Source organism: Streptomyces sp. CNH189 (assembly GCF_000527195.1).
In genome coordinates, this window is the sequence record NZ_AZUS01000008.1 from 1 (window position 1) to 224,609 (window position 224,609).

Consider the following 224,609-nt stretch of genomic DNA (forward strand, 5'->3'; position numbering starts at 1 on the left):
TCGCCCGGCATTTGGTGACCGGACACGGTGTACGGCACGTGCTGCTGGCCAGCCGGAGCGGACCGGACGCCGAAGGTGCGGCGGCACTGCACGAGGAGCTGACCGGCCTGGGCGCGACCGTCACCATCGTCGCGTGCGACACCGCTGACCGGGACGCGCTCGCCGCGCTCCTGGCCGCCGTACCGGACGCACACCCGCTCACCGCCATCGTTCATACCGCCGGAGTTCTCGACGACGGCGTGATCACCGCCCTGACGCCGGAGCGTTTCGACACCGTCCTGCGGCCGAAACTTGATGCGGCGTTGCACCTGCACGAACTGACCCGGGACATCGACCTTGCGGCGTTCGTCCTCTTCTCCTCCGCCGCCGGAGTGCTGGGCAACCCTGGCCAGGGCAACTACGCCGCCGCCAACGCCTGCCTGGACGCCCTCGCCCTCCACCGCCGCCACTCCGGCCTGCCCGCCACATCCCTCGCATGGGGAGTGTGGGACCAGACCGGCACCAGCGGGAACCTGGGCATGCCCAATCAGCGGAGGACGGCCCCGCAGGGCCTGGTGGCACACTCCAGCCAGGAGGGTCTGGAGCTGTTCGACGCGGCGCTGCAGTCGGACGACGCGGTGCTTCTGGCGGCAAAGCCTGACTACGCCGCGCTGCGCGCCCAAGCCGCGTCCGAACCCGAACCCGTACCCGTACTGCTGCGGAGCCTCGTACGTGCCGGCCGCCGCACCGCTCGGCACCTGGCCTCCCGTGGGGGCGGCCTCGCGGAACAGCTGTCCGCCATGCTCCCGGTCCAGCGAGAGCAGATGCTGCTGGATCTGGTCCGGCGCGAAGTCGCTGCGGTCCTGGGCCATTCGACACCCGGCAAGGTCGACCCCGACCGGGCTTTCCGGGAGGTCGGCTTCGACTCGATGTTGGCCGTTGAACTCCGCAACCGGCTCACGGGACTCGTAGGGACCCGCCTCCCTGCCACGATCGTCTTCGACCATCCCACCCCCCGGAGCCTGATGCGCCGTCTGCTGGCGGAACTGTGCCCCGAGGACGTCGGCGAGTTGGCGGGTCGAGAGGACGAGATCCGGAGGGTTCTGGTCTCCACGCCTCTGTCCCGGTTCCAGGAACTCGGGCTCATGGAGAAGCTCCTGCAACTGGTGGCGAGTCCCGGTGGTGAAAGTGCCACAGCGCAGGACACCGCCGAACCGAAGCAGGACGGTAGGCGGCTGATCGAGCAGATGGATGTCGACGACCTGGTGGAGCGCGCGATGAGGAAAGCCGGCAAGCAGTAGCGGACGAGCGACCGGAACGAACGGAGACAGGGAATGACCAGCTCAGAGGAAAAGCTTGTCGAAGCGCTGCGGGCTTCACTGATCGAGAACGAGCGGCTGGAGAGCGAGAACAAGAAGATCCGCGACAGCTTCACTGAACCGATCGCCATCGTGGGCATGGCGTGCCGGTTCCCTGGTGGTGTGTCGACACCTGAAGAGTTGTGGGAGTTGATCGCCGATGGTCGTTCCGCAGTCGGCCCTTTCCCCACCGACCGGGGCTGGGATCTGGAGAATCTGTACGACCCGGAGCTCGATCGCGCCGGGACGACTTATGTACGGGAAGGCGGGTTCCTGCACGACGCGGGCGAGTTCGACGCCGGATTCTTCGGGATATCACAAAGCGAGACGGTGGTCATGGACCCGCAGCAGCGTCTCATGCTGGAGACGTCATGGGAGGCGATCGAACGGGCGGGCATAGACCCGGCTGCTCTGCGTGGCAAGAACGTCGGCGTGTTCGCCGGCATGGGCGGGCACGATTACGCCTCCGGTTTCCACAGCGTCCCCGACGAGCTTGAGGGCTACCTGATGACGGGCGGCTTGGAGAGCGTCCTGTCGGGACGGGTTTCCTACACTCTCGGGTTCGAGGGGCCCGCGGTCACGATAGACACGGCCTGCTCGTCGTCCCTGGTAGCCCTGCACATGGCAGTTCAGTCCCTGCGTTCGGGCGAGTCGTCGTTGGCGCTGGCCGGAGGCTCCAGCCTGATGACCACTCCCGCCGGCATCGTGTTGGCCTCGCGTATGCGGAGTCTTGCGAAGGACGGCCGGTGCAAGGCGTTCGCGGCATCCGCGGATGGAACGAACAGCGCCGAGGGCGTGGGCGTCCTGCTGGTGGAGCGGGTTTCCGATGCCATCCGTGACGGACATGAGATTCTCGGCGTCGTACGGGCCACCGCGGTGAACCAGGATGGCGCGTCCAACGGACTCACCGCGCCGAACGGGCCCTCGCAGCAGAGGGTGATCCGCCAGGCACTCGTTGCCGCTGGTCTGTCGTCCGCCGATGTCGATGTCGTCGAGGCGCACGGCACCGGAACCCCCCTGGGCGACCCGATCGAGGCACAGGCCCTGCTCGCCACCTATGGTCAGCGCCGTGACCCCGACTTGCCGCTGTGGCTCGGTTCGGTGAAGTCGAACATCGGACACGCGGGCCATGCGGCAGGCGTCGCTGGTGTGATCAAGATGGTGATGGCCATGCGGCATGGTGTGCTGCCGAAGACGTTGAACGTGGACGAGCCCACGCCTCAGGTCGACTGGTCCGCTGGAGCGGTCGAGTTGCTGACCGAGGCGCACCAGTGGCCCGAGACCGGCCGTCCTCGTCGCGCGGGGGTCTCCGGCTTCGGTGCCAGCGGCACCAACGCGCACGTCATCCTGGAGCAGGCGCCCGAGCCGACATCCGTGAACGCGTCCGACGAGAAGGCGCGCGTGCTGGGCGACTCGGTTGTGCCACTGGTCCTCTCGGCCCGTGGCGAGGCGGGTCTCGCCGGCCAGGCCCGGCGCCTCGGTGCGTTCCTGAGGCAACGCCAGGAGCTGGACCTGCTTGAGGTCGGCCGCTCGCTGGTGCAGAGCCGGGGGCTTCTCCCCGACCGTGCGATCGTGCTCGCCGGGGGCCGGGAAGAGGCGCTGACCGCACTGGACGCCGTGGCCGGCGGCGAGTCCGCGACCGGTGTCGTCAAGGGAACGGCCGCGAGCGTAGTGGGCGGGACCGTCTTCGTGTTCCCCGGCCAGGGCAGCCACTGGGCGGGCATGGGAAGGGAACTGCTTGAGACGTCGCCCGTGTTCGCAACCCGCATGGCCGAGTGCGCCGAGGCGCTCGACCCGCTGACCGGCTGGTCGTTGCTCGATGTGGTACGGCAGGTGCAGGGCACCCCGTCCCTTGACGACCTCGACGTCGTGCAGCCGGTTTCGTGGGCACTGATGCTGTCGCTCGCCGCGCTGTGGGAAGCGTGCGGGGTCGTCCCGGATGCGGTCGTGGGTCATTCCCAGGGTGAGATCGCCGCTGCCTGCTTCGCCGGTGCGCTGCCCCTTCCGGACGCCGCCCGCCTCGTGGTGCACCGTGCCAGGGCCATCCGCGCCGAGTTGTCGGGACATGGAGGCATGGCGTCCCTCGTTGCCAGTGTCAAGGCCGTCTCCGTGCTGGTCGAGGAGTTGCCGGGCCTGGAGATCGCCGCAGTCAACGGACCCTCGTCAGTGGTCGTGTCCGGTGAACTGCCCGCCCTGGAGGAGCTGCTCGCCCGGTGCAGGACCGAGGGCATCCACGCCCGCAGGATTCACGGGGCCAACGCCGCCGGACACTCCTCACAGATGGAGGTGCTGCGCGACTCCTTCCTTGAGGCATTTGCCGCGGTCTCCGGCGGGCCCTCGCGCGTGCCGCTGTACTCCACGGTGACCGGGCGACTCCAGGACACAACGGAGCTGGACGTTGAGTACTGGTATCGCAACCTGCGGCAGACCGTGCAGTTCGACCCGGCCATTCGGTCCCTGGCCGCTGATGGGCACGGAGTGTTCATCGAGGTCAGCTCGCATCCTGTGCTGGCGGCCGGCGTCCAGGACGTGCTGGAGGAGCTCCAGGCACCGGCCGTCGTCACCGGGTCGCTGCACCGCGACGAGGGCGGCCCGCGCAGGTTCCTCGCCTCGCTGGCCCACCTCCACACCCACGGCGTTCAGGTCAGCTGGGAGGCCGTCCTCGGCCGCGGTACGGAGCGGCCCGTAGATCTGCCGACGTACGCCTTTCAGCGCCAGCGCTACTGGTTGGACCCGGCGGACCCCGATGGGGACGCGCCAGGCCTCGGTCTTGATGCGGCGGACCATCCCCTGCTCGGCGCGGTCACCGCGATCCCCGGCTCGGACGGCGTGCTGTTCACTTCCCGGCTGTCGCTGCGCACGCACCCCTGGCTCGCCGACCACGCTGCCGCCGGAATCGTCCTCGTGCCCGGAGCGGCCTTCGTGGAGCTCGCGGTCCGCGCCGGCGACGAGATCGGGTGCGGTCTGGTCGGTGAACTGGTCATCGAGCGCCCCCTGCTGCTGCCCGAGAGCGGCGGCGTCCAGGTACGTGTGTGGGTGGGGGAGCCCGACGAATCCCGCCACCGCACCGTTCAGGTTCACTCCCGCTGGGAGGAAGCCGGTCCACGTGGGAGCTGGACCCGTCATGCCTCCGGACGCCTGGTGCCAGAGGAGGGCGGGGCCGATTTCGACCTCACCGAGTGGCCGCCGTCCGGCGCCACCGCCGTCGCCCCGGACGTAGTCGCGTCCGCGTACGACGGCATGGCAGAGGCGGGATACGGCTACGGTCCGGCGTTTCGGGGCCTGCGCGGGGCGTGGACGCGTGGCGATGAGGTGTTCGCCGAGGTCTCACTGCCCGAGGCGGCAGGCAAGGGCGACGACTACGGGCTGCACCCGGCCCTCCTGGACGCGGCCATGCACGCCTGTGCCTTCAGCAGCGGTATGGCCGGTGAGAGCCCGAAGCTGGCTCTGCCGTTCGTCTGGCGCGAGGTCAGACTGCACTCCGTCGGAACCTCCACGCTGCGGGTTCACCTCACACCGCTCGCGCACGACACGATCCGCTTGCGCCTGGCCGACGCCTTCGGCGCACCGGTGGCTGCCGTCGACTCGATGGTCTTGCGACCGGTGGTCCCGGAACTGCTGCGTGTGGGCTCGGGTGCGGCCAAGGAGCAGATGTTCCGTGTGGCCTGGGAGCCCGTCTCCGTCAGGAGCGTGCGGGACGAGCTGAACGTCGTACCCGTGACAACTGCCGAGGAGGTTCGTGCCGTGGCCGGAACGCCCCCTGGCATGTTCCTTCTCGATGTGGCCGGCGACGGACGTACGGACCCCGCCGCCGTCCGGGACCTCACCGGGCGAGTACTGGAGGTCGTCCAGGCGTGGCTCGCGGAACCCGCCTTCCAGGACACTCCTCTCGTCGCTCTCACACAGGTCGGTGCGGCCGTCCAGGACGGGGACCCGGCTCCCGATCCGGCCGTTGCAACGGCTGCCGGCTTGCTGCGTTCAGCACAGTCCGAGAACCCGGGCCGCATCATCCTGGTCGACACGGACGGGACGGAGGCGTCGGCCCGGCGCCTGCCCGATGTCCTAGCGTCCGGGCAACCTCAGGCGGCACTTCGCGGAGGCGCGGTAACGGTGCCGAGGCTCGTCAGGGCCGCCCCCGCCGATGCCCATGGCCGTCCGCTCGACCCCGAGGGCACGGTCCTGATCACCGGCGGCACGGGCCGGCTGGGTCGGCTGGCGGCCAGGCACCTGGTTTCCCAGCACAAGATCAGAAACCTCGTCCTGGTCAGCCGGAGGGGGCCGGACGCACCGGGCGCGGCCGACTTGGAAGCCGAACTCAACGAGCTCGGCGCGCTCGTCCGAGTCGTGGCGTGCGACGTGACCGATCGAGACTCCATGGTCGCGCTTCTGGCCTCGGTTCCCGAGGACGCCCCCCTTACCGGTGTGATCCACACGGCCGGCGCGCTGGATGACGGTGTGGTGACGTCCCTGACGCCCGAACAGCTCGACGCGGTGTTCCGTCCGAAGGCCGATGCGGCGCAGATTCTGGATGAACTCACGCGCGATCTCGACCTCGCGGCCTTCGTCCTGTACTCCTCGCTTTCGGGGATCTTCGGTTCAGCGGGTCAGGGCAACTACGCTGCCGCGAATTCCTACCTCGACGCGCTGGCCGTACGCCGTCGTGCGTCCGGATTGCCGGCGACCTCATTCGTGTGGGGATGGTGGGGGCAGGGGTCGGGCATGCTGGACAACCTCGCTGAGGACGACCTGAAGCGTTTCGACCGCTGGAACAGCGCCGAACTCACGACGCAAGAGGGCATGGAGCTGTTCGACCTCGCGCTGCTGGACCGTGACGCTGTTCAGGTCCTGGCGAAGATCGAACTCGACGCGATATGGGACCAGGCCGACTCCGCCTCCGTCCCCCCGCTGCTGCGCGGCCTCATCCGCGTCAGTCGGCGGCCCGCCCGTGAGGGGGCGACCGGGGCCGACAAGCTGGCGGACCGGCTGGCCCAGGCGTCCCCGGACCAGCGAGTGAAGATCCTGGTCGACCTGGTCCGGCGCGAGGTCGTCACGATCCTCGGCTACGTGTCCGCGGACGAAATAGGACCGGACCTTTCCTTCTTCGACATCGGTTTCGACTCTCTGACCGCCATCGAATTCAGGAACCGGCTGTCGGCGCTCACCGGCGTCCGTATCCCGGCCACCTTCGCCTTCGAGTTCCCCACCGCGGAACTGGCCGCCGAGGAGCTGCTGGAACGCCTCGAACCCCACGTGGGCTCGCCGGACGCTTCACGCACGGTGCGCGGAGACCAATGACCGACTCGTCTCCCTGCCGGAACTTCCATCAGTGACGTGCGGATGACGGGACCGGCGCACCGGTCACCGACCAACCCCCTCCCGGCACTCGCCGACGACGAACACTCAAGGAGATACAGCATGTTCGACAAGGACAAGTATCTGGAGCACCTCGGCTTCTCGGGAACGCCCGACGCGAGCCTGGCGACCCTGCGGAGGATCCACCGCGAGCACCAGATGCGGATCCCCTACGACAGTGGTTACGCCCTGGACCTGAACAACAGTGGTGACGCCCTCGGCCTGGCTGAGGAGCAGTTCGACCTTGACGCGGCCTTCGAGACGATCGTGCTCAGCGGCCGGGGCGGCATCTGCGTCGAACTGAACTTCATGTTCCATCGGCTCCTCGTCGAGTTGGGCTTCGAGGTGCAGGTGCTGGCCGCAGCGACCGTCCTGCCGGGGGGAGTGTGGGGCCCTGACATCGAGCACATGGTCATGCGCGTCACCATCGACGGCGAGGACTGGCTGGCCGACGCCGGGCACGCCGGCATCTCCATCGTGGAGCCGCTGCCGTTCTCCGGAGAGACCGTGGTCCAGGACGGCATCGAGTTCCGGCTGACCCGTCGGGAGCAGCACTACTTCCTTGAGTACAAGACCCGCGCCAAGGACTGGCGCGACTCCTATCGCTTCCTGCCGCAGACACGTACCACCGCGGACTGGGCCCGCTGGCGCGACGCCCTGCCGCTGGAAGAGCTGGAGTCGCACCCGCGGCGCCGTCGGCGGGTCATCGACAGCGGGCAGGTCACGCTCACCGCGAACCTCTTCATATCCGTTGAGGACGGCCAGGAGCGGCTTCGTCTCATCCGGGACGAGAACGAGCTCGAAAAGATCGTCAGCACCTACTGGGGCTGAGCGCCTGGCGGGGTGGGTGGCCGCCCCGGCGTGTCACCGGCTTCCACAGGACGAAGTGAGGCGGAGTGAGAGAACAGATACCGGTCTGCATCGGCGAACGTTCCTACGATGTGCTGATCGGCCCTGGGGTGCGTGCCATGCTGACCGAAGTGATCCAGGGCCTCGGCGCCCGGCGGGTCGCGGTCGTGTCGGCCCGGCCCGCGGAATGGGTGCCTGACACGGGAGTGGAGTCCGTGCTGCTGCCCGCTCGGGACGGTGAGCCGGACAAGAACCTCGCCACCGTGGAGGCCCTGTGCGCGGAGTTCGTACGCTTCGGCCTCACACGCAACGACGCGGTCGTCTCCTGCGGGGGCGGCACCACCACCGATGTCGTCGGCCTGGCCGCCGCCCTGTACCACCGGGGCGTCCCGGTGGTGCATCTGCCGACCACGCTGCTGGCCCAGGTCGACGCGAGTGTCGGCGGCAAGACGGCGGTCAACCTGCCCTCCGGCAAGAACCTGGTGGGCGCCTACTGGCAGCCCGCCGCCGTACTGTGCGACACCGACTACCTGTCCACCCTTCCCCGGCGTGAGATGCTCAACGGCCTGGGTGAGATCGCCCGCTGTCACTTCATCGGTGCCGGTGACCTGCGCGGGCTCGGCCTCGCGGAGCGCATCGCGGCCAGTGTGAGGCTGAAGGCGGGCATCGTCTCAGCCGACGAGCGGGACACCGGCCTGCGACACATCCTCAACTACGGCCACACTCTGGGCCACGCCCTGGAGGTGGCCGGCGGTTTCGCGCTCCGGCATGGCGAGGCCGTCGCGATCGGCACGGTCTTCGCGGGCCTGCTCGCCGGGGCCCTGGACCGGATCGGTCCCGGGCGAGTGGCGGAGCACCGGGAGGTCGTCGAGTTCTACGGCCTGCCCACCGCGCTGCCCGAGGGGATCGAGACGGCCGAGCTGATCCGCCTGATGCGCCGGGACAAGAAGGCGCTCACCGGCCTCGCCTTCGTCCTCGATCGGCCCGGGGGAGCGGAGCTGGTCCACGACGTGTCCGAACAGGTCGTCGCCGAGGTTCTGGAGCGCATGCCACGGCAGCCACTCGGGCAACTCGTCGAGCCCACGGGCTTCCACGGAACGGGAGCCCCGCTGCCATGACGCGCACATCAGAGGCAGCGCACGGCGGGGTCCGGGGCAGGAACACGCGGAAGCCGAGCCTCACGGACCGCCTCGCCGCGGCCCTGGACAGACCCGCGGCGCAGCAGCCCGAGTGGCCGGACCCGGCCCGGGCCCGGGCAGTGATGGAACTGCTGCGCACCGCGCCCCCGATCGTGGCCGAGTCCGAGACGGCACAGCTCTCCGAGCAGCTCGCGGCGGTCGCCCGCGGCGAGGCGTTCCTGCTGCAGAGCGGGGACTGCGCGGAAACCTTCGCCGAGACCACCGAATCGCACCTGCGAGCCAACCTCGGTCTCCTGAAGCGGATGTCGCGTCTCCTTGCCCACGCCTCCGGGCTGCCGGTGGTTCCCCTCGCCCGTATGGCCGGACAGTACGCGAAGCCGCGCTCACGGTCCGTCGACGCGGACGGCTTGCCGGTCTACCGGGGTGACATGGTCAACTCCGCCGAACGCACCCTTGCCGCACGCACGTGTGACCCGGACAGGATGCTGCGCGCCCACGGGCACGCGGCTCGCGCGATGACGTTCGCCCGCCGGGCGTACGCACAGGAGCCGGCGGCCCCGCTCACCGGCCTCCCCTCGTGCCTGCAAGGCACCCCCGGCGGGGGCCGGTTCGTCCGCGCCGCCGAAGAGATCGGCCGCGATCCGGGCCCGAGCGGCGAACAGATCTATGTGGGCCACGAGATGCTCTTGCTCGACTACGAATGCGCCCCGCTCCACACCGCCGGGTTCACCATCGGTCCGGAACCACGGCTCCTCAGCCCACTCGCACACTTCCTCTGGATCGGCGAGCGCACCCGAGGCCTCGGCGACGCGCACCTCGCCGTCGCCGAACTGCTCGCCAACCCCATCGGGGTGAAGATCGGCCCCAGCACAACCCCGGAAGAAGCCGTCGAGTACGTCCGCAGACTCGACCCCCATGCCACGCCCGGGCGGCTGACGCTGATCAGCAGGATGGGCCACTCCCAGGTCCGCGACGTGCTGCCGCCGATCGTGGAGAAGGTCACCGCCACCGGCCACCAGGTGGTGTGGCAGTGCGACGCGATGCACGGCAACTCCCGCACGACGCCGGATGGCCGCAAGACCCGCCACTTCGACGACATCGTCGCGGAGATCATCGGCTTCTTCGATGTCCACCGCGCCCTCGGCACCCACCCCGGCGGCCTCCACCTGGAGGCGACCGGCGAGGACGTCACCGAGTGCCTGGGCGGCGCCCGCGGCCTCGGTGAGGCTGACCTGCCGGCCCGCTACCGTACCGCCTGCGACCCTCGCCTGAATGAGGAACAGTCCATGGAACTTGCCCTCACCGTCACCGATTTGCTCGCAGAAGCCATCCGGCCGGCTGCCCAGCAGGTCACCTCTGCCAGCCCCGGGAACCCGCGATGACCGACACCGCCATTCCGCCGCGGGTCCCGATCAGCGGCACCACCCGCCTGTACGCGGTGATCGGCGACCCGGTCGAGCAGGTCCAGTCTCCCGGCCTGCTCAACCCGCTCTTCGCCGAACAGGGCGTCGACGCGGTGCTGGTGCCGGTGAAGGTCCACCCTGCCGATCTGGAGCGGGTCGTACGTGGCCTGCAGCGGATCGATAACCTCGACGGCATCTTCGTCACCGTCCCGCACAAGGCGGACGCCGCCCGGCTCGCCGACCGGCAAAGCCGTACCGTCCAGATCGCCGGAACGGCCAATGTGCTGCGTCGCGAGACCGACGGCAGTTGGCTCGCTGAGAACTTCGACGGTTCCGGTTTCGTGACCGGCCTCGCCGGCGCCGGGCATGAGGTACGAGGCAAGCGGGTCGCGCTCGCCGGGGCCGGCGGGGCGGGCAGCGCCATCGCGTGCGCGCTGCTGACGGCCGGCGCGGACCGGATCACCGTGACCGACCCGGACCTGCCCAAACTCGACACGTTGGTCGGTCGACTCGACACGTACTGGCCGGGCCGAATTCACGCCGTCGCCGAACTGCCTTTGGATGAGAGTGACTTCGCGGTCAACGCGACGCCGCTCGGACTGCGACCCGGCGACCCACTGCCGTTCGCGCCCGAAGGTCTCCCGCCCGCGGCGGTGGTGGGCGACATCATCATGAAACCCCATGAGACCCCCCTGCTGCGGCAGGCCGCCGCCCTCGGCCACCACGTCCACCACGGCATCCACATGCTGAACGGTCAAGTGGAGTCCTACTGCGAGTTCTTCGGCCTGAGCGCACCCACGACCGGCTGACGCACACACCCGCCGGCCGACCCTCAACCCGACAGACGGCTACCAGACCGGGGGATGTGGGGTGGTGAGGCGGTGCCTACCGTGAAAGTCGCACTCCTGGGTCTGACCCTCGACGTGGAACCTGCGGTCGGCCGCGTGCCCCGCCGCCTCATGCTGTGCGTCGGCCATCGGCCGAGAAATGTCCGAAGTGGAGATTTGGAGATACATGAACGCACGACCGGCACCAGAGTTTCCCTCCTGGCCGCAGTACGGCGACGGCGAGCGCACCGGCCTGATCCGGGCCCTGGAGCAGGGCCAGTGGTGGCGCATGGGCGGGTCGGAGGTGGACTCCTTCGAGAGTGAGTTCGCCGACTTCCACGGCGCCGCGCATGCTTTGGCCGTCACCAACGGCACCCATGCCCTGGAACTGGCGCTGCAGTGTCTGGGTGTCGGTCCGGGCACGGAGGTCATCGTGCCGGCCTTCACTTTCATCTCCTCGTCCCAGGCCGCTCAGCGGCTCGGCGCGGTCGCCGTCCCCGTCGACGTCGATCTCGACACGTACAACATCGACGTGGCTGCCGCGGCGGCCGCCGTCACCCCTCGCACCAGGGTGATCATGCCCGTGCACATGGCGGGGCTCATCGCTGACATGGACGCGCTCGACAAGCTCTCCGCGGACACCGGCGTGCCCGTGCTGCAGGACGCCGCCCACGCGCACGGTGCCCGATGGCAGGGCAAACGGGTGGGCGAGTTGGGCACGGTCGCCACCTTCAGCTTCCAGAACGGCAAGCTGATGACCGCCGGCGAGGGTGGTGCCCTGCTCTTCCCCGACGAGGAGACGTACGAGGCCGCCTTCCTGCGGCACAGCTGTGGCCGGCCGCGCACCGACCGCCACTACATGCACCAGACCGCCGGCACCAACATGCGGCTCAACGAGTTCTCTGCCTCCGTGCTCCGCGCCCAACTGAGCCGCCTCGACGCCCAGCTCACGCTGCGCGATGAGCGCTGGACACTGCTGTCCCGGCTGCTCGGCAAGATCGACGGCGTCGTACCCCAGGGGGGCGATGCGCGCGCCGACCGGAACTCTCACTACATGGCCATGTTCCGGATCCCCGGTATCTCCGAGGAGGGCCGCAACGCCCTCGTCGACACGCTCGTCGCGTCCGGGCTGCCTGCTTTCGCCGCCTTCCGGGCGATCTACCGCACCGACGCGTTCTGGGAGACGGCCGCGCCCGACACCACCGTCGAGAAGCTCGCCGCGACCTGCCCCCACACGGAGGCGATCAGCACCGACTGCATCTGGCTGCACCACCGGGTGCTGCTCGCCTCCGAGGAAGCCCTCCACACCACGGCCGAGATCATCGCCGACGCGGTGGCCGCACGATGAAGGTCCGCGCCGCCGTCGTCGGCCTCGGCTGGGCAGGCCGCGAGCTGTGGCTCAGACTGCTGAGAGAGCACCAGGACTTCGCGGTGGTCGCCGCCGTCGACCCCGACCCTGCCTCCCGGGCAGCCGCCGTGGCGATGGGCCTGCCCGCCCACAGCACCATCGACGCCCTCTCCCCGCGCACGGTCGACATCGCCGTCGTCGCGGTACCCAACCATCTGCACGCCGAGGTGGCGGCCATCCTGCTCCGCCGGGGGATCTCCGTCTTCCTGGAGAAGCCGGTCTGCCTGACCACCGCCGAGGCCGACGCCCTCGCCGCGGCCGAACAGAACGGCGGGATGCTGCTCGCCGGCAGCGCCGCCGCCCACCGCGGCGACGTCCAAGCGCTTGCCGGGCTGCTGCCCCAGCTCGGCCGGATCCGCCATGTCACCCTGGGCTGGGTCAGGGCACGCGGCGTGCCACAGCCCGGCGGCTGGTTCACCCAGCGCAGCAAGTCCGGTGGCGGTGTCCTCGTCGACCTCGGCTGGCACCTGCTCGACGTCCTCACCTACCTCCTCGGCCCCGCCCCCGTCACCCAAGTGATCGGCTCGGTCTCCGACGACTTCGTCAACAGCGGCGCCTGGTCCGCTGTCTGGCGCGAGGAACATCCCACCGACGTCCCGGCCGGCAACGTCGAGGACACCGCCCGAGGCTTCCTGCTCCGCGAGGACGGCATCTCGGTCTCGCTGCAAGCCAGCTGGGCTTCGCACGAGGCACTGGACGCCTCCGTCATCACCCTCGAGGGCAGCAACGGAACGGCACGACTGCACTGCACCTTCGGCTTCAGCCCCAACCGGGCCCCCGAACGGGTGCTCACCCTCACCCGGGAAGGCACCACACAGCAGATCCCGCTGCCCGACGAGCCGATCGGCACCGAGTACGGACGCCAGCTCGACGGCCTCGCCGGGCTCCTGGCCGACCCGGGCCGACGCGGCGTGGCCGTCGCTCAGGCCCGTAACACCGTCCAGCTGGTCGAAAGCTTCTACGCATCGGCCCGTGCCGCTCGACCTGCGGACCACGCGCCCCGATTCACCCCCCACGAGGAGGTGAGGACCGTATGACCACACGGTCGGAACACCACGCGGCAACGACCACCGAACAGCACGCCCCGGTCTCCGGACAAGCAGTCATCTTCGATCTCGACGGAGTCGTCGTCGACAGCTTCGCGGTCATGGGCGAGGCCTTCTCCCTCGCCTACGCCGAGGTCGTCGGCCCGGGTGAGGCGCCCTTCGAGGAGTACCAGCGCCATCAGGGCCGCTACTTTCCCGACATCATGCGGATCATGGGCCTTCCGCCGGAGATGGAGGAGCCTTTCGTCCGTGAGAGCTACCGGCTCGCCCACCAGGTGCAGGTGTACGACGGTGTCGTCGATGTGCTGAGGACGCTGAACGAGCGCGGCCTTCAGCTGGCCATCGCCACCGGCAAGGCCGGCGAGCGCGCCCGTTCCCTGCTCGACGTCCTCGGCCTGCTTCCGTACTTCGCCCACGTCATCGGCTCCGACGAGGTGCCCCGGCCCAAGCCCGCCCCTGACATCGTCAGACGCGCGCTCGAACTCCTCGACGTTCCCGCGGACCAGGCCATCATGATCGGCGACGCGCCCACCGACCTGGCCAGCGCCCAGGGCGCCGACGTCACCGCCGTAGCCGCACTGTGGGGCTGCCACGACGAGATCGGACTGCTCGCCGCCGGCCCTGACATCGTCCTTCGACGCCCCGCCGACCTACTCGTTCTCTGCCCGGCCGTCCCCGGTCACTGAGACGGAATGACAGCCTCACCGCCGTCGTGGCATCTGGGCATCGACATAGGGGGCACAAAGGTCGCCCTGCGCGCCGAGTCAACGGACGGCCGTACCGAGGAGCACAGGTTCTCCTGGCCGCACCATGAAGGCGGACCGGACGGCGACCTTGCCCTGCTGTCGTACGGCATCAGCATCCTGGCGGCCCGCACAGGCGAGGGTTTCCAGGCCGCCGGGGTCGCCGTCCCCGCCACGGTCGGCCCAGACGACCAGGTCATCTCCTGGCCCAGCCGACCGTCATGGACCGGCCTCGCCCTCGGCCCCGCGCTACGCGCCCTCGTGCCCGGAGCGGCCCTCGCATGGGCGGACGACGGCGACGTGGCCGCCCTCGCCGAGGCCGAAGCGGGCGACTGCGCTGATCTGCTCTACGTCGGCGTCGGTACCGGCATCGGCGGCGGCCTGGTCCTGGGCGGCCGCCTGTGCCCCGGCCCGGGCCGCGGCTCCTTCGAACTGGGCCATGTGGTCGTTGAGTTGGGCGGCCCCGTGTGTGTCTGCGGCCGCCAGGGCTGCCTCCAGGCGACAGCTTCGGGGCCGGCCACTCTGACCCGGGCCGGCGAGCTCCTCGGCGAGCCGGTCACCTACGAAGAGCTGCGCGAAGCGCTCCGTACCGGCCGTCCGTGGGCCACAGCCGCGATCGACGGCACCTGCCGGGCCCTGGCCACCGCCATCATGGGGGTCACCGAACTGCTCCACCCCGGCCTCGCCGTGATCGGAGGCGGATTTGCGGCAGGCGTCGACGACCTGGTCGACCGCACGGCAACCCACCTGACATCCCTCTCGCGTCCAGGCCGCCCTGCCCCACCGCTCGCTCCGGCGCGCCTGGGTGGCCTTTCCTCCCTCCAGGGCGCGGTCCTCCTTGCCCGAGCCGTCACCGACGGAGCCGAACCGACCGAGCTCTGACCCAACACGAATTCAATAAAGATTCAAGGAGTCCGTGCATAAAGTGGAGGACACGAGGAAGGCATACTCATCCGCCGCGACGTTCCGATGGCTCACTGATGAGCAGCAACGCATCTGGCGCTCCTACGTCAACGCGACCACGCTCCTGGAGGACCGCATGGACCGCCAGCTACAACGTGCTGTGAACATGCCTCACAGCTATTACAGGCTCCTGGTGAACCTCGCGGAGTCCCCTCACCAGCGGCTCCAGATGACGGAGCTGGCGATGCACGCGAAGATCACCCGCCCCCGGCTCTCGCACGCCGTCGCACGCTTGGAGGCGATCGGCTTGGTACGGCGCGAGGAAGCTCCCTCCGGCCAACGCGGCAAGTTCACGGTGCTCACAGAGGAGGGCCTGGAGGCCCTCAGACTGACCGCTCCGAGCTATGCGACAGTCGTCCAGCATGCCCTGTTCGACCGGCTTACTCCCCAGCAGCAGGAGTTCCTGGGCGCGATCATGGAGATCGTCACCGATGGACTCCAGACGGACAAAGCGAGTGCCGACCTTCCCTGGCTGCGCTAGGGGCCGAAACCGGGGCGGCTGGCTGGCTGTCTGCCCGGCCGCGTCAGTCCCGGCCGTCTGCACACATCCGCGCGACCAGGCCGAGCTCGGCCATGATCCTCGCGCTGGTGTTCACCGAGACTCGCCGGCCCTGCCTCACCAGCCGGATCCAGATCTTCGGCGAGCCGTGGGCACCGCCGGAAGCGTCGGACTCCTCCGTCACCGCTTCGATCAGATGCCTTCCGCGCCGCTCACGCCGGGGCCGCTGATCAGTCGGTCAGGTCGTTCCCGGCCGGGCCATGATCGGGTCGGTCGCCGGGTCAGGATCCGGAGGACTCGTCGTACCGGTGGAAACCGCGGCCCGTCTTGCGGCCCAGTCTGCCTTCCCGGACCATCCGGGTGAGCAAAGGGGGCAGTTCGGGGACCAGGCCCTCGGAGTGCTCCGCCATCGAACGGGCCACGTCGGTGATCGTGTCGATCCCGATCAGGTCGAGCAGCGCGAGCGGACCCATGGGATGTCCGCAGCCCAGCACCATTCCCCGGTCGATGTCGTCGGCGTCGGCGATGCCCTGGTCGTACATCGTGACCGCCGCCATCAGATACGGCACGAGGAGGGCGTTGACCACGAACCCGCTTCGGTCCGCGGTGCGGATCACCTCCTTGCCGAGGGTGTCCTTGGCGAAGGATTCGGCCGATGCGGCGCACTGTTGCGAGGTGCGGTCCGTCACCACGACCTCGACCAGGGGCATCAGCGGTACGGGATTGAAGAAGTGCATTCCCACCACGGACCCGGCTCTGCCGGTGGCCTCCGCCAGATCGCCGACCAGCAGGCTGGAGGTCGTCGAGGCCAGGACGGCCGCAGGGTCGGCCAGCACCCTGTCCACCGCCTTGAACACCCGTTGTTTCACATCGAGTCTCTCGGTCACGGCCTCCACGACGAACTGCCGGTCCGCCAGGTCCTCGACGTTGGCGGTGACCCGCAACCGGGACATGGCCGCCGCCTGTTCCGGCACCGTCATCCGGCCCTTGGCCACCGCGCGGGCGAACGCGGCCGTCAGCCGTCCGACCGTGTCCTCGATCCGGTGCGGGGCGGAGACCAGAACCGTCACGTCGACCCCGGCGCGCAGGCTCACCTCGGCAATGCCGGCGCCCATCGTCCCGCCACCGATCACGCCCAGTCGTTCCACCGTCGTACTCATCGAGTCCCACCCTCGGTCGCGGTCCAGCGCAGCAGGGCGGCACCGGCCGCCATACCCGCGCCGAAGCCCGCCAGTAGCACCAGATCGCCGTCCCGTAGCACGCCGGAACGGTTGGCCGCGTCGAGTGCGACCGGCACCGACGCGGAACCGATGTTGCCGCTGTGACGCAACGGCAGATGGGTGTCCGCCCGCACCAGACCACTGGCCCCGGCCAGTTCCTCCACCAGTCGGCCATTGGCCTGGTGCGGCACGAAATGCTGGACGTCGGCCGGTTCGTGGCCGGAGCGCTTGAGCAGCCCGGCGATGAGGCCGGGGACGTTGTCCAGGACGAAGTCGCGCACCCCCCGGCCTTGCATGCTCAGCAGGTGGCCACCGTCCGCGACCGTCTCGACTGAGGCGGGACGGCGGCTGCCCCCGGCCGGCATGCTGATCAACTCGTGGGCGTCGCCCCGGCTCACCAACTCGACCTTGAGCAAGCCGCGTTCCGGATCGCCGGGCGCATGCGGGACGGAGCCGATGACCGCGGCACCGGCTCCGTCCCCGAACAGAACACTGGTCGCCCGGTTGTCGAAGTCGATGAACCGGGTCCACACGTCGGTGCCGATGACCAGGACCTTCGTCGTCGGGTCCAGCGCCACGTACGCCCGGGCGATGGACAGCGCGGTGACGAATCCGGTGCAGGCGATGTTGACGTCGAAACAGGCGGCCCGGCGGGCGCCGAGCGCCAGTTGCACCAGTGACGCGGTGGAGGGGATCGGGGCGTCACCGGTGGTCGTGGCGACGATGATGAAGTCGATGCCGTCGGCGTCCAGTCCGGCCTGGTCCAAGGCGGCGCGCGCGGCGTGGACGGCGAGGTCGGACGCCGCCTCGTCCGGTGCCGCGTACCGCCGTTCGACGATGGCGGTCCGGACGGCGATCCACTCGGCGGAGGCACCGGGTACCCGGGCCTCGATCTCCTCGTTGGTCACCACCCGTTCGGGCAGGTAGGAGCCGGTCCCCAGCACGGATGTGACGTACCCCGGTGCCATTTCCATGGTCACGCGGCCCGCACGCTGTCGTGCGCGTACGCGCGCATCAGGGTCAGTCGGTCTTCGCCGATCCGGGCGCGCCGCTCGGGGTCGGTCACACCCAGGCCCGGACGGTCGGCCAGGCAGAGCACGCCCACCTTGCCGATGTGCTGGTTGAGCTGCACCAGCCGGGTCGCCTCGCCGGCCTCCTCCAGCGGGAACAGCGAGGTCAGCGCGGGCACCAGCGAACCCTGGTCGAACAGTCGCGCGGTGTCGACCTGTTCCTGGAGGTTCGCCACGTGGCTGCCGATGATGCGCTTGAGCCGCATCCACAGATAGCGGTTGTCGAACCGGTGCTCGTAGCCGGTGCTCGAACCGCAGGTCACCACGGTGCCTCCGCGCCGCGCGAGGAACACCGAGAGACCGAAGGTGGATTTGCCCACGTGGTCGAAGACGATGTGCGGATCCTCGCCCACGCCGTCACGGATGAGCCGGCCCAGCCGCTTTCCCTGCGCCACCGCGAGCGCCGGCTCGTCGTCGGCGTCACCGCCGAAGTCGTACTCCTCACGGTTGATCACGAGGTCACAGCCGAGGGCGCGCGCCACGCGCACCTTCTCTTCGGAGCCGACGACTCCGACAGCGATGCCGCCGCCGTTCTTCACCAACTGAACGGCGTAGGCACCCAGTCCGCCGGACGCGCCCCAGATCAGGACCACGTCCCCCTGCTTCATCCGTGCGCCGCGGTCGCTGACCAGCATGCGGTACGCGGTTCCGCCACAGGCCGGGACCGAGGCGGCCTCCTCCCACGTCAGGTGTGCCGGCTTGGGGATCAACTGGCTGGCCCGGGCGATGGCGTAGTGGGCGAGGCCGCCATAGTTGGTCTCGAAGCCCCAGGCGAGCTGGTTCTCGCTGAGCATCCCGTCGGCCTGGACGGACGCCTCCTGGTCCTCGACACAGGCCGCGTTGACCAGCACGTGGTCACCGACCCGCCAGCGCCGCACGCCGGAACCGGCGCGGACGATCACTCCGGCGGCGTCCGAGCCGAGGACGTGGAAGGGCTGGTCATGCCGCTTCGCCCAGCCACCCTGGCGCCCGTAGGCCTGGAGGAAGCCGAAGGTCGACAGCGGTTCGAAGGTCGCGGACCAGATCGTGTTGTAGTTGATGGAGCTGGCCATGACGGCTATCAGCACCTCGTCGGGCGCTAGTTCCGGCATCGGCACCGTGCCCACGTGGAGGGTCTCGCGCACGTCGCGGTCACCTTCGATCCCCTCGAAGGTCTTCTCGTCCTCGATCCGCAGGTGCGCGGCGAGGAACTCCGCCGGTACTTCCGCCGCGGCCAGTTCCTGCGGGCCGGCACCGGCACGTACTGCATCGGAGAGTGACATCATCGGGCTCCTCGTCAAGCCGTGTGAGGCTGGTCAAACGATCGGTTCTTCTGTGTCGGGCTCGGCCCCCACCCGCGTACAGGACCCGTCTGCCGCCGTCTACGGGCGTCGAGGGGCGGCGCGCTCGCGGCCGTACACGGGCGAGGCGACCAGGTCTTGAGCGAAAGAGACCACGCGGCACGGCACACTGATGTCCGCGCCGGCGGCGCGCCGGTCCGGTGTCGGCCTGGTCATCGGACCGCGCCGGTCACGTGCAGCAGGGCTCGGGCCGCCAGGCGGTAGCCGAACGCGCCGAGGCCCACCACGACACCGGAGGCCAACGGGGCGATGACCGATTCGTGCCGGAACTGCTCCCGCGCCCACACGTTGCTCAGGTGCACCTCGATCCACGGGTGCTCGTAGCTCGCGAGCGCGTCCCGCAGGCTCCAGCCGGCGATCATCAGGGCGCCAGGGTTGACCACGGCGCCGACGCTGTCGGGCCCGTGCTCGTGAACAGCGCTCACCAGATCGCCCTCCGACTCCCGCTGGATCGACAGGACCTTCCAGCCCTGCCCGCTCACCTCGTCGGCGACCGCCTGCTCGATGTCGGCCAGGGTGTCGGTGCCGTAGACCTCGGGCTCGCGACGGCCCAGGATGCCGAGGTTGGGACCGTTCAGTAGGAGCATCGTGCTCATGTGTCACCTCGTCGTTCAAAGGTCCGAAGCGCATCCGGTCCTTGGTGCGGGGTCCCATCGGGGGCGGCTGTCAGGATGTCCGTTCCGAGACGCCGGGACGAAGGTCTGTCATTGCCACGATCACCTCGAAGACACCCCGCGAGTTCATGCCGGCGCCGAGGGCCGGCGCCTCCCACCGGTCGAGCCTGCTGAGCCGGGCGCCGATGGGCCGACGAGGACGCCCGCGAGTAGTCCGCCGGTGACCGCGGGCAGACCGAAGCGCGTCCGACGTGGGGTGCGGGGGCGGCGAGGGGCATCTCGGCTTCTCTCCCGGTCAAGGGTCGGATTGGTCCGCGGGCCCGCGGCCTCTCTTGTGGCCTCCGCGCGGAGAAGGAGCGGCGCGGTGTGCGGGGCGTGCTTTCGCCGTGCGCCGGCAGGGTCTCGGAGCGGTGCGTTCGGTGAGTCGGGGGTTTCTCGCAGGCACTTGAGGCAGCGGGGAAGCGTGTCAGGTGCCGCGATGCCGCGAGGTCTTTCAGAACAGCCTCAGCCGCCGGGCCACCAGGTCGATGACCTCGGCTCCGCGGTCCACGAGGAAGAAGTGGCCGCCCTGGAAGACCTTCGTTTCACTCGCTCCGGTGGTGTGCTTGGCCCATGCCTCGGCCTCGTCAAGGGTGACCCGGGGGTCGCTGTCTCCGGTGAGCACGGTCACCGGGCAGTCGAGGTGTCGGCCGGGCTCGTGCCGGTACCGCTCGATGGCGGTGTAGTCGCTGCGGATGGCCGGCAGGATCATCGCCAGCACCTCCGGGTCGCCGAGCAGCATCTCGCTGGTTCCGCTGAGCTCCCTGAGCTCGGCCACGAGTCCAGCGTCGCTCGCCGCGTGCACCCGGTCGTCGCGATAGCGGGACGGCGCCCGCCGACCGGACGCGAACAGCCGTACCGGCGCAGGCAGCCCGGCGTCCTGCATGCGCAGCGCCACCTCGTACGCGAGGACAGCGCCCATGCTGTGGCCGAACAGAGCCAGTGGCTTGTCGTCCAGGTGCCGCAGCACGGCGAAGATCTGGTCCGCGAACTCGGGGATGTTGTCGATCCTCGGTTCGTGGAGCCGGGTCTGCCGACCTGGGTACTGGAGGGCCAACACCTCCACCGACGGGTGCAGCGCCCTGGACACCGGGAAGAAGAAACTTGCAGAACCGCCCGCGTACGGAAGGCACACAAGCCGCACATTGCTCTGCGGCGCGGGGTGCGGGACACTCACCCATTTCTCGAACTGCGCCGTTGCCTGATGCATGCCGGACGAGCTCCTCGTGGTTGGTGAGGGAATATCGACAGCCTAGGTTCCTGCAGGTGGGCCGCGTATCCCCAGATCTGATAGTCCCAAGCCCGCGAGCGGCCCGAACGCCGGTACGGATTGTTAGTCTTTCGCCGTTCCGAATCCGGCAGTTGTGCCTGCGCCGGCCACCTGCGATGAGGGGTTTCCCGTGCCCGAGACGTCACCGCACAAGCAGCCCGTCGGCGCGAGTGCCGAGACAGATGCGGACGTGATTGTCGTCGGCAATGGGCCGGTCGGGGCCACCCTCGGGATCCTGCTGGCACAGCGCGGCCGACAGACCATCATCCTGGAACGGCGCCGACGCCCCTACACCCTGCCCAGGGCGACCAGCTTCGACGGCGAGACGGCACGGCTGCTCGCCGGCTGCGGGACGGGCCCGAGCCTCGGCCGCATCACCGAGCCCGCCACCGGTTACCAGTGGCATTCCGCCGACGGTGAGGTCCTCCTCGACATCGCCTTTCGCACAGAAGGCCCGTACGGGTGGCCTGACGCCAGCACCATGCACCAGCCCGCCCTTGAGGAACTGCTGGCCTCGCGGGCGGCTTGGCTGCCCGGAGTGACTGTCGTACAGGGCCGCCAGGTGGTGGGAATCGAGGAACAGGACGACCGGGTCGTCGTGACGGCCGAGGACGAGGACGGCGCGGCCCGGACGTACTCCGCGAGGTGGGTGGTGGGCTGTGACGGTGCCAACAGCTTTGTCCGGGACCATTTGGATGTGCCGGTCACCGATCTCGGCTTCTCCTACGAGTGGCTGCTGTGCGATGTGCAGCTGCACGAGCCGGGCGAGTTCGTCCCCACCAACGTCCAGATCTGTGACCCTGCCAGGCCCACCACCCTGGTCGGCAGCGGTCCGGGGCATCGGCGCTGGGAGTTCATGCGGCTGCCCGGCGAGCGTGCCGCGGACCTGAACCGGGAGGAGACGGCCTGGCGGCTTCTCGCTCCCTACGGGGTGACCCCCGACACGGCGACGCTGCTGCGCAGCACCACGTACATCTTCCAGTCCCGCTGGGCCGAGCAGTGGCGGGTCGGTCGGGTACTGCTGGCCGGGGACGCGGCCCATCTGATGCCGCCGTTCGCCGGGCAGGGCATGTGCTCGGGCATCCGCGACGTCGTCAACCTGGTGTGGAAGCTGGACCTGGTGATGGGCGGCCTCGCCCCGGATTCGCTTCTCGACACCTACACAGAGGAACGCCGCATGCAAGTGCACAAGTCGATTCTGTCCTCGGTCCAGCTGGGCCGGGTGATCTGCGTGACGGACCCCGTGGCTGCGGCCGAGCGCGATTCCACGATCCTGGCGGGCCGCCGCGGCCGCGGTCCGGCGGTCCCGGACCCGGCGTCGCCCCTCACAGAGGGGCTCCTTCACCGGAGAGGGGACGGGTCGCCCATATCCCCGGCCGGTGAGGTGGTCCCCCAGGGACAGGTACGCGGCCTTCGAGGCACGGGCCTTTTCGACGATGTGGTCGGCCGCGGCTTCGTTCTGATGCTGGCAGAGGGCGCGGACGCCGACCTCGACGCGGAGCAGTCGGCATTCCTCACGGATCTGGGCACACATGTGGTGACGCTGCTCCCCGAGGACGGGACGCCGCAGAACATGTCGGTGGCCGACATGGGCGGCGTCTACCGCGATTTCCTGGCTCGCCACGGCGCCGACGCGGTATTGATCCGTCCGGACTACCACGTGTACGGGGCGGCCTCAGGCCCGGGGGCAGCGACGGCGCTGGTGGACGACCTGCGGGCCCGCCTGGTACTCCAGCAGCACTTCGCTGTTTCCCCCGGTCACAGGCCGGCGTCAAACGTCTGGACGAGATCGGCCACGCAGTCGGGGACGCCGGTTCCTTCTTCGCCTACCCGAGGCCACCGAGACGGAGGGCGTCCCGTAGCTCGCTGAACTTCGCGGTTGTCGCCGGGGTCCACGCCTTCGCTTGTCCGGCAAGACGGCGGGCATCCTCGATCTCGCCGAGCTTCGCGGAGGGCAGGACGCCTGCCCGCTCGATCAGGTCGTCCCGGGCCAAGGCGGTCAGCCACGTGCAAGGGGTAAAGCCTGGACGCGGGAACGCGAACCGCAGCACGCCCTCGAAGGGCAGCCCTTCCGTGGCGCCAACTCGCACTTCGACGCCCAGATCGCCGATGTCGAAGCCCGCCGGCGCGACGACCTGCATCGCCTGGATCCCGGACGCGTCGTCCACCGACAGCAGTACGAACAGCCGCCGCTCGTCGAGCCCCACCCACCAGACTTCGCCACGTTGCACAGGTCCTCCTGACACGGGCCGGCAGGCGAACTGCGCGACCCTGACGCACTGTGGAGACGGCTGCGGCCACACGATCACGCCGTGCCGCAGGTCACAGCGTACTCCGCCCCGTCGACGAAAACTCAACTCCCCTTGTTCTGCGCGATGTTGTGGCCGGAATTCCCGGCCCTGGTGACGGAGGCCCCCCAGGGGACGTCGGTGGTGGGTGGGGAAGCAGAGGGACGGCATCGTCGCCCAGCTCAACGGCCTGTTACGGGAGCTGGTCCGCGAGCAGGAGGGCCGCAGCTCCGAGCCCTCGGCCTGTGATCGACGCACAGAGCGTGAAGACCTCCACCAGCGTCCCCGCCCCCGGCCAGGGCACGGACGACGCCAGGAAGATCGCGGGCCGCAAGCGAAGCATCGTGACCGACAGGCTCGGCCTCCTCCTCGCGGTCCTGGTCACCGCGGCCAGCGTCCAGGACTCGGTGGCCGGCACCACCCTGCTCGACCAGGTCGCCGCCGAGCACCCCACGATCCGCGAAACCTGGGTGGACGGCGGCTACCGCAAACACCTCGTCGAGCACGCCGCCACCCTCGGCATCGACATGGAGATCAGCGCCCGCACACCCGGGACCAGGGAATTCACCCCGGTACCCAAACGCTGGGCCGTGGAACGGACCTACGGCTGGCTGATGCTTCCACCGACGCCTGGCGCGCGACTACGAAACGCTCCCGGCCCGCTCCGAGGCCATGATCCACCTCGCCATGACCGACCTCATCGCCCGCCGTCTCACCGGCGAGGCCACCGTCTCCTGGCGCGACCCGGCATCACCGGATCACATTCGCATACAAGGATGAAACAACGGGAGGAAACGACCTCTGCGGGGCCGTGCGTCCCGCTTCCCAGGTGGGGGAGGAGTGGGAGACAAGGGGGAGGTGATCATGGCGTGGTGCTGCATGCGCGGCCCTGGTTCAGCCGCCGGATTCGCCCGCGTGCGGGCTGAGCGCGCCGGCGGCGACCAGGGCGAGGATGACCACCCCGAGCGCGATCCGGTACCAGACGAACGGCATGAAGCTCTTGGTCGAGATGAACTTCATGAACCAGGCGATCACCGCGTACCCGGTGACGAACGCGATCACCGTGGCGAAGAGGGTCGGCCCCCAGGAGACATGGCCGCCGTCCGCCGCGTCCTTCAGCTCGAACAGGCCGGACGCCAGCACGGCGGGGACGGCGAGCAGGAAGGAGTAACGGGCCGCCGCCTCACGCCGGTAGCCCATGAACAGACCGCCGCTGATGGTGGCCCCGGAGCGCGAGACGCCCGGAATGAGTGCCAGCGCCTGGCAGAGACCGTAGATCAGCCCGTCCCTGACGTTCAGGTCGCTCAACTCCTTGCGGGGCGCTGCCACCCGGTGCCGGCCGCCGCTCTCGGCCCGCGCCGCGAGCCGGTCGGCGACGCCGAGGACGATGCCCATGCCGATCAGCATCGCGGCCGTCAGCCGCAGATCGCGGAACGGCCCCTCGATCTGGGCCTTGAGCGTCACCCCGAGCACACCGATCGGGATCGAGCCGACGACGACCAGCCAGCCCGTGCGGGCGTCCGGGTCCCGGCGCATCTCCTTGTCCGTCAGCGAGCGCGTCCACGCGGACAGGATGCGTCCGATGTCCTTGCGGAAGTAGATCAGCACCGCGGCCTCCGTGCCGATCTGGGTGATCGCGGTGAAGGCCGCACCGGGGTCCTCCCAGCCGGAGAAGGCCGCGGTCAGCCGCAGGTGCGCGCTGGAGGAGACGGGCAGGAACTCTGTCAGACCCTGGACGAGTCCGAGGATCAGTGATTCGAACCAAGACATGGGGCAGCGGGATCCAAGTGCCGATCGCGGAACGGTCGAAGGGCACACCCCACCGCCGGGTGCGGTGTGTCGATCTCCGGGCGCGCCGACGGCGAACTGTAGCGCTCGGAGATGAATGTTCCGGGAAGGCCGGATGGCCCGCCGTGTCCCCGCCGGTGACGCTCAGGCGGCCGCCGGGCCGCGCACCGTCCAGCCGGGGACCTGGGGATGCGCGGTCAGGTCCTGGTGGTGCGCCTCCTCGCCGCAGGCTTGGCAGGTGACGACCGGGACGAACTCGTTGCCGCAGCTGTGCTCCAGCACCATCGGGGTGCCGCTCTCGGCCCGCAGGTGCCGGTCGCCCCACTCCTTCAGGGTCCACAGCACGGGCTCCAGTTCGAGTCCCGCCCGGGTGGGCCGGTACTCGAAACGCTGCGGGCGCTCGCTGTACGGGCGTTTGGTGAGGACCCCGGCGTCGACCAGTCGGCGCAGCCGTGTGGCCAGGATGTCGCGCGGGGCGCCGATGTTGCGCACGAGCTGGTCGAAGCGGCCGTTGCCGAGGCACACCTCGCGCAGCACGAGCAGGGAGTACTTCTCGCCCACGAGGGCGAGCGTGTCGGCGACGGAGCAGGGGCGCGGGTCTTTGGAGGCGGCCATGGGGCCAGTTTACGGGCTCTCCGGTGAAGGGTTTGTTTTTCCAACTTACCGGGTTATGGTGAGTTCGGATTTCCTACTCACCGGTAGCCCAAGTCCCGGTGACCGTCCTGTCGTGAACCGGTCCGGCCAAGGAGGCCCGCACCATGCGTGACGCAGTCATCGTGGAAGCCGTACGCACCCCCGTCGGCAAGGGCAAGCCCAACGGCACCCTCGCCCACGTCCACCCGGTCGAACTGCTCGCCCACACCCTGCGCGCCCTCGTCGAACGCTCCGGCGTGGACCCCGAGCTGATCGACGACGTCATCGGCGGCACCGTCGACCAGATCGGCGAGCAGGCCATGAACACCACCCGCTACGCCGCCCTCTCCGCCGGACTGCCCGAGTCCGTGCCCGCCACCACCGTCGACCGCCAGTGCGGCTCCTCCCAGCAGGCCGTGCACTTCGCCGCCCAGGGCGTCATCTCCGGCGCGTACGACGTCGCCGTCGCCTGCGGCGTGGAGTCCATGAGCCGGGTGCCGATGTGGTCCAACGTGCCCGAGGGCAAGGACCCGTTCGGACCCGGAGTCGCCGCGCGGTACCCGGAGGGCCTCGTCCCGCAGGGCATCAGCGCCGAACTCATCGCCGCCAAGTGGTCGATCACCCGCGAGCAGATGGACGCCTTCGCCGTCTCCTCGCACCGCCGGGCGGCCGGGGCCTGGGACGCCGGGCTGTTCGACGCCGAGGTCGCGCCCCTGGAGGGCGTCACGCGCGACGAGTGCGTGCGCCCCGGCACCACCACCGAGGTCCTCGCCGGACTCCGCCCCGCCTACCACGACCCGCACTTCGCCGAGCGCTTCCCGCAGATCGAGTGGAACGTCACCGCCGGCAACGCCAGCCCGATCAACGACGGCGCGTCCGCCGTCCTCGTCATGGCCGGGGAGACGGCCGCCCGGCTCGGCCTGCGCCCCCTCGCACGGCTGCACAGCTTCGCCGTCACCGGCTCCGACCCGCTGCTGATGCTGACCGGCGTCGTCCCGGCCACCGAGAAGGTGCTGCGCCGGGCCGGCCTGTCACTCGGCGACATCGACCTGTTCGAGGTCAACGAGGCGTTCTCCAGCGTGGTCCTCGCCTGGCAGCAGGAGACCGGCGCCGACCTCGACAAGGTCAACGTGCACGGCGGCGCCATCGCCCTCGGCCACCCGCTCGGCGCGAGCGGCACCCGGCTGACGACGACCCTGGTCCACGCCATGCGCGAGCGCGGCGCGCGGTACGCCCTGCAGACCATGTGCGAGGCCGGCGGCCTGGCCAACGCGATGATCCTGGAACGCGTCTGACGCACCGCCGGGCCGGACGGCCCCCGGTGGCCCGCCTACCGGGCGCGCAGCCGGTGCCGCTTGCGCCACGCCACGGCCGCCCCCGCGAGCCCCGGCAGCGCGATGCAGGCCAGCGCGATCAGGAAGGCCGGGGACGTCGGGGTGGAGGCCCGGGAGCCGGCCACCACGTAGGCGGCGGTGTTCGGGATCGACCCGAGCGCCGTCGCCAGCAGGAACGGCAACAGGCCCATCCGGGAGACGGAGGCGCAGTAGTTGGCGGCGGCGAACGGGACACCGGGGAACAGCCGCGCCGCCAGCATCGACCGGAAACCGTGCCGGCTGAGCTGGTGGTCCGCGGCCTTCAGCCAGCGTCCGCGCAGCAGCGGACGCAGCGCCTCCTGGCCGAGCACCCGCCCCAGGCAGAACGCGAGCCCGGCGCCCAGCACCGTGCCGCCCAGCGCCGCGACCAGGCCGAACTGGGAGCCGAACAGCGCCCCCGCGGCCAGGTTCAGCAGCGGGCGCGGCACGAACGCGACGGTGCACGCCCCGTACGCCACCGCGTAGGCGACGACGGCGGCGGCGCCGCCGAGCCGGACCATCCCGCCGTCGGTCAGCAGCCGCTGTGGCTCCATGACCACCATGACCGCCGCCGCCGAGGCGAGCAGCACGACCAGCAGGGACAGCCGTGACCACGGCGACAGCAGGACTCTCGCGCACCGGCCGAGCGGAGTCGTGGCGGGCGCGAGAGCGGGTGCGGCCGTGGGGACGGCGACCGCGAGGTCGGACGAGGCGGCCCGGGGACGGGCCGTGGCGGTGCCCCCAGAGCGGTTGGTGGCATCGAGCATCCGGTGACACTAACCGACATAGGTGCGAGATCGCCGTAGTGTTCGTCTCATGAGCGTCACAGAAGACGGTGCGGCGCCGCCCCGCGTGCCGGACAGTCCGCTCGCCGACACGGTGCTGAAGCGGCTCACCGCCGCGTACGCGCCCGCGGCCGACCCCGCCCGGGCGGACGCCATGAGGGCGTACATGAAGGACGTCGCCCCCTTTCTGGGCCTGGCCACCCCGGCGCGGCGCGCGCTGTCCCGCACCGTCGAGGCGGGACTGCCCCGGCCGTCCGAGGCCGACTGCACGGCCGTCGCCCTGCGCTGCTGGGACCTGCCCGAGCGCGAGTACCACTACTTCGCCTTGGACTACCTGCGCACGCACGTACGCCGGTGCTCCTCCGGCTTCCTGCCCGTCACCCGGCACCTCGTCACCACCGTCCCCTGGTGGGACACCGTCGACCTGCTCGCCGCGCACGTCGTCGGGGCGCTGGTCGCCGCCGACCCGGCGCTCACCGCCGAGATGGACCGGTGGAGCGCCGACGACGACCTGTGGCTCGTCCGCACCGCGCTGCTGCACCAGCTCCGCTACAGGGAACGCACCGACACCGACCGGCTCTTCGGCTACTGCCTGCGTCAGTCCGGCCACCCCGGCTTCTTCGTCCGCAAAGCCGTCGGCTGGGCCCTGCGCGAGTACGCCAAGACCGACCCGGAGGCGGTACGCGACTTCGTCGCGCGCGAGGGCGACCGGTTCGCGCCGCTGTCGGTACGCGAGGCGCTGAAGAACATCGGGGCGTGAGCGGTGGGAGCCGCTGAAGCGTAGGGCGGACTTCCGCTTCGCGGAAAAACAAGTCGACGCGGGGCGCCGCGTCGGCAAGGATCGACGTCATGTTCCGGTACGCCTTCCTCCTCGCAGCATCCGCGGTCGCGGATGCCCCGAAGGCTGCCGTCCCCGTTCTCCTCGCCGCAGTCGACGGCGCCCGAAGCTGACCCTCCCCGGATCGTCCGGCGGACCCCCCAGGGGGAGGGTCGGCCAGGTTCCTGGGGTCCCCGTCCCGGCCGCGCGCCGATCCGCCGCGCCCGGGGCCCTACGCGTCAGCACCCGAGAGGCTTCGAGGTACCGCCATGTCCAAGACGGCGTACATCCGCACCAAACCGCACCTCAACATCGGCACGATGGGCCACGTCGACCACGGCAAGACGACCCTGACCGCCGCCATCACCAAGGTCCTCGCCGACCGCGGCTCCGCCGGCTTCGTGCCGTTCGACCGCATCGACCGGGCCCCGGAGGAGGCCGCCCGCGGCATCACCATCAACATCGCGCACGTCGAGTACGAGACCGACACCCGCCACTACGCGCACGTCGACATGCCCGGCCACGCCGACTACGTGAAGAACATGGTCACCGGCGCCGCCCAGCTCGACGGGGCGATCCTCGTCGTCTCCGCGCTCGACGGGATCATGCCGCAGACTGCCGAACACGTGCTGCTCGCCCGGCAGGTGGGCGTCGACCACATCGTCGTCGCGCTCAACAAGGCCGACGCGGGCGACGAGGAGCTGACCGACCTGGTCGAGCTGGAGGTCCGCGAGCTGCTCTCCGCGCACGGCTACGGCGGCGACGTGGCGCCCGTCGTCCGGGTCTCCGGACTCAGGGCGCTGGAGGGCGACCCGCGCTGGACGGCGTCGATCGAAGCACTGCTGGACGCGGTCGACACCTATGTGCCCGTGCCCGAGCGCTATCTGGACGCGCCGTTCCTCATGCCGGTGGAGAACGTGCTCACCATCACCGGCCGGGGCACCGTCGTCACCGGCGCGGTGGAGCGGGGGACGGTCCGCGTCGGCGACCGGGTGCAGGTACTCGGCGCGGACACCGAGACCGTGGTGACCGGCCTGGAGACCTTCGGCAAGCCGATGGCGGAGGCGCAGGCCGGGGACAACGTGGCGCTGCTGCTGCGCGGGGTGCCACGCGACGCGGTGCGGCGCGGGCACGTGGTGGCCGCGCCGGACAGCGTGACGCCCAGCAGGCGGTTCACGGCGCGACTGTATGTGCTGTCGGCCCGCGAGGGCGGCCGGACGACACCGCTGTCGACCGGCTACCGGCCGCAGTTCTACATCCGCACGGCGGACGTCGTCGGTGACGTCGACCTCGGTGAGGCGGCGGTCGCGCGGCCCGGGGACACGGTGACCGTCACCGTGGAGCTGGGGCGCGAGGTGCCGCTGGAGCCCGGCCTCGGCTTCGCCGTCCGTGAGGGCGGCCGCACCGTCGGCGCCGGGACGGTGACGGAGGTCGCGTGAGCCTCTGACGCGCACGGCCGCCCGCTCCCTCGGCAGGGGGCGGGCGGCCGTGCGTGGGGGCGGCGGCACAATGGGAGCGTGAGCGAGCCCATCCCCGTGACCCGCGCCGTCGAGCACGGCACCGCCAAGCTGATGCCCGACGTCGACCGGGAGCGGGCCTGGCTGCTGACCGTCGACGGGGCGCCTCAGTCCTACGTCGACCTGGACGAGCCGACACACCTGGAGTTCGAGTACGCCCGGCGGCTCGGGCACGTCCTCGACGTCGTCGCCCCGCCCGGCGCGGCGCTGGACGCCGTGCATCTCGGGGGCGGGGGGATGACCCTGCCCCGTTACGTGGCCGCCACCCGGCCCGGCTCCCGCCAGCACGTGGTCGAGGCCGACGGGGGGCTCGCCGCCCTGGTCGCCGAACACCTGCCGCTTCCGGCCGGTGCGGGCGTCACCGTGCACACCGCGGATGCCCGCGGCTGGCTGGAAGCGGCCCCGGACGACAGCGCGGACGTGGTGGTCGCCGACGTCTTCGGCGGCTCCCGGGTGCCCGCGCACCTCACCACCGTCGCGTACGTCGAGGAGGTCGGGCGGGTGCTGCGGCCCGGCGGGGTGTATCTCGCGAACCTCGCGGACGCGGTCCCGTTCGTGTTTCTGCGTTCGCAACTGGCGACGGTGGGTGCGCGGTTCGCGGAGTTGGCGATGGTCGCCGAGCCGGCGGTGCTGCGGGGGCGTCGGTTCGGGAACGTCGTTCTGGCGGTTTCCGACCGCCCTCTGGACATCCCGGCCCTGACCCGCGCGGTCGCCGCCGATCCGTTTCCGGCGCGGGTGGAACACGGGGTGTCACTCCGTCACTTTGTGGGGGACGCGGTGTCGCTGGATGAGGGGACGGCGGTTCCGTCGCCGTTGCCGCCCTCGGGGGCGTTCGCGATCGGTTAGAGCGCGGCTGCGGCGCCGTGGCGGCCGTCCGCGCAGTTCCCCGCGCCCCTGGGGATGCGGTCCGACCGTCGCCCTTGAGGGGCGCGACGAACTGCGCGATCAGCCCCCACTGGGCCGGGGGTGGTTTTGGGGGTACGCCCCCCGTCGCCCCTCAGGGGCGCGGGGAACTGCGCGATCAGCCCTCGCCGGGCCGCAGTGGTGCGGGGGGCTCCTGGGGCGGGCGGTCCCGGCCGAGGGATCAGCCTCGGGTGGGCTCGGTGGGGGCGGCGGCGGAGAGCGGGGCGTCCACGACGCCCGTCACCTGCTTGGTGCGCCGGCGCAGATTCCGCACATCGGGTACGCACAGCACCGCCGCCGTGACCACGACGACAAGCACGGCGCAGCCCCACAACGCGTCGGTGCGGCCGAACGCCGTCTCCGCCGGCCCGGCGAGGGCCATCGCCGCCGGGACCAGCGCGACCGAGCCGAACCAGTCGTAGGCGGAGACCCGGGACAGCTTCTCCTCGGGGATCTCCTGGTGCAGCGCGGTCATCCAGGACACGCCGAACACCTCCACGGACACACCCGTCAGGAACATCACCGTGCACAGCACCCCGACCGGGACGGGCAGGGCCAGGGCGGCGGACGGCAGCGCCAGCGGGAACACGCACAGGGTGCCGACCAGCAGCAGACGGCGCGGCTGCCAGCGGGTCATCAGCAGGGCGCCCGTCACCGTGCCGCCGCCGAAGAAGGCCAGCGCCACACCCCACGGGGCGGCCCCGCCCAGGTGGTCCCGGGCGACCAGCGGCCCGTAGACGGCGTCGGCCGCGCCGACGACCGCGTTGGCGACGGAGAACTGCACGACGATGCCCCACAGCCACGGCCGGCCCGTGAACTCCCGCCAGCCGTCCCTGAGGTCGGCGAGCATCCCGCCGCCCGGGGCCCGGGCCGGTATGTGCTTCACGTCGAGGAAGGCCCGCAGGACCGCCGCGACCGCGAAGGCCGCCGCGTCCGCCGCCAGCACCCAGCCGGGTCCGATCGCGGCGACCATGGCGCCGCCGAGCGCGGCGCCGCCCAGGGTCGCCCCGTGCATCGCCATGCGGAACACCGCGAACGCCCGCCCGGCCTGCTCGCCGTCGACCGAGGAGAGCAGCATGCCCTCGGCGGCCGGGTTGAAGAACGCCTGCCCGGCACCGCCGAGCCCGCTGAGCAGCATCATCTGCCACAGCAGCGGCTGACCGGTGAGGACCAGCGCGGCGAAAGCGGCCTGCGACACACAGTTCAGGGCGTTGGCCGCGACCATCACGTGGTGCCGGGGCAGCCGGTCCGCGACGGCACCGCCGATCAGCAGGAACAGCACCAGCGGCAGGGTGCGGGCGGCGGCCACGAGGCCCACGTCCCCGCCGTCGCCGCCCGCGCCCAGAACGGCGAACGCGGAGGCGATCAGGGCACCGTGGCTGCCCAGGTTGGTCACCACGGCGGAGGCGGTCAGCAGTGTGTAGTTGCGGCCGGCCCAGGCGGGACGGCGGCGGACGGCGGAGGTCGGCACCCGGTGACTATCGCCGGGACCGGCCCGACTTGCCAAATGAGTTCTGGGGGCCCTCTCGCCGGGGCCCGGCCGTCACCCCTCCTTCGGCGGTTCCTCCGTCAGGCGGACCGTGCTGAGGATCTTCTGCACGGTCGCCTCGGGAATCTCGTCCTTGACACCCTTGGCGCCGTACAGGTTCCACGTCACGTAGTCACCGGCGCCGTTCTGGAAGCCGAACGTGATCGCCTTGCCCTCGGTGTCGCACTTCCCCTTCTGCGGGGTGTTCTCCGAGTGCGCGGTGGCCACGTGCCCGGTGATGCCGGACTTCGTGGTGTACGGCTTCGGCGCGTCGAACTTCACGCTCTTCTTGTCCGGCTGCGTGTAGCCGCCGAAGATCCACCAGGGCACCCGGGTCTCGGCCGCCTCCTTGGTGTTCTTGGCGCCGTTCTCGCCGCGGGTGCCGGTGGTGGCGAGCGCGGTGTCCTCCATGCGCCCGTCCTTGTTCTCGTCGACGGAGCACCACTTGGACTTCAGGTAGGCGGGAGCGGTGACGGTGGTACGGCCCATCTCACCGTCCTTCTCCTCCCACTCGAAGCCCACGCTGGTGTCCGGGGTCTCGATCTCCCAGTCCGCCGGGACGTCGAACTTGGTGCCGAAGCGCGTGTTCACGACGACCTGCCAGCCGGGGATCGTCGCCTGCTCGCCGTCACCGCCGCGCGGGTTGCCCTGCGACGGGGAGACGCTCGGCTCCGCGGAGGTCTCCTTGGACGCGGTCGCGCTCGGCTCGGTCTTCTTGCCGTCGGCCTCGTCGTCCTTGTCACCGCCCAGCACCAGGAAGCCCGTGACACCCGCGGCGACGACGACCGCCGTCGCCGCGATGATCGCCACCAGCTTCGTACGGTTCCCGCCTCCGCCACCGCCGCCGTCCGACGGCTGCGGCATGCCGACGGTGGAGGGCTCGCCCCACTGCGGCTGCTGCTGGTACGGGTTCGGCTGCTGGTAGCCGGGCTGCTGATACGGATTCGGCTGCTGGTACCCCGGCTGCTGGTACGGATTGTTCGACTGCGGGTTCTGCTCGCCCCCGGGCGGCTGCTGTCCTGGCCACATGGGCAGCCACCCTAGCCGCGCCCCGGACACGATTGGGTCACCGCCCTTTGACAGGGGCGTAGCAACTTCGAGGAGTCGGGCGCCGCCGCGTGGTCCGTGGCCCCTACAGCGCTCCGCCGGCGCCGTACGGGCCGAACAGGTCGAGCAGCCGGACCCGGGCGGAGTGCAGCCGGTGGGCCACCACCTCGCCGACCCAGCGGGTCACCTCCCGGCCCAGCTCCGGTTCCCGCTCGCACAGGGCGAGGACGGACGCGGCGTCGAACTCGAACGCCCGCACCGGGGTGGCCGCCTCGGCGCCCAGGTGCCAGACGTGCGGCGAGAACAGCCACGACCAGCCGATCAGCTCGTTGTGCCCGAGGCGCTCGATGAGGACGGCCCGGCGGCCCGGCACGCGCATGTCGAGCTCGACGGTGCCGGTCCGGATCACCCAGAACCGGTCTGCCCGGCCGCCCTCCTCGAACAGCCGGGTTCCTGGCGGGAAGGACACCTCGCGCGCGGCGGACATGAGCTGGGCCCGGTGCTCGGCGGGCAGCGCTCGCGGCAGGCTGGGGGACGGGGGAGCGAACATGGCGGGCCTCCCGGACGCGATCTGTGTGCCGTCGGTATCTCCCGTGGCTGCTTCCAGGGTCGTCCCGGCCCGGCCTGCGTCACATGGGCCGTACGGCCCCGACAGCGCGGCATCCGGCCCCGGAAATGCGACGTTCCCCGACCCGGTAGGCTTCCCGACCGTGCCCCTCGACCGGGCGCACGCGAACGCAGACGGCATCGGCGGACCGGAGGAAGAGGCGTTGCACGTCCAGGAATGGCTCGAGACCGTACCCGCGGTCGCCGTGTACGCGCTGGTGGGAGTGGTCATCGGGCTGGAGAGCCTGGGCATCCCGCTGCCCGGCGAGATCATCCTGGTCTCCTCCGCGCTGCTCGCCTCCCAGCACGGTGACATCGACCCGGTGATCCTGGGCGCCTGCGCCACGGCCGGCGCGATCATCGGCGACTCGATCGGCTACGCCATCGGCCGAAAGGGCGGGCGCCCGTTGCTGGCCTGGCTGGGCGGGAAGTTCCCCCGCCACTTCGGTGAGGGGCACATCGCCACCGCCGAGCGGTCCTTCCAGAAGTGGGGCATGTGGGCGGTCTTCTTCGGCCGTTTCGTCGCCCTGCTGCGGATCTTCGCCGGCCCCCTCGCGGGCGTGCTGCGGATGCCGTACTGGAAGTTCCTGATCGCCAACGTCCTCGGCGGCATCGTGTGGGCGGGCGGCACCACGGCCGTCATCTACTACGTGGGCATCGTCGCCGAGTCCTGGCTGAAGCGGTTCTCGTGGCTCGGCCTGGTGCTGGCCGTGCTGATCGGCGTCACCTCGATGCTGGTGCTCAAGCGCAAGGCGAAGAAGGCGGCGGCCGCCGCGGAACCGACGCCCACTGCGGCGCCCGTGGGCGACTGACCCCGCCCGGGCCGGTGGGGGCTTGTCGCGCAGTTCCCCGCGCTCCTGGGCATGCGGCCCGACCGTCGCCCTTCAAGGGCGCGGGGAACTGCGCCATCAGCCCCCGCCGGGACGCGGGTGGCTTGGGGGGTGCGGCCCCGTCGCCCCTCGGGGGCGCGGGGAACTGCGCGAACGACCGACCCCCACCCGCCCGCAGCCGAGCTGCGACCCGATTCAGCCCGCGTGCTGATCCCGGTGCGCCTTCGCCAGCTCCGCGTACATCGTGCCGTTGAGGGTCAGCCCCTCCCGCTCCTCGGCCGTCAGCTCCCGCCGCACCTTCGCCGGCACCCCCGCGACCAGCGAGCCGGGAGGCACCCGCATCCCCTGCGGCACCAGCGCCTGCGCGGCGACCAGCGACCCCGCGCCGATCACGGCACCGTTCAGCACGGTCGCGCCCATGCCGACCAGGCAGTCGTCCTCGACGGTCGCCCCGTGCACCACCGCGTTGTGCCCGACGGACACCCGCTCGCCGACGGTGACCGGGAACCCGGGGTCGGCGTGCAGGGTGCAGTTGTCCTGGATGTTGCTGCTCGCGCCCACCGCGATCGACTCCACGTCGCCGCGGAGCACCGCGCCGTACCAGACGCTGGCGCCGGCGTGCAGCGTCACGTCACCGATCACGCTCGCCGTGGGCGCCACGAACGCCCCCTCGTCGATGCGCGGCTCCTTGCCGCCGATGCCGGTGATCAGAGCCTGGTGCGTCATCGTCGCCTCCTCGTCGGGTGTCGGGGGAACCGTACGCCACCGGTGGGGTGAAGATCACAGGGGCGTCGGGCCGTGGTCACGGTGCCCGCGGACTACGGTGAGCGGGTGCCGAAGCGCAAGAACACGTTCTCGTCCTGGCCGCGCCGCCTCGCCCAGCGCGCGGTCCACGCGGGCTGGGGCTGGGCGCAGCGCACCGGCTCGGTGACCGCCGAGCACCCCGGCCGCTTCCGCTTCGGTGCCATGGGAACAGGTACCAGGCTGGCCTTCCCGCTCGGCACGATCTTCGGCGAACCCTGGATCCGGATCGGCGCGCACTGCATCGTCGGCGAGCAGGTCACCCTGACCGCCGGCCTCATGCCCGGGCTCGACCTCGGCCCCGAGCCCATCCTGCGCATCGGCGACGGGGTCGTCCTCGGCCGCGGCAGTCACGTCATCGCCGACACCACGGTGACCATCGGCAGCGACTGTTACTTCGGCCCGTACGTCTACGTCACCTCCACCAACCACTCGTACGACGACCCGCACGAGCCCATCGGCAAGCAGTGGCCGCGGATGGAGCCGGTGGAGATCGGGCCCGGCTGCTGGATCGGCACCGGCGCGGTGATCCTGCCCGGCGCGCGTGTCGGGCGGAACGTGGTGGTGGCGGCGGGGGCGGTCGTCCGCGGCGAGGTGCCGGACCACTGTGTGGTCGCGGGCGCCCCCGCCCGGGTGGTGCGGCGCTGGACGCCCGACGAGGGCTGGCAGCCGCCGCTGCGCACCCCGCCGCCCGTGCCGATCCCGGACGGCACCACGCCCGACCAGCTGCGGGCACTGTCGGAACTCGACGAGGAGAGCGTGGCCCGGCTCGCGGAGCTGGACGAGGAGGGCGCCGCCCGGCTCACCCGGTGCGACGCGAACGGCACCGCGCGGCTGGCCGAGGTGGAACCCGGCGCCTGACACTCGCGCCCTGTGGCCGGCGGCCGCGCAGTACAGTGCGGTGAACGACCGGGTGCACCGCGGTGGCACGGACGCCGGACCCGGTCATCCGGAATGTCGAACGGACGGAATGTGGCGGACCTCGACCTGCTGACCCGGTCCCTGGCGCGCAACGTCAAGCGCTGGCGCACCGAGCGGGGCTTCACCCTGGACACCCTCGCGGCCCGGGCGGGCGTCAGCCGCGGGATGCTCATCCAGATCGAGCAGGCCCGCACCAACCCGAGCATCGGCACGGTCGTCAAGATCGGCGACGCGCTCGGTGTCAGCGTGCCCACCCTGCTCGACTACGAGCGGGGCCCGAACGTCCGGATCGTGCCCGCGGACCGGACGGTGCGGCTGTGGCACACCGGGCGCGGCAGCTACAGCCGGCTGCTGACCGGCACCGAGGCGTCAGGCCCGCTGGAGATGTGGGAGTGGCGGCTCATGCCGGGGGAGAGCAGCGACTCCGACCCGCACCCCGACGGCACGGTCGAACTCCTCCACGTCACGGCCGGGGAGCTGACGCTCACCGTCGACGGGGACGAGCACCGGGTGCCGGCCGGCGCCAGCGCGTCCTTCGAGGCCAACACCCCGCACACCTACGCCAACGCGGGCGACGAGCCGATGGAGATGATCATGGCGGTGTCCGTGCCGCCCGTCCACTGAGACGCCCTCGGGCAGCCGCCGCACCCGCTGTTACGGTGCGGCCATGCGCGCACCCATCGGAGACTTCGACCACGCCACTCCCGCCCCCGAGTGCCTCGACGAGCTCACCGCCCCCGTCGCGGCCGCGGTCCGCGCCTGGAGCGGCAGCGTCCCCGCCGACCAGATCCTGTACGTCGAGACCGACCCGCGCTGGGCGGACACCGCCGTCTTCGTCGAGCACTACGGCCGCGACCTGCTGGAGCGATCGGCGAACTGCGTGGTGGTGGCGGGCAAGCGGGGCGGCGAATCCACGCTCGCGGCGTGCGTCGTACTGTCCACCACCCGGGCCGACGTCAACGGTGTGGTGCGCCGGCACCTCGGCGCCCGCAAGGCCTCCTTCGCCCCGAGGGACACGGCCACGGGGGAGACCGGCATGGAGTACGGCGGAATCACCCCCGTCGGGCTGCCGGACGGCTGGCCCGTCCTGGTCGACGCGGCCGTGGTGGACCTGGAGTACGTGCTCGTCGGCAGCGGCCGGCGGCGCGGCAAGCTGCTGGTGCCGGGCAAGGCGTTCGCGGAGCTGCCGGGAGCGGTCGTGCTGGAGGGACTCGGGGTGGCCTGAGGTCTCCGGGTGGCCTTTACGGAGCCTCCTGGGGTCTTGAGGGATCTGCCCCGTCGGCTCAGTACCGCTCCGCCGTGCCCAGGTACCGCTCCGCGAAGGCCGCCGCGGCGGCCGGCGAGCTGAACATGCGGCGCAGCCGGGCGAGCACGGTGCCCGCGCGGAACGGGTCCCCGGCCGCGCTCCCGTGGTACAGCTCGGAGAGCCACTGCGAGAACTCCTGGTAGTCCCACACCCGCCGCAGACAGGACGCCGAGTAGCCGTCCAGTCCGGTTGCGTCGCCCTTCAGGAGCCGGTCGGCGAGGGCGTCCCCGAGGGCGAACGCGTCGTGCAGCGCGAGGTTGTGGCCCTTCGCGGCGATCGGCGCGACCAGGTGAGCCGCGTCCCCGGCGAGGTACAGCCGGCCGAACGCCATCGGCTCGGTGACGTAGTCGTGCATGTCCAGCACGCGCTTCTCGATCAGCCGCCCCTCGGTCAGCGGCTCCGCGCCGGCCGCCCCCAACCGGCGCCGCAGCTCGGTCCAGACCCGCTCGTGCGGCCAGTTGCCGGGGTCGTCGCCCGGCGGTCACTGGAGGTAGGAGCGCGTCACCTCCGGGCTGCGGGGCATCTGGCCGGCGAACCCGTCCGGATGGCACCCGAACAGCACGCAGTCGGCGGACGGCGGCGCCTCGGCCAGCAGTGCCAGCCAGCCGAAGCCGTAGTCGTGCCGAGCCACCGTGGCCCGCTCCGCCACGGCCGCCCTGGTCACGCCGCGGGCACCGTCGCGGCCCGCGACGAACTCGCAGGCGACGACCTCCCGCCGGCCGCTCTCGGGCAGACGTACGACACCGACGGCCGGTCGCCGTCCGGACCGTGCAGGCGCACGTCGCGCACGCCGAACCGGACCGTCCCGCCGCGCGCGTCCGCGTACTCCCGCACCAGGTCCGTGACCAGGGACTGCTGCGGATACACCCAGTGACGACGGCCCGTCAGCTCCTCGTAGACGAAGCGGTAACGCTCGCCGTCGAAGCGGAACTCACAGGCGGTGTGCCGCTGGGCGCGCTCCAGCACGTTCCCGGCCAGCCCGCGCCGCTCCAGCCCGCGCACCGCCGGCTCCTCGATCACCCCGGCCCGCGGCCGCCGCTCCACGACCTCCCGTGTCTCCGTCTCCAGGACCAGGCAGTCCACACCGGCCGCGCGCAGGACGCACCCCACGGTGAGCCCGGCCGGTCCCGCCCCCACCACGACCACCGGAAACCGTTGCCGGGCGGGGGGAGTCGGCGTGGGAAGACGCGTCAGTCATCGCGCCATCATGATGGCCGTCGCGTCCGTACGGCAGGTGCCGGGGACCGCTCAGCCGAGGCCCAGCCGGGGGATCTCGATCGCGGGGCAGCGGTCCATCACCATCTCCAGCCCCGCCGCACGGGTCCGCTCGTACGCCGCATCGTCGACGACCCCGAGCTGGAACCACACCGCCTTGGCGCCCTTGGCCACCGCCTCGTCGGCGACCTCCCCCGCCAGGTCGCTGTTCACGAACACGTCGACGACGTCCACGTCGAACGGGATGTCCGCCAGCGAGGCGTAGCCCTGCTCCCCGTACACGGTCTCCGCCTTCGGGTGCACCGGCACCACGCGCTTGCCGAACCGCCGCAGCACCTGCGCCACGCCGTACGCGGCACGGCCCTCGTTGGAGGACAGGCCCACCACGGCCCAGGTGTCACCGAGTCCGGTGAGAATCTTGCGGACCGTTGCCTCGTCGCCGTACACCGTGGGCCTCCTGCGCGTCGAAAGAGCGTTTCTCCCGCACAACCAGGGGTGGCGCACGGTGATTCCCCGAGCGCCCGCCCGCCGGCCCGGGCGGGCGAGATCCGCAAGCGGTGACCCTAAAAGCGTGCGAGATACCTGCGTGTGCCCGCTCGCGCGCCTACGCTCGCCTCGTGCTGCGCATCACCGACGCCCGAACCGGCGAGCCCGTGGACGCCGCCCCGGCTCGCCGGGGCCTGACCCGCGTCGAGGCCCACACCCAGGGGCTCGACCCGACGAACCTCCGTGTGCTGCTCGCCGCGGACCTCCTCGTGCGCGCCCTGGAGCTTGGCGGCACACCGGTGTGGGCGCTGCTCCGCGGCGAACGTCACCGCGAGGAACTGCGCGCGGCGGGCGCCGCCCTCGGCGTCCGGCCCTTCGAGGAGGGCGGGGACACCGGCGCCGGGCTGGGCGAGGCGCAGGTGCTGCACGTGGTGGGTGAGGACGGCCCGGAACCCGACGGCGTACGGATCACCGTCGCCCCCGTGCGGTGGGAGGCGCCCGTCCCGCCGGACGCGACCGACCAGGCCGCACTGCGCCTCGCCCTGCTCGCACATCCCCGGCGCACGCCCGCGCGGATCGACGCGCGGACGCTGACGGAGGCCGGGGACACCCTCGCCCGCCGGCGCCGCGCGGTCGCCGAGTGGGCGCGACGGCCCTCCCGTCCCGTGCCCGACACGGTGCGCGCGGACCTGCGCGCCGCCTGGGAGGACGACCTGGACACGGCCGCCGTGCTCGACGTCCTACGCGCGGTGGAGTCCGACCCCGGCCTGGCCGACGGCGCCCGCTTCGAGACGTACGCCTACGCCGACCGGCTGCTCGGTCTCGACCTCGCCCGCGACCTGGGGAACCCGGCATGATCGAGCGCTCCGCCGCGGGACCGCTGCGCCGGCTGGTCGTGCTGCGGCACGCCAAGTCGGCCCGGCCGGAAGGCGTCACCGACCACGAGCGTCCCCTGTCCGCCCGCGGCCGCAGGGACGCCCCCGCCGCCGGCCGGGCGCTCGCCGCCGCGGACTGCCTGCCCGGGCTCGCCCTGTGCTCCACGGCCGTCCGCGCCCGCCGCACCTGGGAGCTGGCCGCCGAACAGTGGGGCACACCCCCGCCGGTCCGGCACGACCCGCGCCTCTACCACGCGGACGTCCCCGGTCTCCTGACCGTGGTCCGCGAGGTGCCCGCCGAGGTCGAGACACTGCTGCTCGTCGGCCACAACCCGGGCCTGGAGGACCTCGTCCTCACCCTCGCCGACGACGGCCTCGACGACACCCTGGACCGGGTCCGCGCCAAGTTCCCCACCTCCGCCGTCGCGGTGCTCGACTGGCGCGGCGCCACCTGGCGCGACCTCCGTCCCGGCGGTGCCCTGCTGACCTCCCTCACCGTCCCGCGGGGCGGACGCTGACCAGGGGCGCATAGGCTGTGCGGATGCAGGACGAGTACCGCACCGTGGCCCGCGCGGGTGTGCACGAGACCGAGATCAACCGCTCCCGCTTCCTGTGCGCCCTCGCCCCGGCGGCCACCGAGCAGGAGGCGCAGGACTTCGTCGCCGCCGTCCGCAGGGAGCACGCCGACGCCACCCACAACTGCTGGGCGTACGTCATCGGTGCCGAGGCCTCCGTCCAGAAGGCCAGCGACGACGGGGAGCCCGGCGGCACCGCCGGCGTCCCCATGCTGCAGATGCTGCTGCGCCGCGACATGCGGTACGTCGTCGCCGTCGTCACCCGCTACTACGGCGGCGTCAAGCTCGGCGCCGGCGGACTCATCCGCGCCTACGGCGGCACGGTCGGCGAGGCGCTCGACACCCTCGGCACGATCACCCGGCGACGCTTCCGGCTGGCCACCGTGACCGTCGACCACCAGCGGGCCGGCAAGGTGCAGAACGACCTGCGCTCCACCGGCCGCGAGGTGCGCGACGTCCGCTACGGCGAGGAGGTCACCATCGAGATCGGCCTCCCGGACGCCGACGTGGACGCCTTCCGCTCCTGGCTCGCCGACGCCACGGCCGGCAGCGCCCGCCTCGAACTCGGCGGGGAGGCGTACGGAGACGCCTGACGCCCCGTTCGTATCACCCCCCTCAGGGAGATAACGGGCATATCGGTTCGGGTCATGACGGGTGATACGTGAGCAACCGCCCGCGCTGTCCGAGGCGCCGGTTAGGCTGCCGGGGTCATGAGATTCCTGCACACGTCCGACTGGCACCTTGGCCGGTCCTTCCACCGGGTCGGCATGCTCGGTGCCCAGGCCGACTTCATCGGCCACCTCGTCACCACCGCGCGCGAGCGCGAGGTGGACGCGGTGGTGGTGTCGGGGGACGTGTACGACCGGGCGGTGCCGCCGCTCGCCGCGGTCGAGCTGTTCGACGACGCGTTGCACCGGCTCGCCGCCCTCGGCGTGCCCACGGTGATGATCTCCGGGAACCACGACTCCGCCCGGCGCCTCGGCGTCGGCGCCGGACTCATGGGCCGCGCCGGCATCCACCTGCGCACCGACCCCTCCGCGTGCGGCACCCCCGTGGTGCTGTCCGACGCGCACGGGGACGTCGCCTTCTACGGCCTGCCGTACCTCGAACCGGCCCTGGTGCGGGACGCTTTCGGCGTGGAGCGGCCCGGGCACGAGGCGGTGCTCGCCGCCGCCATGGACCGGGTGCGCGCCGACCTCGCCGCCCGCCCGGCCGGCACCCGCTCCGTCGTCCTCGCCCACGCCTTCGTCACCGGCGGCGAACCGAGCGACAGCGAACGGGACATCGCCGTCGGCGGCGTCGCGTCCGTGCCCGCCGCCGTGTTCGACGGCGTCGACTACGTGGCGCTCGGCCATCTGCACGGCTGCCAGACCCTCACCGACCGCGTCCGCTACTCCGGCTCCCCGCTGCCGTACTCCTTCTCCGAGGCCGGGCACCGCAAGAGCATGTGGCTCGTCGACCTCGACGCCGTCGGGTCCGTCACCGCCGAGCGCGTCGACTGCCCCGTGCCGCGCCCCCTGGCCCGCATCCGCGGCACCCTCGACGACCTCCTCGCCGACCCCGCGCTCACCCGGCACGAGGAGGCGTGGGTCGAGGCGACCCTCACCGACCCGGTCCGCCCCGCCGACCCCATGGTCCGGCTCACCGAGCGGTTCCCGCACACCCTCGCCCTCGTCTTCGACCCCGACCGGCCGCCGGACGACCCCGACGTCTCCTACGCCCGCCGCCTCGCAGGCCGCGACGACCAGCAGATCGCCGAGGACTTCGTCGCCCACGTCCGCGGCGCCGGACCCGACCCCCGCGAGCGGACCGTGCTGCGCGACGCCTTCGACGCCGTGCGCGCCGACGAAGCCGTGCGGGAGGGGACCCGATGAGGCTGCACCGGCTCGACATCACCGCCTTCGGCCCGTTCGGCACCACCCAGAGCGTCGACTTCGATGCCCTGTCCACCGCCGGCCTGTTCCTGCTGCACGGCCCCACCGGCGCCGGCAAGACCTCCGTCCTGGACGCCGTCTGCTACGCCCTCTACGGCTCGGTCCCCGGCGCCCGCCAGGGCGGCCAGGGCACCACCCTGCGCAGCGACCACGCCGCACCCGGCACCCGCACCGCCGTCACCCTCGAACTCACCGTCGCCGGACGCCGCCTGGAGATCACCCGGCAGCCGCCCTGGGAGCGCCCGAAGAAGCGCGGCACCGGTACCACCGTCGACAAGGCGCAGACCTGGCTGCGGGAGCGCGACGCCGCCTTCGGGACCTGGAAGGACCTCAGCCGCTCGCACCAGGAGATCGGCGAGGAGATCACCCAGCTCCTCGGCATGAGCCGGGAGCAGTTCTGCCAGGTGGTGCTGCTGCCGCAGGGCGACTTCGCCCGCTTCCTGCGCGCCGACGCCGAGGCCCGCGGCAAGCTGCTCGGCCGTCTCTTCGACACCCACCGCTTCGCCGAGGTGGAGAAGCGCCTCGCCGAACGCCGGCGGGCCGCCGAGTCCCGGGTGCGCGACGGCGACGCCGACCTGCTCGCCGACGCCCACCGCATGCAGCAGGCCGCGGACGGCACCATGGACCTGCCCGAGCTGACCCCGGGCGAACCGGGCCTCGCCGAGGCCGTGCTGACCGCGGCCGCCGTCGCCCGCAGCACCGCCCGCGAACAGCTCACCGCCGCCCACTGCCGGCTCGCCACCGCCGAATCCGTACGCGCGGAGGCATCGCGCACCCTGGACGAGGAGCGCGAACGGCACCGGCTGCAACGCCGGTTCGCCGAGGCGCGGGAGCGCGCCGAGCGGCTGCGGGAGCGCTCCGGCGCCCACCGCGAGGCACAGGACCGCATGGAGCGGGCCCGCAAGGCCGGGACCGTCGCCCCCGCCCTGGAGCTGCGGGACTCCGCCGACGCCGAGCACCGCCGGGCGGCCGACGTGGAGGGCCACGCCCGCGCCCTGCTCCCCGCGTTCCTCGCGGACGCCGGCGTGGACGGGCTCGCGGCGGCGGCCCGCCGGGCCGCCGAGGAACTGGGCGGACTGGAGTCGGCCCGCCGCGCCGAAGGGCGCCTCGGCGAACTCCTCCACGAGCGGGCGGACCTGGACCGCCAGGAACGCGCCGACGAGGAGGCGCGGGAGGACGCGGAGAACTGGCTCGCCGACTGGGAGGCCACCCGCACCGCCCTCCAGGACCGCATCGCGTCCGCGCAGCAGGCCGCGGCCCGGGCCGGGGAACTCGCCGGACAGCGTGACACCGCCCGCCGCCGCCTGGAGGCGGCCCGGACCCGGGACCGGCTGACCCGGGACGCCGACACGGCCGCCGAACAGGCCCGCGCCGCCCGGGAAGAGGCTCTGGCGGCCCGGCAGCACTGGCTCGACCTCAAGGAACAGCGGCTGAACGGCATCGCCGCGGAACTGGCCGCCGGCCTCACCGACGGCGCCCCGTGCGCGGTCTGCGGCGCCACGGAACACCCCGCCCCGGCCCGCAGGGACGCCGGGCACGTCGACCGCGAGACGGAGGAACGCGCCCTCACCGCCCACCAGCGCGCCGAGGACCGGCGCACCGAGGCGGACCGGCGGCTCTCCGCCGTACGGGAGGAACTGGCCGCGGCGGGCGCCGGAGCCGGGGACACCCCGACCGCTCAACTCGCCCGCGAGCTCGACGAGTCGGAGGAGGAGTACGCACGGGCCCGGGACGCCGCCTCCACCCTGCACGCCGCCCAGGAACAGCTGCGTGCCGCGGAGCGCGAACACGAACTGCGCACGGCCGCCCAGCGCGACGCGGAGGTCCGGGCCGCCGCCCGCGTCGGCCACCGGGAGCGTCTCGACCTCGAACGCGTCTCCCTGGTGGCGGAGTTGACCCTTGCCCGGGGGGACGCCCCGAGCGTGGCCGCGCGCGCCGGGCAGCTCGAACGCGACGTCGCCCTGCTCACCGACGCCACCGACGCGGCGCGGACCGCCCAGGCCGCCGCCCGGCGGCTCAAGGACGCCGACGCCCGCCTCGCCGACGCCGCCTTCCGCGCCGGCTTCGACACCCCGCAGGCCGCCGCGGACGCCCTCCTGGACGACGCCGCCCACCGCGACCTGCAACGGCGCCTGGACGCCTGGCACGACGAGGAGGCCGCCGTCCGCGCCGTCCTCGCCGAACCGGAGACCGTGGCCGCCGCCCGGCAGCCCGCCGCCGACCTCGCCGCCGCCCGGCGCGCCGCCGAGGACGCCGATCGCGCCGTCCGCGAGGCCGCCTCCGCCCGCGACGCCGCCGCCCGCCGCTGCGCCGAACTGGACCGGCTCTCCGCCCGCGCCGCCGCCTCGGTGCGCCGGCTCGGCCCGCTGCGCGAGGAGTACGACCGGGTGGCCCGCATGGCCGCCCTCACCGCCGGCACCTCCGCGCAGAACGAACGCCGGATGCGCCTGGAGTCGTACGTCCTCGCCGCGCGCCTGGAACAGGTCGCCGCCGCCGCGACCGCGCGACTGCTGCGCATGTCGTCCGGCCGCTACACCCTCGTCCACTCCGACGACCGCGCCGGCCGCGGCCGCAGCGGCCTCGGACTGCACGTCGTCGACGCCTGGACCGGCCGGGAACGCGACACCGCGACCCTCTCGGGCGGGGAGACCTTCTTCGCCTCCCTGGCCCTCGCGCTCGGTCTCGCGGACGTGGTGACCGACGAGGCGGGCGGGGTCCGGCTGGACACGCTGTTCATCGACGAGGGCTTCGGCAGCCTCGACGACCAGACCCTCGACGAGGTGCTCGACGTCCTCGACTCCCTGCGCGAGCGCGACCGCAGCGTGGGCATCGTCAGCCACGTCGCCGACCTGCGTCGCCGCGTACACGCCCAACTGGAGGTCGAGAAGGGGAGGTCCGGCTCACGGCTGCGGCTGCTCGGGGCGTGACGGGGCCGGGTCAGCGTCCCACGGGACGGCGCGGCAGCGGCGAGGAGTACACCACGCTGGTGGTCACCGAACCGAGCGCGCCGATCCGTCCCGACACCTCCTCCAGATGCCTCATCGACCGCGCGACGACCTTCAGGACGAAGCAGTCGTCGCCCGTCACATGGTGCGCCTCCAGTATCTCGGGCGTGGCGGCGACGAGGTCGTGGAACGGCTTGTAGTTGCCGGTCGGGTAGCGCAGCCGCACGAACGCCAGGATCGGCAGTCCGAGCCGCTCGGGATCCACCACCGCCGCGTAGCCCTGGACGACCCCGGCCTCCTCAAGGCGCCGCACCCGTTCGGTGACCGCGCTCGCGGACATCGACACGGCGCGGGCGAGCTCGGCGTAACTGGCCCGCCCGTCCCGCTGGAGGACGTCGAGGATGCGCCAGTCCGTGGCGTCCGGGGAATACGCGGTCATTCCCGAGAACTACCAGGGATCCCCCCGGCGGAACAAGGGTGGGGCCGGGGATCGTCCCTTCAGGGCCGCCCCGCGCGACCGTAGTTTCTCTCCCATGACCACCACCGTGAATCCCGTCCTGCGCGTCGCCCCCGCCTCCCCGGCCGCGGCCGCCGCCCACTTCCGCGCGCGCCTCGCCCTGCACACCGACGTCTCCGACGTGGCCGCCGCGCTGGAGGCCGGCGGCGACCCCGGCTTCGTCCTGCTGGACTCCCGTTCCGCCGAGGCGTGGGACCAGGGCCACGTCCCCGGCGCGGTGCACCTGCCCACCGCCCGCATCCCCGAGCGGGCCGCCGCACTCCTGGACCCGTCCGTGCCGGTCGTGACGTACTGCTGGGGGCCCGGCTGCGACGGGGCCGCCCGCGCCGCGCTCGCCCTCGCCGAACTCGGTCACCAGGTCAAGGAGATGCTCGGCGGGTTCGAGTACTGGGTGCGCGAGGGCTTCGCGTTCGAGACCGCGCGGGGCCGCGAGAGCCACGCCGCCGATCCCCTGACGGCACCCCTGGCGGGTGACGCGTGCGGGTGCTGAACCCGCCCGTCCGCCAAGGGAGTCGAGCCGATAGGTTGTGCCGCCATGGAGCGATACGCGGAGCCGGGCACGGTCGAGTGGGTGGAGTCGGGCGGCGGGCCGCTCGTCGCGGTGCCGGAGGCGGTGCTGCCGTTCTGGACGGGAGCCGACGGTGAGGAGTTCGCCTCGGACTACGACCGGGCCTGCGAGGTCGACGGGCTCGTCGGGCTCCTCCCCGTCGGCGACGCCGCCGCCCTCGTCCTGGGCGACGAACCCGCCGCGACCGCCTTCCTCCCCGAGCACTCCCTCTTCGTCCGCTGGGTCGCAGGAGAGGCGGAGGAGGACCTGCTGACGAGCGTCCCCGCCGCGCTCGCGACCGCCCAGTGGCAGCGGGAGACGCGGTGGAAGGTGCCCGGCCCCGTCGTCCTGTTCGACGCGGCCTGGCCCGGCACGCACGCCGCCGGCACCGACCACGCGCGCCTCGCCCTCGCCCCCGGCCCCTACGCCGTGCGCGCCGCACAGGTCAGCCCCGGCCCGGAGACCTGGCTGGTCCTGGTGCAGCTCCGGCCGCTGCCCTGACCCGCGGGCGCCGTTATTCGGGTGCCCTCGCCGGCGGCGCGACCCATCATGGGGATCATGCCGAAGTTTCCCCCGCCCCCGCCCGAGGAACTCCGCCGTGACCCGCTGCCGCTGCGGGGCCGCACCGCCCTGGTGACCGGTGCGAGCAGGCGCGGCGGCATCGGTCACGCCGTGGCCCGCAGGCTCGCCGCGTACGGCGCGAGCGTCTATCTGCACCACCATGTGCCGCACGACGCCGCCATGCCCTGGGGCGCCGACCGGATCGAGGACGTGACCGCCTCCGTGCGGGCGGCCCTCGGCGACCCGGACGCGCGCGTGGTCGCAGGCCCTGGAGACCTCAGCGACCCGGCGGAACCGGCCGCCCTGCACGCCCGCGCCGTCGAGGCGCTCGGCGGGCGCCTCGACATCCTCGTCGCCAACCACGCCCTCAGCGGCTCCGACGGCGACCTCGACACCGTCGACGCCGCGATGCTCGACGCGCACTGGGCCGTCGACACCCGCTCCGTGCTGCTGCTGGTCCAGGCCCACGCCCGGCACCGGGCCACGCTGCCCCCGGGCACCCCCGGCGGACGCGTGACGATGATGACCTCCGGGCAGGACATCGCCGGCGGCATGCCCGGCGAGATCGCCTACGCCCTCCAGAAGGGCGCCCTGGCCTCCGTCACCCGGTCCCTGGCGACCACGCTGGCCGAGCACGCGGTCACCGTGAACACCGTCAACCCCGGCCCGGTGGACACCGACTACCTGACCGGCGAGGTCTACGACGCGATCGCCGCTCGCTTCCCCGCCGGGCGCTGGGGCATGCCGGACGACCCGGCCCGCCTCATCGCGTGGCTTGCCACGGACGAGGCGGGCTGGATCACCGGCCAGGTCATCGACTCCGAGGGCGGTTTCCGGCGCTGAACCGGTCCTAGAGCGCCGCCAGTTCGTCCACCAGGTCGTCCAGGCCCAGCGACCCCTGGGACAGCGCCGCCATGTGCCAGGACTTGAGGTCGAAGGCGTCGCCGTGCCGCTCCCGGGCCTTCTCCCGGCCCAGCAGCCAGGCCCGCTCACCGAGCTTGTAGCCGATCGCCTGCCCCGGGATCGTCAGGTAGCGGGTCAGCTCGCTCTCCACGAAGTCTGCCGGGCGGCTGCTGTGCGCGCCGAAGAACTCCTGCGCCAGCTCCGGCGTCCACCGCTCGCCCGGGTGGAACGGCGAGTCCGCGGGGATCTCCAGCTCCAGGTGCATGCCGATGTCGACGATGACCCGGGTCGCCCGCATCATCTGAGCGTCCAGGTACCCGAGCCGCTCCTCCGCGTCCGTCAGGAAGCCCAGCTCGTCCATCAGCCGCTCCGCGTACAGCGCCCAGCCCTCGCAGTTGGCGCTGACCATGCCGACGGTGGCCTGGTAGCGGGAGAGGTTCTCCGCCACGTGCACCCACTGCGCCAGCTGGAGGTGATGGCCGGGGACGCCCTCGTGGTACCAGGTGGACACCAGGTCGTACACCGGGAAACGGGTCAGCCCCATCGTGGGCAGCCAGGTGCAGCCCGGCCGGGAGAAGTCCTCCGACGGCTGCGTGTAGTACGGCGCCGCCGCGCTGCCCGCCGGGGCGATCCGCGACTCGACCTTCCGCACCCGTTCGGCGAGGTCGAAGTGCGTGCCGTCGAGCCGGTCGATCGCCTGGTCCATCAGGCCCTGCAGCCAGTCGCGGACCTCGTCCACGCCCTCGATGTGGCGGCCGTGCTCGTCGAGGTGGGCCAGGGCCACCCACGGGGTGTCCGCCCCAGAAAGGATCTTCTCGGCCTCCTTCCTCATCTCGCCCAGCAGCCGGTGGTACTCGGACCAGCCGTACGCGTACGCCTCGTCCAGGTCCAGGTCGGTGCCGTTGTAGTAGCGGGACCAGCGGGCGTAGCGCTCCCGCCCGACCGTGTTCGGCGCGCCCTCGATCGCCGGGGCGTACACGTCCCGCAGCCAGTCCCGCAGCTCCACCACGGCCGCCGTCGCCGCGCGGGCGCCCTCGTCGAGCTCCGCGCGTAGCGTGTCCGGACCGGCGGCGGCGAAGTCCTCGAACCAGCCGCGGCCCTCGCCCGTGTCCGCCCACTCGCCGAGCTGCCCGACGAACGTCCCGGCCGGGCGCGGCGCCGCGTACAGCTTGCGTTCCAGGCCCAGTTCCAGGGACTCCCGGTACCCGGCCAGCGAGGCCGGCACCGCGCGCAGCCGCTCCGCGATCACCCGCCAGTCGTCCTCGGTCTCCGCCGGGGTCACCGTGAACACCTCGCGCACCGAGTGCGCGACCGTGCCCAGGTTGCCGACCGCGCGCAGGTGCTCGTCGGCCTCGTGCACGGCGAGTTCGGCGGTCAGCCGCTCCCGCAGCAGCCGGGCGCAGCGGCGCTCGGCGTCGCTGTCCGCTCCGGGCAGCCGCTCGGCCTCGTCGAGCCGGGCGAGGGTCGCCCGGAGCAGGTCGGCGACCGCCTCCTGACCGGCGGGCGAGAGATCGGGCAGCCGGGAGGAACTCTCCTTGACGCCGAGGTACGTCCCGGTGATCGGATCGAGGGCGATGAGCTCGTCGACGTAGGCGTCGGCGACCTGACGGGGAAGCGCGCTGTTGGTTGGTGACATGCGGACCATCCTGGTACGACGTCCGCCGCACGTCACCCGGATTGAGCCGAGGGCGAAGGCGGCAGCATCGGACCGCAGTCCCACCGCTGGAAGATCAGCCGGGTCTCCACCCGTGCCACCTCCCGCCGCGAGGTGAACTCGTCGAGGACCAGCCGCTGCAGATCCGTCATGTCGGCGACGGCGACATGCACCAGGTAGTCGTCCGGGCCGGTCAGGTGGAACACGGTCAGCGACTCGGGCAGCGCCCGGATCCGCTCCACGAACGGCCCCACCAGCTCCCGTCGGTGCGGCCGCACCTGGACCGACAGCAGCGCCTGGAGACCCCGGCCGAGCTTCGCCGGGTCGAGTTCCAGCCGGTGCCCGAGGATCACGCCGGAGCGGCGCAGCCGGGTCACCCGGTCCAGGCAGGTCGACGGCGCGACCCCGACCTGCGCGGCGAGGTCCCGGTACGTCGTCCGGGCGTCGTTCTGCAACAGCCGCAGCAGATGGAGGTCCACCGGATCCAGTACGACAGATTCGGCCACCCGCCGAACGTAGCACGGGGAACGGTCGCGCAGAACCGTTCGGTGTTCACCCTGAGCGCCATGGACAACGGCATGGACACGCGACGCACCACCAGAGCACTCGCCACCGAGGCCGTGCACGCCGGCCGGGACGACCTCGCCGGACTCGGACTGCACGCCCCGCCGATCGACCTGTCCACCACCTACCCCTCCTACGACAGCCGGGCCGAGGCCGCCCGCATCGACGCCTTCGCCACGACCGGCGCCGAGCCGGACGGCCCGCCGGTGTACGGACGGCTCGGCAACCCCACCGTCGCCCGCTTCGAGACCGCCCTCGCGCGCCTGGAGGGCACCGAGGCGGCGGTCGCGTTCGCCAGCGGCATGGCCGCGCTCAGCGCCGTGCTGCTGGTCCGCGGTTCCATGGGCCTCCGGCACGTCGTCGCCGTACGCCCGCTGTACGGGTGCAGCGACCACCTGCTGACCGCCGGGCTGCTCGGCTCGGAGGTCACCTGGACCGACCCGGCCGGGGTCGCCGACGCGCTCCGTCCGGACACCGGTCTGGTGCTGGTGGAGACGCCCGCCAACCCCACGCTCGCCGAGATCGACCTGCGGGCCGTCGCCCACGCCTGCGGCTCCGTGCCGCTGCTCGTCGACAACACCTTCGCCACCCCGGTGCTGCAGCGCCCGGCCGAGCACGGGGCGCGGCTGGTGCTGCACAGCGCCACCAAGTACCTCGGCGGACACGGCGACGTGCTGGCGGGTGTGGTGGCCTGCGACGAGGAGCTCGCCGGGCGGCTGCGGCAGGTACGGTTCGCCACCGGCGGGGTGCTGCATCCGCTGGCCGGCTACCTGCTGCTGCGGGGCCTGTCCACCCTCCCGGTCCGGGTGCGGGCCGCGTCGGCGAACGCCGCCGAACTCGCCGCCCGCCTCGCCGCGGACCCGCGGGTGGCCCGGGTCCACTACCCGAGCATCGGCGGGGCGATGGTCTCCTTCGAGGTGCACGGCGACCCGCACGAGGTGATCGCGGGCGTCCGGCTGATCACCCCGGCGGTGAGCCTTGGCAGCGTGGACTCGCTCATCCAGCACCCGGCGTCCATCAGCCACCGCATCGTCGACGCCGACGACCGCAGGGACGCCGGTGTCTCCGACCGCCTGCTGCGCCTCTCGGTCGGCCTGGAGGACACGGAGGACCTGTGGTCCGACCTCGACCAGGCCCTGGGCACACCGTCCGCGCGCCCGGCCCGGTCGGAGGCCATGGCGCAGGGGTGAGGGACCGCCCATGAAACGGGGGGCCCGGCACACCGCGGTGTGCCGGGCCGTTTTCCGTTGTCGGGGCGGGACGCCGGTCAGGGCCGGGCGACCCGTTCGCCGGGTTCCGGGGTGGGGTGCGCCGCCGGGGCCGGGGTCAGGCGGGCCGTGATCACCAGGGTGCCCTCCTCGACCTGGTAGTCGAGCGGGAGGCCCAGGCCGCGCATCGCCGCGACCATGCCGGTGTTGGACGCCTGGGTCACGGCGTAGACGTGGGCGCAGCCCGCCTCGACCGCCATCCCCACCAGGCGGGACAGCAGTTCGGCGCCGACGCCCCGCCGCTGCCACGCGTCCTCGACGATCAGCGCGACCTCGGTCTCGTCGCCGTCCCACAGCAGATGGCCGAGGGCGACGATGCGGCCCGACGCGGTCTGCGCGGCGAGGGTGCGGCCGAAGCGCGGGCTGAGCAGGTGGCTGAGGTAGCGGCTCGCGTCCCCGACGGGCCCGTGGTAGCGGCGGCGCAGCGTCTCGTCGGAGCACCGCTCGTGCATCGCCCGCGCGGCCTCCAGGTCGGCGGTGTCCGCCCGGCGCACGGAGATGTCACCGCCCTCGGGCAACGTCAGCACGTCACGGCCGCGCGGCATCCGCGGACCGAGCCGGGCGTCCAGCTCCACCAGGGCCCGGGCGCGGGCGAACTCCGTCGGGGTGAACGGCAGATACGGCCGCTCCACGGTGATCACACCGCCCTCCGGGTCGCGCAGCCGGATCACGGTGTCCTCCAGCGAGCCGTCCGGCGGGACCGCACCGGCCTTCGCGCCACCGGCGGGCAGCGAACGGATGGTGCAGCGCCCCAGCAACTGCCGCAGCGCGAGCGGCAGTTCCGCGGCGTCCGTCGCGGTGCGGGCGGCCAGGCCGAGCATCCGGGTCGGTCCGTCCACCAGGTCGTGCGCGTCGGCCCGCTCGGCCCAGGTGTCCACGCCCCCGCCCGCCGTCACCGCGGCGACCAGGTCCGCACCGGCCGGCGCCCGCAGCAGGAACTCGTCGACGGTGTGCGCGCCCAGCGGGTGCGTCTGCAGGCTCAGGATGTCGACCCGCCGCTCGGCGAGCGCGGTGCACAGGGCCGCAAGCGCGCCCGGTTCGTCCCGCACCGTCGTCCGCATCCGCCACAGCACGCTCTCGACCGCCGCCGGCCCGGGCAACGGCGGGGCGTCGCCGGTATCGTGCGCCGGCGGCGCGTGGCCGTGGCGGCGTGTCCACCACGCGTGGAACGCCTCCCCGCAGCGCGCGGCGCGGGCCATCGGGTTCCAGCGGGCCGCCGCGCGCCCTCCGTCACGGTCGTTCGTCACATCAGACATGTCTCGACTCATACAGTCACTGTGAAGGAACCGTGTTTCGTGATCACGAACGTACCGTGACTGACGAGTAAAGCGTGCTTCTGTCCGAATTGCTGCGGTGCCGACCGGCGAAGCCCCGCTGAAACGCGGTCACTTGACAGCGCGCGCCGGACCCGCCGGTGATCCAGGCGGTCAGCGGGGCGGTCAGCGGGGCGGGCGCCGACGGGCGCGCAGCGCCAGCACCAGGCACACCACCGTCGCCGCGACGGCGAGTGAGGCGGGCAGCCGCGCCCACGAGGTCCCCGCGACCGGCGCCTGGGCGACGAGCAGGACCACGGCGGTCGCGGCGGCGGCCGTCAGGGCGGGCGCCGCCCGCGGATACCCGGCCGGGGCGGTGACGCCGGCCGTCCACGGGTCGGTGACCAGCAGGTAGGCGAGCAGCAGGGCGGCGACGCAGACGACCAGCCAGAACGGGGGGCCGGTGAAGGCGGCGACCGCGATCGCCGCCGCCGGCAGCACGGTCGTCCTGCGGCGGGCCGCCAGGATCCGCCAGCGCGTGGACGTCAGGACGGGACGGGCGTCGACCATCGGAGCGGCCCACCACGCGGCCACCGCCGTTCCCAAGACCAGCATCTTGACCAGCGGCGACGCGTGCAGCGCGGCCGGCGGGTCGCAGGCGGCGACGGCCAGGGCCGTCCCGAGCAGACGGTCCGTGACGCGGGACGTGAGACGGGTGAGGAGCCGGGCGACCGGGCTGCCGGCCGAGGCCGTGCCCGGCCGGGCGGTCCGGGCGGGTGCGGCGGTCATCGGGACCCCCCGTGGACGCGGGTGCGCAGCAGCGGCGCGAGAGCGAGGTCGAGACTCTCACCGGGCCGGTGGGCGACGACGGCGATGCCGCGCTCCACCAGGGCGAAGCGCATCGCGTCCCGGTCGGCCCGCCACAGCCGCAGCGCGAGTTCGCCTTCGGTGTCGCCGGGTTCCACGACCGGCTCGCCGGCGGGGATCTCGACGACGACCATCGGGTTGGCCCGCCCGCGGATCTGGTGCAGGACGTCGAAGATCCGCTGGTCCGTCAGCGGCGTCATGACGTACACCAGCGCCCCTTCCGGCAGCGCGGGCGGCGGGAGCAGGCCGAGCCCCTCCGAGCGGTGCGCGCGGTCCTTGCGGACCTCCAGCACACTCTCGACGATGCGGTAGAAGTAGCCCTGACCGCTGCCCGGTTGCAGCCAGCGGGTCGTGCCGCCGACCGACACGACGCCGACCCGGTCGTGGGTGCGCAGATAGGCGCGAACCAGCCCGGCGGCCGCCCGGAAGGTCTCGTCGAGCGAGGACGCGCCGGTGGCCGGGTCGACCACGTCGGCGAGGACGTCGAGCAGCACCACGGTGTCGGCCGCGCGCTCCGCGGCGAACTGGTGCACCTGCAGGGACCCGCGCCGGGTGGTGGCCGGCCAGTGGATCCGCCGCTGCCGTTCACCGCGTACGTACGGGTGCACGCCGGTGACCTCGACGCCCTCGCCGCGCTGCACGGCGGTGTGCTCGCCGAGCCGTTGCGGCAGCCGGACCGGGATCGGGGTGAGGCCGGCGTGTCCGGGCAGCGGGAACACGGCGACCTCACCGAGTTCGGCCCGCACCGTGCGCCGCGCCAGCCCGCCTTCGTCGTAGACGTCGACGTCGACCGTGCCGAGCGACCAGCGGCCCCAGCGCCGCGCGGTCAGGACGAGATCGACGTGGTGCGCGCCGACCGCGAGATGGTCGAGCCGGACCCCGTGACCGAGGGTGATGCCGGGGTCCAGGCGGCCGGTCGCACCGTCGTGGGAGACCGCGATCCGCACCCTCACTCGTTCGCCCTCGAAGAGCCGCCGCGGCTCCACCTCGGCCTCGGCCGTCACCGCCCGCGGGCGCGGCCCGCCCGGCAGGGCGAGGGCGAGCAGCACCAGGGGCGGCGCGGCGAGGGCGAGGACCCAGGGGTGCCCGGTGACGAGCGCGGCGACCAGCGCGACGACGGCCAACGTGCCCAGCCGCAGCGCGCGTTCACCCGCGCGCAGGCCGGACGGAGGCGGTGGCGGTGGCTGGGCGGTCACGTCGTGACGGCCGACCAGGGCCCGCCGCACGGCGGCGGCCGCCCTGCGGTCCGGGACGCGCTCCGTCATGACGCGATCGGCGTGCGCGGCACGGTCTGCGGGGCGGGCACGGACCGCACGATCTCGCGCGTCACGTCGTCGCCGTCGATCTGCCGGACCCATAGCTCCGGCTTGAGGGTGACGCGGTGCGCGAGGGCGGGCACCGCCACCGACTTGACGTCCTCCGGGGTCACGTAGTCCCGCAGGTCCATGACGGCACGGGCGCGGGCGAGCTGCACCAGGGCCAGGCCGCCGCGAGGGGAGGCGCCGACCTGGACGTGCGGGTGGTCGCGGGTGGCGCGGACCAGCGCGACGACGTACTCCAGCAGGTCGTCGTCGACCTCGACGCTTTCGACGGCGGCCCGCATGGCCAGCACCTCGCCCGGACCGCTGAGCGGGCGCAGCACCGCCTCGGGCGCCGCCCGGTCGACCCGCGCGCGCAGCATGCCCTTCTCCTCGGAGGCCTCCAGATAGCCCATCCGCACCCGCAGCAGGAACCGGTCGAGCTGGGCCTCGGGCAGGGAGTACGTGCCCTCGTACTCGATGGGGTTGGCGGTGGCGACGACCACGAAGGGCTCCGGCAGCGGCCGGGTGCTGCCGTCGACGGACACCTGGGACTCGGCCATCGCCTCCAGCAGGGCGGCCTGGGTCTTGGGCGGGGTGCGGTTGATCTCGTCGGCGAGCAGCAGGTGGGTGAAGACCGGTCCGGGCCGGAAGACCATCTCGCCGGTCCGCTGGTCGTAGAACGGTGCTCCGGTGACGTCGGAGGGCAGCAGGTCGGGGGTGAACTGGATGCGGCGGAAGTCCAGGCCGAGCGTGGTGGCGAAGGAGCGGGCCAGCAGCGTCTTCCCGAGTCCCGGCAGGTCCTCGACGAGGATGTGGCCGCCGGCGAGGACGCCGAGCATCACCAGCTCCAGGGGTTCCCTCTTGCCGACCACGGCCGTGCCGATCTCGTCGAGCACGGCCGCGGCCCGCTCGCCCGCCTGCCGGGGCGTCAGGGTGTCGTGGTCCGGGATGAGGCGGGGGCTGGTCACGGTCGGTTCCTCACGGTGCGGGGGTCGGGGTGCGGGGACTGGGGTCGGGCCGGCCGCGGCCCCACCGGTCACAGGGCTTCCAGGCGGTCGAGCAGGGAGCGCAGGACGGGCTCTGGGAGCGTGGGCCGCGGAGCGGGCGCCCCGGGATCGATCCACGGCCACAGCTCCACTCCCACCAGTGCCCGGGCGCGCCGCGGGTCCCGGTACATCGGGACGCCGTGCCGTTCGGCCAGCCGGGCGGCGAACAGCCGCTGCAACTGCGGCCGCATGACGGTGTCGAGGTGCGTGTCGCCGTCGTCCGTGAGGGTGTGGGACACGATGCGCCGCCAGCCGCCGAGAGCCGGTGCCCGGCTGCTCAGCAGGCGTACGGGCTCCCGGAAGCCGCTGTCCTGGGCGGCACCGCCCGCGGCGTAGCGCCCCAGACCCAGGGCGACCGCGGTGAACAGGGCGAGGCCGGTGGCGGCCGCGGCGGCACCGTCGGCCAGGGCGAGCAGCACCTCGGTCGGGACCGCGACGGTGCCGAGGACGGCGAGCGAGTGGCGGAGCGAACCGGGCTCGGACAGCACGGAGTCGGCCACGGCCCGTATCCGGGCGGGCGCCTTCACGAGGTACCCGCCACGGCGTCGGGTTCCGGGGCTTGCGCGCGCAGGCCCTCGGCGATCTCGGCGAGCGTGGCGGCGGCCCGGTCGCGGTGGCGGGCGTCCATCGGGTGCGTGGAGTAACGGGCCTCGCGGAACAGCGCGGTGAGCGTGGCGGCGGCCGCCCCCGCGGGCAGGCCCCCGGCGACGGCACGCTCCAGCAGGTCCTGCGGGCTGTCCGAGGCACGCCGGGCCACACCGGAGTCGGCGAGCGACTTCTCCATGGCGGCGTAGCAGGCGATGACGGCGGCGCGGGCGTCGTCCCCGTCCGACAGGGCACGGCGCCCGGAGTCCACGGCGCGGGCCAGGCGCTCCTGCTCGTCGTCGAGCGTCGCGTACGTCGCCGTGGCCTCGGGCGCCAACGGCCGGGTCAGGTGCCGCCACAGACGCAGCCCGGCGAGCACGACGACCACGACGAGCAGGGCGATGCCGAGGCCGATCAGGATGTGCGTCAGCCCCAGGTCCAGGCCGTCCCCGGGGTCCCCGGCGTGCCGTGGGGGAGGCAGGGTGCGCGCGGGGTCCTGGGCCGGGCTCGGGAACGGTGACGCGTCGAGGCCGTCGTCCACGCCGGGCCCGTAGGCGTCGCCGGACGAACCGAACCGGTGCAGGACCAGGACGAGCAGCGGGACGACCAGCGACGCGCCCAGCAGGCCGCGGCTCATGGCGTCGGTCAACCGCTCCCGGACCGGGTCGAGTTCGTCAGCGGCGTCGACCCGCTGCCGGTACTTCTCGCGCAGCGACAAGCCACCGAAGAAGGCGAGCAGGGCGAGGCCGAACACGAGGACGGGGTTGCCGCCGAGCGGCCCGCTGCCCTTGGCCAGCAGGCCCGCGTCGGGGCGCAACAGCAGTGCCGTCAGGGACAGTCCGGCCACCACCAGCACCGTCAGCGCTGCTTGCGCGGCGCCGATCGTGCCGTGCCGCCGTCGCCCGTCCCCCGTAGGCTCCCGCCCCACCGCCACACCCCCTCGTGCACACCCAGGCGTGCTCGCCGCTCCCGCGCCTGCCGCCGGTCCCCCCCCCGGCGCGACGGAAGCCTGACACGACGAGACGTGCCGCCACATTGCCTGGTTACGGCAGTACTTCCGCACCCTTTCATGCCGTCATCCGGCGACGGCTCCCGGGCACCCGTGCCGTGGTCCCCGGGGGCCGCCGGCCTGGGCGGGGCCGGCCGGGCGTGGGCCGGTCAGCGGCTGCCGTCGAGGATGACGCGGGCGACCAGCGCCGGGTCGTCGTTCATCGGGACGTGACCGCAGCCGGGCAGCCTGACCAGGCGCGCCCGGGGGATGATCTGCTTGGCGCGGACGCCCTGACGGGGGATCAGCAGCCGGTCCCGCGAACCCCAGGCCACCGTCACGGGGATGCCGGGCACGTCGTCGGTGAACCGCACCGAGCCGCCCGCGCGCAGGGTACGGGCGAAGCCGGTCGCCTCGACGAGCGCCCGGGTCTCGGCGACCACGGCCTCCGGGGCGCGGCGCCCGGGACGTGCGTAGATCGTGCTGGTCAGCACGGCCCGGCCGGCCGCGGACCGGGCCAGCTTCTCCACCAGCCGCGGCGGCATCCGCTCCGCGATCCCGCGCATGCCGGACAGCACCGTGAAGGCGTACCGCCGCTCGGCCGGGGTCCAGAAGCCCGCCGGGGACAGCGCCGTCACCGACCGCACGAGCCGTGACCGGCCGAGCTCCAGGGCCAGCAGACCGCCGAGGGAGTTGCCGGCGACGTGCGGCCGGTCGAGCTCCAGCGCCTCGCACAGACCGCCGAGCGCCGCGTTCATGGTGGGCAGGTCGTGGGCGAGACCGTCCGGGAGGGCGGGGGAGGCGCCGAAGCCCGGCAGGTCCACGGCGATCACCTCGCGCTCGGTGGCCAGGATGTCCACGACCGGGTCCCAGGCCTGCCGGTGGTGTCCGATGCCGTGCAGCAGGAGCAGCGGGGCGCCGCGGCCCACGCGCGCGTAGGACAGCGTGACGGTCTGCGGGCCTTGCGGAGAGGTGACCTTGAAGGAGACGGTCGCGGACATGGGTGCTCCTTGTTCGGGACTCGCGGGAACGGACGTCGCCCGACGTCGTAGACAGCTTGTCAGCAATTGCTACCGACGGGTAGCCCTCGCGCCGTCCGCCACCCCGAGGGCCCGCCGCCCTCGAGCCGTCTGGACACCCACGCGCGCGTCGGCTGGGATGGTTCCGTGACCGTCGACCCCGCGACCGAGGTGTTCGAGGAACACCGGCCCCTGCTCATGGGTGTCGCCTACCGCATGCTGGGCCGGGTGGCCGACGTGGAGGACGTCGTGCAGGACGCCTGGCTGCGCTGGTCCGGCGACGACCGGTCCGACGTGCGCGAGCCGCGCGGCTACCTGGTGCGCGTCACCACCCGCCTCGCCATCGACCGGCTCCGCCGGATCAAGGCACGCGGCGAGACCTACGTGGGCCCGTGGCTGCCCGACCCCTACGTCACCGACTTCGGCGACACCGTGGCCGACACCGCCGAGCGGGCCGTGCTCGCCGAGTCCGTCTCCCTCGCGGTCCTCGTCGTCATGGAGACTCTCTCCCCGCTGGAACGCGCGGTCTTCGTGCTGCGCGAGGCCTTCGGTTACCCCTACGCCGACATCGCGGCCATGACCGGCCGAGGTGAGGCGGCCGTCCGCCGGCTCGGCGCCCGCGCCCGCCGGCACGTCGACGAGCGGCGCCCCCGCTACGACGTCGACCCCGCCCGGCGTCGCGCCCTCACCGAACGCTTCCTGGCCGCGGCGGCCGGCGGTGATCTCGCGGGCCTGATGGAACTGCTCGCCCCGGACGTGCGGTTCGTCGGCGACAGCGGCGGCAAGGCCCGCGCCCCCCTGCGGGTGCTGCACGGCGCCGACCACGTGGGACGTTTCTTCGCCGGCGTGGCCGGCAAGGGCGTGCCGGACGCCTCCGTCCTCATGGTGGAACTCAACGGCGGGCCCGCGGTGCTCGTGCTGTCCGGCGGCAAGCCCGACACGGTCGTCCAGCTCGACGTCGACGAGGGCCGCGTCCGCACCGTCCACGTCGTGCGCAACCCCGACAAACTGGCCCGGCTCGCCGCGCTCCGGTAATCGCGCCCCGCCCGCCCGGGAAGCGCCCGTCGCACCGCGCGACGGGGCCTTCCCGCGGAGCGCCGATTGGTATTGACCAAGTCCCATGGCCCCCTTATCGTCGCAGAGAAGTGAAACAACCTTTAATAAACAAGGGCGCTAAAACGCCGCCGGACACGGCGATCGTGGAGGACAGGGTGGGGACCACGCAGCTGGAATCGGTGCCGGAACCGAAGTACTGGCATTTGAAGACCGTGCTCAGCGAGGCGCTGGACTCGGAGTTCTCCGTGGGCGAGATCCTGCCCAACGAACGCGACCTGGCCGCCCGCTTCGGCGTCGCGCGCGCCACGCTCCGGCAGGCCCTGGAACAGCTTGAACTGGAAGGCCGCCTGCAGCGCCGCCGCGGCGTCGGGACCACCGTCGCCCCGCCGCGCATGGGCGTGTCCGTCGGCAGCGAGCAGCACACCTGGCCGGGCGGCCCCCACGACGCGTGGCACAGCGTGGACTGCCGGCTCGACGTGCCGTCCGCCGCGCTCGCCGAGACCCTGGTGACGGGCAGCGACGAGCCCGTGCACATCGTGCGGCGCTCCCGCGTCTCCCGCGGCCAGCCCGTCGCGTCCGAGATGCTGTACATCCCGGCCGCCTCGGTGCCCGACCTCTCCGGCATCGACGCCCCCTCCGGCGCCGCCCGCGCCCGCGCGGTGCTGCGCGAGCTGCAGCGCCTGGAGCTGGAGCGGCAGGAGAACGCCGTGGAGCTCGGCTCGGCCGGCGCGGACGAGGCCAAGGAACTGGACCGGCTGCCCGGCGCCCCCGTCCTCGTCGTCACCACCCGCTACATCGCCCGCGGCCGCACCGCCGCGCTCTCGGTGGCCACGTACCGCGCGGACACCTGCCGCCTCACCTTCGGTGACTCCGGCGGTGTCGAGATACACCACGGCCCGGAGCGCCAGGCCTCCTGACGAGGCGTCGACGCGCCGTGGGGCCGGGCCCCACGGCGCGCGGCCCGTCAGCGGCGGGCCGTCACCGTGCCCTCCACCGCGAACAGTTGCTCCTCGACGTGGTCGAGAGCCAGCCGCACCGCGCCCGTCGCCACCGCCGCCTCGCCCAGCAGGGACAGGGTGACCTCCGGCGGGCGCAGGCAGTAGCGGGACAGCTCCCGGCGCAGCGGCTCCAGCACGCCGTCCAGGCCGGCCGCCCAGCCCCCGATCACCACCAGCTCCGGGTCCAGGGCCAGCACCAGCGCCGCCACGTCGTGCACGAGCCGCTGGATGAACCGGTCCATGGCCGCGAGCGCCCGCTGGTCGCCCTCGCGGGCCTGCGCGAAGACCGCGGCGACGGCCTGCTCGTCCAGCGGGTGCAACGGCTCGTCCGTGGTGGACAGCAGCGTCTCGGGCGTCGCCTCCCGGCCCAGCAGGTGCAGCGCCCCGATCTCGCCGGCCGCCCCGCCGTACCCGCGGTGCAGCCGCCCGCCGATCAGCGAACCGGCGCCCGGGCTCAGCCCGGCCAGCACGAACACCACGTCGTCGGTCTCCTTGGCGGAGCCCTTCCAGTGCTCCGCCACCACCGCCGCGTTGGCGTCGTTCTCCACCAGCACCGGGCACTTGAAGGAGCGGCTCAGCCGTTCGCCGAGGCCCAGTCCGGTCCAGCCGGGCAGCGCCGTACCCAGCCGCACCGTGCCGTCCGCGTCGACGATCCCCGGGGTGCCCACGCCGACCGCCCGCAGCGAGCCCCGCGGCACCCCGGCCCGCCGCAGCAGCTCCGCGACGGCCGCCCGCAGCCGGTCCAGACGCTCGTCGGCGTCGACCGTCTCGTCCACGTCCCGCACCTGCGCGCCGATCACCCGGCCGTCCAGGTCGGCCAGCAGCGCCGCCACCCGGTGCACGCCGATCTCCAGGCCGAGCAGATGCCCCGCCTCCGCCCGGAAGCGGAACCGCCGCGCCGGGCGGCCCTGACGTCGCGCGGTGCCCTCGTCGGCCGCCGCCTCCACGACCAGGCCCGCCTCGATCAGCCCTTCGACGACGCCCTCGACCGTCGGCCGGGACAGTCCCGTCACCCGGGTCACCTCGGTCAGCGTCGCGCAGTCCGTGGCCCGCAACGCGTGCAGCACCACCGCGGAGTTGATCCTCCGCAGCAGCGAGGGATCCCCGCCGGTCAGCCGACCCACCGTCCGTCCTCCCAGCTCGTGCGCGTGTTGGGCGGATCGTACTCGGCGCGCCGGACCCCGGCGACCTCCGGGCGGCGCACTCCGCGCCCTCCCCCCTTCCGCGCGGCCCGTCACCCGGGGGCCACGAACCCCGACTCGTACGCCGTGATCACCGCCTGCGTGCGGTCCCGCGCGCCCAGCTTCGCCAGGACGGCGCTCACATGTGACTTCACCGTCTCCGTGCCGACCACCAGCCGCGCGGCGATCTCCGCGTTCGACAGCCCACGCGCCATCAACCGGAGCACCTCACCCTCCCGTTCGGTGAGCCGGGCACGCTCCAGCGCGGCCCGGGCCGCGCGGTTCCCGCCGCCGTCGCCGTACTCGGCGGCCAGCTGCCGCACCGAGGCGGGGAACAGCAGGGACTCGCCCTCCGCGATCAGCCGCACCGCGTGCACGATCTCCGCCGGGCGGGCCCGCTTCAGCAGGAACCCGTCGGCGCCCGCGCGCAGCGCCTCGTAGACGTACTCGTCGTTCTCGAAGGTCGTCACCACGAGGATCTTCGGCGGGTCGGCGACCGTCCGCAGCAGCGCGCGCGTGGACTCGATGCCGTCGAGCAGCGGCATGCGTACGTCCATGGCGACCACGTCCGGCCGCAGCTGCCGCACCAGCGGGATCACCGCCGCCCCGTCGGCGGCCTCACCGACGACCGCGATGTCCGGCTGGGCCTCCAGCACGGCCCGGAGTCCCGCGCGTACCAGCGGTTCGTCGTCGACGAGGAGCACTCTGACGGGCATCCGCCCAGCGTAGATCAGCCCAGCGGCAGCTCGACGCGTACCTGCCAGTCGCCGTCCCCGTCCGGGCCCGTGTGCGCCCGCCCGCCGAGCAGCGCCGCCCGCTCGCGTATCCCGCGCAGGCCGCTGCCGCGGCCGGGGGCGGACGCATCCTCCGGCAGCGGATTGCGCACGTCGAGGGTGAGCAGGCCGTCCCTCGCGGACACCCGCACCCGGGCCGGCACCGCGCCCGCGTGCCGCAGCACGTTGGTCAGCGCCTCCTGAAGGATGCGGTAGCCCTCACGGGAGACCGGGCCCGGCAGGGCCTCCAGCGGCCCCGTGACCTCGGCGTCGACCTCGGCCCCGGAGGCGCGCGCGGACTCCAGCAACCGGTCGGCGTCCGTGAGGGTCGGACGGGCGCTCGCGGGCCGCTCCGACTCGCGCAGCACGCCGAGCACCCGCTCCAGGTCTTCCAGGGCCGCCCTGCCGGTCTCCTCGATGGCCGTCAGCGCCCGGTCGGTGAACTCCGGGCTGTTCGCCGCGCGGGCGGCTCCCGCCTGCACGACGGCCACGGTCAGCGCGTGCCCGATGGAGTCGTGCAACTCGCGCGCGATGCGGGTGCGTTCCAGGAGCTGCTCGGTGCGCTCCTCGACGGCCGCGAGGCGCTCGGCGACCGACGGGCCCAGCAGCCGCCGCGCGACGGCGGTGAGCGCCGTGCCGCCCCCGGCCACGACCGCGTACAGCGCGACGAGCGGCAGCGGGGCCAGCAGACCGAACACCCAGTTCGGCGGGCCCGCGACCTGCGGCAAATCCTCGGTCTCGTGTCCCACCGTGCGGGCGGCCAGGGCGTACGCCACGGCCGGCAGCCAGAGCGTGGCGTACGCGACGGCCCCGCCGAGCAGCGTGCGGATCTCCAGCCACAGCACGGTCCGCCAGCGGTCCCGCCAGGTCGTGGCAGGACGCGTGGCGAAGTCCGGCTCCACCTCGTCCGGGGTCAGCAGCAGTCGCGCCTGCATCACCTCGGCCACCCGCACCGCCGGCAGCAGCCCCACCGGCACCAGCACCAGCAGCGGAACCCACGGCAGCCCCGGCTCGATCCACAACCACACGCTGATCCCGGCCATCGGCACCCACATGTGCAGCAGCCGGGTGTACGTCCTCCCGCGAACCAGCGGGCGCAGCAGGCGAACCATCCCGTCATCGTGTCATCGGCCGGCGACGGCGGGCTCCCCCGCGCGGGGGAGGAACAGCCCACCGGCGGGGGAGGACCCCGTGCGGTGCGGTCCGCCACGCTGGTGCCATGACCAGCATCGACGTCCGCGACCTCACCAAGGAGTACGGCACCGGGCGAGCCGTCGACGACCTCACCTTCACCGTGCCGCCCGGCCGCGTCACCGGCTTCCTCGGCCCCAACGGCGCGGGGAAGTCCACCACCATGCGCCTGGCGCTCGGCCTGGACCACCCCACCTCCGGCTCCGCCACCCTCGACGGCCGGCCCTACGCGACCCTGCGTGAACCCCTGCGCCGGGTGGGCGCGTTGCTCGACGCCGGTGCCGCGCACGGCGCCCGCACCGGCCGTGACCATCTGCGGATCCTGGCGGCGACCCACCGCATCCCGGACCGCCGGGTGGACGAGGTGCTGGAGGAGACCGGGCTGGAGCCCGCGGCCCGCCGCCGGGTACGGACGTACTCGCTCGGCATGCGGCAGCGGCTCGGCATCGCCGCAGCGCTGCTCGGCGACCCGGAGGTGGTGATGCTCGACGAGCCGTCCAACGGCCTCGACCCGGAGGGCATCGTGTGGATCCGCGGCCTGCTGCGCCGCCTCGCGGACGAAGGACGGACCGTGCTGGTGTCCAGTCACCTGATGAACGAGACCGCCTCGTTCGCCGACCACCTGGTCGTCCTCGGCCGGGGCCGACTGCTGGCCGACACCCCCATGCGGGAATTCATCGACGCGCGCGTACGGCCCGCCGTCCGGGTCCGCACCTCCGCACCGGACGTCCTGGAGCGCGCCCTCGCCCGCCACGGCCTCCAGGCCGTACGCCATCCCGACGGCCACTGGACCGTCCCCGACGCGCGCGTGGACGACATCGGACGCCTCGCCTCCGCCGAGGGGGTGCCGCTCCTGGAACTCACCGCCGACGAAGGGACCCTGGAGCAGGCCTACCTGGACCTGACCGCCGCCGAGACCGAGTTCGCCGCCCAGCCCCTGGAGGCCTGACCGTGCCGTTCACCCCCGTGTTCCGCTCCGAGTGGCTGAAGATCCGCACCGTCCGCCCGCTGCTCGCGACCTTGTTCGTCCTGTTCGCGGTGACCACCGCGTTCTCCGCGCTGGCGGGCATGGACCCCGAGGATTCCGGTTCCGACCCGCTGTTCGCGGCCCTGTCCGGCACCACCCTGGGGCAGATCGCCGCCCTCACCTTCGGCTCCCTGGCGGTGTCGGCGGAGTACCGCGAGGGCGCCGCCGTCCGGCTGTCGCTGACGGCGGTCCCGCGTCGCGGCCTCTGGTTCGCCGCCAAGGCTGCCGCCGTCGCCGCCGTCGTGCTGCTGGTGGCCCTGGTGACATCCCTGGCCGCGCTTCTCGCGGGCCTGGCCGGACTCGGCGACGCGGCGGACGGTCTCAGCACGGCCGACCAGGTACGCGGCGTGCTCGGAGGCGCCGTCTACCTCACGCTCATGGCCCTGTTCGCGGCCGGAACGGCCACGCTGCTGCGCAGCGGGGTGGCCACGCTGTCGGTGCTGATCCCGTTCGTCCTGATCGTGTCGCTCGTGATCGGTGACGCGCTCGGGGCGGTCGCCGACTTCCTGCCGGACCGCGCGGGCCAGACGGTGCTGCGCAGTGTGCCAGACGGAACGCTCGGGCCGTGGACGGGACTTGCCGTCACCGCGTGCTGGACGGCCGCCGCCCTGCTGGCGGGGGCGTGGCGGCTTCGCCGTCAGGACGCCTGAGAGTTGGCCGGCTGACCCGCCGCCAACTGTCAGTGGCGGCGGGTTTACTGGAGCCATGAACCTCGCCCGGCACATCGCCCTCGTCGACGAGCTGTGCTTCCGGCCCTTCCCGGCGGAGCACGGCCCGTCGGACGTCGGCTTCTCGGGACCGGGCCACCATGTCGCCGTGCTGGAGTCCGGCGACCGCCCGGACCTCGATCCGGCGGACCGGGCGGCGACGGTCGACCAGTTCGAGAAGCAGCGCGACGCGGTGTACGAACTGCTGGCCTCCCGCTGGGGCGACGTCGACCCGTGGAACCTGGGGACGGTGCTGCTGCGCACGGAGCGGGAGGACATACCGCAGCCGTGGGCCTGGCTCAGTCACGAAGCGGGCGTGGCCTGGCTGTGGGAGGTGCAGGGCACCGGCCGCTGGGTCGCCGTCGCGCTCGCCGACCGGGACGCGGGCGGCGCCGTCCAGCTGCTGGCCGTGGTCACGGAGACCGCGCCTCCCTAAGAGACACAGAGCACCAGGGGCCCGTCAGTCCCGCTCCGCCGCCTCTCGCAGCCGCGCGAACTCCTCCGCGAGCGTCGCCGGCGTCCAGTGCGCGTTCAGCCCGCTGGGATTGGGCAGCACCCACACCCGGCTCTCGCCGATGGTCCGCACCTGCGGCCCCACCTTCGCGGTGCGGTCGTCGAACGCCGCGCGGTACGCGGTCACCCCGAGCACGGCAAGCCAGCGGGGACGCAACCGGGCCACCTTCACGGCGAGTTCGCGCCCGCCCTCCCGGTACTCCTCGGCGCTCAGCTCGTCGGCCCGCGCGGTCGCCCGCGCCACCACGTTGGTGATGCCGAGCCCGTACGACAGCAGCTCCCGCTGCTCCGACGGCGGCAGCTGCCGCGGGGTGAAACCGGAGCGGTGCAGCGCGGGCCAGAAGCGGTTGCCCGGGCGGGCGAAGTGATGGCCGGTCGCGGCCGTCATCAGGCCCGGGTTGATGCCGCAGAACAGCACCCGCAGACCGTCCGCGACCACGTCCGGCACGAGGCGGTCGCGGGCGGCCTGGAGTTCCTCCTGGGTGAAGCGGCTCAGAGGATCGCCCCGGGGGTGTAGCCGGCGGCCTCCGGGTGCTGCTTCACGATCGCGTCGATCCGGCCGACCACGGTGGCGACCTGGTCGCTCGCGGCGCCGGTGAAGGACAGCTTGTCCGCCATCAGCGCCTCGAGCTCGGCGCGGTCCAGCGGCAGCCGCTCGTCGCCGGCGAGCTTGTCGAGCAGGTCGTTGCGCTCGGCGCCCTGCTCCCGCATGGCGAGGGCGGTGGCGACGGCGTTCTCCTTGATCGCCTCGTGCGCGACCTCACGGCCGACGCCCGCGCGCACCGCGCCCATCAGCACCTTGGTGGTGGCGAGGAACGGCAGGTAGCGGTCCAGCTCCCGGGCCACGACGGCCGGGAAGGCGCCGAACTCGTCGAGCACGGTCAGGAACGTCTCCAGCAGCCCGTCGAGCGCGAAGAACGCGTCCGGCAGCGCGACCCGGCGTACCACCGAGCAGGACACGTCGCCCTCGTTCCACTGGTCGCCCGCCAGCTCGCCGGTCATCGACGCGTAGCCGCGCAGGATGACCATCAGGCCGTTGACGCGCTCGCAGGAGCGGGTGTTCATCTTGTGCGGCATCGCCGAGGAGCCGACCTGGCCCGGCTTGAAGCCCTCGGTGACCAGCTCGTGCCCGGCCATCAGCCGGATCGTCTTGGCCAGCGAGGACGGGGCGGCGGCCAGCTGCACCAGCGCGGTGACGACCTCGTAGTCCAGGGAGCGCGGGTAGACCTGTCCGACGCTGGTGAACGCCTGCGAGAAGCCCAGGTGACCGGCGATCCGGCGCTCCAGGTCGGCCAGCTTGCCGGCGTCCCCGCCGAGCAGGTCCAGCATGTCCTGCGCGGTGCCGACCGGGCCCTTGATGCCGCGCAGCGGGTAGCGGCCCAGCAGCTCCTCCAGCCGCCCGTACGCCACGAGCAGCTCGTCGGCCGCCGTCGCGAAGCGCTTGCCGAGGGTGGTGGCCTGCGCGGCCACGTTGTGCGAGCGGCCGGCCATGACCAGCTCGCCGTACTCCCCGGCCAGCTTGCCGAGGCGGGCCAGCACGGCGACCGTGCGGTCGCGCGTCAGCTCGAGCGACAGCCGGACCTGGAGCTGCTCGACGTTCTCGGTGAGGTCGCGGGAGGTCATGCCCTTGTGTACGTGCTCGTGCCCGGCGAGGTCGTTGAACTCCTCGATCCGCGCCTTCACGTCGTGGCGGGTGACCTTCTCCCGCTCGGCGATCGAGGCCAGGTCGACGGTGTCGAGGACCCGCTCGTAGTCGGCGATAGCCGCGTCGGGCACCTCGATCCCGAGGTCCTTCTGGGCCTTCAGCACGGCGAGCCAGAGCTGCCGCTCGAGCCTCACCTTCTGCTCGGGCGACCAGAGCGTGGCGAGCTCGGCGGAGGCGTAGCGTCCGGCGAGGACGTTCGGGATACGGGGCTTGGCGGGCGCAGCAGTCACGTACAGGGAGTCTACTGGCGATTCGTGCAGACCCGCGCCACGGGGTGACCTGGAGGAACGTACAAGGGGGCGGCCGCTACGCCGTCTCGTACGGCAGCAGCTCCGGGCGCTTGGCCGGCAGGCCGTCGCCCGAGGAGCGGCCGGTGAGCCGGCGGCCGATCCACGGCAGCAGGTGCCGGCGGGCGAACCGGGCGTCCTCCACCCGCCGCGCGACCCAGTGCGGGGGCAGCGTGGCCTCCGGGGGCAGGTGCCACTCGGGGTCCTCGGCCGGGTGGCCGAGCGCCTGCCACACCGCCTCCGCGACCCTGCGGTGCCCCTCCCCGGTCAGGTGCAGCCGGTCCACGTCCCACAGCCGGGGGTCGCCGAGCGCCGGCGCCCCGTACAGGTCGACCACCAGCGCGTCGTGCTTGGCGGCGAGCTCGTCGATGCAGGCGAACAGCGCCTCCATGCGGGGCCGGAAGCGCTCCAGCACCGGGCCCCGGCGGCCGGGGCTGCGCATCAGCACCAGCTGCGCGCAGTGCGGGGCCAGCCGCTCCACGGCCTCGGTGAGGAGGTCCTGGACCCGGACCATGTCGCACTTGGGGCGCAGGGTGTCGTTGAGGCCGCCGACCAGGGTGATGACGTCGGCGCCCATGGCCGCCGCCGTCTCCACCTGCTCGTCGACTATCTGCTGGATCAGCTTGCCGCGCACCGCGAGGTTGGCGTACCGGAAGCCGGGGGCGACGGCCGCCATCCGGGCGGCGAGGAGGTCCGCCCAACCACGGTAGGTGCCGTCGGGCAGGAGGTCCGACATGCCTTCGGTGAAGGAGTCGCCCAGAGCGACGAGGCTGGTGTGGGCGGGGCTGCTGGGGGTGGGGTTCGTCTGCATGGCGACAGAAATGGTAGCCCCTGGCACATACCCGCGGGTCGGTCGCCTTCCTTCCTCTCGCGGGGAAGGAGCGCTCAGGTCCGCTGCCCGAACAGCTCCCGCAGCACGTCCTCCATGGTCACCAGCCCCGCCAGCCGCCCGTCCGTCCCGGAGACGGCCGCCAGATGCGTACGGCTGCCCCGCATCGCGGTGAGCACGTCGTCCAGCGGGGTGCTCTCCCGGATGCGGGCGATGGACCGCATGTCCCGCAGCCGGAACGGCATGTCCCGCGGCGAGGCGTCCAGGGCGTCCTTGATGTGCAGGTAGCCGACGATCCGCCGCTGCTCGTCCACCACGGGGAACCGGGAGAACCCGGACTCCGCCGACAGCCGCTCCAGTCCTTCCGGAGTGACGCCCACGCGCGCGTAGACCACCCGCTCCAGCGGCATCACCACGTCCCGTACCGGACGCCGGCCCAGCTCCAGCGCGTCGTTCAGGCGCTCGAGGGCGCGGTCGTCGATCAGGCCCGCCTCGCCGGAGTCCTTCACGATCTGGGCGAGCTCCGCGTCGGAGAAGGACGCGACCACCTCGTCCCGCGTCTCCACCCGCAGCAGCTTCAGGAGCGTGTTCGCGAAGGCGTTGACGGTGAAGATCACCGGGCGCAGCGCGCGGGACAGCGCCACCAGCGGCGGGCCCAGCATCAGCGCGCTGCGGACCGGCTCCGCGAGCGCGATGTTCTTCGGCACCATCTCGCCGAGCAGCATGTGCAGGTACGTGGCGAGCGCCAGCGCGATCACGAACGACACCGCGTGTCCCGCGCCGTCGGGCACGCCCACCGCGTGGAACACCGGTTCGAGCAGGTGGGCGATGGCCGGCTCGGCGACGATGCCGAGGATCAGCGTGCACAGGGTGATGCCGAGCTGCGCGGCCGCCAGCAGCACCGACACGTGCTCCAGGCCCCACAGCACGCTCTTGGCGCGCCGGTCGCCCTGGTCGGCGTGCGGCTCGACCTGGCTGCGGCGGACGGAGATCAGGGCGAACTCGGCGCCCACGAAGAAGGCGTTGGCGACCAGCGTGGCCAGGCCGATCAGCAGCTGTACGGCGGTCATCGGCGCGCCCCCCGGTCGTCCTTCGTGTCACCGGCCGCGGACGCGCCGGCCTCGTGTCGCGTCACCTGCCCGTCGTCGCGGGGCGCGCGCAGCAGCACACGTGCCGCGCGGCGCCCGGAGGCGTCCGCCACCTCCAGCCGCCAGCCGGCGACCTCGAAGACGTCGCCCTCCTCCGGTATGCGGCCCAGCTCGGCGGCCACCAGCCCGGCCAGCGTCTCGTACGGCCCTTCCAGCGCGCGGAGTCCGACGCGGGCGAGCTGGTCCAGGCGGGCGGAGCCGTCCGCGGAGAACAGCGTGCGGCCCTCCTCGTCGGTGCCGGCCCGGGCCAGGTCGGGCGTCTCGTGCGGGTCGTGCTCGTCCCGGACCTCGCCGACGACCTCCTCCACGATGTCCTCCAGAGTGGCCACCCCCGCCGTGCCGCCGTACTCGTCGATGACCACGGCCATCGTGCGGCGGCCCGACAGGCGGTCCAGGAGCCGGTCGACGGTGAGCGACCCGGGGACCAGCAGCGGTTCGCGCATCAGCTCGGACACGGGCACCTCGGGACGGCGCTCGGCGGGCACCGCCAGGACGTCCTTCACATGCGCCGTGCCGACCACCGCGTCGAGCGTCTCGCGGTAGACGGGGAACCGTGAGAGCCCGGTCGCCCGGGTCACGTTCGCCACGTCCTCGCACGTCGCCCGGACCTCCAGGGCGATGACCTGGACGCGGGGCGTCATCACGTTCTCCGCGGTCAGGTCGGCGAGGTTCAGGGTGCGGACGAACAGTTCCGCGGTGTCCGGCTCCAGGGCGCCCTCCTTCGCGGAGTGCCGGGCCAGCGCGGCCAGTTCCTGGGGCCCGCGCGCGGACTCCAGCTCCTCGGCCGGTTCCAGCCCGATGCGGCGCACCATCCGGTTGGCCTGGTTGTTCAGGTGGGTGATGAACGGGCGGAAGGCGGCGCTGAACCAGCGCTGCGCGTTGCCGACCCGCTTGGCGACGGCCAGCGGGGAGGAGATCGCCCAGTTCTTCGGCACCAGCTCGCCGACGACCATCAGGAACACCGTCGACAGGCCCGTGCCGATCACCAGCGCCAGCGAGCGCGCGACCGACTCGGAGGCGCCGATGTCCCGCAGTGGCCCTCTGATCAGCGCGGCGATCGACGGTTCGGACAGCATGCCGACCACCAGGTTGGTGACCGTGATGCCCAGTTGGGCCCCGGAGAGCTGGAAGGTCAGGCTGCGCACGGCCTGGAGCGCACCGGCGGCGCCACGCTCGCCGCGCTCCACCGCCCGCTCCAGCTCGCCCCGCTCGACCGTGGTGAGGGAGAACTCGGCGGCCACGAACGCCCCGCACAGGAGCGAGAGCAGGATGGCCGCCAGAAGGAGGAGCACTTCGGTCATCGGGTCACCTCAGTCCCATGGTCGGGCAGGACGGGGTCGGACGCGCGGTGTCGGAGACCGGAAGCGGGCCCACGGGCGGAGACACGACCTTTCACGGAGAACCGAGTGGCCCTCACCGGGTAAAGGATGGGCAAAGTTCGGCCGACGGGTCGTGGTTCACCCGGTCAGGGGCTTCACCCAGCGCCGCCAGCGTTCCTCCGGCGCATACCCCGCCGCGTCCCACGCATGATGGGCGGTCTCGTTGCGCTGCAGCACCATCGCGTCCGCGCGGCGCCCGCCGAGCCGTACGAACCGGTTCTCGGCTGCGGTCAGCAGGGCCGTGGCGATGCCCTGCCGGCGCCGGTCCGGACGCACCGCCAGGCGATACAGGTGGCACCGCCAGCCGTCGAAGCCGGCGATCACCGTGCCGACCAGCTCGCCGTCCCGCTCGGCGAGGATCAGCGCCTCGGGATCGCGGGCGACCAGCCGCTCCACGCCCTCCCGGTCGTCGCTGATGCTCGTGCCCTCCGCGGCCGACTTCCAGAAGGCCAGCACGTCGTCGAGGTCCTCGGGTACGGCGGCCCGGGTGCGCAGTTCGCTCATGCGTCCGATCTCAGCACGGAGGTCCGGGCGTGATCACCGGATTCCATGATGCGGACCGGGCCGCCGCGCAGGCGCTTCCACTCATCGGCGATGGCCTCAGGGCGAGGCGGAGGGGGACCCCCCGGTGCCGGAGGCCGCCGTGCCCGGCTGTCCGCCGTCCGGCGGTGGGGCGTCCGGTCGCCCGGCGTCCCGGGGCGTGCTGGAGGGTGCGGACGCCGGCGCTCTCCCGTCCGGCGACCCGGCGCCCGGCTGACCGCCGTCCCGGAGCGGCATCGCGCCCGGGTTTTCGCCGTCCGGCGGCGGCGTCGGGCTAGGGGTGTGCCCGGTGGGCGGCGTGCCGGCGTCTTGTGGTGCGGTCGCGCGGACGACGTCGAACCGTTTCATCCGTTCCAGCACCGACTCCGCCGTGGGCCGGCGTACCTCGTCCACGATGCGGCCGTCCGCGAGGAACAGGACCAGGTCGGAGTGGGCGGCGGCGCCGGGGTCGTGGGTGACCATGACCACCGTCTGGCCGAGCCGGTCCACCGCCTCCCGCAGGAAGCCCAGCACTTCGAGCCCCGCCCGCGAGTCGAGGTTGCCGGTCGGCTCGTCGGCGAAGACCAGCTCGGGCCGCGAGGCCAGCGCCCGCGCGCAGGCCACGCGCTGCTGCTGACCGCCCGACAGCTGCGCGGGCCGGTGCTTGAGCCGGTTCCGCAGGCCCAGCGTTTCGATGACCTGGTCCAGCCACGCCTCGTCCGGCTTCCGGCCGGCGATGTCCATGGGCAGGGTGATGTTCTCCCGCGCGGTCAGCGTGGGGATCAGGTTGAACGACTGGAACATGAAGCCGACGCGGTCCCGCCTGAGCCGGGTCAGGTCACGGTCCTTCAGCCCCGTGATCTCGGTGTCACCGAGCCACACCTGACCGGCGGAGACGGTGTCCAGCCCGGCCAGGCAGTGCATCAGCGTGGACTTCCCGGAGCCGGACGGCCCCATGACCGCGGTGAAGCGCCCGCGCGCGATGCCGACGTCCACCGAGTCCAGGGCGATCACCGCCGTCTCGCCCGAGCCGTACGCCTTGGTCAGACCGCGCGCGCGGGCCGCGGTCCCGTCGCGCGACGCGAGGCCGGGGGCGTGCTCCTCAGCGGGTGTGGACAAGGCCGCCTCCTCCGGTGAACAGCCGGGCCGAGCATGTCGCGCCGAGGGTAGGGCGGCCCGGTGCGTGCGGAACATCCCCCGGGAGTGCCGGTTCCGGACTCGGATGTAAGGGACACATGAGCTCGCACGTCCGTCTCCTTGCCGTGCTAGCGTCCCGGCGCTAGCTTCGAGGTATGGCGAAGACCCAGCTGAACGTGCGCGTGGACGAGGGCACCGCCCGCGCGGCCCGGGAGCGTGCCCTGGCGCGAGGCATCAGCGTCAACCGCTACATCGAGGAACTGGTCCGCCAGGACACCGGCGAGTCCGGACGCGCCTTCGTCGAGGCCGCCGCCGACTTCATGAAGCAGTACGAGAGCGTCTTCGCCGAGGAGTTCGGCAGGGACCGCGAGGGCGCGCGCGAAGGTCACCGCTGACCCTTGGACCACGTACGCATCGACCTCGCCTGGCTGCTCATGCTCGCCGAGCAGCAGACCCCCGGCGACCCCCAGGTCACCGACTGGGGCGCGCTCGTCGCCGCCGTCGCCCGTCACGACGCCGGGATATTCGACGTCCCCGTCTACGACACCCCGCACAGCCGCGCCGCCGCGCTGCTCCAGCTGCTGATCCACGTCCCCGCGCTGGAGCGCTCCAACGCGCTCTTCGCCTCCGCCGTCGCGTACGCCTACCTGGTCGCCAGTGGCCTGAAGGTCGTCACCTCGCCCGAGCAGGTCCGCGACCTGGCCCGCCTGGTGAAGCGGGACGGCGCGGACGTCGACACCATCGCGGCCGAACTGCGCCGCTGGTGCGCTTGATCAGCGACCCGCGGCCCCCGTGTTCCCCGTGTCCTCCGCGTCCCCCACGGGCCGCCACGCGGTGCCGATGACGCAGAACGACTGCGGCAGCGCCGGCCCGTTCTCCGGGATGGTCATCCGCCGGTAGGGCCCCAGCTCGAACCCGGCCGCCCGCAGCGCCCCGACCGGGTCCCGGGCCAGATGGCAGCCCCCGGCCAGCGGCGGCCACACCGTGCGGTCCAGCGCCCGCTGGGTGAGGTGCATGACCCGGCCGCCACCCGCGCCGTGCTCGAAGAACCGCACCTCGCCGCCGGGCCGCAGCACGCGCCGCACCTCGGCGAGCGCCCGCTCCACGTCGCGCACGCTGCACAGCACCAGCGACAGCACCGCCGCGTCGAACGCCTCACTCTTCACGGGCAGCGCCTCCGCCACCCCGGGCGCCACGTCCACCGGCATCTCGGCCCGCAGCGCCGCCTCCACGGCCAGCGTGCGCAACGCGCGCTCCGGCTCCATGGCGACGACCTCGGCGACGGTGCGCGGGTAGTGGGCGAAGTTCAGGCCGTTGCCCGCGCCGATCTCGATCACCCGCCCGGACAGACCGCCGAGCAGCCGGCGTCGTACGTCCGCCATCCCCGCGCGGCTCTCGGCGGCGACGCTGCAGCGGGCGTACCAGCGGGCGAAGACCGGATGGTGCACGGGATCCCGCGCCGCCTGGGCGGAGCGGAGGGACCGCAACTGCATGGGGACCTCCCCGGGACGGACCTACGGCGATTCTCCCCGTCGGCCCGCCCGGCGAACCACCGTGCCGGTCAGGAAGCCTCCCGGGCGCGGAAGACGTCCGCGTCCCAGGTGCCCTCCAGGCGGGGCGCCAGCCAGTCCGGGGCGGCCGTCCGGAACCGGGCCGGGTCGAGCCGGCCCGCCCCCTCCGGTACCGCGCCCAGCAGCGGGACGCCGGTGACGTCCGGCAGGTCCAGCAGGTTGCAGCGCTCCGCGAGGCCGGGGTCCGCGGGCCAACTGCCGATCACCACCCCCACCGGGTCGAGCCCGCGCCCCCGCAGCTCCCGGACCGTCAGCTCCGTGGCGTTGAGGGTGCCCAGGCCCGCGGACGCGACCACCAGAACCGGCGCGCGCAGCAGCGCCGCCGCGTCCGCCAGGGTCCCGCCGGCCGCGTCGAACCGTACGAGCAGGCCGCCCGCGCCCTCCACCAGCACCAGGTCGTGCTCGGTGGCCAGCTTGGCGGCCCGGTCGGCGATCTCGTACGGATGGACGGGCGCCCGGCCCGCCCGACGGGCCGCCGTCGCGGGCGCGAGCGGCTCGGGGTAGCGGGCCAGCTCGGCCGACGTCAGCGGTCCGGCGAGCCGCTCGACCTCGGCGGCGTCCCCGGGCTCCGCCGGCCCGACCCCTGTCTGCGCGGCCTTCAGCACCGCCACCGACCGGCCGCCCGCCAGCGCCGTCGCGGCGACCGCGGCCGTCACCACCGTCTTGCCGACCTCGGTGTTCGTGCCCGTCACCACCAGCACCGGCATGTCATCCCTCCTTCGCCGCCGCGCACACCGCGCGGGCAATACGGGCCACGTCCTCGTCACCCGTGACGTACGGCGGCATGGTGTACACCAGATCGCGGAACGGACGCAGCCAGACGCCCTCCCGCACCGCCGCCCGGGTGGCCGCGGCCATGTCGATGTCGTGGTCCAGCTGGACGACCCCGATCGCGCCGAGCACCCGGACGTCCCGCACCCCGGGCAGCCGGCCGGCGGGGGCCAGCCCCTCGCGCAGCCCGGACTCGATCCGCTTGACCTCCGCGCGCCAGTCCTGGCCGAGCAGCAGCTCCACGGAGGCGCAGGCGACGGCCGCTGCCAGCGGGTTGCCCATGAAGGTCGGGCCGTGCGCCAGCACCGGCACCTCGCCGCGCGAGATGCCCTCGGCCACCCGAGCGGTGCACAGCGTCGCCGCCATGGTGAGGTAACCGCCGGTCAGCGCCTTGCCCACGCACATCACGTCCGGCGACACGGCCGCGTGCTCCGCCGCGAACAGGGCGCCGGTACGGCCGAAACCGGTCGCGATCTCGTCGAAGACCAGCAGCACGTCGTGCGCGTCGCACGCCTCCCGCAGCACCCGCAGATACGCGGGGGAGTGGAACCGCATCCCGCCCGCGCCCTGCACCACCGGCTCCACGATCACCGCGGCCAGCTCACCGGCGTGCCGCTCGATCATCTCCCGCAGGTGGTCGGCGTACGCCTCCTCGTACGGGCCGGGCGGGGCGTCGGCGAAGACCTGACGCGGCAGCACCCCGGACCACAGCTCGTGCATCCCGCCCTCGGGGTCGCACACCGACATCGGCTGCCAGGTGTCACCGTGGTAGCCGCCCCGCCAGGTCAGCAGCCGCGACTTCTCGGGACGGCCCAGCGAACGCCAGTACTGCAGGCACATCTTCACGGCGACCTCGACCGACACCGACCCCGAGTCGGCCAGGAACACGTGCTCCAGACCGTCCGGCGACATGTCGACAAGGAGCTTCGCCAGCCGTACGGCGGGCTCGTGCGTGAGCCCGCCGAACATCACGTGACTCATCCGCCCGAGCTGGTCGTGGGCGGCCTCGTTGAGCACCGGGTGGTTGTAGCCGTGGATCGCCGACCACCAGGACGACATGCCGTCGACCAGCTCGCCCGAACCGTCGGCCAGGGTGAGACGCACGCCGCTCGCCGACGCGACGACGAGCGGTTCCTGACGGCCCGGCATGGGCCCGTACGGATGCCACACGTGCCGCCGGTCGAGCTCCAGCAGCGCGGCGACGGACGCGTCGGGTTCAGGCATTGGGCGCGAGGTCCGTTCCGGTACCCCGGCGGCGCACGGCCACCAGGTCGGGACGCGGCTCGTCGGCGGAGGCGACGGGGGCGGGCGCGGCGGCGGGCGCCGTTCCGCAGACACCGCCGCACTCGTGCGAGCCGCAGCCGCCCTCGGCACCGTCATGGGACCCGCAGCCGGTCCCGGCCCGGGACCCGCAGGCCCCGCCGCTCGTGTGCGACCCGCAGCCTCCGCCCGCCCGGTGCTCGGGCAGGGTGACCTCCCCGGCTCCCTCCACCTCGAACCCGGCGTCCGCGATCATCTCCAGGTCCGCCTTGCCGGCCTGTCCCTCGCTGGTGAGGTAGTCGCCCAGGAAGACGGAGTTGGCCAGGTGCAGCGCGAGCGGCTGCATCGTGCGCAGATGGACCTCGCGGCCGCCCGCGATCCGCACCTCGGCGTCGGGGCAGACGAACCGCACCATCGCCAGGATGCGCAGGCAGCGCTGCGGCGTCAGGTTCCACTCCTTGGCGAGCGGGGTGCCCTCGAACGGGATCAGGAAGTTGACCGGCACCGAGTCCGGGTCCAGCTCGCGCAGCGAGAACACGACGTCGACCAGGTCGTCGTCGGTCTCACCCATGCCGGCGATCAGCCCGGAGCAGGCCGACAGACCGGCCGCGTGCGCCTTGCGCACCGTGTCCACCCGGTCGGCGTAGGCGTGCGTGGTCGTGATCTCCCCGTACGTCGACTCGGACGTGTTGAGGTTGTGGTTGTAGGCGTCCGCGCCCGCCTCGCGCAGCCGTTCGGCCTGGCCGTCGGAGAGCAGGCCCAGGCAGGCGCACACCTCGACGTCCTCGTTCTGCTCCTTGATGGTCTTGATGGTGTCGGACACCCGGTCCACGTCCCGGTCCGTCGGGCCGCGGCCGCTCGCCACCAGGCACACCCGCTTCGCACCGCCGGCCAGTCCCGCGGCGGCCGCCCGGGACGCCTCGTCCGGCTTCAGCCAGGTGTACTTGAGGATGTCGGCCTTCGAGCCGAGCCGCTGGGAGCAGTAGGAGCAGTCCTCCGGACACAGCCCGGACTTGAGGTTGACCAGATAGTTGAGTTTCACCCGGCGGCCGAACCAGTGCCTGCGCACCCTCCCGGCCGCCGCCACCACGTCGAGCAGCTCGTCGTCGGTCGTCGCGAGGACGGCCAGCGCCTCGGCCCGTGTCGGCGTCTCGCGCCGAAGCCCCTTGTCCACCAGCGTGTTCAGCAGGTCCATGAGAGCCGATCCTGTCCTACCCGGTCCGTCCGGGCCAAGGAGACTTCGTACAACAGAGCCGTCCGGCGGTGTGGGTATCACCACACAGGGGTCCGGCCCGCCTGCCGCTAATGTCTGTTGACTGCCTACAAAATCCCCGGAGGACCCATGGCGTTCGGCTGGATCGACGAGCAGGCGGAGCAGCGCCGCAGGGCCGGGCTCGTCCGCACCCTGCGCCCCCGGCCGGCCGACACGCCGCTCCTCGACCTCGCGAGCAACGACTACCTCGGGCTGGCCCGTCATCCCGAGGTCACCGAGGGGGCCGCCCGGGCCGCCCGTACCTGGGGCGGCGGCGCGACCGGCTCCCGCCTGGTCACGGGCACCACCGAGCTGCACGCCGAACTGGAACACGAACTGGCCGATTTCTGCGGGTTCGAAGCGGCCCTGGTGTTCTCCTCCGGCTACGCGGCCAACCTGGCCGCCGTCACCGCGCTGGCCCCGCACGGCTCACTCGTCGTCTCCGACGCGGGCAACCACGCCTCGCTGATCGACGGGTGCCGGCTGGCCCGGGGCGTCACGCAGGTGGTGGCGCACCGCGACCCGGACGCCGTGCGCAAGGCGCTGGACGGCCATGAGGGCCCCGCGGTGGCGGTGTCGGACACGGTGTTCTCGGTGGACGGCGACGCGGCCCCGCTCGCCGCGCTGGCCGAGGCGTGCCGGGAGCACGGTGCGGGGCTGGTGCTGGACGACGCGCACGGCCTCGGCGTGCTCGGCGACGGCGGCCGGGGCGCTCCGCACGCGGCGGGCGTCGCGGGTGCCGGCGACGTCGTCGTGACGGTGACGCTGTCGAAGTCGCTCGGCAGCCAGGGCGGCGCGGTGCTGGGTCCGGCCCGGGTGATCGGCCATCTGGTCAACGCGGCACGGACGTTCATCTTCGACACGGGTCTCGCCCCGGCGGCGGCGGGCGCGGCCCTGGCGGCGCTGCGGCTGCTGCGCCGCGAGCCGGGGCGCGCGGCGCGGGCGGGCACGGTGGCGCGCGAACTGCACACCCGGCTGACGGCCGCGGGTCTGGAAGCGGTACGTCCGGACGCCGCGGTCGTCTCCGTGCGTGCTCCGTCCCCGGAGCAGGCCGTGCGTTGGGCGGCCGACTGCCGGACGGCCGGTCTGTCCGTGGGCTGCTTCCGTCCTCCTTCCGTGCCCGACGGCATCTCACGGCTCAGACTGACCGCCCGGGCCGACCTGTCCGGGGCGGAGATCGAACGCGCTGTACGGGTGATCGGCGAAACGCGGCCATGAGTCGGCGGGGCACGGCCGTGCGTCGCGCGATGAACGGTTGACCGGTCGGAACGTACGGATGGGCCGGGACGTTCGGACCGGCAGGATGGGAGGGACCGGCCGGATCGTAGGGATCGAACGGATGGGCCGGATCGTTCGGACGGGTTGTCTCGATGGGAAGGTCGGGTTCGGTCGGATCAGGGGCGCGGACGCGTCCGGGTCAGCGGACCGCGGTCACGAACTCCGCCCAGCTGTCGGGGGAGAAGAGCAGCGCCGGCCCGTCCGGGGCCTTGCTGTCACGCACGGCGAGCAGTCCGGCCAGGGGGCCGGTGGCCGGCCGGGCCGTCTCCACACAGTTGTTCGCCCCCGTGCTGTAGCTGCTGCGCAGCCACCGCACATCGCGCAGGGCGAGGCTGGAAGGGATGGTCCCAGGCGGTGCGGGCATCGTGCCTCCTTACGCGCCGGCCGCTGCGCCGGCGATGAAATCCAACGACTCCTCGGGTGAAAGGGCGTGCGTCGAGAGGGCGTCGAAGGCCTCCGAGTACGCCCGGAGGTCTTCTTTCCGTTCCAGGTAGTGACTACTCGTCAAGTGGTCGAGAACAACCACATCCAGGTCAGATGTACGCGAGAACGAAAAGATGACGAACGGACCCGTCACACCGATGTGTGCGCCCGCACTGAACGGCAGCACCTGCAGGCGTACTTGGGGCAACCGGGCGGCCTCGATCAGCCGGTCGAGCTGGCGGGACATCACTTCCGGGCCACCCACTTCCCGGCGTAGAACCGCCTCGTCCAGAACCGCGTTCAGCTCCAGCGGCGGATCGGCCCGCAGGACGTCCTGCCGGGCCAGCCGTACCTCCACGAGCGCGTCCAGGCGCTCCTCCGAGGTGCCCTCCAGGGCCGCCTCCGTCACCGCCCGCGCGTACTCCGGGGTCTGCAGCAGTCCCGGGATCACCGTGGTCTCCAAGGTGCGCATCGCGCTCGCCTGGGACTCCAGACTGATGAAGTCACGGTAGGTCGGGGGCAGAACACCCCGGTAGGCATGCCACCAGTGGTCCCGCCCGTCGCCCTTCCCGGAGCCCGACAGCACCAGCAGCAACTCCCGCAACTGCGGTTCGTCCACGCCGTAGACGTCGAGCAGCAACCGTACGTCGGCCGGTTTCACCCCGCTCGTGCCCGTCTCGATGCGGCTCACCTTCGACTGGTGCCAGCCTGCCAGCCGGGCCGCGTCCCCACTGGTGAGTCCCGCCGCGGTGCGCAGCGCGCGCAGTTCGGCGCCCAGTTTTCTGCGGCGCACCGCGGGACCGTGCTGCATGGGCCTCTCCTTACTCCTTCCGGGCCGCCCGGATACGGTCTCCCGTCGCAGAGTTCACCGCTTTGAGCGACAGATATATGCATATCTTGGTGGATCGCCGCGCCGCGCCCTGCGGTGATGGCAGTCTGGCGACGAACCACCAGTGCGGGACCGTACTCGAACCAGCCGCTCCGTGTCCGGACTGCGGTCCCGTGGGAAAGGGACGACGTCGCCATGGCAGACCATCTGGAAGCATCCGTCACTCTGCCGAGCGATCCCGCCTCGGTCGCCGCCGCGCGGGCCCACGTGGCCGGCGCGCTGGCGGAATGGGGCCTGCCACAGGACGCCGAACTGTACGACACGGTGCGGCTGATCGTTTCGGAACTGGCCACCAACGCGGTGCAGCACACTCTCGGCCAGTCACCCACGTTCACGGTCGACGTCGTCCTGGTCCGTGAGGAACGGGTACACATCGGTGTGACGGACAGTCACCCGCGTCTGCCCAAGCGGCTGCCCGCCGCGGTCCAGCAGGACAACGGGCGCGGCCTGGTCATCATCCGCTGGCTGACCGCGGAATGCGGCGGCAGGCTGAGAGTCCGCCCCACGCGCCAGGGCGGCAAGACCGTCGCGGTCGAACTCCCCTGGCCGGGGACCACGGTCACCGCCCCGCCGACGGAGGCGGTCACGGCGGCGGTGCAGCCGGAGCTCTGACAGCACGTCACGGCACGGGCCGGCGGGTGGTGAAGGGGCACGGAAGGGCCTCAGCGGGACGTCCTGTGGGCGGCGTCCGGCCCACGGGACGGTCACGACCGGGCGGCGGCGCTCCCGCGGGCGCCGCCGCCACCGTCGGTCACTTCACGCGGCCGTACCAGACGCTCTTGGTCCAGATCTTCTGCTTCCGCACGACGTCCCCGGTCTTCGGGGCGTGCCAGATCTTGTTGTCACCCGCGTAGATCCCGACGTGGTAGACGTAGCTGCCCGAGTGGAAGAACACCAGGTCCCCGGCCTTCCGGCTGCTCTTGGAGATGTGCCGGGATTTGTTGTACTGCTGGGCGGCCGTGCGGGGCAGCTTCTTGCCCGCCTTCTTGAACGAGTACAGCGTCAGGCCCGAACAGTCGAACCGGTTCGGCCCGGTGGCGCCCCACGCGTACGGCGCGCCCTTCTTGGACGCCGCGACCTTCAGGGCCTTGGTGCCCGCGGTCGCCGCCGCGGCCTCCGAGGCCGCTCCGGGGACCGCGATGGAGCCACCCACGGCAGCCAGGGTGAGGGCCCCGGCCGTGCCGGCCCGGGCCATGAGAGACGGGACACGATTGAGCGCACTCATGCGCAACCCTTCGTCAGCCGCCTGTGAAGGATGACCTGTCGGATTCGGGCTGGCGAAGTAGCCCGGCCGCGTCAGCGGCTTCACCCCAAGGGCTGCTCGGAACGTGAGCTCCGGCGACCCGTCGTGCTTGGGTCCTCCACTCCTGCCGATCCACTCCTGTCGACCGGTCATCCGGGCGGCGGCAGGACTCGGCGTCCGCCCGGATCGCCCCGCCGCGGCGGCGGGGTCTTGTCGTCAGTCAGGGATCTTGCTTCATTTCGCGGTCGATTTCCCAACGGAACGGGGGGTTTGTGTTGTTACTCACCACTCACCCGTTCGGGTGGACAGCTGTCCGTTCGACTCGCCGTCGACGAGGCGGAGGAGCCCCGGACCAGCGACGGAATGCTCAATTCCGCCTGACGGGCGCGCGTGTGGTGCAACTTCGACAGCACCGAAACAGGAGGTATGTCTACGCCGGATGGGGGTACGCCGTTCGGTCCGGTTCACCCGTGCGCGGCGTGTTCCGGCGAGCGGGCCCGGCGTTCCGCGCCCGCTCGCGTCAACTCCCGGCCTGCGGCGGCAGCGTGACCCTGGCCGTGCGCCGCTCGCCGTCCAGCACCCGCAGCGCCCGCGCCAGGGTTTCGGCATGCAGCTCGCTCTCGCCGCGCCGGTGCATCGACGTCAGGGCGTCGCGCAGCGCGACCGCCTTGCCGACCAGTGCCTGGGCGGCGCGCAGGCTTCGGTAGGTGTCGCCGCCCTGGGCCGGGTTGACCCGGCCGAGCTGGTCGACGACCTCCAGGTAACGGTCGATCAGTTCGGCTTCCGCGCGGGTCAGTGCGGGCAGCGGGGGCAGTTCCGGTGGCAGCATCCGCGGCTCACCTCGCGCCGGTGGCGGGGTGGGCGGCCCTGTGGTGCGGCACGATCCGGTCTGCCAGGCCGTAGTCCACCGCGGCCTGCGCGTCGAGGGCCATGTCCCGCTCCAGATCCTCGCGCACCCGCCGCACGGGGCGGCCGGTGTGCCGCGCCAGCAGCTCCTCCGTGCGGACCCTGATCCGGTTCAGCTCGTCGGCCTGGACGGCCAGGTCGCTCGCCCTGCCCTCCACCGGCTCCGGCAGGGAGGGCTGACGGAGCACCAGGCGGGAGCCGGGCAGTACGTAGCGCTTGCCCGGGGTGCCGGCGGCCAGCAGCAGCGCGGCGGTGCCCTCCGCCCGGCCCAGGCAGACCGTCTCGACGTCGCAGGTGACGTAGGTCAGGGCGTCGTGGAGCCCCGACATGGCGTGGAAGGGGCCACCGGGGGAGTTGACGTACAGCGAGACGTCCCGGTCGGGGGAGTGGTGCTCCAGGTACATGAGCTGGGCCGTCACGTCGTTGGCCGCGGTCTCGTCGATCCGCGTCCCGAGGACCACGATCCGCTCCTCGAGGAGCCTCGCGTACGGATCCGTCGTCCGGTGCCCGGATGCCGTGCGGTCGGTGAACTCGGGCAGGACGTGGCGGGCGGACGGTCGGGTCATGGTGCCCTCCTGTCTCGTTGTCTGTAAAAAATGTACAGGACGTACGTCACGTTATGATGGCCGCATGGCATACGAGATTCCGGTGACCCAGGCCAGGGCCGAGCTCGCCGACCTGATCAACCGCGTGGTGTACGGCGGTGAGCGGGTCGTCGTGACCCGGCACGGGAAGCCCCTCGTCGCCCTTGTCTCCGCCGATGACCTGCGACGACTCGACGAGATGAAGGATGTGCCGGAGGGGGCGGAGGAGTCGGTGATCAGTACGGTGGCCGGGGTGCGCGAGGTCGCGTCCGCCCCTCGCGAACACCACCGCTTCGGCATCGCCGCGGAACACCGGGGCCCGGCCCCTTCTTGACATCGGCGTCACCAGCCCCGGCGCCCCGCCACGCCCCGGGCCGCCACGCAACCCAGGGCACCCCGGCCCGTCGTGCCGCCCCGGGCGCCCCTGCCGCCCAGCCACAGGCGCTCACGCCCAGCCGAAGGCAGATCCGCCGCCTCATCCGGGGCGCTCCTACCGCCCAGCCGCGGGCAATCGTGCCGCAGGGGCGACGGGGGTCCCCCCGCTCGAGCGAAGCCAAGAGTGGGCGAGGCTGGGCGCGACGGCACCCTCTCGCCGTGGCCGAGGGCTAAGCGAAGATCCGCGAGGCGTGGGGCGACATGGCGCAGAGCTACAAGGACGCCGGCCTGCTGCCCGAGTACGCCGACGTGGACGCGATGGCCCGCGCGATGATCGCGCTCGTGCAGGGCTTCGCCGCCCGGATGGCGATGTTCGGGGACATCCCGCCGCAGGTCCTCGCCGACGGCACACGTGCCCTGATGGCCACGGGCCGCACCGCCTCCCCCGCCTGAGCCGGGAGGGACGCCGGCCCTGACGGTGACTCGCCGTGCCGTTTCCCGGTGCCTGAGTCGGGAGGTGCGCCCGCCCGGGTGACGACACGCCGTGCCGCGTTCCGTACCTGGGCCGGGCCGCCGCGCGGTTAACGTCCTCGAAACGCCGCCCGGCTAGCCTCCGGGTCCACGCCACCGGGGAGCCTTCCCGTGGCCGCGGCCACCGGGCCCCGCACGGCCCGGAGCGAGGACGGTGAGGTGGATGCCGTGCAACTGACCCCGCACGAGCAGGAGAGGCTGCTCATCCATGTGGCGGCCGACGTGGCCGCCAAGCGCCGCGAGCGCGGACTGAGGCTGAACCACCCCGAAGCGGTCGCGCTCCTCACCTCGCACATCCTCGAGGGCGCCCGCGACGGCCGTACCGTCGCCGAACTGATGGCGTCCGGGCGGAAGGTGCTGACCCGGGACGACGTCATGGAGGGGGTCCCCGAGATGATCCCCGACGTGCAGGTGGAGGCCACCTTCCCGGACGGCACCAAGCTCGTCACCGTCCACGACCCCATCGTCTGACGGGAGGAGCCGCCGTGACACCCGGAGAGATCCTGTTCGCCGAGGGCCCGATCGTCTACAACGAGGGCCGCGAGACCACCCGGCTCACCGTCCTCAACGCGGCCGACCGGCCCGTGCAGGTGGGCTCCCACTACCACTTCGCCGAGGCCAACCCCGGCCTGGAGTTCGACCGGGAGGCGGCCCGCGGCAAGCGGCTCGACGTGCCCGCCGGCACCGCCGTACGGTTCGAGCCCGGCATCCCCGCCGAGGTACGGCTGGTGCCGCTGGCCGGGACGCGCACCGTACCCGGGCTGCGCGGGGAGACGGGGGGCGCGCTCGATGCCTGAGATCTCCCGTGAGGCGTACGCCGACCTGTTCGGGCCGACCACCGGTGACCGCGTCCGGCTCGCCGACACCGATCTGCTGATCGAGATCGAGGAGGACCGCTCGGGCGGCCCCGGACGCTCCGGCGACGAGGCGGTGTTCGGCGGCGGCAAGGTCATCCGCGAGTCGATGGGGCAGTCCACCGCCACCCGCGCCGACGGCGCCCCCGACACCGTGATCACCGGAGCGGTCGTCGTCGACCACTGGGGCGTCGTCAAGGCCGACGTCGGCATCCGTGACGGCCGGATCACCGGCATCGGCAAGGCCGGCAACCCCGACACGATGGACGGGGTCCACCCGGACCTGGTGATCGGCCCCGAGACCGAGGTCATCGCCGGCAACGGACGGATCCTGACCGCCGGGGCGATCGACGCGCACGTCCACTTCATCTGCCCGCAGATCGCCGACGAGGCGCTGGCCTCCGGCATCACCACCCTGGTCGGCGGCGGCACCGGACCCGCCGAGGGCTCCAAGGCGACCACCGTCACCCCCGGCCCCTGGCACCTGGCGCGGATGCTGGAGGCGATGGAGGCGTACCCGCTGAACATCGGGCTGCTCGGCAAGGGCAACACGGTGTCGCAGGAGGCGCTGCTGTCGCAGATCCGGGGCGGCGCCGTAGGGCTGAAGCTGCACGAGGACTGGGGTTCCACCCCCGCCGTCATCGACGCCGCGCTCACCGCGGCCGACCGGACCGGCGTGCAGGTCGCCATCCACACCGACACCCTCAACGAGGCCGGTTTCGTGGGCGACACGCTCGCCGCGATCGCCGGACGCGGCATCCACGCGTACCACACCGAGGGCGCGGGCGGCGGACACGCCCCGGACATCATGACCGTGGTCTCCCAGCCGCACGTGCTGCCCAGCTCCACCAACCCGACCCGCCCGTTCACCGTCAACACCGTCGAGGAGCACCTCGACATGCTGATGGTCTGCCACCACCTGAACCCGTCGGTCCCCGAGGACCTGGCCTTCGCCGAGTCGCGGATCCGGCCGTCCACCATCGGTGCGGAGGACGTGCTGCACGACCTCGGGGCGATCTCGGTCATCTCCTCCGACTCCCAGGCGATGGGACGCGTCGGCGAGGTGATCATGCGGACCTGGCAGACCGCCCACGTGATGAAGCGCAGGCGCGGCGCGCTGCCCGGCGACGGCCGTGCAGACAACCACCGGGTGCGTCGCTACGTCGCCAAATACACCATCAACCCGGCCGTGGCGCAGGGCATGGCAGGCGAGATCGGCTCGGTGGAGAGCGGCAAGCTGGCCGATCTCGTGCTGTGGGAGCCGAAGTTCTTCGGGGTGAAGCCCCATCTCGTCCTCAAGGGCGGGCAGATCGCCTACGCGCAGATGGGGGACGCCAACGCGTCCATCCCCACCCCGCAACCCGTGCTGCCCCGGCCCATGTTCGGCGCGATCGGCCGGGCGCCCGCGGTCAACTCGGTCAACTTCGTGGCGCAGGAGGCCCTCGACGCGGGCCTGCCCGACCGGCTGGGCCTCGGCAAGCGGTGGGCGGTCATCGACTCCACCCGCTCGGTGACCAAGGCGGACATGCGCGAGAACGACGCCCTGCCGGACGTGAGGATCGACCCCGACAGCTTCGCCGTGCGCATCGACGGGGAACTGGTCGAGGCGACACCGGCCGAGGAGCTCCCTCTCGCCCAGCGCTACTTCCTCTTCTGATGTCCAGGACAGCGCTGCTCGTCCTGGCCGACGGACGGTTCCCCGCCGGCGGGCACGCCCACTCCGGCGGGGCGGAGGCCGCCGTCCGCGCGGGGCGGATCACCGGGGCGGTGAGCCTGGAGCGCTTCTGCCGGGGGCGGCTGCACACCACGGGCCGGGTGGCGGCCGCGCTGGCCGCCTCCGCCGCCCTGGGCGTGGACCCGGGGGCGCTGGACGCGGCCGCCGACGCCCGCACCCCCTCGCCCGCGCTGCGCACCGCCGCCCGCAGGCTGGGCCGGCAGCTGCTGCGGGCCGCCCGCGTCACCTGGCCGGCGGACGAACTCGACGTACTGGCCCGGCGGTTCCCCAAGGGGGCGCACCAGCCGGTGGTGCTCGGGGTCACCGCCCGGGTGGCCGGGCTCGGCCCGGAGGACGCGGCGCACTGCGCCCTCTACGAGAGCGTCGGCGGGCCCGCGACCGCGACGGTACGGCTGCTCGGTCTCGACCCGTTCGACGCGACGGGGGTCCTCGCCCGGCTCGCGCCGGAGGCGGACGAGGTCGTGGCGACGGCCGTCGGGGCGGCCCGCCGCGTCCTGGACGAGGGGACCGACGCGCTGCCCGCGGCGTCCGCCCCGCTGCTGGAGGCGTACGCCGAGGCCCACGCGGCCCGATCCGGCCGGCTGTTCGCCTCGTGAGCACACACTCCCGGGGGGCCTGGTTCCTTCGCTTCGTGAGCGCGCACTCCCGGGGAGCCTGGTTCCTTCGCTTCGTGAGTCCGGACCTGGGGGCTGGGTTCCTTCGCTTCGTGAGCGCGCACTCCCAGGCGGCTTGGTCCCTTCGCTTCGTGAGCCCGCACCCCGGGGCTCGGCCCCTCGCCCGCGAGCGTCGCGCCCGGGCCGCAGCCCGGTTCGTGCTCGGGGGCGGCGGTGTCGGGGCTTGGTCCGGACCCGCCTCGGGGGTTCGGGCGCCGTACGTGGTCCGGTCCTGTCTCCCGCACGGGAGGTCCGCCGTGCGAGCGCCCCGGCCCGCCTCGTGCGCCGGCACCCGCCCGGCCCGAACCTCGGACGGCCTGGTGGGCAGAACGCTCCCGGGCGCGCCGGTCCACTGTCGCAGCCGGGCCGCCCGGCCCCACCCGCCCCTCCGCGGGCAAGTCCCCGAGCCCACCCGGCCCCCCACGCCCGCGCCCACCGGGCACACCCCTCACCCGACCCCGACGGCCCGTCTCCGCACCCGGCGCGCCGTGATCCTGGAGGTGCCGCATGCATCGTGACCACTCCTTCCCGTACGGTGGGCCCGCCGTCCTCGGCGCCGACGCCCGCCGGCCCGACGGGACCCGGCGCGCCCTGCGCATAGGGCTCGGCGGCCCCGTCGGTTCCGGGAAGACCGCGACCGTCGCCGCGCTCTGCCGGGCGCTGCGCGAGGAGGTGTCGCTGGCGGTGGTGACCAACGACATCTACACCCGCGAGGACGCCGAGTTCCTGCTGCGCGAGGCCGTGCTCCCGGCCGAGCGGATCACCGCGGTGGAGACGGGCGCGTGCCCGCACACCGCGATCCGCGACGACATCTCCGCCAACCTCGAAGCGGTGGAGGACCTGGAGGAGACGGTCGGCCCGCTGGACCTGGTGCTCGTGGAGTCCGGCGGGGACAACCTCACCGCCACCTTCTCCAAGGGACTGGTCGACGCGCAGATCTTCGTGATCGACGTGGCGGGCGGGGACGACATCCCGCGCAAGGGCGGCCCCGGTGTGACCACCGCCGACCTGCTGGTCGTCAACAAGACCGACCTCGCGCCGTACGTCGGCTCCGACCTCGGCCGCATGGCGGTCGACGCCAAGGCCCAACGGGCCCATCTGCCCGTGGTGTTCCAGTCACTGCGGGAGCAGAGCGGGGTCGCGGAGGTGGCCCGCTGGGTGCGGGAGCGGCTCGCCGCGTGGGCGGCGTGAACACCGCGGGAGTCCGGGCCGAGGTGCGGGTGCGCGCCCGCGCGGACGGCCGGGGCGGCACCGCGCTGCCCGTCCTGGAGAGCCGTGGCCCGCTCACCCCACGGCGCACACGGGGGAGCGGTGCCGCGGCACACGTCCTGCTCGTCGGCGCCATGAGCGGTCCGCACGGCGGGGACCACTTCACGGTCCGGGCCGACGTCGGCCCCGGGGCACGGCTGCGGCTCGGCTCGGCCGCCGCCACCCTCGCCCTGCCGGGCCAGCACGGCGGGCAGGCGCGCCAGGACGTACGGATCACCGTGGCCGAGGGCGGCGAACTGCACTGGCTGCCCGAGCCGTTGATTTCCGTCACCGGCAGCGAGCTCACGGTCCGCACCCACGTCGACCTCGCCCCGGGAGCCCGGCTGGTCCTCCGCGAGGAACTGGCCCTCGGGCGGGCCGGTGAGCAGCCCGGGCGGCTCACCTCCCGGCTGACCGTACGGATCGACGGGAGCCCGGTCCTCGACCAGGAACTGGACTGCGGCCCCGGCGCACCCGGCGGCTGGGACGGGCCGGCCGTGCTCGGCGGACACCGGGCCGTCGGGCAGCTCGTCGTGGCCGACCCGGAGTTCGCGGAGAAGCCGGTCGCCGCCGCCGCGCCCGGGGACGGCACGGCCGTGCTGCCACTGGCCGGTCCCGCCGTGCTCGTCAGCGCGGTGGCGCCGGACGCCCTGCGGCTGCGGCGCCTGCTGGACGCGGCACCGGGCTCCTTCGCCCGGGCATCCGCCTGACGCCGCCCCGCGTCCGCATGCCACAACTCCCACGTCCGGTTATCGGATTGGCAAAGGAAACGTATCCCCTCTGTCCCCCGTGGCGTCCAGGGGGCGAGGATCCTCCCCCGTACCCATCGAAACCTTGTACGGGGAGGCCCCCTTGAGGGACAGCAGACCGAAGAGGCGGGTGGCGGCGCTCGGTTCGGCCGGCGTGCTCGTCACGGCGACACTCATAGCCGGCGCCGTCGCGGCGCCCACGGCGAGCGCGACGGCCGCCCACGAGAGCAAGGACCGCGAGGCCAAGGGCGTGGCGGTCGCCGCCGCCCGGGCCGCCAAGACCGGCATCGACTGGCGGGACTGCCCCGCCGACTGGAACCTGCCCACGCCCATCCAGTGCGGCTGGGTCTCGGTGCCGCTGGACTACGCCAAGCCGAACGGCAAGCAGATCAAGCTCGCCGTCGACCGCATCGGCAGCACCGGCACGAAGAGCGAGCGCCAGGGCGCGCTGCTGTACAACCCCGGCGGCCCCGGCGGTTCCGGTCTGCGCTTCCCGACCCGGGTCACCGCGAAGAACCCCGTCTGGGCCAACACGGCCAAGGCGTACGACTTCGTGGGCTTCGACCCGCGCGGCGTCGGTAAGTCCGCGCCCATCTCCTGCGCCGACCCGCAGGAGTTCGTCAAGGCGCCCAAGGCCGACCCGGTGCCCGGCTCCGAGGCAGACAAACGCGAACAGCGCAAGCTGGCCCGCGAGTACGCCGAGGGCTGCTACGAGCGCAGCGGCGCGATGCTGCCTCACATGACCACGCCGAACACCGCACGTGACCTCGACGTCATCCGCGCCGCCCTGGGCGAGAAGAAGCTCAACTACCTGGGCGTCTCCTACGGCACCTACCTCGGCGCCGTGTACGCCACCCTGTTCCCGGGCCACGTGCGCCGCATGGTCGTCGACAGCGTCGTCAACCCCTCCCGGCAGAAGATCTGGTACCAGGCCAACCTGGACCAGGACGTCGCCTTCGAGAGCCGCTGGGCGGACTGGCAGGACTGGGTCGCGAAGAACGACGCCACCTACCACCTCGGCACCACCCGCGCCGCCGTCCAGGCGCAGTGGCTGAAGCTGCGCGCCGCCGCCGCGAAGAAGCCGCTCGGCGGCGTCGTCGGCCCGGCGGAGCTGCTCGGCTTCTTCCAGAGCGCCCCGTACTACGACTCGGCGTGGGCCTCGACCGCCCGGATCTTCAGCCAGTACGTCGCCGGTGACGCCCAGGCGCTGATCGACGCCGCCTCCCCGGACCTCACCGACACGGCGGGCAACGCGGCCTCGGAGAACGGCAACGCCGTCTACACCGCGGTGGAGTGCGCCGACGCCAAGTGGCCCACGAACTGGCGCACCTGGGACCGTGACACCACCCGGCTGCACCGTGACCACCCGTTCCTGACCTGGTCCAACACCTGGATGAACCTGCCCTGCGCCACCTGGCCGGTCGCCCAGCGGACCCCGGTCGAGGTGAAGACCGGCAAGGGTCTGCCCGCGGTGCTGATCGTCCAGTCCGAGCGGGACGCGGCCACCCCGTACGGCGGCGCCGTCGAACTGCACAAGCGGCTCAAGGGCTCCCGCCTGATCACCGAGCGGGACGCCGGCTCGCACGGCGTCACCGGCCTGGTCAACCCCTGCGTCAACGACCGGGTCGACACCTACCTGCTCACCGGCAAGGTGGACCGCTCCGACGTGACCTGCGCCCCGCACGCCACGCCGAAGCCGTAGTCGTCGTAGTCGTACGACAGTGAGGGGCGGCCGGAGTGTTCCCGCCGCCCCTCACCCGTGTCCGTGGTGCTCACCGCAGCGGCATGCGCGGTGTGCGCCGCTTCTCCTCCGCCTTGCGCTTCTCCTCCGCCGCCTTCACGTCGGCCGCGTACCGGTCGACGTACTCCTGCTCGGAGAGGGAGAGGATGGCGTACATGATCTCGTCCGTGACGGCGCGCAGGATCGCCTTCTCGTTCTCCATCCCGGCGTAGCGCGAGAAGTCCAGCGGCTCGCCGAAGCGGATCTTCACCGGATGGATCCGGGGGATCTTCCGGCCGGGCGGCTGCGCCTCGAACGTGCCGATCATCGCGCAGGGAACCACCGGAACGCCCGCCTTGAGGGCCATCACCGCGACGCCGACCTTGCCCTTGTACAGGCGCCCGTCGTGCGACCGTGTGCCCTCCGGGTAGATGCCGAGCAGTTCCCCCTTGCCCAGCACCCCGAGCCCCTCGCGGATGGCCGCCTGCCCGGCGTCCTTGCCCGAGCGGTCGACGGGGATCTGGCCCGCGCTGTGGAAGAAGAACGCCGTCAGCCGCCCCTTGATGCCGGGCCCGGTGAAGTACTCGGCCTTGGCGAGGAAGGTGATGCGCCGCTTGAGCACGGCCGGCATCAGGAAGTGGTCGGAGAACGACAGATGGTTCCCCGCCACGATCGCGGCGCCGGACGACGGAACATGCCCCAGGCCCTCTATTCGAGGCCGGAAGACCAGTCTCAGGAGCGGGCCCAGCAGCACGTATTTGAGCAAGTAGTAGAACAAAAGCACGCTCCTCGACTCTGGGAAGGCGGGGTCGCCGCGTTCCAGCAGGTCATCCGGCACGTCGTGAACTGCCAGTCTAGGACCGGGAGACGGGGCCGGGCACCACGTTCGACGGGAACCGGAACGCACCGCCCCGGACGGCCCGCCGCACGGCAGTCAGGCCGCCGCTCGCGCGCCCGCGGGTACGCTCGGCGGTATGCGGATCTCCGTCTCCTCCGACATGGACGAACCCGTGGCCCGCGCCCTCCTCGCCGAACTGCGCGAACGCGGCCACGAGGTGCGTGCGCACGGTGCCCTCGCCCCCGGGGACGACCCCCAGTGGGCGGCCTGCTCCGAGGCGGCGGCCCGCGAGGTCGCCGACGGCACCGCCGACCAGGCGGTGGTGTGCTGCTGGACCGGCACCGGCGCCTCGATCGCCGCCAACAAGGTGCCCGGCGTGCGGGCCGCCCTGTGCGCCGACGCGTACACCGCCGACGGCGCCCGCCGCTGGAACGACGCCAACGTACTGGCGCTGAGCCTGCGCCTCACCTCCGTCCCGCTGCTCAGGGAGATCCTCGACGCCTGGTTCGCCGGCCGGCCCAGCGAGGACCCCGAGGACCGGTCGAACGTGGAGCGGACGGCACGCCTCGACCGGGCGCGCACCGGCTCCTGACCGGCACGGGGCACAGGCTCCACGGGTTTGCCGGGCGTCGTCACAGCCGTACGACGACCAGCGCCGTGTCGTCCGTGGCGCCCCCGGGCGGCAGCAGTTTCCGCAGCACGGTGTCCGCCAGCGGCTCGGGATCCAGCGTCCGGTGCCGGCACAACGCGTCGGCCAGCCGCCGCAGCCCGGTGTCGATGTCCTCACGGCGCCGTTCGATCAGCCCGTCGGTGTACAGCACGAGGGTCGCCCCCGGCGCGAAACCGGTCGACGCCTGGGGCCGGGGCCTCGGTTCCGGGCGGGCGTCGAGCGGCGGGTCGGTGGCCCGGTCGAGGAACTCCACCCGCCCGTCGTGGTGGAGCAGTACCGGCGGCGGATGACCGGCGCTGCTGTAGGTGACGACGTGCCGGTCGAAGTCGATGAAGGTGGTCACCGCGGTCGCCGACTCCGCCCCGTCCACCACATGGGCGTACCGGCCCAGCACGTTCAGCGCCTGGGCCGGCCCGTCGGCCACCCGGGAGGTGGCGCTCAGCGCGCTGCGCAACTGGCCCATGACACCGGCCGCCTCCAGGCCGTGTCCCACCACGTCGCCCACCGACACGCCGATGCGGTGGCCGCCCACCAGGTCGACCAGGTCGTACCAGTCGCCGCACACGTTCAGCGAGCCCACCGCGGGCCGGTACCGCACGGCGGCCCGGTGATGGCCCATCTGCCGGCTCGCCGGGAGCATGGCCTTCTGCAGCACCAGCGCCACCTCGCGCTCCCGGGCGTGTGCCTCACGCAGCCGGTTGTTGAGCTCCTGCAACTCCCGGGCGCGCGTGTACAGCTCGGCCTCCAGCACCCGGCCCGCGGCGTCACCCCCCGAGCCCCGGGCGCGCACGAACTCGGTCACCTCCTCGATCCGGTGCACGATCAGCCGCACCCGTCCGTCCGGTGTCAGCACCGGGCTGTTCACCGGCGACCAGTAGTGCTCCTGCCAGTTCCCGGAATGCTCCGGGCTCTCGACGTCGTAGCGCTGCAGCGCCATCGCGTCGCGCTCCCCGGTGGCCAGCACCCGCAGCAGCGAGGCCCGCAGATGATGCGAGTTCTTCGCCTCGCGCACGTTCACGGGCTCCGGGAACACGTCGAACACGTGGCGGCCCAGCAGGGACTCGCGCGGGCGGCCGGTTCCGCGCACATAGGCCTCGTTGACGTCCGCGAACACCAGGTCGGGGGTCAGAAGCGCCACCATGCCCGGCAGCGCACGGTAGACCGCCTCGTAGTCGATCGACACCTGCGCCATGACCCTGCCTCACTCCGGCGGCGCGGTCAGCGACTGCTCCGCCCAGATGATCTTCCCGTCGGGTACGAACCGGGTGCCCCAGCGCTCGGCGAGCTGCGAGACCAGCAGCAGTCCGCGGCCGCCCTCGTCCATCGCGCGGGGATGACGCAGATGCGGGGCGGTGGCACCGCCGTCCAGCACCTCGCACACCAGCGCCCGCTCCCGGATCAGGCGCAGCCGCACGGTCCCGGAGGCGTGCCGGATCGCGTTGGTGACCAGCTCGCTGACCAGCAGTTCCGTGGTGAACATCAGGTCGTCGAGGCCCCAGCGGGACAACTGGTCCTGAGCGGTCCTGCGGGCGTCGGCCACCACGGCCGGGTCGGGCGCCAGCTCCCACGCCGCGACCTGCTCCGGCGCCAGCCGCCTGGTCCGCGCCATCAGCAGGGCCACGTCGTCGTGCGGGCGGGAGGGGACCAGCGCGTCGACCACGGACCGGCAGCCGACCTCCAGCTCGCCCGCCGTCCTCTCCAGGACCCGCCGCAGCCGCTCCCGGTCGGCCTCCGTGCCGTCCCCGCCGTGCGCCAGCAGGCCGTCCGTGTGCAGCACCAGCGTGCTGCCCTCGCCCAGGGAGAGCTCCACCGCCTCGAACGGCGGGCCGCCCACGCCCAGCGGCGGCCCCTGCGGCAGCTCCACGAAGCCGACCGTGCCGTCCGGGGCCACCACGGCGGGCGCCGGATGGCCCGCGGCGGCCATCGTGCACCGGCCGTCCGCCGGGTCGTACACGACGTACACGCAGCCGGACCCCACGGAGTGGCCCGTGCCGTCCCCGACCTCCCCGTCCTCCCCGTCCCCGCCCTCCCCGTCCTCGCCGTCGCCGTCGTCCCGCGCCGACCGGGACGCCAGGTCGTCCAGGTGCGCGAGCACCTCCTCGGGCGGCAGGTCTATCGCGGCCAGCGTCCGGACCGCCGTGCGCAGCCGCCCCATGGCCGCGGCGGCGCCGATGCCGTGCCCCGGCACCTCGCCCACGACCAGTGCGACCCGGGCGCCGGACAGCGGGATCAGGTCGTACCAGTCGCCGCCGAGGCCGGTCAGCTCGTCGGCCGGCCGGTAGCAGGCGGCCACCTGCACGGCGTCCTGCTCGGGCAGCCGGCGCGGCAGGAGACTGCGCTGGAGGACGAGGGCGGCGTCCCGCTCGCGGGTGTAGCGCCGCGCGTTGTCCACGCAGACGGCGGCGCGGGAGACGAGGTCCTCGGCCAGGTGCAGGTCGTCCGCGTCGAAGGGATTCTGGCGGCGGCGGAAGAAGCTGGTGATGCCCAGGGTGACGCCGCGGGCCCGGATCGGGACGATCATCACGCTCTGCAGGCCCAGCTCCAGGAAGGTGGACTCCCGGCCGCCCGGTGTCCCCACGGCCCACTCGACGCCCAGCGGGTCGAGCTGCTCCTGCCGCCACGACCGGCCCGTGGTCAGACACCGCACCGGCGGCGAGTCGGCCAGGTAGGTGACCACCGCGCCGCTGTCGACGACGGTCCGCGGCAGGTCCTCGAACAGCGACCGGTGCCCCGCCCGGCGCAGCGGCACCCGCGCGGACCCGGCGAGCGGCTCCGGGGCCGGCTCGGCGCCCCGCAGCACCGTCTCCAGCAGGTCCACGGTGACGAAGTCGGCGACCCCGGGCACGGCGACGTCCGCCAGCTCCTGCGCGGTGTTCATGATGTCGAGGGTGCGGCCGATGTACTCGCCGGCCCGGTCGAGCAGGGCGAGGCGCTGGCGGGCGCGGTGCCGCTCGGTGATGTCGACGACGGTGTAGTACACGCCCATCGGGCGGCCCCGGTCGTCCTGGAGCCGGGTGAACGACAGCATGTGCGCGGTCTCCCGCAGCGGCGCCGAGCGCACCCGGCCGACGTGCTCGTAGTCGACGACCTGTTCGCCGGTCTCCAGCACGTGCCGCATCCGCTCCTCGACGGCGTCGGCGTTCATGCCCGGCTGGACGTCCGCGAACCGCAGCCCGAGGCGCTGCGCGGCGGGGCCCCCGCCGAACTGCTCCAGGGCGGCGTTGGACCACACGTAGCGCAGGTCGGTGTCCACGATCGCGATGCCGATGGGGTTCCCGTCGACGATCTGTTCCAGCACGTCGCGGCTCATGTCCCAGCCGGGGGCGTCGGCCAGCTCCGACAGCAGCACCAACAGCGAGCCGGGGCCGCGAGGCGTCGCGGTCGGGGCGACCCGCACCATCAGCTCGACCGGCTGCCCGTCCCGGTGCCGGGCGGTCATCAGCCCCGCCCATTCGCTGTCGCACAGGCACCGCTCGATCAGGTCCGGCACCCGCTGGGCGTCGTCGGGTTCGAGCAGGTCGGCGAACTTGCGGCCCACGGCCTCCGCCGAGGTGTGGCCCAGCAGCCGTTCCGCCCGGGTGGTCCAGCCCGCCACCAGGCCGTGCGGGTCCAGCAGCAGGGGCGCGGCGTCGGCCACGTCGAACCCCTGTCGGGTTACTCCCCGCTCCTTGTGTCCGTCCACGGACGGCCTCTCTGTCGCTGAGAGTGCTCTGTCACCTTTGTCCCCATTCCTTCCCCCATCTTCACCCCGGGGACGGTCCGGGGGCTTCCCGGGCGTGGGCCACCGGTGCACCCGGTGCGGACCCGGGGGCATGCCGGTGCCCCCGCCGTAACAGCCGGCGGGGGCGGTGACGGCCAGGGTCAGGACCCGTTGCCGATGACCTTCTCCAGCGTGCGCAGCGCCTCCCGCAGCTCCTCCGCGGTGATCGTCAGCGGAGGCGCCAGACGCACGGTCGAACCGTGGGTGTCCTTCACCAGGATGCCCTCGCGCATGAGGCGCTCACTGATCTCCCGGCCGGTGCCGAGCGCCGGGTCGACGTCCACGCCCGCCCACAGGCCCCGGCTGCGGAACCCGGTGACGCCCTTGCCGACGAGCGCCTCCAGACCCTCCCGCAGGACCACGCCCAGCTCCGCCGCCCGCCGCTGGAACTCGCCCGTCTCCAGCAGCTCCACCACGGCCGTGCCCACCGCGGCGGCCAGCGGGTTCCCGCCGAAGGTCGACCCGTGCTCACCCGGACGGAATACCTGGAGCACCTCGCGCCGGCCCACCACCGCCGACACCGGCACGATGCCGCCGCCGAGCGCCTTGCCGAGCAGCACCACGTCCGGGACGACCGACTCGTGCTCCACGGCCAGCGTGCGGCCGGTGCGGCCCAGCCCCGACTGGATCTCGTCGGCGACGAACAGGCAGCCCGCGCGCCGCGTCAGCTCCCGCACCCCGGCCAGATAGCCGTCGTCCGGGATCACCACGCCCGCCTCGCCCTGGATGGGCTCGATCAGTACCGCCGCCGTCGTCTCGTCGACGGCCGCCTCCATGGCCGCGAGGTCGTTGTACGGCACCACCCGGAAACCCGGGGTGAACGGGCCGAACCCGGACCGCGCGACCTCATCCGTGGAGAAGCTCACGATCGTCGTCGTGCGGCCGTGGAAGTTGTCCGCAGCCACCACGATCGTCGCCCGGTCGGCGGGGACGCCCTTGACGTCGTAGGCCCACTTGCGGGCCACCTTGATGCCGCTCTCCACCGCCTCGGCGCCGGTGTTCATCGGCAGCACCATGTCCAGGCCGGTGAGCGCGGCCAGCCGCTCCGCGAACCCCGCGAGGCGGTCGTTGTGGAAGGCGCGGGAGGTCAGCGTGAGCCGGTCCAGCTGGCGGTGCGCCGCCTCGGTCAGCGCCGGGTGCCGGTGGCCGAAGTTCAGCGCCGAGTAACCGGCCAGCATGTCCAGGTACCTGCGGCCCTCGACGTCCTCCACCCAGGCGCCCTCCGCGCGGGCGACGACCACGGGCAGCGGGTGGTAGTTGTGTGCGAGGACCGGCTCCTCCGCGCCGATCAGCTCGGCGGACGAACGCGTACGGGCGACAGAGGTCATGGGCGGATCTCCTGAGTGCAGCACTTGATGCCCCCGCCCGCCTTGTGGAACTCGGACAGGTCGACGGGGACGGGAACGTAACCGCGGTCGGCGAGCCGGTCGGCGAGGGCCGTCGCCTCCGGCGAGATGAACACCTGACGGCCGTCCGAGACGGAGTTCAGGCCGAACGCCATGGCGTCCTGGCGGGTGGCGAGCACGGCGTCCGGGTACAGCCGCTCCAGCACCTCACGGCTGCCCGGCGAGAACGCCTCCGGGTAGTACGCGACGTTCTCCTCGTCCAGCACGAACAGCGCCGTGTCGAGGTGGTAGAAGTACGGGTCCACCAGCGTCAGGCCGATCACCGGCACCCCGAAGAACTCCTGCACCTCGCGGTGCGCCTCGGGGGTGGTGCGGAAACCGGTCCCGGCGAGGATCCAGCGCCCGGCGGGCACCAGGTCGCCCTCGCCCTCGCACACCGACTCCGGATGATGGACGTCGAATCCCTGCGCCTTGAACCAGGCCTCGTACGGCACCGACTCCGGGCGCCGCTCCGGCGCGTGGAAGCGGGAGCCGAAGACGCGGCCCCCCACGACGACCGCCGCGTTCGCGGCGAACACCATGTCGGGCAGCCCGGGCAGCGGTTCCACGGTGTCCACGGTATGGCCGTGGCGGCGGTAGGCGTCGACCAGCGCCAGCCACTGCCGCCGGGCGAGTGAGACGTCGACGGGACGGTCGGGACTCATCCAGGGATTGATCGCGTACCGCACGGCGAAGAACCGGGGTTCGCAGACGAGAAAGCGCCGTGGGCGCGCCACACGTGATTCGGGCACGAAGGGGTTCCTCCGCTTCACACGGTGTCAACAGGGGGTGACTCCACGGTACGAACGAAGCCTCACGGCCGACAAGCGACGGATCCTGCGCGTCCACGCAGGAACACTGCGTCTTTCCGCCCCTCAGCGCACGTCCGGTGCGTCGTCCGGGGCGGGCTGCGTCACTCCCGCCTCAGGACTGTCGGGCAGCAGGTGCGACAGCACCATCACGCTGATCGTCTTCCGGATGAACGGCTCCTGGCGGATGCGCTCCAGCACCTCCTCGAAGTGCTCCACGTCCCGCGCCCGCACGTGCAGCAGCGCGTCCGCGCCCCCGGTCACCGTCATCGCCGCCGCGATCTCCGGATGGTTGCGCACCACCTCCGCCAGCCGCCGCGGCGGCGCCGCCCCCTCGCAGTACACCTCCACGTACGCCTCCGTGCGCCAGCCCAGCGCGGAGGGGCGCACGGTCGCCGTGAACCCGGTGATCACCCCGGTCTCCCGCAGCCGGTCCACCCGGCGCTTGACCGCCGTCGCCGACAGACCGACGGACGCCCCGATCTCCGCGAAGGACGTCCTGGCGTTCGCCATCAGAGCGGTGACGATCTTCCGGTCGAGTTCGTCGAACGGCGTGGGCCTGCTGTTCATGCGGGCACTGTATCCACGCCGGCCCCACGGCCACCCCGCGTCCGCCGCGGAGACGGCCGGGCGCCCGATCGCCCGGCAACGCCCTTGTCCGGCACGTAGTCCCGACCCGGAGATCCCCCCTACACTCCACCTTCATGCTGCGCGCCCTCGCCGTCGACGACGAACGCCCCTCGCTGGAGGAGTTGCTGTACCTGCTGAACGCGGACCCTCGCATCGGCAGCGTGGAAGGCGCGGGCGACGCCACCGAGGCCCTGCGCCGCATCAACCGCGCGCTGGAGAGCGGCCCCGACGGGCCCGAGGCCATTGACGTCGTCTTCCTCGACATCCAGATGCCCGGCCTCGACGGACTGGACCTCGCACGGCTCCTCACCGGCTTCGCCCGGCCGCCGCTCGTCGTGTTCGTCACCGCCCACGAGGACTTCGCCGTCCAGGCCTTCGACCTCAAGGCCGTCGACTACGTGCTCAAACCCGTCCGCAAGGAGCGGCTGGCCGAAGCGGTCAGGAGGGCCGCCGCCCAGCGCGGCACCACCCCGCCCGGCCCCGCCCCGCGCATCCCCGTGCACGAGCCCGACCCCGACCACATAGCCGTGGAACTCGGCGGCGTCACCCGCTTCGTCGCCGTCGACGACATCACCCACGTCGAGGCGCAGGGCGACTACGCCCGCCTGCACACCGACCGCGGCAGCCACCTCGTGCGCATCCCGCTGTCCACCCTGGAGGAGCGCTGGCGCTCGCGCGGCTTCGTCCGGATCCACCGCCGCCATCTGGTCGCCCTGCGCCACATCGGCGAACTGCGGCTCGACGCCGGCACGGTGAGCGTCCTGATCGGGTCCGAGGAACTCCAGGTCAGCAGGCGCCACGCCCGCGAGCTGCGGGACCTGCTGATGCGCCGGACCACGGGCTGACGGGGGAGAGGACCACATGCCCCAGGAACCCGCCGAACGCCGGGTGGTCGTCACCGGGCCGCCCCGCCGTGCCCGCCGCACCTCCGGCTACTACCGCCCGCGCACCGAGATCGACGAGCAGACCACCCTCGGCCACACCTACGTCCGCACCCTGATGCGCATCCAGTTGCGCGCCGGACTCACCGTGTTCGCCGTCCTCGCCCTGCTCATCGGCCCGCTGCCGCTGGTCTTCGCCGCCGCCCCGGACGCCCGCCGCCTGGAGTGGGCCGTCCTCGGCTTCGGGCTCTACCCCCCGCTGGTCCTGCTCGCCCGCTGGTACGTGCGCCGCGCCGAACGCAACGAACGCGACTTCGTGCGGCTCGTCGAGGACCGCTGAGACCAGGGGACCGGCACCACCGTGAACACCGCCTACGCCGTCACCGCCGTCGCGCTCGTCGCCGTCGCGACCGTCCTCGTCGGCGCCTTCGGCCTGCGCATATCCCGCACCACCTCCGACTTCTACGTCGCCTCCCGCACCGTCGGCCCCCGGCTCAACGCGGCCGCCATCAGCGGCGAGTACCTCTCCGCAGCCTCCTTCCTGGGCATCGCCGGACTCGTCCTGATACAGGGCCCGGACATGCTCTGGTACCCGGTCGGCTACACCGCCGGCTACCTGGTGCTGCTGCTGTTCGTCGCCGCGCCGCTGCGCCGCTCCGGCGCCTACACGCTGCCCGACTTCGCCGAGGCCCGGCTCTCCTCGCACACGGTGCGACGGCTCGCGGGCACCCTCGTCGTCGGCGTCGGCTGGCTGTACCTGCTGCCCCAGCTCCAGGGCGCGGGACTCACCCTCACCGTGCTCACCGACGCCCCCGACTGGCTCGGCGCGGTGATCGTCGCCGTGGTGGTGACGGTGATAGTGGCCGCAGGCGGCATGCGCAGCATCACCTTCGTCCAGGCCTTCCAGTACTGGCTGAAACTGACCGCCCTGCTGGTGCCCGCGCTCTTCCTGGTGCTCGCCTGGCAGCGCGACGGGGCGCCCAGCCACGCCTTCGACGAGCCCGCCGAGTTCCGCGAGCAGCGCGTGGTGCGCGTCGACGGCACCGTCGACCTGCGCATCACCTCCCCGCTCACGGTGACCGTGGACGGCACCGTCGACGGCCGCGACCACACGGGCACCGAGGTCCACCTCCCCGCCGGCACCCACCGCGTCGACAGCGGCACCCGGCTCACCTTCGCCGCGGGCACGGAGGTCCCCACCACCGGGAACGGAGCCGACGACGCCCTGTCGCCCTCCCGCGCCGAGAGCCGCACCGAACGCCCGCTGTACGCCACGTACGGGCTGATTCTCGCCACCTTCTTCGGCACCATGGGCCTGCCGCACGTGGTGGTCCGCTTCTACACCAGTCCGCACGGGGTCGCCGCCCGCCGCACCACCGTCGCCGTCCTCGGTCTGATCGGCGCCTTCTACCTGCTGCCCCCTGTCTACGGCGCCCTCGGCCGGCTGTACGCCCCCGAGCTGACCCTCACCGGGGACGCGGACGCCGCCGTCCTGCTGCTGCCCGGCCGGATGATCGGCGGGACCGGCGGCGACCTGCTGGGCGCGCTGGTCGCCGGGGGAGCGTTCGCCGCGTTCCTGTCCACGGCCTCCGGGCTCACCATGGCCGTGGCCGGGGTGCTCACCCAGGACGTGCTGCCCTCGCGAGGGGTACGCCACTTCCGTCTCGGCACCGTGCTCGCCATGGCCGTCCCGCTGGCGGCGAGCATCCTGGTCGGCGGGCTTCCGGTGGCCGACGCCGTGGGCCTCGCCTTCGCCGTGTCCGCCTCGTCGTTCTGCCCGCTGCTCGTCCTCGGCATCTGGTGGCGCCGGCTGACCCCGCCGGGCGCGGCGGCCGGGATGCTGGTCGGCGGAGGCTCCGCGTTCCTCGCCGTGGCCGCCACCATGGCCGGCTACCCGGGCGCCGGGCCCTGGCACGCGCTGCTCGCCTGGCCCGCCCTCTGGTCGGTGCCGCTGGGCTTCCTCACCATGGTGCTGGTCTCGCTGGCCACGCCCGGCCGGGTCCCGCCCGGCACGGCCGCGGTCCTGGCCCGCTTCCACCTGCCGGAAGAGCTGCGTACGGAGGTGTCCGCGTGATCGGTTTCCTCGCCGGGCTGCTCGTCGCCGTGCTGCCCCTGCTGGCCGCCGGCTTCTGGCTGGGCCGGCGCACGGCACGGCCCGCCGGCCTCGCGGGACTCGGCACCCCCGTCGAGCACGCCACCTTCGAGACCCTGCACACCGCCTCGCTGGCCACACCCCCGCTGCGCGCGGGCCTCACCGAGGAGACCGCCCGCAAGTCGGCCCGCAAGCTGCGCTCCCTGCTCGGCACCGACGCCCTGTGCCTCACCGACCGCGCGGACGTCCTCGTCTGGGACGGTGTGGGCGCCCACCACCGCGCCGAGATCATGGAGCGCCTCACCGGCCCCCTGGACACCGGCCGCGGCGAGGCCTTCCCGCTCAGCTGCGACACCCCGGACTGCACCGTCCGCTGGGCCGTGGTCGCCCCGCTCACCGTCGACGACCGGGTGCACGGCGCTCTCGTCGCCTGCGCGCCCCGCGAGTCGGCGGTGCTGGTGCGGGCCGCCGGGGAGGTGGCCCGCTGGGTCTCCGTCCAGCTGGAGCTCGCCGACCTGGACCAGTCCCGCACCCGGCTGATCGAGGCCGAGATCCGGGCCCTGCGCGCGCAGATCTCCCCGCACTTCATCTTCAACTCGCTCGCGGTGATCGCGTCCTTCGTGCGCACCGACCCCGAGCGCGCCCGCGAGCTGCTGCTGGAGTTCGCCGACTTCACCCGCTACTCGTTCCGCCGGCACGGCGACTTCACCACCCTCGCCGACGAGCTGCACGCCATCGACCACTACCTGGCGCTGGTGCGGGCACGCTTCGGTGACCGCCTCTCCGTCACCCTGCAGATCGCCCCCGAGGTGCTGCCGGTCGCCCTGCCCTTCCTGTGCCTGCAGCCGCTGGTGGAGAACGCCGTCAAGCACGGCCTGGAGGGCAAGGCCGACAAGTGCCACATCCAGATCACCGCGCAGGACGCGGGCGCCGAGGCACTGGTGGTCATCGAGGACGACGGCGCCGGCATGGACCCCGACCTGCTGCGCCGCATCCTCGCCCGCGAGGTCAGCCCCACCGGTGGCATCGGCCTGTCCAACGTCGACGACCGGCTCCGCCAGGTCTACGGCGACACCCACGGGCTGGTCATCGAGACCGCCGCGGGCGCGGGCATGAAGATCACCGTCCGGCTGCCCAAGTACCAGCCGGGCGTGCACCTGGCGGGGCGGCTCACCCCGCGGTGAGGCGAGCCGCCCCCCGGACGGGGTGCTCAGGTGCTGCGGGTGGCCACCATCCCCAGAGTGATCAGCCCCAGGACGACCCAGCCGAACCACAGCCAGCCGTTGCTGCCGAGCGCCACCGTGTAGGCCGTCACGGCGACCAGGGCGCCGACGGTGATCACTCCCATGGTCTTGATCGAGGTGGAACCGTTCGTGGTACCGGGCATCGCGACACCCTCCTCCTGGTTCGGTCCCTCCATGGTGCCCCGGTTTCCGGAATCGAGGCCGGTGCGGGAGCTAACCGCGCGCGTTGAGCGAGGCCAGGTAGGCGTTGTACGCCTCCAGCTCCTTGTCGCCGTCCCGGTCGGCGGCGCGGTCCGTGCGGCGGGCCTGCCGCTGGTCCGAGGCGTACCACTGGAACAGCAGCGCGATCAGCACCAGGACCGAGGGGACCTCGCTGAACGCCCAGGCGATGCCGCCGGCCGCGTTCTGGTCGGACAGGGCGTCGATGCCCAGCGACGCGGGCGGGTCCTGGAAGGTGGTGACCATCGGGGTGGAGGCCATCATCAGCGCGATGCCGAAGAACGCGTGGAACGGCATGCCCGCGAACAGCTCCAGCATCCGCATCAGGTGCCCCGGCCGGTGCGGACCCGGGTCCACGCCCATGATCGGCCAGAAGAACACCAGGCCGACGGCGAGGAAGTGCACCATCATCGCCGCGTGCCCGACCGCCGACCCCATCAGGAAGTCGAACAGCGGGGTGAAGTACAGGGCGTACAGGCTCGCGATGAACATCGGGATGGTGAACAGCGGGTGCGTGACGACCCGCATGTAGCGGCTGTGCAACAGCATCAGCAGCAGCTCACGCGGTCCCTTGCTGCCCCGCACGGCCGCCGGGGGCAGCGCCCGCAGCGCCAGGGTGATCGGGGCGCCGAGCAGGAGCAGGATCGGCGACACCATGCTGATGACCATGTGCTGCACCATGTGCACGCTGAACATCACCATGCCGTAGTCGTTCAGCGCGGTGCACATCACGAGCCCGATGCTCAGCACACCGGCGACGAACGCGATCGTCCGCCCCACCGGCCACTTGTCACCGCGCCGCACCAGCCGGACCACGCCCCAGCCGTACAGCGCGAGCCCCAGCAGGCAGGCGACGAGGAAGAACGGGTCCGCCGACCAGGCGAGCCCTCGCCCCAGCGTGAACGGCGGCAGATCCATGGTCATGCCGTGCCCGCTGTGATCCATCGGCCGGCTCCCTTTTGATCCAGGTTGTACGCAATCGGTCCGCACCAGACTAGAACCGCCCCCGGCGACGTCCGTCACCGGGGGCGGTCTGTGAAGCCCGTCTCACGCGCAGGGCGGCGGCCGGAGGATCAGAGCACGCACTCCGCCTCGGCGTACCGCGCCTCGGGCACGGTCTTCAGCGTCTCCACGGCCTCCGCGAGCGACACCATGACGATGTCGTTGCCGCGCAGGGCGGTCATCCGCCCGAAGTCGCCGCGGTGCACGGCCTCCACCGCGTGCCAGCCGAACCGGGTCGCCAGCACCCTGTCGTACGCGGTGGGCGTCCCGCCGCGCTGGACGTGCCCGAGGATGACCGGGCGGGCCTCCTTGCCGAGCCGCTCCTCCAGCTCCAGGGAGAGCTGCCGGGCGATGCCGGCGAACCGCTCGTGGCCGTAGACGTCCTTGCCGCCCTCGTCGAAGTCCATGGTTCCGGCCTTCGGCTTGGCGCCCTCCGCCGCGACCACGATCGCGAACCGCTTGCCGGCCGAGAAGCGCTCGCCGACCTTGGCGGTCAGCTCGTCGATGTCGAAGGGCCGCTCGGGCACCACGATGGCGTGGGCGCCGGCGGCCATGCCGGAGTGCAGCGCGATCCAGCCGGTGTGCCGGCCCATGACCTCCACGATCAGCACGCGCTGGTGCGACTCGGCGGTGGTCTTCAGCCGGTCCAGCGCCTCGGTGGCCACGCCGACGGCCGTGTCGAACCCGAAGGTGACGTCGGTGACGGCGATGTCGTTGTCGATGGTCTTCGGCACGCCCACTATCGGCAGGCCGTTGTCGGACAGCAGCCGGGCCGCCTTGAGGGTGCCCTCACCGCCGATGGGGATGATCGCGTCCAGACCGAGTTCCGCGACATGGCCCCGGGCCCGCTCCACACCGTCCCGCAGATGCTCGGGACGCACCCGGGACGAGCCGAGGATGGTGCCGCCGCGGGCGAGGATGCCGCCCACCGCGTCGAGGTCGAGCTTGAGGTAGTCGCACTCCAGGAGGCCCTTCCACCCGTCGCGGAAGCCGATGACCTCGTCGCCGTGGTCGACGACGGCACGGTGCACGACGGACCGGATGACGGCGTTCAGGCCGGGGCAGTCGCCGCCGGACGTGAGGACACCAATGCGCATAGCCCGAAACAACCTTCTCGAAGTGGGCCGGGACCGGACCGCGCTGTCCGGCTCGATCCCCGCCACCCTAGCCGCTCCGGGGGGCGGTGCCGCATCCCGCGTCCGCCTGCTGGACCACCCCGCTCACCTGTGCGGAGGAGGCGTCAGACGGGCCGGTTCCGGCCTGTCCGACGCCTCCTTCACCGTGCTCGGTCAGCGCCTCACGCGGGCTGCTGGGCGGCCGCGATGCGCTCGTTGCGCAGGGCCTCGTACCACCGGTCGTCGGTCGGCGGCAGCGCGTTCACGTCCAGCGCGAGCTTCAGCAGCAGGTCCGCGATCTGCGGGTTGCGGGCCAGCACGGGGCCGTGCATGTACGTGCCGAAGACGGTGTCGTTGAACGCGCCCTCGGTGCCGTCCCCGGTGCCGTTGCCGTTGCCGAAACGGACCTGGGCGAGCGGGCGGGCGGAGGGGCCCAGGTGGGTGATGCCCTGGTGGTTCTCGAACCCGGTCAGCGGGGGCAGCCCCAGCTGCGGGTTGATGTCCGCGAGCACGTCACCCACGCACCGGTCGCCCTCGCCGCGCACCGACACCACGTCGAGCAGGCCGAGGCCGGGCTCGCGCTGGCCGAGGTCGTTGATGAACTCGTGGCCGAGGATCTGGTAGCCGGCGCAGACCGAGAAGACGATCGCGCCGTTCCCCACGGCCCGGTGCAGGCCCCCGTCGCGGCGCAGCCGCTCGGCGGCCAGCCGCTGCGGACGGTCCTCGCCGCCGCCGATCAGGTAGATGTCGCCGGAGGTCGGGATGGGCTGGTCGCTGCGCACGTCGAGCCGCGCCACGTCCAGGCCGCGCTGGCGCGCCCGGCGCTCGACGACCAGGACGTTGCCCTGGTCGCCGTAGGTGCTGAGCAGGTCCGGGTAGATCCAGACGACCCGCAGCTGGTTGTCGCTCACTTCAAGTCCCCTGAGGTGTCGTGGGTCAGTTGCCGACGCGGCGGCGCAGATCCTGGAACGCGGTGTAGTTGGCGATGACCTCGATCCGGCCCGGCGGAGACATCTGGATCGCCTGGTCGAGGTTCTCGCACACCTGGAACTGCTGGTTGGCTACCTCGAGACGCACCGCGAGGTCCAGCTTGCGGTCACCGATGACGCAGATCGGGTGGCCGGTCAGCCGGGTGTAGTCGACGTCCCACAGCCAGGAGGTGTCGGTGCCGTCGGCGGAGCGCGCGTTCACCGAGAGGATCACCGGGGTCGGCGGCGGGTCGATGAGGGAGAACGTCTCCAGCCAGCCGGCGGGGTTCTTCGCGAGCAGCAGGCGCAGGTCACGGCCCTGGAACTGGACGACGTCGTAGCGGCCGGCCACGGCCTGCACCTGGTACATGCGCTCCAGGGCGACCTGCGGCGGCACCCCGAAGACGGCGGCGACGGCGGCGGAGGACGCGGCGTTGGCCTTGTTGGCGCGGCCCGGCAGCTGGAGGTGGATCGGCCAGGCGGAGCCGTGCGGGTCGAGCACGTGGTCGCCGGAGAGCGCCCAGCTCGGCGTGGGGCGGCGGAAGCCGCACTCGCCGCAGAACCAGTCGTCGCCCGGACGCTGCATCACACCGCCGCAGGACGGGCAGGACCAGGCGTCGTCCTTCCACATCTGGCCGGCGGCCACCCAGATCACGTTGGGGGAGGACGACGCGGCCCACACCACCAGCGGGTCGTCGGCGTTGGCCACGACGACGGCCTTGGTGCCGGCCAGGCCCTCGCGCCAGTTCTCCGCGAGCATCCGGGTCTCCGCGGCGCGGTCGAGCTGGTCGCGGGAGAGGTTGAGCAGCGCGATGCACTTCGGCTCGGTGGCCTGGGCGACGCCGACGAGGTACTTCTCGTCGACCTCGATCACGCCGAAGCGGGACTCCGCGCCGGCCGCGAGGGCCGAGGTGATGCCGGCCGGCATGTTGGCGCCGAGGGCGTTGGAGACGACCGGGCCGGCCGCCTTGAGGGCCTCGGCGATGAGCCGGGTGGTGGTGGTCTTGCCGTTGGTCGCCGAGACGAGGGTCACGTCCAGGTGCTGGGCGAGCCGGGCGAGGAGATCGGGGTCGAGCTTGAGTGCCACCCGGCCGCCGATCACCGAACCGCTGCCGCGCCCCGCGGCGCGGGATGCCGCTGCGACCGCCTTCCCGGCGGTCACGGCCAGCTTGGCCCGCGGCGTGAGCGGGTCCGAGTTGCCTGCCATCAGTTCTCGATCCTCCTTGCGTACGCGCCGCGTCTGTGCCTGACGGCCACGTGGTGTGGGCTCAGCCTATCGAGATCCATTCGCCCTCCTGAACCGTGGCCCATCGTGAGACGGGGCGGGGTCGCTAGGACCGTACCCTTGCCGCCATGCGACACGGCTCCATCCCCGGCGTCCACGGACGCGTTCGGCCCCTCACCCTGCTCGGCGACCCGGTGCTGCACGCGCCCTGCGCGGAGGTCACCGACTTCGGCCCGGAACTCGCCCGGCTGGTGGAGGACTTGTTCGCGACGATGTACGCGGCGCAGGGCGTGGGCCTGGCCGCGAACCAGATCGGGGTGCCGCTGCGGGTGTTCGTCTTCGACTGCCCGGACGACGAGGAGGTGCGCCATCTGGGGCACGTGGTGAACCCACGGCCGGTGGTGACGGACGGGGTGGTGGTGCGCGGCCCGGAGGGCTGTCTGTCGCTGCCCGGCCTGGAGGCGGGGACGGAGAGGTACGACCACGCGGTGGTCGAGGGGGTCACCGCCACCGGGGAGCCGGTCACGGTGCACGGCACGGGGTTCTTCGCCCGGTGCCTGCAGCACGAGAGCGATCATCTGGAGGGCACGGTCTATGCCGACCGGCTCGCCGGCCGCCGCCACCGCAGGCTGATGCGCCAGGTCTCCCGGGCCTCCTGGCACCGCCCGGCCTGAGCCTGGCCCCGGCCCGGGGCTCAGAAGCCCGGCCCCCCGACCTTGTCGCCCGCCGCCGCCAGGCGGCCCCACAGCAGGTCGGCCAGGCTGCGGACCAACTCGGCCCGCGAGCACGGGCGTTCGCCCAGCCACCAGTCGCCGGCCGCGTGCATCATGCCGACGATGCCGTGGCCCCAGACCCGGGCCAGCTGGTGGCTGCCCGGTCCGAGGTCAAGGCGCTCCTCGATCACCTGCGCCAGCTCCTCGCCCATCCGGCGCAGCAGCGGCGCCGAGTGCTTGCCGACGTCGAAGGTCTGGTCGCTCGGTGTGCCCTCCGCCGGATGCATCAGGAAGCGGTACACCTGGGGCCGCGCCTCGATCGCCGACAGGTAGGTGTCCAGGGTGGCCTCGACCCGCTCCCGCCGCTCCGCGGGGGCGTCCAGCGCGGCCCGCAGCGAGGACAGCAGGGCGTCGGTGTGCCGTTTGGCCAGGGCGGCGTAGAGTCCCCCCTTGTCGCCGAAGTGCCGGTAGAGGATCGGCTTGGTGATGCCGGCTTCGGCGGCGATGGCGTTCATCGAGGCCCCCGGGCCGTCGCGCAGCACCACTCGGTCGGCGGCCTCCAGCAGCTCGCGCCGGCGTCGGTCGGCGGACCGCTGCTGCTCGGTCCGCTGTGTGGTGTCCATGTGCTCTCCCCACCCGTGCTGAATCGGTGACGCCTGCGCAAACTAACACTGACCGAGGTCCGGACATCGAACGGGATACCGACCCGTCCTGGGGAGTTGACTTTTCCTACTTGCCGGTAACAGACTGGGGTTACCGCAAGTAACACGCACGTGTGCCGCCGCTGGAGGAGTCATGGCCGAGTTCACCATGGAGCTCAACGACGAACAGAAGGAGGTGCGGGACTGGCTGCACGGCTTCGCCGCCGACGTCATCCGCCCCGCCGCCGCCGAATGGGACGAGCGTGAGGAGACTCCCTGGCCGGTCATCCAGGAGGCGGCCAAGGTCGGCATCTACTCCCTGGACTTCTACGCCCAGCAGTACTTCGACGCAACCGGCCTCGGCATCCCCATGGCGATGGAGGAGCTGTTCTGGGGCGACGCGGGCATCGCGCTGTCGATCGTCGGCACCGGCCTCGCGGCCGTCGGCGTCCTCGCCAACGGCACCGAGGAGCAGATCGGCACCTGGATCCCCCAGATGTACGGCGACGCGAACGACGTGAAGGTCGCCGCGTTCTGCTCCTCCGAGCCCGACGCCGGCTCCGACGTGGCGTCGATGCGCACGCGCGCGGTGTACGACGAGGCCAAGGACGAGTGGGTCCTCAACGGCACCAAGACGTGGGCGACCAACGGCGGCATCGCCAACGTCCACGTCGTGGTCGCGGTCGTCGACCCGGACCTCGGCTCCAAGGGCCACGCCTCCTTCATCATCCCGCCGGACACCCCCGGCTGCTCCCAGGGCCAGAAGTTCAAGAAGCACGGCATCCGCGCCTCGCACACCGCCGAGGTCATCCTCGACAACGTCCGCGTCCCCGGCTCCTGCCTGCTCGGCGGCAAGGAGAAGCTGGACGAGCGCCTGGCCCGTGCCCGGGAGCGGGCGAAGAAGGGCGGCGAGCGCGTCAAGAACGCCGCCATGGCCACCTTCGAGGCGTCCCGCCCGGCCGTCGGCGCCATGGCGGTGGGCACCGCCCGCGCCGCCTACGAGGTCGCCCTGGAGTACGCCCAGACGCGTGAACAGTTCGGCCGCCCGATCATCGACAACCAGGGCGTCGCCTTCCAGCTCGCCGACATGCGCACCCAGATCGACGCCGCCCGCCTGCTGGTGTGGCGCGCCTCCTGGATGGCGGTCAACGGCAAGCCGTTCACCGCGGCCGAGGGCTCGATGTCGAAGCTGTTCGCCAGCGAGACCGCCAAGAAGGTCACCGCCCAGGCGATCCAGATCCTCGGCGGCAACGGCTACACCCGCGAGTACCCGGTCGAGCGGATGCACCGGGACGCCGCCATCTACACCATCTTCGAAGGGACGAGCGAGATCCAGCGCCTGGTGATCGCCCGCACCCTCTCGGGCATGCCCATCCGCTAGCGGCTGCCCCCACGGAACGACCCGGCGGTGCGGGCGGCACCGCCGGGTCTCGCGTTTCTCGTGGTGTCCGTTACGGCGTGGTGCCGCTGCTGTGGGCGATGCACGCGACGTCGATCCGGTCGGCGAGCTTCGCGAGTTCGATCGTCAGCGCGGCGACCGTGTCCTCGTCGAGTCCGCCCTCGCCGGCCTCGACCAGCCGGACCCACCGGCCGCCCACCGTGCGCAGCAGCTTGCTGACGTCGGCGGCGGCCACCTGGAGGGTGCCGCGATCGTCGACGATCAGGGGCAGTGTCACTTCGCGGTTCACAGTCGGGATCGTAGCCGTGCGGGCGTCACGCGCCGTGCCAAACCGTGGTGATGTTGCAGAACTCGCGGATTCCGTGCCCGGACAGCTCACGTCCGTAGCCGGAGCGCTTCACGCCGCCGAACGGGAACGCCGGGTGGGACGCCGTCATGCCGTTCACGTACACGCTGCCCGCCTCCAGATCCCGTACGAACCGGTCGATCTCCGCCTCGTCACGGGTCCAGACGTTGGAACTCAGCCCGAAAAGCGTGTCGTTGGCGATCAGTACCGCTTCGTCCAGGTCGTCCACGCGGTAGAGCGTGGCGACCGGCCCGAAGGTCTCCTCCCGGTGGATGCGCATCTCCCGGTCGATCCCGGCCAGCACGGTCGGCGGGTAGAACCAGCCGGGCCCGTCCGGGCGTTCGCCACCGCACAGCACCGTGGCGCCGGCCCGCACGGCGTCGTCGACCAGCTCCTCCAGGTCCTGGCGGCCCCGTTCGCTGGAGAGCGGTCCGACGTCGGTGTCCTCCTCGGTCGGGTCGCCGACCTTCAGCGCCTTCATCCCGGCGACGAACCGCTCGGCGAAGGCGTCGTAGACGTCCGTGTGCACGATGAACCGCTTGGCGGCGATGCAGGACTGCCCGGCGTTCTGCACCCGGGCGGTCACCGCGACCTCGGCGGCCCGGTCCAGGTCGGCGGAGGGCATGACCACGAACGGGTCGCTGCCGCCCAGCTCCAGCACCGTCTTCTTGATCATCTCCCCGGCGGTGGAGGCGACGGCCCGGCCCGCGGGCTCGCTGCCCGTGAGGGTGGCCGCCTTGATCCGCTCGTCCCGCAGCAGGTCGTCGATCGCGGCGGAGCCGATCAGCAGGGTCTGGAAGCAGCCCTCGGTGAAGCCCGCGCGGTGGAAGAGGTCCTCCAGGTACAGGGCGGTCTGCGGCACGTTCGACGCGTGCTTGAGCAGCCCGACGTTGCCCGCCATCAGGGCGGGGGCGGCGAACCGCACCACCTGCCACAGCGGGAAGTTCCACGGCATCACCGCGAGCACCGGCCCCAGCGGCCGGTAGCGCACCAGGACCCGGGAGGCGCCGGAGTCCTTCACGTCGGAGGCGCCGGGCTCCTCGTCGGCGAGCAGCTCGGCCGCGTGGTCGGCGTACCAGTGCATCGCCTTGGCGCACTTCGCGGCCTCCGCGCGCGCCTGCGTGATCGGCTTGCCCATCTCCGTGGTGATCACCCGGCCGATGGCGTCCTGGTCCTCGTCGAGGATCTCGGCGGCCCGGTGCATCAGGCGGGAGCGTTCCTCGAAGGTCGTCGTCCGGTACGTGCGGAACGTGGCCTCCGCGAGCTGGAGCCGGCGTTCCAGCTCGTCCTCGTCCATGGGGTGGTACGTCTTGACGGTCTCGCCGTTCGCCGGATTCACCGTGGCGATGTGCATCACTGGCCTCCATGGGACGGGCTGTGCTCTGACGACCTTCCCGCGCGCCGGTGGGCGCCGCAACGCGGGAGGGCCTCTCAGAGCGAGTGCTCCGCCAGGCGGTCCAGAAACGCGGTCTGTGCGGAGACGACCACCTCGCGGGCCCGGTCCAGGGAGAACCAGGCGACCCGGTCCAGCTCCGGGAACTCCTGCGTCCGTCCCGACCTGGGCGGCCACTCCATGGTGAACGTGCCGGGCACCACGGCCGCCGGGTCCAGGTCGGCCTCCACCGCCCACGCGGTCACGGTCTTGCCGCCCGACTGGCGCACCTCCCCGAGCGGCACCGCCTCCCCGTCCGGCGGGGGCAGCCCCAGCTCCTCCTCGAACTCGCGGCGCGCCGCCTCCCACGCGGGCTCGTCGGGCTCGTACTCGCCCTTCGGCACCGTCCACGCCCCGGCGTCCCGGCGCGCGTGGAACGGGCCGCCCATGTGGCCGAGCAGCACCTCGACGCCCTCACCGGTGCGCCGGAACAGCAGCAGTCCGGCGCTGCGGGCCTTCGTCACGGCCGTACCTCCGGGTGGGCGGCGAGCAGGGTCTCCACCGTGTCCGCCTCCTCCGGGCGCTTGTCCTCGCGGTAGCGGATCACCCGGGCGAAGCGCAGGGTGACACCGGCCGGGTAGCGGCTGGAGCGCTGCAGGCCGTCGTAGGCGATCTCCACGACGAGTTCGGGGCGCACGGTCACGGTGTAGCCGTTCTCGTCGAGCGCGATCTCCCGCAGCCGCTCGGTCTGCCATTGGAGCATCGCGTCGGTCATGCCCTTGAACGTCTTGCCGAGCATCACGAATCCGCCGTCGGCGGCGCGGGCGCCCAGGTGCAGGTTGGACAGCTTCCCGGTGCGGCGCCCGTGGCCCCACTCGGCGGCCAGCACCACCAGGTCCAGCGTGTGCACCGGCTTGACCTTCAGCCAGGACGCACCGCGCCGTCCCGCGCTGTAGGGAGCATCCAGTCCTTTGACGACGACGCCCTCGTGGCCGCGCTCCAGCGTCTCGGCGAGGAACCGCTCCGCCGTCTCCAGGTCCTCGGGCCCCGACACCACCGTGCGCCGCACCCGCATCGGTTCCGGGACCAGCCGGGCCAGTTCCGCGTGCCGCTCGGTGAACGGCAGGTCCAGCAGGTCGCGGCCGTCGACCGAGAGCGCGTCGAAGAACACCGGGGCCACCGGCGTCTCCCGGGCCGCCGTCGCCACGTCCACCCGGGACCCGACCCGCCCGGCGGTCTCCTGGAAGGACCGCGGTCGCCCGGTGCCGTCGAAGGAGATGACCTCCCCGTCCAGGATGAACCGCCCCACCGCCAGCTCCCGCGCCGCGGCGGTCACCTCGGGCAGCCGGTCCGTGATGTCGTCCAGGGTGCGGGTGTGCACCCGCACGGTGTCCCCGTCGCGGTGCACCTGGACGCGGATGCCGTCGAGCTTCTCCTCGACCGCGCAGGCGCCCAGCTTCCCGACCGCCTCGGCGACCGAGGAGGCGCTGTGCGCCAGCATCGGCTGCACCGGACGCCCGACGGTGAGCCGGAATCGTTCGAGGGCTTCGGGCCCGTCCGCCAGCAGCGCCCCGGCGACCGGCTGCAGGGACCCGGCGAGCATCACCGCCCGCCGTACGTCCGCCGGGACCGCGCCCGTCGCCCGGGCCAGCCCTTCCACCGCCACCGCGTCCAGCGCGCCCTGCCGGACCTCGCCGGTGAGCAGCCCCACGAGGAACCGCTGCTCCGCCTCGGTGGACGCGCCCAGCAGCTCGCCGACCAGCCGGCCGCGTTCCGCCTGCGAGCCGGGCCCGGACACCTCGGCGAGCCGGGTGAGCAGCGCGTCCACCTCGCGCACCGTCAGGGACGGCTCGTCCGCGGGCGTGACCGGACGGCTCAGCACCTTCCAGCCGACGCCGATCCGCCCCTGCGGCAGCCGGCCCGCCAGATAGGGGATGACCACCGGGACGTCGTCCGGCTCGGCCTCCCGGAACAGCTCGGCGAGCAGGGCGGTCTTCCGGGACCGCGCCGAGGTGGCGGCCACCTCCTGGGACACCTGGGCCAGCCGGGACAGCAACATGCAGCCATGGTGCTACGGAGGCGGGCCCTCCACACCCGCGCCGCGCACGGTCATCCGGCGATCGCCGCGTCCAGGTCCGTCATCCGCAGGTCCCCGACGACCGCGGTCGCCGCCCGGTACCCGCCGCTCGCCGCGTGCACCACCTGCTCGGTGAACCCGATCGCGTTGCCCGCCGCCCACACGCCCGGCACGCTGGTCAGCCCGTTCCCGTCGACGACCGGGTACGTCCCGAACGGCGTCTCGTCCATCTCCGCGCCCAGCCGCTCCAGCAGCCCCGTCTGCGGCACCGGACGCGGCCCCACGAACAGCACGGACCGGGGGTGCACGGTGCCGTCGGACATCCGCACCCCGGTGAGCCGGTCGTCCTCGGCCACCAGCCCGGCCACCTCACCGGGCACCACACCCACCCCGGCCGCGGCCAGTCGCCGCAGGTCGAGGTCGGTCAGCTCCTCCTCGGCGACCCGGTGCAGGAACAGCATCGTGTCCTTCGACCACCGGGACACCATCAGCGCCTGGTGCACGCTCATCGCGCTCGACGCGAGCACCCCGAAGGGCTCGTCGCGCACCTCCCAGCCGTGGCAGAACGGGCAGTGCAGCACGTCCCGTCCGAACCGCTCGGCGACCCCGGGGACGTCCGGCATCTCGTCCTTCAGCCCGGTGGCCACGATCAGCCGCCGCGCGCGCACGCTCCCGCCCTTCTCCAGCGCCACCGTGAAGTCCCCGCCGGGGGTGACGTCCACGACCCGGTCCCGGACCAGCTCCACGTCGTAGCGCGCGATCTCCTCCCGGCCGAGCGCCAGGAACTCGGCGGGCGCCATCCCGTCCCGGGTCAGATAGCCCTGCATGTGGGCCGAGGGCGCGTTGCGCGGCTCGCCGGCGTCGACCACCAGCGTGCGGTGCCGGGCCCGCCCCAGCACCAGCCCGGCGGACAGTCCCGCCGCTCCTCCTCCCACCACGACCACGTCGTAGCGGCTTTCCGTGCGGTCCGTCTCGTTCGTCGTCTGCATGGCGACCACCTCCACGACGACGGTCGCCCCGGACGGCACGGATTGACAAACAACTTTGCCGAAACTGCAATGTGCGCATGGTGACGGACGACGTTCTCGCGGAAGTGGGCCCCCGGCTGCGCCGGATCAGGAAGGAACGGGAGGTGACGCTCGCGGCGCTGGCGGAGGCGACCGGCATCTCGGTCAGCACCCTGTCCCGGCTGGAGTCCGGGCAGCGCAAACCGGGCCTGGACCTGCTGCTGCCGATCGCCCAGGCCCATCAGGTGTCGCTGGACGAACTGGTCGGCGCGCCCCCGGTGGGTGATCCGCGGGTGCGCGCCCAGCCGATCGAGCGGGGCGGGCGCACCCACTGGCCGCTCACCCGGCAGCCCGGCGGCCTCCAGGCGTACAAGGTGCTCGAACCCAAGCGGAAGCTGGAGCCCGACCCGCGCACCCACGAGGGCTACGAGTGGCTGTACATCCTCTCCGGCAGGCTGCGGCTGGTGCTGGGCGACCACGACGTGGTGCTCACGCCGGGGGAGGCCGCCGAGTTCGACACACGGGTGCCGCACTGGTTCGGCTCGACGGGGGAGGGGCCGGTGGAGTTCCTCAGCCTGTTCGGACCGCAGGGGGAGCGGATGCACGTGCGGGCGCGGCCGAAGACGGGCTGAGCGGGACGGTTCCCTTGAGGCAAGCGACCGCTTAGTATGCGGGGGACCCGGTCAGCGAAGACGACGTTCACCGTCCCGTGGAGGCCCCGCATGCAGGCATGGCAAGTGCACGAACTCGGCGAGCCGGGCGAGGTGATGCGCCTCGCCGAGGTCGAACGGCCGACCCCCGGGGAGGGGCAGGTGCTGCTCCGGGTGCGCGCCGCCAACATCAACTTCCCGGACGCGCTGATGTGCCGGGGCCAGTACCAGGTCCGGCCGCCGCTGCCCTTCACCCCGGGCGTGGAGATCTGCGGCGAGACCGAGGACGGGCGCCGGGTGATCGCCAACCCGGCCCTGCCGCACGGCGGTTTCGCCGAGTACGCCCTCGCGGACGCCGCCGCCCTGCTGCCCGCGCCGGACACCCTGGACGACGCCGAGGCCGGCGCCCTGCACATCGGCTACCAGACCGCCTGGTTCGCCCTGCACCGGCGGGCCCGCCTGGAGGCCGGCGAGACCCTGCTCGTGCACGCCGCCGCGGGCGGGGTGGGCAGCGCCGCCGTGCAGCTCGGCAAGGCGGCCGGCGCCACCGTCATCGGCGTGGCGGGCGGCGCCGGCAAGGCCGCCGTCGCCCGAGACCTGGGCTGCGACGTGGTGATCGACCGCCGCGAACAGGACGTCGTCGCCGCGGTCAAGGAGGCCACCGGCGGACGCGGCGCCGACGTGATCTTCGACCCGGTCGGCGGGGACGCGTACACCCAGTCGGCCAAGACCGTCGCCTTCGAGGGCCGCATCGTGATCGTGGGCTTCGCGAGCGGCGCCATCCCGAGCCCCGGCCTCAACCACGCCCTGATCAAGAACTACGCGATCCTCGGCCTGCACTGGGGCCTCTACAACACCAGGAACCCCGAGCTGGTCCGGCACTGCCACGAACAGCTCACCGAACTCGCAGCCAAAGGCGCGATCAAGCCGCTGGTGAGCGAGCGCGTGCCGCTCGCCGGGGCCGCCGACGCCGTGCAGCGCGTCGCCGACGGCGTCACCACCGGACGCGTCGCCGTGCTGCCCACGGGGGAGAACGGAGCCGCCGCATGACCGACGCCGACGAACTGCGCCGCCGCACCGCCGCGTTGCTGGCCGCGCACCCGCCCGCCGACACCGAGCGCCTGGACTTCCTGCGCGCCCGCTTCGACGCCGGGCTCGCCTGGGTGCACTTCCCCGAAGGGCTCGGCGGACTGGGCCTCCCGCGCTCGCTCCAGGTCGTCGTGGACGCCGAACTCGCGGCCGCCGGGGCCCCCGACAACGACCCGCGCCGCATCGGCATCGGCCTGGGCATGGCCGCCCCGACCATCCTCCAGTACGGCACCGACGAGCAGAAGGCACGCTTCCTGCGGCCGCTGTGGACCGGCGAGGAGGTCTGGTGCCAGCTCTTCAGCGAGCCCGGCGCCGGCTCCGACCTGGCCGCGCTCGGCACACGCGCCGTCCGTGAGGGCGACGACTGGGTGGTCAACGGGCAGAAGGTGTGGACGTCCAGCGCCCACGTCGCCCGCTGGGCCATCCTCATCGCCCGCACCGACCCGGACGTGCCCAAGCACCGGGGCATCACCTACTTCGTGTGCGACATGACCGACCCCGGCGTCGAGGTGCGGCCGCTGCGCCAGATCACCGGCGAGGCCGAGTTCAACGAGGTGTTCCTCACCGACGTCCGCATCCCCGACAGCCGCCGCCTCGGCGAGTCCGGCGACGGCTGGCGGGTCGCCCAGACCACCCTGAACAACGAGCGCGTCGCCATCGGCGGCAGGCGGCTGCCCCGCGAGGGCGGCATGATCGGCCCGATCACGAAGACCTGGCGCGAACGCCCCGAACTGCGGACCCACGACCTGCACCAGCGGCTGCTGAAGCTGTGGGTCGAGGCGGAGGTCGCCCGGCTCACCGGCGAACGCCTGAGCCAGCAGCTCGTCGCCGGACAGCCCGGCCCCGAGGGCGCCGGCATGAAGCTCGCCTTCGCCCGCCTCAACCAGGAGATCAGCGGCCTGGAGGTCGAACTGCGCGGCGAGGAGGGGCTGCTGTACGACGACTGGACCATGCGCCGCCCCGAACTGGTCGACTTCACCGGCCGCGACGCCGGCTACCGCTACCTGCGCTCCAAGGGCAACAGCATCGAGGGCGGGACCAGCGAGGTCCTGCTGAACATCGTCGCCGAGCGCGTCCTCGGCCTGCCCGCCGAGCCGCGCACCGACAAGGACGTCGCCTGGAAGGACCTCGCCCGATGAGCGATCTTCTGTACTCGGAGGAGGAAGAGGCGCTCCGCGCCGCCCTCCGGGACCTGCTCACCGACCACTGCGACGCCGCGTCCGTGCTCGCCCGGATCGAGTCGGCCGCCCCGCACGACCTGTCCCTGTGGAAGGCGCTCGCCGACGGCATGGGGCTCGCCGGCCTGCTGGTGCCCGAGGACAGGGGCGGTCAGGGCGCCACCCACCGCGAGGCCGCCGTGGTCCTGGAGGAGCTGGGACGCGCGGTCGCACCGGTGCCGTACCTGACGAGCGCCGTGGTGGCCACCGAGGCACTGCTGGCCTGCGCCGACGGCGACGACCTGCTCGCGGACCTGGCGTCCGGGCGGCGCATCGGCGCGCTCGCCGTCGGCCTGCACACCGCCCCCGGCGCCGCGTACGCCACCGTCCGCGCGAACGGCGCCACCCTGCACGGCGAGGTGACGGGCATCGCCGACGCCGCCGTCGCCGACGTCCTGCTGGTGCCGGCGGACGACGGCGGGCTGTACGCGGTGACGGCCGACGCGGTCACCGTCACCCCGCAGACATCCCTCGACCTCACCCGGCCCCTCGCCCGCGTCACCCTCGACGGCGCCCCGGGCCGCCGCCTGGGCGACGCCGGACCGGCCGTACGCCGGGCCCTGCGGGCCGGTGCGGGACTCCTCGCCTCGGAGCAACTCGGCGTCGCCGAGTGGGCGTTGACCGAAACGGTCCGGTACCTGAAGGACCGCAAGCAGTTCAACCGCCCCGTCGGCGGGTTCCAGGCGCTCAAGCACCGGCTCGCCCAGCTGTGGCTGGAGATCGTCAACCTGCGAGCCGCCGCACGGGCCGCCGCCGACGCCCTCGCGACGGGCGAGGACACGGACGTGACGGTCACCGTGGCGCAGGCCTACGCAGCCCCCGTCGCCGTCCGCGCCACCGAGGAGGCAGTGCAACTGCACGCCGGCATCGGCATGACCTGGGAACACCCGGCGCACCTGCACCTCAAGCGTGCCAAGGCCGACTCGATCGCCCTCGGCACGGCGGGCGCCCACCGCGAGGCGCTGGCCGGCCTGGTCGAACTGCCCGCGCCCTGACCGACCCTCCACCACGGACATCGGCGGCCCGCCCCCGAAGGGCGGGCCGCCGACGTGCCCGCCCCGAGATGAACGGGTGACGGCGAACCGGCCAACTCCTCGCACGACTCTGCTTCTTGCGCGCCGCGGGACCCCATACTCGCTGGGACCCCGTACGGCACTTCAGAGAGGCAGAGCATGGCCCCCACCACCCGTCGCAGAGCCCTCACCGCCCTCGGCGTCGCCCTCGCGAGCCCGGCCGTCCTCCCCGCGGCCCACGCGTCGGCCGGCCAACCCCCGCACCGTCCCCGCCCGTTGTGGCGTGCCCACGCGCACAACGACTACGAGCACCCCCGCCCCCTGTTCGACGCCCTCGACCACCGCTTCGGCAGCGTCGAGGCGGACGTCTACCTGGTCGGCGGACAACTCCTCGTCGCCCACGACCCCGAGGACCTCGACCCCGCCCGCACCCTGGAGTCCCTGTACCTGGACCCGCTCGCCGCCCGCGTCCACGCCCATCGCGGCACGGTGTACCGCGGACACCGCGGGTCCCTCCAGCTCCTGATCGACCTCAAGACCGAGGGCGCGTCCACCTACGCCGAACTCGACCGTCGACTGCGCCGCTACAACGGCCTGTTCACCACCTGCGCGCACGGCAGGGTGCGGACCGGGCCGGTCACCGCCGTCGTCTCCGGCGACCGTGCCGCCCGCGCGCCCATGGAGGCCCAGCGGGTCCGCCACGCCTTCTACGACGGTCGGCTCGCCGACCTCGGAGGCCCCGCGCCGGCCTCCTTCGCGCCGCTCATCAGCGACAACTGGACGCTCCACTTCACCTGGCAGGGCGTCGGCGCCTTCCCCGACGCCGAGCGCCGGAGACTGCGCGCCCTGGTGCGCACCGCCCACGCCCGCGGGCAGCGGGTGCGCTTCTGGGCCACCCCGGACCTCCCGGGCCCGGCCCGCGACGCGCTCTGGGGCGAACTGGTCGCGGCGGACGTCGACCACCTCAACACCGACGACCTGGCGGGCCTCGAAGCGTTCCTCGACGCCCACAGGAAGGCGTGACACCACACGTTCGGAGGACAGGTCAGCCGCCCGGACGAACCCTCCGCTACGCCACACTTGCGGCCGAACGCCGCGAAACAGGTGTGGCGGAGGAGGTTGACGATGGCCATTTCCATCTCTGTGGTGCTGCTGCTCTCGGTCCTGGCGGTGATCTTCCTGCGCAACGGCGGGCTGAAGATCTCCCACGCCCTGGTGTGCCTGCTGTTGGGGTTCTACCTGGCCAGCACCAGCATCGCGCCCACGATCCACAGCGGCCTCACGGCGACCGCCGACATCGTCGGCAGCCTGAGCCCGTGAGGCCGGCCGGGGGAACCGCTCCGTAGCCGGGAGTCGCCCGCGTGACGGCGGCCGCGCCGGGCGGGTGGCGATGACGAGTACTGCGGGAGGTCACGTGCGACCGGGGCAGGGGCAGGTCAGCCGCGGCGCCGTCGCGGCCGGTCGCGGTTGGCTTGAGGGTGCGGCCCCCGTCGCCCTGCAGGGGCGCGGGGAACTGCGCGACCGGCCCCCACCGGGCCGCGGTTGGCTTGGGGGGTGCGGCCCTCGTCGTTGTCAGGGGCGCGGGGAACTGCGCGACCGGCCCCCACCGGGCGGATTCCCCCGCACCCGGTACGCACAGCACCGCCGCCGTGACCACGGGACCTTGACGTCCGGAGCGCCGTCGCGGCCGGCGTGACGGGCGGTCAGGCGTGAGCCGCCCGTCCGGCCTGCGGTCAGACCTGTTCCGCCACCGCCGCAGGGTCGTCCAGGACACCCCGCACGACCGAGTGCGCGGCGCCCAGCAGGGGCCCCTGGGGGCCCAGCACGGACACCGACACCGTGCAGGCCGGCCCCGCGGTGCGCCGGGCCAGCTCGGAGCGCAGGGACGGCAGCAGCCAGGGCGAGAGCCCGGACAGCGCGCCGCCCAGCACCACGCTCTCGGGGTCCAGCAGATTGGCCGCCCCGGTCAGGGCGATGCCGAGCGCCGTGCCCGCGTCGTGCAGGGCACGCCGTACGGCGGCGTCGCCCTGTTCGGCGCGGCCCGCGAGCAGGCCCACCCGGTCCTCGCCGGGCTCGAGTCCGGCCGCGCGCAGCACCGCCTCCTCGCCGGCGTACTGCTCCAGGCAGCCCCGGCCGCCGCACGCGCAGGCGGGACCCTCGGGCCACACCGGCACATGGCCGAGCTCGCCCGCGAAACCCCGGTTGCCGTGCAGCACCCGGCCGTCCACGACGACCGCCGCACCGATACCGATCTCGGCCGAGACGTGCAGGAAGTCGCGCGGGGTGTCCTCGCCCAGCCACAGTTCGGCGAGCGCACCGAAGTTGGCCTCGTTGGCCACGGTGAGCGGAAGCTTCGCGGGGAGCAGCGCGCCGAGGTCCGTGTCGAGCCACCCGAGGTTCGGCGCGCGGACGACGGTCCGGGCGTCGCGGGCCACCAGACCGGGGACGGCGACCGCGAGTCCGGCCGGCCACAGGCCCTCGCCCTCCGCCTCGGCCACCACCCGGTGGATCAGCTCGGTGAGTTCCGCGAGCACGGGCTCGGGGGAGCGGTCCCGGTTCGGTACGTGCCGCACCGCCCGGCCGCGGACCTCCCCGCGCAGATCGACCGCGCACACCGCGAGGTGGTCGACGCCGATCTCGGCGCCGATACCGGCGGGACCCCGCCCGCTCACCGCCAGCGCCGACCCGGGACGGCCCACGCGTCCGGGCCGCTCGGGGCCCAGCTCCTCCAGCAAGCCGGTGCGGATGAGCTCGTCGACCAGCGTGGACACCGCGGCGCGGGTCAGGCCGATACGGGAGGCGACGGCGGCCCGGGACAGCGGCCCCTCGGCCCGGACGGTGTGCATCACCCGCGAGAGGTTGCGGCGGCGCATGCCCTGCTGGGTGTCGGGCAGCGCACGCCCCTGACCTGCGGGACGGGCCTTGTGCAGCGGTGCGCTCATTCCTCCGTCAATCCTCGGTTCCGGGGCGCCCGCGCCCGGCGGACGTCCACTGCGGCCGGCGCGGGGCCGCCGTGGGGCGGTCGCCGGTGGAGCGGAACCGGCCGCCCACGGCGGCCGGTGGCGCGTCAGCCGTTGTCCGTGCCGCGCTCCAGCAGCGGGGCCGCGTCGGAGAGTACCCCGGCCAGCCGGGACAGGGTCTCCTCGTCCCGCTCCACCGCGTCCAGCACCGGACCGGCCGCCGTGTTCCAGCGGCGGGCGACCGCGGCCGGGTCCTCCCCGGTGAGCAGCCCGGCCGCCTGGGCCGCCGCGCCCAGCGCGACCAGCTCCTTGGCCTCCGGCACCTGCACGGGACGCCCGGACAGCCGCCGTACGGTCTGCTGCCAGGCCGTGCCGCGGGCGCCGCCGCCGATCAGCAGCAGCGGGGCCGAGGGGTCGGCGTCCTGGTCGAGGACGAGGTCGAGGGCGGCCAGCAGGGAGTACACGGCGCCGTCGTAGGCGGCCTGGAGCAGCTGGCCGCCGGTGGTGTCGTGCCGCAGGCCGTGCAACAGGCCGGAGGAGTGGGGGAGGTTGGGGGTGCGCTCGCCGTCCAGGAAGGGCAGCAGCGTGACGCCGCGGCCCGGCTCGACGGCCTCGCGGTCCAGGCCGAGCAGGGCGGCGACCCGGTCCACGGCGAGCGTGCAGTTGAGGGTGCAGGCCAGCGGCAGCCAGTCGCCGCGCGCGTCGGCGAAGCCCGCCACCGTGCCGGTCGGATCGGTGGGCCGGTGCTCCGACACCGCGTACACGGTGCCCGAGGTGCCGAGGCTCATCACGGGCGTACCGGGACGTACCCCGAGGCCCAGCGCGGCGGCGGCGTTGTCACCCGTGCCGCACGCCACCAGCGTCCCCTTGGAGAACGGCAGGTCGTGGCCGTCGCGCACGGTGCCGGCCACCTCGCCCGGCCGCACCACGCGCGGCAGCAGCGCCGGGTCGAGCCCGACATGCGCCAGGATCTCCTCGTCGTACGCCTCCCTCGCGGACGCCCACCAGCCGGTGCCCGAGACGTCACCGCGGTCGGTGGTGCCCTGCCCGGTGAGCCGCTCGGTCAGGTAGTCGTGGGGGAGCCGCACCGCCTTGGTGGCGCGCACCGCGTCCGGCTCGTGCTCCGCCAGCCAGGCCCACTTGGTGACCGTGAAGGACGCGGTGGGCAGGCTGCCGGTGCGCTCGGCCCAGGCCTTGGCGCCGCCCAGCTCCTCCACCAGCCGGCTCGCCTGGGGGGCGGACCGCACGTCGTTCCACAGCAGGGCCGGGCGGACCGGCTCGCCGTGCTCGTCCAGCGTGACCAGGCCGTGCTGCTGGCCGCCGATCGACACGGCCGCGGCCTCGTGCGCGGCCTCGCCGCACTGCCGTAGTGCCTCGGTCAGGGCGTCCCACCACTGGCGTGGATCGCTCTCCCGTCCCGCGCCCGAGGTCACCGTGTGCGGCGCCTGGCCGCTCGCGACGACCCTGCCGGTCGTCACGTCGACGACCAGGGCCTTGGTGGACTGGGTGGATGTGTCCACGCCGACGACGAGCGGACCCTCGGCTGCTGACATCGGTCTCTCCCTCTTCCGCGCCCCGGCGGGGTGTGTCTCTTCCCAGAAATGCTCCTGCATACTAATTTGTAAACCGCCATGACGAAATAGTCTCAGCGAGCAAGGAGCCGCGGCATGAGCTACCAGCCCACCCCCGAGGACAAGTTCACATTCGGCCTGTGGACCGTCGGCTGGCAGGGACGGGACCCCTTCGGCGACGCCACGCGCGCCGCCCTCGACCCGGCCGAGTCCGTCCGCCGCCTCGCCGAGCTCGGCGCCCACGGCGTGACCTTCCACGACGACGACCTCATCCCCTTCGGCGCGAGCGACAGCGAGCGCGCCGAGCACATCAAGCGCTTCCGCCAGGCGCTGGACGAGACCGGCATGAAGGTCCCGATGGCGACCACCAACCTGTTCACCCACCCGGTGTTCAAGGACGGCGGCTTCACCGCCAACGACCGTGACGTGCGCCGTTACGCGCTGCGCAAGACCATCCGCAACATCGACCTCGCGGCCGAGCTGGGCGCGCAGACCTACGTCGCCTGGGGTGGCCGTGAGGGCGCCGAGTCCGGCGCCGCCAAGGACGTCCGGGTCGCCCTCGACCGGATGAAGGAGGCCTTCGACCTCCTCGGCGAGTACGTCACCTCCCAGGGCTACGACCTCCGCTTCGCCATCGAGCCCAAGCCGAACGAGCCCCGCGGCGACATCCTCCTCCCGACCATCGGCCACGCCCTGGCGTTCATCGAGCGCCTCGAGCGCCCCGAGCTGTACGGCGTGAACCCGGAGGTCGGCCACGAGCAGATGGCCGGCCTGAACTTCCCGCACGGCATCGCGCAGGCCCTGTGGGCGGGCAAGCTGTTCCACATCGACCTCAACGGCCAGTCCGGCATCAAGTACGACCAGGACCTCCGCTTCGGCGCGGGCGACCTGCGTGCCGCGTTCTGGTTGGTGGACCTGCTGGAGACGGCCGGGTACGAGGGTCCGCGTCACTTCGACTTCAAGCCGCCGCGGACCGAGGACCTCGACGGCGTGTGGGCCTCGGCGGCCGGCTGCATGCGCAACTACCTGATCCTCAAGGAGCGCGCGGCCGCCTTCCGCGCCGACCCGGAGGTCCAGGAGGCGCTGCGCGCGGCCCGTCTGGACGAGCTCGCCCAGCCGACCGCCGGCGACGGCCTCCAGGCGCTGCTCGACGACCGGTCCGCCTTCGAGGACTTCGACCCCGAGGCCGCCGCCGCCCGCGGCATGGCCTTCGAGCGCCTCGACCAGCTGGCGATGGACCACCTGCTGGCTGCGCGGGGCTGAAGCCCCGGCGGCCGGGGTTCACCCGTTCGCGGCGGGCCCGGCTGACTGTCGCAGCGCCGCGCCCCGTGCCTTCAGGCACGGCGGCGCGGCGCTGTTGTGTGTGAGGGAAGGGTGAGCGCGGGGGCGGATGTACGGCCCGGCCGAGGCAGACGCGGCACGGGCGCACCGCCACGCGCGCTCACTCGTCCCTGCATCTGGTTCGCGCGGGGCGCGCCCTCGGCGCGGGGAGTGTGGCGTTCCGGGTACGCGTGCCACGACTGGCGGGCGGTATCTCCGCCGTCTCCTCGCGCGGGGCCGGGGCCACGGCGACCATGGTGTGCATGGCCACGTCCCCCGTACCGCCCCAGAAGCCGCCCGGTCCGCCGGACGACGTACCACCGCCTTCCGGTGGCGGCTTCGGCCCGCCCTCCCACGGTGAAGGGCCGAGGTCCGGCCCGCCCGACGACCACGACGGCGGCCCGGGACGCGGCCCCGGCCGGCGCCGGCTCCTGATCGTGCTGCTCGCCGTGATCGTGGCGGCCCTGATCGTCTCGATCGTCGTGCTCACGACGTCGGACGACGACGGGCCGGACCAGGAGCCCTCCGAGACAGCCACGGACACCGGTTTCCCCTCGCTGGACCTCCCGTCGGAGTTCCCGAGCGGGTTGCTGCCCTCGGGTTTCCCCACGGAGCTGCCCTCGGACTTCCCTTCGGGTCTCCCCTCCGGATTCCCCACGGAGCTGCCTTCGGGGTTCCCGAGCGACCTGCCCTTCGAGCTGCCGAGCGGCCTCGCGTCACTGCTGCCGGCCCTGGGTGCGGAGCCGTCCTGACGTTCCGCCGTGTTCTGTGGGTACCCGCGTGGTGTGAGGTGGGTCACCATGGAGGCGCGGTGGTTCGGTGGTCGCCTTGGTCCCGGGAACCTACGCCGGGGTGCGTCCCAGGCGGAGGTTGCGAAGACCTTAGGGGGCGCATCTCAGGGACGTCTCAGGGTGACGGTCCGGAACCGCCGCCGGCGCGGGCCCGTTTCCAGATCAGAGAGCGGCAGTGGCCGCGAAGGAGGCGACGCACATGTCGAAGAACGCCAAGATCGCCGCGGGGGGTGTGGCGGCCGGGCTCATCCTGTTGATCTGGCTGCCCTGGTGGGCCGCGCTCCTGATCATCCTGGGAGTCCCGGCGGCCGCCTACCTCGCCCTGGACCCCTCGCAGCGGCAGCGGCTGCGGAGGAACACACGCAAGGAGTTGGGCCGCTGAGACGCGGTGCCGCGTACTGACGTACGCCTGTCGGCGCGGGCGCCGCGTCCGCTCGGGCCCGGGTGAACGACGACACCTGGGCCCGCGAGGGCGGCGCGCGTCCGGCGCCCGGGAGGGCGGTGCCCCAGGTGCACCCCTGGGCACCCGGGGAACGGTCGGCGCCGAGGAAACCAGGGGATGCCACCGTGGGACTCGCCAGGGCGGCAGTGGGCGTGCGGCGAGCGCGGGACGGGCAGTCACCCTCGGCGGTCGGCGGTCGGCGGTCGGCGGGTGCCCCGGCGTCGCGAGGTCCCTGCCCGCCCCAGCATCCTGAGGGCCTGTATCGAAAGTGGCTGGTTGTGACTCTGTGGCCTGTGTTTCGATGCCCGAGTGAACATCGAGAGCTCCGGGGTGCCGGATGAGAGGCCGAGCCGCTGGGTCCGGCAGAGGGCTGATGGCGATGTTGAGGAGTGCGTGCGGGTCCTCGCGGAGGTCCATGCGTGCGACGGCTACCCGGTGAACTGGCCGGATCAGCCCGGCGAGTGGCTGTCACGCGGCCCCCTGCTCGGCTCCTGGGTTGCCGAACTCGAAGGCGGCCTGGTCGGGCATGTCAGTTTGTCGCAAGGCGGCGAAGGCGATCTGGCCCCGACGTTGTGGAGCGAGCGGAACGGGGCGACGCGGGGTATGACCGCCGTGCTCAGCAGGCTGTTCGTTGCCCCGCAGGCGAGGGGACATCGGATCGGTGCACTGCTGATCGGCCAAGCAGTGGACGAAGCGCGACGTCGTGGCCTGCATCCGGTGCTCGACGTCGTCGCCTCCGATACCGCGGCGGCAGCCCTGTACGAACGGCTGGGCTGGGAGCTGATGGCCACAGCCGAACAGCAGTGGAGTCCGCACCAGATGGTGGCCATCCGCTGTTACGCAGCGCCATCGTGACGTGGTCTGTCATAGCCACTCGTTGACGGCCGCGACGAGGACGGTCGCCTCGTAGCGGACCGCGAGCTTGTCGTACCTCGTGGCCACGGCCCGGTGCCTCTTGAGGCGATTGATGCCGCACTCGACCGCGTGCCGAGCTTTGTAGTCATGTGGGTCGAACTTCGGCGGCCGGCCGCCGTGCGAACCGCGTTTCTTACGGTTGGCGGCCTGGTCGGCCTTGTCCGGGATGGTGCAGCGGATCCCGCACCGCCGGTGAACACGGCTCTTCCGGGAGGCGTACGCCTTGTCGGCCCGCACCCGATCGGGCCTGGTGGTTGGTTCCAGCACCGCCCATTGCACGTCCGTCAGGTCTCCACGCGCCACGAAACAAGATCACCTCACTTCTGGAATCACTTTCGATACAGGTCCTGGGACGGGCGGCGGGCGCCCAGCGCTCGTGAGGGCGGGCAGTGGCACCCGGCGTCGAGGAGAGCCGTCAGTGGGTGCCCGGCGCTCTGAGGGTGGTGCGGGCCGGGCACGCGACGACCTCGCGCGTGCCCTCGCGGGGCACCTCCCGTAAGCCCCAGGGCGGCATGCCGGCCGCGGGCACTTCCCGTACCGCCCCGGGGCGGTATGCCGCCCCGGGGCGGTATGCCGCCCCGGGCGCCCGAGTGTGGACGTTCAGAGCGGCCGTACGGCCATCCGGTCCAAGGCCTCCAGGAGACCCGGCAGTTCCGGGCCCCTGCCCACCGGCAGGACCTCGCCGGGCTCGTCGTCGAGCAGGACGAAGGCGATGTCGTCCGTCCTCGCGACCAGCGACCAGCCGGGTCCGTCGGCGCGCAGGGTGCGCGCACCGCCCGGCGCGAAGGAGGAGCGGACCCGGCCCAGCGGCGGCGGCGAGTCGACGTAGGCGCGCGCCTCGGCCAGCACCCGACGGACACCGCTGTGCCCGCCCGCTGTCCCCGAAGCCTCGCCGTCCTCACCGTTCCCGGCGCCGTCCCCTGGACCGGCGCCGGCCTCGGGGGTCGTACCCGGCGTCGGGAACGCCGAGTCGTCGACCTGCTCACGCCACGTCGCCCACTGCAGCGCGATCTCGTCCGCGCCCAGCCGCCGCTGGGCCGGACCCCAGACCTCTCCGTCGGGCGGCGTCAGCGGGGGCATGTCCGCCATGCCCGGGCCGGGATCGTGCGGCGCCGGCACGTTCGGTGCGGCCACGGCCACCGCGAGGGGCCAGCCGGGCAGCGCGGCGACGACGCTGCGCTCGTCCGGCGACAGGTCGTGCTCCATGCCGCAGTCCCAGGAGGCGATCGCCACGGCGACCAGCGAGACGTCGTCGACGACCACGGTCCACCGGGCGCCTGCCCCGTCCTGGCCGAGTACCAGCCCGTATCCGTCGGCCACCGGCGGAAGACCGAGCGCCGCGCAGGCCTCCGGGTAGTCGTCGCCCAGCACGCTCGGGAACTTCGCGGGCGTCAGCAGCGCCGCCGTGAGCACGTAAAGCGCGTCGTCGGCGGCGGCGACGGCTTCCTCGTCCGTCCCGGCCATCCCAGCCTCCCCATCGGTTCGTCCATCGGCGCGCACCCTATGCCGACCCTCATGTCCTTGTCACGACCCCGCAGTCGTGCCCGGAGCTGCAGGTTTCCGGCCGGAGGGGGCGAATCGACCACGACCGGCACCCCGTTGCCGAGCCTCGCCGCACCTCCACGGAAGCGCCGGTGCCACCCGGCGGGGACAAGCCGCCACCCGGCGGGGACAAGCCGCCACCCGGCGGGGACAAGCCGCCACTCGGCGGAAACGGGCACGCTCAGTCCGCGTGCACCGCCAGCACCAAGAACCGGGTGTCCTCGTCGACGTACGACGTTATGCGCCAGCCCGCCTCCGACAGCAGCGCGCGCAGGTTCGGTTCGGTACGCAGATCGTCCGGTGTGAGCTCGCGGCCCTGGCGCGCGGCGAGCGCGGCCCGGCCGATCGGATGGAACAGGGCGAGCACCCCGCCGGGGCGCACCACACGCGCGATCTCCCGCAGGTTCTCGACCGGGCGCGGCAGATGCGCGATCAGCCCCGCCGCGAACACGGCGTCCAGCGAGGACGGACGCAACGGGAGCGCCGCGACGTCCGTCAGCAGCAGCGCGCCGTCCGCGTCCCGCCCGGCCCGCGCCGCCTCCCGCAGCATCGCCGGGGTCAGATCGGCGCCCAGCACCACGCCGGACGGGCCCGCGGCCGCGCGCAGGGCGGGCAGCGCCCGTCCCGTGCCGCAGCCCGCGTCCAAAACCCGGCCGCCCTCGCGCAGCCCGAGCTCGGCGACCGCGGTGGCGTACGCCGGGCCGTCGTCGGGGAACCTGCGGTCCCAGCCGGCGGCGCGGGCGGTGAAGAACTCCTGCACATGTGTGTGGTCGTCGCTCATGTCCCGCATGATCCCTCACCGGAACCGGCGACACCTTGTGCACACGTTCGACCGTGATGCGGTCGTACCCCGGCACCGGTGCGTCATCTTTGCGCCGCTTTCGAAACGCGCCCCCTCCGCGCTCTCGCGCCCCCTAGCGTCCCCGGGTCATGGGACATCTGGACCACGCCACCCTGGGGTGGCTCACCCCCGTGCTGTCGTACGCGATGGCCTGCGTCGGCGCCGCCCTCGGACTGCGCTGCACCGTCCGCGCGCTCGCCGCCACCGGCCGCGTGCGGCGCAACTGGCTCCTCACCGCCGCCTCGGCGATCGGCACCGGCATCTGGACCATGCACTTCACGGCCATGCTCGGCTTCGGCGTGAGCGGCACAGACATCCGCTACGACGTGCCGCTCACCCTCGTGAGCCTGGTGGTCGCCATGCTGTTCGTCTGCGCCGGTGTGTTCGCCGTCGGCCACCATCCCGGCCGGGTCAGGGCCCTGCTCCTCGGCGGGCTCACCACCGGACTCGGCGTCGCCGGCATGCACTACCTGGGCATGGCCGCGGTGCGACTGCACGGCGAGGTCGGCTACGACCCCGCGCGGGTCGCCCTGTCCGTCCTCATCGCCGTCGCCGCCGCCACGGCCGCGCTCTGGGCGGCGCTCGCCATCCGCTCCCCGGCCGCGGTCACCGTCGCCTCCCTGATCATGGGCGCCGCCGTCAGCAGCATGCACTACACGGGGATGTTCGCCGTCAGCGTGCGGGTCACGCCCTCCGGCGACCCCTTGCCCGGCGCCGGCGCGATGTCGTTCGTGTTCCCGCTCGCGGTCGGCCTCGGGGCCTATCTCTTCATCACCTCCGCCTTCGTGGCGCTGTCCCCGGCGGCCGGGGAACGCCACCCTCCCGTCTCCGCCCCGCGGCCGGTCGAGCACACCGCCCCCTGACCGTGCCCCCGTGACGCCCGCCACCCGTTCGGCCCGCCCTTTGAGCGAGGAGTCCATGCGCACACCCCGGAGGACCCCGACCGTCCGTACCGAGACGCCGCCCGCGCCTCCCGTACGCGGCCGGCGCGCGCACGCCGGACCACCGGCCGACGAAGGGCCGCTGTCCTCGGCGGAACCGGACCCGGCGGGCGTGGCGTCCGGGCGCGGACCGAGCGGCCCCCGGACCGTCCGCGCCAAGATCATCTGCCTGCTGATGGTGCCGGTCGTCTCCCTGCTCGCCCTGTGGGGGTACGCCACCGTGACCACCGCCCAGGACGTCTCCCGACTGCGCCAGGTGCAGCGCGCCGACGACGCCGTCCGCACTCCGGTCGCCGCCGCCGTCACCGCCCTCCAGGCGGAGCGGGCCGCCGCCGTCCGCCGCTCCTCCGACACCGCCGCCGTCGGCGACACGGAGCTCACCCGCCTCGCCCGGAGCACCGACCGGGCCGTGGCCGCCCTGCGGCTCGGCGAGGACCGCACCGTCGCCGACGGCCAGGCACTGCCCCGCGCCGTGGCCGACCGGCTCGACACCTTCGTCACCGCCGCCGAGCGCCTGCGCCCCCTGCGCGCGGCGGTGCGTGAAGGACGCGCGGGGTGGGCGCAGACGTACGACCGCTACACCGGCACCATCGCCGCGGCCTTCGGCGTGGGCGGTGCCCTCACCGGCATCCAAAACGCCGAACTCGGCTCCGACGCGCGCGTACTGCTCGAGTTCTCCCGGGCGGAGGAGGCCCTCGCGCAGGAGGACGCGGTCCTGGCCGCGGCCCGCCTGCACGGCAGCCTCGCCGGGGAGCGGCTGCGGCTGTTCACCGGCGCCGTGGAACTGCGCCGTACGCTCACCGCCTCCGCCGCGCCCGACCTGCCCCGAGCGGCCGGCACCACGTGGAGCGCGCTCGCCGACGGCCGTTCCTACGCCGTCCTCTACACGGCGGAGGACAAGATCCTCGCCGTCGAGCCGGGAGTGCGGGCGGCAGAGGCCGTGTCGGAGAGCACCTGGGACGGCGCGTACGCCCGGGTGCGAGAGGACATGCGGACGGTCGGACGTCAGGCGGGGACGTCGGTCGCCGACCGCGCCGACCCCGTCGAGCGCGGGCTGATCGGACCGGCCGGCGCCGCCGTGCTCTTCGGCCTCCTCGCCGCCGCGGCATCCCTGGTCATCTCGGTCCGCATCGGACGCGGCCTGGTGGTCGAACTGGTCGGCCTGCGCGACGACGCCCTGGACATCGCCCACCGCAAACTCCCTGAGGCGATGCGCACGCTGCGCTCCGGCGGCGAGGTCGACATCCACGCCGAGGCACCGCCCGGACCGCCCGCGCAGGACGAGACGGGACAGGTCGCCGAGGCCCTCGGCACCGTGCACCGCGCCGCCCTGCGGGCCGCCGTGGAGCGCGCCGAACTGGCCGGCGGCATCAGCGGCGTCTTCGTCAACCTCGCCCGCCGCAGCCAGGTCCTGGTGCACCGTCAGCTGAATCTCCTGGACGGCATGGAACGCCGCTCCGAGGACCCCGGCGAGCTGAGCGACCTCTTCCGCCTCGACCATCTCACCACCCGCATGCGGCGCCACGCGGAGAGTCTGATCATCCTGTCGGGCGCCGCCCCCGGCCGCGCCTGGCGCAAGCCCGTTCCGCTGACCGACGTGGTGCGCGCGGCCGTCTCCGAGGTCGAGGACTACGCGCGCGTGGAGGTGCGGCAACTCGCCGAGACGTCCGTCACCGGCGCGGCCGTCGCCGACCTCACCCACCTCCTCGCCGAGATCATCGAGAACGCGGCCCAGTTCTCGCCGCCCCACACCCGGGTGCGCGTCTCCGGCGAACCCGTCGGCAACGGCTACGCCGTCGAGGTCGAGGACCGGGGCCTCGGCATGGGCAAGGACGCCCTCGCCGAGGCCAACCGCCGCATCGCCGAGTCCGAGGCGCTCGACCTGTTCGACAGCGACCGGCTCGGCCTCTTCGTGGTCAGCAGACTCGCCGCGCGGCACGAGATCAAGGTGCACCTGAAGACGTCGCCCTACGGCGGCACGACAGCGGTCGTCCTGCTCCCCACCGCGCTGCTCGACGACCGGGCCGCGCAGGAACGTCCCGGCACACCGGCCGCGGAACCCCGTGAGGACCACCCGGACCCGCGCGTGCCCCACGGCGTCCCGCAGCGCCGGGCCGTTCCCGCCCCGGCCGTCTCCGCACCCGACGGCCGGCGCGCCCTGGTGGCCCCCGTCGCCGACCCGCCCGACCACGCAGCCCTCCGCCGGCCCGGCACCCACCCCGGTCCGGCGGACGACGGCACCGCCACCCACCGCCCCCCGGGAGCCGCCACCTTGCGCCTGCACCGCCCCGAGGAGCCGGCCGGCTCCGGCGACCTGCCCCGCCGCGTGCGCCAGGCCAGCCTGGCCCCCCAGCTCCGGGACGGCCGCCCCGAAACACTCCCGCCCGTACGGCACGACGGCCCCGACGACCGCACCCCCGAACGCGTACGGGACCGCATGACGGCCTACCGCGACGGCTGGACCCGCGGGGGCGGCCGGCCGCCCGGCACCGCCCGCGGCACGGCGCCGTCCAGCACCGAAGGAGACCCCGCATGATCCAGGAATCCCGCGCCGGCGCCGGCCGGCGCTCCGGCGAACTCGACTGGCTGCTCGACGACCTGGTGCTCCGCGTCGGCGACGTCCGCCATGCCGTGGTGCTGTCCGGCGACGGACTCGCCATGGGCGCCTCCCGCGGCCTCGCACGCGAGGACGCCGAGCACCTCGCCGCGGTCGCCTCCGGCTTCCACAGCCTCGCCAAGGGCGCGGGCCGGCACTTCGGCGCGGGCGGCGTGCGCCAGACCATGGTCGAGATGGACGACGGCTTCCTGTTCGTGGCCGCCGCGGGGGAGGGGTCCTGCCTCGCGGTACTGACGTCCGTGAGCGCCGACATCGGCCTGGTGGCCTACGAGATGGCACGACTGGTCAGGCGCGTGGGCGAACACCTGGACACCGCCCCGCGCGTCGGCGCACGGCCGCCGGCCGCGGGATGAGACGAGGAAGCGGTCGGAGCAGATGACGGAGGACACGACGGGCGTCCCGCAGGGGCCGGAGCCCCACGCGGGCGCCCCGCGCGAGCCGGGGCCCCCTTCGGACGCCCTGCGCGAGCCGGGCAGCTGGATGGGCATCCGGCGCGAACCGGACAGTCATGCGGGCGCCCCGCACGAGCGGGGCTGGTCGGGCACGTGGCGTGAGCTGGGCGGCCGTGCGGGCGCCCCGCACGAACCGGGCAGCCGGAGGGTTATCACGTGGGAGCCGAGCGGCCATGCGGGCACCCCGCACGAGCGGGGCTGGGCGGGGAGCCCGTACGAAGAACCGGGCAGCGATGCGAGCACCCCGCACGAGCCGGTATCCCATGCGGGCGCCCCGCGCGAACCGGACAGTCAGTGGTACGACCACGAGGCCGGTCCGCTGGTCCGGCCCTACGCCGTGACCGGGGGGCGCACCGAACCCGGCCCGTCGGGCGTGCGCTTCGACCTGATCGCCCTCGTCACCCTGGATCCGGCCGCGCCGGCCGCCGGTGACCCGGCGCTCGGCCCGGAGCACCGCGCCCTGATCGACCTGTGCCGCCCCGAGACGCAGTCCGTCGCCGAACTCGCGGCCGGCGCCGACCTGCCCGTCGGCGTGGTCCGGGTCCTCCTCGGCGACCTGCTGGAACGCGGCCGGGTCACCGTCAGCCGGCCCGTACCGCCCGCGCACCTGCCCGACGAGCGGGTGCTCCGCGAGGTGATCGCGGGCCTGCGGGCGCTGTAGCAGCCGAGCACCCCTCGTCACCACCGGATGCCGCGCCCGGGCCCGCCCGGGCCCGCGGCCACTCCCCGTCCCCGGCGCCCCGTGGCCGGCCCTCACGAGAGAAGCGAACGATGGTCCCTGAACACCCCGACGCCCCCGACGGCGAGACGACCGCGCTGGCGCTGAAGATCCTGGTCGCCGGCGGATTCGGCGTGGGGAAGACCACGCTGGTGGGCGCGGTCAGCGAGATCCGGCCGCTGCGCACCGAGGAACTGCTCAGCGAGGCCGGGCGGACGGTGGACGACACCGAGGGCGTCGACCGCAAGGTCACCACGACCGTCGCCATGGACTTCGGCCGCATCACCATTCGCTCCGGGCTGTCCCTGTACCTCTTCGGCACCCCCGGCCAGGACCGGTTCTGGTTCCTGTGGGACGAACTGGCGCAGGGCGCCCTGGGCGCGGTGGTCCTCGCCGACACCCGCCGCCTGGAGGACTGCTTCCCCGCGGTGGACTACTTCGAGCACCGGAAGATCCCCTTCGTGGTCGCCGTCAACTGCTTCGCGGGCGCCCGGCAGCACGACGCGGGCGACGTGTGCCGAGCGCTCGACCTGGACCAGGGGACACCCGTGGTGCTGTGCGACGCCCGCGAGCGCGACTCGGGCAAGGAGGTGCTGATCCGGCTCGTCGAGTACGCGGGGCGCATGCACACCGCCCGGCTGCTGGACTCGGTGGGGTGACGGCTCGGCCGGCTCGACGGGTCGGCGGCGGGACCGGCCGGCCGCTGTCAGTCCGCCACGCCCTTCTCCGCCAGGACCTTGTCGACCGACACCCGGACCAGAAGCTCCCCCGGCACGCCGTTGCGGTCCCCGAACTCCTCGGCGCGTTTCTCGCCCATGTACCGCGCGCCGATCCGGGCGGCCCAGTGCCGCAGCTCCCCGGGGTCCTCCGACAGCCGCGCCCGGCCCTCCAGCACCACGTAGGCGAAGGGCGGCCGGTCGTCGTCGACGCAGAGCGCGATCCGCCCGTCCCGGGCCAGGTTGCGCCCCTTCACGGTCCGCGCGCCGGTGTTGAACACCACGTCGTTCCCGTCGAGCACGAACCAGATCGGCGCCAGGTGCGGGCGGCCGTCGGCCCGGACGGTGGCCAGTTTGGCGGTGCGGGTCCCCAACGAGACGAATCCCCGCCACTCTTCCTCGGTCATCTTCTGTCCCATGGCTCTCATCTTCCTTGCCCGGGGCCCGGTCGTGGGGAAGGCTGGCGCAGGGACCCTCCCGACGGAGGGCGCCACACGGGGCACACACGGGGACAACAGGGGGAGACACACGACATGGGCCAGAACCAGGGACTCGACTGGCTGCTGGACGACCTGACCCAACGCGTCGAACACGTACGGCACGCGCTGATCCTGTCCAACGACGGGCTGGTGACGGGGGCGAGCACCGGACTGCGCCGCGAGGACGCCGAGCACCTGGCCGCGGTGTCGTCCGGACTCCACAGCCTCGCCAAGGGGTCGGGGCGGCACTTCGGGGCGGGCGGGGTGCGCCAGACGATGATCGAGTTCGACGACGCGGTGCTCTTCGTCACGGCCGCCGGCAGCGGCAGTTGCCTGTGCGTGCTCAGCGGAGCCGAGGCGGACATCGGGCACATCGCCTACGAGATGACGCTGCTCGTCAACCGGGTCGGCGAGAACCTGGACGTCGGCACCCGGCGACCGGAACCGGGGACGGGCGTCTGACCTGTGCCGTCGTCGTCGCGACGAGGGTTGTCCACAGGCTCACCACGCTGAGTGACGATGCGGCTACGGTCTTTCCCGTGGCAGGCGGGCGCAACCGGCGCCGGCCGCCCGCACCGACGGGGGAGACGCACATGTCCCGACAGCAGACGGCTGCCACGCCGCGACCGGTCACGGCACTCGACATGGTAGGTGGCACGGCACCCGAGCCCGTTCCGGCGGAGGGCACCTGGGTCACGACGGGCCGTGCGGCCCGGGAACTCGGCCTGCGGCGCACCGAGTTCGACCTCGCCGTGCGACTCGGCCGCATCCGCACGGCGCCCGGACGGGACGCGGGGGAGCGGAGGGTCGCCCACGCGGAGATCGAACGGCTCCGCGCCGGACCGGGCTTCCCCGAGTCCCTCCGCCGCAGCGTGCACGCCGTGGGGACGGCGGAGGGCGCGGACCTCCTCGACGTACCCAAGTCCCGGTTCACCCGTCTGGCGCGGCTCGGACTGCTGGTGCCCGTGACGTTCTACCTGAACCGCTACCGCGCCGTCGTCTGGCTCTATCTCGCCGACGAGCTGCGGCTGTTCGGCGACGACGACAAGAACACGCCACTGCTCACCGGGCGAACGCCGGAGGGACTGCGCGGTCTGCTGGACTCCGGGATCGACCTGCGTCCGCGCAACTGGCGCAGCCGGCATCTGGGCTTCCTGCTCCGCGAGTCCGACGACCCCTGGGCCCGCGCCGGGGCCGTGGCGTCCTTCCTCGACCCGCCGCGGGTGACGGAGGTGGTGAAGGACCCCTACGACCGCTCCTACCTCAACGGGTTCCGCCGACGGCCGCCCGGGGACGGCAGCCCCGACTCACCGGCCGCGCTGCTGAGAGCGGACCTCATGACGGCCCAGGACGCGGACGAGATCGACTGGCTGCGGGCCGACCTGGCCCGGCTGACGGACGAGGCACGTGCGCATCGCCCGGCACCCCGGCCGGGCCCTCACCGGCCCGCGTCCCAACGCCCCGCAGCCGCCCACCGCCCCCTACCCACCCACCGCACGGCACCGGGCACCACCCCGGCCACGGTCCCGGTACGGCACCAGACCCCGGCGGGGCAGGAAGCTCCGGCGCGCCGGAAGTCCTCAACCGGCCCCGGGCGGGGGAGATGCCGCGGCCTGCTAGGCCGCTGGCGCCGGCGAACCGGGGTGACCCGCGGCGCGCGGTGAACCACGGCCCAGCGCATCCCGTGACTCAGAGCGCCCGGAACAACCCCTCCTGGACGACGGACACCAGCATCCGGCCCTCCCGGTCGTAGATCCGGCCGCGGGCCAGACCGCGGCCACCCGTGGCGATCGGTGACTCCTGGTCGTACAGGAACCACTCGTCCGCCCGGAACGGCCGGTGGAACCACATCGCGTGGTCCAGCGACGCCATGTCGAACCCGCGCGGGCCCCACAGCGGTTCCACCGGAATCCGCACCGCGTCCAGCAGCGTCATGTCGCTGGCGTAGGTCAGCGCGCAGGTGTGCACCAGCGGGTCGTCCCCGAGCGGACCGACCGCGCGCATCCACACCGCGCTGCGCGGCTCCGCGCCCTCGACCTCGTCGGGCTTCCAGCGCAGCCGGTCGACGTAGCGGATGTCGAACGGCTGACGGCGCGCCATCCGCTCCAGCTGCTCCGGCAGCGCGCCCAGGTGCTCACGGATCTCGTCCGCGACCGTCGGCAGCGTCTCGGGGTCCGGCACCTCACGGGCCGGCGGCAACTGGTGCTCGAAGCTCCCCTGTTCAGGCTTGTGGAAGGAGGCGGTCAAATTGAAGATGGTGCGGCCCTGCTGCACGGCGGTGACCCGGCGGGTGGTGAACGACCTGCCGTCCCGCACGCGCTCCACCTGGTACACGATCGGCACCCCGGGCCGGCCCGGGCGTAGGAAGTACGCGTGCAGCGAGTGCACCGGACGGTCGCCGTCGGTGGTGCGGCCGGCGGCGACCAGCGCCTGGCCGGCCACCTGCCCGCCGAACACCCGCTGCAGGGACTCCTGCGGGCTGCGGCCGCGGAAGATGTCGACCTCGATCTGCTCCAGGTCGAGCAGGGCGACGAGGCTCTCGGCGGGATTCGTCATGGGCGCGCTTCTCCTCTGCTCACAACTGGCCGACGGCGGTGACCCGGACGACGGCCCGGCCCTCCGCGTCGGAGGCGGTCAGATCGACCTCGGCGCTGATGCCCCAGTCGTGGTCGCCGTTCGGGTCGTCGAAGATCTGGCGGACCCGCCACAGCCCGTTCTCCGGCTGCTCCTCGATGATCAGCAGCTTCGGACCGCGGGCGTCGGGGCCGGTGCCGAGCTCCTCGTACTCGTCCCAGTACTTGTCCATGGCCTCGCCCCACGCGTCGGCGTCCCAGCCCGCCTCGGCGTCCATCGCGCCCAGCTCGTCCACCTGGTCGAGCGCGGCCAGCTCCACGCGGCGGAACATGGCGTTGCGGACCAGCACCCGGAAGGCGCGCGCGTTGGCCGTCACCGGCTTGACCTGGTCGGCCTTCTCCTGCGCCTCCTCGGCGGTCATCACCTCCGGGTTGGCCAGCTGCTCCCACTCGTCCAACAGGCTGGAGTCCACCTGACGCACCGTCTCGCCCAGCCAGGCGATCAGATCCTCCAGGTCCTCCGACTTCAGGTCGTCCGGGATGGTGTGCTCCAGCGCCTTGTAGGCGCTCGCGAGGTAGCGCAGCACGATGCCCTCGGTACGGGCCAGCTCGTAGTGGGACACCAGCTCCGTGAAGGACAGGGCCCGTTCGTACATGTCCCGGACGACGGACTTCGGCGACAGCGGGTGGTCACCGACCCAGGGGTGACTCTTGCGGTACGTGTTGTAGGCGTGGAAGAGCAGTTCCTCCAGCGGCTTGGGGTAGGTGATGTCCTGGAGCCGCTCCATGCGCTCCTCGTACTCCACCCCGTCGGCCTTCATCGCGGCGACCGCCTCGCCGCGCGCCTTGTTCTGCTGGGCGGCGAGGATCTGGCGCGGGTCGTCCAGCGTGGACTCCACCACGGACACCATGTCCAGCGCGTACGACGGCGACTCGGGGTCCAGCAGCTCGAACGCGGCGAGCGCGAACGTGGACAGCGGCTGGTTCAGCGCGAAGTCCTGCTGCAGGTCGACGGTGAGGCGGACGATGCGCCCCTCCGCGTCCGGCCGGTCGAGCTTCTCGACGATGCCGCCGTCCAGCAGCGAGCGGTAGATGGCGATCGCCCGCCGGATGTGGCGGAGCTGCTGCTTGCGCGGCTCGTGGTTGTCCTCCAGCAGCCGGCGCATCGCCTCGAAGGCGTTGCCGGGCCGGGCGATCACCGACAGCAGCATCGTGTGGGTGACGCGGAAGCGGGAGGTCAGCGGCTCCGGTTCGGACCCGATGAGCCTCTCGAAGGTCTGCTCGCTCCAGGCGACGAACCCCTCGGGAGCCTTCTTGCGCACGACCTTTCGGCGCTTCTTCGGGTCGTCGCCCGCCTTCGCCAGCGCCTTCTCGTTCTCGACGACGTGCTCGGGCGCCTGGGCCACCACGAAGCCCTCGGTGTCGAAGCCGGCCCGCCCGGCGCGCCCCGCGATCTGGTGGAACTCCCTTGCCCGCAGCGTGCGCACGCGGGTGCCGTCGTACTTGGTGAGCGCGGTGAACAGCACCGTACGGATGGGCACGTTGACGCCCACGCCGAGGGTGTCGGTGCCGCAGATGACCTTCAGCAGACCCGCCTGCGCCAACTTCTCCACCAGGCGCCGGTACTTGGGCAGCATGCCGGCGTGGTGCACCCCGATGCCGTGCCGCACGTACCGGGAGAGGTTGCGGCCGAACTTGGTGGTGAAGCGGAAGTTGCCGATCAGGTCGGCGATCCGGTCCTTCTCCTCCCGCGTGCACATGTTGATGCTCATCAGCGCCTGCGCCCGCTCCACCGCCTGCGCCTGCGTGAAGTGCACGATGTACACCGGCGCCTGCCGGGCCTCGAGCAGATCGGTCAGCGTCTCGGTGAGCGGCGTGTAGCGGTACTCGTAGGACAGTGGCACGGGCCGGGTCGCCGAGCGCACCACGGCGGTGGGACGGCCGGTGCGCCGGGTGAGGTCCTTCTCGAAGAAGGACACGTCGCCGAGCGTCGCCGACATCAGCACGAACTGCGCCTGCGGCAGCTCCAGCAGCGGGATCTGCCAGGCCCAGCCGCGGTCCCCCTCGGCGTAGAAGTGGAACTCGTCCATCACGACCTGGCCGACGTCGGCGTCCTTGCCGTCGCGCAGCGCGATCGAGGCGAGCACCTCGGCGGTGCAGCAGATCACCGGGGCGTCGGCGTTGACGGACGCGTCACCGGTGAGCATGCCGACGTTCTCGGTGCCGAAGATCTTGCAGAGTTCGAAGAACTTCTCCGACACCAGCGCCTTGATGGGGGCCGTGTAGAAGGTGACCTCGTCCCGCGCCAGCGCGGCGAAGTGGGCTGCCGCGGCGATCATGCTCTTGCCGGAGCCGGTGGGCGTCGAGACGATGACGTTCGCCCCCGACACCACCTCGATCAGCGCCTCCTCCTGGTGCGGATAGAGGGTGAGACCGCGTTCCTGGGCCCACGACTCGAAGGCTTCGTACAGGGCGTCGGGGTCGGCGGTCGGCGGCAGCTGATCGATGAGGGTCACCACCCCATCTTGCCTGCCCGCGCACCCGATGCGGGAATCGGCTGTCGGCCCGAAGATCACTACCGCTACGCTGTGTCGCCGGCGCGGCGTCGACGCACCCGGTCAACCGGGCGGCGGCACAAGAGGAATGGGGCGGGCACAGGCGATGATGGGACCAGCACACTCACTGTCGGGCGCCGCCGCCTGGCTCGGGGTCGGCGCGGCGACGGCCGCGGCCGGACACCCCATGCCCTGGCCGGTCCTGCTGGCCGGTGCGCTGATCTGTGCCGGTGCGGCGCTCGCCCCGGACCTGGACCACAAGGCGGCCACCATCTCGCGGTCCTTCGGACCCGTGTCCCGCTGGCTGTGCGAGATCGTCGACAAGCTCTCCTACGCCGTCTACAAGGCGACGAAGAAGAAGGGCGACCCCCGTCGCTCGGGCGGGCACCGCACGCTGACCCACACCTGGCTGTGGGCGGTCCTCATCGGTGCCGGCACCTCGGCCCTGGCGATAACCGGCGGCCGCTGGGCCGTGCTGGCCATCCTCTTCGTGCACATGGTGCTGGCGATCGAGGGTCTGCTGTGGCGGGCGACGCGCGGCTCCAGCAGCGACGTGCTGGTGTGGCTGCTGGCGGCGGCCAGCGCGTGGATCATCGCCGGTATCCTCGACGAACCGGGCCAGGGCGCGAGCTGGCTGTTCACCGAGCCGGGGCAGGAGTACCTGTGGCTCGGCCTGCCGATCATTCTGGGCGCGCTGGTGCACGACATCGGGGACGCGCTCACCGTCTCCGGCTGCCCGATCCTGTGGCCCATACCGGTGGGCCGCAGGCGCTGGTACCCGATCGGCCCGCCGAAGGGGATGCGGTTCCGGGCGGGCAGCTGGGTGGAGCTGAAGGTCCTGATGCCGGTGTTCATGGTGCTCGGCGGAGTGGGCTGCGCTGCGGCGCTCAACGTGATCTGAACGGGCCGGCGCGGGCGCGCTCAGCCGGAGCTCTCACCGCCGTACCGGCGCTCGAAGCGGGCGACGCGGCCCTCGGTGTCCACGGTCCTGGCCTTGCCCGTGTAGAACGGGTGGCTCTCCGAGGAGATCTCCACGTCCACCACCGGGTAGGTCTCGCCGTCGTCCCACTCGATGGTCTGCTCGCTGGTCGCGGTGGACCGGGTGAGGAAGGCGTATCCGGCGGCCCGGTCGCGGAAGACGACCGGACGGTAGTCGGGGTGCTTGTCCTTCTGCATGGGTGCTCCTCGGGCGGCTGGGGCCCTCGCTCGTGGCGGGGCGCGGCGGGGTCAGCCGGGCAGGGTGTCCTCGTCGACGACGTGCATGGCGGCCTCCTCGGCGGAGGAGGCGGCCCCGTCGATGCCGACGTCGCTGGCGACCAGCGCCTCCTCCTCGTCCTCGTGCACCCCTTCGTCGGGGGCGACGAGCCGGCCGGAGCGTGCCGCACCGACCTCGTTGTCCAGGAGTTCCCCGTCGGTGCCGGAGGAATCACCGAGGTCGTCGCCGTCCGCCGTCCGCAGGTCCGGCAGCTCCTCCGCCAGCCGCTGGTCCAGCGTCTCGCCGTCGTGCCGCTCGGCCGCGGTCACGCCGTGGTGCTCCACGGCCCAGGGCCGCTCCGGAGGGGACCAGCCCCGGTCGAGGGGATCGTCGACACCGTCGGTCTCCAGCGTGTCCTCGGCGTCCAGCAGGCCGGCGTCGTCCTGAATCTCGGACGCGTCGGGCTGGTAGACGTCGTCTCCCCAACCGTCACCGCTGTTCACGGACACCTCCAGGGGGTGGGGCGGGCCCTTGCCCGCCGCGGCCCGTACCGGGCCGGGTCCACGGGCACCGCGGCCGCCCGTGCCCGGTACGCCGGGCGTCGGGCGCTCCCCGAACCGATGCCTGGTTACAGCCTTCCACCGGATCTCCCCACCCCGCAACGCCACGCACCACCACGCCCCGCGCGCACCGGGGTCCGGACGACATCGGACCGGCACCGCCCGCGTGGGGGTGCCGTCCGAAAGGGTGCGGGCGCCGAGGGCCCCGCCATGCGCGCACAGGGGCCGGAACGCCCGGGGGCCGCCGGTCCCGGGTGCGTCCCGGAACCGGCGGCCCCCCCGGGCCGAGCCGTCAGCCGTGCCAGGAGCGCCACAGGGCCGCGTACGCCCCGTCCGCGGCGACCAGCTCGTCGTGGCTGCCCAGTTCGGCGATGCGGCCGTCCTCCACGACGGCGATCACGTCCGCGTCATGGGCGGTGTGCAGCCGGTGGGCGATGGCGACGACGGTCCGCCCGTCCAGGACCCGGGCCAGGGAGCGCTCCAGGTGACGCGCCGCACGGGGGTCGAGCAGCGAGGTCGCCTCGTCCAGGACCAGCGTGTGCGGGTCGGCCAGCACCAGCCGGGCCAGCGCGATCTGCTGCGCCTGCGCCGGGGTGAGGGCGAACCCGCCCGAGCCGACCTCGGTGTCGAGGCCGTCCTCCAGCGCCCGCGCCCACCCGTCGGCGTCGACCGCCCCGAGCGCCGCCCACAGCTCGGCGTCTGCGGCGTCGGTGCGGGCCAGCCGCAGGTTGTCGCGCAGGGAGCCGACGAACACGTGGTGCTCCTGGTTGACCAGGGCCACGTGGGAGCGGACCCGTTCCGCGGTCATCCGGGACAACTCCGCGTCGCCGAGGGTGACCCGCCCCTCCCGGGGCGCGTAGATCCCCGCGAGCAGCCGGCCCAGCGTCGACTTGCCCGCGCCCGAGGGGCCCACCAGGGCCAGCCGGGTGCCCGGCGGAACCTCCAGGGAGACCGTGCGCAGGACGTCCACCCCCTCCCGGTAGCCGAAGTGCACGCCGTCCGCGTGCACCCGGCGCCCGTCGGGGGTCACGTCCGGGTCCCCGGCGTCGGGCTCGATGTCCCGTACGCCGACCAGCCGGGCCAGCGACACCTGGGCGACCTGCAGTTCGTCGTACCAGCGCAGGATCAGCCCGACCGGGTCCACCAGCATCTGCGCGATCAGCGCGGCCGTCGTCAGCTGACCGACGTCGATCCACCCCCGCAGCACGAACACCCCGCCGATCATCAGGACCGAGCCGAGCACCGTGACATGGGTGAGGTTGATGACCGGGAACAGCACCGAGCGCAGCCACAGCGTGTAGCGCTCCCACGCCGTCCACTCCTCGACCCGCCGGTCGGTCAGCGCGATGCGGCGAGGACCCAGGCGGTGCGCCTCCACCGTCCGCCCGGCGTCCACCGTCTCGGCGAGCGCGGCGGCCACCGCCGCGTATCCCGCCGCCTCCGAGCGGTAGGCGCCCGGCGCCCTGCGGAAGTACCAGCGGCACCCGGCCACCAGAAGCGGTACCGCCACCAGCACCGCGGGTGCCAGCTCGGGCGCCGTCACGACCAGGCCGCCCAGCAGCAGGGCCGCCCACACCACACCGATCGCGAGCTGCGGCACGGCCTCGCGCATCGCGTTGCCGAGCCGGTCGATGTCGGTCGTGATCCGCGACAGCAGGTCACCGGTGCCCGCCCGCTCCAGCACGCCCGGCGGCAGCCCGACCGACCGCACCAGGAAGTCCTCGCGCAGGTCCGCCAGCATCCGTTCGCCGAGCATCGCCCCCCGCAGCCGCACCTGCCGCACGAAGGCCGCCTGAACGACCAGGGCGGCCACGAACAGCGAGGCGGTCAGCCCCAGGTGCAGCTCCCGCGCGTCTTCCGAGACCCGCTCCACGAGTCCGCCCAGGAGATACGGGCCGACCATGGAGGCGATCACGGCCACCGTGTTCACGGTGATCAGCAGCACGAAGGCGCGCCGGTGCCGGCGCAGCAGCTCGCTCACGTACGCGCGCACGGTCGCGGGCGCCCCCACCGGCAGCGTGCTGGCCGCGGTCGGAGCCGCCGGGTCGTACGCCGGTGGCGCCACGCCGATCATGCCGTCTCCTCGATCTCTTCGAGTTCTTCCAGTCGCTCCAGGCCGTCCGGGACCTTGTCCGCGCGCGGCCCGCCGTCCTCGCTGTCGCGCCCGGCGGACGCGGTCGCGTCCTCGGTCTCGCGGGTCACCACGGCCCGGTAGCGAGGCTCGGTGCGCACCAGCTCCCGGTGGTCGCCGACCGCCACGACGGTGTCGCCGTGCAGGAACACCACCCGGTCGGCGCGGTCCAGGAGCAGCGGGGAGGAGGTGAACACCACAGTGGTCCGGCCGGCCCGCAGGTCGCGCACGCCCCGGGCGATGCGGGCCTCCGTGTGGGAGTCGACGGCCGAGGTCGGTTCGTCCAGGACGAGCACCTCCGGGTCCGTGACCAGCGACCGGGCGAGCGCGAGCCGCTGCCGCTGCCCGCCGGAGAGCGACCGGCCGCGTTCGGTGATGCGGGCGTCCATCGGGTCCTCGGCGCCCAGCGACCCTTGTACCAGTGCGGCCAGCACGTCTCCGCACTGCGCGGCGTCCAGCGCCGCCTCCGGGGCGACCGCACCGGACGCGGGCACGTCGAACAGGTCCCGGAGCGCGCCGGAGAGCAGCACGGGATCCTTGTCCTGCACCAGGACGGCCGTGCGGGCGCTGTCCAGAGGCAGTTCGTCCAGGGGCACCCCGCCGAGCAGCACCGCGCCGCCCTCCTGCGTGGCGTGTCCGCCGAGCCGTTCGGCCAGCCGTCCCGCCGCGTCCGGGTCCCCGCACACCACGGCGGTGAGCCGGCCGGCGAGGGCGAGCAGCCCGGTCTCCGGGTCGTACAGGTCGCCGGCCGGCACCTCGGCGGGACGCGTCCCGCCGGTGTCCGTGGCCCGCTCCAGCGCCAGCACCCGCGCGGCCCGCCTGGCCGAGGGACGCGAGAAGGAGTAGGCCATCGCGATTTCCTCGAAATGGCGCAGAGGGAACGTAAGGAGCATCACCGAGCTGTAGACGGTGACCAGTTCACCGACGGTGATCCGGCCCTCGCGGGCAAGGTGGACGCCGTACCAGACCACCGTGACCAGCAGCAGTCCCGGCAGCAGCACCTGGACGGCGGCGATCAGCGACCACATGCGCGCGCTGCGCACGGCGGCGTGGCGGACCTCCTGCGAGGCGCGCCGGTACCGGTCGAGGAAGAGGTCCTCGCCGCCGATACCGCGCAGCACCCGCAGCCCGGCGACGGTGTCCGAGGCGAGCTCGGTGGCCCGCCCGGCCTTCTCGCGCTGGACGTCCGCGCGCCGGGTGGCCCGGGGCAGCAGCGGCAGCACCGCGAGCGCCAGCACGGGCAGTCCCGCGGCGACGACGACACCCAGGGCGGGCTCGTAGACGAGGAGGCCGACGGTGACGACGACGATGGTGACCGCGGCGGCGGTGAACCGCGACACGGCCTCCACGAACCAGCCGATCTTCTCCACGTCACCGGTGGAGACGGCGACGACCTCGCCCGCGGCCACCCGCCGGGTCAGTACGGAGCCCAGCACGGCGGCCTTGCGGCCCAGCAGCTGCTGCACCCGGGCGGCGGCGGTGATCCAGTTGGTGACGGCGGCGCGGTGCAGGAAGGTGTCGCCGACCGCGACGCCCGCGCCGGCCAGCGCCATCAGGCCGCCGGCCAGCGCGAGCCGGCCGCCGGAGCGGTCGACCGCGGCCTGGACGGCGACACCGATGCAGAACGGCAGCGAGGCCACGGAGAGGAAGTGCAGCAGGCCCCAGGCCAGCGCCTTCAGCTGGCCGGTCAGCTGGTTGCGGAAGAGCCACCGCAGGAATCGGGGGCCCGAGCGCGCGTCGGGCACGCCCGGATCGGCATACGGAAGGTCTTGGATCTGCATGGCGTCCCAGGGGCTCGATCAGGGGCTGCGGTCCGCCCGCGGACGGCGGCAGCAAACCGTGACAGGTTGGCTCCGTCGCCCACCGCCGGGCAACCGGTTTTTCCCGGCCACCGCCCGCAGCCGAGCCCGGCCTCAACTCCGACCCCGGACCTCGGACCCGAACCCTGCACCCCGAACCCGGGCCTTGGGCCCCGAACCGCGGACCCCGGACGCGGACCCCGGGCCCCGAACTCGGATGCGAACAGGACCCCGGACATGGACCCCGGGCCCCGGACATGGACCCCGGACCGGACCCAGGACCCGGACCATGAACCCTGGGATCGGACCTGAACCTCGGACCCCGGTCCCCCCAAACCCCGGTCCCGGCCCGCGAACCCCGGGGCCGACCGGCGGCCCCCGTCCCTCAGGCGTCAGCCGGCCTCCCTCGCCGGCCCCTCCGCGCAGGGCGGCGCGGCCGGGCCGTCCACCAGGGTGTTCATCAGCTCGCCGAGCAGCTCCCGCTCCCGCTCGCCCAGCGGGGCGAGGATCTCCTCCGCCGCCGCCCGGCGCGCCGCGCGCAGTTCCCGCAGCGCCGCGCGTCCGTCGTCGGTGAGCTCGATGCGGATCACCCGCCGGTTGGCCGGATCGGGGACCCGCCGCACCTTGCCGTGCGCCTCCAGCCCGTCGACCAGGCTGGTCACGGCGCGGGGCACCACCTCCAGCCGCTCCGCGAGGTCGGCCATGCGCGGCGGCGACCCGTAGTGCGCGAGGGTGCGCAGCAGCCGGGACTGGGCAGGAGTGATGCCGAGCTCGCGCCGCTCCAGATGCCGCTTTTGAATGCGGTGCACCCGGCGGGTGAGCCGGAGCAACTGCTCGGCCAGCAGGCCGTCGGGGTCGGGGGCGGTCATGCCCGGAACAATATCAGGACATCGTTCATTGTGAATATAGGTAACAATGAGCAGGGTCCGCTTCCAGAGCGCGGCCCGCACACTGGACGCGGGCCGCTCCCAGGACCCTGTCCGCCTCGCAGAATCCGCCCACCGGCGGGGCCGCCCCGGCCCCCGGATCCGGCCCGAAGGAGACCATGCACCCCGACCACGTACCCGCCTGGACCCCACCCGCCGGAGCCGAGAAGGAACCCCGGCAGGTGCGGCGCATCCTGAGACTGTTCCGCCCCTACCGGGGCCGCCTCGCGATCGTCGGACTGCTCGTCGGAGCGGCCTCGCTCGTCTCCGTCGCCACACCCTTCCTGCTGAAGGCGATCCTCGACGTGGCCCTGCCCCAGGGCCGTACCGGCCTGCTGAGCCTGCTCGCGCTCGGCATGATCCTCAGCGCGGTGCTCACCAGTGTGTTCGGGGTGCTGCAGACCCTGATCTCGACGACCGTGGGCCAGCGCGTCATGCACGACCTGCGCACCGCCGTCTACGGCCGGCTGCAGCGCATGTCGCTCGCCTTCTTCACCCGGACCCGCACCGGCGAGGTCCAGTCCCGCATCGCCAACGACATCGGCGGCATGCAGGCCACCGTCACCTCGACGGCGACCTCCCTGGTCTCCAACCTCACCAGCGTGGTCGCCACCGTGGTGGCGATGCTCGCGCTCGACTGGCGGCTGACGGTGGTGTCGCTGGTCCTGCTGCCGGTCTTCGTGTGGATCAGCCGTCGCGTCGGCAACGAACGCAGGAAGATCACCACCCGGCGCCAGAAGCAGATGGCCGCGATGGCGGCCACGGTCACCGAGTCGCTCTCTGTCAGCGGCATCCTGCTCGGCCGCACCATGGGCCGCTCCGACTCCCTCACCGCCGCCTTCGCGGAGGAGTCCGAGCGCCTTGTCGACCTGGAGGTGCGGTCGAACATGGCCGGCCGCTGGCGGATGGCGGTCATCACGATCGTCATGGCCGCCATGCCCGCGGTCATCTACTGGACGGCCGGCCTCGCCCTGCACTCGGGAGGCCCCGGGGTGTCGATCGGCACGATCGTCGCCTTCGTCTCGCTCCAGCAGGGCCTGTTCCGCCCGGCGGTGAGTCTGCTGTCCACGGGCGTGCAGATCCAGACCTCGCTCGCCCTCTTCCAGCGCATCTTCGAGTACCTCGACCTGCCCGTCGACATCACCGAGCGCGCGGACCCGGTGCGCCTCGACCGGGTCAAGGGCGAGGTCCGCTTCGAAAAGGTCTCGTTCGACTACGACGGCAAGGGCGGCCCCGTGCTCGACGGCATCGACCTCACCGTCCCGCCGGGCGGAAGCCTCGCCGTCGTCGGCCCGACCGGCGCCGGCAAGTCCACCCTCGGTCACCTGGTCCCGAGGCTGTACGACGTCACGGGCGGCCGGGTCACCCTCGACGGCGTCGACGTCCGCGACCTGGACTTCGACACCCTGGCCCGCGCGGTGGGCGTCGTCTCGCAGGAGACGTACCTCTTCCATGCCACGGTCGCGGACAACCTGCGCTTCGCCAAGCCGGACGCCACCGACGAGGAACTGCACGCGGCGGCGAAGGCCGCCCAGATCCACGACCACATCGCCGCACTTCCCGACGGGTACGACACCGTCGTGGGCGAGCGCGGCCACCGCTTCTCCGGTGGTGAGAAGCAGCGCCTGGCGATCGCCCGGACCATCCTGCGCGACCCTCCCGTGCTGGTGCTCGACGAGGCCACCAGCGCGCTGGACACCCGTACCGAGGCGGCGGTGCAGGCGGCCATCGACGCGCTGTCGGCCGACCGCACCACGATCACCATCGCCCACCGGCTGTCCACCGTCCGCGGCGCCGACCAGATCGCCGTCCTCGACTCCGGCCGCGTGGTCGAACGGGGCACCCACGAGGAGCTGCTGGAGCGCGACGGGCGTTACGCGGCCCTTGTGCGCAGGGACGCCCGACTGGAGCCGACAAGATGAAGATATGCCGGGTTTGGGGCGGTATGCGGGTTACCGTGCCCGCATGCAGACGAACACTCCGTCACGGAAATCGATCCGACTGACGCGACGCGGCCGTTTCGCCCTGGCGACACTCGGGGCCGTCGTGGCCGGCACCGCCGTGGCGGTGCCGCTGCTGATCATGAACGGTGACGAGGAGCCCCGTCCGACCACCCTGGTGGTCCCCGCGGGATGGCGGGCGAGTCAGGTCTACGCCGCCATCGACAAGACCCTCGAACTGCCCGCCGGCACCACCAAGAAGTCCCTCGCCAAGGCGGACCTGAAGCTGCCGAACGAGGCCGACGGCAATCCCGAGGGGTACCTCTTCCCGGCCACGTATCCGCTCGCGGACAACACCACGCCGCAGAAGCTGCTGGCCCGCATGGTCGAGACCGCCAACAAGGAGTTCAACGGCGCCCCCGTCGCGGCCGGCGCGCAGCGCAACGCGATGAACGTCTACCAGGCAATCACCGTCGCCAGCATCGTCCAGGCGGAGGCCGCCACCAAGGCCGACATGGGCAAGGTGGCCCGGGTGATCTTCAACAGGCTGGAGCGCGGGATGCCGCTGCAGATGGACTCCACCGTCGGCTACGCCCTGAACCGCGCCGCCGGGAGCACCACCCGCGCCGACGCCGAGGTCGACAGCCCTTACAACTCCTACCGGCGCATGGGGCTGCCGCCGACCCCGATCGCCAACCCGGGCGAGGATGCCGTGCGCGCGGCCATCACCCCCGCCCCGGGCGACTGGCTGTACTTCGTCACGGTTCGGCCGGGGGACACCCGCTTCACCGCGGACTTCGCCCAGCACCAGCGCGACGTGGCCGAGGCCGACGCCGAGCGGAAGAAGTCCGCCGAGAAGTCCGCGCAGCCCTCCCCGGCGTAGCCGCCGCTCACGCCGCGGCCGGCTCCTCGGCCAGCAGCCGCCTGATCTCCCGCACCGCCGCGCGTCCCGCGCGGTTGGCGCCGATGGTGCTGGCCGAGGGTCCGTACCCGACGAGATGGATCCGCGGGTCGGCGACCGCCCGGGTGCCCTCCACGCGGATCCCGCCGCCCGGCTCCCGCAGCCGCAGCGGGGCGAGATGGTCGACGGCGGGCCGGAACCCGGTCGCCCACAGGATCACGTCCGCCGCCACCCTGCGCCCATCCGCCCACACCACGCCGTCGGGCTCGATGCGGTCGAACATCGGCTGCCGGTCGAGCACGCCGTCCGCCAGGCCCCGCCGAATGGCGTCGTTCAGCGGCAGCCCCGTCACGGAGACGACGCTGCGCGGCGGCAGCCCTCGCCGTACCCGTTCCTCGACGAGCGCCACGGCCTCGCGGCCGGCGTTCTCGTCGAAGGGCTCCTCGCGCCAGACCGGCGGCCGCCGGGTCACCCAGGTGGTGGCCGCCGCGTACGGGGCGATCTCCAGCAGGTGCTGGGTGCCGGAGGCGCCGCCGCCCACCACCACCACCCGCAGTCCGGCGAACGCCTCGGGCCCCGGGTACCGCGCGGTGTGCAACTGCCGTCCGCGGAACGTCTCCTGCCCCGGGTAGCGGGGCCAGAACGGGCGGTCCCAGGTGCCGGTCGCGTTGATCAGCGCCCGGGTCGTCCAGGAGCCGTGCGAGGTCTCCACCAGCAGCCGGCCGCCGGACCCCTCGCGCACCGTGAGCACGTCCACGGGCCGGCGCACCCGCAGGTCGAACGTGCGCTCGTAGCGGTCGAAGTACGCGCTGATCACCTCGGAGGACGGCCGCAGCGGATCGGCGTCGGTGAGTTCCATGCCGGGCAGCGCGTGCATCCCGTGCACCTTGCCGTACGTCAGAGAGGGCCAGCGGAACTGCCAGGCCCCGCCGGGGCCGGGGGAGTGGTCCAGCACCACGAAGTCGCGGTCCGGCTCGAAGCCGGACCGCCGCAGGTGATAGGCGCTCGACAGCCCGGCCTGACCGGCGCCCGTGACGACCACCTCGACCTCGCGCATGTTGTTCACGTTTCTACCAACACGGCCGGTGTCGTGGATCTTCCCGGGCGTGCTCCGCCGGGAAGCATGGGCGGTGCGCCAGGATGGAGCACATGTCCGATGCCTTCACCACCCGAGTCCTGACCCTCACCACCGGCTCCGTCGAGCGGGTCGTCGACATCACCCGCGACTGCGAGGCCTTCCTGCGGGAGGCCGCGGCCGGCCGGGACGGCCTGCTCAACGTCTTCGTCCCGCACGCCACCGCCGGCATCGCGATCATCGAGACCGGCGCGGGCAGCGACGACGACCTCCTGGCGGCCCTGCACACCCTGCTGCCCGCCGACGACCGCTGGCAGCACCGGCACGGCAGCCCCGGACACGGCCGCGACCACGTCCTGCCCGCCTTCGTCCCGCCACACGCGACGCTCCCCGTGATCAACGGCCGCCTGGAACTGGGCACCTGGCAGTCGGTGTGCCTGGTCGACACCAACAGCGACAACCCCGACCGCAGGGTCCGGCTCAGCTTCCTCGGCTGACCAGGCCTCAGCCCAAGGACCGCACCACGGTGACCGGGCAGTCCGCATGGTGCAGCAGAGCCTGGCTGACCGAGCCGAGCAGCATCCCGGCGACCCCGCCGTGACCGCGCGCCCCGACCACCACCAGCTGCGCCTCGCGCGTCGCCGCCAGCAGGGCGGGCCGCACCAGGGCCCGTTCGAGGCGCGGCTGGACGAGGACCCCAGGATGCGCGTCCATCCAGGGCTTCACCGCATCCTCCAGCAGCTGCCGGTGCCGGCGTTCGAGCTGGGGGAGGTCCACCACCACGCTCAGCGGATCGGCCGGGCTCTCGTACGGCGTGGGCTCGGTCCAGGTGTTCCAGACGTGCATCGCCGTCAGCGGCGCCCCGCGCAGCTCCGCCTCCGTGAAGGCGAAGGACGCGGCGGCGTTCCCGGCGGGTGAGCCGTCCACGGCCAGCAGGACCGGACCCCGGGGTTCGGGCCGCCCGCGCACCACCATCACCGGACCGTGCGCGTGCGTCGCCATCTGCAGGGCCGTCGACCCCAGCAGCAGATCGCGGAACGCGCTCCGGCCACGCCTGCCCAGCACGGTCAGCACCGCGTGCCGTGCCTCGGCCCGCAGCACGGTCAGCGCCTCACCGGACACCACCGTGCGCACGACCTCCATTCCCGGATGGTGCTCGTGGACCCGCTGCTCGGCCTCGGCCAGTACCCCGTGGATCATCGGATCCAGGTCTGGGGAGCGCGCGAACGCGTGCACGATCCGCAGGCGCGCACCGCGCAGCCGTGCCTCCTCAGCCGCCACGTCGACGGCGTCGAGGCTGGAGGGCGAGCCGTCCACCCCGACGATCACCGTGTCGTCCACCACACACTCCCGTCCCCGGAAGGTGCCACCGAGTACCCCCGCCGGACGCCCGGTACGCGTCCGTTTTCCGGTTGATTGTCCGGAGCGCTCCGCTGACCTGGGGAAACACGAGATCCTTCGGGATTCTTGCCATGGCTCCCGGGGCTGTCCATCCGTGGCAACACCCATGTTCCGGCCGATTGGCGGGATGGCACCATTACGTCAGTGAGGGTCGCAACCCGGTGCCGTGCGACGGTCGGTTGAGCCCCACGCGTCGGACGACATGAGAAGAACGGGAAGGGGACGGGCTGTGCCTGCTCCACGGATGAGCGCGACACCGCTGCCGGGCATCGGTGTGAAATACGACCTCACCACGCGTGAGCACGAGCACCTGTCCGTCATCGCGCACCGCGACGGTGCCCGGACGGTCAACGTGTACCGCTCCGACGACCCGGACGCCTGCGCCCGCTCGATGCGGCTGAGCACCGCCGAGTCGGCCGCGCTGATCGACGCGCTGATGCCGGCCCACCACAGCCCGAACCTGCTGCACACCACGGACCTGGGGCTGGTCGCCGAGCGTATCGAGCTGTCCTCCGTCTCCTACTGGAACGGGCGGCTGCTGGGCGAGACCCGGATGCGTACCGACACGGGAGTGTCGATCGTGGCCGTGCTGCGCAGGGCGGAGGCCATCCCCTCCCCGCCGCCGGACTTCCGGCTGGCCGGCGGGGACACCCTGATCGTGATCGGCACGCGCGAGGGCGTCGACGCCGCCGCCGAGATCCTCGGGCGGGAGTGAGCGCGTGCACTCTTCCGCGATCTTTCTCATCGAGTTCGGCGCGATCATCCTGGGCCTCGGGCTGCTCGGCCGCCTCGCCGGACGCCTCCAGTTCTCGCCCATCCCCCTCTACCTGCTGGCCGGCCTCGCGTTCGGCGAGGGCGGTCTGCTGCCGCTCGGCGCCAGCGAGGAGTTCGTGGCGATCGGCGCCGAGATCGGCGTCATCCTGCTGCTGCTCATGCTCGGCCTCGAGTACACGGCCACCGACCTCGTCTCCAACCTCAAGACGCAGTACCCCGCCGGTCTCGTCGACATGACGCTCAACGCCCTGCCCGGCGCCGCCCTCGCCCTGCTCATGGGCTGGGGGCCGGTAGCCGCCGTGGTGTTGGCGGGCGTCACCTGGATCTCCTCGTCCGGCGTCATCGCCAAGGTCCTCGGCGACCTCGGCCGGCTCGGCAACAGAGAGACCCCGGTCATCCTCAGCATCCTGGTGCTCGAGGACCTGGCGATGGCCGTCTACCTGCCGATCATCACCGCGCTGCTGGCCGGCGTCAGCCTCGCCGCGGGCAGCGTCACCCTCGCCATCGCGCTGGGCGTCGCCGGGCTCGTGCTCTTCGTCGCCGTCCGCTACGGCCGCGTGATCTCCCGCTTCGTCTCCAGCGACGACCCCGAGAAACTGCTGCTCGTCGTGCTCGGCCTGACCCTGCTGGTCGCCGGTCTCGCCCAGCAGCTCCAGGTGTCGGCCGCCGTGGGCGCGTTCCTCGTCGGCATCGCCCTGTCCGGTGAGGTCGCCGAGGGCGCGCACAACCTGCTGGCGCCGCTGCGCGACCTGTTCGCCGCGGTGTTCTTCGTCTTCTTCGGCCTGCACACCGACCCGCAGTCCATCCCGCCGGTCATCCTCCCGGCGCTCGGCCTGGCCGTGGTCACCGCGCTCACGAAGATCGCCACCGGCTACTGGGCGGCCCGCCGGGCCGGCATCTCGCAGAAGGGCCGCTGGCGCGCGGGCGGCACCCTGGTGGCGCGCGGCGAGTTCTCCATCGTCATCGCCGGCCTCGCGGTCACCGCCGGCATCGAGCCCCAGCTCGGCCCGCTGGCCACGGCGTACGTCCTGGTCCTGGTCGTGCTCGGTCCGCTCACCGCCCGCTACACCGAGCCGATCGCGCTGCGCCTGGTCCGGCGTGGCACGACCCCGCCCGACGCCATGCTGGCCCAGCGCTCGACTCCCGCTGCGGAGACGCTGGAGCCGATGGAGGACAGCGGCCGCGACCGCTGATCCCGCACGGCACCCGCACCGCCGGCCCGGACAGCCCCGCGAGGGGACTGCCCGGGCCGACGCGCGTCGCGGGGGCTCAGTCGGCCAGACGCACCGGCATCAGCAGGGAGAAGGCGTGCTCGTCGTCGGGCCGGCGGATCGCGAGCGGCGCCGTGGGGGCGCCGAACTCCAGGACCAGCCGGTCGCGGGCTCCCGCGGCCAGCGCGTCCAGCAGGAACGCCCGGTTCACGGCGACGGGGTCCTTGGCGTCCGCCCCCTCCGGGACCGGGGTGACCCGGCCGTCGTCCGCCACCTCCAGCACCGTCAGTTCACGGCTCACCGCGTTCCCCTCAAGCTCGTGCAGCCGGACGGGACCCGTGCGCACCGCCTCGGTGAGGGCCGGCACGTCCACCTCGGCACGCCGTCCGGCGGGCAACCGCACCAGGCGCCGGTAGTCGGGGAAGTCCTGGTCCAGACACCGGCCGCCGGTCTGCCGGTCGCCCGCCTCCAGACCCACGCGGTCGCCGTCCAGTACGAGGTGGGCCTCGTCCGTGCCGTCCAGCAGCGCCCGCATCGCGTCGACGAGGGGAAGCGGCACGGTCACCCGCACCCGCTCTCCTCGATGTCCCTCGGTGACGGTGCGGGCCACGGCCATCCGGTACCGGTCCGTCGCCACCACGCTCAGGGCGTCACCCGCCATGTCGAGATGGACGCCGGCGAGCACCGGCAGCTCCGGGTCGGTGCCCGCCGCGAAGCGGACCGTGTCCAGCGCGGCGGCCAGCCCCCGGCCGGAGACGGACAGCCGGACGGTGGTGCCGGCGTGGGGTGAGGTCATGGGGTTCTCCCTGTCGTCGAGTAGGGCTCGGAGCGCGGAGAACTCGGCGCGGGCGGACGACAGCCCGTCCTCCAGCCGGCGCAGATGCGCCTCCAGCAGCTGTCGTACGAGATCGGTGTCGGCGGCCGTCCAGCCGGCCAGGACCAGCCGGATGTCCGCCAGCGGCATGCCGGCCCGGCGCAACCGGGTCAGCACCCGTGCCTCGTCGAGCTGCTCCGGCGCGTACCAGCGGTAGCCCGTGACCGGGTCGACCCGGTCGGGCACCAGGACACCGGCACGGTCGTAGAACCGCAGGGCGCTGACGCCCAGCCCGCTGTCGCGGGCCATCTCACCAATACTGCGCATCTCGCTCTCCACACCCGGACCCTGCTGCCTCGACAAGGTCGAGGGTCAAACCCCGCCCGGCGGACCCCTGCGCGGGCCCGCCACGGCACGTACGGCCGCACGGGTGACGGTGTCACCCGCACGGGCGGAGGTGGAGCCCACGGCGTACCACCGGCGCACGGCAGCGCGTTGCTCCTGCATGGACAGCACTGAGACGGCGCGGCGCCTTCTCGGGCACGACGCCGTGAGCCGTACCCGGCCGTACGCGCGACTGACCGGCGGTCACGTGGCGAACACACCGATCTACGCGGAACTCGTCGCGGAGTGGCGGGCGAAAGGCCACACGGTCCCGGGGCACCGGGACGGGCTGTGGGCCTCGTTCGCCGCCGCGACCCCGGGCGACCGCGCTCCTGTGCCCGCCGTGCCGTTCCGTATCCCCGTCCCGCTGCTGTCCCCGGAGGTCCCCGGGGAAGAGGGGCCGCGGCCCGACCTCACCAGCGGTCCGCCACCGCCGGATCCGCGCTGACCGGGGCGAGCACCGCGAGCGTACCGGTCGCCCGGCGCAGCGCCCGCTCCAGCGGCTCCGCCGCGTGCAGGGTGCCGTTGCCGTCCGGCGGGACCAGCCACTCGAGGCGCCCGGCGGGCCGGTAGGGAGGCGGTACGGCCACCCACGAGCCCCGGCTCACGTGCCGCACGCCGAACCCCACCCACTCGCTCCCGGGGTCGGGCGGCAGGAAGAACCCCACGCGGCGTGCCGTGACGTCCACCAGCGTGGGGCCGGGCAGCTCGAGCGGATCCTGCCACAGCAGGTCCAGGGCCAGCAGCCCGAGACGGTCGGGCACGCTCAGCACGTCCCAGTAGCGGCCCGCCGCGAGCAGCGCCGTCCCCTGGCCGCGGTCCCACTGGCGCTTGCATTCCTGCGGGTCCGTGGCGGCCGCGGCCAGCCACTCGACGGCCTGTTTCCACCTGACGCTGTGCATGTCCCACCCCGGGCACGGTCGGCCGCGCCGCTCCGGGCGCGTGCGGTAGCGCCATATGTTCGTAGATATTTCTATCCATCGGAAGGGGTGGGGCGGATCGACGTTTCCGGCGGGCACGCGGGCGGCCATCCAGGGCGAGACGGGAACACCCCCGGAACCGGGGACCGGCAGCCGGGGGTGTCCGAGGGTCTCGGCGGGACGTCAGTCGTCCTGCTCCGCGCGCTCCGCGTCGCGCTTCTTGAGCCGGGCCGTCTCCTTGCGGACCTCGGCCTGGGTGGCGCGCTCACGCTCCAGCCACTCGGGGCCCTCCGACTTCAGCGCCTCGATCTGCTCGGTGGTCAGCGGCTCGGTCACGCCGCCGCGCGCCAGACCGGAGATGGAGACGCCCAGCTTGGCCGCGACCACGGGGCGCGGGTGCGGACCGTCACGCCGGAGGTCGCGCAGCCACTGTGGCGGATCGGTCTGGAGCGCGTTGAGTTCCGCGCGTGAGACGACACCCTCCTGGAACTCGGCGGGGGTGGCCTCGAGGTACACACCCAGCTTCTTCGCCGCCGTCGCGGGCTTCATCGTCTGGGTGCTCTGGTGCTGCGTCATGGCGTCCAGGGTATCGAGCATGTGCACGGCCGCCGACCACGGCCGGTAACCTGGCCAGGTGACAGGCTCGGAAGTGCCCCCCTCGTTCCGGCTCGTGTACGTACCCGGTGTGATGCCCGACAAATGGGTGCGCGTCTGGAACGAGCGGCAGCCCGACGTCCCGCTGACCCTCACCCAGGTGCCCGTCGGCACGGCGCAGGGGTTGCTGCTGGACGGCGGCGCCGACGCGGGCCTCGTCCGGCTCCCCGTCGACCGGACCGTACTCAGCGCCATCCCCCTCTACACCGAGCAGACGGTGGTGGTGGTCCCCAAGGACCACCTGGTCACCGCGGCCGACTCGGTGACCCTGGAGGACCTCGCGGACGACATCGTGCTGCACCCGCTGGACGACGTGCTCGGCTGGGAGACCCTGCCGGGGCGGCCCGCCCTGGAGCGCCCCGCCACCACGGCCGACGCGATCGAGCTGGTCGCGGCCGGGATCGGCGTGCTCGTCGTGCCGCTGTCTCTGGCCCGGCTGCACCACCGCAAGGACCTCGCCCACCGCCCGCTGGAGGAGGCTCCCGCGTCGAGCGTGGCGCTCTCCTGGCCCGAGGGGGAGACCACCGACCTGGTGGAGGACTTCATCGGCATCGTGCGCGGCCGGACCGTCAACAGCACCCGCGGACGCCGGCCGCAGCCGGCGCCGGAGAAGAAGCGCGAGGGCGCCGACCGGGGCGGCGAAGGCCGTCGCCGGCAGCCGCCCGCCGGAGCCGGCGGACGGGGCCGCCGGGCGGGAACCGGCGGCACGGCGAAGAACCCGCGACGGGGCAAGCCCCGCCGCAGGTCCTGACCGCGGCCCGCGACCGCCCTACCGCACCGTCGGGGACGGTGACGGCGCCGGGGAGGCCGTGTTGAGGTCCTCCAGCTCCTTGGGAATCGGCAGGGACAGCACCGGCGCGCCCGCCTGCGGCGCCGGCGGCGTCACCTGCTCGCGGGGCAGCTTCGGCGGGCTGGTCTGCTGGAAGTTGACCTGCTCGTGATTGACCAGCCCCGTCTTCTCCAGCACCGTGATGTGGTCGAGCACGGTGTCGTTGGCCTGGTCCGCGAGCTGCCGGATCAGCGTGTTGCGGGTGTTGGCCCGGATGTTGGCGATGGCGGGGAAGATCTGCCCGTGGGTCACCCGCATGATGTTGACCGCCGTGGAGTCGAACTCCTTGCCGTTCGTGGCCTTGACGGTCTCCACGAAGCCCTGCTGCTGCGGTGACGCCTGGTTCGGCAGCGTGATACCGAGCTCCAGGGAGATCCTGCGGCAACTGGCGTCCAGCCGGCCGTGGCCGACGACCAGGTGCTCGCCCGCCTCCTTCATCTCGGGCGTCGTACCCCGCTCCATCGCCAGCAGCCCCAGGGGGTGCTCCCACAGCCCGGCCGCACGCACCTTCACCACGAAGTCGCGGTCCGCCTCGGTCAGCGGGCCGTAGTTGGTGTTGGCGACCACCCGGTCCGGCTTGGAGGAAGTGGTCTGTACGCCCAGCATGGTGGGATAGGCCAGCGCGGTGAGGGTGAGGATCATGGCTCCGCCCACGAACGCGGTTCCTGCCGTGCTGCGCGAGATGCGCATCGTGCCTCCTGGGATAAGAACGGCCCAACACCAGGAAGTACGGACGGAGAGCGCGTAACAATCACCGTTCCGGAAAGAATTTTCGGCCGCATCGGAGCGAGGCGGCCGGGGCGCCGCCTGGACGCGTCAGGGGCGTCGGTCCGAGGCGGCCAGCCAGTCGAGCGCGGCCCGCGCCGTGAACTCGGCCTGACCGCCGCGCAGGAGCAGACCGGCCGTGGCGAACTCGGGGGCGTCGGCCTGCGCGGCGACGTAGGGGACGGCGATGCAGCGCATCCCGGCCGCGTGCGCCGCCGCCGCACCCGGGGCCGCGTCCTCGACCACCACGCAGTCCGCGGGCTGCGCGCCGAGCCTGCGCGCCGCCTCCAGGAAGACGTCCGGGGCCGGTTTGCCGTGGGGGACCTCGTCGGCCGACACGACGGTGCGCAGATACGCGTCCAGGCCGGTGCCGGAGAGGATCGCGTCGATCGCCTCGGCCGACGAACCCGACGCCACGGCCAGCCGGACGCCCTCGCCCGCCAGCCGCTCCACGAAGGTACGCATCTGCGGGAACACATCCGTCTTCGTGCGGGCCAGTTCGAGGTAGTGGCGGTTCTTCACCGCGACCAGCTCGTCCACCGTCGCGGACAGTCCGTACCGGCCGCGCCAGTCCGTGATCGTCTCGCGGGTGCTGATGCCGACGTAGCGCTCGTGCTCCGCCCAGGAGAAGTCCGGGACGCCGTACTCGGCGAGCGTCCGGCGGCCCGCTTCGAAGTAGTTCGGCTCGCTGTCCACGAGTGTTCCGTCGAGATCGAAGACGACCGCGAGGGTGCCGGGTGCGCTCATGGGTCCAGCATGGCAGGGGCTACTTCCGTGCCGTCCGGCCGATCGACTCCACCAGCGGCAGCAGCCGGTGCGGGACACGTTCCCGCAGTGCCACCTCGCTGCGGGTGCGGACCACACCGGGCAGTCCGATCAGCTTCTGGATCACGTCCTCCAGGTGGGCGTTGTCGCGGGCCACCACCCGCGTCAGCAGGTCGCCGCCGCCCGTGATCGAGAACGCCTCCACGATCTCCGGCACGGCGGCCAGCGCGTCCCCCACCTCGTCGAGGTGCCCCTGGGTGACCTCGATGTGCACGAACGCCAGCACGGGGTGGCCCAGCGCGGCGGGGGAGAGGGCCGGGCCGGTGCCGGTGATCACGCCCTCGCGCTCCATGCGGTCCAGCCGCGCCTGGAGCGTGCCGCGCGCGACGCCCAAAATCCGGGCGTACTCGCGCACGCTGGTGCGCGGCTGCTCCAGCAGCAGCCGCAGGATGCGGGTGTCCAGTTCGTCCACGGCCACGCGGTCGTCGCTCCATATCGGCCATTGGCACGGGGATGCCGTCGAGATGCCGAAACGACTGTACCAACGGCCCAGCGCTTCGGGAGTCGGTTGAGCCAGTGGCGGCAAGGATGCTGATATGGGTGTGTCGATGGCGCTGCGGACCCGCGGCGCCTTTTTCGTGCCACGACACATGTCGTGCGAACTCCCAGGGGGCGGTAGGTGCTGAAGAAGGTGTTCATGGCTCCGGATCCGGGCCGGATCCGGCTGCGATTCGCGGCGCGGGCCGTGGTCGGCATCGGGCTGGCCGTCGTCGTCTGCGGCCTCGCCGGGCACTCGCTCACCGGCACGATCACCGGCGGGCTCGCCGCGCTCCTCGCCTTGTTCACCGTCACCGACGCGACCGTCCGCGGGCAGGCCGTCACCACGGTGCTGCTGCCCGCCGCCGGCCTGCCGGTGCTCGCCGCCGCCGCGCTGCTCCAGGACCAGCCGGTCGCCCGCGACCTCGCCTTCCTCGCCGTGGTCGGGCTGGGCGTGTACGCCAGGCGCTGGGGCCCCCGCGGGCACAGCCTCGGCGTCTTCGCCTTCATGACCTACTTCGCGGCCCAGTTCCTGCACCCCGACACCGCCCAGCTGCCGGAGCTGTGCGTCTCCGTGCTGCTGTCCGTGGGGACCGCGGCGGCGGTGCGGTTCGGGCTGTGGTGCTACGAGCGCCGGCTCCCCCCGGCGGTCGTGCCGGCACCGCCCGGCGGCACGGGCCTGGCCCGCGTCACCACCCGTCAGGCGGTCCAGGCGACCGCCGGCTCCGGCTTCGCCCTGCTCGTCGGCCAGCTGGTCTCCGGGGAGCGCTGGTACTGGGCGGTCGGCGCCACATGGTGGGTCTTCGTCAACACCACCTCGCGCGGCGAAACCCTGGTGCGCGGCTTCCGCCGGGTGCTGGGCACGGTCGTCGGCGCCGGGCTCGCGCTGCTCGTCGCCGTTCCCGCGCACGGCGACGGACCGGTCACGGCCCTGGTCGTCGCCGTCTCCGTCTTCGGCATCTTCTACACGGCGGCCGTCTCGTACACCTGGATGATGCTCTGGGTGACGGTGCTCGCCGCCATGCTCTACGGCCTCCTCGGCGTGCTCACGCCGGCTCTGCTGGGCCTGCGGATGGTGGAGACCGGCGTGGGTGCGCTGGGCGCCGCCCTGGCGGTGGTGTTCGTGCTGCCGGTGTCCACCCACAGCGTCACCGACGCCTGGATCCAGCGGGCCCTGCGCTGCGTCCGCGCCTGCACCGCGCAGACGGCCGCACGCCTGGCCGGGGCACCGGACGGCGACCCGGCGCCCACGGTCACGGAGCTGGAGCAGCTCCTCGCCCGGGTACGCCTGTCGGTGGCGCCGCTCGTGCACCCGCTCAACCCCATGCTCGGCCGCAAGCGGCGGGCGCGCCGGGTGCTCGCGCTGCTCGACGACTGCGCCCGGGAGATCCGCGGCCTCGTCGCGGTGGCCGCCGACCCGGAGGCCTCGCACGACGCCCGCCTGGCCGCGGCCTGCTGGCGCGTGGAGGCGGCCGTCGAGGCCCTCACGGGCGGCCGGGACATCGAAATCCGCACGGCACCGCCCGCGACGGAACCGGCCCTGGCGCACCTCCACAGCCTGGAACGCGCCCTCGCCGAACTCTCCACCCCCCTCCGCACCCCACCGGGCTCCCCTCTCGTAGGCACCTGACCCGCCCGCCCCACCGGCCCGCTTCCATGGGCCGCACGCCGGTGGCCGCCGGCGTGCAGCCCGATGCGGCCCACCTCGGGCGCCGCACCCGGCTCGGCTCGCAGACCTGGGGCGCGCCGGACTCGGGCTTGCGTCGCGGACGGCGGGCGCAACCGAGCGCTCGGTCGAGCCTCGCCCCTGTGCACTGCCGTCGGCCCACGCGCTCGTCACGGTGACAGCCGGGCGACCGCTTCAGTGGGGTGCCGGCGCGGCCGTGCGGCGCCAGACGGTCCGACGCGTCCGCGACCCGCCGACGCCGCCTTCTGCCCGGTGGCGCGCGCAGTCCGGACACGTGCGCCTGCGGCACCGGCTCTCCGGGACAGGCCTGCCCGGCCATGAGCCGGCCCCGTGCCGACGAGGCCCGTACCGCCCAGGGCCGGCGGGGCGACCGCATGACGGGGTCCGGCCGTCGGGCGTGCCGTGCCGCGGCTGAGCGCGGCCGGCCGGCCGCGTGCGCCGTGTACGTCGAAGGGCCCGCTCCGGTTGATCGGAGCGGGCCCTCTCGGCGTCCTGCGGAATAACTGTGGCGTCAGCGGGCCGGCGTGCTCTGGGCCTGCTGCGGGGCGATGCCCAGAGCGGTCGTGTACTTGGCGAGAGCCAGCTTGCCGATCGCCGGGTACGGGCCCAGCGCCTCGGACGCGGGGCAGCCCGCCTCCCTCGCGGCCTCCTCGACCAGCGAGGCGTCGATCTCCGGGCCGATCAGGTACGGCGCCAGCGCCAGCTGCTGCGAACCGGCGTTGCGCAGCTGCTCGGCCACGGAGGCGATGGAGCCCTCCTGGTCGAGGGCCGCGGCCATCACCGGCACGGCGAGGCGCGCGGCGAGCAGCATGCCGGTGATACCGGCCGCCTGCACCGCCTCGTCGCCGCCCACGGACGCGAGGATGATGCCGTCCGCGGCGGTCGCCACGGTGAACAGCCGGGCGCGGTCGGCACGCGCCAGACCCGCCTCGGACAGCCGCACGTGCAGCGCCTCGGCGAGCAGCGGGTGCGGCCCCAGCACATCGGTCAGCTCGGCGGCGACCCGGCTGTCCATCACGGCCTGACGGATCCGGCGCAGCAGCGCGCTGTCCGGGCCGGCGAGCAGCGGGACGACGACGGCGACCGGGCCGTCGGGCTCCTTGACGTCCGAGCCGGCGGCGCGCGCCTGCTCGTAACGGGCGGTGCGCTCCTCGGCCGCGCGCGCGAGGACGGACGTCAGCGAGGGGTACTCCTCGTCGCCGCCGTCGAGGTGGCCGATCCGGGCGTCGAGACCGGGCAGCTCGGAACGTGCGATGCTCACGACCTCGTCGGCGAGCGAGCGGGTGGCACTACTGGGCGTACCCGGCACGGCGAGGACGAGCGCGGGCGCGTCCTCGGGAGCCACCAGAGGTTCGGGACGGCGGTGCCGTCCGGGCTGGCGGGGGCGCGGCATTCGTACGGGCAGGCCGGACGCGGGCCCAGTGGGGGTGCTCATGTTGCGGCATGTTAGTGGCTTCCCGGGCTCCCCTGTTCGGGGAGGGTGCAGGTGAGCGGTATCCGTCCGGTTTTGTCGGATGAGTTACGTACGGGTGTCGGCTGTGCGGGTGATCTCCTCGACTCCCGCGCCGGTCACACACAGCATCTTCTCGTCACGCGGAAGAGTCAGGTGACCTGCGGCGAGGTCCTCGGCGATCCGCACCGCGCCGTGCAGCGGATCCCCCTCCGCGTCGACCCGGCGCACCCCGGGCAGCCGCTCCGCCAACCGCTCGTCCAGCGGCCCCAGAAGCGCATCACCCAGCCCGAACAGACCGCCGGTGCACCCGACCACACGCTCACCCTCGGCGGGGCACACGGCCGCGGCGGAATCGGCCATGTGACGGGCCGCCTCCCGCAGGACGTCCGCGGCCACCGGGTCCCCGTCCACCGCGCACGCGCCCACGCGCGGGGCGAACGAGGCGAGCACGGCCGCCCTGTCGTCCCGCGGATACACCTGGCCGGGCAGCCCGGTCACCGGCCCGAACAGCTCCTCGGCGGCCGCCAGCAGCCGCGCGGAGCCCCCGTCCCGTCCGTCGTGCGCGCGCAGCGCGGCCTCCAGACCCGCCCGCCCGATCCACGCACCGCCGCCGCAGTCGCCGAGCAGATGACCCCAGCCGTCCGCCCGCCGCCAGCCGGCCAGATCGGTGCCGACCGCGATCAGGCCCGTACCCGCCGCGATCACCGCACCGGGCCGGGGCCCGAGCGCACCCACGTACGCCGTCACCGCGTCGGCGGCCAACGCCACGCGGCCGACGCCCAGTTCGCGGGCCAGCCCGCCCGGCAACTCCGCGCGCAGCGCGTCACCCAGGCTGGCCATCCCCGCCGCGCCGATCGCGGCCGTGTCCAGCCGCTCCAGCCCCGCCTCGGCGCACAACGCCCGCGCCATCGGCACCAGTTGCCCCATGAAGTGACCGGGGTCGAGACCCCGGTCACCGGTGCGCACCGGCACGTCCGAGGACGCCCGGGCCAGCGGACCGCGCCCGCGCACTCCGACGACGGCCCGCAGGCCCGAGCCGCCGGAGTCCACGGCGAGGTACCCCGCCGCGGTCACGGCAGGCGCCAGTCCACCGGCTGCCCGCCCTGACGGACCAACAGGTCGTTGGCCCGGCTGAACGGGCGTGAGCCGAAGAACCCGCGGTCCGCGGACATCGGCGACGGGTGCGCCGACTCCACGGCGGGCAGGTCACCCAGCATCGGGCGGCAGTTGCGGGCGTCACGCCCCCACAGGATGGAGACCAGGGGCTTGCCCCGTGCCGCCAGCGCGCGTATCGCCTGCTCGGTGACCTCCTCCCAGCCCTTGCCACGGTGGGCGCCGGGCTTGCGCGGGGCCGTCGTCAGCGCCCTGTTGAGCAGCAGCACGCCCTGCTCGGTCCACGGGGTGAGGTCGCCGCTCGACGGCTGGGGCAGGCCCAGGTCGTCGTTCAGTTCGCGGAAGATGTTGATCAGGCTGCCGGGCAGGGGGCGTACGTCGGGTGCGACGGAGAAACTGAGGCCCACCGCGTGCCCCGGGGTGGGGTACGGGTCCTGCCCGACGATCAGGACGCGTACCTCGTCGAAGGGCTGCTGGAAGGCCCGCAGAACGTTCGCCCCCGCAGGGAGGTAGGTACGTCCCGCGGCGATCTCCGCGCGGAGGAAGTCCCCCATCGCGGCGATCCGTCCCGCCACCGGTTCGAGGGCCTGCGCCCAGCCCGCTTCGACAATCTCGTTCAAGGGTCGTGGTGCCACGGGCGTCACCCTACTGCCGTGACGTCGGCGGAGATCAACCCGTGGCCCGGACCTGGCGGTATCCGCACGTACCTCACCCGACGACCGCGGCCCGCACGCACAGCACGTCCGGCAGGTGGGAGGCCAACTGGCGCCAGCTGTCCCCGTCGTCGGCGGACGCGAACACCTCGCCGTTGCGGTTGCCGAAGTAGACGCCCGCCGGGTCGGCGTCGTCGCTGCACATCGCGTCGCGCAGCACCGTGCCGTAGTGGTCCTCCTGCGGCAGCCCCGCCGACAGCGGCTCCCAACTGCCCCCGGCGTCCGCCGTACGGTAGACGCGGCATCGTCGGCCGGCCGGCACCCGGTCGGCGTCGGCGTTGATGGGGAACACGTAGGCGGTGCCGCCGCGACGCGGGTGGGCCACCATGGCGAACCCGAAGGTCGACGGCAGTCCCTCGCCGATGTCCGTCCACTTCCCGCCCGCGTCGTCGCTGCGGTAGACCCCCCAGTGGTTCTGCAGATACAGCCGGTCCGGGTCCGCCGCGTCCCGGGCGACCTTGTGCACGCACTGCCCGAACTCCGCGTCCGGGTCCGGCAGGAACACCGCGGACACCCCCGAGTTGGACGGGGTCCAGCTCGCGCCGCCGTCCTGGGTGCGGAACACGCCCGCCGTGGAGACGGCGACCGTCACCGCCCGCGGGTCACGCGCGTCGGTCAGCACCGTGTGCAGGCCCTCACCGCCGCCGCCCGGCACCCACTTGGAGCGGGTGGGGTGCTCCCACAGCGGCCGGACCAGCTCGAAGGACTCCCCGCGGTCCTCCGAGCGGTACAGCGCGGCCGGTTCCGTCCCCGCGTACACCACGTCCGGCTCGGCGGCGGCCGGGTGCAGCTGCCAGACCCGCTCCAGCGAAGCGCCCGTGTCCGGTGGGAACTTGACGGCGGGGCGGGCCGGTTCGGTCCAGCTGCGGCCCAGGTCGTCCGAGTGGAACACCGACGGTCCCCAGTGCGCGCTGTCCCCGCCCGCGAGCAGTCGGGGGTTCGGCCCCCGCGTGTCGATCGCGACCGAGTACACGGCCTGCGCGTTGAAGTAGGGGGACTCGTCGAACTCCCAGGAGCCGCCTCGCCGGCGCCCGATGAACAGGCCCTTGCGGGTGCCCACGGCCAGCAGTACCTCGGTCATGCCGATCACCTCCGTGACGTCGCCTTCGACGTCCTCGATCAGGACACCGGTCAGTGTGCACCCCACCACTGACAGTGACCCCCGGACGCGCCCTCACCGCAGGTCACAGCGGTGAGGCGGCCGAACGCCGAAGGCGCGACGACCCGCCCGCACGGCGACCGGACCCGACCCGGCTCAGCCCGTCCCGACCGGGGCTCGGCCCCGCCCCGCCCCCCGGCTCACACCAGCCCCGGCAGCGCCCGCCCCACGATCGCGTCCAGACCGGCCCCCGCCGGCAGCGTCCCGAAGGCGTGCCCCCAGTCGCCGCCGAGCCGGGTGGCGCAGAAGGCGTCCGCCACCGCGGCCGGTGCGTGCCGCACCAGCAGGGACGCCTGCAGCGTCAGCGCCATCCGCTCCACCAGCCGCCGGGCCGTCACTTGCGACTGCTCGCCCAGCTGGTCCTTCAGACCGGCCACGGCCGCGTCCAGCCGGGCGTCCGCGCCATGGGTGAGAGCCAGTTCGTCGAACAGCGCCTGGGCGGTCGCCGGGTCACGGCCGACCGCCCGCAGCACGTCGAGGGCGTTGACGTTGCCCGAGCCCTCCCAGATCGACAGCAGCGGGGCCTCGCGGTAGTGCCGGGGCATGCCCGACTCCTCGACGTACCCGTTGCCGCCGAGGCACTCCAGCGCCTCGGCGGTGAAGGCCGGGCCCCGCTTGGTGACCCAGTATTTGCCGACGGCCGTCGCTATGCGCCGGAACGCGGCCTCCTTCTTGTCCCCGCGCACCGCGCGGTCCGCCGCGCCGGCCAGCCGCAGGGTGAGGGTGGTGGCGGCCTCGGACTCCAGCGCGAGATCGGCCAGCACGTTGCGCATCAGCGGCTGGTCCAGCAGACGCGCACCGAAGGCGGAGCGGTGCCGCGCGTGGTGGCCCGCCTCGACGAGCGTCTTGCGCATCAGGGCGGCCGACATCATCACGCAGTCCAGCCGGGTGCAGTTGACCATCTCGACGATGGTCTTCACGCCCTGGCCCTCGGGCCCGACCAGCCAGGCGACGGTGCCGTCGAACTCGGGCTCGGAGGAGGCGTTGGAGCGGTTGCCCAGCTTCTCCTTGAGACGCTGGATGCGGAAGGTGTTGCGGGTGCCGTCGGGCAGCACCCGGGGCACCAGGAAGCAGGACAGCCCTCCCGGGGCCTGGGCCAGCACCAGGAAGACGTCGCACATCGGTGCCGAGGTGAACCACTTGTGGCCGCGCAGGGTGTAGACGCCGGGCTCGGTGGTCGGCGTGGCGGCGGTGGTGTTGGTCCGGACGTCGGAGCCGCCCTGCTTCTCGGTCATGCCCATGCCGGCCAGCAGTCCGCGCTTCTCGGCCGGCACGCGCAGCCCCGGGTCGTACTCACGGCTCGTCAGCAGCGGCTCGTAGATCTTCGCCAGCTCGGGCTGCCGGCGCAGGGCGGGGACCGCCGCGTACGTCATGGACGTGGGGCAGCCGTGTCCCGCGTCGGTGTGACCCCACACCAGTCCGCCCGCCGTGCGGGCCACGTGCGCGCCGGGGCGGTCGTCCGCCCAGGGGGAGCCGGCCAGTCCTTCGATGACGGCCGTCCGCATCAGGTGGTGCCAGCTCGGGTGGAAGTCGACCTCGTCGACGCGGTGCCCGTACCGGTCGTGCGTGCGCAGCTCGGGCTCGTGACGGTTGGCCTGGTCGGCCCACTCCTGGGCCTCCTCGGTGCCCGCGAGTCGTCCGAGGCGGCGCAGGTCCTCCTCCGCCCAGCCGGCCCCCTCCCGGCGCAGTCCCTCCAGCAGGGCGGCGTCGTCGGACGCATCGTAGGGGGCCGGGGGAGGAGGCTGGTTGGTGACGTCGTGCGTGGCTCCGCCGGTGACGTCGAGTCCGAAGGGGGCCTGCTGCGGCTCGTCCGCGCGTGTGAGGGTCATGGCTGAGTGTTGCACTATTCCCGCGAGCGCATCAATAGTGCAACACATCAACACGTCAGCGCACGTCCCCCTCAGCCGTGCCGGTCGATCAGCGCCCTGTACGGCGTACCGTGCCACGTCGTCCGACGCTGCCGTCGCGTGCGGCCCGCCGAGGCGGGTGGCGTCGCCGAACCCGGTGTACGCGTGGACCAGGAACGGCCGCTCCGGCCACCCCTGAAGGCGGTCCAGGGCCGCCGCCACACGGTCCGGATAGTCGGGCGGCCCGGCCCTCGTGGGCCATGACAGCGCCCCGCTCCGCAGCTCCTCGATCACCGAGTCGACCCACGCGGTCTCGGCGCGTGCGAGGCTCAACGCGTACTCGGCTTCGACGACGTACATGAGGGGGACACGCGCCGCGAGGGCGTCCGCGAGCTTCCCCTCGTCCTCGGCGGTCCGCTGCCGCAGGCGCCGCCCGCGCTCGGTCAGCGCCTCCACCGCGCCGTCCCGGCCGAGGGCGTGTGGCCTCACCTGGCGGAAACCTGGCGCGATGGGGGGCCTAAAGTACGGCTCCATGGGGACCGACGACCCGGTGGAGCCGGCACCGGAAGAAGCGCCGCTGCGCCCGCTCTCCGCGCGGTCGGTGATCCTCAGTCTGCTGCTGGGCACGCACCCGCCCGAGCTTCCGGCGCGCGAGCTCGGACGGCTGGTGGAGGGCTTCGATGTCGGCGGTTCGACGCTGCGGGCGGCGCTCAGCCGGATGGTGGCCGCCGGTGACCTGCGGCGCACCGAGATCGGCTACCGCCTGAGCAGCCGGCTGCTGGAGCGCCAGCGCCGCCAGGACGAGTCCGTACGGCCGCGTACGCGCGCGTGGGGAGGGGACTGGGAGCTGGTGGTCGTCACCGCGACCGGGCGAGGCCCCGCCGAACGGGCGGAGCTGCGCACCAGGCTGACCGGTCTGCGCCTCGCCGAGCTGCGCGAGGGGGTATGGCTGCGCCCCGCCAACCTGGACCGCCCGCTCCCCGCCGGACTGGACGAGGTGGCCGAACGCGGCACCACCCGCCCCGCACGGCCCGCCGCCGAACTCGCCGCGCTCCTCTGGCCCTTGGACGCCTGGTCGGACGCGGCGCGTGCGCTGCTCGGGCACGTCGGGCGCGCCGGGCGTCCGGCCGAGCGGCTGACCCTGTTCGCGGCCGTGGTGCGCCATCTCCTCGCCGACCCCGTGCTGCCCGCGCTCCTGCTGCCCCCGGACTGGCCCGGCGACGAGCTGCGGGCGGCGTACGCGGACTACCGGCGGGAGCTGGAGGGCGAGGTGCGTTCGCTGGTGGGCGGGGTCTGACCGCACGCGGCCGGACGTATGGCGGCCGGCAGCCGTAGGGGACGCCACCAGGGACGCCCCCGACGGACGCCGGCGCCCCGGGAACCTGTGAGAGGTGTCCGGGCCGCCGGTGCGAGGGTGTGGGCGGTGGGCAGGTCAGACGGAGCGGTGGTACTGGTCCGGCACGCGGACCCGCGCGTCCAGCTCGCGGGCGGCCTGCCGGGCCCAGGAGGGGTTGCGCAGCAGCTCACGGCCGAGCAGTACCGCGTCGGCCTCGCCGTTGGCGAGAGTCTTCTCCGCCTGCTCGGCGTCCGTGATCAGACCCACGGCGGCGACGGGCATCGGGGTCTCCTGGCGCACCCGCGCGGCGAACGGCACCTGGTAGCCGGGGCCGGTCGGGATGCGGACGCCGGGGGCGTTGCCGCCGGTGGAGACGTCGAGCAGGTCGATGCCGCGGGCGTGCAGGTCGGCGGCGAGGCGGACGGTGTCGTCCGGGGTCCAGCCGTCCGCGTCCAGCCAGTCCGTGGCGGAGACGCGGAAGAACAGCGGCTTGTCGTCCGGCCACTCCTCGCGCACGGCGTCCACCACCTCGAACGCGAACCGCGTCCGGTTCTCGTACGAACCTCCGTAGGCGTCGGTGCGGTGGTTGGAATGCGGGGAGAGGAACTCGTTGATCAGGTAGCCGTGGGCGCCGTGGATCTCTGCGATCTCGAAACCGGCCGCGAGCGCCCTGCGGGCGGCGGCGCGGAACTGGCCGACGATCTCCCGGATCTGCTCCGTGCTCAGCTCGTCCGGCACCTGGTGGCGCTCGTCGAAGGCGACCGCGGTGGGTGCGACCGGCTGCCAGGCGCGGTCGTCCGGTCCGAGCGGAGCCCCGCCCTTCCATGGCCGGTCGGTCGCGGCCTTGCGTCCGGCGTGCGCGAGCTGGATGGCCGGCACGGTGCCCTGCGCGGCGAGGAAGCGGGTGATCCGGCGGAACGCCTCGACCTGGGTGTCGTTCCAGATGCCCAGGTCGTACGGCGAGATGCGGCCCTCGGGCGACACCGCCGTGGCCTCGGCGACGATCAGACCCGCACCGCCGGTGGCGCGGGCGGCGTAGTGCGCGAAGTGCCAGTCGTTCGGGGCGCCGGCCTCCGGGCCGTCCGGCGCAGCGGAGTACTGGCACATCGGGGCCATCCACACGCGGTTGGGGATCGTCAGGGCGCGCAGGGTGTACGGCTCGAAGAGCGTGCTCACGATGAGCTCCATTCGGCGGAGACGGCGGGTGTGCGACTCGTACGATAGCCGTCGTAGTACGGCGGATGTCAAACTACGAAGGTTCTCGTACAATGAGGGCTCCCGGAGCACCATGGAGCCGCCGTGACGACCGCCCTTCCCAGCCGCCGCGTCCTGCCCCACCCCGCGCGGGACGAGGTCCGGCTGGAGTCCGTGCTGCACGCGCTGTCCGACCCTGTCCGGATGCGCATCGTCAGCGAACTCGCGGACGCCGAGGCCGCGCTGTCCTGCTCCTACTTCGACCTCCCGGTCACCAAGTCCACCACCACGCACCACTTCCGCGTGCTGCGCGAGAGCGGTGTGATCCAGCAGGTCTACGAGGGCACCGCCAAGATGAACGGCCTGCGCCGGGAGGATCTGGACGCCCTGTTCCCCGGCCTCCTCGACGCCCTCCTCGTCGCGGCGCGCCGGCAGGCGGCGCGGGACGCACAGTCCTGACGCGCCGCCCCCGCGCGGTCAGGCGGTGTTCTCGGGGGCGGTGGCGCCGAGGCGGTCCCACAGTCCGGAGAGGTGCGCGTCCAGTACGCCCCCGGCCTCCTTCGCCGTCAGGTGCCCGATCAGGACGTGGCTGGTGAGGCCGTCGGTCAGCGCGAGCAGCGTGCGGGCCTCGAGTTCCGCGTCGGCCGGGGCGGTGTCGCCGTCGGCCGGAGCGCTCGCGGCCGCCTCCGTGACGAGGCGGACGAACAGGCCGTGCAGGGCCGCATAACTGCTCCGCAGTGGGGCGGCGAGTGGCGCGCTGACGGCGGCCTGGGCGACGAACGCCAGCCAGATCCGCGCCTCGGCGCGGTGCTCCTCCCGGAGCAGTGCGACCTCGTCGGCCGCGTGCCCCAGCGCGGTGGCGGCCGACTGCGCCGGGCTCGCGCCCAGGCGCGCCCTCACCCGTTCCGTCACGCGCTCGCCGACGTGGTCGACGGCGAAGAGCAGCATCTCCTCCTTGGTGCGGAAGCAGCGCTGCACCGCGCCCAGGGAGACCTGTGCCCGGGCGGCCACGTCCCGCATGCTCACGCCTTCCGGTCCCCGCTCGTCGGCCAGAAGGCAGACGGCCTCGGCGATCCGGCGGCGTCTGCTCTCGTAGTCCACCTGCTTGGGCATGGTCGGTCGGCCCTCCTTATTCCGATACGAGTGTATCGGTTACGGGGTAGGGTCGGGGCACAGGCACTCGGCAGGGAGCGGGAACACGATGAGCGGGCAGAACGCGATGTGGGCCATGACGGCGGCCGGCCAGGCGGCCGCGGTCCGCAGCGGCGAGATCTCGGCGGCCGAGCTGGTCGACAGCCACCTGGACCGCATCGCCGAGGTCAACCCGCGGGTCAACGCGGTGACGCAGCTGATGGCCGACCGGGCCCGCCAGGCCGCCGCGCGCATCGACCGGCGGCGGGCGGCGGGCGAGGAGCCGGGACCGCTGGCCGGTGTGCCGTTCACGGTGAAGGAGACCACCCCCGTCGAAGGGGTGCCGACCACCCTTGGCACGCCACGCTTCCGCGACCTGGTGGCGACGGCCGACGCGCCGCCGGTGGCCCGGCTCCGCGCGGCGGGAGCCGTACCGATCGGCCACAGCAACATGCCCACCCTGGTCCTGGCGGGGATGCACTCCCGCAGCGAGCTGTTCGGCGACACCGTCAACCCGTGGGACCCGAGCCGTACCCCGGGCGGCAGCAGCGGTGGCGACGGGGTGGCCGTCGCCACGGGCATGGCCGCCCTCGGGCTCGGCAACGACGCCGGCGGTTCCGTGCGGATCCCGGCCTCGTTCTGCGGCGTCACGGGGCTGAAGCCGACCCCCGGGCGGTTCCCGGCCGACCACCGCGTCCTCGGGCCGGACGATCCCGGACCCGCCTCGCAGACGCTGGTCACCGACGGGCCCCTGGCCCGTACCGTCGCCGACCTCCGGCTGGCGTACGAGGCGCTGGCCGGGACCGATCCGCGGGACCCGCGGGCCGTGCCCGTGCCACCGTACGGCGAACCGCTGCCCGGACCGGTCAAGGTCGCGGTCGTGACCGACCCCGGCGGCCGGGGCACGCACCCCACGGTCCGTGAGGCCGTCACGGCGGCGGCCGAGGCGTTGCGCGACGCCGGCTACGACGTGCGCGAGGTGGCGGACGTGCCGCGGCTGGACGAGGCGCTGGAGGCGTACGGGCGGATCACCGTGACCGAGTTCGCGCCCACCTGGCCGGCGGTGCGCCGGCTGCTCGGCGAGGGCGGTGACCGCTACATCGCGATGGCCATGGAAAGAACGCCGCCCACGGACGCGGCCGGACTCACGCGGCTGATGGGGGCCTGGCTCGGCATCCGCCGCTCCTGGGCGGAGTTCCTGGACGCCTACCCGCTGCTGCTCGGGCCGGTGTTCACCGAGCCGCCCGTCGAACCGGGGCTGGAGTCACGCGACGCGGCGGGACGCGAGCGGGTCGCCGACGGGATGCGGCTGTGCGCGGTGACCAGCTTCGTGGGTGTGCCCGCCGTGGCCGTACCGACGGGAACGCGCGACGGACTGCCGTGCGGGGTGCAGGTCGTGGGGCGCGCGTTCCGGGAGGACCTGTGCCTGGCCGCCGCCCAGGAGATCGAGGACCGCCTCGGCGTGCTGACGCCGCTCGACCCCCGTAGGTGACGTCCCGGCCGGGGCCCGGACTACCCGCCCTCGTCCCGGGCCGCGGTCAGCAGTGCCTCCCAGTCGGGGAGTTTGACGACGTCACGCCCCAGGGAGGCGCCCAGGCGGGCCTCGGCGCGCTCGATGGACTGCCAGCCCCGCCACGGCACCGGGTCGACGCCCTGCACCCGCAGGGCCGTCAGCGGGTCGCCGGGCAGATCCCGCCGGGTGAGCGACGGGGCGTCCGCCAGCAGGGACGTCACCGTCTCCTTGGCGCACGAGCGGTTCGTGCCGATGACTCCGGTCGGACCCCGCTTGATCCAGCCCGCCACGTATTCGCCCGGTGCGACCGCACCCTCGCGCAGCACCCGCCCCGCGAGATGCGGCACCGTGCCCGTCGCGGCGTCGAACGGCAGCCCCTCCAGCGGTACGCCCCGGTAGCCGACCGACCGCAGCACCAGCCGGCCCTCGATCACCTCGAAGCGGCCCGTCCCCGTGACCCCGCCCCGTCCGTCCGGCGCCGTCCGCTCGAAGCGCACCGCGCCCACCCTGCCGTCCCGGGCGAGCAGTTCGACCGGGCGGAGGAAGAAGCGCAGCCGGATCAGGCGCCGGACGCCGGGGCGCGCCGGCCCGGTCCAGCCGCGCAGCACCTCGACGTTGCGGCGGCGGGCCGGGGGCAGCCCGGCTGGGTCGGTGAATCCGGGGTCCAGCGCCGCCTCGGCCGCGTCGACCTCGACCCCCGTGTCCGGCAGCGTCCCCAGCTCGCGCAGCTCCTTGGTGGTGAAGCGGGCCTGCGACGGACCCCGTCGGCCCACCATGTGGATGCCCGTCACCTCGCTCGCCGCGAGCGCGGTCAGCGCGCCGTGCGGCATGTCGGTCGGGCTCAGCTCACCCGCCCCGCGGGCCAGCATGCGGGCGACGTCCACGGCGACGTTCCCCACGCCGACGACCACCGCCGACCGCACCCCGTGCAGGAACCCCGTGTCCGCGGCGTCCGGGTGCGCGCTGTACCAGGACACGAACTCGGTCGCCGACCAGCTGCCTGGCAGCTCCTCGCCCGGGATGCCCAGCCGCCGGTCCGTGGCGGCACCCACGCAGTACACCACCGCGTGGTACAGCTCCCGCAGCCGGGCGGGCGGCACCCCGTCCGGGCCGACCCGGACCGCGCCCAGGAAGCGCACGCGCTCGTGCTCCAGCACCGCGCGCAGGTTGTTCTGCAGCGACTTGATCTTCTCGTGGTCCGGTGCCACGCCGTAGCGGACCAGACCGTAGGGGCACGGCAGGCGGTCCAGGACGTCGACGCGTACCTGGGGATCGAGCTGGACGAGGCTCTGCGCGGTGTAGCACCCGCTGGGCCCGGATCCGACGACGGCGACACGCAGCACGCGGAACTCCTCACCCCGGGGGATCGACAGGAGATCGCCGATGCCTCCAGCATGGCACCGTCCGCACTCCGCTGACAGGGTGCCGTCGGCCGTCCGGGGTGCGTGTTCCTACAGAGGTGAACTGATCACACGGTTACGTTGCCTGTGTGCTCGAGGCATCTTTTCTTCAACTTTCCGATCGCTCTCCGGCGGAGGGTGCGGTGTCCGTGTGGCCCGCGTGGGAGGTGCGGGAGGGCGAGCGGGCCACCCGGTGGCTCCATGTGCGGGTGGCCTTCCGCGACGGGGCCACGATCGAGGCGCTGGCGACGGTGTGCGAGGGGTGGGTCTGCGTGGAGGACGTCCAGGCCCGCCCGGCGCTCGCCCTGGAGGACCTGGCCGTGTTCGCCGACTGGATCGAGGGACCGCTGGCCGAGGCGTGCGGCGCCGAGCCGAAACCGGACCGCGAGGAGGACGCCGGCGGTGCGCACCGGGGCGGCTCCGGCCCGTCCGGCGGGCGGGCGCAGTGGCCGCTGGTGGCCCGCACCTACCGCGCGGCGCAGGAACGCGGCGCCGATCCGGTCCTCGCGGTGATGGACCGGACCGGGTACAGCCGGCGCGGGGCGCTGCGGCTCATCGGGCGGACGCGCGACGCGGGTCTGCTCTCCCCGCGCCACGCCCGCCGCTGAGCGGCGCGTCCTCCGGGCGGAGCGTCACAGCAGGTCGCGCATCCGGTTGATCTCGCTGGTCTGCTGCGCGACCACGTCGTCCGCCATCTCCTCGATCCGGATGTTGTTCCCCTGGCCCTTCACGTCCGTGGCCATGGTGATCGCGCCCTGGTGGTGCGTGATCATCAGTGTCAGGAACAACTGGTCGAAGGCCTTGCCCTCGGCCGCGCGCAACTGCTTCAACTGCGCCTCGGTGGCCATCCCGGGCATCGTCGCGTGGTCGTGCCCGTGCCCCGACTCCTGCTCCGGCTTGCCGTGGGTGCGTAGCCAGCCCCGCATCGCCCCGATCTCCGGCTTCTGCGCCGCGGCGATCCGCTCGGCCAGCTTGACCACCTTCACCGACTCGGCGCGCCCGGGCGCGAGTTCGGTCATGTCCAGCGCCTGCGCGTGGTGCTGGATCATCATCCGCGCGTAGGACACGTCCGCGGAGTTGGGGGAGTCGTCCTCGGTGCGCTGCCGCTGGGCCTCCTCGGCCGACAGGGTCCGGTTCTCCTCGCCGGGCGCGCCGGGTGCGATCACCGAAGGCCCGGTCACGGGAGCGGACTTGGTGTCGTCCGAGTCGGATTCGCAGCCCACGAGCCCGAGGACGGCCAGCGCGGTCAGCCCGGCGGAGACGACGGACAGGCGCGGCACGCGGCGGCGGTGGTGCACATGGACCTCCTGTGGCTGGCGGTATTCCCGCTCGGCGGTGGTGCGGAACACCTCGTGAGTGTCGATGACCGTCCTAGCACGCTTCCGCGCAACTTCGATCAAAAAACTTTGTTGCGATGCTGTGGAGCCCCTGTTGGTATGTGCATGTCGAAGACGATACTGCCGGTGCCACACCGTTCCCACGTGAACGGAACCAGGGAGGAAAACAGTGATCCTGTTGAGCGTTTCCCGAACCCGGCGGAGACGGCTGGGAGTTGCCGCGGCAGCGGGCGGCCTGCTGGCCGCGCTGCTCACTGCCGCGCCCGCCGCGGCGATCCCGGACCCGGGGGACTCGCCCGCCGCCGCGAAGGAAGTGTCCCGCAGCGACCAGGCCGAGGCCCGCGCCGCCATCAAGAGCGGTGAGATACCCGGCCAGGACGAGATCGTCCACTCCGCCAACATCAAGCACGTGGCCAACATCCCCAAGGACGTGCTGTCCGGCACCAACTCGGACCTCGCCTTCCAGGGCAAGTACGCCTTCGCGGGCAACTACGACGGCTTCCGCATCTTCGACATCAGCAACCCCAAGGCGCCCAAGACGGTCGCCCAGGTGCTGTGCCCCGGATCGCAGAACGACATCACCGTCTCCGGCAACCTGCTCTTCCTGTCCACGGACTCCTCGCGCAGCGACAACAGCTGCAACAGCACCACGCAGCCCGCCACCGAGAAGTCCTCCTGGGAGGGCATGAAGGTCTTCGACATCAGCGACAAGCGCAACCCGCGCTACGTCGCCGCCGTCGAGACCGCCTGCGGCTCGCACACCCACACGCTGGTGCCGGACCGCAAGAACGTATACGTCTACGTCTCCTCCTACTCGCCGAACGCCGCCTACCCGGACTGCCGGCCGCCGCACGACGGCATCTCCGTGATCAAGGTCCCGCGCAAGGCCCCGCACAAGGCCGCCGTGGTCGGCTTCCCCGTGCTGTTCCCGGGTGAGGGCCCGGACGGCGGCGGCAACCCGGGCGCGCCCACCAACCCGGGCGTCTCCAAGACCACCGGCTGCCACGACATCACCGTGCTGCCCTCGAAGGACCTGGCCGCCGGTGCGTGCATGGGTGACGGCATCCTGTTCTCCATCAAGAACCCCGAGCGTCCGCGGGTGATCGACCGCGTCCAGGACAACGTGAACTTCGCGTTCTGGCACTCGGCGACGTTCAACCAGAAGGCCAACAAGGTCGTCTTCACCGACGAGCTGGGCGGCGGTGGCGCGGCCACCTGCAACGCGGAGATCGGCCCCGACCGCGGCGCCGACGGCATCTACGACATCGTCGGCAAGGGCGACCGCAGCAAGCTGGTCTTCCGCAGCTACTTCAAGATCCCCCGCCACCAGGCGGACACCGAGAACTGCGTGGCCCACAACGGCTCGCTGATCCCCGTCCGCGGCCGTGACCTGATGGTCCAGGCCTGGTACCAGGGCGGCATCTCGGTCTGGGACTTCACCAACTCCAAGAAGCCGAAGGAGATCGCCTACTTCGAGCGCGGACCGCTCTCCACCGACCAGCTCGTCACCGGCGGTTCGTGGTCGGCGTACTACTACAACGGCTACATCTACTCCAACGACATGGCCAAGGGCTTCGACGTCCTGAGGATCGACGACAAGCGCACGGACGCGGCCCGCAAGATCCACATGGACGAGCTCAACGTGCAGACGCAGCCGGACTACTTCGACTGAGTTCCCGGCTCCGTCGCGAAGAACCGGGCCATGTCCGTCCGGTCCTTCTCCCTCGTCCCGCCGGTCCCCTCGGGGTCCGGCGGGACACCCATCTCCCAGTCCAGCCGGTAGCGCTTGAACAGTTCGGCGCGCAGCACCGGTACGGGCATCGGCGCCCCCGGCATCACTGCCGCGTACACGGCGCCCATCAACAGCGCCCGCAGCATGGGGTAGTCGGCGTCGACGTCCTCCGAACCGTGCCGCGCCACGGTGTCGCCGAGCAACTCCGCCAGCCGCCGCTGTTCGGGACAGGGCAGGAAACCCTCGGCCTGCAGCAGCCCCGCCATGTGCCAGCGCATCAGCACCGGGCGCTCGCGCGCCAGGCCCAGGATCGCGTCGACGGCCCGCGCCATCCGCTCCCGGCCGTCCTCCGTGCGCGGCTCGCGCTCCAGCCCCTCCTCCAGGGTGCGGTGCATCAGCCGGTGCACCGCCGACTGCACGAGCTGCCGCTTCCCCGGGAAGTAGTACGACACCAAACCCCGCGCGGAGCCCGCCCGGTCGGCGATGTCGGCCAGTGTGGTCGCCTCGTAACCGCGCTCGTCGACCAGCTCGACGGCCGCGTGCAGCAGCCGCTCCTTCGAACGCCGACGCAACTCTTCATTGACCAGGGCGCTGCGCGGGGACATGCTGGACTCCTGCGTTGACTGGCTGCCAGCCAACTATACTCAGCGCACCCGGACGGGCCCTTGGCGGGCCCACTTCGGGCTGCCGTTCACCTCGGGCGACGCGGGGGATCGTCCGAGGTGAACGGTTCGGGGTGAGGCGGACGGTTCCGTGAGGCCGACGGCGAGCCTGAGCCGCCGGTCCCGCCCCGCGGGTCCTCGCCGGCCACGGGCCGCAGCCGCCGGTGCACCGCGACCGCCGCGACCACCACCAGGGCGCCGAGCAGCCAGCCGCCGAGCACGTCCGACGGCCAGTGCACGCCGAGCCAGACGCGGGTGAGACCGACCCCGATCACCGAGACGACCGCCACGGCCAGCGCCGTCCGCCACAGCGCGGGACCCGCCCCCTGACGGCGCAGCACCCACAGCAGCAGACCCAGCACCACCGTCGCGGTCATCGCGTGACCCGACGGGAAGGCGGCGTAGTGGGCGGTGTCGACCGGATCGGACCAGACCGGGCGCTCCCGGTCCACCGCGGCCTTCAGTCCCTGTTGCAGTGCCGTGCCGACGGCCACCGCCAGGACCAGCCACAATGCCGTCCACCGGGCCGCGTGACGCGAAACCAGCCAGACCACGGCCACCGCGCACAGCAGACGCATCGTCCAGGGGTCCCACACCCAGTCCGTCAGCACCCGCGCCGCCTGGGTCAGGCCCCCTTCCGTGACCGCCCAGCGGTGGGTGGTCCGGGAGATGTCGCCGTCCACATCCAGCAGAGGGCGCCACTCGGCGGCGACCAGCGCCAGCAGCAGGGCCGAGGCGACGGCCAGCACCGCGGCGGGAGCGGTCAAGGAGCGGGCCGGCGTACGGCGCCGGGCGGGCCGGGGCGGTGCGGGGGCGTTGGGGGTACGCATGGGGTGATCCTCGCCGACCGTAGGCGCCCGGGCCAGGAACCCGGCACGCCCGGTCCACTGGGGGCGCGGACCGGCCCGGTCCCGGGACGGTCCGGCCGCGTCGGGGCCGTCGCCTACCCCAGTGCCCGCAATCCCGGCAGGAACGCCACGAGGAGGGGAACCACCGGCACCAGCGACGCGACCGCCGTCAGCCGCAGCCGCCGTCCCGCGGTGAGCCGGTCCCGCGGGGCGAGCAGCCGGTGCACCCGCGCCGGGACATCGGCGTGGGACGCCGGTCCGGGGCCGAACACCCCGCGGTCCTCGTTGAGTTCGACCAGGGCGAGGGCGGTGGTCAGCCGGCCGAAGCGGCGGGACGCCGTGTCGTCGGCGGCGAGTTCGACCAGCCGGTGCATCTCGTCGCGGAACGCGGAGAACACCGGCACCTGCGGGAAGCCCTCCGCCAGCGCCGACGAGCAGTGCAGCAGCCAGTCGTGCCGGGCCTGCGCGTGACCGCGCTCGTGCGCCAGCACGGCGTCCAGCTGGCGGCCATTCAGTCGCCGCAACGCCGCGGTGGTGACCACCAGTTGGGGCGGGCTACCGGGCAGGCACCAGGCGTCGGGCCGGTCGCCCTCCAGCACCACCAGCCGGTCGGACGCCGTCTCCTCGCCGGGCAGCAGCGGCGCCCGCCGCAGCAGTTCGGCGCGGCGCGCCCTGCGCCGGGTCCGGGCCCGCGCGATCTCCCGCACCAGCATCACGGCGCTCCACAGCCCGCCGCACGCCAGCACCACCGCCGTGACATGCGCCCAGAGGCCCGCCGTACCGAGTGTGTAGGCCTCCACCACTACGCCAGGCGCCCCGGTGAACACATGCCCGCCCACCGCCCGCCAGGCGGCCGCCGCGCTGAACGTCATCGACAGGGCGCAGCACAGCAGCACCGCCGCGATCACGCACTGCCAGGCCCACAGGGCGACGATCGGCTCACGGTCCGGCCAGTCGGCCCGCGCGAGCAGCCGGGGACCCACGACAGCGGTCAGGACGCCGAGCATCAACAGGACCGCAGGGAGGATCATGGCAGCAGCCTAGAAGCGCGGACGGCCCCTGGATACGGACCCGCGGTGGGAAGTGACGCAGACAACGGTCCCGCGCGGTGCCCGAACGGCTTCTTGCGCGCTCACATCGTCAGCAGCATGGCCACCATCGCGATCCCCATCGACAGCCGGCAGGCCCGCGCCACCTCCGGCCGGTCGCCCCAGCCGGTCGCCGGGCCTCCCGCCACGGCGGCCACGGGCACCAGCCGCGCGCCCGTCACCAGCACGTACGCGGCGAAGTACAGCAACAGGATTCCGGTGAGCAAGGGTGTGCCCGTACCGCCGTGGTGCGCCCCGCCCGGGCCGGCCGCCATCGCGACCGCCATGTGGACCATCGCGGCCGCGCCCACCGCGTGGTGCAGATGGCGCGCGGAGGCGCGGGCCGACCACAGCGCGTGCAGACCGGCCGCCCCGAACACCACCGCCCAGAGCGGCCAGGTCCAGGCCGGCGGGGTGAACGCCGCCGTCGGCACCGCCATCGCCGCCATCCCGAACCCCATCAGCGCCTCGCCGCCGGCGGCCCGGCGCTGCTCTTCCACGCGGCTGCGCATCCTCAGCAGGCAGTACATGCCGGTGGCCGCGCAGAGCACCACCAGCAGCCAGCCGGACGGTCCCGGTCCGTGCACGCGAGCCCCCCTTGTACCGCTCCACCGGACGGTCAGGGGATGCCCCCGCCCGACGGCGTGTACGCGAGCGCGAAGGGGTACGAGGGGGGCTCCCGGGGGAGCGCGGCGGACCGCGGAGTGGACAGGACCCCTCTGGATGACGTTCGGGGTCGGGCGCGCATCAATATTTTACAGGTAAAACACCTGTTAACATTGCTTCTCATGAGCAGTGCGACCCCCACCCCCGCGCGTGTCCGGCGCCTCCAGGTCGTCGGCGCGCTGCGCCTCGGGCGACCCTCGGACGTCTGGTTCAAACCGGCGTTCAGCGTGATCGCCGCCGTCGCACCGCCCAGCCTGCTCCTGTGGGCGCTCGGCCGGCTCGACCTCGCGGTGTACACCATGGCCGGCTCCCTGTGCGCCCTCTACGCCCACAACCGCCCCTACGCCGCCCGGGCCAAGGTGCTGGCGGGCGTCGTCCTCGGCATGCTCGGCGGCCTCGCCGTCGCCCTGGTCTCCGCCTCCCTCACCCGCAACGCCGTGATCCTGGTGACCGTCGGCGCCCTGCTGGCCGCCCTGCAGAAGGTGGTGTGCGACGTCACCCGGGTCGGGCCGCCCGCCCATGTGATCCTCACCTTCGTCAGCTCGGCCTCGCTGTTCGTCCCGCAGAGCCTCGGCCAGGTCCCCGGCCACCTGGCGCTCGCCGCCGCGGCCGGTGTGTGGGCCTGGCTGGTGGGCATGGCCCCGGCGCCCTTCCGGCCGCACGGCCCCGAGCGGCGGGCCACCGCCCAGGCGCTGAACGCCACCGCCGCGTACGCCGAGGCCGCGCGCACCGGCGAGGGGGCCTCCGGCGCCCGTTCCGCCGCCTACACGGCCGTCCACGCGGCCTGGCAGACCCTGCTCGCGGCCGGCAACCGCCCTTCGGCCACGCGCCGCGCCCTGGAACGGCTCGTCGTCCGCGCCGAGGTCACGCTCGCCGCACCGGCCGACGCCGACCCCGCGCGCCTGCGCGCCTGGGCCCGCGCCGTACGGGGCACGGGCCGTGTCCCGCGCACCGGAGACCCGCGCGGTGACGACCCGCTCACCGCGCCTCTGCCTGACGAGGCCCCGCGCACCGACGCCCCGCGCGGGGAGCGCGACGAGCTTCTGGGGGTGGCCGCCGAGCGCGCCGCCGCGCCCCGCCCGCTGTGGAGCAGGCTCGGCCCCCTGGCCCCGATCGCCGTCCGCACCGCGCTCGGCTGCGCCCTCGCCGGCTACGCCGCCCTCGCCCTCGGCGCCGACCGCCCCTACTGGGCCCTCGTCACCGCGGCCTCCCTCTACCAGGCCAACATCACGCTCACCTGGAGCCGTGGCGTGCAGCGCGTCGTCGGCAACCTGGCCGGTGTGCTGCTCTTCGCGGCGATCACCCCGGTCGCCCAGCTCGGCCCGCTCGCCCTCCTCCTGTGCATCCTGGCCTGCAACTTCGGCGCCGAGGCACTCATCGGCCGTAACTACTGGCTCGGCAGCGTCTGCGTGACCCCGCTGGCCCTGCTGGTCACCGAGCTGCCCGGCTACCAGCCGACCGGCGACCTGGTCACCGGCCGCGTGGTGGACACCCTGGTCGGGGCCCTGGTCGGCTTCGCCGCCGCCGTGGCCGTCACCAACCGCCGGGCGGGCCGGCGCGTCGAGCGGTCACTCGCCGTCGTCGACCGGGCCCGTGAGCACGCCGCCCGCCTGGTGGTTGCCCCCGGCACGACGGTCACGGACCTGCAGACCGCCCGGCGCGCACTCGCCGGCGCCGTGGTCGACCTGCGGGCGACCGCCGACGCCGCTGCCGGAGAATGGTGGCAGCGCGCGCTGCCGCAGGAGCGGGTGGTGCTCGCCGAGCAGGCGGCACACCGTACGCTCGCGGCCACGGTACGACGCCAGGGTCTGCTCCCCGACCCCGGCACCAGCACGCACACGGAGGACGCATCGCCATGACGGCGACCCACGGGCCATCGGCCGGCGACGCAGCACCGGCGACCGGCGGCGACCGCCGTACGGACCCCCCGGCCCCCACCGGCGCCACGGACACGCCGGTGTCCGGCCGCGACACCGTCGCCGAGGTGGTCCGGCAGTGGCGGGCCGTCCACCCGGGCCTCGACACCGGCCCCATGGAGGTCATCGGCCGCATCAACCGTTGCTCGGCCCTCTTCCAGCAGGCCGAGGACGCCCCGCTGCGCCGGGCCGGACTGACCCGCCCCGAGTTCGACCTGCTCGGCGCGCTGCGCCGCACCGGCCACGAGCTGACCCCGAGCGAGCTGGCCCGCGAGACGTTCTCCTCGGGCGCCGCCGTCACCAAGCGGCTGAAGCAGCTCACCGAGCGGGGGCTGGTCGAACGCCGCGGTGACACACGGGACCGCAGGGTCGCCCACGTCCGGCTCACCGACGCGGGCCGTGAGCTGGTGGACGGGATCCTCCCGGCCCAGCTCTCCTACGAGACCGCCGTGCTGTCGGGACTCGACCACGCCGAGCTGGGTGATCTGGCCTCCCTGCTGGGGGGACTGCTGTCCCAGCTGGAGGGGCGCCTCGGGGCGTTGCGCGCGTAGGGGTGGCCGATCACCGGGGGCTGCGCCCCCGGCCCCCATCGCCCCCCGGCCCCCATCGCCCCCCGGCCCTCATCGCCCCCCGGCCCCCCCATCGCCCCCCGCGGGCCTCGTCCTCGTACGCCGGACGGGCCGGAGACGCAGCCGGCGGGCACGGAGGCCCAAGGTCCCTCAGACGCCCGGCCGGTATCGCAGCGGGTGCTCGGCCGGGATCTCGACCAGGACGATCGGGGTGCCGTCCGGGTCCTCGATCCACATCTCGATCAGCCCCCACGGCTCCTTCACCGGAGGGCGGACGATCTCCACGCCCTCGGCCGCCAGTTCCTCCCGGGCCGCCTCGGCGTCCTCCACCTGGAGCCAGAGCCGGACGTCGGGGGAGCCCGCCGGGGCGGCGTCCGAGCGGCCCGAGAGCTCCAGGAACCCGCCGCCCAGGAAGTAGACGGTGCCGCGCTCCGGGCCGGTGCCGAACTCGCGGTGGACGGCGAGCCCCAGCCGCCGTCCGTAGAAGTCGCGGGAGCGCTCGGGGTCGGAGGGACGGAGCAGGACACGGCTGCTGAGTACATGCACCATGCCGCCGAGCCTAGAGCCCGTCGTAGCCCTCCCGCCCGAGGTCCGTCCGGAGGGTGGACCGGCCCTTCGGCGGCCCGGAACACCGGGTTAGTCTCTGCCCCGTCCCAGCCACGTCGAAAGAGACGCACACGAATCAGGGGAACCGCGCCATGGGAACCGCCGCCGACACCGGACTGACCTTCCGCGACGCCACCGACGCCGACGTGGACGCCCTCGTCGACCTGGTCGAGTCGGCCTACCGGGGGGATCCCAGCCGGGGCGGGTGGACCACCGAGGCGGACATCCTGCACGGGCAGCGGACCGACCCCGAGGGCGTCCTCGACGTCATCAAGGCACCGGACAGCCGACTGCTCACGGTCGAGCGCGAGGGCCGGATCGTCGCCTGCTGCCAGCTCGAACACCGCGGTGAGCACGCCTACTTCGGGATGTTCGCGGTCAGCCCCGCCCAGCAGGGCGGTGGCCTCGGCCGCACCGTGATCGCGGAGGCGGAGCGCCAGGCCCGCGAAGGCTGGGGCGTGACCGAGATGCACATGACGGTGATCTCCGTGCGCGAGGAGCTGATCGCCTGGTACGAACGGCGCGGCTACCGCCGTACGGGACGGACGACCCCGTTCCCGTACGGCGACGAGCGCTTCGGCATCCCGCAGCGCGACGACCTGGAGTTCGAGCTGCTGGTCAAGGAGCTGGCCTGAGCCTCGTACGGCGGCCGGCCGCTCACGCGGTGAAACGGCCGGTGCGTTTGATCTCCGGGTAGTCGGTGGTCGCCCCGTCGAGCTCCAGCGCCCGTACCAGCCGGAGGTGGTCCTGGGTGTTGACCACCCATCCGAAGACCGCCAGGTTCGCCTTGCGGGCGCACTCCACGATCTCCAGGGTGATCCGGCGGATGTTGAGACACAGGGCCGAGGCGCCGACGGCCACCGCCCGCTCCACCACGTCGGTGCCGTAGCGGCCCGCCACCAGGGCCGTGCGTACCCCGGGCACCAGCCGGGCGATCTCGGCGATCGCCTCGTCGTGGAACGACGCCACCTCCACCCGGCCGGCCAGTCCGCGTCCGTTCATCACCTCGGCCAGCGCCCGGGCCGCCCGGACGTCCTTGATCTCGGCCTGCAGCGGTGTGCGGACCGTGTCCAGCACCTCCTCGAAGAGGGGGACGCGCTCGCCGCGCCCGGCGTCCAGCGCGCGCAGTTCGTCGAGGGTCTTGTCCGCGATGGCGCCCGTGCCGTCCGTGGTGCGGTCCACACGCGCGTCGTGCATGACGACGAGCGCGCCGTCCTTGCTCAGATGCAGATCCAGTTCGATGACGTCGAGCCCGGCCTCCTGGGCGGCGACGAAGGACCGAAGGGTGTTCTCGGGTTCGACTCCCATGACTCCGCGGTGACCGATGGTGAGGAAGTTCAAGATCCGACCTGCTTCCGTCGACGGCGGCGGGGGGCCGCGTCCCTACGGCCCTCTGGGACCGTATCGCCTCTGCCCGTGTCGTCCAGAGGCTGAACCCGGAACGCATGGAGCACCGCCGAACGGGGTAGGCGGCCGGAAAAAATGCGGTGGCGCCCCGGGTGAGGCAGGATAATTTCCTGAGGTACCCCTTGCTGGGAGAAACGCCCTGTGTATACGGTCAGGCGTACGCAAGGTTCTCCTGTGGAGGATGGGACATGACGGAAATTCTTGTGCAGCAGGGTTCGGGGGAACAGGTTCCTTCGATGACCAGGGTGGTGGAGCACCCGGCATGGCCCGTGCTCAAGGATGCCGTGGAGCGGATCCGGCCCTGGCAGTCCAAGGACGGCTCGATCGACTTCGAGGCCGAGGGCGCCCCGTCCCGCGGCGACGCGGAGCACGCCGTACGCACCGTGATCGGCGCGGTCGACGAGCTGTCGCCGCTGCTCCCGCACGACCGTGGGTACCACGCGGCCCTGGGCAAGGACCTGGCCCGCTGGGCCGAGGGCGGCTTCGAGGTGCCGGACTTCCTCGACTCGCTGCTGGCCTTCGAGCCGGCCGCGCGGCGCGAGGACGGCCTGCAGCACCTGGTCGTCTTCCCGATGTACACGCAGAACGGCAACCCGGACCGCAACCTCGAGGCGGTCGTGTTCCGCATGGTCTGGCCGGACTGGCTGGCCGAGCTGGAGCGCACCCGCTACGACAACCCGCTGTTCTGCGGCATCACCTTCGAGGGCTTCACCGCGGGCTACGACACCAACTCCGCGGTGCTCTTCCCGGAGACCATCGCCGTGCGCGAGGCCCCCGAGCGCTTCACCTGGGGCGCCATCTTCTGCGACCGCGAGGCCGCCCGCTTCCGCCGGGTCACCGAGGCCGCCGTCGACATCCTCGGCCTGAGGCTTCCCGAGGACGTCGCCGCCATGGTCCACGACCAGAAGCGCTGCGAAGAGGCCTTCGTGCTGTGGGACATGGTCCACGACCGCACCCACAGCCACGGCGACCTGCCGTTCGACCCCTTCATGATCAAGCAGCGCCAGCCGTTCTGGATGTACGGCCTCGAGGAGCTGCGCTGCGACCTCACCGCCTTCAGGGAGGCCGTGAAGCTCGCCGGCGAGGGCGTGCCGCAGGCCCGCGACGTCCAGATCGCGGTCATCTTCGACCGTATGTTCCGCTTCCCGGTGACGGGCGAGCGCGTGCGCAACTACGACGGCCTCGGCGGCCAGCTGCTCTTCGCCTACCTGCACAAGCACGACGTCGTCCGCTGGACCGACAACAAGCTCTCCATCGACTGGGAGCGCGCCCCGCAGGTCACCAACGAGCTGTGCGCGGAGATCGAGACGCTCTACCGCGACGGCATCGACCGCCCCAAGCTCGTCCACTGGTTCGCCGGCTACGAGCTGGTCTCCCGCTACCTCGCCCCGCACCCCGGCTCCACGTGGGCCAAGGGCCCCGAGGCCCTGGACCTGTCGCAGCCGCCGCGGAAACTCGTCGATGACGTGCTTCCGGACGAGTTTCCGCTGAGCATGTTCTATGAGGCCCTGTCCAAGAAGCTGAAGAAGGTGATCGCCTCCACCCGGGGCATCACGGCGGACGGTGCCGAGCGGGTCGCCGCGTGAGCGATCTCGTCCACAACACTGCTCAGGAGGCGAGAACCATGGGGAACGGGGCGCTCGAAGGTGCGGTGATCGCGGTGGCCGGCGCGGGCGGGCCCGCGGGACGGGCGGCGCTGCTCAGGCTGGCCGAGGCGGGAGCCACCGTCGTCGGCTCGGACAACGACCCGGAACGGCTGGCGGAAGCGGTCGACGCGGCGCGCTACGCGCACGGCGGCGCCAGCGTCACCGGGGAGTCGGTCGACCTGCTCGACCTGGAGTCCACCCGGGACTGGGCCGCCCGCACCGAGAAGGAGTTCGGCCGGGTCGACGGCCTGGTCCACCTCGTCGGCGGCTGGCGCGGCAGCGAGACGTTCACCAAGACCAGCCTGGACGACTGGGACTTCCTGGAACTGCTGCTGGTGCGCACCGTGCAGCACACCACGCTCGCCTTCCACGAGGCACTCCAGCGCAGCGACCGCGGCCGGTACGTCCTGATCAGCGCCGCCGGCGCCACGAAGCCCTCGGCGGGCAACGCCGCGTACGCGGCCGGCAAGGCCGCCGCCGAGGCGTGGACGCTCGCCATGGCCGACTACTTCCGCAAGGCCGGGGGCGAGCAGGGGCCGACATCGGCTGCTGCGATCCTGGTGGTGAAGGCGTTGGTGCACGACGCGATGCGCGCCGACCGCCCCAACGCGAAGTTCGCGGGCTTCACGGACGTCAAGGACCTGGCCGAGGCCATCGTCGGGGTCTGGGACAAGCCCGCCGCGGAAGTGAACGGAAACCGTCTGTGGTTGACCGAGAAGCCGTGAACCCTCCGAGGACCGACGCGCGTCGTCATCACGACCCGGACGTCCGCGGTTTCGCCAGCGACAACTACGCCGGGGCCCACCCGGAGGTGCTCGCCGCCCTGGCCCTGGCCAACGGCGGGCACCAGGTCGCGTACGGCGAGGACGCCTACACCGAGAACCTCCAGCAGGTGATCCGCAGCCACTTCGGGCCCACCGCCGAGGCCTTCCCGGTCTTCAACGGCACCGGGGCCAACGTCGTGGCGCTCCAGGCGGTCACCGACCGCTGGGGCGCGGTGATCTGCGCGGAGAGCGCCCACATCAACGTGGACGAGGGTGGCGCGCCGGAGCGGGTCGGCGGCATCAAGCTGCTCACCGTGCCCACCCCGGACGGCAAGCTCACCCCGGAGCTCATCGACCGGGAGGCGTACGGCTGGGACGACGAGCACCGGGCCATGCCGCAGGTCGTCTCGATAGCCCAGGCCACCGAGCTGGGCACGGTGTACACCCCGGACGAGATCCGCGCGATCTGCGAGCACGCCCACGCGCACGGCATGAAGGTGCACGTCGACGGCTCCCGGCTGGCCAACGCCGCCGCCACGCTGGACGTGCCGCTGCGCACCTTCACCAACGCGGTGGGCGTCGACCTGCTCTCGCTGGGCGGAACCAAGAACGGCGCCCTGTTCGGCGAGGCGGTCGTGGTGCTGGACCCGGACGGCATCAAGCACATGAAGCACCTGCGCAAGCTGTCCATGCAGCTCGCCTCCAAGATGCGCTTCGTCTCCGTGCAGTTGGAGGCCCTGCTGGCCCGGGACCTGTGGCTGCGCAACGCGCGGCACGCCAACGAGATGGCCCAGCGCCTCGCCGAGGGCGTGCGCGCGGTGCACGGCGTGGAGATCCTTTACCCGGTGCAGGCCAACGCCGTGTTCGCGCGGCTGCCGCACGACGTGAGCGAGCGCCTGCAGAAGCGGTTCCGCTTCTACTTCTGGGACGAGGCGGCCGGCGACGTCCGCTGGATGTGCGCATACGACACCACCGAGGACGACGTGGACCGCTTCGTGGCCGCCCTCAAGGAGGAGATGGCCCGCTAGCACGGCATGCATAGGTATGCGATCGACCGAAAAAGCATTGACGCTCGGTCGATCGCGTACCTATGCTCCGACGCCATGCAGTTCATCCAGGAGAACCCGGACCTCTCCGCCTACTTGGCGGCCGACGAGGCGATCGACCATCACCATCCACGGGTCAGGGAAGTGTCCGCCCGTCTTGCCGCCGATGTCCGCGACTCGTATGAGTATGCGCAGGCAGCCTTCGAGTACGTACGCGACCGCGTCACGCACTCGCAGGACGCCGACGACCCCCGCGTGACGTGGCGCGCCTCCGACGTGCTGGGGCAGGGCACCGGCATCTGCTACGCCAAGGCCCACGCGCTGGCCGCGCTGCTGCGCGCCGAGGACATCCCGACCGCGCTCTGCTACCAGGAGCTCGGGGTGGTGCACGGCCTGGTCGCCGTGCGGTTCCACGGCGCCTGGCACCGGCAGGACCCGCGCGGCAACAAGCCCGGAGTGGACGCGCGGTTCTCCCTCGACGGCGAGCGGCTGGCCTTCACACCCGACCCCTCGTCCCACGAGATGGACCATCCGGTCTTGTATGCTGCGCCGCACCCGGCCGTGCTGCACGCCCTGCGCGGCGCCTCCGACCGGGCGCACCTGTGGGCGACGCTCCCCACCACACTCCGAGAACAAGGCTGACCATGACCTTCGCGCCGACCGTGTCCGACGAGGTACGGGCCCTCGTGCCCGGTTTCACCCACGTCGCCGTCGAGGCGCAGGGACTGACCAACGGGCCGAGCACCGAGGAGAGTTCCGCGCTGCTCGACGAGGCCGCACGCCGGCTCGCCGCCCGGCTGGACGGGCGCGCCCCGCACGAGGATCCGCACATGACGGCCTGGCGCACGGCCTACACCGCCTTCGGCTCCAAGCCCTCCCGCACCCGCAACTCGGCCGAGGCCCTGGCCAAGCGCGCCCTGTCGGACGCCGGCCTGCCCCGGATCAACCTCCTCGTCGACGTCTACAACGCCGTCAGCGTCGCCCGGCTCATCCCCGTGGGGGGTGAGGACGCCGACCGCGTCCAGGGCACGATGCGACTCGTCCGGGCCACCGGCCAGGAGGACTTCGTGACGGTCGCCGGGGGAGAGGAGACCGTCGAGCACCCCGACCCGGGCGAGGTGGTGTGGTGCGACGGCCTCGGCGTCACCTGCCGCCGCTGGAACTGGCGCCAGGGCCCGCGCACCCGGCTCACCGAGGAGACCACCTCGGGTCTCTTCCTCCTGGAGTGCCTGCCCCCGACGACCCCCTCCGAGGCCGAGGAGGCAGCCGCCGAACTCGCCGCCCTCCTGGAGAAGTTCAGCTCCGGCGCGAGGATCACGGTCCACCCGGCCGCATGAGGGCGAGGCCTCGGCGCGAACGCGGCAGGTCCCGGGCCGTGCTGTGCGCGGCCCGGGACCTGAGAAGGGATTTCAGTGGGCCTCGGCCGCGCGGACCTGCTCCGGGGTCGGGGCGGTGCCGCCGAGGTGGGCCGGCATCCACCAGGTGTCGTCGTCGCCGCGGGGCCGCACCGGGTAGGCCCGCTGGGCCGCCTCCAGCAGCTCCTGCACCCGCTCGCGCAGCTGACGCGTGATCGCGCCGGCGTACTTGTCCTTGGAGGCCTCGATCGCCTCGCCCACACGGATGGTGACAGGGATGTGGCTGCGCTTGAAGTTGCGCGGGTGGCCCTTGGTCCACAGCCGCTGGGTGCCCCACACCGCCATCGGGATGAGGGGGACGCCCGCCTCCTGCGCCATGCGCGCGGCACCGGACTTGAAGCTCTTCAGGGTGAACGACTGGGAGATCGTCGCCTCCGGGAAGACGCCCACGATCTCCCCGGACCGCAGCGACCGCAGCGCGTGCTCGTACGCCGCCTCACCCTGCTCGCGGTCCACCGGGATGTGCTTCATGCCGCGCATCAGCGGGCCGGAGACACGGTGCCGGAACACCGACTCCTTGGCCATGAAGCGGACGAGCCGCTTCTGTGGGAGCGCCGCCAGTCCGTTGAAGACGAAGTCGAGATAGCTGATGTGATTGCTCACCAGCACGGCGCCGCCCGAGCGCGGGATGTTCTCCGACCCCTGACAATCGATCTTGAGGTCCCACGCCTTGAACAGGGTGCGGGCGAAGCCGATCACGGGCCGGTAAACAAGTTCTGCCATGGGCGGGTCGGAACCCTTTCCTTCTCTGCCTGGGAAGGAGGCTCCCAGTCGAAGTTACGCAGCCGTAGGTTTACGGCCTGTCGCTGATGCTGCCCCAAGAACGGCCGGTGAACCAGTCCCGGGGGCGGCGCGCGGCGGAGATTCTCGTCACGTTCCTTGAATCCACCTCGGGTTTTGCGTGGCGGACGGGAATGTTCGCGGTCCCCGGGACGCTTGAGGGCGTTGACGGCGGAATTCAGGACGGGAGCGGACGCGTGCGAGGCAGTGACGACACAGGACGGCCCGACGAGGACGGCGGAGCGCCCGCCGCTCTCGCGGCCGACCTGGGCACAGCCCTCGGCGAGCGCGCCACCCTCGTGCAATTCTCCAGCGCCTTCTGCGCGCCCTGCCGGGCCACCCGCCGGGTGCTGGACGAGATCGCCGGCATGGTCCCGGGCGTGACCCACGTGGAGATCGACGCCGAGGCCCGGCTGGACCTCGTACGGCGCCTCGAGATCGTGCGCACCCCCACCGTGCTGGTGCTCGATGCCGGCGGCCGGGTGGTGCGGCGGGCCGCCGGACAGCCGCGCAAGGCCGATGTGATCGCCGCTCTTGGCGCGGCCCTGTGAACCCCGTCGCGATCATGGTGAGACATCTCCCATCCACGGGGACCGGCTTGACGCTGCGCGGCGCTTGTCGTCAGCCTGACGGCATGTCGTCGGAACCCCTTGGCCGCCGTCGGGTACCCGGCCCCCTCCCGGCCGCCGCCCGAGCCCCGCGTGTGCGCCGACCGGGCCGGTGAGCAGCCGCGAACCCGCTCGTGACCCCTCCCAGAAGGACTGTTTGATGACGGCAACGTCCGACCTCGGTACCGCCCGGCCCGCCTCGCCGGACCTGCTGCGCTCCGTCTTCCGCCGGCATCCGGCGGGCGTCGCCGTGGTCACGGCGCGCGGCAGCTCCGGTCCGGTCGGCTTCACCGCCACCTCCCTGGCCTCGGTGTCCGCCGAGCCCCCGATGCTGTCGTTCGGTGTCGCCACGGGCAGTTCCAGCTGGCCGGTGATCGCGGCCAGTGGCCATGTCGGGGTGCACCTGCTGGGGGAGCACCAGGAGAAGCTGGCGGCCACCTTCGCCCGCCGGGGCGCGGACCGCTTCGGCCCGCCCACCGCCTGGCGGGAGGGGCCGGAGGGGGTTCCCGTGCTGGAGGGGGTGCCCGCGTGGATGGTGTGCCGGGTGGAGGCGCGAGTGCCCGCCGGCGACCACCGGATCGTGCTCGCCGAGGTGCTGTTCGGCGACCCCACCGGTCACGGCCGTCCCCTCGTCTACCACCAGGGAAGATTCTGTGGGCTGCCCGACTGAGGCGCACCGGTCCTCGGTCGCGGGTAGGAGGAGTTCCGGTTACGCTGCGTTGCGAAGGTCACAGTTCAAAGCGCTTGCTTAGCGGGCAGGAACTGGGTGTACTGACGAGTAATATTTCGTTCGGAGCGTGGGTCGCCCCGACCGGGACCGCCCGCTTGTGGCGCCTATGCTGCCTGCAGGCAGGCAGCCAGAAATGACGATGCAGTAGGAGAGCCGGCGTGAGCTTGAGGATCGTTGTCACTGTGAAGTACGTGCCCGACGCCACTGGCGACCGGCACTTCGCCGATGACCTGACCGTCGACCGTGACGACGTGGACGGTCTGCTCTCCGAGCTGGACGAGTACGCGGTCGAGCAGGCGCTGCAGATCGCGGAGAACTCGGACGACGACGTGGAGGTCACCGTCCTGACCGTGGGTCCCGAGGACGCCAAGGACGCGCTGCGCAAGGCGCTGTCCATGGGCGCCGACAAGGCGATCCACGTCGAGGACGACGACCTGCACGGCACCGACGTCATCGGCACCTCCCTGGTGCTCGCCAAGGCCGTCGAGAAGGCCGGTTACGACCTGGTCGTCTCCGGCATGGCGTCCACCGACGGCACCATGGGTGTCGTACCGGCGCTGCTCGCGGAGCGCCTCGGCGTGCCGCAGGTGACGCTGCTGTCCGAGGTGAACGTCGAGGACGGCAAGGTCACCGGCCGCCGTGACGGCGACGCCGCCTCCGAGCAGCTCGAGGCGTCCCTCCCCGCGGTCGTGTCGGTCACCGACCAGTCGGGCGAGGCCCGTTACCCGTCCTTCAAGGGCATCATGGCGGCCAAGAAGAAGCCGGTGGAGTCCTGGGACCTCTCCGACCTCGACATCGACGAGGACGAGGTCGGCCTGGAGAACGCCTACACCACCGTGGAGTCGGCGGCCGAGCGTCCCGCCCGCACCGCGGGCACGATCGTCAAGGACGAGGGCGAGGGCGGCAAGCAGCTCGCCGAGTTCCTCGCGGGCCAGAAGTTCATCTGAGCCGCACGGCACGGCTCGCTCACCGCCCCTCATACTTCGCAAGCAGGAGAGAAGAAGTCCCATGGCTGAAGTTCTCGTCTACGTCGACCACGTGGACGGTGCCGTCCGCAAGCCGACCCTGGAGCTGCTGACCCTCGCCCGCCGCATCGGCGAGCCGGTCGCCGTCGCGCTGGGCAACGGCGCCGCCGACACCGTCGCCACGCTCGCCGAGCACGGCGCGGTGAAGGTCCTCACCCACGAGGCCGCCGAGTACGCCGACTACCTGGTCGTGCCGAAGGTCGACGCCCTCCAGGCCGCCCACGAGGCCGTCTCCCCGGCCGCCGTGCTGGTCTCGTCCTCCGCCGAGGGCAAGGAGATCGCCGCCCGCCTGGCGCTGCGCCTGGGATCGGGCGTCATCACCGACGCCGTCGACCTGGAGGCCGGCGACGACGGCCCGGTGGCCACCCAGTCGGTGTTCGCCGCCAGCTACACCACCAAGTCCCGTGTCTCCAAGGGCACCCCGGTCATCACGGTCAAGCCGAACTCGACCGCCGTGGAGGCCGCCCCGGCCGCCGGCGCGGTCGAGGCCCTGAGCGTGACCTTCTCCGCCCAGGCGACCGGCACCAAGGTGACCGCCCGCACCCCGCGCGAGTCGACCGGCCGTCCTGAGCTGACCGAGGCCGCGATCGTGGTCTCCGGCGGCCGTGGTGTCAACGGCGCGGAGAACTTCGCGATCATCGAGGCGCTCGCCGACTCGCTCGGCGCGGCCGTCGGTGCCTCGCGTGCCGCCGTCGACGCCGGCTGGTACCCGCACACCAACCAGGTCGGCCAGACCGGCAAGTCGGTCTCGCCGCAGCTGTACATCGCCTCCGGCATCTCCGGCGCGATCCAGCACCGCGCGGGCATGCAGACCTCGAAGACCATCGTGGCCGTCAACAAGGACGCCGAGGCCCCGATCTTCGACCTGGTCGACTACGGCGTGGTCGGCGACCTGTTCGACGTCGTCCCGCAGCTGACCGAGGAGGTCAAGTCCCGCAAGGGCTGATCACCTGGGCAACGTCCGAGGCCCCCGCGACCGCACCGGTCGCGGGGGCCTCGCCGTTTCCCCGCCGCCCTCGGACGGCGCGGTGGCGGGGCGGGCGCGGTCGTAGGACGGTGTTGACCGGCACGGAGGCCGCCGGATACCGTCATTCAACGAATTGTTGATTCCGTATCGCGGAAACTGATGCGGGGTCGGATCGCGGACGTCTGGGAGGGTGGCATGGGCCAAGGGCAACAGGAGCGGGTGCCGACGAGTCTCGCGGGCGCCGTCGCCGAGGAGATCGGCGCCTCCCTCGCGCCGGTCGACGCCGAACTGGAGCGTCTGTACCCCGGCGACCCCGGTACCCGCCGGCCCGTCCACACGGTCTACGTCCCCGGCGACGTCTTCGCCGCCGACACCGTCCGTACCTGGGGCGACCGCGCCCTCGCGTCCTTGGACGAGCACGCGCCCGACGCCGCATCCTTCGGTGCCGTCCTGGGACTGGACGGCGCGCTCGCCGAGGACGTGTACGGCCGGGTCCGCGCGAAGCTGGAGCGCGAGCCGGTCGAGGACCTGCGCGTCGACTTCGAGGACGGCTACGGCAACCGCCCCGACGCCGAGGAGGACGAGGCCGCCGCCCGCGCGGCCCGGCTGGTCGCCGAGGCGCACGCGCGCGGCGGCGCCGCCACCACGGCCCCCTGGACCGGCATCCGCATGAAGTGCATGGAGGCTGCCGTACGTGACCGCGGCATCCGCACCCTCGACATCTTCCTCACCGGCCTGATGCGGGCGGGCGGACTGCCCGACGGACTGGTCCTCACCCTCCCCAAGGTCACCTACGCCGAGCAGGTCACCGCCATGGCCCGGCTGCTCGACGCCTTCGAGAAGACCTGGGACCTCGCACCCGGCCGGATCGGCTTCGAGATCCAGATCGAGACCAGCCAGTCCATCCTCGCCGCCGACGGCACCGCCACCGTCGCCCGCATGATCCAGGCGGCGGAGGGCCGAGCCACCGGCCTGCACTACGGCACCTTCGACTACAGCGCCTGCCTCGGCGTCTCGGCGGCCCACCAGGCCTCCGACCACCCCGCCGCCGACCACGCCAAGGCGGTCATGCAGGTCGCCGCCGCCGGCACCGGGGTGCGGCTGTCGGACGGCTCCACGAACGTGCTGCCGGTCGGCCCCGCCGAGCAGGTGCACGACGCCTGGCGCCTGCACTTCGGCCTCGTCCGCCGGGCCCTCGCCCGCGCCTACTACCAGGGCTGGGACATGCACCCCGGACACCTGCCCACCCGCTACGCCGCCGTCTTCGCCTTCTACCGCAAAGGCTTCGAGCGGGCCGCCGGCCGTCTCGCCCGGTACGCCGACCGGGCCGGCGGCGACGTGATGGACGAGCCCGCCACCGCCAAGGCCCTCGCCGGATACCTGCTGCGCGGGCTGGACTGCGGCGCCCTGGACGACGCCGAGGTCGCCCGCGCGACCGGTCTGGCCCGTGCCGACCTGGAGACGTTCGCCTCACCCCGGCGGGGAGGCCTCACCGTCTCCGCGCCGTGACGGCCCCTACGTCCAGGGAGGCCCACACCAGTCGATTGCGCTATCTATCGAAAGTCGATAGATTCCCATCGTGCTTCGAGTGAAGGAGAGGCGATGGGACAGGCGACCGTGCTCGCGCTGCGCGCGGTGATCGTGGCGCTGCTGGCGGGCTCCGTGGTGGTGCAGGCGGTGATGGTGCCGCTGCTGGCGAGCGACCTCGACGGACTGGACGCGGAGTACTCCTACCTCCGGTCCCCGTTCCTCGCCATCGTGGTGCTCACCGTGCTGGCGGCCCAGACCGTCCTGGTGTGCGTGTGGCGGCTGGTGACGATGGCCCGGCGCGGGACCGTCTTCTCCCACGCGGCCTTCCGCTACGTCCACATCGTCATCGGGGCGTTCGTCGCCGCCGCGCTGCTGGTCTTCGCGCTCGGCGCGCTGCTCGCTCCGGGGGAGGCCGTCGCGCCCGGCATCGTGCTCCTGGTGGGCGGACTCGGCCTGGCGATCGGGGGGATCGCGCTCGTCGTTCTCGTGCTGCGGATGCTGCTGGCCCAGGCCGTGGAACAGAAGCAGGAGGCCACGCGGATGCAGGCCGAGCTGGCCGAGGTGATCTGATGCCGATCGCCGTCGACATCGACGTGATGCTGGCGCGGCGCAAGATGTCCGTGGGGGAACTCGCCGAGCGGGTGGGGATCACCCCGGCGAACCTGGCCGTCCTGAAGAACGGCCGCGCCAAGGCGGTGCGGTTCACCACGCTGGCCGCGCTGTGCGAGGTGCTGGAATGCCAGCCCGGTGACCTGCTCCGCCACGAGCCCGACCACGCAACGGCGAAACCGGCCGGCAACAGGGCGTAGGGGCACGGGGCGTGCGGGGCTGCTGGGCCGCCGGGGCTGTCCGGCCGGCGCGCCTGGCCGGCCGCACAAGGGTCCAGGCCCGCGACGCGCTGGCCGCCCAGGCCCGGGGACACGCGCCCCCGGCCGCCGGCGCGCCCAGCCGCCGGCGCCGGGTTCGCTATGCCCGCGGCGGGCCCGCCTCGGCACCCGTGCCGTGACTCCCGGCCCCCGCGGCCGTCACATACCGCTCCAGCCCGCTCGCGGTGACCCACCCCTCCTCGGCGAGCAGCCGCGTCCCCTTCTCGCACAGGGCCCGGTCGGCACGCGCCCGCGCGCAGAACTCCTCCGGGGTGGTGCCGAACAGGGCCCGCAGCCGGGGGAGCGTGGCCAGGAGGTCGGTCAGCAGGGGGCGTTGGCCGGGGTGGGTGCGCGGGGCGCCGGTGCCGTCGTGCAGCACGCCCCGGCGGTTGACGTACGCGTACGCGCCGGGCAGCGAGCTGCCGTCGGGGAGTTCGATCCGCACGTCCGGCGCGGGCAGCCGGACGCGCCGGAAGTTGCCGTGCGGCAGCGGAACCCCCTCGCTCGCGTCGATCACCGCGAGCTGCCGGGCGTCGAGCCAGATCACGAACAGCTCGCTCACCCGCCCCGGCGTCACCACCGGCGCGTTGGCGACGTAGCCCGCGCGGCTCACGTGCGCCGAGACACCGATGCCGAGGCCCGTCACGCGGGCCCGCACCATCGGCAGGGGCGTGACGATGCCCGACTCGGCCATCTTGTGCCGCAGTTGGGCGGGACAGGCGTTGGAGCCGACCGAGACGACGGGTGTCCGGTCCTCGAACACCCACCGGCCCAGCGGCAGCAGCCGGTCCCCGTCGAGCAGGCCCGACTCACGCGGCCAGGAGCCCGGATACTCCAGCGGATGCTCGCGCGGCACCACGTCGAGTCCGAGCGCCCGCAGCGTACGGTCCTTCATCGGCGCCGCCCGCTCAGTCCGCCGGGGGCAGCTCGCCGGAGCCGCGGGTGATCAGCCGGGTCGGCAGTTCGATGCGCTCCGGGGCGATCAGGGTGCCGTCCAGCTGCCGGAACAGTCGCTCGGCGGCGGTGCGTCCGAGGGCGGCGGCGTCCTGCGCGACGACGGTGACGCCGGGCTGGAGCAGATCGGCGAGCTCGATGTCGTCGAAGCCCACGAGGGCGACCGGGCGGTCCTGCGCGGCCAGCACCCGGATCACCGTGACCGTCACCCGGTTGTTGCCCGTGAAGATCGCGGTGACCGGCTCGGGGCCGGTGAGCATCTCCTCCGCCGCCCGGCGTACCCGCTCCGGATCGGTCACGCCCAGGGACATCCAGGAGTCCGCCACCGGTATGCCCGCGTCCTCCATGGCGGTGCGGTAGCCGCGCAGCCGCTCGGCGGCGGTGTGGATACGGGGCATGTCCCCGATGAAGCCGATCCTGCGGTGCCCGTGCGCGATCAGATGGCGGACGCCGTCCCGGGCGCCGCCGAAGTTGTCCGACACGACGACGTCCGCGTCGATGTGCCCGGCCGGGCGGTCCACGAAGACGGTGGCGACGCCGGCCTTGATCTCCGGCTCCAGGTAGCGGTGGTCGTCGCCGGCGGGGATCACCACCAGGCCGTCCACCCGGCGGGCGCACAGCGCGAGCACCAGCTCCTGCTCGCGGTCGGCGTCCTCCGCGCTCGAGCCGTTGATCAGCAGGGCGCCGTGCGCGCGGGCCACCTCCTCCACCGCGCGGCTCAGCGGCCCGTAGAACGGATCCGCGAGGTCCTCCAGGACCAGGCCGATGCTGGCGGTGCGGCCCTTGCGCAGCACCCGGGCGCTGTCGTTGCGGCGGAAACCGAGGGCCTCGATCGCCTCCTGCACGCGGCGCTCGGTCTCCGGCGTCACGCCCGGTTCGCCGTTCACCACGCGGGACACCGTCTTGAGGCCGACCCCGGCGCGGGCGGCCACGTCCTTCATCGTCGGACGGTTGCCGTATCGGCTCCCTGGGAAGCGGTCGGTGCGGCGGGTCGTCTCCGGCACGATGCGGTGTCCTGTCCTGTCGGCCACGGGGATGCGTGAGTCCATGGGCTTGTATGAGGATGTGGCGTCGAGCATAGAGCCTGGACAACGTTGTCAGGCTCAGGGGACACTGTCCGACGCACACTCCGGCCCGCAGGTCACCGCTCGACCGGGCCGTTGCCCGTGCTCCGTGTGTTGCCTCCTGGTCGCGCATGGCCGTTCCCAGCGTGTTTTCTGATGTTTCCGATGGTTGACGGGGAGATCCGACTTTGATGCACACCGACCTCGTGGCTGCGCTCGACATCGGCGGCACCAAAATCGCCGGCGCGCTGGTGGACCGTGAGGGCAGGATCCTGGTCCGCGCCCAGCAGCCGACCCCCGCGCAGGAGGACGGGGAGACCGTGATGGGCGCCGTCGGTGCGGTGATCGGCGACCTCACCGCCTCCCCCCTCTGGGAGCGCGCGGGTGCGGTCGGCATCGGCAGCGCGGGACCCGTCGACGCCTCCGCCGGCACGGTGAGCCCGGTCAACGTGCCCGGCTGGCGCGACTACCCGCTGGTCGCCCGGGTGCGGGACGCGGCCGGGGGCCTGCCCGTCGAACTGATCGGCGACGGGGTGGCCATCACCGCGGCCGAGCACTGGCAGGGTGCCGCCCGGGGCCACGACAACGCGCTGTGCATGGTCGTCTCCACGGGCGTCGGCGGCGGTCTGGTGCTGGGCGGGCGGCTGCACCCCGGACCCACCGGCAACGCCGGGCACATCGGCCACATCAGCGTGGACCTCGACGGCGACCCGTGCCCGTGCGGTGCGCGGGGCTGCGTGGAGCGGATCGCGAGCGGGCCCAACATCGCCCGTCGCGCGCTCGACAACGGCTGGCGGCCCGCACCGGACGGCGACACCTCGGCGGCGGCGGTGGCCGCCGCCGCCCGCGCCGGCGACCCGGTGGCCGTGGCCTCCTTCGAGCGGGCGGCGCGAGCCCTGGCCGCGGGCATCGCGGCCACCGCGACACTCGTCGAGATCGACATCGCGGTGATCGGAGGCGGCGTGGGCAAGGCCGGCGAGGTCCTCTTCGCGCCGCTGCGGCAGGCCCTCACCGAGTTCGCCACCCTGTCCTTCGTTCGCCGTCTCGTGGTGACACCGGCGCAGACCGGCACCGACGCCGGCCTGGTGGGAGCCGCCGCGGCGGCGCTGTTCAGCAGGACCGGCCAGGCGGTCGCGGGGGTGTGAGGGCCCCGCCGGGGACTTGCCGGAAGCGATGCGTGACCCGGGGGCGGGTTCCACAGTTGAGCCGGGCATGAAGAAGCGCAGCATGCTCGCCATCGCCTCCCTCGCCACCGGATTCGTCGTCGCGGCCGTCACCCCGTCGCACGCGCTCGCCGACACCGCCCTCGGCACGCTCGACGTCGAGGACACGCTCAGCACCCTCGACCGCACGGTCGCCGAGAACAACACGCTGGAGCTGGACATCGACCGGGACGGCAAGGCCTGACGGGCCCCGACACAACACGCGACGGCGCCGGCCCCCGACGAAGGGGGCCGGCGCCGCCGCACGCCGGCCACCCGCCCGAGCCGGGGGCCCAGGCGTCAGGCGGACGACTCACCCCACACGGGCCTGCCGGCACAACGGTGTCCCTGGGCGGTAAGTGGCGCGTACGCACGCGTCACCGCAACGCCTCGGCGCTCCGGCCGGCCGTGACGACGGTGAGGAGGGGGAACGCGATGAGCAACGCGACCGCCACGAGGCATCCGCTCGCCCAGAGCGGTCCGAGAACCCCGGCTCCGCTGGAGAGCGTGGCCGCACCCACGACGGGGCCGGCCACGGCGCCCACGTTGAGCGCCGCCGTCGCATACGAACCGGCCATGGTGGGGGCTCCGCCGGCCTCGTAGAGGACGCGCGTGATCAGTGTGCCGCCCAGCGCGAACGACAGCGCGCCCTGCACGAACACCAGCGTCAACAGGGCGATCGGCTCATGGGCCAGCATCGCCGAGGTCGGCCAGCCGACGAGCAGCAACGGGCCGACGCACGCGACGACAAGTCCGGGACTCCGGTCGGACAGCCGGCCGGCGACGGTGACGCCCACGAAGGAACCGGTACCGAAGAGCACCAGGGCGACGGGGACCCACGACTCGGCCAGCCCGGCGCCGTCGGTCACCACGGGGGCGAGGAAGGTGAGGCTGCCGAAGGTCGCCGCGTTCACCAGCGCCCCGAGCAGCATCACCAGGACCAGCCGCGGCCGGGCGAGCTGGGCCAGCTCCGCCCGCAGCGCCGGCCTGCCGGTCCCCCCAGCCGCACCGTGTCCTGCCGGGACGCCTTTCAGGATGCCGAGAGCGGCAGGCAGACAGAGCACGGCGACGGCCCAGAAGGTGGCCCGCCAGCCGAACGCCGAACCGAGCACCGAACCGCCGGGGACGCCGGCGATCGTGGCCACCGTCGCGCCCGAGAGCAGCACGGCCAGCGCGCGTCCCTTCCTGTCGGGAGGGACCAGCCGCGCCGCGGCCGTCACAGCGACGGCGAGGAAGCCCGCGTTCGCCGTCGCGGCGAGCACTCGGGTGGCGAACAGGACGGCGAGGCTGGTCGTGACGGCGCCCACGGCGTGAGCCGCCGCGAAGACGACGACGAACCCGAGGAGGGCCGGGCGCCCGGGCCACTCGCGGGCCAGGGCGGCCATGACGGGGGCGCCGACGACCATGCCGATCGCGAACGCCGAGGTGAGCGCGCCTGCCGTCCCGACGGAGACGTCGAAATCAGAGGCGATGTCCGGCAGGAGGCCGGCGAGCATGAACTCAGAGGTGCCCATGGCGAAGACCGCCAAGGCAAGCAGGTACAGCGGGAGAGGCATCGAGTGGCTCCGAGGTGAGGAGAGGCACGAGAAGGTCATCTCGTCACCGCGGCCAACCCCGACCGCGCACGCGTCCCACCGCGGAAGGCGGCGTGACGACGGGGCTACGAGCTCAGGGGCGCAGGGGGCCGGCGGCGTGACCGCAAGCCCCCACCCTGTCCGACTCAGGACTCGACATGCCCCGCACGCTACCCGACGGGTGCCCGGCGGAGCACGCCGGTTTCAACGGGTGGGGAGCGCGGGGAGAGCGGGGCGGGAGGTTCCGGGTGTGGAGGGGTGTGTACGGCGAGGTAACGGTCCGGATGGAGGTGCGGATCGTGGAGTATCTGCGGAGGGTCCGGGAGAAGGAAGTAGTGGGGGCAGGACTGTGGACTCCGGCGTTTCCCACGCCTCTCCCAGTGGATCGTGTGCAGGATGCTCCGCCGCTGTTCAGCCGCCTACTGTCTGGGAGTGCGAATGATCGTCTGGATCAACGGGGCGTACGGTGCGGGGAAGACCTCCACCGCGCGCGAACTGATCGAGCTGATCCCGAACAGCACGCTCTTCGACCCCGAGGTCATCGGCGGAGCGCTGGACCAGCTGCTTCCGCCCAAGCGCCTCGCCGAAGCCGGCGACTTCCAGGACCTCCCGATCTGGCGGCGCCTCGTGATCGACACGGCGGCCGCGATGCTCGCGGAGCTGGGCGGGACCCTCGTGGTCCCCATGACCCTGCTGCGCCAGGAGTACCGTGACGAGATCTTCGGCGGGCTCGCCGCCCGCCGGATACCGGTCCGGCACGTTCTGCTCGCCCCGGCGGAAACGATCCTGCGTGAGCGCATAGCCGACCGGGAGGTCCCGGCGGACCTCCCCGACGGGGAGTTGCGCGTCCGGCAGTGGTCGTACGACCACATCGAGCCGTTCAAGGCCGCCCTGGCCGCCTGGCTGACCGCCGACGCCTATCCCGTCGACAGCGGGGCGCTCACCCCGGGCGACACCGCCCGCCGTATCGCCGAGGCGGTCGCCGGCGGGGAGGTGCCCGCCTGCGACATCGTGCAGACGCCCGAGCCCGCCGCCGAGACGGTGGCCGCCGGGGTGCTGCTCTTCGACGAGCACGACCGGGTGCTGCTCGTCGACCCGACCTACAAGGCGGGATGGGAGTTCCCCGGCGGGGTCGTCGAACGTGGTGAGGCGCCGGCCCGGGCCGGTATGCGCGAGGTCACCGAGGAGACCGGCCTGCGCCTCGACGACGTGCCGACGCTCCTCGTCGTCGACTGGGAGCCGCCCCGGCCCCCCGCCTTCGGCGGGCTGCGCCTGCTGTTCGACGGCGGACGTCTTGACTCCGCCGACGCCGAGCGGCTGCGGCTGCCCGGCCCGGAACTGCGCGCCTGGCGCTTCGCCACCGAGGCCGAGGCCGCCGACCTCCTGCCCCCGGTCCGCTACGAACGCCTCCGCCGAGCTCTGCGCGCCCGCGAACGCGGCCGCGCGATGTACCTGGAAGGCGGGGTGCCGGTGGGGTGAGGGGAGCCGGGCGACGGTCCTGAGGTCTGCCCACGCGGGCGGCCTCAGCGGTCGGCCTCCCGCTGAGCCGCGTCCGTCATCGCCCGCAGCTCGCGTGCCGCATTCGTGAGGACCGGGTCGCCGTGGCCGAAGCAGGCCACCTCCGTGTCGAGGGCCGCCAGGCGGCGGCAGGAGGTGAGGAGTCGGTGGCGGTCGAGGTTGAAGACGCCCGGGATCACCGTGCCGTCGGCGGGGGACACCGCCACCGTGTCCCCGGTGAACAGCACGCCGTGGCGGGGGAGGTGGAGCGCGATGCTGCCGTGGGTGTGGCCCGGGACGTGCAGCACCTGGGCGCCGCCGGCCATGTCGAGGACGTCACCGTCCGCCAACTCCGTCACGGACGACGGGCGTTCGTGGCCGTTCGGCGGCAGCATCGACAACGCCCGCCGGTGCAGGGGGAGTTCCCAGTCCTCCAGAGCCGGCGGCGGTCCCGGTACGTCGTCGCGTACGTGGGGCGCGTCCAGGCGGTGGGCCAGTACCTCCGCGCCGGTGAGCGCCGCGACCTCCGCCGCGCCGCCCGCGTGGTCCTCGTGGAAGTGGGTCAGGACGACCCGCCGTACGTCCTCAGGGCGCGCGCCCAGGGCCGTCACCGCTTCGACGATCCGCCCGCCCGATCCGGCCGGACCGGCGTCGACCAGTGTCAGTTCGTCCGGGCGTCGGTCCCGGCGGTCACGCCAGAGGTAGGCCTGGCCGACCGGGAAGCGCAGCATCAGCAGACGGCCGGGGAGCAGTTCGACGACGTCCATGGCACCGACCGTAGGGCAGAGCCCCCGTCCGCGGACGGAGGCTCTGCCGACGGCAGAAGCGACAACGGGCGCCTCAGTTGGCCCCGGACGCGTAGTTGCGCAGGAACAGCGCCTCGGCGACCGACAGCCGCTCCAGCTCGTCGGGCGACACGCTCTCGTTCACCGCGTGGATCTGCGCCTCCGGCTCGCTCAGGCCGGTCAGCAGGATCTCCGCGTTCGGGTAGAGCTCGGCGAGCGTGTTGCACAGCGGGATCGAGCCGCCCTGTCCGGCGTACTGCATCTCCTGGCCCGGGTACGCGACCGCCATCGCGTCGGACATGGCCTGGTAGGCCGGGCTGGCCGGGTCGGCGCGGAACGCCTGCCCCTGGCCGATCTGCTCGGTGCTCACCCGGGCGCCCCACGGGGTGTGCGACTCGACGTGCGTGCGCAGCAGTTCCGTCGCCTTCGCCGCGTCCACGCCCGGCGGCACCCGCAGGCTGATCAGCGCCCGGGCGCTCGCCTGCACGGACGGCGTGGCACCGACCACCGGCGGGCAGTCGATGCCGAGCACGGTCACCGCCGGGCGGGCCCAGATGCGGTCGGCGACCGTACCGGAACCGATCAGCTCCACACCGTCGAGCACCTTGGCGTCCGTACGGAACTGCTCCTCGTCGTACTGCAGTCCCTCCCACGCGCTGTCGCCGGACAGCCCGTCCACGGTGGTGCTGCCGTCGTCGGCGCGCAGCGAGTCCAGCACCCGCACCAGCGCGGCCAGCGCGTCGGGCGCGGCCCCGCCGAACTGGCCGGAGTGCAGGTTGCCCTCGAGGGTGTCGACCCGCACCCGCACCATGGTCATGCCGCGCAGCGTGGTGGTGACCGTCGGCAGGCCGACGCGGAAGTTGCCCGCGTCACCGATCACGATGGCGTCGGCGGTGAGCAGGTCGGGGTGCTCCTCGGCGTACCGCTCCAGGCCGCCGGTGCCCTGCTCCTCCGAGCCCTCGACGATCACCTTGACGTTCACCGGCACGCCGCCGTTCGCCTTCAGGGCGCGCAGCGCCAGCAGGTGCATGATGACCCCGCCCTTGCAGTCGGCGGCCCCGCGCCCGTACCAGCGGCCGTCGCGCTCGGTCAGCTCGAACGGCGGGGTGGCCCAGCCGGACTCGTCCAGCGGCGGCTGCACGTCGTAGTGCGCGTAGAGCAGTACGGTCCGCGCGCCCTCGGGGCCGGGCAGGTAGCCGTAGACCGATTGGGTGCCGTCCGGGGTGTCGAGCAGGGCCACGTCCTGGAAGCCCTCGGCGGACAGCGCGCCGGCGATCCAGCGGGCGGCGCCCTCGCTCTCCTCACGCGGGAACTGGTCGAAGTCCGCCACCGACTTGAAGGCCACCAGTTCGGTGAGCTCCTCCTTCGCCCTGGGCATCAGTGAGGCGACGGTCACGGCGACCGGATTCGGCGACATGGGCACGCTCCTTGTGGGTGCGACGTTGTGCAGGTGCGTACTTCTCGGTACGCGATGATCGTGTGGTGTGCGTGAGTGGCCCGTGTACGGGGCACTCACGTCGCCGATCCTCCCACAGCGGACCGTGACGACCGCCGCCGTAGGATGCGGGAGGACAGCAGCGGCAGGCGGCGTGGACGGAGCAGCAGACCATCGTGAGCAGCGAGAACTCTTCGGCGGACGACGTGCGGCAGGTGTGGGACGTCGTCGTGGTGGGCGCGGGACCCGCGGGGGCGTCGGCCGCCTACGCGGCGGCGGTCGCGGGGCGGCGCGTGCTGCTGCTGGAGAAGGCGGAGCTGCCCCGCTACAAAACGTGCGGCGGCGGCATCATCGGTCCCTCCCGCGACTCCCTGCCGCCCGGCTTCGAGCTGCCGCTCAAGGACCGGGTGCACGCCGTGACGTTCTCCAGCAACGGCCGCTTCAGCCGGACCCGCCGCTCCCGGCAGATGCTCTTCGGGCTGATCAACCGCCCCGAGTTCGACCAGCAACTCGTCGAGCACGCGCAGAAGGCCGGGGCCGAGCTGCGCACCGGCGTCGCGGTGCAGCGCGTGGAGCAGCACGGCTCGGCCGTGCCGGACCGGCGTACGGTCGCGGTGGTCCTGCAGGGCGGCGAGACCGTGCTCGCGCGGGCCGTGGTCGGCGCGGACGGCAGCGCCGGCCGCATAGGGGCGCACGTCGGGGTGAAGCTCGACCAGGTCGACCTGGGCCTGGAGGCGGAGATCCCGGTGCCGGAGACGGTCGCCGAGGACTGGAAGGGCCGGGTGCTCATCGACTGGGGCCCGATGCCGGGCAGTTACGGCTGGGTCTTCCCCAAGGGCGACACCCTGACCGTGGGGGTCATCTCGCGGCGCGGTGAAGGCGCCGCGACCAAGCGCTACTTGGAGGACTTCATCGCGCGGCTCGGGCTGGCCGGCTTCGAACCGGCCATCTCCTCGGGGCACCTGACCCGTTGCCGCGCCGACGACTCGCCCCTGTCCCGCGGCCGGGTCCTGGTCTGCGGGGACGCGGCCGGGATGCTGGAGCCGTGGACCCGTGAGGGCATCTCCTTCGCGCTGCGCTCGGGCCGGCTGGCGGGGGAGTGGGCGGTGCGCATCGCCGAGGCGCACGACGCCGTGGACGCGCGCCGGCAGGCCCTGAACTACGCCTTCGCCGTCAAGGCGGGCCTCGGTGTGGAGATGAGCATCGGCAAGCGGATGCTGGCGGCGTTCGAGCAGCGGCCCGGGGTGTTCCACGCGGTCCTCACCGGTTTCCGCCCGGCCTGGAAGGCGTTCAAGGACATCACCCAGGGCTCGACGACGCTCGGCGAGCTGGTCCGCACCCATCCGATGGCCCACCGCGCCCTGGTGGCGCTGGACCGGCGCCAGTCGGGCGGCGAGGTCAGTTCCGGACAGTGATCCGGAAGACCGGGTGGTCGGGGGCCGCCGCGATGATCTCCTCGTCGGAGGACTTGGCGGTGACCCCCTTGAAGTACTGGTTGACCTCCCAGCCCCACTTCTCCAGGTAGGTGCGCAACACCGCGAGCTTCTCCTCGTCGGGGATCTCGACGGCCGTGAAGACGCGGATCTTGCGGCCCACGCGCAGTTCCCCGCCGCCGGCGGCCCGCATGTTGCGCACCCACTGGGAGTGTCCGCGCGCCGAGACCAGGTACTGCTCGTCCTCGTAGGCGTGCGGGTTGACCGGGACGCGCTGCATCCGACCGCTCTTGCGGCCGCGGACGGACAGCTCCGCGGAGCCGAGCAGGCTGAAGCCGTGGCGGGCCAGCCAGCCGACGACACGGTTGAACCGGATGGTGAGGGGGCTGCCGGCGCGGTAGTACGGCGTGGACGACGTCATCGAGACTCCTCAAGGACGGACGTGGCGATGAGAGCGCCGCTCTGTTTTGTGAGCACTGCTCTCGCTTTTCGCCATCAGTCTGCACGGCTCCGCACAGCAAAGCAAGAGCAGTGCTCTCGTTTGTGTGCGCCGCTCTGATTTCGTGGAACACTGTCCCCATGACCAGCACCGCACACGGCGCCCGCGCGCGGGCCCGGATCGAGATCGCCGCCGCCATCAAGGAGGAGGCGCGACGACGGCTCGCCGAGGAGGGCGCCGCCGAACTGTCCCTGCGGGCCGTGGCGAGAACGCTCGGCATGGCCTCCTCGGCGATCTACCGCTACTTCCCCAGCCGTGACGACCTGCTGACCGCTCTCATCACCGACGCCTACGACTCCCTGGGCGAGACCGCCGAAGCGGCGCGCGACGCCTCCGCCGGTGCCGCACCCGGCGAGCGCTGGACCACGGTGTGCGAGGCCATCCGCGCCTGGGCGCTCGCGCACCCGCACGAGTACGCGTTGATCTACGGCTCACCGGTGCCCGGCTACGCCGCGCCCGCCACCACCGTCCCGGCCGCCGCCCGCGTCGCCTACGCCCTCATCGACGTCGTCCGCGACGCCCACCGGGCCGGGGAGCTGGACCTTCCCCCGCTTCCCGAGGAATTGGAGGCGGAGGCCGCGCGCATGGCGGCGGACGCCGTCCCCGATCTGCCGCCCGCGGTGGCACCCGCCTGTGTGGCCGTCTGGGCGCAGTTGCTCGGCCAGATCGGCTTCGAGGTGTTCGGCCAGTTCACCCGGGTCGTGGAGGAGCGGGACCTGTTCTTCCGCCACACCGTCGGCATCCTCGCCCGCACCGTCGGACTGCGGCCCGCGGGGACGGGAGCGGGCAAGGGCACGCGGGAACCCCGATAGGCCGCCTCGCCCGCCCCGGCCGGACGTACTTCCGTGGGAGTACGTGTGATCACGCCGTCCGGCCGACGCCGTCGAGGGCGCCCGGCGTCTAGCGTGGCGGACATGGACGAGCAGCGTGCGCCCGGAACCGGGACGCCGGAGCGGTGGCGCCCCGGGCCGCCCCGGTGGTGGCGGCACGGCCCGCCCGGATGGAGCCGCCGCGCCGACGAGCGGGACCAGAACCTCGAGTCGGCGGGCCGCGCCCGCTGGCCGTGGCCCTCGACCGTGCTGATCACCGCCTTCGTGCTGATCGGCTCCGGCTTCGCCGACCACGCCCAGGCGGCCGAGCGGGTCGCCCTGGACCCGCTCGGACGGGTGCTGCTGTTCCTGTCGGGCGCGCTCCTGCTGTGGCGGTGGCGCCACCCCGTCCCCGTGCTGTCCGGCACGGTCGCCGCCGTCCTGGTGTACATCGGCGCCGGCTACCCGTACGGACCGGTGTTCCTCACCGTCGCCGTGGCCTGCTTCACCGCCGTCGTCTCGGGGCGGCGGTACGCGGCCTGGGCGGCCATGGGAACCCTCTGGGCGGGGCACCTGCTCATCGCCCACGTGCTCTACCGCGGGCTGCCGCCGGCCGGCGACGGGGCGGGCTCCTGGAACGAGGAGATCGTCGTCGCCACCTGGGTCGTCGCGCTCCTCGCGGTGTCCGAACTGGCCCGCACCCGCCGCGAACAGTGGGAGCGCGAGCGGGCCGAGCGGGCCCGCGCGGAACGGCGGCGCGCCGACGAGGAACGGCTGCGGATCGCCCGGGAACTGCACGACGTCCTCGCCCACAGCATCTCCGTCATCAACGTGCAGGCCGGGGTCGGACTGGCGCTGCTGGACACCGACCCCGAGCAGGCGCGCAGCGCGCTCACCACCATCAGGGCCAAGAGCAAGGAGGCGCTCGGGGAGGTCCGTCAGGTGCTCGACACCTTGCGTGCCCCCGGCGCCGCGCCGCGCACCCCGGCACCCGGCCTGGACCGGCTGCCCGAGCTGGTCGGCCAGGCCGCGAGCGCCGGTCTCACCGTCACCGTCGAAGGCGAGCCGCCGGCGCTGTCCCCCGGCACGGACCTGGCCGCCTTCCGCATCGTCCAGGAGGCCCTCACCAACGTCGTACGGCACTCCGGCTCGCGCGAGGCGCGTGTGCGCGTCGGACACGGAGAGGGGCGGCTGCGGCTGCTGGTCGACGACGACGGGCCCGCCACCGGCGCCGACGCGGGCGGCGGCGGGAACGGGCTGGCCGGGATGCGGGAGAGGGCCGCCGCGCTGGGTGGCAGCATCGAGGCAGGCCCACGCCCGGACGGAGGGTTCCGGGTGCTCGCCGTACTGCCGACCGAGGTCGAGGAGGACCGGTGATCCGCGTACTGCTCGCCGACGACCAGTCGCTGGTCCGGGCGGGGTTCCGTGCCCTGCTGGACGCCCAGCCGGACATCGAGGTGGCCGGGGAGGCGGCCGACGGCGAGGAGGCCGTGCGTCTGGTCCGCGAGCTGCGGCCCGACGTGGTCCTGATGGACATCCGGATGCCCCTGCTGGACGGGCTGGCCGCGACCCGCCGGGTCACCGAGGACGCGGACCTGGGCGAGGTGAAGGTGGTCATGCTCACCACCTTCGAGCTGGACGAGTACGTCTTCGAGGCGATCCGCTCGGGCGCCTCCGGCTTCCTGGTGAAGGACACCGAGCCGGACGAACTGCTGCGTGCGGTACGGGCCGTGGTCGACGGGGACGCCCTCCTCTCACCCGGGGTGACGCGCCGGCTGATCGCCGAGTTCGCGGCCCGCTCCAAGGAACCGGCCGCCGGCGCCCTGTCCGAGCTCACCGAACGGGAACGCGAGGTCATGGCGCTGGTCGGCCTCGGCCTGACCAACGAGGAGATCGCCCGGCGCCTGGTGGTCAGCCCGCTCACCGCCAAGACCCACGTCAGCCGCACCATGGTGAAGCTGGGCGCCCGCGACCGCGCCCAACTGGTGGTCCTCGCCTACGAGTCGGGGCTGGTACGGCCCGGATGGCTGGGCTGAGCCGCCCGCCGGAACCGGATCAGGACGTACCCGGTCCGCACCGCGAACAGCGCCCCGGCGAGCACGGCGCCCCCGCGCACCAGCAGCGTCCCGACCGCTCCCGGCAGGGTGAACAGCAGGGCCGGACCGGCCACCGCGCCGTACACGACCGCCGCCGCGAACGCCGCGCTGCACAGCGCGTACCCGGTCTCCACGGTCACCGCGTCCCGTTCCGCCTGGCTACGGCGCCCGCCCCCGCCCGCCTCACGCCCTCCGTCGTCACGCATGCCGGAAGTGAAACAGCCGCACGGCCGGCGGACAAGCGGGCGATCAGACGACCGCGGACGCCTCCCGCCACAGCGCGGCCGGCGCGGGGTCGCCCGACACCTTCGGCACCGGCATCCGGTTCCACAGCGAGAGGTACAGCTCGGCGGCCGGACCGGACATCTCGCACTCCGCGTCCCCGGCCGCGTCCCGCGTCGTCACCGGCGGTTCCGCGGACAGCCGTACGGTCCACACCGCGTCGGCGTCCGTCGCCCGCACCCGCAGGACACGGGGCTCCGGGGTGCGGACCCGGCTCTTGCGGCGCGCGTGGAAGCCGCGCAGCAACTCGTCGACGCCGTCCACCGCGAACTCGGTGTCGAAGAGGACCGGCCGGCCGCCACGAGCCGCCTCGGCGTCGTACCGGTGGACGGCTGTCTCGTGCGCCTGGCGGCGGGCCCAGAACGTGAGCGGGGAGACCGCGCCGGGCAGGAAGGTGTAGCACTCGACGTCGGGCGCCGCCCCGGTGAGCGTGTCGAGGAGGCGGCGGTGTCCGGCGCGGTACCAGGCGACCAGTTCCGGGCCGTCCAGGTCCGGTTCCTCACCCATCGGGCGGGGCGTGGTGCACGCGTCCGCGACGAAGGCCGTCGCCCACCGGTGCACCACGCCGGTGTGCCGCAACAGGTCCCGGACCCGCCAGTCCGGGCAGGCCGGGACGGGCGCGTCCGGTCCGGCCTGCTCCGCGGCGTCGCCCAGCGACCGGCCCTCGTCCGCCAATATGTTCAGGTACCAGACAGTCTCCATGGCCGGGAGTCTGCCGCACGGACGGCCCGCGTGGTGATCCTTTTCCGCGGCGCGCTACGGCAGCGGCGTCCCGCCCGTCGCGTTCACGATCTCGGCGGTGATGTACGACGCCTCCTGCGAGGCGAGGAAGACGTACGCCGGGGCCATCTCGGCGGGCTGGGCCGGACGCCCGATCGGAGCCTGCTTGCCGAACTCGGCGGTGTCCGGCAGCGTCGCCGGGATCAGCGGCGTCCACACCGGGCCCGGCGCCACGGCGTTGACCCGGATGCCCCGCTCGATCAGCATCTGCGCCAGCCCCTGGGTGAACGTGACGATGGCGCCCTTGGTGGTCGCGTAGTCCAGCAGGTGCGGGCTCGGCTTGTAGGCCTGCACGGACGCCGAGTTGATGATGCTGCCGCCCTCCCGCATGTGCGGCACGGCCATCTTGCACAGCCAGAACATGCCGTAGAGGTTGGTCCGCACCACCCGGTCGAACTGCTCGGTGGTGATCGCCTCGATGCCGTCCGGCTGCGACATCTGGTAGGCGGCGTTGTTCACCAGGATGTCGATGCCGCCGAACTCGGAGACCGCGCGGTCGATCAGCGCCCGGCAGTTCTCCTCCTCCCGGATGTCGCAGGAGACGGCCACGGCACGCCGGCCGGCCTCCTCCACCCATCGCGCGGTCTCGTCCGCCTCGTCCTTCTCGCTGTCCAGGTAGGTGAACAGCACGTCGGCGCCCTCGCGGGCGAACGCCAGGGCCACCGCGCGGCCGATGCCGGAGTCCCCGCCCGTGATCACGGCCGTACGGCCGGCCAGCCGCCCGCTGCCCCGGTAGGAGTCCTCTCCGTGGTCCGGCGGCGGGTCCATGGGGCCGGTCCAGCCCGGGTGCGGCTGGTCCTGGGACGGGAAGTCGGGGGTGGGGTGCTGGTCGACGGGGTTCTGCTGCTCGCTCACGTTCTCTCCCGGATCCACGCGGTGGTCGCTGCCGGCGCCGCACACAGGGGCGGGCGGACGCCGACGACCGGGTACCCCGACACCGGCCCTCGATCCACCCCGGCCCGCCGACGGACCCGCCGCGGGGAGGGCCCGCGTCCTCAGTCCGTGTTCACACGGCGCGTGACGAAGCCGATGGTGGTGGCCACCGCCGCCAGCACCGCCACGCTGGTGAGGGCCGCCGGGAGGCTGAACCAGTCCGCCATGAAACCGATGGCGGGAGGGCCGAGGAGCATCCCGCCGTAGCCCAGCGTGGAGGCGGTCGCCACCCCGCTGGGGCCGGCCAGCGCGCCCGCCCGCTCGACGGCCACGGGAAAGAGGTTGGCGAGACCGAGCCCGGTGATCGCGTAACCCAGCAGGGCCGCCGACAGGGACGGCGCCAGCGCGCCCAGCAGCATGCCGGCCGCCGCCGTGGAGCCGCCGGCGAGGATGGTGCGGGTCCGGCCCAGCCGTTCCAGCAGCGCGGTGCCGCTCAGCCGCCCCACGGTCATGGCGAGCGCGAAGCACAGGTAGCCGACGGCCGCGGCGCCCGGCGAGGCGTCGAGGTCCTCCTCGAGGTGGAGCGCCCCCCAGTCGGCCAGCGCCCCCTCCCCGTAGGCGGTGCAGAGCGCGATGAGGCCGAAGACGACGACCAGGGCCCGGGTGCGGCGGTCCCGCCGGGGCGCGGCCCCCTCCGCGGGCCGCCCCCCGTCGGCCGGGGTCAGCGGCTCGCACCGCATCAGCGCCCGCCCCGCCACCGCCGTCACCAGCAGGGCGGTCACGGTGAGTCCGGTGAGGTGCAGGGTGGGGGAGAGGGAACCGGCGACCAGGGCGCCCAGCCCCGCGCCGATCATGCCGCCCAGGCTGAACGCGGCATGGAAGCTCGGCATGATGGGGCGCCGCAGGACGGCCACCAGATCGACGGCCGCGCTGTTGAAGGCGACGTTGATACCGCCGTAGGCCGCGCCGAACACCAGCAGGACGGTGCCGAGCGCGAGCGCGGAGTGCGTGAGTGGCGGCAGGGCGACGCTGACGCTGAGCAGCACCGCGCAGACCACGGTGACGAGGTGAGTGCCGTACCGGCGGCACAGCCGGCCGGTCAGCGTCATGGTGATCACGGCCCCGGCGGACACCCCCAGCAGGGCGAGGCCCAGGGCACTCGCGGACGCGCCGGTCTGCTCCTTGATGGCAGGGATGCGCACCACCCAGCCGGCGAAGACGAAGCCGTCCAGGGCGAAGAAGGCGGTGAGGGCGAGTCGGAGTCGGACGAGGTCGGTACCCGGCACGGCACTGTGCGAACGGGTTTTGTTTATCAGCGGCACAAAAGCAGGCTAGGCGGCGGTGCCGCCCGGGGCAAGAAGCCCCCGCGACCGGCAGAAGGGGGCGCGCACCGCCGGAGGGGTGACGGGGGTAACCCGTGTGATCGTCCCGGATGGTGGGACCGCGCGACATGACTGAGCGTGGATCACGCCGGAGACCGGGAGATCCGTGCTGACGCGGAGTCAGCTGCCCGGCCTTCAGCGGAAGGACTCTCAGATGCGCTCTGCCCGCATGGTGCTCGCCACCGCAACGGCCACGGCGGCTCTCGCCATCGCCGCCCCCGCGGCCTACGCCGACCACGGCGGCGACGAGGGCCACGACACGTCTTCCTACAGCAAGGAGTACGACAAGGAGAGCAAGCACGACGAGGGGAACAAGCACGACGAGGGGAACAAGCACGACAAGCCGCACGGCGGGGTGCACACCGGTGGTGGCGCCCTGACCACGGTGAGCGGCGACGACTGGGGCACCGACAAGGACCCGAAGTACGACCCCGAGACCTACAAGGACAAGGGGGACTCCGAGAGCGAGGACTCCTGGAGCGGCAAGCAGGACAAGGAGTGGAAGCACGAGAAGCCGAGCGGCGGCATGCACACCGGCGGCGGCGGCCTCGCCTCGCAGCCCGGTGTCACCGCGGGCGGCCTGGCGGCGCTCGCGGCCCTCGGCGCCGGCGCCTTCGTGCTGCGCCGCAAGAAGGCCTCCGGGGACATGGCCTGAGCCATGCCCGGCGTCATAGCGGCCGGGGCCGTCCCTGGCGACCCGCGCGTCACGACGGCCCCGTCCGCCCCCTCGCTGGACGTCCCTTCCGCCGTGCTCCCCGCAGTGCCCGATTGAGGTGGTTCCCCCGATGCCGGCCAGTCCCCCCACTCCCGACCGTACCGACCCGGCGTCGCCGCTGAGGCGAAGACTGCGCGCCGTCATGACCGCGGTCTTCTGGGGCGGCGCCGGCCTGCTGCTGGCCACCACGCTGATGGGCGGCGGCGAGGACCCGCCCGACGACGCCCACGGACCGCACGCCTCCCGCGCGGTCGCGACGGCACCGTCCGCCGAGGCGTCCACCGGGCCGGCCGAGAGCGGGCCCGCTCCCTCGGAGTCGCCCGCGAAGCAGCTGCCGCGGGCCAGACCGACCCGGTTGCAGATCCCGTCCATCGGCGTCGACGCCCCCTTCACCGCGCTCGCGATCAACAGCAAGGGGCAGCTCGAACCGCCGCCGGCCCACAACACCAACCTCGTCGGCTGGTACGCCAAGGGCGTCTCGCCGGGTGAACTCGGCACGGCGATCGTCGCCGGACACGTGGACACCGCCACCTCCGCCGCCGTCTTCGCGCGCCTCGGCGAACTGGAGAAGGGCGACCGCTTCCGCGTGCAGCGCGCGGACGGCACCACGGCCACCTTCGTCGTCGACGAGACGGAGTCCTTCGCCAAGGACGACTTCCCCGACGAGCGCGTGTACGCCGACACCGCCGACGCTCAGGTACGGCTCATCACCTGCGCCGGCGACTACGACCGCACCGCCAAGGACTACACCGAGAACCTGGTGGTCTTCGCCCACCTCGTCTGAGAGCGACGCCCGGGACGCCGTCGGCGTCCCGGGCCCGGCACCGGGGAGTCCGACCGTCGTCCGCCGGCTCAGGCGCTTTCGCCGGGTGCCGGCGTGCGGCGGCGGGGCAGCAGCTTGCGGAGCAGCGGCCAGGCGAGCAGGAGCACCACGACGGTGTACACCGTCACCGAGAACGGCGTGTCGACCAGACCGCCGACGCTTCCGTCGCTGATCTGCAGCGCGCGGCGGAGCTGCTGCTCGGCGGCCGGTCCGAGGATGACACCGATGACGGCGGGCAGCACCGGCAGGCCGTAGCGCCGCATGCCGAACCCGATCAGCCCGATGACCAGCAGCAGCACCAGGTCGATCACCTCACCGCCGACCGCGTACGCGCCCACCGCCGCGAAGAACATGATCCCGGCGTACAGGTACGGCCGCGGGATGCGCAGCAGCTTCGCCCACACCGGGGCGAGCGGCAGGTTCAGCGCCAGCAGCAGCACCATGGCGACGAACAGCGAGGCGATCAGGCCCCACACCAGGTCGGGTTCGCGCTCGAACAGCAACGGGCCCGGCTGGATGCCGTACTGCTGGAACGCGGCCAGCATGACCGCCGCCACCGCAGTGGTCGGCAGGCCCAGCGTCAGCATCGACACCAGCGTGCCCGCCGCCGAGGCGGACGCCGCCGACTCCGGGCCCGCCACCCCCTCGATGGCGCCCTTGCCCCACTCGTCCTTGTGCTTCGACAGCCGCTTCTCCGTCACGTACGACAGGAAGGTCGGGATCTCCGCGCCGCCCGCCGGGATCGCGCCGAACGGGAAGCCGATGAACGGTCCGCGCGCCCAGGACTTCCAGGTGCGCCGCAGATCCGCGCGGCCCAGCCACGGCCGGCCCACCGGGATCGGGTCCGGCGGCCGGCGCCGCAGATGGGCCGCCACCCACAGCGCCTCACCGATCGCGAACAGACCCACCGCGACGATCACCACGTCCACACCGTCGGCCAGTTGCAGCGAACCGAAGGTCAGCCGCTGCTGTCCGGTCATCCGGTCCAGGCCGACCAGGCCGATCGTCAGGCCGATCAGCAGCGAGGCCAGCCCTCGGATCCGCGACGAGCCGAGGACCGAGGTCACGGCGATGAACGCCAGCACCATGACGGCGAAGTAGTCTGGGGCGCCGATGTCCACCGCCAGGTCGGCGACCGTCGGCGCCAGCGCCACGAGCAGGACCGTCCCCACCATGCCGCCCGCGAAGTGGCCGATGGCGGCGGCCGCGAGGGCCTGCGCGCCGCGCCCCGACTTCGCCATCGGGTTGCCCTCCATGGCGGCGACCACGGCCGCGCTCTCACCGGGCGTGTTCAGCAGGATCGAGGTCGTCGACCCGCCGAACATCGCGCCGTAGTAGATCCCGGCGAACATGATGAACGCGCCGGTCGGCTCGAGTCCGTACGTCACCGGCAGCAGCAGGGCCACGGCCATCGCCGGGCCGATGCCGGGCAGAACGCCGATGGCCGTGCCGAGCAGTACGCCGACCGCAGCCCAGAGCAGGTTGAGCGGGGTGAGAGCCGTACCGAAGCCGTCCAGGAGGGAGTTGAGGGCGTTCACGTCACAGCACTCCCATCAGCGGACCGCCGGGCAGCGGCACTCCGAGCAGCTTGTCGAACACGGCGTAGGTGAACAGCGAGAGCACCGCCGCGATCAGCGGGTCTCGGTCCGCTCTGCGGCTGCCCAGCGCGAAGGCGGCGCCCCAGAAGAGCAGGGCGCCCGCGGCGGGGAAACCGAGCGGCTCGATGAGGACGGCGGAGCCGATGAACACTCCCGAGAGCAGCAGCACGGTGCGCCAGTCGGCGGGTTCGGTCAGGTCGACGTCCTCACCGGCCTCCGCCTGGCCCCGGCCGCCGCGCAGCACGTCGACGGCGAGGAGGGCGGCGACGACGAGCAGTCCGAGGCCGACGACGACGGGCACGGTCTTCGGCCCCACGGGGCCGCGCTGGGTGATGTCGACGTCCATGGTGAGGGCGTCGGTGAGGACGAGGACGCCGAGGGCCAGGAGGAGGGCGCTGACGCCCAGTTCGGAGTGGTCGCGGAGCCAGGCGCGGAAGGTGGGGGAGGTGTCGGGGGTGTCGGTCGTCATGGGGGTGGCGGAGGTCCGGGAGGATCCGGAAGTGTCGGAGGTCGAGGGGTCCGGGGGTGTGGGGGGTGTCGTCACAGGCCGAGCTCCTTCAGAACCGACACCACGCGCTCGTCCTCGGCGGCGAGGAACGCGCCGAAATCGTCGCCGGTCAGGAACGCGTCGTCCCAGCCGTTGCGCTTCATCGACTCCTGCCACTCCTTCGAGTCGTGCAGTTCCTCCAACAGCCGGACGAGCTTGCCGCGTTCGGCGTCGGTGAGGCCGGGCGGGGCGACGACGCCCCGCCAGTTCGTGAACTCCACGTCGTAGCCCGACTCCTTGAGCGTGGGCGCGTCGAGGCCCGGTACGCGCTCGGGTCCGGTCACCGCGAGCAGGCGCAGTTCGCCGGCCTCGATCTGGTCGCGGTACTCGCCGACCCCCGAGACACCGAAGGCGACCTTGTTGCCGAGGATCGAGGCGAGCAGTTCGCCCCCGCCGTCGAAGGGGACGTAGTTGACGTCCTTGGGCGGGATCCCGGCCGCCTGTGCCATCAGCATCGGGGCCAGGTGGTCGGGGCCGCCCGGGGAGGAGCCGCCGCCCACCGGCAGCCGGCCGGGTTTTGCCTTCCAGGCCCGGATCAGGTCGTCGACGGTCCGGTACGGGGAGTCCTTCGCGACCACCACCACGTCCTGCTCCTCGGTGAGCCGGGCGACGGGCGTGGTGTCCGCGAGGGTGCGGGGCGCGTCGTTGGAGCGGACCGCGCCGACCACGCCGAGCCCCATCGACATCGCCAGCTTGCCGTTGCCGCGCTCGCCGACCAGGCGGGTCAGGCCGACCGTGCCGCCGGCCCCGGGCAGGTTGAACACCTCGACGGAGCGGGTGAGCCCGGCGTCCTCGGCGTTCTTCGCGGCCGTACGCGCGGTGATGTCGTAACCGCCGCCCGGCGTGTTGGGGACCATGAGGCGCAGGCCCGGGATGTGGGTGCCGCTGTCGGTGCCGCCGCCGGTCGTGAGCAGCGGAGGGCCCACGAGGACGAGCAGGGCGGCCCCGAACAGGGCGAGGGGTGTGCGCAGGCGCACGAGTGCCACCACCTGTCGGTCGGGTCGTCTGGACGTACGTCGGATCCCGGGGGAGGGGAGGGTGACGCGGGCCACATGGTGCCCGGGCGGGGGCGGACTGTCGCGGTTACGGAAGCAATGGAGGTTGTGGTCGTTGTGTCAACGGGCCGCGTGGTGCCGTGCAGGAGTTCCGCAGCTCTCGCGCAACTCCCTTTGCCGCGTCGGGGGCGGACGTCATGATGGCGGTATGCGGGACGGGGAGGGGGCGGCCGACACCATCGCGGTGCTCGTGGTCGACGACGACTTCCGGGTGGCGCGGGTGCACCGGGCGTACGTCGAACGGGTCGACGGGTTCCGGGTGGTGGGTGTCGCCGGCAGCGGGGAGCAGGCCGTCGCCGCGGTGTACAGGCTGCGTCCCGATCTCGTGCTGCTCGACCTGTATCTGCCCGATGTGTTCGGTCTCGACGTCATCCCCCGGCTGCGCGCCGCCGGACACGACTGCGACGTCATGGTCATCAGCGCCGCCCGGGAGGCGGACGCGGTGCGCGGCGCGGTGCGGCACGGCGTCGTCGACTACCTGTTGAAGCCCTTCGACTTCGGGGACCTGCGGGGACGGCTGGAGCGGTACGCCGTCCAGCGGGGGCGGATGCGGGACACGGTGGTACGGGGGCAGGCGGACGTCGACCGGGTGCTGGCGAGGGCGGCGACGATGCCCGTCTCGCCGGTGCTGCCCAAGGGGATCGGTGCGGAGACCGCCGGGCTGATCGAGCGGACGCTGCGGGAGGCGGACGGGAGCCTGTCGGCGAGCGAGTGCGCGGAGCTGACCGGGGTGTCGCGCGTGAGCGCACGGCGGTATCTGGAGCACTTCCACTCGGTGGGGGTGGCGGAGGTGTCGCTCCGGTACGGGGCCACGGGACGGCCTGAGCGGCGGTACCGGTGGGTGGTGCCGGGGGCCCGGCCGGCAGGGGCGCGGGCGGGGTCGTCCCGGCTGCGGGGCGGGGCCTAGGACCGGAGCTAGCACGGGCCGGGCAGCTCCCCGAAGGGCGCCAGGCGCCCGCTGTGCCGAAGCGGAGCGCCCGGCTCCACCCCCCCCGGGTTCAGCCGCGCCGCGGGCCCCGTGGGAACGACGCCGGGAAGCGGGACGACGCCACCGCCAGTGCCGTCGCCGCGCTCGCGACGCCCAGGACCGCGCCCGCCGCCACGTCCCCCGGATAGTGCACCCCCGTATGGATGCGGGAGTATCCCACCGCTCCCGCCAACGCGCCCAGCGGCACCGACGCGGCCGGCAGCACCGTTCCGACCGCCGTCGCGAAGGCGACCGCCGACGCCGTGTGCCCGGAAGGGAACGACGCCGACATGGGCATGGGGACATGCCGGTCCACCGTCACCCGGGCCGCCTCCCGGTCCGGGCGGTCCCGCCGCACCAGCCGCTTGCCCAGCAGGTTCGCCGACGCCGAGGCCAGCGCTACGGCCCCGACGCCGGCGAGCGCCGCACGGCGTGGACGGGAGCCCGCGAGGGCCAGCGCGCCGGCGACGGCGAACGAGATCTTGGAGTGGTCGGCCGCGTGGGAGAGCCGGCGCAGCGCGCGGTCGAGGGTCGGCGTCGGGGTGGCGGCGACCGCCGCGTACAGGGCGCCGTCCACCGCTCTGAGGTCGCTCAGCACCGCCGAGGCGACCCTGCGCAGGCCGTCGGCGGGCGGTACGGATCTCGTGACGTTACGGTCGGTCGGCGGCTCGCTCATCTGTCTCTCCCGCGGTGACATCGTCGAGTGGCGTACCCGCCACCGTGGGGCGGGACGCACCGGGTGCCCACGGTACGCAAGATCCACGCGGCGGACCCGCCCACCCCGCCCTGTCGGCGGTTCAGGCCGCCCGGAACGTCCGCAGCCGCAGCGAGTTGCCCACCACGAACACCGAGGAGAAGGCCATGGCCGCGCCCGCGATCATCGGGTTGAGCAGCCCGGCCGCCGCGAGCGGCAGCGCGGCGACGTTGTAGGCGAACGCCCAGAACAGGTTGGAGCGGATGGTGCCGAGGGTGCGGCGGGCGAGCCGGACGGCGTCCGCCGCGGTCCGCAGGTCGCCCCGGACCAGGGTGAGGTCGCCCGCCTCGATCGCCGCGTCCGTGCCGGTGCCCATCGCCAGGCCCAGGTCGGCCTGGGCGAGGGCCGCCGCGTCGTTGACGCCGTCGCCGACCATGGCGACCGAACGCCCCTCGGACTGAAGGCGCTTGACGACGTCCACCTTGTCTCGGGGCAGCACCTCCGCGAACACGTCGTCGGGCGCGATGCCCACCTCGTGGGCCACGGACCGGGCCACCGCCTCGTTGTCGCCCGTCAGGAGGACCGGGCGCAGTCCGAGCGCGCGCAGGCGTCGTACCGCCTCGGGGCTCGTCTCCTTGACGGTGTCGGCGATCTCCAGCACGGCGCGGACCTCGCCGTCCCAGGCGGCCAGGACGGCGGTGTGGCCGGCCGCCTCCGCCCGGTCGAGGGCGCGGCCCAGGTCTCCGGGGACGGTCAGGGACCGGTCGGTCATGAGGCGGGGGCGGCCGATCAGGACCGCGTGCCCTTCGACGACGCCCTGGGCGCCCAGTCCGGGGACGGCGGCGAAGTCCTCCGGGACGGGCAAAGTGCCCAGCTTCTCCCGTGCTGCGTCGGCGACGGCGCGGGCGATCGGGTGTTCCGAGGTGTGCTCGACCGCGCCCGCGAGCCGCAGGACGTCCGTCGCGTCGGTGCCCTCCACGGGCTGGACGGCCAGGAGGCTCATACGGCCCGTGGTCACGGTGCCGGTCTTGTCGAGGACCACCGTGTCGACCCGCCGGGTGGACTCCAGCACCTCCGGCCCCTTGATGAGGATGCCGAGCTGGGCGCCGCGTCCGGTACCGACCATCAGCGCGGTCGGGGTGGCGAGGCCGAGCGCGCAGGGGCAGGCGATGATCAGGACGGCCACGGCGGCGGTGAACGCGACCGTGGCCCCGGCGCCGTTGCCGATCCAGAAGCCCAGCGTGGCCAGGGCGAGCGCGATGACCACGGGGACGAAGACCGCGGAGATCCGGTCGGCGAGCCGCTGGGCGGACGCCTTGCCGTTCTGGGCGTCCTCGACGAGCCTCGCCATGCGGGCGAGTTGCGTGTCCGCGCCGACCCGCGTGGCCTCCACGACGAGACGGCCGCCGGCGTTGACCGTGGCGCCGGTGACCTGGTCGCCGCTCGTGACGTCGACGGGCACGGATTCCCCGGTGAGCATCGACGCGTCCACCGCGGAGGACCCCTCGACGACGGTGCCGTCGGTCGCGATCTTCTCGCCCGGGCGGACCAGGAAGCGGTCCCCGACCGCCAGCGCGGTGACGGGACGCCTCTCCTCCCGGCCGTCCTGGAGGAGGACGGTGACGTCCTTCGCGCCCAGTTCCAGGAGTGCCCGCAGGGCGGCTCCGGCCCTGCGCTTGGCGCGCGCCTCGAAGTAGCGGCCGGCCAGGATGAACGCCGTGACGCCCGCCGCGGCCTCCAGGTAGAGGTTCCCGGCGCCGTCCGAGCGGGCCACGGTGAACTCGAAGGGGTGCGTCATGCCCGGCGTGCCGGCGGTGCCGAGGAAGAGGGCCCACAGCGACCACAGGAACGCGGCGGACGTGCCGACCGAGATCAGCGTGTCCATGGTGGCGGCGCCGTGGCGGGCGTTGGTGAGGGCCGCCCGGTGGAACGGCCAGGCCGCGTACGTCACGACCGGCGCCGCGAGCGTCAGCGACAGCCACTGCCAGTACTCGAACTGCAGGGCCGGGACCATCGCCATCGCGATCACCGGCACCGACAGCACGACGGCCGTGATCAACCGCTCGCGCAGCGGCCGGAGTTCGTCCGGTCCGTCGGCGGGCGGCTCCTCGTCGGGCGCGGGTTCGCGGGCGGTGTACCCGGTGGCCTCGACCGTGGCGATCAGGTCGGGGACGCTCACCCCGTCGTCGTAGGAGACCCGGGCCTTCTCGGTGGCGTAGTTGACCGTTGCGGTGACGCCCTCCATCCGGTTGAGCTTCTTCTCGATCCGCGCGGCGCACGAGGCGCACGTCATGCCCCCGATGGAAAGTTCCACCCCGGCGGGGGCGGCGGTCGTGCGGACGGTCATGGCGTGGCTCCTTGCGGGTACGGGGCGGGGGTATGTGGCATGGTGATCTGTATACCCCGGTAGGGTATCTGTCGCAAGGTGTCCGTCAGCTTGACTTAGTACCCCCTGGGGGTATCGTGAACTGTGTCGATCGGCTCGTGGTGGGTCACGGGCCGCAGTTTCAGGGGAGAAACGGCCATGAAGACCGGACTGAAGACCGCCACGTTCGCCGCCGCCCTGGCCGCCACGTTCGGCACCGCCTACGGCGTGGGCCAGGCCTTCGACCCGGTGGTCCAGGACCGCCCGCGGGCCCACGAGGCGCGACACCCGTCGGGGGAGCCGGAACACGGGGGCGCGCACGCCGCCGTGGCAGCCGGCGGGCTGCAGATCTCCGAGGCCGGCTACACCCTCGATCTGGAGACCCCGGCCGTCACCGCCGGGCAGCGGGCCGAGCTGCGCTTCACCGTGCGCGACGCGGACGGCCGCCCTGTTACCGAGTACCGCCGCGAGCACGACAAGGAACTGCACCTCATCGTCGCCTCCCGCGACCTGGTGACCTACCGCCACCTCCACCCGGTGCGCGCCGCCGACGGCACCTGGAGCACGCGGACCGACCTGCCGCGCGCCGGCGGGTACCGGGTGTTCGCCGACTTCACCCCGGACCGGCAGGACGCCGAGAACCTCACCCTCGGCGCCGACCTGGCCGCCTCAGGCCCCTACACGCCCCAGGACCTGCCGCGACCGGCCGCCACGGCACACGTCGACGGCTACGACGTCGAGCTGACCGGGACGCTGAAGCCCGGCCGGGCCGGCGAACTGCGGCTGACCGTCTCCCGGGACGGCCGGCCGGTCACCGACCTCCAGCCCTACCTCGGCGCCTACGGCCACCTGGTCGCCCTGCGGGCCGGGGACCTCGCCTATCTGCACGTCCACCCCGAGGGCGCACCCGGCGACGGCAGCACCGAGCCCGGACCGCACGTCTCCTTCACCGCGACCGCGCCCAGCGGCGGCAGCTACCGCCTGTTCCTGGACTTCAAGCACGACGGAGTGGTCCGCACCGCCGCCTTCACCGTCGAGGCCGGCAAGGTCACCGCCGAGCAGCCCCGGCCGAGCACCTCGGCCGGCCACGGCGACACGCCGGGACACTCCGACGGCCACGGCCACTGAGCCTCACCCCAGCGCCCGGTCCAGGTTGTACGCGGCGCTGATCAGCGCGAGATGGGTGAACGCCTGCGGGAAGTTGCCCTGCTGGT

The 224,609-nt window shown here is 73.1% G+C and carries 223 protein-coding genes, 4 pseudogenes and 1 riboswitch (1 of these 228 running past the window's edge); of the genes and pseudogenes, 112 read left to right on the top strand and 115 right to left on the bottom strand.

The genetic code is table 11. The features are described from left to right. The 11 genes and pseudogenes from B100_RS0112750 to B100_RS0112805 all read left to right on the top strand — a co-directional run. On the top strand, window positions 1-1,280 hold a 1,280-nt coding region (locus B100_RS0112750), incomplete at its 5' end, for a type I polyketide synthase (RefSeq protein ID WP_158686716.1). A gap of 54 nt (window positions 1,281-1,334) precedes the next feature. Beyond that, window positions 1,335-6,632, top strand: a pseudogene (locus B100_RS0112755) (type I polyketide synthase); the annotation flags it as partial. Window positions 6,633-6,752: 120 nt separating this feature from the next. Further along, entirely contained in the window at window positions 6,753-7,520 is a 768-nt protein-coding gene (locus tag B100_RS0112760) for an arylamine N-acetyltransferase (protein WP_024884831.1), read from the top strand. Window positions 7,521-7,657: 137 nt separating this feature from the next. Beyond that, the gene (locus B100_RS0112765; RefSeq protein ID WP_199785240.1) at window positions 7,658-8,656 is read left to right on the top strand and encodes a 3-dehydroquinate synthase; all 999 of its coding nucleotides are present in this window, start codon (window positions 7,658-7,660) and stop codon (window positions 8,654-8,656) included. Beyond that, window positions 8,653-10,059, top strand: a complete 1,407-nt coding sequence (locus tag B100_RS0112770; protein ID WP_024884833.1) for a 3-deoxy-7-phosphoheptulonate synthase — start codon at window positions 8,653-8,655, stop codon at window positions 10,057-10,059. Before B100_RS0112765 ends, B100_RS0112770 begins: the two co-directional genes overlap by 4 nt. After that, window positions 10,056-10,889 (top strand): shikimate dehydrogenase, encoded by an 834-nt coding sequence (locus B100_RS0112775; RefSeq protein WP_024884834.1) that lies wholly within the window; start codon window positions 10,056-10,058, stop codon window positions 10,887-10,889. The genes B100_RS0112770 and B100_RS0112775 overlap by 4 nt, the downstream gene beginning before the upstream one ends. 205 nt (window positions 10,890-11,094) lie before the next feature. Beyond that, window positions 11,095-12,255 (top strand): 3-amino-5-hydroxybenzoate synthase, encoded by a 1,161-nt coding sequence (gene rifK / locus B100_RS0112785; protein ID WP_024884835.1) that lies wholly within the window; start codon window positions 11,095-11,097, stop codon window positions 12,253-12,255. Continuing rightward, window positions 12,252-13,352, top strand: a complete 1,101-nt coding sequence (locus B100_RS0112790; protein WP_024884836.1) for a Gfo/Idh/MocA family protein — start codon at window positions 12,252-12,254, stop codon at window positions 13,350-13,352. Before rifK ends, B100_RS0112790 begins: the two co-directional genes overlap by 4 nt. Next, window positions 13,349-14,047 carry an HAD-IA family hydrolase gene (locus B100_RS0112795; protein WP_024884837.1) on the top strand — a complete coding sequence of 233 codons (699 nt, stop codon included), beginning with the start codon at window positions 13,349-13,351 and terminating at the stop codon, window positions 14,045-14,047. Before B100_RS0112790 ends, B100_RS0112795 begins: the two co-directional genes overlap by 4 nt. Before the next feature lie 6 nt (window positions 14,048-14,053). Beyond that, entirely contained in the window at window positions 14,054-14,986 is a 933-nt protein-coding gene (locus tag B100_RS0112800) for an ROK family protein (RefSeq protein ID WP_024884838.1), read from the top strand. A gap of 43 nt (window positions 14,987-15,029) precedes the next feature. Continuing rightward, complete coding sequence (locus tag B100_RS0112805) at window positions 15,030-15,548, top strand: MarR family transcriptional regulator (RefSeq protein ID WP_024884839.1); 519 nt, start codon at window positions 15,030-15,032, stop codon at window positions 15,546-15,548. Between the two features lie 43 nt (window positions 15,549-15,591). Here the strand turns inward: B100_RS0112805 and B100_RS35470 are convergent, their stop codons facing one another. The 6 genes from B100_RS35470 to B100_RS0112835 form a co-directional block, all read right to left on the bottom strand. After that, complete coding sequence (locus B100_RS35470) at window positions 15,592-15,762, bottom strand: IS3 family transposase (protein ID WP_078540888.1); 171 nt, start codon at window positions 15,760-15,762, stop codon at window positions 15,592-15,594. Between the two features lie 85 nt (window positions 15,763-15,847). Next, window positions 15,848-16,726, bottom strand: coding sequence for a 3-hydroxybutyryl-CoA dehydrogenase (locus B100_RS0112815; RefSeq protein ID WP_024884840.1), 879 nt, complete (start codon window positions 16,724-16,726; stop codon window positions 15,848-15,850). Further along, a complete protein-coding gene (locus B100_RS0112820) occupies window positions 16,723-17,760 on the bottom strand; it encodes a 3-oxoacyl-ACP synthase III family protein (protein ID WP_486585641.1) in 1,038 nt (345 codons plus the stop codon). The genes B100_RS0112815 and B100_RS0112820 overlap by 4 nt, the downstream gene beginning before the upstream one ends. 2 nt (window positions 17,761-17,762) lie before the next feature. Then, window positions 17,763-19,121, bottom strand: coding sequence for a crotonyl-CoA carboxylase/reductase (ccrA, locus tag B100_RS0112825; RefSeq protein ID WP_024884842.1), 1,359 nt, complete (start codon window positions 19,119-19,121; stop codon window positions 17,763-17,765). A 227-nt stretch (window positions 19,122-19,348) separates the two neighbouring features. After that, on the bottom strand, window positions 19,349-19,792 hold the full coding sequence (locus B100_RS0112830; RefSeq protein WP_024884843.1) for a type II 3-dehydroquinate dehydratase: 444 nt from the start codon (window positions 19,790-19,792) through the stop codon (window positions 19,349-19,351). Window positions 19,793-20,303: 511 nt separating this feature from the next. Then, window positions 20,304-21,059, bottom strand: a complete 756-nt coding sequence (locus tag B100_RS0112835; protein ID WP_024884844.1) for an alpha/beta fold hydrolase — start codon at window positions 21,057-21,059, stop codon at window positions 20,304-20,306. A 154-nt stretch (window positions 21,060-21,213) separates the two neighbouring features. Here B100_RS0112835 and mhpA point away from each other — a divergent pair, with 154 nt between their 5' ends. Further along, window positions 21,214-22,989: a bifunctional 3-(3-hydroxy-phenyl)propionate/3-hydroxycinnamic acid hydroxylase MhpA gene (mhpA, locus tag B100_RS0112840; RefSeq protein ID WP_486585634.1), complete on the top strand. Its 1,776-nt coding sequence runs from the start codon at window positions 21,214-21,216 to the stop codon at window positions 22,987-22,989. On the opposite strand, the gene B100_RS0112845 is transcribed toward mhpA, so the two are convergent. Continuing rightward, a complete protein-coding gene (locus B100_RS0112845) occupies window positions 22,946-23,350 on the bottom strand; it encodes an mRNA interferase PemK (RefSeq protein WP_024884846.1) in 405 nt (134 codons plus the stop codon). The genes mhpA and B100_RS0112845 overlap by 44 nt on opposite strands. Before the next feature lie 214 nt (window positions 23,351-23,564). Between B100_RS0112845 and B100_RS35475 the strand changes: the two are divergent. Beyond that, a pseudogene (locus B100_RS35475) lies at window positions 23,565-24,187 on the top strand (transposase); the annotation flags it as partial. A 114-nt stretch (window positions 24,188-24,301) separates the two neighbouring features. Here B100_RS35475 and B100_RS0112855 read toward each other — a convergent pair. Together B100_RS0112855 and B100_RS0112860 are read right to left on the bottom strand one after the other, a co-directional pair. After that, window positions 24,302-25,177, bottom strand: coding sequence for an undecaprenyl-diphosphate phosphatase (locus B100_RS0112855; protein WP_024884848.1), 876 nt, complete (start codon window positions 25,175-25,177; stop codon window positions 24,302-24,304). A gap of 162 nt (window positions 25,178-25,339) precedes the next feature. After that, the gene (locus B100_RS0112860; RefSeq protein ID WP_024884849.1) at window positions 25,340-25,810 is read right to left on the bottom strand and encodes a winged helix-turn-helix transcriptional regulator; all 471 of its coding nucleotides are present in this window, start codon (window positions 25,808-25,810) and stop codon (window positions 25,340-25,342) included. 143 nt (window positions 25,811-25,953) lie between these two features. Here B100_RS0112860 and B100_RS0112865 point away from each other — a divergent pair, with 143 nt between their 5' ends. After that, window positions 25,954-27,123 (top strand): thiolase family protein, encoded by a 1,170-nt coding sequence (locus B100_RS0112865; RefSeq protein ID WP_024884850.1) that lies wholly within the window; start codon window positions 25,954-25,956, stop codon window positions 27,121-27,123. Window positions 27,124-27,158: 35 nt separating this feature from the next. Here B100_RS0112865 and B100_RS0112870 read toward each other — a convergent pair whose 3' ends face one another. Next, window positions 27,159-27,947 (bottom strand): TVP38/TMEM64 family protein, encoded by a 789-nt coding sequence (locus B100_RS0112870; protein WP_024884851.1) that lies wholly within the window; start codon window positions 27,945-27,947, stop codon window positions 27,159-27,161. 49 nt (window positions 27,948-27,996) lie between these two features. Here B100_RS0112870 and B100_RS0112875 point away from each other — a divergent pair, with 49 nt between their 5' ends. From B100_RS0112875 to B100_RS0112890, 3 genes are all read left to right on the top strand, one after another. Further along, the gene (locus tag B100_RS0112875) at window positions 27,997-28,725 is read left to right on the top strand and encodes a DNA alkylation repair protein (RefSeq protein ID WP_024884852.1); all 729 of its coding nucleotides are present in this window, start codon (window positions 27,997-27,999) and stop codon (window positions 28,723-28,725) included. Window positions 28,726-29,051: 326 nt separating this feature from the next. Further along, window positions 29,052-30,221: an elongation factor Tu gene (tuf, locus tag B100_RS0112885; protein ID WP_024884853.1), complete on the top strand. Its 1,170-nt coding sequence runs from the start codon at window positions 29,052-29,054 to the stop codon at window positions 30,219-30,221. A gap of 78 nt (window positions 30,222-30,299) precedes the next feature. Then, a complete protein-coding gene (locus B100_RS0112890) occupies window positions 30,300-31,145 on the top strand; it encodes a fused MFS/spermidine synthase (RefSeq protein ID WP_024884854.1) in 846 nt (281 codons plus the stop codon). 238 nt (window positions 31,146-31,383) lie between these two features. Here the strand turns inward: B100_RS0112890 and B100_RS0112895 are convergent, their stop codons facing one another. From B100_RS0112895 to B100_RS0112905, 3 genes are all read right to left on the bottom strand, one after another. Then, window positions 31,384-32,673: an MFS transporter gene (locus tag B100_RS0112895; RefSeq protein ID WP_024884855.1), complete on the bottom strand. Its 1,290-nt coding sequence runs from the start codon at window positions 32,671-32,673 to the stop codon at window positions 31,384-31,386. 72 nt (window positions 32,674-32,745) lie between these two features. Next, window positions 32,746-33,759: a DUF8017 domain-containing protein gene (locus tag B100_RS0112900; protein WP_024884856.1), complete on the bottom strand. Its 1,014-nt coding sequence runs from the start codon at window positions 33,757-33,759 to the stop codon at window positions 32,746-32,748. A gap of 103 nt (window positions 33,760-33,862) precedes the next feature. Continuing rightward, entirely contained in the window at window positions 33,863-34,327 is a 465-nt protein-coding gene (locus tag B100_RS0112905; protein ID WP_024884857.1) for a cyclic nucleotide-binding domain-containing protein, read from the bottom strand. Between the two features lie 220 nt (window positions 34,328-34,547). Here B100_RS0112905 and B100_RS0112910 point away from each other — a divergent pair, with 220 nt between their 5' ends. Then, a complete protein-coding gene (locus B100_RS0112910) occupies window positions 34,548-35,195 on the top strand; it encodes a DedA family protein (protein ID WP_024884858.1) in 648 nt (215 codons plus the stop codon). 213 nt (window positions 35,196-35,408) lie between these two features. Here B100_RS0112910 and B100_RS0112915 read toward each other — a convergent pair whose 3' ends face one another. Beyond that, window positions 35,409-35,939 (bottom strand): gamma carbonic anhydrase family protein, encoded by a 531-nt coding sequence (locus tag B100_RS0112915; protein ID WP_024884859.1) that lies wholly within the window; start codon window positions 35,937-35,939, stop codon window positions 35,409-35,411. A gap of 105 nt (window positions 35,940-36,044) precedes the next feature. Here B100_RS0112915 and B100_RS0112920 point away from each other — a divergent pair, with 105 nt between their 5' ends. From B100_RS0112920 to B100_RS0112930, 3 genes are all read left to right on the top strand, one after another. Next, window positions 36,045-36,875 carry an acyltransferase gene (locus B100_RS0112920; protein ID WP_024884860.1) on the top strand — a complete coding sequence of 277 codons (831 nt, stop codon included), beginning with the start codon at window positions 36,045-36,047 and terminating at the stop codon, window positions 36,873-36,875. A gap of 111 nt (window positions 36,876-36,986) precedes the next feature. Then, a complete protein-coding gene (locus B100_RS0112925; RefSeq protein ID WP_024884861.1) occupies window positions 36,987-37,559 on the top strand; it encodes an XRE family transcriptional regulator in 573 nt (190 codons plus the stop codon). Window positions 37,560-37,602: 43 nt separating this feature from the next. Continuing rightward, complete coding sequence (locus tag B100_RS0112930) at window positions 37,603-38,160, top strand: YbaK/EbsC family protein (protein ID WP_024884862.1); 558 nt, start codon at window positions 37,603-37,605, stop codon at window positions 38,158-38,160. 58 nt (window positions 38,161-38,218) lie between these two features. On the opposite strand, the pseudogene B100_RS33915 reads toward B100_RS0112930, so the two are convergent. Both B100_RS33915 and B100_RS0112940 read right to left on the bottom strand, forming a co-directional pair. Beyond that, window positions 38,219-39,387: pseudogene (locus B100_RS33915) on the bottom strand (4-hydroxybenzoate 3-monooxygenase). Between the two features lie 102 nt (window positions 39,388-39,489). Then, window positions 39,490-39,903: a CoA-binding protein gene (locus tag B100_RS0112940; RefSeq protein ID WP_024884863.1), complete on the bottom strand. Its 414-nt coding sequence runs from the start codon at window positions 39,901-39,903 to the stop codon at window positions 39,490-39,492. A gap of 170 nt (window positions 39,904-40,073) precedes the next feature. On the opposite strand from B100_RS0112940, the gene B100_RS0112945 reads away from it, so the two are divergent. The 5 genes from B100_RS0112945 to B100_RS0112965 all read left to right on the top strand — a co-directional run bounded on the left by B100_RS0112945 (window position 40,074) and on the right by B100_RS0112965 (window position 46,253). After that, window positions 40,074-40,799 carry a hypothetical protein gene (locus B100_RS0112945; protein ID WP_024884864.1) on the top strand — a complete coding sequence of 242 codons (726 nt, stop codon included), beginning with the start codon at window positions 40,074-40,076 and terminating at the stop codon, window positions 40,797-40,799. Next, a complete protein-coding gene (locus B100_RS0112950) occupies window positions 40,796-41,335 on the top strand; it encodes a SixA phosphatase family protein (RefSeq protein WP_024884865.1) in 540 nt (179 codons plus the stop codon). The genes B100_RS0112945 and B100_RS0112950 overlap by 4 nt, the downstream gene beginning before the upstream one ends. A 23-nt stretch (window positions 41,336-41,358) precedes the next feature. After that, the gene (locus tag B100_RS0112955) at window positions 41,359-41,985 is read left to right on the top strand and encodes a YigZ family protein (RefSeq protein WP_024884866.1); all 627 of its coding nucleotides are present in this window, start codon (window positions 41,359-41,361) and stop codon (window positions 41,983-41,985) included. A 117-nt stretch (window positions 41,986-42,102) separates the two neighbouring features. Next, on the top strand, window positions 42,103-43,266 hold the full coding sequence (locus tag B100_RS0112960; RefSeq protein WP_024884867.1) for an exonuclease SbcCD subunit D: 1,164 nt from the start codon (window positions 42,103-42,105) through the stop codon (window positions 43,264-43,266). After that, a complete protein-coding gene (locus tag B100_RS0112965; RefSeq protein ID WP_024884868.1) occupies window positions 43,263-46,253 on the top strand; it encodes an AAA family ATPase in 2,991 nt (996 codons plus the stop codon). Before B100_RS0112960 ends, B100_RS0112965 begins: the two co-directional genes overlap by 4 nt. Before the next feature lie 10 nt (window positions 46,254-46,263). Here B100_RS0112965 and B100_RS0112970 read toward each other — a convergent pair whose 3' ends face one another. After that, window positions 46,264-46,710: an Lrp/AsnC family transcriptional regulator gene (locus B100_RS0112970; RefSeq protein WP_024884869.1), complete on the bottom strand. Its 447-nt coding sequence runs from the start codon at window positions 46,708-46,710 to the stop codon at window positions 46,264-46,266. 94 nt (window positions 46,711-46,804) lie between these two features. On the opposite strand from B100_RS0112970, the gene B100_RS0112975 reads away from it, so the two are divergent. The 3 genes from B100_RS0112975 to B100_RS0112985 are packed head-to-tail and all read left to right on the top strand — an operon-like array spanning window position 46,805 to window position 48,739. Next, window positions 46,805-47,278, top strand: coding sequence for a rhodanese-like domain-containing protein (locus B100_RS0112975; RefSeq protein ID WP_024884870.1), 474 nt, complete (start codon window positions 46,805-46,807; stop codon window positions 47,276-47,278). Between the two features lie 45 nt (window positions 47,279-47,323). Next, window positions 47,324-47,836: an immunity 21 family protein gene (locus B100_RS0112980; protein ID WP_024884871.1), complete on the top strand. Its 513-nt coding sequence runs from the start codon at window positions 47,324-47,326 to the stop codon at window positions 47,834-47,836. 57 nt (window positions 47,837-47,893) lie between these two features. Beyond that, a complete protein-coding gene (locus B100_RS0112985; protein WP_024884872.1) occupies window positions 47,894-48,739 on the top strand; it encodes an SDR family oxidoreductase in 846 nt (281 codons plus the stop codon). Window positions 48,740-48,746: 7 nt separating this feature from the next. On the opposite strand, the gene B100_RS0112990 is transcribed toward B100_RS0112985, so the two are convergent. Both B100_RS0112990 and B100_RS0112995 read right to left on the bottom strand, forming a co-directional pair. Beyond that, on the bottom strand, window positions 48,747-50,435 hold the full coding sequence (locus B100_RS0112990) for a DUF885 domain-containing protein (RefSeq protein WP_024884873.1): 1,689 nt from the start codon (window positions 50,433-50,435) through the stop codon (window positions 48,747-48,749). Window positions 50,436-50,467: 32 nt separating this feature from the next. Continuing rightward, window positions 50,468-50,959: an Lrp/AsnC family transcriptional regulator gene (locus B100_RS0112995; RefSeq protein WP_024884874.1), complete on the bottom strand. Its 492-nt coding sequence runs from the start codon at window positions 50,957-50,959 to the stop codon at window positions 50,468-50,470. Between the two features lie 72 nt (window positions 50,960-51,031). On the opposite strand from B100_RS0112995, the gene B100_RS0113000 reads away from it, so the two are divergent. Beyond that, window positions 51,032-52,207 carry a trans-sulfuration enzyme family protein gene (locus tag B100_RS0113000; RefSeq protein WP_486585635.1) on the top strand — a complete coding sequence of 392 codons (1,176 nt, stop codon included), beginning with the start codon at window positions 51,032-51,034 and terminating at the stop codon, window positions 52,205-52,207. Window positions 52,208-52,284: 77 nt separating this feature from the next. Here the strand turns inward: B100_RS0113000 and B100_RS0113005 are convergent, their stop codons facing one another. From B100_RS0113005 to B100_RS0113035, 7 genes are all read right to left on the bottom strand, one after another. After that, window positions 52,285-53,553 carry a GNAT family N-acetyltransferase gene (locus B100_RS0113005; protein ID WP_078540890.1) on the bottom strand — a complete coding sequence of 423 codons (1,269 nt, stop codon included), beginning with the start codon at window positions 53,551-53,553 and terminating at the stop codon, window positions 52,285-52,287. Between the two features lie 171 nt (window positions 53,554-53,724). Next, window positions 53,725-54,327: a hypothetical protein gene (locus B100_RS0113010; protein WP_024884877.1), complete on the bottom strand. Its 603-nt coding sequence runs from the start codon at window positions 54,325-54,327 to the stop codon at window positions 53,725-53,727. Further along, a complete protein-coding gene (locus B100_RS0113015; protein ID WP_024884878.1) occupies window positions 54,324-55,670 on the bottom strand; it encodes a DUF58 domain-containing protein in 1,347 nt (448 codons plus the stop codon). The genes B100_RS0113010 and B100_RS0113015 overlap by 4 nt, the downstream gene beginning before the upstream one ends. Next, window positions 55,667-56,674, bottom strand: coding sequence for an AAA family ATPase (locus tag B100_RS0113020; protein ID WP_024884879.1), 1,008 nt, complete (start codon window positions 56,672-56,674; stop codon window positions 55,667-55,669). The genes B100_RS0113015 and B100_RS0113020 overlap by 4 nt, the downstream gene beginning before the upstream one ends. A 68-nt stretch (window positions 56,675-56,742) precedes the next feature. Continuing rightward, window positions 56,743-57,252: a hypothetical protein gene (locus B100_RS0113025; RefSeq protein ID WP_486585636.1), complete on the bottom strand. Its 510-nt coding sequence runs from the start codon at window positions 57,250-57,252 to the stop codon at window positions 56,743-56,745. A gap of 23 nt (window positions 57,253-57,275) precedes the next feature. Next, window positions 57,276-58,265 (bottom strand): DUF4129 domain-containing protein, encoded by a 990-nt coding sequence (locus B100_RS0113030; RefSeq protein WP_486585637.1) that lies wholly within the window; start codon window positions 58,263-58,265, stop codon window positions 57,276-57,278. A 230-nt stretch (window positions 58,266-58,495) separates the two neighbouring features. After that, entirely contained in the window at window positions 58,496-59,326 is an 831-nt protein-coding gene (locus tag B100_RS0113035; RefSeq protein ID WP_024884882.1) for an alpha/beta fold hydrolase, read from the bottom strand. Window positions 59,327-59,491: 165 nt separating this feature from the next. Here B100_RS0113035 and B100_RS0113040 point away from each other — a divergent pair, with 165 nt between their 5' ends. Continuing rightward, a complete protein-coding gene (locus B100_RS0113040) occupies window positions 59,492-60,379 on the top strand; it encodes an RNA polymerase sigma-70 factor (protein ID WP_024884883.1) in 888 nt (295 codons plus the stop codon). A gap of 176 nt (window positions 60,380-60,555) precedes the next feature. After that, window positions 60,556-61,317, top strand: a complete 762-nt coding sequence (locus B100_RS0113045) for a GntR family transcriptional regulator (protein ID WP_024884884.1) — start codon at window positions 60,556-60,558, stop codon at window positions 61,315-61,317. 47 nt (window positions 61,318-61,364) lie between these two features. Here the strand turns inward: B100_RS0113045 and B100_RS0113050 are convergent, their stop codons facing one another. From B100_RS0113050 to B100_RS0113065, 3 genes are all read right to left on the bottom strand, one after another. Continuing rightward, window positions 61,365-62,522 carry an ROK family transcriptional regulator gene (locus B100_RS0113050; RefSeq protein ID WP_024884885.1) on the bottom strand — a complete coding sequence of 386 codons (1,158 nt, stop codon included), beginning with the start codon at window positions 62,520-62,522 and terminating at the stop codon, window positions 61,365-61,367. A gap of 110 nt (window positions 62,523-62,632) precedes the next feature. Further along, window positions 62,633-63,295 (bottom strand): response regulator transcription factor, encoded by a 663-nt coding sequence (locus B100_RS0113060; protein ID WP_024884886.1) that lies wholly within the window; start codon window positions 63,293-63,295, stop codon window positions 62,633-62,635. Window positions 63,296-63,309: 14 nt separating this feature from the next. After that, window positions 63,310-64,464, bottom strand: a complete 1,155-nt coding sequence (locus tag B100_RS0113065; protein WP_024884887.1) for a histidine kinase — start codon at window positions 64,462-64,464, stop codon at window positions 63,310-63,312. A 107-nt stretch (window positions 64,465-64,571) separates the two neighbouring features. Here B100_RS0113065 and B100_RS0113070 point away from each other — a divergent pair, with 107 nt between their 5' ends. The 3 genes from B100_RS0113070 to B100_RS0113080 are packed head-to-tail and all read left to right on the top strand — an operon-like array spanning window position 64,572 to window position 66,713. Then, window positions 64,572-65,492: an ABC transporter ATP-binding protein gene (locus B100_RS0113070; protein WP_024884888.1), complete on the top strand. Its 921-nt coding sequence runs from the start codon at window positions 64,572-64,574 to the stop codon at window positions 65,490-65,492. Between the two features lie 2 nt (window positions 65,493-65,494). Next, window positions 65,495-66,220, top strand: a complete 726-nt coding sequence (locus B100_RS0113075; protein WP_024884889.1) for an ABC transporter permease — start codon at window positions 65,495-65,497, stop codon at window positions 66,218-66,220. A gap of 55 nt (window positions 66,221-66,275) precedes the next feature. Continuing rightward, complete coding sequence (locus B100_RS0113080; RefSeq protein ID WP_024884890.1) at window positions 66,276-66,713, top strand: hypothetical protein; 438 nt, start codon at window positions 66,276-66,278, stop codon at window positions 66,711-66,713. 24 nt (window positions 66,714-66,737) lie between these two features. Here the strand turns inward: B100_RS0113080 and mug are convergent, their stop codons facing one another. From mug to B100_RS33920, 7 genes are all read right to left on the bottom strand, one after another. After that, a complete protein-coding gene (mug, locus tag B100_RS0113085) occupies window positions 66,738-67,238 on the bottom strand; it encodes a G/U mismatch-specific DNA glycosylase (protein ID WP_024884891.1) in 501 nt (166 codons plus the stop codon). 44 nt (window positions 67,239-67,282) lie between these two features. After that, window positions 67,283-68,725: an adenylosuccinate lyase gene (gene purB / locus B100_RS0113090; protein WP_024884892.1), complete on the bottom strand. Its 1,443-nt coding sequence runs from the start codon at window positions 68,723-68,725 to the stop codon at window positions 67,283-67,285. Window positions 68,726-68,801: 76 nt separating this feature from the next. Further along, on the bottom strand, window positions 68,802-69,593 hold the full coding sequence (locus tag B100_RS0113095; RefSeq protein ID WP_024884893.1) for an SGNH/GDSL hydrolase family protein: 792 nt from the start codon (window positions 69,591-69,593) through the stop codon (window positions 68,802-68,804). 74 nt (window positions 69,594-69,667) lie between these two features. Further along, window positions 69,668-70,681: a hemolysin family protein gene (locus tag B100_RS0113100; RefSeq protein WP_024884894.1), complete on the bottom strand. Its 1,014-nt coding sequence runs from the start codon at window positions 70,679-70,681 to the stop codon at window positions 69,668-69,670. After that, window positions 70,678-72,060, bottom strand: coding sequence for a hemolysin family protein (locus B100_RS0113105; RefSeq protein WP_024884895.1), 1,383 nt, complete (start codon window positions 72,058-72,060; stop codon window positions 70,678-70,680). Before B100_RS0113105 ends, B100_RS0113100 begins: the two co-directional genes overlap by 4 nt. 156 nt (window positions 72,061-72,216) lie before the next feature. Continuing rightward, window positions 72,217-72,642: a GNAT family N-acetyltransferase gene (locus B100_RS0113110; RefSeq protein WP_024884896.1), complete on the bottom strand. Its 426-nt coding sequence runs from the start codon at window positions 72,640-72,642 to the stop codon at window positions 72,217-72,219. 96 nt (window positions 72,643-72,738) lie between these two features. Next, the gene (locus tag B100_RS33920; protein ID WP_024884897.1) at window positions 72,739-73,776 is read right to left on the bottom strand and encodes an ATP-binding cassette domain-containing protein; all 1,038 of its coding nucleotides are present in this window, start codon (window positions 73,774-73,776) and stop codon (window positions 72,739-72,741) included. Window positions 73,777-73,949: 173 nt separating this feature from the next. On the opposite strand from B100_RS33920, the gene B100_RS0113120 reads away from it, so the two are divergent. Both B100_RS0113120 and B100_RS0113125 read left to right on the top strand, forming a co-directional pair. Next, on the top strand, window positions 73,950-74,189 hold the full coding sequence (locus B100_RS0113120; RefSeq protein ID WP_024884898.1) for a toxin-antitoxin system antitoxin component: 240 nt from the start codon (window positions 73,950-73,952) through the stop codon (window positions 74,187-74,189). Between the two features lie 3 nt (window positions 74,190-74,192). Continuing rightward, window positions 74,193-74,567: a hypothetical protein gene (locus B100_RS0113125; protein WP_024884899.1), complete on the top strand. Its 375-nt coding sequence runs from the start codon at window positions 74,193-74,195 to the stop codon at window positions 74,565-74,567. Here the strand turns inward: B100_RS0113125 and B100_RS0113130 are convergent, their stop codons facing one another. The 4 genes from B100_RS0113130 to bioB all read right to left on the bottom strand — a co-directional run bounded on the left by B100_RS0113130 (window position 74,568) and on the right by bioB (window position 78,591). Continuing rightward, the gene (locus B100_RS0113130; protein WP_024884900.1) at window positions 74,568-75,287 is read right to left on the bottom strand and encodes a class I SAM-dependent methyltransferase; all 720 of its coding nucleotides are present in this window, start codon (window positions 75,285-75,287) and stop codon (window positions 74,568-74,570) included. Between the two features lie 68 nt (window positions 75,288-75,355). Then, the gene (bioD, locus tag B100_RS0113135) at window positions 75,356-76,072 is read right to left on the bottom strand and encodes a dethiobiotin synthase (protein WP_024884901.1); all 717 of its coding nucleotides are present in this window, start codon (window positions 76,070-76,072) and stop codon (window positions 75,356-75,358) included. A gap of 1 nt (window position 76,073) precedes the next feature. Then, on the bottom strand, window positions 76,074-77,360 hold the full coding sequence (locus tag B100_RS0113140; RefSeq protein ID WP_024884902.1) for an adenosylmethionine--8-amino-7-oxononanoate transaminase: 1,287 nt from the start codon (window positions 77,358-77,360) through the stop codon (window positions 76,074-76,076). After that, on the bottom strand, window positions 77,353-78,591 hold the full coding sequence (gene bioB, locus B100_RS0113145) for a biotin synthase BioB (protein ID WP_024884903.1): 1,239 nt from the start codon (window positions 78,589-78,591) through the stop codon (window positions 77,353-77,355). Before bioB ends, B100_RS0113140 begins: the two co-directional genes overlap by 8 nt. A 147-nt stretch (window positions 78,592-78,738) precedes the next feature. On the opposite strand from bioB, the gene B100_RS0113150 reads away from it, so the two are divergent. Next, window positions 78,739-79,866 carry an 8-amino-7-oxononanoate synthase gene (locus tag B100_RS0113150; protein WP_024884904.1) on the top strand — a complete coding sequence of 376 codons (1,128 nt, stop codon included), beginning with the start codon at window positions 78,739-78,741 and terminating at the stop codon, window positions 79,864-79,866. A gap of 199 nt (window positions 79,867-80,065) precedes the next feature. On the opposite strand, the gene B100_RS0113155 is transcribed toward B100_RS0113150, so the two are convergent. Together B100_RS0113155 and B100_RS0113160 are read right to left on the bottom strand one after the other, a co-directional pair. Next, complete coding sequence (locus B100_RS0113155; protein ID WP_024884905.1) at window positions 80,066-80,290, bottom strand: DUF397 domain-containing protein; 225 nt, start codon at window positions 80,288-80,290, stop codon at window positions 80,066-80,068. A gap of 9 nt (window positions 80,291-80,299) precedes the next feature. Next, a complete protein-coding gene (locus tag B100_RS0113160) occupies window positions 80,300-81,160 on the bottom strand; it encodes a Scr1 family TA system antitoxin-like transcriptional regulator (RefSeq protein ID WP_024884906.1) in 861 nt (286 codons plus the stop codon). 213 nt (window positions 81,161-81,373) lie between these two features. On the opposite strand from B100_RS0113160, the gene B100_RS0113165 reads away from it, so the two are divergent. Continuing rightward, the gene (locus B100_RS0113165; protein ID WP_024884907.1) at window positions 81,374-81,850 is read left to right on the top strand and encodes an ATP-binding protein; all 477 of its coding nucleotides are present in this window, start codon (window positions 81,374-81,376) and stop codon (window positions 81,848-81,850) included. A 139-nt stretch (window positions 81,851-81,989) separates the two neighbouring features. Here the strand turns inward: B100_RS0113165 and B100_RS0113170 are convergent, their stop codons facing one another. The 3 genes from B100_RS0113170 to B100_RS0113180 form a co-directional block, all read right to left on the bottom strand. Beyond that, window positions 81,990-82,463, bottom strand: a complete 474-nt coding sequence (locus tag B100_RS0113170; RefSeq protein ID WP_024884908.1) for a C40 family peptidase — start codon at window positions 82,461-82,463, stop codon at window positions 81,990-81,992. 3 nt (window positions 82,464-82,466) lie between these two features. Then, a riboswitch (cyclic di-AMP (ydaO/yuaA leader) is annotated at window positions 82,467-82,654 on the bottom strand. 347 nt (window positions 82,655-83,001) lie between these two features. Next, a complete protein-coding gene (locus tag B100_RS0113175; RefSeq protein WP_024884909.1) occupies window positions 83,002-83,310 on the bottom strand; it encodes a hypothetical protein in 309 nt (102 codons plus the stop codon). Between the two features lie 7 nt (window positions 83,311-83,317). After that, complete coding sequence (locus B100_RS0113180) at window positions 83,318-83,953, bottom strand: ATP-dependent Clp protease proteolytic subunit (RefSeq protein WP_024884910.1); 636 nt, start codon at window positions 83,951-83,953, stop codon at window positions 83,318-83,320. A gap of 64 nt (window positions 83,954-84,017) precedes the next feature. Between B100_RS0113180 and B100_RS0113185 the strand changes: the two genes are divergently transcribed. From B100_RS0113185 to B100_RS0113225, 9 genes are all read left to right on the top strand, one after another. Further along, a complete protein-coding gene (locus tag B100_RS0113185; protein ID WP_024884911.1) occupies window positions 84,018-84,305 on the top strand; it encodes a type II toxin-antitoxin system Phd/YefM family antitoxin in 288 nt (95 codons plus the stop codon). A 302-nt stretch (window positions 84,306-84,607) separates the two neighbouring features. Then, window positions 84,608-84,799: a hypothetical protein gene (locus B100_RS36955; RefSeq protein WP_024884912.1), complete on the top strand. Its 192-nt coding sequence runs from the start codon at window positions 84,608-84,610 to the stop codon at window positions 84,797-84,799. Between the two features lie 246 nt (window positions 84,800-85,045). Next, entirely contained in the window at window positions 85,046-85,348 is a 303-nt protein-coding gene (locus B100_RS0113195; RefSeq protein WP_199785245.1) for an urease subunit gamma, read from the top strand. A gap of 14 nt (window positions 85,349-85,362) precedes the next feature. Then, a complete protein-coding gene (locus B100_RS0113200) occupies window positions 85,363-85,674 on the top strand; it encodes an urease subunit beta (protein WP_024884914.1) in 312 nt (103 codons plus the stop codon). After that, window positions 85,667-87,388: an urease subunit alpha gene (locus B100_RS0113205; protein WP_024884915.1), complete on the top strand. Its 1,722-nt coding sequence runs from the start codon at window positions 85,667-85,669 to the stop codon at window positions 87,386-87,388. Before B100_RS0113200 ends, B100_RS0113205 begins: the two co-directional genes overlap by 8 nt. Beyond that, window positions 87,388-88,062 (top strand): urease accessory UreF family protein, encoded by a 675-nt coding sequence (locus B100_RS0113210; RefSeq protein WP_024884916.1) that lies wholly within the window; start codon window positions 87,388-87,390, stop codon window positions 88,060-88,062. Before B100_RS0113205 ends, B100_RS0113210 begins: the two co-directional genes overlap by 1 nt. Before the next feature lie 564 nt (window positions 88,063-88,626). Beyond that, the gene (gene ureG / locus B100_RS0113215) at window positions 88,627-89,310 is read left to right on the top strand and encodes an urease accessory protein UreG (protein WP_024884917.1); all 684 of its coding nucleotides are present in this window, start codon (window positions 88,627-88,629) and stop codon (window positions 89,308-89,310) included. Beyond that, complete coding sequence (locus B100_RS0113220; RefSeq protein ID WP_024884918.1) at window positions 89,298-90,077, top strand: urease accessory protein UreD; 780 nt, start codon at window positions 89,298-89,300, stop codon at window positions 90,075-90,077. The genes ureG and B100_RS0113220 overlap by 13 nt, the downstream gene beginning before the upstream one ends. Before the next feature lie 142 nt (window positions 90,078-90,219). Further along, window positions 90,220-91,818 carry an alpha/beta hydrolase gene (locus B100_RS0113225; RefSeq protein ID WP_024884919.1) on the top strand — a complete coding sequence of 533 codons (1,599 nt, stop codon included), beginning with the start codon at window positions 90,220-90,222 and terminating at the stop codon, window positions 91,816-91,818. Between the two features lie 70 nt (window positions 91,819-91,888). On the opposite strand, the gene B100_RS0113230 is transcribed toward B100_RS0113225, so the two are convergent. Next, on the bottom strand, window positions 91,889-92,614 hold the full coding sequence (locus tag B100_RS0113230) for a lysophospholipid acyltransferase family protein (RefSeq protein WP_024884920.1): 726 nt from the start codon (window positions 92,612-92,614) through the stop codon (window positions 91,889-91,891). Between the two features lie 196 nt (window positions 92,615-92,810). Here B100_RS0113230 and B100_RS0113235 point away from each other — a divergent pair, with 196 nt between their 5' ends. Further along, window positions 92,811-93,266, top strand: a complete 456-nt coding sequence (locus tag B100_RS0113235) for an RpiB/LacA/LacB family sugar-phosphate isomerase (protein WP_024884921.1) — start codon at window positions 92,811-92,813, stop codon at window positions 93,264-93,266. A gap of 40 nt (window positions 93,267-93,306) precedes the next feature. On the opposite strand, the gene B100_RS0113240 is transcribed toward B100_RS0113235, so the two are convergent. The 5 genes from B100_RS0113240 to B100_RS0113260 all read right to left on the bottom strand — a co-directional run bounded on the left by B100_RS0113240 (window position 93,307) and on the right by B100_RS0113260 (window position 99,868). Continuing rightward, window positions 93,307-94,536, bottom strand: a complete 1,230-nt coding sequence (locus tag B100_RS0113240; RefSeq protein ID WP_024884922.1) for a SpoIIE family protein phosphatase — start codon at window positions 94,534-94,536, stop codon at window positions 93,307-93,309. 9 nt (window positions 94,537-94,545) lie between these two features. Further along, window positions 94,546-97,026: a SpoIIE family protein phosphatase gene (locus tag B100_RS0113245; protein ID WP_024884923.1), complete on the bottom strand. Its 2,481-nt coding sequence runs from the start codon at window positions 97,024-97,026 to the stop codon at window positions 94,546-94,548. 179 nt (window positions 97,027-97,205) lie between these two features. Further along, entirely contained in the window at window positions 97,206-98,432 is a 1,227-nt protein-coding gene (gene rocD / locus B100_RS0113250; protein ID WP_024884924.1) for an ornithine--oxo-acid transaminase, read from the bottom strand. Continuing rightward, the gene (gene ddaH / locus B100_RS0113255) at window positions 98,429-99,241 is read right to left on the bottom strand and encodes a dimethylargininase (protein WP_024884925.1); all 813 of its coding nucleotides are present in this window, start codon (window positions 99,239-99,241) and stop codon (window positions 98,429-98,431) included. Before ddaH ends, rocD begins: the two co-directional genes overlap by 4 nt. Before the next feature lie 123 nt (window positions 99,242-99,364). Further along, on the bottom strand, window positions 99,365-99,868 hold the full coding sequence (locus B100_RS0113260; protein ID WP_024884926.1) for an Lrp/AsnC family transcriptional regulator: 504 nt from the start codon (window positions 99,866-99,868) through the stop codon (window positions 99,365-99,367). A gap of 134 nt (window positions 99,869-100,002) precedes the next feature. Between B100_RS0113260 and B100_RS0113265 the strand changes: the two genes are divergently transcribed. From B100_RS0113265 to B100_RS0113280, 4 genes are read left to right on the top strand one after another with little or no spacing between them, the layout of a single operon-like run. Next, the gene (locus B100_RS0113265; protein ID WP_024884927.1) at window positions 100,003-100,773 is read left to right on the top strand and encodes a LytR/AlgR family response regulator transcription factor; all 771 of its coding nucleotides are present in this window, start codon (window positions 100,003-100,005) and stop codon (window positions 100,771-100,773) included. Between the two features lie 16 nt (window positions 100,774-100,789). Next, window positions 100,790-101,149, top strand: coding sequence for a hypothetical protein (locus B100_RS0113270; RefSeq protein ID WP_024884928.1), 360 nt, complete (start codon window positions 100,790-100,792; stop codon window positions 101,147-101,149). Window positions 101,150-101,170: 21 nt separating this feature from the next. Next, complete coding sequence (locus tag B100_RS0113275) at window positions 101,171-102,883, top strand: sodium/solute symporter (RefSeq protein WP_024884929.1); 1,713 nt, start codon at window positions 101,171-101,173, stop codon at window positions 102,881-102,883. Next, window positions 102,880-104,085: a histidine kinase gene (locus tag B100_RS0113280; protein ID WP_024884930.1), complete on the top strand. Its 1,206-nt coding sequence runs from the start codon at window positions 102,880-102,882 to the stop codon at window positions 104,083-104,085. The genes B100_RS0113275 and B100_RS0113280 overlap by 4 nt, the downstream gene beginning before the upstream one ends. Window positions 104,086-104,111: 26 nt before the next feature. Here B100_RS0113280 and B100_RS0113285 read toward each other — a convergent pair whose 3' ends face one another. The 5 genes from B100_RS0113285 to B100_RS0113305 form a co-directional block, all read right to left on the bottom strand. Further along, window positions 104,112-104,288 (bottom strand): hypothetical protein, encoded by a 177-nt coding sequence (locus B100_RS0113285; RefSeq protein WP_024884931.1) that lies wholly within the window; start codon window positions 104,286-104,288, stop codon window positions 104,112-104,114. A 70-nt stretch (window positions 104,289-104,358) separates the two neighbouring features. Further along, window positions 104,359-105,309, bottom strand: coding sequence for a cytochrome c oxidase assembly protein (locus B100_RS0113290; RefSeq protein ID WP_024884932.1), 951 nt, complete (start codon window positions 105,307-105,309; stop codon window positions 104,359-104,361). 128 nt (window positions 105,310-105,437) lie between these two features. Continuing rightward, window positions 105,438-106,463, bottom strand: a complete 1,026-nt coding sequence (locus tag B100_RS0113295) for a 6-phosphofructokinase (protein ID WP_024884933.1) — start codon at window positions 106,461-106,463, stop codon at window positions 105,438-105,440. Between the two features lie 200 nt (window positions 106,464-106,663). Continuing rightward, window positions 106,664-107,392 (bottom strand): glutamine amidotransferase, encoded by a 729-nt coding sequence (locus B100_RS0113300; protein ID WP_024884934.1) that lies wholly within the window; start codon window positions 107,390-107,392, stop codon window positions 106,664-106,666. Window positions 107,393-107,417: 25 nt separating this feature from the next. After that, window positions 107,418-108,656, bottom strand: a complete 1,239-nt coding sequence (locus B100_RS0113305; protein WP_024884935.1) for a Mur ligase family protein — start codon at window positions 108,654-108,656, stop codon at window positions 107,418-107,420. Between the two features lie 146 nt (window positions 108,657-108,802). Between B100_RS0113305 and def the strand changes: the two genes are divergently transcribed. Then, complete coding sequence (gene def, locus B100_RS0113310) at window positions 108,803-109,348, top strand: peptide deformylase (RefSeq protein ID WP_024884936.1); 546 nt, start codon at window positions 108,803-108,805, stop codon at window positions 109,346-109,348. Between the two features lie 20 nt (window positions 109,349-109,368). Here the strand turns inward: def and B100_RS0113315 are convergent, their stop codons facing one another. After that, on the bottom strand, window positions 109,369-110,010 hold the full coding sequence (locus tag B100_RS0113315; protein ID WP_024884937.1) for a TetR/AcrR family transcriptional regulator: 642 nt from the start codon (window positions 110,008-110,010) through the stop codon (window positions 109,369-109,371). A gap of 172 nt (window positions 110,011-110,182) precedes the next feature. Between B100_RS0113315 and B100_RS0113320 the strand changes: the two genes are divergently transcribed. Then, on the top strand, window positions 110,183-111,409 hold the full coding sequence (locus B100_RS0113320; RefSeq protein ID WP_024884938.1) for an acyl-CoA dehydrogenase family protein: 1,227 nt from the start codon (window positions 110,183-110,185) through the stop codon (window positions 111,407-111,409). 70 nt (window positions 111,410-111,479) lie between these two features. Here the strand turns inward: B100_RS0113320 and B100_RS0113325 are convergent, their stop codons facing one another. The 5 genes from B100_RS0113325 to B100_RS0113345 form a co-directional block, all read right to left on the bottom strand. Continuing rightward, the gene (locus tag B100_RS0113325; protein WP_006135192.1) at window positions 111,480-111,716 is read right to left on the bottom strand and encodes a DUF6213 family protein; all 237 of its coding nucleotides are present in this window, start codon (window positions 111,714-111,716) and stop codon (window positions 111,480-111,482) included. A gap of 25 nt (window positions 111,717-111,741) precedes the next feature. Then, window positions 111,742-113,127 (bottom strand): NADP-dependent succinic semialdehyde dehydrogenase, encoded by a 1,386-nt coding sequence (locus B100_RS0113330; RefSeq protein ID WP_024884939.1) that lies wholly within the window; start codon window positions 113,125-113,127, stop codon window positions 111,742-111,744. Between the two features lie 77 nt (window positions 113,128-113,204). Beyond that, window positions 113,205-113,669, bottom strand: coding sequence for an NUDIX hydrolase (locus tag B100_RS0113335; RefSeq protein ID WP_024884940.1), 465 nt, complete (start codon window positions 113,667-113,669; stop codon window positions 113,205-113,207). Then, window positions 113,666-115,204 carry an ATP-dependent DNA ligase gene (locus tag B100_RS0113340; protein WP_024884941.1) on the bottom strand — a complete coding sequence of 513 codons (1,539 nt, stop codon included), beginning with the start codon at window positions 115,202-115,204 and terminating at the stop codon, window positions 113,666-113,668. Before B100_RS0113340 ends, B100_RS0113335 begins: the two co-directional genes overlap by 4 nt. 50 nt (window positions 115,205-115,254) lie before the next feature. Next, entirely contained in the window at window positions 115,255-116,211 is a 957-nt protein-coding gene (locus B100_RS0113345) for an NAD(P)/FAD-dependent oxidoreductase (RefSeq protein ID WP_051489986.1), read from the bottom strand. A 77-nt stretch (window positions 116,212-116,288) separates the two neighbouring features. On the opposite strand from B100_RS0113345, the gene B100_RS0113350 reads away from it, so the two are divergent. From B100_RS0113350 to B100_RS0113375, 6 genes are all read left to right on the top strand, one after another. Continuing rightward, window positions 116,289-116,861: a cupin domain-containing protein gene (locus B100_RS0113350; RefSeq protein WP_024884943.1), complete on the top strand. Its 573-nt coding sequence runs from the start codon at window positions 116,289-116,291 to the stop codon at window positions 116,859-116,861. 90 nt (window positions 116,862-116,951) lie between these two features. Then, a complete protein-coding gene (locus B100_RS0113355; RefSeq protein ID WP_037722744.1) occupies window positions 116,952-117,929 on the top strand; it encodes an NADPH:quinone oxidoreductase family protein in 978 nt (325 codons plus the stop codon). Then, window positions 117,926-119,107, top strand: a complete 1,182-nt coding sequence (locus B100_RS0113360; RefSeq protein WP_024884945.1) for an acyl-CoA dehydrogenase family protein — start codon at window positions 117,926-117,928, stop codon at window positions 119,105-119,107. Before B100_RS0113355 ends, B100_RS0113360 begins: the two co-directional genes overlap by 4 nt. Next, a complete protein-coding gene (locus B100_RS0113365) occupies window positions 119,104-120,180 on the top strand; it encodes an acyl-CoA dehydrogenase family protein (protein WP_024884946.1) in 1,077 nt (358 codons plus the stop codon). The genes B100_RS0113360 and B100_RS0113365 overlap by 4 nt, the downstream gene beginning before the upstream one ends. A 177-nt stretch (window positions 120,181-120,357) precedes the next feature. After that, a complete protein-coding gene (locus tag B100_RS0113370; protein ID WP_024884947.1) occupies window positions 120,358-121,221 on the top strand; it encodes a phosphatidylinositol-specific phospholipase C/glycerophosphodiester phosphodiesterase family protein in 864 nt (287 codons plus the stop codon). 102 nt (window positions 121,222-121,323) lie between these two features. Then, window positions 121,324-121,518 carry a hypothetical protein gene (locus B100_RS0113375; protein WP_024884948.1) on the top strand — a complete coding sequence of 65 codons (195 nt, stop codon included), beginning with the start codon at window positions 121,324-121,326 and terminating at the stop codon, window positions 121,516-121,518. A gap of 413 nt (window positions 121,519-121,931) precedes the next feature. Here the strand turns inward: B100_RS0113375 and B100_RS0113380 are convergent, their stop codons facing one another. Together B100_RS0113380 and xylB are read right to left on the bottom strand one after the other, a co-directional pair. Further along, on the bottom strand, window positions 121,932-123,140 hold the full coding sequence (locus B100_RS0113380) for an ROK family transcriptional regulator (RefSeq protein WP_024884949.1): 1,209 nt from the start codon (window positions 123,138-123,140) through the stop codon (window positions 121,932-121,934). Window positions 123,141-123,265: 125 nt separating this feature from the next. Beyond that, on the bottom strand, window positions 123,266-124,711 hold the full coding sequence (xylB, locus tag B100_RS0113385) for a xylulokinase (protein ID WP_024884950.1): 1,446 nt from the start codon (window positions 124,709-124,711) through the stop codon (window positions 123,266-123,268). A gap of 114 nt (window positions 124,712-124,825) precedes the next feature. Between xylB and xylA the strand changes: the two genes are divergently transcribed. The 4 genes from xylA to B100_RS0113405 all read left to right on the top strand — a co-directional run bounded on the left by xylA (window position 124,826) and on the right by B100_RS0113405 (window position 128,137). Then, complete coding sequence (xylA, locus tag B100_RS0113390; protein ID WP_024884951.1) at window positions 124,826-125,992, top strand: xylose isomerase; 1,167 nt, start codon at window positions 124,826-124,828, stop codon at window positions 125,990-125,992. A gap of 320 nt (window positions 125,993-126,312) precedes the next feature. Continuing rightward, entirely contained in the window at window positions 126,313-126,801 is a 489-nt protein-coding gene (locus B100_RS0113395) for a hypothetical protein (RefSeq protein WP_486585638.1), read from the top strand. 238 nt (window positions 126,802-127,039) lie between these two features. Next, complete coding sequence (locus tag B100_RS0113400; RefSeq protein WP_024884953.1) at window positions 127,040-127,222, top strand: hypothetical protein; 183 nt, start codon at window positions 127,040-127,042, stop codon at window positions 127,220-127,222. 453 nt (window positions 127,223-127,675) lie between these two features. Further along, window positions 127,676-128,137, top strand: coding sequence for a GNAT family N-acetyltransferase (locus B100_RS0113405; protein WP_024884954.1), 462 nt, complete (start codon window positions 127,676-127,678; stop codon window positions 128,135-128,137). Between the two features lie 9 nt (window positions 128,138-128,146). On the opposite strand, the pseudogene B100_RS0113410 reads toward B100_RS0113405, so the two are convergent. The 3 genes and pseudogenes from B100_RS0113410 to B100_RS0113420 form a co-directional block, all read right to left on the bottom strand. Next, window positions 128,147-128,455 (bottom strand): annotated as a pseudogene (locus B100_RS0113410) (transposase family protein); the annotation flags it as partial. Window positions 128,456-128,797: 342 nt separating this feature from the next. Beyond that, the gene (locus B100_RS0113415) at window positions 128,798-129,661 is read right to left on the bottom strand and encodes a hypothetical protein (RefSeq protein WP_024884956.1); all 864 of its coding nucleotides are present in this window, start codon (window positions 129,659-129,661) and stop codon (window positions 128,798-128,800) included. Between the two features lie 259 nt (window positions 129,662-129,920). After that, entirely contained in the window at window positions 129,921-130,520 is a 600-nt protein-coding gene (locus tag B100_RS0113420) for a class I SAM-dependent methyltransferase (protein WP_024884957.1), read from the bottom strand. Between the two features lie 149 nt (window positions 130,521-130,669). On the opposite strand from B100_RS0113420, the gene B100_RS0113425 reads away from it, so the two are divergent. The 5 genes from B100_RS0113425 to B100_RS0113445 all read left to right on the top strand — a co-directional run bounded on the left by B100_RS0113425 (window position 130,670) and on the right by B100_RS0113445 (window position 135,967). Continuing rightward, window positions 130,670-131,443 (top strand): MHYT domain-containing protein, encoded by a 774-nt coding sequence (locus tag B100_RS0113425; RefSeq protein WP_024884958.1) that lies wholly within the window; start codon window positions 130,670-130,672, stop codon window positions 131,441-131,443. Window positions 131,444-131,498: 55 nt separating this feature from the next. Beyond that, window positions 131,499-134,057, top strand: coding sequence for a nitrate- and nitrite sensing domain-containing protein (locus B100_RS0113430; RefSeq protein WP_024884959.1), 2,559 nt, complete (start codon window positions 131,499-131,501; stop codon window positions 134,055-134,057). Next, window positions 134,054-134,491, top strand: a complete 438-nt coding sequence (locus B100_RS0113435) for a roadblock/LC7 domain-containing protein (RefSeq protein ID WP_024884960.1) — start codon at window positions 134,054-134,056, stop codon at window positions 134,489-134,491. The genes B100_RS0113430 and B100_RS0113435 overlap by 4 nt, the downstream gene beginning before the upstream one ends. A gap of 418 nt (window positions 134,492-134,909) precedes the next feature. Further along, the gene (locus B100_RS33925) at window positions 134,910-135,251 is read left to right on the top strand and encodes a DUF742 domain-containing protein (protein WP_051489987.1); all 342 of its coding nucleotides are present in this window, start codon (window positions 134,910-134,912) and stop codon (window positions 135,249-135,251) included. A 110-nt stretch (window positions 135,252-135,361) separates the two neighbouring features. Beyond that, window positions 135,362-135,967, top strand: coding sequence for an ATP/GTP-binding protein (locus B100_RS0113445; RefSeq protein WP_024884962.1), 606 nt, complete (start codon window positions 135,362-135,364; stop codon window positions 135,965-135,967). 47 nt (window positions 135,968-136,014) lie between these two features. On the opposite strand, the gene B100_RS0113450 is transcribed toward B100_RS0113445, so the two are convergent. Further along, window positions 136,015-136,443: a PPOX class F420-dependent oxidoreductase gene (locus B100_RS0113450; protein ID WP_024884963.1), complete on the bottom strand. Its 429-nt coding sequence runs from the start codon at window positions 136,441-136,443 to the stop codon at window positions 136,015-136,017. Window positions 136,444-136,557: 114 nt separating this feature from the next. Between B100_RS0113450 and B100_RS0113455 the strand changes: the two genes are divergently transcribed. Further along, a complete protein-coding gene (locus B100_RS0113455) occupies window positions 136,558-136,965 on the top strand; it encodes a roadblock/LC7 domain-containing protein (protein ID WP_024884964.1) in 408 nt (135 codons plus the stop codon). A 131-nt stretch (window positions 136,966-137,096) separates the two neighbouring features. Next, window positions 137,097-138,167 carry a DUF6397 family protein gene (locus B100_RS0113460; RefSeq protein ID WP_037722745.1) on the top strand — a complete coding sequence of 357 codons (1,071 nt, stop codon included), beginning with the start codon at window positions 137,097-137,099 and terminating at the stop codon, window positions 138,165-138,167. A gap of 25 nt (window positions 138,168-138,192) precedes the next feature. Here the strand turns inward: B100_RS0113460 and B100_RS0113465 are convergent, their stop codons facing one another. Further along, on the bottom strand, window positions 138,193-139,059 hold the full coding sequence (locus B100_RS0113465) for an acyl-CoA thioesterase (RefSeq protein ID WP_024884966.1): 867 nt from the start codon (window positions 139,057-139,059) through the stop codon (window positions 138,193-138,195). Window positions 139,060-139,078: 19 nt separating this feature from the next. Beyond that, entirely contained in the window at window positions 139,079-141,592 is a 2,514-nt protein-coding gene (locus B100_RS0113470) for a DEAD/DEAH box helicase (protein ID WP_024884967.1), read from the bottom strand. 145 nt (window positions 141,593-141,737) lie between these two features. Between B100_RS0113470 and B100_RS0113475 the strand changes: the two genes are divergently transcribed. Further along, window positions 141,738-142,532, top strand: a complete 795-nt coding sequence (locus tag B100_RS0113475; protein WP_024884968.1) for a metal-dependent hydrolase — start codon at window positions 141,738-141,740, stop codon at window positions 142,530-142,532. Between the two features lie 20 nt (window positions 142,533-142,552). Here the strand turns inward: B100_RS0113475 and B100_RS0113480 are convergent, their stop codons facing one another. The 5 genes from B100_RS0113480 to B100_RS0113500 all read right to left on the bottom strand — a co-directional run bounded on the left by B100_RS0113480 (window position 142,553) and on the right by B100_RS0113500 (window position 148,185). Next, window positions 142,553-142,807, bottom strand: a complete 255-nt coding sequence (locus B100_RS0113480) for a type B 50S ribosomal protein L31 (RefSeq protein WP_024884969.1) — start codon at window positions 142,805-142,807, stop codon at window positions 142,553-142,555. 51 nt (window positions 142,808-142,858) lie between these two features. Further along, window positions 142,859-143,329, bottom strand: a complete 471-nt coding sequence (locus B100_RS0113485) for a DUF5709 domain-containing protein (RefSeq protein ID WP_024884970.1) — start codon at window positions 143,327-143,329, stop codon at window positions 142,859-142,861. A gap of 349 nt (window positions 143,330-143,678) precedes the next feature. Then, on the bottom strand, window positions 143,679-145,460 hold the full coding sequence (locus B100_RS0113490; protein WP_024884971.1) for an ABC transporter ATP-binding protein: 1,782 nt from the start codon (window positions 145,458-145,460) through the stop codon (window positions 143,679-143,681). Next, window positions 145,457-147,298, bottom strand: a complete 1,842-nt coding sequence (locus B100_RS0113495) for an ABC transporter ATP-binding protein (protein ID WP_024884972.1) — start codon at window positions 147,296-147,298, stop codon at window positions 145,457-145,459. Before B100_RS0113495 ends, B100_RS0113490 begins: the two co-directional genes overlap by 4 nt. 410 nt (window positions 147,299-147,708) lie before the next feature. Continuing rightward, a complete protein-coding gene (locus tag B100_RS0113500; RefSeq protein WP_024884973.1) occupies window positions 147,709-148,185 on the bottom strand; it encodes a MarR family transcriptional regulator in 477 nt (158 codons plus the stop codon). 176 nt (window positions 148,186-148,361) lie between these two features. On the opposite strand from B100_RS0113500, the gene B100_RS0113505 reads away from it, so the two are divergent. Next, a complete protein-coding gene (locus tag B100_RS0113505; protein WP_024884974.1) occupies window positions 148,362-150,164 on the top strand; it encodes an ABC transporter ATP-binding protein in 1,803 nt (600 codons plus the stop codon). A 43-nt stretch (window positions 150,165-150,207) separates the two neighbouring features. Further along, window positions 150,208-151,065, top strand: coding sequence for an endolytic transglycosylase MltG (gene mltG / locus B100_RS0113510; RefSeq protein WP_024884975.1), 858 nt, complete (start codon window positions 150,208-150,210; stop codon window positions 151,063-151,065). A gap of 7 nt (window positions 151,066-151,072) precedes the next feature. On the opposite strand, the gene B100_RS0113515 is transcribed toward mltG, so the two are convergent. Further along, entirely contained in the window at window positions 151,073-152,140 is a 1,068-nt protein-coding gene (locus B100_RS0113515; protein WP_037722781.1) for a flavin-containing monooxygenase, read from the bottom strand. A gap of 92 nt (window positions 152,141-152,232) precedes the next feature. Between B100_RS0113515 and B100_RS0113520 the strand changes: the two genes are divergently transcribed. Continuing rightward, window positions 152,233-152,655, top strand: a complete 423-nt coding sequence (locus tag B100_RS0113520) for a secondary thiamine-phosphate synthase enzyme YjbQ (RefSeq protein WP_024884977.1) — start codon at window positions 152,233-152,235, stop codon at window positions 152,653-152,655. A gap of 7 nt (window positions 152,656-152,662) precedes the next feature. Here the strand turns inward: B100_RS0113520 and B100_RS0113525 are convergent, their stop codons facing one another. Then, complete coding sequence (locus tag B100_RS0113525; RefSeq protein WP_024884978.1) at window positions 152,663-153,499, bottom strand: universal stress protein; 837 nt, start codon at window positions 153,497-153,499, stop codon at window positions 152,663-152,665. A 304-nt stretch (window positions 153,500-153,803) separates the two neighbouring features. Between B100_RS0113525 and B100_RS0113530 the strand changes: the two genes are divergently transcribed. Both B100_RS0113530 and B100_RS0113535 read left to right on the top strand, forming a co-directional pair. Then, window positions 153,804-154,274, top strand: a complete 471-nt coding sequence (locus tag B100_RS0113530; protein ID WP_037722747.1) for a cation:proton antiporter regulatory subunit — start codon at window positions 153,804-153,806, stop codon at window positions 154,272-154,274. 4 nt (window positions 154,275-154,278) lie between these two features. Continuing rightward, window positions 154,279-155,526: a cation:proton antiporter gene (locus B100_RS0113535; protein WP_024884980.1), complete on the top strand. Its 1,248-nt coding sequence runs from the start codon at window positions 154,279-154,281 to the stop codon at window positions 155,524-155,526. A 76-nt stretch (window positions 155,527-155,602) separates the two neighbouring features. Here B100_RS0113535 and B100_RS0113540 read toward each other — a convergent pair whose 3' ends face one another. After that, complete coding sequence (locus B100_RS0113540; RefSeq protein ID WP_024884981.1) at window positions 155,603-156,685, bottom strand: DNA polymerase III subunit beta family protein; 1,083 nt, start codon at window positions 156,683-156,685, stop codon at window positions 155,603-155,605. 178 nt (window positions 156,686-156,863) lie between these two features. Between B100_RS0113540 and B100_RS0113545 the strand changes: the two genes are divergently transcribed. Next, entirely contained in the window at window positions 156,864-157,190 is a 327-nt protein-coding gene (locus B100_RS0113545) for a hypothetical protein (protein ID WP_037722748.1), read from the top strand. Here B100_RS0113545 and B100_RS0113550 read toward each other — a convergent pair. Then, the gene (locus B100_RS0113550; protein WP_024884983.1) at window positions 157,156-157,644 is read right to left on the bottom strand and encodes a hypothetical protein; all 489 of its coding nucleotides are present in this window, start codon (window positions 157,642-157,644) and stop codon (window positions 157,156-157,158) included. The two genes, B100_RS0113545 and B100_RS0113550, sit on opposite strands and share 35 nt — an antisense overlap. A gap of 201 nt (window positions 157,645-157,845) precedes the next feature. Further along, a complete protein-coding gene (locus B100_RS0113555; RefSeq protein ID WP_024884984.1) occupies window positions 157,846-158,259 on the bottom strand; it encodes a DUF5997 family protein in 414 nt (137 codons plus the stop codon). Between the two features lie 37 nt (window positions 158,260-158,296). Between B100_RS0113555 and B100_RS0113560 the strand changes: the two genes are divergently transcribed. After that, complete coding sequence (locus tag B100_RS0113560) at window positions 158,297-159,067, top strand: LysR family substrate-binding domain-containing protein (RefSeq protein WP_024884985.1); 771 nt, start codon at window positions 158,297-158,299, stop codon at window positions 159,065-159,067. 18 nt (window positions 159,068-159,085) lie between these two features. On the opposite strand, the gene B100_RS0113565 is transcribed toward B100_RS0113560, so the two are convergent. The 3 genes from B100_RS0113565 to B100_RS0113575 all read right to left on the bottom strand — a co-directional run bounded on the left by B100_RS0113565 (window position 159,086) and on the right by B100_RS0113575 (window position 161,153). After that, window positions 159,086-159,835 carry a DUF4142 domain-containing protein gene (locus B100_RS0113565; RefSeq protein ID WP_024884986.1) on the bottom strand — a complete coding sequence of 250 codons (750 nt, stop codon included), beginning with the start codon at window positions 159,833-159,835 and terminating at the stop codon, window positions 159,086-159,088. A gap of 126 nt (window positions 159,836-159,961) precedes the next feature. Then, window positions 159,962-160,657 (bottom strand): HAD-IA family hydrolase, encoded by a 696-nt coding sequence (locus B100_RS0113570; protein ID WP_024884987.1) that lies wholly within the window; start codon window positions 160,655-160,657, stop codon window positions 159,962-159,964. 19 nt (window positions 160,658-160,676) lie between these two features. Further along, window positions 160,677-161,153: an Lrp/AsnC family transcriptional regulator gene (locus B100_RS0113575; RefSeq protein WP_024884988.1), complete on the bottom strand. Its 477-nt coding sequence runs from the start codon at window positions 161,151-161,153 to the stop codon at window positions 160,677-160,679. A 201-nt stretch (window positions 161,154-161,354) separates the two neighbouring features. Between B100_RS0113575 and B100_RS0113580 the strand changes: the two genes are divergently transcribed. Further along, a complete protein-coding gene (locus B100_RS0113580) occupies window positions 161,355-162,842 on the top strand; it encodes an FUSC family protein (protein ID WP_024884989.1) in 1,488 nt (495 codons plus the stop codon). 568 nt (window positions 162,843-163,410) lie between these two features. On the opposite strand, the gene B100_RS0113585 is transcribed toward B100_RS0113580, so the two are convergent. The 5 genes from B100_RS0113585 to B100_RS0113605 form a co-directional block, all read right to left on the bottom strand. After that, window positions 163,411-164,334: a hypothetical protein gene (locus tag B100_RS0113585; protein WP_024884990.1), complete on the bottom strand. Its 924-nt coding sequence runs from the start codon at window positions 164,332-164,334 to the stop codon at window positions 163,411-163,413. A gap of 84 nt (window positions 164,335-164,418) precedes the next feature. After that, entirely contained in the window at window positions 164,419-165,426 is a 1,008-nt protein-coding gene (locus B100_RS0113590; protein ID WP_024884991.1) for a BadF/BadG/BcrA/BcrD ATPase family protein, read from the bottom strand. Next, window positions 165,423-166,100, bottom strand: coding sequence for a uracil-DNA glycosylase (locus B100_RS0113595; RefSeq protein WP_024884992.1), 678 nt, complete (start codon window positions 166,098-166,100; stop codon window positions 165,423-165,425). Before B100_RS0113595 ends, B100_RS0113590 begins: the two co-directional genes overlap by 4 nt. A 73-nt stretch (window positions 166,101-166,173) precedes the next feature. Then, window positions 166,174-167,328 (bottom strand): glycosyl hydrolase, encoded by a 1,155-nt coding sequence (locus B100_RS0113600; protein ID WP_024884993.1) that lies wholly within the window; start codon window positions 167,326-167,328, stop codon window positions 166,174-166,176. A gap of 149 nt (window positions 167,329-167,477) precedes the next feature. Next, window positions 167,478-169,166, bottom strand: coding sequence for a DNA alkylation response protein (locus B100_RS0113605; protein ID WP_024884994.1), 1,689 nt, complete (start codon window positions 169,164-169,166; stop codon window positions 167,478-167,480). 550 nt (window positions 169,167-169,716) lie between these two features. Between B100_RS0113605 and B100_RS0113610 the strand changes: the two genes are divergently transcribed. Continuing rightward, a complete protein-coding gene (locus B100_RS0113610; protein WP_024884995.1) occupies window positions 169,717-170,481 on the top strand; it encodes a PaaX family transcriptional regulator C-terminal domain-containing protein in 765 nt (254 codons plus the stop codon). 135 nt (window positions 170,482-170,616) lie between these two features. Here the strand turns inward: B100_RS0113610 and B100_RS0113615 are convergent, their stop codons facing one another. Continuing rightward, on the bottom strand, window positions 170,617-171,696 hold the full coding sequence (locus B100_RS0113615) for an NADH:flavin oxidoreductase/NADH oxidase (protein ID WP_024884996.1): 1,080 nt from the start codon (window positions 171,694-171,696) through the stop codon (window positions 170,617-170,619). A gap of 123 nt (window positions 171,697-171,819) precedes the next feature. On the opposite strand from B100_RS0113615, the gene B100_RS0113620 reads away from it, so the two are divergent. Then, window positions 171,820-172,173: an ArsR/SmtB family transcription factor gene (locus B100_RS0113620; protein ID WP_024884997.1), complete on the top strand. Its 354-nt coding sequence runs from the start codon at window positions 171,820-171,822 to the stop codon at window positions 172,171-172,173. Window positions 172,174-172,191: 18 nt separating this feature from the next. Here the strand turns inward: B100_RS0113620 and B100_RS0113625 are convergent, their stop codons facing one another. Continuing rightward, the gene (locus tag B100_RS0113625; protein ID WP_024884998.1) at window positions 172,192-172,827 is read right to left on the bottom strand and encodes a TetR/AcrR family transcriptional regulator; all 636 of its coding nucleotides are present in this window, start codon (window positions 172,825-172,827) and stop codon (window positions 172,192-172,194) included. Between the two features lie 88 nt (window positions 172,828-172,915). On the opposite strand from B100_RS0113625, the gene B100_RS0113630 reads away from it, so the two are divergent. After that, complete coding sequence (locus tag B100_RS0113630) at window positions 172,916-174,337, top strand: amidase (RefSeq protein WP_024884999.1); 1,422 nt, start codon at window positions 172,916-172,918, stop codon at window positions 174,335-174,337. Window positions 174,338-174,357: 20 nt separating this feature from the next. Here B100_RS0113630 and B100_RS0113635 read toward each other — a convergent pair whose 3' ends face one another. After that, window positions 174,358-175,701: an FAD-dependent oxidoreductase gene (locus tag B100_RS0113635; RefSeq protein WP_024885000.1), complete on the bottom strand. Its 1,344-nt coding sequence runs from the start codon at window positions 175,699-175,701 to the stop codon at window positions 174,358-174,360. Window positions 175,702-175,901: 200 nt separating this feature from the next. On the opposite strand from B100_RS0113635, the gene B100_RS0113640 reads away from it, so the two are divergent. Next, on the top strand, window positions 175,902-176,366 hold the full coding sequence (locus B100_RS0113640; RefSeq protein ID WP_024885001.1) for a DUF6214 family protein: 465 nt from the start codon (window positions 175,902-175,904) through the stop codon (window positions 176,364-176,366). Window positions 176,367-176,390: 24 nt separating this feature from the next. Here B100_RS0113640 and B100_RS0113645 read toward each other — a convergent pair whose 3' ends face one another. Beyond that, complete coding sequence (locus B100_RS0113645; RefSeq protein ID WP_037722787.1) at window positions 176,391-177,056, bottom strand: DUF305 domain-containing protein; 666 nt, start codon at window positions 177,054-177,056, stop codon at window positions 176,391-176,393. A gap of 208 nt (window positions 177,057-177,264) precedes the next feature. On the opposite strand from B100_RS0113645, the gene B100_RS0113650 reads away from it, so the two are divergent. Beyond that, window positions 177,265-178,767 (top strand): hypothetical protein, encoded by a 1,503-nt coding sequence (locus tag B100_RS0113650; protein ID WP_024885003.1) that lies wholly within the window; start codon window positions 177,265-177,267, stop codon window positions 178,765-178,767. On the opposite strand, the gene B100_RS0113655 is transcribed toward B100_RS0113650, so the two are convergent. The 4 genes from B100_RS0113655 to B100_RS0113670 all read right to left on the bottom strand — a co-directional run bounded on the left by B100_RS0113655 (window position 178,755) and on the right by B100_RS0113670 (window position 182,012). Further along, window positions 178,755-179,432, bottom strand: a complete 678-nt coding sequence (locus B100_RS0113655; RefSeq protein WP_024885004.1) for a TetR family transcriptional regulator — start codon at window positions 179,430-179,432, stop codon at window positions 178,755-178,757. The genes B100_RS0113650 and B100_RS0113655 overlap by 13 nt on opposite strands. An 86-nt stretch (window positions 179,433-179,518) precedes the next feature. Further along, entirely contained in the window at window positions 179,519-180,319 is an 801-nt protein-coding gene (locus tag B100_RS0113660; protein WP_024885005.1) for a phosphatase PAP2 family protein, read from the bottom strand. Between the two features lie 113 nt (window positions 180,320-180,432). Next, window positions 180,433-181,368: a M56 family metallopeptidase gene (locus B100_RS0113665; RefSeq protein WP_024885006.1), complete on the bottom strand. Its 936-nt coding sequence runs from the start codon at window positions 181,366-181,368 to the stop codon at window positions 180,433-180,435. A gap of 101 nt (window positions 181,369-181,469) precedes the next feature. Beyond that, on the bottom strand, window positions 181,470-182,012 hold the full coding sequence (locus tag B100_RS0113670; protein WP_024885007.1) for a DUF5134 domain-containing protein: 543 nt from the start codon (window positions 182,010-182,012) through the stop codon (window positions 181,470-181,472). A gap of 201 nt (window positions 182,013-182,213) precedes the next feature. Between B100_RS0113670 and B100_RS0113675 the strand changes: the two genes are divergently transcribed. Beyond that, window positions 182,214-183,950 carry an FUSC family protein gene (locus B100_RS0113675; protein ID WP_024885008.1) on the top strand — a complete coding sequence of 579 codons (1,737 nt, stop codon included), beginning with the start codon at window positions 182,214-182,216 and terminating at the stop codon, window positions 183,948-183,950. Continuing rightward, on the top strand, window positions 183,947-184,558 hold the full coding sequence (locus tag B100_RS0113680; RefSeq protein ID WP_024885009.1) for a MarR family winged helix-turn-helix transcriptional regulator: 612 nt from the start codon (window positions 183,947-183,949) through the stop codon (window positions 184,556-184,558). Before B100_RS0113675 ends, B100_RS0113680 begins: the two co-directional genes overlap by 4 nt. Window positions 184,559-184,726: 168 nt before the next feature. On the opposite strand, the gene B100_RS0113685 is transcribed toward B100_RS0113680, so the two are convergent. Then, window positions 184,727-185,125, bottom strand: a complete 399-nt coding sequence (locus tag B100_RS0113685; RefSeq protein WP_024885010.1) for a VOC family protein — start codon at window positions 185,123-185,125, stop codon at window positions 184,727-184,729. 149 nt (window positions 185,126-185,274) lie between these two features. Here B100_RS0113685 and B100_RS0113690 point away from each other — a divergent pair, with 149 nt between their 5' ends. Then, window positions 185,275-185,817 carry a GNAT family N-acetyltransferase gene (locus tag B100_RS0113690; RefSeq protein ID WP_024885011.1) on the top strand — a complete coding sequence of 181 codons (543 nt, stop codon included), beginning with the start codon at window positions 185,275-185,277 and terminating at the stop codon, window positions 185,815-185,817. Window positions 185,818-185,839: 22 nt separating this feature from the next. Here B100_RS0113690 and B100_RS0113695 read toward each other — a convergent pair whose 3' ends face one another. Continuing rightward, a complete protein-coding gene (locus B100_RS0113695) occupies window positions 185,840-186,523 on the bottom strand; it encodes a glycerophosphodiester phosphodiesterase family protein (RefSeq protein ID WP_024885012.1) in 684 nt (227 codons plus the stop codon). 254 nt (window positions 186,524-186,777) lie between these two features. On the opposite strand from B100_RS0113695, the gene B100_RS0113700 reads away from it, so the two are divergent. The 5 genes from B100_RS0113700 (at window position 186,778) to B100_RS0113720 (ending at window position 191,382) form a co-directional block, all read left to right on the top strand. Continuing rightward, window positions 186,778-188,175, top strand: a complete 1,398-nt coding sequence (locus tag B100_RS0113700; RefSeq protein ID WP_024885013.1) for a DUF6421 family protein — start codon at window positions 186,778-186,780, stop codon at window positions 188,173-188,175. A gap of 38 nt (window positions 188,176-188,213) precedes the next feature. Then, window positions 188,214-188,960 (top strand): SDR family NAD(P)-dependent oxidoreductase, encoded by a 747-nt coding sequence (locus B100_RS0113705; protein WP_024885014.1) that lies wholly within the window; start codon window positions 188,214-188,216, stop codon window positions 188,958-188,960. Beyond that, window positions 188,957-190,027 (top strand): threonine aldolase family protein, encoded by a 1,071-nt coding sequence (locus B100_RS0113710; RefSeq protein WP_024885015.1) that lies wholly within the window; start codon window positions 188,957-188,959, stop codon window positions 190,025-190,027. The genes B100_RS0113705 and B100_RS0113710 overlap by 4 nt, the downstream gene beginning before the upstream one ends. Window positions 190,028-190,102: 75 nt before the next feature. Then, on the top strand, window positions 190,103-190,687 hold the full coding sequence (locus tag B100_RS0113715; RefSeq protein ID WP_024885016.1) for a transglutaminase domain-containing protein: 585 nt from the start codon (window positions 190,103-190,105) through the stop codon (window positions 190,685-190,687). A 2-nt stretch (window positions 190,688-190,689) separates the two neighbouring features. Beyond that, window positions 190,690-191,382: a phenylalanine--tRNA ligase beta subunit-related protein gene (locus tag B100_RS0113720; protein WP_024885017.1), complete on the top strand. Its 693-nt coding sequence runs from the start codon at window positions 190,690-190,692 to the stop codon at window positions 191,380-191,382. 72 nt (window positions 191,383-191,454) lie between these two features. Here B100_RS0113720 and B100_RS0113725 read toward each other — a convergent pair whose 3' ends face one another. Next, window positions 191,455-192,183 (bottom strand): lysophospholipid acyltransferase family protein, encoded by a 729-nt coding sequence (locus tag B100_RS0113725; protein WP_024885018.1) that lies wholly within the window; start codon window positions 192,181-192,183, stop codon window positions 191,455-191,457. A gap of 191 nt (window positions 192,184-192,374) precedes the next feature. Here B100_RS0113725 and B100_RS0113730 point away from each other — a divergent pair, with 191 nt between their 5' ends. The 7 genes from B100_RS0113730 to B100_RS0113760 all read left to right on the top strand — a co-directional run bounded on the left by B100_RS0113730 (window position 192,375) and on the right by B100_RS0113760 (window position 197,909). Then, window positions 192,375-192,791 (top strand): thioredoxin family protein, encoded by a 417-nt coding sequence (locus B100_RS0113730; protein WP_078540898.1) that lies wholly within the window; start codon window positions 192,375-192,377, stop codon window positions 192,789-192,791. A gap of 217 nt (window positions 192,792-193,008) precedes the next feature. Further along, window positions 193,009-193,518: a flavin reductase family protein gene (locus B100_RS0113735; RefSeq protein ID WP_024885020.1), complete on the top strand. Its 510-nt coding sequence runs from the start codon at window positions 193,009-193,011 to the stop codon at window positions 193,516-193,518. Window positions 193,519-193,736: 218 nt separating this feature from the next. After that, a complete protein-coding gene (locus B100_RS0113740) occupies window positions 193,737-194,525 on the top strand; it encodes an electron transfer flavoprotein subunit beta/FixA family protein (RefSeq protein ID WP_024885021.1) in 789 nt (262 codons plus the stop codon). 61 nt (window positions 194,526-194,586) lie between these two features. Continuing rightward, window positions 194,587-195,549, top strand: a complete 963-nt coding sequence (locus B100_RS0113745) for an electron transfer flavoprotein subunit alpha/FixB family protein (protein WP_024885022.1) — start codon at window positions 194,587-194,589, stop codon at window positions 195,547-195,549. Between the two features lie 216 nt (window positions 195,550-195,765). Beyond that, window positions 195,766-197,079, top strand: a complete 1,314-nt coding sequence (locus B100_RS0113750) for a DUF6986 family protein (protein ID WP_024885023.1) — start codon at window positions 195,766-195,768, stop codon at window positions 197,077-197,079. Between the two features lie 93 nt (window positions 197,080-197,172). Further along, the gene (locus tag B100_RS0113755; RefSeq protein ID WP_024885024.1) at window positions 197,173-197,670 is read left to right on the top strand and encodes a DUF2975 domain-containing protein; all 498 of its coding nucleotides are present in this window, start codon (window positions 197,173-197,175) and stop codon (window positions 197,668-197,670) included. Then, window positions 197,670-197,909 (top strand): helix-turn-helix domain-containing protein, encoded by a 240-nt coding sequence (locus tag B100_RS0113760; RefSeq protein WP_024885025.1) that lies wholly within the window; start codon window positions 197,670-197,672, stop codon window positions 197,907-197,909. The genes B100_RS0113755 and B100_RS0113760 overlap by 1 nt, the downstream gene beginning before the upstream one ends. 157 nt (window positions 197,910-198,066) lie before the next feature. On the opposite strand, the gene B100_RS0113765 is transcribed toward B100_RS0113760, so the two are convergent. Together B100_RS0113765 and B100_RS0113770 are read right to left on the bottom strand one after the other, a co-directional pair. Further along, entirely contained in the window at window positions 198,067-198,861 is a 795-nt protein-coding gene (locus B100_RS0113765; protein WP_024885026.1) for a hypothetical protein, read from the bottom strand. Between the two features lie 13 nt (window positions 198,862-198,874). Then, window positions 198,875-199,969 carry a LacI family DNA-binding transcriptional regulator gene (locus tag B100_RS0113770; RefSeq protein ID WP_199785241.1) on the bottom strand — a complete coding sequence of 365 codons (1,095 nt, stop codon included), beginning with the start codon at window positions 199,967-199,969 and terminating at the stop codon, window positions 198,875-198,877. A gap of 206 nt (window positions 199,970-200,175) precedes the next feature. On the opposite strand from B100_RS0113770, the gene B100_RS0113775 reads away from it, so the two are divergent. After that, on the top strand, window positions 200,176-201,129 hold the full coding sequence (locus B100_RS0113775) for an ROK family protein (RefSeq protein ID WP_024885028.1): 954 nt from the start codon (window positions 200,176-200,178) through the stop codon (window positions 201,127-201,129). Between the two features lie 67 nt (window positions 201,130-201,196). Continuing rightward, window positions 201,197-201,391: a hypothetical protein gene (locus B100_RS0113780; protein WP_024885029.1), complete on the top strand. Its 195-nt coding sequence runs from the start codon at window positions 201,197-201,199 to the stop codon at window positions 201,389-201,391. Between the two features lie 172 nt (window positions 201,392-201,563). Here the strand turns inward: B100_RS0113780 and B100_RS0113785 are convergent, their stop codons facing one another. Then, complete coding sequence (locus tag B100_RS0113785) at window positions 201,564-202,742, bottom strand: Cmx/CmrA family chloramphenicol efflux MFS transporter (RefSeq protein ID WP_024885030.1); 1,179 nt, start codon at window positions 202,740-202,742, stop codon at window positions 201,564-201,566. 456 nt (window positions 202,743-203,198) lie between these two features. On the opposite strand from B100_RS0113785, the gene B100_RS0113790 reads away from it, so the two are divergent. Continuing rightward, complete coding sequence (locus B100_RS0113790) at window positions 203,199-204,239, top strand: NUDIX hydrolase (RefSeq protein ID WP_024885031.1); 1,041 nt, start codon at window positions 203,199-203,201, stop codon at window positions 204,237-204,239. Between the two features lie 44 nt (window positions 204,240-204,283). Here B100_RS0113790 and B100_RS0113795 read toward each other — a convergent pair whose 3' ends face one another. Both B100_RS0113795 and B100_RS0113800 read right to left on the bottom strand, forming a co-directional pair. Beyond that, window positions 204,284-205,024, bottom strand: a complete 741-nt coding sequence (locus tag B100_RS0113795; RefSeq protein ID WP_024885032.1) for an MBL fold metallo-hydrolase — start codon at window positions 205,022-205,024, stop codon at window positions 204,284-204,286. A 73-nt stretch (window positions 205,025-205,097) separates the two neighbouring features. Further along, window positions 205,098-206,459 carry a dipeptidase gene (locus tag B100_RS0113800; RefSeq protein WP_024885033.1) on the bottom strand — a complete coding sequence of 454 codons (1,362 nt, stop codon included), beginning with the start codon at window positions 206,457-206,459 and terminating at the stop codon, window positions 205,098-205,100. Between the two features lie 194 nt (window positions 206,460-206,653). Between B100_RS0113800 and B100_RS0113805 the strand changes: the two genes are divergently transcribed. Then, a complete protein-coding gene (locus B100_RS0113805; protein WP_024885034.1) occupies window positions 206,654-207,892 on the top strand; it encodes a geranylgeranyl reductase family protein in 1,239 nt (412 codons plus the stop codon). Here the strand turns inward: B100_RS0113805 and B100_RS0113810 are convergent. Continuing rightward, the gene (locus tag B100_RS0113810; protein WP_024885035.1) at window positions 207,876-208,331 is read right to left on the bottom strand and encodes a nitroreductase family deazaflavin-dependent oxidoreductase; all 456 of its coding nucleotides are present in this window, start codon (window positions 208,329-208,331) and stop codon (window positions 207,876-207,878) included. The genes B100_RS0113805 and B100_RS0113810 overlap by 17 nt on opposite strands. Before the next feature lie 158 nt (window positions 208,332-208,489). Here B100_RS0113810 and B100_RS0113815 point away from each other — a divergent pair, with 158 nt between their 5' ends. The 3 genes from B100_RS0113815 to B100_RS0113825 all read left to right on the top strand — a co-directional run bounded on the left by B100_RS0113815 (window position 208,490) and on the right by B100_RS0113825 (window position 211,254). Next, complete coding sequence (locus B100_RS0113815; RefSeq protein WP_024885036.1) at window positions 208,490-209,221, top strand: TetR/AcrR family transcriptional regulator; 732 nt, start codon at window positions 208,490-208,492, stop codon at window positions 209,219-209,221. A gap of 102 nt (window positions 209,222-209,323) precedes the next feature. After that, the gene (locus tag B100_RS0113820) at window positions 209,324-210,595 is read left to right on the top strand and encodes a histidine kinase (protein WP_051489985.1); all 1,272 of its coding nucleotides are present in this window, start codon (window positions 209,324-209,326) and stop codon (window positions 210,593-210,595) included. Then, window positions 210,592-211,254: a response regulator transcription factor gene (locus B100_RS0113825; protein ID WP_024885038.1), complete on the top strand. Its 663-nt coding sequence runs from the start codon at window positions 210,592-210,594 to the stop codon at window positions 211,252-211,254. The genes B100_RS0113820 and B100_RS0113825 overlap by 4 nt, the downstream gene beginning before the upstream one ends. Here the strand turns inward: B100_RS0113825 and B100_RS33930 are convergent. The 4 genes from B100_RS33930 to B100_RS0113845 form a co-directional block, all read right to left on the bottom strand. Further along, window positions 211,215-211,520, bottom strand: a complete 306-nt coding sequence (locus tag B100_RS33930; protein WP_037722749.1) for a DUF6332 family protein — start codon at window positions 211,518-211,520, stop codon at window positions 211,215-211,217. The two genes, B100_RS0113825 and B100_RS33930, sit on opposite strands and share 40 nt — an antisense overlap. A 43-nt stretch (window positions 211,521-211,563) precedes the next feature. After that, window positions 211,564-212,298, bottom strand: a complete 735-nt coding sequence (locus tag B100_RS0113835; protein ID WP_024885040.1) for a maleylpyruvate isomerase family mycothiol-dependent enzyme — start codon at window positions 212,296-212,298, stop codon at window positions 211,564-211,566. Window positions 212,299-212,352: 54 nt separating this feature from the next. Next, the gene (locus tag B100_RS0113840) at window positions 212,353-213,231 is read right to left on the bottom strand and encodes an SDR family oxidoreductase (protein WP_024885041.1); all 879 of its coding nucleotides are present in this window, start codon (window positions 213,229-213,231) and stop codon (window positions 212,353-212,355) included. A 140-nt stretch (window positions 213,232-213,371) separates the two neighbouring features. Then, window positions 213,372-214,535 carry an MFS transporter gene (locus B100_RS0113845; RefSeq protein WP_024885042.1) on the bottom strand — a complete coding sequence of 388 codons (1,164 nt, stop codon included), beginning with the start codon at window positions 214,533-214,535 and terminating at the stop codon, window positions 213,372-213,374. 250 nt (window positions 214,536-214,785) lie between these two features. Between B100_RS0113845 and B100_RS0113850 the strand changes: the two genes are divergently transcribed. Continuing rightward, entirely contained in the window at window positions 214,786-215,286 is a 501-nt protein-coding gene (locus B100_RS0113850; RefSeq protein WP_037722750.1) for a hypothetical protein, read from the top strand. A gap of 130 nt (window positions 215,287-215,416) precedes the next feature. Further along, window positions 215,417-216,130, top strand: a complete 714-nt coding sequence (locus B100_RS0113855) for a class F sortase (protein ID WP_199785242.1) — start codon at window positions 215,417-215,419, stop codon at window positions 216,128-216,130. Between the two features lie 68 nt (window positions 216,131-216,198). On the opposite strand, the gene B100_RS0113860 is transcribed toward B100_RS0113855, so the two are convergent. The 3 genes from B100_RS0113860 to B100_RS0113870 all read right to left on the bottom strand — a co-directional run bounded on the left by B100_RS0113860 (window position 216,199) and on the right by B100_RS0113870 (window position 219,291). Continuing rightward, window positions 216,199-217,707, bottom strand: a complete 1,509-nt coding sequence (locus tag B100_RS0113860; RefSeq protein WP_024885045.1) for a tripartite tricarboxylate transporter permease — start codon at window positions 217,705-217,707, stop codon at window positions 216,199-216,201. A gap of 1 nt (window position 217,708) precedes the next feature. Beyond that, window positions 217,709-218,236 carry a tripartite tricarboxylate transporter TctB family protein gene (locus B100_RS0113865; protein ID WP_024885046.1) on the bottom strand — a complete coding sequence of 176 codons (528 nt, stop codon included), beginning with the start codon at window positions 218,234-218,236 and terminating at the stop codon, window positions 217,709-217,711. Between the two features lie 71 nt (window positions 218,237-218,307). Continuing rightward, window positions 218,308-219,291 carry a tripartite tricarboxylate transporter substrate binding protein gene (locus B100_RS0113870; protein WP_024885047.1) on the bottom strand — a complete coding sequence of 328 codons (984 nt, stop codon included), beginning with the start codon at window positions 219,289-219,291 and terminating at the stop codon, window positions 218,308-218,310. A 226-nt stretch (window positions 219,292-219,517) separates the two neighbouring features. Between B100_RS0113870 and B100_RS0113875 the strand changes: the two genes are divergently transcribed. After that, entirely contained in the window at window positions 219,518-220,276 is a 759-nt protein-coding gene (locus B100_RS0113875; RefSeq protein ID WP_024885048.1) for a response regulator, read from the top strand. Between the two features lie 91 nt (window positions 220,277-220,367). On the opposite strand, the gene B100_RS0113880 is transcribed toward B100_RS0113875, so the two are convergent. Then, the gene (locus B100_RS0113880) at window positions 220,368-221,012 is read right to left on the bottom strand and encodes a phosphatase PAP2 family protein (RefSeq protein ID WP_024885049.1); all 645 of its coding nucleotides are present in this window, start codon (window positions 221,010-221,012) and stop codon (window positions 220,368-220,370) included. A gap of 121 nt (window positions 221,013-221,133) precedes the next feature. Continuing rightward, the gene (locus B100_RS0113885; protein WP_024885050.1) at window positions 221,134-223,377 is read right to left on the bottom strand and encodes a heavy metal translocating P-type ATPase; all 2,244 of its coding nucleotides are present in this window, start codon (window positions 223,375-223,377) and stop codon (window positions 221,134-221,136) included. Between the two features lie 177 nt (window positions 223,378-223,554). On the opposite strand from B100_RS0113885, the gene B100_RS0113890 reads away from it, so the two are divergent. Then, window positions 223,555-224,523, top strand: a complete 969-nt coding sequence (locus B100_RS0113890; protein WP_024885051.1) for a hypothetical protein — start codon at window positions 223,555-223,557, stop codon at window positions 224,521-224,523. Between the two features lie 3 nt (window positions 224,524-224,526). Here the strand turns inward: B100_RS0113890 and B100_RS0113895 are convergent, their stop codons facing one another. Beyond that, window positions 224,527-224,609, bottom strand: the 3' end of a protein-coding gene (locus B100_RS0113895; RefSeq protein ID WP_024885052.1) for a glycoside hydrolase family 15 protein. The gene runs 1,756 nt beyond the window's last position; the window shows 83 of its 1,839 coding nt (coding positions 1,757-1,839); the start codon falls outside the window, past its right edge; its stop codon occupies window positions 224,527-224,529.

Coding starts and splice junctions, on each gene's coding strand:
- B100_RS0112775 (WP_024884834.1), top strand. CDS start 10,056: ATGACCGACACCGCCATTCCGCCGCGGGTCCCGATCAGCGGCACCACC.
- rocD (WP_024884924.1), bottom strand. CDS start 98,432: ATGACCTCTGTCGCCCGTACGCGTTCGTCCGCCGAGCTGATCGGCGCG.
- B100_RS0113880 (WP_024885049.1), bottom strand. CDS start 221,012: ATGAGCGAGCCGCCGACCGACCGTAACGTCACGAGATCCGTACCGCCC.
- B100_RS0113765 (WP_024885026.1), bottom strand. CDS start 198,861: ATGAAGGACCGTACGCTGCGGGCGCTCGGACTCGACGTGGTGCCGCGC.
- B100_RS0112980 (WP_024884871.1), top strand. CDS start 47,324: ATGGAGCGATACGCGGAGCCGGGCACGGTCGAGTGGGTGGAGTCGGGC.
- B100_RS0113175 (WP_024884909.1), bottom strand. CDS start 83,310: ATGCTGCCACCGGAACTGCCCCCGCTGCCCGCACTGACCCGCGCGGAA.
- B100_RS0113000 (WP_486585635.1), top strand. CDS start 51,032: ATGGACACGCGACGCACCACCAGAGCACTCGCCACCGAGGCCGTGCAC.
- B100_RS0113080 (WP_024884890.1), top strand. CDS start 66,276: ATGAACCTCGCCCGGCACATCGCCCTCGTCGACGAGCTGTGCTTCCGG.
- B100_RS0113155 (WP_024884905.1), bottom strand. CDS start 80,290: ATGCCCGCACCGCCTGGGACCATCCCTTCCAGCCTCGCCCTGCGCGAT.
- B100_RS0112835 (WP_024884844.1), bottom strand. CDS start 21,059: ATGCATCAGGCAACGGCGCAGTTCGAGAAATGGGTGAGTGTCCCGCAC.
- B100_RS0113415 (WP_024884956.1), bottom strand. CDS start 129,661: ATGGCCGGGACGGACGAGGAAGCCGTCGCCGCCGCCGACGACGCGCTT.
- B100_RS0112915 (WP_024884859.1), bottom strand. CDS start 35,939: ATGACGCACCAGGCTCTGATCACCGGCATCGGCGGCAAGGAGCCGCGC.
- B100_RS0113180 (WP_024884910.1), bottom strand. CDS start 83,953: ATGACCCGACCGTCCGCCCGCCACGTCCTGCCCGAGTTCACCGACCGC.
- B100_RS0113370 (WP_024884947.1), top strand. CDS start 120,358: ATGGCCCCCACCACCCGTCGCAGAGCCCTCACCGCCCTCGGCGTCGCC.
- B100_RS0112975 (WP_024884870.1), top strand. CDS start 46,805: ATGACCACCACCGTGAATCCCGTCCTGCGCGTCGCCCCCGCCTCCCCG.
- B100_RS0113400 (WP_024884953.1), top strand. CDS start 127,040: ATGTCGAAGAACGCCAAGATCGCCGCGGGGGGTGTGGCGGCCGGGCTC.
- B100_RS0113235 (WP_024884921.1), top strand. CDS start 92,811: ATGCGGATCTCCGTCTCCTCCGACATGGACGAACCCGTGGCCCGCGCC.
- B100_RS0113380 (WP_024884949.1), bottom strand. CDS start 123,140: ATGAGCGCACCGCTGCACAAGGCCCGTCCCGCAGGTCAGGGGCGTGCG.
- B100_RS0113875 (WP_024885048.1), top strand. CDS start 219,518: ATGCGGGACGGGGAGGGGGCGGCCGACACCATCGCGGTGCTCGTGGTC.
- B100_RS0112860 (WP_024884849.1), bottom strand. CDS start 25,810: ATGGCCGCCTCCAAAGACCCGCGCCCCTGCTCCGTCGCCGACACGCTC.
- B100_RS0112770 (WP_024884833.1), top strand. CDS start 8,653: ATGACGCGCACATCAGAGGCAGCGCACGGCGGGGTCCGGGGCAGGAAC.
- B100_RS0112865 (WP_024884850.1), top strand. CDS start 25,954: ATGCGTGACGCAGTCATCGTGGAAGCCGTACGCACCCCCGTCGGCAAG.
- B100_RS0113815 (WP_024885036.1), top strand. CDS start 208,490: ATGACCAGCACCGCACACGGCGCCCGCGCGCGGGCCCGGATCGAGATC.
- B100_RS0113735 (WP_024885020.1), top strand. CDS start 193,009: ATGACGGCAACGTCCGACCTCGGTACCGCCCGGCCCGCCTCGCCGGAC.
- B100_RS0113240 (WP_024884922.1), bottom strand. CDS start 94,536: ATGGCGCAGGTGTCGATCGACTACGAGGCGGTCTACCGTGCGCTGCCG.
- B100_RS0112815 (WP_024884840.1), bottom strand. CDS start 16,726: ATGAGTACGACGGTGGAACGACTGGGCGTGATCGGTGGCGGGACGATG.
- B100_RS0112800 (WP_024884838.1), top strand. CDS start 14,054: ATGACAGCCTCACCGCCGTCGTGGCATCTGGGCATCGACATAGGGGGC.
- B100_RS0113330 (WP_024884939.1), bottom strand. CDS start 113,127: ATGCACATCGCCACGGTGAATCCGGCGAACGGCGAGACCGTCAAGACG.
- B100_RS0113315 (WP_024884937.1), bottom strand. CDS start 110,010: ATGGACACCACACAGCGGACCGAGCAGCAGCGGTCCGCCGACCGACGC.
- B100_RS0113495 (WP_024884972.1), bottom strand. CDS start 147,298: ATGCAGATCCAAGACCTTCCGTATGCCGATCCGGGCGTGCCCGACGCG.
- B100_RS0113800 (WP_024885033.1), bottom strand. CDS start 206,459: ATGTCGCCGAATCCGGTCGCCGTGACCGTCGCCTCACTGATGCCCAGG.
- B100_RS0113160 (WP_024884906.1), bottom strand. CDS start 81,160: ATGCAGCACGGTCCCGCGGTGCGCCGCAGAAAACTGGGCGCCGAACTG.
- B100_RS0113715 (WP_024885016.1), top strand. CDS start 190,103: ATGCAGTTCATCCAGGAGAACCCGGACCTCTCCGCCTACTTGGCGGCC.
- B100_RS0113480 (WP_024884969.1), bottom strand. CDS start 142,807: ATGCAGAAGGACAAGCACCCCGACTACCGTCCGGTCGTCTTCCGCGAC.
- B100_RS0113420 (WP_024884957.1), bottom strand. CDS start 130,520: ATGAGCGACGACCACACACATGTGCAGGAGTTCTTCACCGCCCGCGCC.
- B100_RS0113750 (WP_024885023.1), top strand. CDS start 195,766: ATGGGCCAAGGGCAACAGGAGCGGGTGCCGACGAGTCTCGCGGGCGCC.
- B100_RS0113205 (WP_024884915.1), top strand. CDS start 85,667: ATGCCTGAGATCTCCCGTGAGGCGTACGCCGACCTGTTCGGGCCGACC.
- B100_RS0113610 (WP_024884995.1), top strand. CDS start 169,717: ATGGGGACCGACGACCCGGTGGAGCCGGCACCGGAAGAAGCGCCGCTG.
- B100_RS0112985 (WP_024884872.1), top strand. CDS start 47,894: ATGCCGAAGTTTCCCCCGCCCCCGCCCGAGGAACTCCGCCGTGACCCG.
- tuf (WP_024884853.1), top strand. CDS start 29,052: ATGTCCAAGACGGCGTACATCCGCACCAAACCGCACCTCAACATCGGC.
- B100_RS0113725 (WP_024885018.1), bottom strand. CDS start 192,183: ATGGCAGAACTTGTTTACCGGCCCGTGATCGGCTTCGCCCGCACCCTG.
- B100_RS0113605 (WP_024884994.1), bottom strand. CDS start 169,166: ATGACCCTCACACGCGCGGACGAGCCGCAGCAGGCCCCCTTCGGACTC.
- B100_RS0113465 (WP_024884966.1), bottom strand. CDS start 139,059: ATGACGAATCCCGCCGAGAGCCTCGTCGCCCTGCTCGACCTGGAGCAG.
- B100_RS0112795 (WP_024884837.1), top strand. CDS start 13,349: ATGACCACACGGTCGGAACACCACGCGGCAACGACCACCGAACAGCAC.
- B100_RS0112960 (WP_024884867.1), top strand. CDS start 42,103: ATGAGATTCCTGCACACGTCCGACTGGCACCTTGGCCGGTCCTTCCAC.
- B100_RS0112955 (WP_024884866.1), top strand. CDS start 41,359: ATGCAGGACGAGTACCGCACCGTGGCCCGCGCGGGTGTGCACGAGACC.
- B100_RS33930 (WP_037722749.1), bottom strand. CDS start 211,520: ATGCGTGACGACGGAGGGCGTGAGGCGGGCGGGGGCGGGCGCCGTAGC.
- B100_RS0113320 (WP_024884938.1), top strand. CDS start 110,183: ATGGCCGAGTTCACCATGGAGCTCAACGACGAACAGAAGGAGGTGCGG.
- B100_RS0113005 (WP_078540890.1), bottom strand. CDS start 53,553: ATGAGTCGAGACATGTCTGATGTGACGAACGACCGTGACGGAGGGCGC.
- B100_RS0113365 (WP_024884946.1), top strand. CDS start 119,104: ATGAGCGATCTTCTGTACTCGGAGGAGGAAGAGGCGCTCCGCGCCGCC.
- B100_RS0113520 (WP_024884977.1), top strand. CDS start 152,233: ATGTCCGATGCCTTCACCACCCGAGTCCTGACCCTCACCACCGGCTCC.
- B100_RS0113690 (WP_024885011.1), top strand. CDS start 185,275: ATGGGAACCGCCGCCGACACCGGACTGACCTTCCGCGACGCCACCGAC.
- B100_RS0113425 (WP_024884958.1), top strand. CDS start 130,670: ATGGGACATCTGGACCACGCCACCCTGGGGTGGCTCACCCCCGTGCTG.
- B100_RS0113305 (WP_024884935.1), bottom strand. CDS start 108,656: ATGGCAGGCAACTCGGACCCGCTCACGCCGCGGGCCAAGCTGGCCGTG.
- B100_RS0112760 (WP_024884831.1), top strand. CDS start 6,753: ATGTTCGACAAGGACAAGTATCTGGAGCACCTCGGCTTCTCGGGAACG.
- def (WP_024884936.1), top strand. CDS start 108,803: ATGCGACACGGCTCCATCCCCGGCGTCCACGGACGCGTTCGGCCCCTC.
- B100_RS0112905 (WP_024884857.1), bottom strand. CDS start 34,327: ATGTTCGCTCCCCCGTCCCCCAGCCTGCCGCGAGCGCTGCCCGCCGAG.
- B100_RS0113675 (WP_024885008.1), top strand. CDS start 182,214: ATGAGCAGTGCGACCCCCACCCCCGCGCGTGTCCGGCGCCTCCAGGTC.
- B100_RS0113110 (WP_024884896.1), bottom strand. CDS start 72,642: ATGAGCGAACTGCGCACCCGGGCCGCCGTACCCGAGGACCTCGACGAC.
- B100_RS0112900 (WP_024884856.1), bottom strand. CDS start 33,759: ATGTGGCCAGGACAGCAGCCGCCCGGGGGCGAGCAGAACCCGCAGTCG.
- rifK (WP_024884835.1), top strand. CDS start 11,095: ATGAACGCACGACCGGCACCAGAGTTTCCCTCCTGGCCGCAGTACGGC.
- B100_RS0112930 (WP_024884862.1), top strand. CDS start 37,603: ATGCGCGCACCCATCGGAGACTTCGACCACGCCACTCCCGCCCCCGAG.
- B100_RS0113660 (WP_024885005.1), bottom strand. CDS start 180,319: ATGCGTACCCCCAACGCCCCCGCACCGCCCCGGCCCGCCCGGCGCCGT.
- B100_RS0113770 (WP_199785241.1), bottom strand. CDS start 199,969: ATGGACTCACGCATCCCCGTGGCCGACAGGACAGGACACCGCATCGTG.
- B100_RS0113015 (WP_024884878.1), bottom strand. CDS start 55,670: ATGACGGAGCGCGTCCCGGACCGCAGGGCGGCCGCCGCCGTGCGGCGG.
- B100_RS0113095 (WP_024884893.1), bottom strand. CDS start 69,593: ATGCAGACGAACCCCACCCCCAGCAGCCCCGCCCACACCAGCCTCGTC.
- B100_RS0113035 (WP_024884882.1), bottom strand. CDS start 59,326: ATGTCCGCGACCGTCTCCTTCAAGGTCACCTCTCCGCAAGGCCCGCAG.
- B100_RS0113430 (WP_024884959.1), top strand. CDS start 131,499: ATGCGCACACCCCGGAGGACCCCGACCGTCCGTACCGAGACGCCGCCC.
- B100_RS0113260 (WP_024884926.1), bottom strand. CDS start 99,868: ATGAACAGCAGGCCCACGCCGTTCGACGAACTCGACCGGAAGATCGTC.
- B100_RS0113130 (WP_024884900.1), bottom strand. CDS start 75,287: ATGCAGTTGCGGTCCCTCCGCTCCGCCCAGGCGGCGCGGGATCCCGTG.
- B100_RS0113450 (WP_024884963.1), bottom strand. CDS start 136,443: ATGGGACAGAAGATGACCGAGGAAGAGTGGCGGGGATTCGTCTCGTTG.
- B100_RS0113780 (WP_024885029.1), top strand. CDS start 201,197: ATGAAGAAGCGCAGCATGCTCGCCATCGCCTCCCTCGCCACCGGATTC.
- B100_RS0112830 (WP_024884843.1), bottom strand. CDS start 19,792: ATGAGCACGATGCTCCTACTGAACGGTCCCAACCTCGGCATCCTGGGC.
- B100_RS0113285 (WP_024884931.1), bottom strand. CDS start 104,288: ATGCCCGGTACCACGAACGGTTCCACCTCGATCAAGACCATGGGAGTG.
- B100_RS0113625 (WP_024884998.1), bottom strand. CDS start 172,827: ATGCCCAAGCAGGTGGACTACGAGAGCAGACGCCGCCGGATCGCCGAG.
- B100_RS0113530 (WP_037722747.1), top strand. CDS start 153,804: ATGAGCGCGACACCGCTGCCGGGCATCGGTGTGAAATACGACCTCACC.
- B100_RS0113755 (WP_024885024.1), top strand. CDS start 197,173: ATGGGACAGGCGACCGTGCTCGCGCTGCGCGCGGTGATCGTGGCGCTG.
- B100_RS0113505 (WP_024884974.1), top strand. CDS start 148,362: ATGCACCCCGACCACGTACCCGCCTGGACCCCACCCGCCGGAGCCGAG.
- B100_RS0113730 (WP_078540898.1), top strand. CDS start 192,375: ATGTTCGCGGTCCCCGGGACGCTTGAGGGCGTTGACGGCGGAATTCAG.
- B100_RS0113810 (WP_024885035.1), bottom strand. CDS start 208,331: ATGACGTCGTCCACGCCGTACTACCGCGCCGGCAGCCCCCTCACCATC.
- B100_RS0113360 (WP_024884945.1), top strand. CDS start 117,926: ATGACCGACGCCGACGAACTGCGCCGCCGCACCGCCGCGTTGCTGGCC.
- B100_RS0113855 (WP_199785242.1), top strand. CDS start 215,417: ATGCCGGCCAGTCCCCCCACTCCCGACCGTACCGACCCGGCGTCGCCG.
- B100_RS0113835 (WP_024885040.1), bottom strand. CDS start 212,298: ATGGAGACTGTCTGGTACCTGAACATATTGGCGGACGAGGGCCGGTCG.
- B100_RS0112765 (WP_199785240.1), top strand. CDS start 7,658: ATGCTGACCGAAGTGATCCAGGGCCTCGGCGCCCGGCGGGTCGCGGTC.
- B100_RS0113100 (WP_024884894.1), bottom strand. CDS start 70,681: ATGACCGCCGTACAGCTGCTGATCGGCCTGGCCACGCTGGTCGCCAAC.
- B100_RS0113140 (WP_024884902.1), bottom strand. CDS start 77,360: ATGCCTGAACCCGACGCGTCCGTCGCCGCGCTGCTGGAGCTCGACCGG.
- B100_RS0113655 (WP_024885004.1), bottom strand. CDS start 179,432: ATGTCCCCGCGCAGCGCCCTGGTCAATGAAGAGTTGCGTCGGCGTTCG.
- B100_RS0113820 (WP_051489985.1), top strand. CDS start 209,324: ATGGACGAGCAGCGTGCGCCCGGAACCGGGACGCCGGAGCGGTGGCGC.
- B100_RS0113395 (WP_486585638.1), top strand. CDS start 126,313: ATGGCCACGTCCCCCGTACCGCCCCAGAAGCCGCCCGGTCCGCCGGAC.
- B100_RS0113865 (WP_024885046.1), bottom strand. CDS start 218,236: ATGACGACCGACACCCCCGACACCTCCCCCACCTTCCGCGCCTGGCTC.
- B100_RS0113720 (WP_024885017.1), top strand. CDS start 190,690: ATGACCTTCGCGCCGACCGTGTCCGACGAGGTACGGGCCCTCGTGCCC.
- B100_RS0113445 (WP_024884962.1), top strand. CDS start 135,362: ATGGTCCCTGAACACCCCGACGCCCCCGACGGCGAGACGACCGCGCTG.
- B100_RS0112990 (WP_024884873.1), bottom strand. CDS start 50,435: ATGTCACCAACCAACAGCGCGCTTCCCCGTCAGGTCGCCGACGCCTAC.
- B100_RS0113790 (WP_024885031.1), top strand. CDS start 203,199: ATGATCGTCTGGATCAACGGGGCGTACGGTGCGGGGAAGACCTCCACC.
- B100_RS0113540 (WP_024884981.1), bottom strand. CDS start 156,685: ATGCGCAGTATTGGTGAGATGGCCCGCGACAGCGGGCTGGGCGTCAGC.
- B100_RS36955 (WP_024884912.1), top strand. CDS start 84,608: ATGGCGCAGAGCTACAAGGACGCCGGCCTGCTGCCCGAGTACGCCGAC.
- B100_RS0113455 (WP_024884964.1), top strand. CDS start 136,558: ATGGGCCAGAACCAGGGACTCGACTGGCTGCTGGACGACCTGACCCAA.
- B100_RS0113630 (WP_024884999.1), top strand. CDS start 172,916: ATGAGCGGGCAGAACGCGATGTGGGCCATGACGGCGGCCGGCCAGGCG.
- B100_RS0113500 (WP_024884973.1), bottom strand. CDS start 148,185: ATGACCGCCCCCGACCCCGACGGCCTGCTGGCCGAGCAGTTGCTCCGG.
- bioD (WP_024884901.1), bottom strand. CDS start 76,072: ATGCCGGTGCTGGTGGTGACGGGCACGAACACCGAGGTCGGCAAGACG.
- B100_RS0113890 (WP_024885051.1), top strand. CDS start 223,555: ATGAAGACCGGACTGAAGACCGCCACGTTCGCCGCCGCCCTGGCCGCC.
- B100_RS0112875 (WP_024884852.1), top strand. CDS start 27,997: ATGAGCGTCACAGAAGACGGTGCGGCGCCGCCCCGCGTGCCGGACAGT.
- B100_RS0113570 (WP_024884987.1), bottom strand. CDS start 160,657: ATGAGCGCACCCGGCACCCTCGCGGTCGTCTTCGATCTCGACGGAACA.
- B100_RS0113550 (WP_024884983.1), bottom strand. CDS start 157,644: ATGCACAGCGTCAGGTGGAAACAGGCCGTCGAGTGGCTGGCCGCGGCC.
- B100_RS0112870 (WP_024884851.1), bottom strand. CDS start 27,947: ATGCTCGATGCCACCAACCGCTCTGGGGGCACCGCCACGGCCCGTCCC.
- ccrA (WP_024884842.1), bottom strand. CDS start 19,121: ATGATGTCACTCTCCGATGCAGTACGTGCCGGTGCCGGCCCGCAGGAA.
- B100_RS0113065 (WP_024884887.1), bottom strand. CDS start 64,464: ATGGTTCGCCTGCTGCGCCCGCTGGTTCGCGGGAGGACGTACACCCGG.
- B100_RS0113745 (WP_024885022.1), top strand. CDS start 194,587: ATGGCTGAAGTTCTCGTCTACGTCGACCACGTGGACGGTGCCGTCCGC.
- B100_RS0113070 (WP_024884888.1), top strand. CDS start 64,572: ATGACCAGCATCGACGTCCGCGACCTCACCAAGGAGTACGGCACCGGG.
- B100_RS0113515 (WP_037722781.1), bottom strand. CDS start 152,140: ATGCGCGAGGTCGAGGTGGTCGTCACGGGCGCCGGTCAGGCCGGGCTG.
- mltG (WP_024884975.1), top strand. CDS start 150,208: ATGCAGACGAACACTCCGTCACGGAAATCGATCCGACTGACGCGACGC.
- B100_RS0113685 (WP_024885010.1), bottom strand. CDS start 185,125: ATGGTGCATGTACTCAGCAGCCGTGTCCTGCTCCGTCCCTCCGACCCC.
- B100_RS0113060 (WP_024884886.1), bottom strand. CDS start 63,295: ATGCCCGTCAGAGTGCTCCTCGTCGACGACGAACCGCTGGTACGCGCG.
- B100_RS0112970 (WP_024884869.1), bottom strand. CDS start 46,710: ATGACCGCGTATTCCCCGGACGCCACGGACTGGCGCATCCTCGACGTC.
- B100_RS0113795 (WP_024885032.1), bottom strand. CDS start 205,024: ATGGACGTCGTCGAACTGCTCCCCGGCCGTCTGCTGATGCTGCGCTTC.
- B100_RS0113150 (WP_024884904.1), top strand. CDS start 78,739: ATGGCGTTCGGCTGGATCGACGAGCAGGCGGAGCAGCGCCGCAGGGCC.
- B100_RS0112855 (WP_024884848.1), bottom strand. CDS start 25,177: ATGTCTTGGTTCGAATCACTGATCCTCGGACTCGTCCAGGGTCTGACA.
- B100_RS0113700 (WP_024885013.1), top strand. CDS start 186,778: ATGACGGAAATTCTTGTGCAGCAGGGTTCGGGGGAACAGGTTCCTTCG.
- B100_RS0113475 (WP_024884968.1), top strand. CDS start 141,738: ATGATGGGACCAGCACACTCACTGTCGGGCGCCGCCGCCTGGCTCGGG.
- B100_RS0113460 (WP_037722745.1), top strand. CDS start 137,097: ATGTCCCGACAGCAGACGGCTGCCACGCCGCGACCGGTCACGGCACTC.
- bioB (WP_024884903.1), bottom strand. CDS start 78,591: ATGGACCTGCTGAACACGCTGGTGGACAAGGGGCTTCGGCGCGAGACG.
- B100_RS0112950 (WP_024884865.1), top strand. CDS start 40,796: ATGATCGAGCGCTCCGCCGCGGGACCGCTGCGCCGGCTGGTCGTGCTG.
- B100_RS0113170 (WP_024884908.1), bottom strand. CDS start 82,463: ATGAGTGCGCTCAATCGTGTCCCGTCTCTCATGGCCCGGGCCGGCACG.
- B100_RS0113295 (WP_024884933.1), bottom strand. CDS start 106,463: ATGCGCATTGGTGTCCTCACGTCCGGCGGCGACTGCCCCGGCCTGAAC.
- B100_RS0112965 (WP_024884868.1), top strand. CDS start 43,263: ATGAGGCTGCACCGGCTCGACATCACCGCCTTCGGCCCGTTCGGCACC.
- B100_RS0113210 (WP_024884916.1), top strand. CDS start 87,388: ATGTCCAGGACAGCGCTGCTCGTCCTGGCCGACGGACGGTTCCCCGCC.
- B100_RS0113350 (WP_024884943.1), top strand. CDS start 116,289: ATGGTGACGGACGACGTTCTCGCGGAAGTGGGCCCCCGGCTGCGCCGG.
- B100_RS0113435 (WP_024884960.1), top strand. CDS start 134,054: ATGATCCAGGAATCCCGCGCCGGCGCCGGCCGGCGCTCCGGCGAACTC.
- B100_RS0113785 (WP_024885030.1), bottom strand. CDS start 202,742: ATGCCTCTCCCGCTGTACCTGCTTGCCTTGGCGGTCTTCGCCATGGGC.
- B100_RS0113185 (WP_024884911.1), top strand. CDS start 84,018: ATGGCATACGAGATTCCGGTGACCCAGGCCAGGGCCGAGCTCGCCGAC.
- B100_RS0113345 (WP_051489986.1), bottom strand. CDS start 116,211: ATGCAGACGACGAACGAGACGGACCGCACGGAAAGCCGCTACGACGTG.
- B100_RS0112820 (WP_486585641.1), bottom strand. CDS start 17,760: ATGGAAATGGCACCGGGGTACGTCACATCCGTGCTGGGGACCGGCTCC.
- B100_RS0113375 (WP_024884948.1), top strand. CDS start 121,324: ATGGCCATTTCCATCTCTGTGGTGCTGCTGCTCTCGGTCCTGGCGGTG.
- B100_RS0113265 (WP_024884927.1), top strand. CDS start 100,003: ATGCTGCGCGCCCTCGCCGTCGACGACGAACGCCCCTCGCTGGAGGAG.
- B100_RS0113010 (WP_024884877.1), bottom strand. CDS start 54,327: ATGACCGCCGCACCCGCCCGGACCGCCCGGCCGGGCACGGCCTCGGCC.
- B100_RS0113555 (WP_024884984.1), bottom strand. CDS start 158,259: ATGCTCGATACCCTGGACGCCATGACGCAGCACCAGAGCACCCAGACG.
- xylB (WP_024884950.1), bottom strand. CDS start 124,711: ATGTCAGCAGCCGAGGGTCCGCTCGTCGTCGGCGTGGACACATCCACC.
- B100_RS0113565 (WP_024884986.1), bottom strand. CDS start 159,835: ATGCGCATCTCGCGCAGCACGGCAGGAACCGCGTTCGTGGGCGGAGCC.
- B100_RS0112790 (WP_024884836.1), top strand. CDS start 12,252: ATGAAGGTCCGCGCCGCCGTCGTCGGCCTCGGCTGGGCAGGCCGCGAG.
- xylA (WP_024884951.1), top strand. CDS start 124,826: ATGAGCTACCAGCCCACCCCCGAGGACAAGTTCACATTCGGCCTGTGG.
- B100_RS0113680 (WP_024885009.1), top strand. CDS start 183,947: ATGACGGCGACCCACGGGCCATCGGCCGGCGACGCAGCACCGGCGACC.
- B100_RS0113850 (WP_037722750.1), top strand. CDS start 214,786: ATGCGCTCTGCCCGCATGGTGCTCGCCACCGCAACGGCCACGGCGGCT.
- B100_RS0113290 (WP_024884932.1), bottom strand. CDS start 105,309: ATGGATCACAGCGGGCACGGCATGACCATGGATCTGCCGCCGTTCACG.
- B100_RS0113885 (WP_024885050.1), bottom strand. CDS start 223,377: ATGACCGTCCGCACGACCGCCGCCCCCGCCGGGGTGGAACTTTCCATC.
- B100_RS0113105 (WP_024884895.1), bottom strand. CDS start 72,060: ATGACCGAAGTGCTCCTCCTTCTGGCGGCCATCCTGCTCTCGCTCCTG.
- B100_RS0113340 (WP_024884941.1), bottom strand. CDS start 115,204: ATGTTGCTGTCCCGGCTGGCCCAGGTGTCCCAGGAGGTGGCCGCCACC.
- B100_RS0113165 (WP_024884907.1), top strand. CDS start 81,374: ATGGCAGACCATCTGGAAGCATCCGTCACTCTGCCGAGCGATCCCGCC.
- ureG (WP_024884917.1), top strand. CDS start 88,627: ATGCATCGTGACCACTCCTTCCCGTACGGTGGGCCCGCCGTCCTCGGC.
- B100_RS0113665 (WP_024885006.1), bottom strand. CDS start 181,368: ATGATCCTCCCTGCGGTCCTGTTGATGCTCGGCGTCCTGACCGCTGTC.
- B100_RS0113585 (WP_024884990.1), bottom strand. CDS start 164,334: ATGAGCACCCCCACTGGGCCCGCGTCCGGCCTGCCCGTACGAATGCCG.
- B100_RS0113270 (WP_024884928.1), top strand. CDS start 100,790: ATGCCCCAGGAACCCGCCGAACGCCGGGTGGTCGTCACCGGGCCGCCC.
- B100_RS0113545 (WP_037722748.1), top strand. CDS start 156,864: ATGGACAGCACTGAGACGGCGCGGCGCCTTCTCGGGCACGACGCCGTG.
- B100_RS0113705 (WP_024885014.1), top strand. CDS start 188,214: ATGGGGAACGGGGCGCTCGAAGGTGCGGTGATCGCGGTGGCCGGCGCG.
- B100_RS0113120 (WP_024884898.1), top strand. CDS start 73,950: ATGGCGAAGACCCAGCTGAACGTGCGCGTGGACGAGGGCACCGCCCGC.
- B100_RS0113490 (WP_024884971.1), bottom strand. CDS start 145,460: ATGATCGGCGTGGCGCCACCGGCGTACGACCCGGCGGCTCCGACCGCG.
- B100_RS0113760 (WP_024885025.1), top strand. CDS start 197,670: ATGCCGATCGCCGTCGACATCGACGTGATGCTGGCGCGGCGCAAGATG.
- B100_RS0113355 (WP_037722744.1), top strand. CDS start 116,952: ATGCAGGCATGGCAAGTGCACGAACTCGGCGAGCCGGGCGAGGTGATG.
- B100_RS0113775 (WP_024885028.1), top strand. CDS start 200,176: ATGCACACCGACCTCGTGGCTGCGCTCGACATCGGCGGCACCAAAATC.